The 224873-nt window shown below is 64.4% G+C and carries 212 protein-coding genes and 1 riboswitch (1 of these 213 running past the window's edge); of the genes, 120 read left to right on the forward strand and 92 right to left on the reverse strand.

The genetic code is table 11. From position 1 onward, the window contains the following. Window position 1: 1 nt before the first annotated feature. On the reverse strand, window positions 2-298 hold the full coding sequence (locus ABIB66_RS10720; RefSeq protein WP_354254815.1) for a hypothetical protein: 297 nt from the start codon (window positions 296-298) through the stop codon (window positions 2-4). A gap of 159 nt (window positions 299-457) precedes the next feature. Continuing rightward, window positions 458-991, reverse strand: a complete 534-nt coding sequence (locus ABIB66_RS10725; protein WP_354254816.1) for a periplasmic heavy metal sensor — start codon at window positions 989-991, stop codon at window positions 458-460. A 130-nt stretch (window positions 992-1121) separates the two neighbouring features. On the opposite strand from ABIB66_RS10725, the gene ABIB66_RS10730 reads away from it, so the two are divergent. After that, entirely contained in the window at window positions 1122-1580 is a 459-nt protein-coding gene (locus ABIB66_RS10730; protein WP_354254817.1) for a YybH family protein, read from the forward strand. A 77-nt stretch (window positions 1581-1657) separates the two neighbouring features. On the opposite strand, the gene ABIB66_RS10735 is transcribed toward ABIB66_RS10730, so the two are convergent. The 3 genes from ABIB66_RS10735 to galE form a co-directional block, all read right to left on the reverse strand. Further along, window positions 1658-2359, reverse strand: a complete 702-nt coding sequence (locus ABIB66_RS10735; RefSeq protein WP_354254818.1) for a fumarylacetoacetate hydrolase family protein — start codon at window positions 2357-2359, stop codon at window positions 1658-1660. Between the two features lie 35 nt (window positions 2360-2394). Further along, window positions 2395-4197 carry an ABC transporter ATP-binding protein gene (locus tag ABIB66_RS10740; protein ID WP_354254819.1) on the reverse strand — a complete coding sequence of 601 codons (1803 nt, stop codon included), beginning with the start codon at window positions 4195-4197 and terminating at the stop codon, window positions 2395-2397. A 118-nt stretch (window positions 4198-4315) separates the two neighbouring features. Further along, window positions 4316-5329, reverse strand: coding sequence for a UDP-glucose 4-epimerase GalE (galE, locus tag ABIB66_RS10745; protein WP_354254820.1), 1014 nt, complete (start codon window positions 5327-5329; stop codon window positions 4316-4318). Window positions 5330-5453: 124 nt separating this feature from the next. On the opposite strand from galE, the gene ABIB66_RS10750 reads away from it, so the two are divergent. Beyond that, window positions 5454-6491, forward strand: a complete 1038-nt coding sequence (locus tag ABIB66_RS10750; RefSeq protein ID WP_354254821.1) for a glycosyltransferase family 4 protein — start codon at window positions 5454-5456, stop codon at window positions 6489-6491. A gap of 179 nt (window positions 6492-6670) precedes the next feature. Here the strand turns inward: ABIB66_RS10750 and waaF are convergent, their stop codons facing one another. Further along, a complete protein-coding gene (gene waaF / locus ABIB66_RS10755) occupies window positions 6671-7741 on the reverse strand; it encodes a lipopolysaccharide heptosyltransferase II (RefSeq protein WP_354254822.1) in 1071 nt (356 codons plus the stop codon). Window positions 7742-7914: 173 nt separating this feature from the next. Here waaF and rfaD point away from each other — a divergent pair, with 173 nt between their 5' ends. From rfaD to ABIB66_RS10785, 6 genes are all read left to right on the forward strand, one after another. Continuing rightward, window positions 7915-8895 (forward strand): ADP-glyceromanno-heptose 6-epimerase, encoded by a 981-nt coding sequence (gene rfaD, locus ABIB66_RS10760; RefSeq protein WP_354254823.1) that lies wholly within the window; start codon window positions 7915-7917, stop codon window positions 8893-8895. Window positions 8896-8906: 11 nt separating this feature from the next. Beyond that, window positions 8907-10391, forward strand: coding sequence for a D-glycero-beta-D-manno-heptose-7-phosphate kinase (rfaE1, locus tag ABIB66_RS10765; RefSeq protein WP_354254824.1), 1485 nt, complete (start codon window positions 8907-8909; stop codon window positions 10389-10391). Next, complete coding sequence (locus tag ABIB66_RS10770; protein ID WP_354254825.1) at window positions 10388-11677, forward strand: O-antigen ligase family protein; 1290 nt, start codon at window positions 10388-10390, stop codon at window positions 11675-11677. The genes rfaE1 and ABIB66_RS10770 overlap by 4 nt, the downstream gene beginning before the upstream one ends. Window positions 11678-11800: 123 nt before the next feature. Beyond that, window positions 11801-13714: an SDR family NAD(P)-dependent oxidoreductase gene (locus tag ABIB66_RS10775; protein ID WP_354254826.1), complete on the forward strand. Its 1914-nt coding sequence runs from the start codon at window positions 11801-11803 to the stop codon at window positions 13712-13714. Between the two features lie 2 nt (window positions 13715-13716). Further along, entirely contained in the window at window positions 13717-14937 is a 1221-nt protein-coding gene (locus tag ABIB66_RS10780; RefSeq protein WP_354254827.1) for a glycosyltransferase family 4 protein, read from the forward strand. Then, a complete protein-coding gene (locus ABIB66_RS10785; RefSeq protein WP_354254828.1) occupies window positions 14934-15881 on the forward strand; it encodes an NAD-dependent epimerase/dehydratase family protein in 948 nt (315 codons plus the stop codon). The genes ABIB66_RS10780 and ABIB66_RS10785 overlap by 4 nt, the downstream gene beginning before the upstream one ends. On the opposite strand, the gene ABIB66_RS10790 is transcribed toward ABIB66_RS10785, so the two are convergent. Together ABIB66_RS10790 and ABIB66_RS10795 are read right to left on the reverse strand one after the other, a co-directional pair. Further along, window positions 15869-16888 carry an MraY family glycosyltransferase gene (locus ABIB66_RS10790; RefSeq protein ID WP_354254829.1) on the reverse strand — a complete coding sequence of 340 codons (1020 nt, stop codon included), beginning with the start codon at window positions 16886-16888 and terminating at the stop codon, window positions 15869-15871. The genes ABIB66_RS10785 and ABIB66_RS10790 overlap by 13 nt on opposite strands. Then, window positions 16885-17844 carry a lysylphosphatidylglycerol synthase transmembrane domain-containing protein gene (locus tag ABIB66_RS10795; protein ID WP_354254830.1) on the reverse strand — a complete coding sequence of 320 codons (960 nt, stop codon included), beginning with the start codon at window positions 17842-17844 and terminating at the stop codon, window positions 16885-16887. The genes ABIB66_RS10790 and ABIB66_RS10795 overlap by 4 nt, the downstream gene beginning before the upstream one ends. A gap of 215 nt (window positions 17845-18059) precedes the next feature. Between ABIB66_RS10795 and ABIB66_RS10800 the strand changes: the two genes are divergently transcribed. The 10 genes from ABIB66_RS10800 (at window position 18060) to ABIB66_RS10845 (ending at window position 29841) form a co-directional block, all read left to right on the forward strand. Then, complete coding sequence (locus ABIB66_RS10800; RefSeq protein WP_502918322.1) at window positions 18060-18290, forward strand: hypothetical protein; 231 nt, start codon at window positions 18060-18062, stop codon at window positions 18288-18290. A gap of 96 nt (window positions 18291-18386) precedes the next feature. Then, window positions 18387-19799, forward strand: a complete 1413-nt coding sequence (locus tag ABIB66_RS10805; RefSeq protein WP_354254831.1) for a mannose-1-phosphate guanylyltransferase/mannose-6-phosphate isomerase — start codon at window positions 18387-18389, stop codon at window positions 19797-19799. Between the two features lie 183 nt (window positions 19800-19982). Further along, window positions 19983-20987: a Gfo/Idh/MocA family protein gene (locus tag ABIB66_RS10810; RefSeq protein WP_275169940.1), complete on the forward strand. Its 1005-nt coding sequence runs from the start codon at window positions 19983-19985 to the stop codon at window positions 20985-20987. 9 nt (window positions 20988-20996) lie between these two features. Further along, on the forward strand, window positions 20997-22172 hold the full coding sequence (locus ABIB66_RS10815) for a DegT/DnrJ/EryC1/StrS family aminotransferase (protein WP_354254832.1): 1176 nt from the start codon (window positions 20997-20999) through the stop codon (window positions 22170-22172). A 227-nt stretch (window positions 22173-22399) separates the two neighbouring features. Next, a complete protein-coding gene (gene murJ, locus ABIB66_RS10820) occupies window positions 22400-23926 on the forward strand; it encodes a murein biosynthesis integral membrane protein MurJ (protein ID WP_354254833.1) in 1527 nt (508 codons plus the stop codon). 164 nt (window positions 23927-24090) lie between these two features. Next, window positions 24091-24507, forward strand: coding sequence for an SRPBCC family protein (locus ABIB66_RS10825; protein WP_354208378.1), 417 nt, complete (start codon window positions 24091-24093; stop codon window positions 24505-24507). Window positions 24508-24792: 285 nt separating this feature from the next. Continuing rightward, window positions 24793-25071, forward strand: coding sequence for a DUF1127 domain-containing protein (locus ABIB66_RS10830; RefSeq protein ID WP_354254834.1), 279 nt, complete (start codon window positions 24793-24795; stop codon window positions 25069-25071). 278 nt (window positions 25072-25349) lie between these two features. Continuing rightward, window positions 25350-27659 carry a xanthine dehydrogenase family protein molybdopterin-binding subunit gene (locus tag ABIB66_RS10835; RefSeq protein ID WP_354254835.1) on the forward strand — a complete coding sequence of 770 codons (2310 nt, stop codon included), beginning with the start codon at window positions 25350-25352 and terminating at the stop codon, window positions 27657-27659. A 104-nt stretch (window positions 27660-27763) separates the two neighbouring features. After that, a complete protein-coding gene (locus ABIB66_RS10840) occupies window positions 27764-28210 on the forward strand; it encodes a c-type cytochrome (RefSeq protein ID WP_275169945.1) in 447 nt (148 codons plus the stop codon). Window positions 28211-28545: 335 nt separating this feature from the next. Then, window positions 28546-29841 (forward strand): cystathionine gamma-synthase family protein, encoded by a 1296-nt coding sequence (locus ABIB66_RS10845; RefSeq protein WP_354254836.1) that lies wholly within the window; start codon window positions 28546-28548, stop codon window positions 29839-29841. Window positions 29842-29917: 76 nt separating this feature from the next. On the opposite strand, the gene ABIB66_RS10850 is transcribed toward ABIB66_RS10845, so the two are convergent. After that, window positions 29918-30334, reverse strand: coding sequence for a CHRD domain-containing protein (locus ABIB66_RS10850; protein WP_275169947.1), 417 nt, complete (start codon window positions 30332-30334; stop codon window positions 29918-29920). A gap of 155 nt (window positions 30335-30489) precedes the next feature. On the opposite strand from ABIB66_RS10850, the gene ABIB66_RS10855 reads away from it, so the two are divergent. After that, window positions 30490-31419, forward strand: a complete 930-nt coding sequence (locus ABIB66_RS10855; protein WP_354208382.1) for a c-type cytochrome — start codon at window positions 30490-30492, stop codon at window positions 31417-31419. Window positions 31420-31442: 23 nt separating this feature from the next. On the opposite strand, the gene ABIB66_RS10860 is transcribed toward ABIB66_RS10855, so the two are convergent. After that, a complete protein-coding gene (locus ABIB66_RS10860) occupies window positions 31443-31688 on the reverse strand; it encodes an Lrp/AsnC ligand binding domain-containing protein (RefSeq protein ID WP_007602021.1) in 246 nt (81 codons plus the stop codon). A gap of 129 nt (window positions 31689-31817) precedes the next feature. Between ABIB66_RS10860 and thiD the strand changes: the two genes are divergently transcribed. The 4 genes from thiD (at window position 31818) to ABIB66_RS10880 (ending at window position 35718) form a co-directional block, all read left to right on the forward strand. Next, window positions 31818-32618, forward strand: coding sequence for a bifunctional hydroxymethylpyrimidine kinase/phosphomethylpyrimidine kinase (thiD, locus tag ABIB66_RS10865; protein WP_354208383.1), 801 nt, complete (start codon window positions 31818-31820; stop codon window positions 32616-32618). A gap of 183 nt (window positions 32619-32801) precedes the next feature. Then, window positions 32802-33614: a UDP-2,3-diacylglucosamine diphosphatase gene (locus ABIB66_RS10870; protein ID WP_247287409.1), complete on the forward strand. Its 813-nt coding sequence runs from the start codon at window positions 32802-32804 to the stop codon at window positions 33612-33614. Between the two features lie 13 nt (window positions 33615-33627). Further along, window positions 33628-34671 carry a glycosyltransferase family 4 protein gene (locus ABIB66_RS10875; protein WP_354208384.1) on the forward strand — a complete coding sequence of 348 codons (1044 nt, stop codon included), beginning with the start codon at window positions 33628-33630 and terminating at the stop codon, window positions 34669-34671. A gap of 63 nt (window positions 34672-34734) precedes the next feature. Further along, window positions 34735-35718, forward strand: a complete 984-nt coding sequence (locus ABIB66_RS10880; RefSeq protein WP_035994560.1) for a threonine/serine dehydratase family protein — start codon at window positions 34735-34737, stop codon at window positions 35716-35718. Between the two features lie 73 nt (window positions 35719-35791). On the opposite strand, the gene ABIB66_RS10885 is transcribed toward ABIB66_RS10880, so the two are convergent. After that, window positions 35792-37609: a caspase family protein gene (locus ABIB66_RS10885; RefSeq protein ID WP_354254837.1), complete on the reverse strand. Its 1818-nt coding sequence runs from the start codon at window positions 37607-37609 to the stop codon at window positions 35792-35794. A gap of 164 nt (window positions 37610-37773) precedes the next feature. On the opposite strand from ABIB66_RS10885, the gene ABIB66_RS10890 reads away from it, so the two are divergent. Further along, entirely contained in the window at window positions 37774-38217 is a 444-nt protein-coding gene (locus ABIB66_RS10890) for an RbsD/FucU family protein (RefSeq protein WP_354208387.1), read from the forward strand. 30 nt (window positions 38218-38247) lie between these two features. Here ABIB66_RS10890 and ABIB66_RS10895 read toward each other — a convergent pair whose 3' ends face one another. After that, complete coding sequence (locus ABIB66_RS10895) at window positions 38248-38565, reverse strand: antibiotic biosynthesis monooxygenase family protein (protein ID WP_275169952.1); 318 nt, start codon at window positions 38563-38565, stop codon at window positions 38248-38250. 121 nt (window positions 38566-38686) lie between these two features. On the opposite strand from ABIB66_RS10895, the gene ABIB66_RS10900 reads away from it, so the two are divergent. Next, window positions 38687-39046: a hypothetical protein gene (locus ABIB66_RS10900; RefSeq protein WP_007612410.1), complete on the forward strand. Its 360-nt coding sequence runs from the start codon at window positions 38687-38689 to the stop codon at window positions 39044-39046. A 274-nt stretch (window positions 39047-39320) separates the two neighbouring features. Here ABIB66_RS10900 and ABIB66_RS10905 read toward each other — a convergent pair whose 3' ends face one another. Then, window positions 39321-40706, reverse strand: a complete 1386-nt coding sequence (locus ABIB66_RS10905; protein ID WP_275169953.1) for a hypothetical protein — start codon at window positions 40704-40706, stop codon at window positions 39321-39323. 75 nt (window positions 40707-40781) lie between these two features. Here ABIB66_RS10905 and ABIB66_RS10910 point away from each other — a divergent pair, with 75 nt between their 5' ends. Beyond that, the gene (locus tag ABIB66_RS10910; RefSeq protein ID WP_275169954.1) at window positions 40782-41978 is read left to right on the forward strand and encodes an MFS transporter; all 1197 of its coding nucleotides are present in this window, start codon (window positions 40782-40784) and stop codon (window positions 41976-41978) included. Here ABIB66_RS10910 and dgcA read toward each other — a convergent pair. Beyond that, window positions 41948-42943, reverse strand: coding sequence for an N-acetyl-D-Glu racemase DgcA (gene dgcA / locus ABIB66_RS10915; protein WP_354208388.1), 996 nt, complete (start codon window positions 42941-42943; stop codon window positions 41948-41950). The two genes, ABIB66_RS10910 and dgcA, sit on opposite strands and share 31 nt — an antisense overlap. 143 nt (window positions 42944-43086) lie before the next feature. Between dgcA and ABIB66_RS10920 the strand changes: the two genes are divergently transcribed. From ABIB66_RS10920 to ABIB66_RS10930, 3 genes are read left to right on the forward strand one after another with little or no spacing between them, the layout of a single operon-like run. After that, entirely contained in the window at window positions 43087-44220 is a 1134-nt protein-coding gene (locus ABIB66_RS10920; protein ID WP_275169956.1) for an MlaE family ABC transporter permease, read from the forward strand. A gap of 2 nt (window positions 44221-44222) precedes the next feature. Further along, entirely contained in the window at window positions 44223-44993 is a 771-nt protein-coding gene (locus ABIB66_RS10925) for an ABC transporter ATP-binding protein (RefSeq protein WP_007612400.1), read from the forward strand. 16 nt (window positions 44994-45009) lie between these two features. Further along, complete coding sequence (locus ABIB66_RS10930) at window positions 45010-45891, forward strand: MlaD family protein (RefSeq protein WP_275169957.1); 882 nt, start codon at window positions 45010-45012, stop codon at window positions 45889-45891. A 196-nt stretch (window positions 45892-46087) separates the two neighbouring features. Here ABIB66_RS10930 and ABIB66_RS10935 read toward each other — a convergent pair whose 3' ends face one another. After that, window positions 46088-51796: an apolipoprotein A-IV repeat region-like domain-containing protein gene (locus tag ABIB66_RS10935; RefSeq protein WP_354208389.1), complete on the reverse strand. Its 5709-nt coding sequence runs from the start codon at window positions 51794-51796 to the stop codon at window positions 46088-46090. A gap of 396 nt (window positions 51797-52192) precedes the next feature. Between ABIB66_RS10935 and ABIB66_RS10940 the strand changes: the two genes are divergently transcribed. Further along, window positions 52193-52567, forward strand: coding sequence for an Hpt domain-containing protein (locus ABIB66_RS10940; protein ID WP_354208390.1), 375 nt, complete (start codon window positions 52193-52195; stop codon window positions 52565-52567). Window positions 52568-52732: 165 nt separating this feature from the next. Continuing rightward, complete coding sequence (locus tag ABIB66_RS10945) at window positions 52733-53053, forward strand: 2Fe-2S iron-sulfur cluster-binding protein (RefSeq protein WP_007602043.1); 321 nt, start codon at window positions 52733-52735, stop codon at window positions 53051-53053. A gap of 12 nt (window positions 53054-53065) precedes the next feature. Here ABIB66_RS10945 and ABIB66_RS10950 read toward each other — a convergent pair whose 3' ends face one another. Further along, window positions 53066-53533 (reverse strand): acyl-CoA thioesterase, encoded by a 468-nt coding sequence (locus tag ABIB66_RS10950; protein ID WP_354208391.1) that lies wholly within the window; start codon window positions 53531-53533, stop codon window positions 53066-53068. 179 nt (window positions 53534-53712) lie between these two features. Between ABIB66_RS10950 and ABIB66_RS10955 the strand changes: the two genes are divergently transcribed. The 3 genes from ABIB66_RS10955 to ABIB66_RS10965 all read left to right on the forward strand — a co-directional run bounded on the left by ABIB66_RS10955 (window position 53713) and on the right by ABIB66_RS10965 (window position 56188). Further along, window positions 53713-54741 carry an NAD(P)/FAD-dependent oxidoreductase gene (locus ABIB66_RS10955; protein WP_354208392.1) on the forward strand — a complete coding sequence of 343 codons (1029 nt, stop codon included), beginning with the start codon at window positions 53713-53715 and terminating at the stop codon, window positions 54739-54741. Window positions 54742-54857: 116 nt separating this feature from the next. Then, window positions 54858-55454 carry a DUF2147 domain-containing protein gene (locus ABIB66_RS10960; protein ID WP_354058063.1) on the forward strand — a complete coding sequence of 199 codons (597 nt, stop codon included), beginning with the start codon at window positions 54858-54860 and terminating at the stop codon, window positions 55452-55454. A 377-nt stretch (window positions 55455-55831) separates the two neighbouring features. Then, window positions 55832-56188 (forward strand): hypothetical protein, encoded by a 357-nt coding sequence (locus tag ABIB66_RS10965; protein WP_275169963.1) that lies wholly within the window; start codon window positions 55832-55834, stop codon window positions 56186-56188. A gap of 89 nt (window positions 56189-56277) precedes the next feature. Here the strand turns inward: ABIB66_RS10965 and garD are convergent, their stop codons facing one another. From garD to ABIB66_RS11005, 8 genes are all read right to left on the reverse strand, one after another. Further along, window positions 56278-57819, reverse strand: a complete 1542-nt coding sequence (gene garD / locus ABIB66_RS10970; protein ID WP_354208393.1) for a galactarate dehydratase — start codon at window positions 57817-57819, stop codon at window positions 56278-56280. Window positions 57820-57937: 118 nt separating this feature from the next. Beyond that, window positions 57938-59386 (reverse strand): aldehyde dehydrogenase family protein, encoded by a 1449-nt coding sequence (locus ABIB66_RS10975; protein WP_275169965.1) that lies wholly within the window; start codon window positions 59384-59386, stop codon window positions 57938-57940. A gap of 17 nt (window positions 59387-59403) precedes the next feature. Next, window positions 59404-60747: a glucarate dehydratase gene (gene gudD, locus ABIB66_RS10980; protein ID WP_354208394.1), complete on the reverse strand. Its 1344-nt coding sequence runs from the start codon at window positions 60745-60747 to the stop codon at window positions 59404-59406. Window positions 60748-60772: 25 nt separating this feature from the next. Further along, a complete protein-coding gene (kdgD, locus tag ABIB66_RS10985; protein ID WP_354254838.1) occupies window positions 60773-61717 on the reverse strand; it encodes a 5-dehydro-4-deoxyglucarate dehydratase in 945 nt (314 codons plus the stop codon). 123 nt (window positions 61718-61840) lie between these two features. After that, window positions 61841-62746 (reverse strand): LysR family transcriptional regulator, encoded by a 906-nt coding sequence (locus ABIB66_RS10990; protein ID WP_018457543.1) that lies wholly within the window; start codon window positions 62744-62746, stop codon window positions 61841-61843. Between the two features lie 122 nt (window positions 62747-62868). Next, window positions 62869-64221, reverse strand: coding sequence for an MFS transporter (locus tag ABIB66_RS10995; RefSeq protein ID WP_354254839.1), 1353 nt, complete (start codon window positions 64219-64221; stop codon window positions 62869-62871). A gap of 297 nt (window positions 64222-64518) precedes the next feature. Further along, the gene (locus tag ABIB66_RS11000; protein WP_354208397.1) at window positions 64519-66471 is read right to left on the reverse strand and encodes an SGNH/GDSL hydrolase family protein; all 1953 of its coding nucleotides are present in this window, start codon (window positions 66469-66471) and stop codon (window positions 64519-64521) included. A gap of 154 nt (window positions 66472-66625) precedes the next feature. Then, window positions 66626-67708 carry a lysylphosphatidylglycerol synthase transmembrane domain-containing protein gene (locus ABIB66_RS11005; protein WP_275169972.1) on the reverse strand — a complete coding sequence of 361 codons (1083 nt, stop codon included), beginning with the start codon at window positions 67706-67708 and terminating at the stop codon, window positions 66626-66628. 425 nt (window positions 67709-68133) lie between these two features. Between ABIB66_RS11005 and ABIB66_RS11010 the strand changes: the two genes are divergently transcribed. The 3 genes from ABIB66_RS11010 to ABIB66_RS11020 all read left to right on the forward strand — a co-directional run bounded on the left by ABIB66_RS11010 (window position 68134) and on the right by ABIB66_RS11020 (window position 72704). Further along, the gene (locus ABIB66_RS11010) at window positions 68134-68640 is read left to right on the forward strand and encodes a YciE/YciF ferroxidase family protein (RefSeq protein ID WP_027566868.1); all 507 of its coding nucleotides are present in this window, start codon (window positions 68134-68136) and stop codon (window positions 68638-68640) included. Window positions 68641-68788: 148 nt separating this feature from the next. Next, complete coding sequence (locus ABIB66_RS11015) at window positions 68789-70192, forward strand: MFS transporter (protein WP_354208398.1); 1404 nt, start codon at window positions 68789-68791, stop codon at window positions 70190-70192. Window positions 70193-70304: 112 nt separating this feature from the next. Further along, window positions 70305-72704, forward strand: coding sequence for a bifunctional diguanylate cyclase/phosphodiesterase (locus ABIB66_RS11020; RefSeq protein WP_354254840.1), 2400 nt, complete (start codon window positions 70305-70307; stop codon window positions 72702-72704). Window positions 72705-72706: 2 nt separating this feature from the next. On the opposite strand, the gene ABIB66_RS11025 is transcribed toward ABIB66_RS11020, so the two are convergent. Continuing rightward, window positions 72707-73141: a hypothetical protein gene (locus ABIB66_RS11025; protein ID WP_354208400.1), complete on the reverse strand. Its 435-nt coding sequence runs from the start codon at window positions 73139-73141 to the stop codon at window positions 72707-72709. Window positions 73142-73220: 79 nt separating this feature from the next. Here ABIB66_RS11025 and ABIB66_RS11030 point away from each other — a divergent pair, with 79 nt between their 5' ends. Next, window positions 73221-73808, forward strand: coding sequence for a hypothetical protein (locus tag ABIB66_RS11030; RefSeq protein WP_354208665.1), 588 nt, complete (start codon window positions 73221-73223; stop codon window positions 73806-73808). A gap of 26 nt (window positions 73809-73834) precedes the next feature. Here ABIB66_RS11030 and ABIB66_RS11035 read toward each other — a convergent pair whose 3' ends face one another. Then, window positions 73835-75178 (reverse strand): aminotransferase-like domain-containing protein, encoded by a 1344-nt coding sequence (locus ABIB66_RS11035; protein ID WP_275169976.1) that lies wholly within the window; start codon window positions 75176-75178, stop codon window positions 73835-73837. A 184-nt stretch (window positions 75179-75362) separates the two neighbouring features. On the opposite strand from ABIB66_RS11035, the gene ABIB66_RS11040 reads away from it, so the two are divergent. Continuing rightward, the gene (locus tag ABIB66_RS11040) at window positions 75363-75599 is read left to right on the forward strand and encodes a DUF1127 domain-containing protein (protein ID WP_007612358.1); all 237 of its coding nucleotides are present in this window, start codon (window positions 75363-75365) and stop codon (window positions 75597-75599) included. 1088 nt (window positions 75600-76687) lie between these two features. Here the strand turns inward: ABIB66_RS11040 and ABIB66_RS11045 are convergent. The 3 genes from ABIB66_RS11045 to ABIB66_RS11055 all read right to left on the reverse strand — a co-directional run bounded on the left by ABIB66_RS11045 (window position 76688) and on the right by ABIB66_RS11055 (window position 79220). Further along, window positions 76688-77515, reverse strand: coding sequence for an outer membrane protein (locus ABIB66_RS11045; protein WP_354208402.1), 828 nt, complete (start codon window positions 77513-77515; stop codon window positions 76688-76690). A 675-nt stretch (window positions 77516-78190) separates the two neighbouring features. Further along, complete coding sequence (locus tag ABIB66_RS11050; RefSeq protein ID WP_007602088.1) at window positions 78191-78616, reverse strand: universal stress protein; 426 nt, start codon at window positions 78614-78616, stop codon at window positions 78191-78193. A 70-nt stretch (window positions 78617-78686) separates the two neighbouring features. Further along, entirely contained in the window at window positions 78687-79220 is a 534-nt protein-coding gene (locus ABIB66_RS11055) for a SixA phosphatase family protein (protein WP_354208403.1), read from the reverse strand. Between the two features lie 92 nt (window positions 79221-79312). Between ABIB66_RS11055 and ABIB66_RS11060 the strand changes: the two genes are divergently transcribed. The 9 genes from ABIB66_RS11060 (at window position 79313) to ABIB66_RS11100 (ending at window position 92983) form a co-directional block, all read left to right on the forward strand. Beyond that, window positions 79313-80797: an NAD(P)/FAD-dependent oxidoreductase gene (locus tag ABIB66_RS11060; RefSeq protein ID WP_354208404.1), complete on the forward strand. Its 1485-nt coding sequence runs from the start codon at window positions 79313-79315 to the stop codon at window positions 80795-80797. Window positions 80798-80853: 56 nt separating this feature from the next. Beyond that, window positions 80854-81366 (forward strand): peptide-methionine (R)-S-oxide reductase MsrB, encoded by a 513-nt coding sequence (gene msrB, locus ABIB66_RS11065; RefSeq protein ID WP_085357245.1) that lies wholly within the window; start codon window positions 80854-80856, stop codon window positions 81364-81366. A gap of 291 nt (window positions 81367-81657) precedes the next feature. After that, window positions 81658-83919 (forward strand): flagellar hook-basal body complex protein, encoded by a 2262-nt coding sequence (locus tag ABIB66_RS11070; protein WP_275169980.1) that lies wholly within the window; start codon window positions 81658-81660, stop codon window positions 83917-83919. A 34-nt stretch (window positions 83920-83953) separates the two neighbouring features. Next, a complete protein-coding gene (flgK, locus tag ABIB66_RS11075) occupies window positions 83954-85837 on the forward strand; it encodes a flagellar hook-associated protein FlgK (RefSeq protein WP_354208405.1) in 1884 nt (627 codons plus the stop codon). Window positions 85838-85858: 21 nt separating this feature from the next. Then, window positions 85859-87742 (forward strand): flagellar protein, encoded by a 1884-nt coding sequence (locus ABIB66_RS11080; protein WP_354208406.1) that lies wholly within the window; start codon window positions 85859-85861, stop codon window positions 87740-87742. Between the two features lie 71 nt (window positions 87743-87813). Beyond that, on the forward strand, window positions 87814-88596 hold the full coding sequence (locus ABIB66_RS11085) for a hypothetical protein (protein WP_354058096.1): 783 nt from the start codon (window positions 87814-87816) through the stop codon (window positions 88594-88596). After that, a complete protein-coding gene (locus tag ABIB66_RS11090) occupies window positions 88586-90235 on the forward strand; it encodes a hypothetical protein (RefSeq protein ID WP_354254841.1) in 1650 nt (549 codons plus the stop codon). The genes ABIB66_RS11085 and ABIB66_RS11090 overlap by 11 nt, the downstream gene beginning before the upstream one ends. Before the next feature lies 1 nt (window position 90236). After that, complete coding sequence (locus ABIB66_RS11095; protein WP_354208409.1) at window positions 90237-91490, forward strand: ATP-grasp domain-containing protein; 1254 nt, start codon at window positions 90237-90239, stop codon at window positions 91488-91490. Beyond that, window positions 91487-92983, forward strand: coding sequence for a pyridoxal phosphate-dependent decarboxylase family protein (locus ABIB66_RS11100; protein WP_354208410.1), 1497 nt, complete (start codon window positions 91487-91489; stop codon window positions 92981-92983). The genes ABIB66_RS11095 and ABIB66_RS11100 overlap by 4 nt, the downstream gene beginning before the upstream one ends. A 118-nt stretch (window positions 92984-93101) precedes the next feature. Here the strand turns inward: ABIB66_RS11100 and flbT are convergent, their stop codons facing one another. Further along, entirely contained in the window at window positions 93102-93542 is a 441-nt protein-coding gene (gene flbT, locus ABIB66_RS11105) for a flagellar biosynthesis repressor FlbT (RefSeq protein ID WP_354208411.1), read from the reverse strand. A 319-nt stretch (window positions 93543-93861) separates the two neighbouring features. On the opposite strand from flbT, the gene ABIB66_RS11110 reads away from it, so the two are divergent. The 6 genes from ABIB66_RS11110 (at window position 93862) to ABIB66_RS11135 (ending at window position 104686) form a co-directional block, all read left to right on the forward strand. Beyond that, window positions 93862-96141, forward strand: a complete 2280-nt coding sequence (locus ABIB66_RS11110; RefSeq protein WP_354058104.1) for a DUF1522 domain-containing protein — start codon at window positions 93862-93864, stop codon at window positions 96139-96141. 357 nt (window positions 96142-96498) lie between these two features. Then, window positions 96499-98775: a DUF1522 domain-containing protein gene (locus ABIB66_RS11115; protein WP_354208412.1), complete on the forward strand. Its 2277-nt coding sequence runs from the start codon at window positions 96499-96501 to the stop codon at window positions 98773-98775. A gap of 324 nt (window positions 98776-99099) precedes the next feature. Continuing rightward, window positions 99100-101379 carry a DUF1522 domain-containing protein gene (locus ABIB66_RS11120; RefSeq protein ID WP_354058108.1) on the forward strand — a complete coding sequence of 760 codons (2280 nt, stop codon included), beginning with the start codon at window positions 99100-99102 and terminating at the stop codon, window positions 101377-101379. A gap of 215 nt (window positions 101380-101594) precedes the next feature. Next, window positions 101595-103886 carry a DUF1522 domain-containing protein gene (locus tag ABIB66_RS11125; protein WP_354254842.1) on the forward strand — a complete coding sequence of 764 codons (2292 nt, stop codon included), beginning with the start codon at window positions 101595-101597 and terminating at the stop codon, window positions 103884-103886. A 291-nt stretch (window positions 103887-104177) separates the two neighbouring features. Beyond that, complete coding sequence (gene flaF / locus ABIB66_RS11130) at window positions 104178-104546, forward strand: flagellar biosynthesis regulator FlaF (RefSeq protein WP_007612319.1); 369 nt, start codon at window positions 104178-104180, stop codon at window positions 104544-104546. Next, entirely contained in the window at window positions 104543-104686 is a 144-nt protein-coding gene (locus ABIB66_RS11135; RefSeq protein ID WP_275169992.1) for a hypothetical protein, read from the forward strand. The genes flaF and ABIB66_RS11135 overlap by 4 nt, the downstream gene beginning before the upstream one ends. Window positions 104687-104689: 3 nt before the next feature. Here ABIB66_RS11135 and ABIB66_RS11140 read toward each other — a convergent pair whose 3' ends face one another. The 4 genes from ABIB66_RS11140 to ABIB66_RS11155 all read right to left on the reverse strand — a co-directional run bounded on the left by ABIB66_RS11140 (window position 104690) and on the right by ABIB66_RS11155 (window position 107207). Then, on the reverse strand, window positions 104690-105049 hold the full coding sequence (locus tag ABIB66_RS11140; RefSeq protein ID WP_354058113.1) for a hypothetical protein: 360 nt from the start codon (window positions 105047-105049) through the stop codon (window positions 104690-104692). Between the two features lie 159 nt (window positions 105050-105208). After that, the gene (locus tag ABIB66_RS11145; RefSeq protein WP_354208413.1) at window positions 105209-105706 is read right to left on the reverse strand and encodes a hypothetical protein; all 498 of its coding nucleotides are present in this window, start codon (window positions 105704-105706) and stop codon (window positions 105209-105211) included. A gap of 11 nt (window positions 105707-105717) precedes the next feature. Then, on the reverse strand, window positions 105718-106083 hold the full coding sequence (gene flgJ / locus ABIB66_RS11150; protein ID WP_354208414.1) for a flagellar assembly peptidoglycan hydrolase FlgJ: 366 nt from the start codon (window positions 106081-106083) through the stop codon (window positions 105718-105720). Beyond that, a complete protein-coding gene (locus ABIB66_RS11155) occupies window positions 106083-107207 on the reverse strand; it encodes a flagellar basal body P-ring protein FlgI (protein WP_354208415.1) in 1125 nt (374 codons plus the stop codon). Before ABIB66_RS11155 ends, flgJ begins: the two co-directional genes overlap by 1 nt. 270 nt (window positions 107208-107477) lie before the next feature. Between ABIB66_RS11155 and ABIB66_RS11160 the strand changes: the two genes are divergently transcribed. Further along, complete coding sequence (locus tag ABIB66_RS11160) at window positions 107478-107891, forward strand: flagellar assembly protein FliX (RefSeq protein ID WP_354208416.1); 414 nt, start codon at window positions 107478-107480, stop codon at window positions 107889-107891. 4 nt (window positions 107892-107895) lie between these two features. On the opposite strand, the gene ABIB66_RS11165 is transcribed toward ABIB66_RS11160, so the two are convergent. Continuing rightward, window positions 107896-108267, reverse strand: coding sequence for a winged helix-turn-helix transcriptional regulator (locus ABIB66_RS11165; protein WP_275169997.1), 372 nt, complete (start codon window positions 108265-108267; stop codon window positions 107896-107898). A gap of 148 nt (window positions 108268-108415) precedes the next feature. Between ABIB66_RS11165 and ABIB66_RS11170 the strand changes: the two genes are divergently transcribed. Together ABIB66_RS11170 and dksA are read left to right on the forward strand one after the other, a co-directional pair. Beyond that, window positions 108416-109027 carry an NAD(P)-dependent oxidoreductase gene (locus ABIB66_RS11170; protein ID WP_354208417.1) on the forward strand — a complete coding sequence of 204 codons (612 nt, stop codon included), beginning with the start codon at window positions 108416-108418 and terminating at the stop codon, window positions 109025-109027. 216 nt (window positions 109028-109243) lie between these two features. Continuing rightward, complete coding sequence (gene dksA / locus ABIB66_RS11175; RefSeq protein WP_008554760.1) at window positions 109244-109609, forward strand: RNA polymerase-binding protein DksA; 366 nt, start codon at window positions 109244-109246, stop codon at window positions 109607-109609. 325 nt (window positions 109610-109934) lie between these two features. Here dksA and ABIB66_RS11180 read toward each other — a convergent pair whose 3' ends face one another. The 3 genes from ABIB66_RS11180 to ABIB66_RS11190 are packed head-to-tail and all read right to left on the reverse strand — an operon-like array spanning window position 109935 to window position 111556. Then, complete coding sequence (locus ABIB66_RS11180; protein WP_354254843.1) at window positions 109935-110198, reverse strand: hypothetical protein; 264 nt, start codon at window positions 110196-110198, stop codon at window positions 109935-109937. Further along, complete coding sequence (locus tag ABIB66_RS11185) at window positions 110179-110895, reverse strand: hypothetical protein (RefSeq protein ID WP_354254844.1); 717 nt, start codon at window positions 110893-110895, stop codon at window positions 110179-110181. Before ABIB66_RS11185 ends, ABIB66_RS11180 begins: the two co-directional genes overlap by 20 nt. After that, a complete protein-coding gene (locus ABIB66_RS11190; protein WP_354208420.1) occupies window positions 110879-111556 on the reverse strand; it encodes a hypothetical protein in 678 nt (225 codons plus the stop codon). The genes ABIB66_RS11185 and ABIB66_RS11190 overlap by 17 nt, the downstream gene beginning before the upstream one ends. A gap of 36 nt (window positions 111557-111592) precedes the next feature. Here ABIB66_RS11190 and ABIB66_RS11195 point away from each other — a divergent pair, with 36 nt between their 5' ends. Further along, the gene (locus ABIB66_RS11195) at window positions 111593-112447 is read left to right on the forward strand and encodes a helix-turn-helix domain-containing protein (protein WP_354208421.1); all 855 of its coding nucleotides are present in this window, start codon (window positions 111593-111595) and stop codon (window positions 112445-112447) included. Window positions 112448-112527: 80 nt separating this feature from the next. On the opposite strand, the gene ABIB66_RS11200 is transcribed toward ABIB66_RS11195, so the two are convergent. The 4 genes from ABIB66_RS11200 to ABIB66_RS11215 are packed head-to-tail and all read right to left on the reverse strand — an operon-like array spanning window position 112528 to window position 114257. Continuing rightward, window positions 112528-113130 (reverse strand): PepSY domain-containing protein, encoded by a 603-nt coding sequence (locus ABIB66_RS11200; protein ID WP_354208422.1) that lies wholly within the window; start codon window positions 113128-113130, stop codon window positions 112528-112530. A gap of 18 nt (window positions 113131-113148) precedes the next feature. Further along, window positions 113149-113742: a hypothetical protein gene (locus ABIB66_RS11205; protein WP_354254845.1), complete on the reverse strand. Its 594-nt coding sequence runs from the start codon at window positions 113740-113742 to the stop codon at window positions 113149-113151. 40 nt (window positions 113743-113782) lie between these two features. Next, window positions 113783-114001 carry a hypothetical protein gene (locus ABIB66_RS11210; protein WP_183259300.1) on the reverse strand — a complete coding sequence of 73 codons (219 nt, stop codon included), beginning with the start codon at window positions 113999-114001 and terminating at the stop codon, window positions 113783-113785. A gap of 1 nt (window position 114002) precedes the next feature. Then, a complete protein-coding gene (locus tag ABIB66_RS11215; RefSeq protein ID WP_354065377.1) occupies window positions 114003-114257 on the reverse strand; it encodes a hypothetical protein in 255 nt (84 codons plus the stop codon). 461 nt (window positions 114258-114718) lie between these two features. On the opposite strand from ABIB66_RS11215, the gene ABIB66_RS11220 reads away from it, so the two are divergent. Beyond that, window positions 114719-115156, forward strand: coding sequence for a hypothetical protein (locus ABIB66_RS11220; RefSeq protein WP_354208424.1), 438 nt, complete (start codon window positions 114719-114721; stop codon window positions 115154-115156). Between the two features lie 8 nt (window positions 115157-115164). Continuing rightward, window positions 115165-115815, forward strand: coding sequence for a TetR/AcrR family transcriptional regulator (locus tag ABIB66_RS11225; RefSeq protein ID WP_354065379.1), 651 nt, complete (start codon window positions 115165-115167; stop codon window positions 115813-115815). 19 nt (window positions 115816-115834) lie between these two features. On the opposite strand, the gene ABIB66_RS11230 is transcribed toward ABIB66_RS11225, so the two are convergent. Beyond that, window positions 115835-116497, reverse strand: coding sequence for a TetR/AcrR family transcriptional regulator (locus ABIB66_RS11230; protein ID WP_162479041.1), 663 nt, complete (start codon window positions 116495-116497; stop codon window positions 115835-115837). Between the two features lie 343 nt (window positions 116498-116840). On the opposite strand from ABIB66_RS11230, the gene ABIB66_RS11235 reads away from it, so the two are divergent. The 11 genes from ABIB66_RS11235 (at window position 116841) to ABIB66_RS11285 (ending at window position 129402) form a co-directional block, all read left to right on the forward strand. Next, window positions 116841-117512, forward strand: coding sequence for a sensor histidine kinase family protein (locus ABIB66_RS11235; protein ID WP_354208666.1), 672 nt, complete (start codon window positions 116841-116843; stop codon window positions 117510-117512). A gap of 38 nt (window positions 117513-117550) precedes the next feature. Next, entirely contained in the window at window positions 117551-118627 is a 1077-nt protein-coding gene (locus tag ABIB66_RS11240; RefSeq protein ID WP_354208425.1) for an efflux RND transporter periplasmic adaptor subunit, read from the forward strand. Then, window positions 118624-119697 carry an efflux RND transporter periplasmic adaptor subunit gene (locus ABIB66_RS11245; protein WP_354208426.1) on the forward strand — a complete coding sequence of 358 codons (1074 nt, stop codon included), beginning with the start codon at window positions 118624-118626 and terminating at the stop codon, window positions 119695-119697. Before ABIB66_RS11240 ends, ABIB66_RS11245 begins: the two co-directional genes overlap by 4 nt. Beyond that, entirely contained in the window at window positions 119694-122858 is a 3165-nt protein-coding gene (locus ABIB66_RS11250) for an efflux RND transporter permease subunit (RefSeq protein WP_354254846.1), read from the forward strand. Before ABIB66_RS11245 ends, ABIB66_RS11250 begins: the two co-directional genes overlap by 4 nt. A 13-nt stretch (window positions 122859-122871) precedes the next feature. After that, complete coding sequence (locus tag ABIB66_RS11255; RefSeq protein ID WP_354208428.1) at window positions 122872-123372, forward strand: hypothetical protein; 501 nt, start codon at window positions 122872-122874, stop codon at window positions 123370-123372. A gap of 224 nt (window positions 123373-123596) precedes the next feature. Next, the gene (locus ABIB66_RS11260) at window positions 123597-124748 is read left to right on the forward strand and encodes a DUF3734 domain-containing protein (protein ID WP_354129325.1); all 1152 of its coding nucleotides are present in this window, start codon (window positions 123597-123599) and stop codon (window positions 124746-124748) included. Window positions 124749-124779: 31 nt separating this feature from the next. Continuing rightward, complete coding sequence (locus ABIB66_RS11265; RefSeq protein WP_354254847.1) at window positions 124780-125571, forward strand: acetoacetate decarboxylase; 792 nt, start codon at window positions 124780-124782, stop codon at window positions 125569-125571. A gap of 79 nt (window positions 125572-125650) precedes the next feature. After that, window positions 125651-126439: a 3-hydroxybutyrate dehydrogenase gene (locus ABIB66_RS11270; RefSeq protein WP_354208430.1), complete on the forward strand. Its 789-nt coding sequence runs from the start codon at window positions 125651-125653 to the stop codon at window positions 126437-126439. A gap of 134 nt (window positions 126440-126573) precedes the next feature. Continuing rightward, window positions 126574-126936: a hypothetical protein gene (locus ABIB66_RS11275; RefSeq protein ID WP_085401384.1), complete on the forward strand. Its 363-nt coding sequence runs from the start codon at window positions 126574-126576 to the stop codon at window positions 126934-126936. Between the two features lie 188 nt (window positions 126937-127124). Further along, entirely contained in the window at window positions 127125-127715 is a 591-nt protein-coding gene (locus ABIB66_RS11280; RefSeq protein WP_354208431.1) for a hypothetical protein, read from the forward strand. 907 nt (window positions 127716-128622) lie between these two features. Further along, entirely contained in the window at window positions 128623-129402 is a 780-nt protein-coding gene (locus ABIB66_RS11285; protein WP_354208432.1) for a 2-keto-4-pentenoate hydratase, read from the forward strand. A gap of 248 nt (window positions 129403-129650) precedes the next feature. On the opposite strand, the gene flgH is transcribed toward ABIB66_RS11285, so the two are convergent. The 4 genes from flgH to flgF are packed head-to-tail and all read right to left on the reverse strand — an operon-like array spanning window position 129651 to window position 133138. After that, on the reverse strand, window positions 129651-130418 hold the full coding sequence (gene flgH / locus ABIB66_RS11290; protein ID WP_018456424.1) for a flagellar basal body L-ring protein FlgH: 768 nt from the start codon (window positions 130416-130418) through the stop codon (window positions 129651-129653). A 3-nt stretch (window positions 130419-130421) separates the two neighbouring features. Next, window positions 130422-131561, reverse strand: a complete 1140-nt coding sequence (gene flgA, locus ABIB66_RS11295; protein WP_354208433.1) for a flagellar basal body P-ring formation chaperone FlgA — start codon at window positions 131559-131561, stop codon at window positions 130422-130424. A 10-nt stretch (window positions 131562-131571) separates the two neighbouring features. Continuing rightward, window positions 131572-132360: a flagellar basal-body rod protein FlgG gene (gene flgG, locus ABIB66_RS11300; protein WP_354208434.1), complete on the reverse strand. Its 789-nt coding sequence runs from the start codon at window positions 132358-132360 to the stop codon at window positions 131572-131574. A 16-nt stretch (window positions 132361-132376) separates the two neighbouring features. Next, on the reverse strand, window positions 132377-133138 hold the full coding sequence (gene flgF / locus ABIB66_RS11305; protein WP_247437369.1) for a flagellar basal-body rod protein FlgF: 762 nt from the start codon (window positions 133136-133138) through the stop codon (window positions 132377-132379). A 379-nt stretch (window positions 133139-133517) separates the two neighbouring features. Here flgF and fliL point away from each other — a divergent pair, with 379 nt between their 5' ends. The 4 genes from fliL to ABIB66_RS11325 are packed head-to-tail and all read left to right on the forward strand — an operon-like array spanning window position 133518 to window position 136442. Continuing rightward, the gene (gene fliL / locus ABIB66_RS11310; protein WP_354208435.1) at window positions 133518-134009 is read left to right on the forward strand and encodes a flagellar basal body-associated protein FliL; all 492 of its coding nucleotides are present in this window, start codon (window positions 133518-133520) and stop codon (window positions 134007-134009) included. 19 nt (window positions 134010-134028) lie between these two features. Next, window positions 134029-135231, forward strand: coding sequence for a flagellar motor switch protein FliM (gene fliM / locus ABIB66_RS11315; RefSeq protein WP_027567600.1), 1203 nt, complete (start codon window positions 134029-134031; stop codon window positions 135229-135231). Then, window positions 135228-135674, forward strand: coding sequence for a DUF6468 domain-containing protein (locus ABIB66_RS11320; RefSeq protein ID WP_106944397.1), 447 nt, complete (start codon window positions 135228-135230; stop codon window positions 135672-135674). The genes fliM and ABIB66_RS11320 overlap by 4 nt, the downstream gene beginning before the upstream one ends. Before the next feature lie 9 nt (window positions 135675-135683). Continuing rightward, the gene (locus tag ABIB66_RS11325; RefSeq protein WP_354208436.1) at window positions 135684-136442 is read left to right on the forward strand and encodes a MotE family protein; all 759 of its coding nucleotides are present in this window, start codon (window positions 135684-135686) and stop codon (window positions 136440-136442) included. A 4-nt stretch (window positions 136443-136446) separates the two neighbouring features. Here ABIB66_RS11325 and ABIB66_RS11330 read toward each other — a convergent pair whose 3' ends face one another. After that, window positions 136447-139302, reverse strand: a complete 2856-nt coding sequence (locus ABIB66_RS11330) for a VCBS domain-containing protein (protein WP_354254848.1) — start codon at window positions 139300-139302, stop codon at window positions 136447-136449. A 416-nt stretch (window positions 139303-139718) separates the two neighbouring features. On the opposite strand from ABIB66_RS11330, the gene ABIB66_RS11335 reads away from it, so the two are divergent. From ABIB66_RS11335 to ABIB66_RS11345, 3 genes are all read left to right on the forward strand, one after another. Further along, a complete protein-coding gene (locus ABIB66_RS11335) occupies window positions 139719-140345 on the forward strand; it encodes a FecR family protein (RefSeq protein ID WP_354254849.1) in 627 nt (208 codons plus the stop codon). Between the two features lie 102 nt (window positions 140346-140447). Beyond that, the gene (locus tag ABIB66_RS11340) at window positions 140448-141311 is read left to right on the forward strand and encodes a tetratricopeptide repeat protein (protein WP_354254870.1); all 864 of its coding nucleotides are present in this window, start codon (window positions 140448-140450) and stop codon (window positions 141309-141311) included. A gap of 216 nt (window positions 141312-141527) precedes the next feature. Then, window positions 141528-145274 carry a tetratricopeptide repeat protein gene (locus ABIB66_RS11345; RefSeq protein WP_354254850.1) on the forward strand — a complete coding sequence of 1249 codons (3747 nt, stop codon included), beginning with the start codon at window positions 141528-141530 and terminating at the stop codon, window positions 145272-145274. A gap of 286 nt (window positions 145275-145560) precedes the next feature. On the opposite strand, the gene ABIB66_RS11350 is transcribed toward ABIB66_RS11345, so the two are convergent. From ABIB66_RS11350 to ABIB66_RS11360, 3 genes are all read right to left on the reverse strand, one after another. Continuing rightward, entirely contained in the window at window positions 145561-146766 is a 1206-nt protein-coding gene (locus ABIB66_RS11350) for a multidrug effflux MFS transporter (RefSeq protein ID WP_354254851.1), read from the reverse strand. 197 nt (window positions 146767-146963) lie between these two features. Beyond that, window positions 146964-147725, reverse strand: a complete 762-nt coding sequence (gene fliP, locus ABIB66_RS11355) for a flagellar type III secretion system pore protein FliP (RefSeq protein WP_275170009.1) — start codon at window positions 147723-147725, stop codon at window positions 146964-146966. Further along, window positions 147722-148696, reverse strand: coding sequence for a flagellar biosynthetic protein FliO (locus ABIB66_RS11360; protein ID WP_354208442.1), 975 nt, complete (start codon window positions 148694-148696; stop codon window positions 147722-147724). The genes fliP and ABIB66_RS11360 overlap by 4 nt, the downstream gene beginning before the upstream one ends. A 349-nt stretch (window positions 148697-149045) precedes the next feature. Here ABIB66_RS11360 and flgB point away from each other — a divergent pair, with 349 nt between their 5' ends. From flgB to atzF, 9 genes are all read left to right on the forward strand, one after another. Continuing rightward, complete coding sequence (flgB, locus tag ABIB66_RS11365; protein WP_354058150.1) at window positions 149046-149450, forward strand: flagellar basal body rod protein FlgB; 405 nt, start codon at window positions 149046-149048, stop codon at window positions 149448-149450. Between the two features lie 18 nt (window positions 149451-149468). Continuing rightward, entirely contained in the window at window positions 149469-149894 is a 426-nt protein-coding gene (gene flgC / locus ABIB66_RS11370; protein ID WP_027567607.1) for a flagellar basal body rod protein FlgC, read from the forward strand. 16 nt (window positions 149895-149910) lie between these two features. Beyond that, a complete protein-coding gene (gene fliE, locus ABIB66_RS11375; protein ID WP_007612285.1) occupies window positions 149911-150219 on the forward strand; it encodes a flagellar hook-basal body complex protein FliE in 309 nt (102 codons plus the stop codon). Window positions 150220-150370: 151 nt separating this feature from the next. Then, window positions 150371-150634 (forward strand): flagellar biosynthesis protein FliQ, encoded by a 264-nt coding sequence (gene fliQ / locus ABIB66_RS11380; protein WP_007612284.1) that lies wholly within the window; start codon window positions 150371-150373, stop codon window positions 150632-150634. Between the two features lie 17 nt (window positions 150635-150651). Then, window positions 150652-151422, forward strand: a complete 771-nt coding sequence (gene fliR / locus ABIB66_RS11385) for a flagellar biosynthetic protein FliR (protein ID WP_275170013.1) — start codon at window positions 150652-150654, stop codon at window positions 151420-151422. A gap of 11 nt (window positions 151423-151433) precedes the next feature. Then, a complete protein-coding gene (flhB, locus tag ABIB66_RS11390; RefSeq protein ID WP_354058153.1) occupies window positions 151434-152513 on the forward strand; it encodes a flagellar biosynthesis protein FlhB in 1080 nt (359 codons plus the stop codon). A 154-nt stretch (window positions 152514-152667) separates the two neighbouring features. Then, window positions 152668-155250: a cell cycle histidine kinase CckA gene (gene cckA / locus ABIB66_RS11395; protein ID WP_354208443.1), complete on the forward strand. Its 2583-nt coding sequence runs from the start codon at window positions 152668-152670 to the stop codon at window positions 155248-155250. Between the two features lie 205 nt (window positions 155251-155455). Beyond that, window positions 155456-156460, forward strand: a complete 1005-nt coding sequence (locus ABIB66_RS11400; RefSeq protein ID WP_354208444.1) for a Tim44 domain-containing protein — start codon at window positions 155456-155458, stop codon at window positions 156458-156460. A 51-nt stretch (window positions 156461-156511) separates the two neighbouring features. Beyond that, the gene (gene atzF, locus ABIB66_RS11405; RefSeq protein WP_354208445.1) at window positions 156512-158014 is read left to right on the forward strand and encodes an allophanate hydrolase; all 1503 of its coding nucleotides are present in this window, start codon (window positions 156512-156514) and stop codon (window positions 158012-158014) included. Window positions 158015-158024: 10 nt separating this feature from the next. Here atzF and ABIB66_RS11410 read toward each other — a convergent pair whose 3' ends face one another. The 5 genes from ABIB66_RS11410 to ABIB66_RS11430 form a co-directional block, all read right to left on the reverse strand. After that, on the reverse strand, window positions 158025-158750 hold the full coding sequence (locus ABIB66_RS11410) for a Crp/Fnr family transcriptional regulator (RefSeq protein ID WP_354254852.1): 726 nt from the start codon (window positions 158748-158750) through the stop codon (window positions 158025-158027). A 90-nt stretch (window positions 158751-158840) separates the two neighbouring features. Continuing rightward, a complete protein-coding gene (locus tag ABIB66_RS11415) occupies window positions 158841-159680 on the reverse strand; it encodes an ABC transporter ATP-binding protein (protein ID WP_354059617.1) in 840 nt (279 codons plus the stop codon). Between the two features lie 20 nt (window positions 159681-159700). Further along, on the reverse strand, window positions 159701-160549 hold the full coding sequence (locus ABIB66_RS11420) for an ABC transporter permease (protein WP_275170019.1): 849 nt from the start codon (window positions 160547-160549) through the stop codon (window positions 159701-159703). Beyond that, window positions 160540-161553: an NrtA/SsuA/CpmA family ABC transporter substrate-binding protein gene (locus ABIB66_RS11425; RefSeq protein WP_354254853.1), complete on the reverse strand. Its 1014-nt coding sequence runs from the start codon at window positions 161551-161553 to the stop codon at window positions 160540-160542. The genes ABIB66_RS11420 and ABIB66_RS11425 overlap by 10 nt, the downstream gene beginning before the upstream one ends. A 158-nt stretch (window positions 161554-161711) precedes the next feature. Continuing rightward, on the reverse strand, window positions 161712-161927 hold the full coding sequence (locus ABIB66_RS11430; protein WP_354208448.1) for a hypothetical protein: 216 nt from the start codon (window positions 161925-161927) through the stop codon (window positions 161712-161714). Between ABIB66_RS11430 and ABIB66_RS11435 the strand changes: the two genes are divergently transcribed. Together ABIB66_RS11435 and ABIB66_RS11440 are read left to right on the forward strand one after the other, a co-directional pair. Beyond that, window positions 161917-162597 carry a lectin gene (locus ABIB66_RS11435; protein ID WP_354208449.1) on the forward strand — a complete coding sequence of 227 codons (681 nt, stop codon included), beginning with the start codon at window positions 161917-161919 and terminating at the stop codon, window positions 162595-162597. The two genes, ABIB66_RS11430 and ABIB66_RS11435, sit on opposite strands and share 11 nt — an antisense overlap. Before the next feature lie 78 nt (window positions 162598-162675). After that, a complete protein-coding gene (locus ABIB66_RS11440; protein WP_354208450.1) occupies window positions 162676-163383 on the forward strand; it encodes a glutathione S-transferase in 708 nt (235 codons plus the stop codon). Between the two features lie 40 nt (window positions 163384-163423). On the opposite strand, the gene ABIB66_RS11445 is transcribed toward ABIB66_RS11440, so the two are convergent. From ABIB66_RS11445 to ABIB66_RS11455, 3 genes are all read right to left on the reverse strand, one after another. Next, window positions 163424-164098 (reverse strand): methyltransferase family protein, encoded by a 675-nt coding sequence (locus tag ABIB66_RS11445; RefSeq protein ID WP_354208451.1) that lies wholly within the window; start codon window positions 164096-164098, stop codon window positions 163424-163426. Window positions 164099-164214: 116 nt separating this feature from the next. Then, window positions 164215-164388 carry a hypothetical protein gene (locus tag ABIB66_RS11450; RefSeq protein WP_007612258.1) on the reverse strand — a complete coding sequence of 58 codons (174 nt, stop codon included), beginning with the start codon at window positions 164386-164388 and terminating at the stop codon, window positions 164215-164217. Window positions 164389-164622: 234 nt separating this feature from the next. Next, window positions 164623-165096 carry a hypothetical protein gene (locus ABIB66_RS11455; protein WP_354208452.1) on the reverse strand — a complete coding sequence of 158 codons (474 nt, stop codon included), beginning with the start codon at window positions 165094-165096 and terminating at the stop codon, window positions 164623-164625. A 247-nt stretch (window positions 165097-165343) separates the two neighbouring features. Here ABIB66_RS11455 and ABIB66_RS11460 point away from each other — a divergent pair, with 247 nt between their 5' ends. Then, entirely contained in the window at window positions 165344-166999 is a 1656-nt protein-coding gene (locus ABIB66_RS11460; protein WP_354208453.1) for a fumarate hydratase, read from the forward strand. Between the two features lie 133 nt (window positions 167000-167132). Here the strand turns inward: ABIB66_RS11460 and ABIB66_RS11465 are convergent, their stop codons facing one another. From ABIB66_RS11465 to ABIB66_RS11490, 6 genes are all read right to left on the reverse strand, one after another. Further along, window positions 167133-168053, reverse strand: coding sequence for an SH3 domain-containing protein (locus ABIB66_RS11465; RefSeq protein ID WP_354208454.1), 921 nt, complete (start codon window positions 168051-168053; stop codon window positions 167133-167135). 15 nt (window positions 168054-168068) lie between these two features. Next, window positions 168069-168365: a hypothetical protein gene (locus ABIB66_RS11470; RefSeq protein WP_247497827.1), complete on the reverse strand. Its 297-nt coding sequence runs from the start codon at window positions 168363-168365 to the stop codon at window positions 168069-168071. Between the two features lie 103 nt (window positions 168366-168468). Continuing rightward, on the reverse strand, window positions 168469-169023 hold the full coding sequence (locus tag ABIB66_RS11475) for an inner membrane-spanning protein YciB (RefSeq protein WP_354208455.1): 555 nt from the start codon (window positions 169021-169023) through the stop codon (window positions 168469-168471). A gap of 12 nt (window positions 169024-169035) precedes the next feature. Then, a complete protein-coding gene (locus ABIB66_RS11480; RefSeq protein ID WP_354208456.1) occupies window positions 169036-169611 on the reverse strand; it encodes a hypothetical protein in 576 nt (191 codons plus the stop codon). 77 nt (window positions 169612-169688) lie between these two features. After that, window positions 169689-169952 carry a hypothetical protein gene (locus ABIB66_RS11485; protein ID WP_354254854.1) on the reverse strand — a complete coding sequence of 88 codons (264 nt, stop codon included), beginning with the start codon at window positions 169950-169952 and terminating at the stop codon, window positions 169689-169691. Window positions 169953-169991: 39 nt separating this feature from the next. Next, window positions 169992-171389, reverse strand: a complete 1398-nt coding sequence (locus ABIB66_RS11490) for a carotenoid oxygenase family protein (protein ID WP_354208458.1) — start codon at window positions 171387-171389, stop codon at window positions 169992-169994. 107 nt (window positions 171390-171496) lie between these two features. Here ABIB66_RS11490 and ABIB66_RS11495 point away from each other — a divergent pair, with 107 nt between their 5' ends. Next, window positions 171497-172222 carry a TetR/AcrR family transcriptional regulator gene (locus tag ABIB66_RS11495; RefSeq protein ID WP_354208459.1) on the forward strand — a complete coding sequence of 242 codons (726 nt, stop codon included), beginning with the start codon at window positions 171497-171499 and terminating at the stop codon, window positions 172220-172222. Between the two features lie 49 nt (window positions 172223-172271). Next, window positions 172272-172547, forward strand: coding sequence for a hypothetical protein (locus ABIB66_RS11500; protein ID WP_354208460.1), 276 nt, complete (start codon window positions 172272-172274; stop codon window positions 172545-172547). A gap of 20 nt (window positions 172548-172567) precedes the next feature. Here the strand turns inward: ABIB66_RS11500 and ABIB66_RS11505 are convergent, their stop codons facing one another. Beyond that, window positions 172568-173188 (reverse strand): hypothetical protein, encoded by a 621-nt coding sequence (locus ABIB66_RS11505; protein WP_354208667.1) that lies wholly within the window; start codon window positions 173186-173188, stop codon window positions 172568-172570. A gap of 164 nt (window positions 173189-173352) precedes the next feature. Between ABIB66_RS11505 and ABIB66_RS11510 the strand changes: the two genes are divergently transcribed. Beyond that, window positions 173353-173913 carry an SET domain-containing protein gene (locus ABIB66_RS11510; protein ID WP_354208668.1) on the forward strand — a complete coding sequence of 187 codons (561 nt, stop codon included), beginning with the start codon at window positions 173353-173355 and terminating at the stop codon, window positions 173911-173913. A 38-nt stretch (window positions 173914-173951) separates the two neighbouring features. On the opposite strand, the gene ABIB66_RS11515 is transcribed toward ABIB66_RS11510, so the two are convergent. Next, the gene (locus tag ABIB66_RS11515) at window positions 173952-174356 is read right to left on the reverse strand and encodes a hypothetical protein (protein WP_354208461.1); all 405 of its coding nucleotides are present in this window, start codon (window positions 174354-174356) and stop codon (window positions 173952-173954) included. A 37-nt stretch (window positions 174357-174393) separates the two neighbouring features. Next, on the reverse strand, window positions 174394-174624 hold the full coding sequence (locus ABIB66_RS11520; RefSeq protein WP_354208462.1) for a hypothetical protein: 231 nt from the start codon (window positions 174622-174624) through the stop codon (window positions 174394-174396). Between the two features lie 101 nt (window positions 174625-174725). Here ABIB66_RS11520 and ABIB66_RS11525 point away from each other — a divergent pair, with 101 nt between their 5' ends. Both ABIB66_RS11525 and ABIB66_RS11530 read left to right on the forward strand, forming a co-directional pair. Further along, window positions 174726-175547: a helix-turn-helix domain-containing protein gene (locus tag ABIB66_RS11525; RefSeq protein ID WP_275170034.1), complete on the forward strand. Its 822-nt coding sequence runs from the start codon at window positions 174726-174728 to the stop codon at window positions 175545-175547. Window positions 175548-175614: 67 nt separating this feature from the next. After that, window positions 175615-176280, forward strand: coding sequence for a DsbA family oxidoreductase (locus tag ABIB66_RS11530; RefSeq protein WP_275170035.1), 666 nt, complete (start codon window positions 175615-175617; stop codon window positions 176278-176280). 7 nt (window positions 176281-176287) lie between these two features. On the opposite strand, the gene ABIB66_RS11535 is transcribed toward ABIB66_RS11530, so the two are convergent. Continuing rightward, window positions 176288-177451: a GNAT family N-acetyltransferase gene (locus ABIB66_RS11535; protein WP_354254855.1), complete on the reverse strand. Its 1164-nt coding sequence runs from the start codon at window positions 177449-177451 to the stop codon at window positions 176288-176290. A gap of 167 nt (window positions 177452-177618) precedes the next feature. Between ABIB66_RS11535 and ABIB66_RS11540 the strand changes: the two genes are divergently transcribed. Both ABIB66_RS11540 and ABIB66_RS11545 read left to right on the forward strand, forming a co-directional pair. Continuing rightward, window positions 177619-178047, forward strand: coding sequence for a YeeE/YedE family protein (locus ABIB66_RS11540; protein WP_354208464.1), 429 nt, complete (start codon window positions 177619-177621; stop codon window positions 178045-178047). Window positions 178048-178052: 5 nt separating this feature from the next. Then, window positions 178053-178520: a DUF6691 family protein gene (locus ABIB66_RS11545; protein WP_354208465.1), complete on the forward strand. Its 468-nt coding sequence runs from the start codon at window positions 178053-178055 to the stop codon at window positions 178518-178520. A gap of 58 nt (window positions 178521-178578) precedes the next feature. On the opposite strand, the gene ABIB66_RS11550 is transcribed toward ABIB66_RS11545, so the two are convergent. Together ABIB66_RS11550 and ABIB66_RS11555 are read right to left on the reverse strand one after the other, a co-directional pair. After that, entirely contained in the window at window positions 178579-178908 is a 330-nt protein-coding gene (locus ABIB66_RS11550) for a hypothetical protein (protein ID WP_035961409.1), read from the reverse strand. A gap of 109 nt (window positions 178909-179017) precedes the next feature. Then, on the reverse strand, window positions 179018-179422 hold the full coding sequence (locus ABIB66_RS11555; RefSeq protein WP_354208466.1) for a hypothetical protein: 405 nt from the start codon (window positions 179420-179422) through the stop codon (window positions 179018-179020). A gap of 215 nt (window positions 179423-179637) precedes the next feature. Between ABIB66_RS11555 and ABIB66_RS11560 the strand changes: the two genes are divergently transcribed. Together ABIB66_RS11560 and ABIB66_RS11565 are read left to right on the forward strand one after the other, a co-directional pair. Beyond that, the gene (locus ABIB66_RS11560) at window positions 179638-179871 is read left to right on the forward strand and encodes a hypothetical protein (protein WP_007602200.1); all 234 of its coding nucleotides are present in this window, start codon (window positions 179638-179640) and stop codon (window positions 179869-179871) included. A gap of 33 nt (window positions 179872-179904) precedes the next feature. Continuing rightward, the gene (locus tag ABIB66_RS11565) at window positions 179905-181920 is read left to right on the forward strand and encodes a pyrroloquinoline quinone-dependent dehydrogenase (RefSeq protein WP_354237399.1); all 2016 of its coding nucleotides are present in this window, start codon (window positions 179905-179907) and stop codon (window positions 181918-181920) included. A 46-nt stretch (window positions 181921-181966) separates the two neighbouring features. On the opposite strand, the gene ABIB66_RS11570 is transcribed toward ABIB66_RS11565, so the two are convergent. After that, window positions 181967-182209: a PilZ domain-containing protein gene (locus ABIB66_RS11570; RefSeq protein ID WP_354058198.1), complete on the reverse strand. Its 243-nt coding sequence runs from the start codon at window positions 182207-182209 to the stop codon at window positions 181967-181969. 181 nt (window positions 182210-182390) lie between these two features. On the opposite strand from ABIB66_RS11570, the gene ABIB66_RS11575 reads away from it, so the two are divergent. Continuing rightward, window positions 182391-182684, forward strand: a complete 294-nt coding sequence (locus ABIB66_RS11575) for an HdeA/HdeB family chaperone (RefSeq protein ID WP_354058200.1) — start codon at window positions 182391-182393, stop codon at window positions 182682-182684. 112 nt (window positions 182685-182796) lie between these two features. Here ABIB66_RS11575 and ABIB66_RS11580 read toward each other — a convergent pair whose 3' ends face one another. Continuing rightward, window positions 182797-183261, reverse strand: coding sequence for a PaaI family thioesterase (locus ABIB66_RS11580; protein WP_354208468.1), 465 nt, complete (start codon window positions 183259-183261; stop codon window positions 182797-182799). A 361-nt stretch (window positions 183262-183622) separates the two neighbouring features. Between ABIB66_RS11580 and ABIB66_RS11585 the strand changes: the two genes are divergently transcribed. After that, on the forward strand, window positions 183623-183934 hold the full coding sequence (locus ABIB66_RS11585; RefSeq protein WP_275170043.1) for a hypothetical protein: 312 nt from the start codon (window positions 183623-183625) through the stop codon (window positions 183932-183934). 105 nt (window positions 183935-184039) lie between these two features. Further along, complete coding sequence (locus ABIB66_RS11590) at window positions 184040-184294, forward strand: hypothetical protein (protein ID WP_354208469.1); 255 nt, start codon at window positions 184040-184042, stop codon at window positions 184292-184294. Between the two features lie 9 nt (window positions 184295-184303). On the opposite strand, the gene ABIB66_RS11595 is transcribed toward ABIB66_RS11590, so the two are convergent. Then, entirely contained in the window at window positions 184304-184537 is a 234-nt protein-coding gene (locus ABIB66_RS11595; RefSeq protein WP_354208470.1) for a DUF6894 family protein, read from the reverse strand. Between the two features lie 373 nt (window positions 184538-184910). Here ABIB66_RS11595 and ABIB66_RS11600 point away from each other — a divergent pair, with 373 nt between their 5' ends. Next, window positions 184911-185168, forward strand: coding sequence for a DUF2798 domain-containing protein (locus ABIB66_RS11600; RefSeq protein ID WP_354058206.1), 258 nt, complete (start codon window positions 184911-184913; stop codon window positions 185166-185168). Window positions 185169-185868: 700 nt separating this feature from the next. Here the strand turns inward: ABIB66_RS11600 and ABIB66_RS11605 are convergent. Beyond that, on the reverse strand, window positions 185869-186036 hold the full coding sequence (locus tag ABIB66_RS11605; RefSeq protein WP_354254856.1) for a hypothetical protein: 168 nt from the start codon (window positions 186034-186036) through the stop codon (window positions 185869-185871). Between the two features lie 250 nt (window positions 186037-186286). Here ABIB66_RS11605 and recA point away from each other — a divergent pair, with 250 nt between their 5' ends. After that, complete coding sequence (gene recA, locus ABIB66_RS11610; RefSeq protein ID WP_007602214.1) at window positions 186287-187375, forward strand: recombinase RecA; 1089 nt, start codon at window positions 186287-186289, stop codon at window positions 187373-187375. Between the two features lie 191 nt (window positions 187376-187566). Here recA and gcvP read toward each other — a convergent pair whose 3' ends face one another. The 3 genes from gcvP to gcvT form a co-directional block, all read right to left on the reverse strand. After that, the gene (gcvP, locus tag ABIB66_RS11615) at window positions 187567-190431 is read right to left on the reverse strand and encodes an aminomethyl-transferring glycine dehydrogenase (RefSeq protein ID WP_354208669.1); all 2865 of its coding nucleotides are present in this window, start codon (window positions 190429-190431) and stop codon (window positions 187567-187569) included. 181 nt (window positions 190432-190612) lie between these two features. Then, window positions 190613-190981, reverse strand: a complete 369-nt coding sequence (gene gcvH, locus ABIB66_RS11620; RefSeq protein WP_354208472.1) for a glycine cleavage system protein GcvH — start codon at window positions 190979-190981, stop codon at window positions 190613-190615. Window positions 190982-190992: 11 nt separating this feature from the next. Beyond that, a complete protein-coding gene (gene gcvT / locus ABIB66_RS11625) occupies window positions 190993-192141 on the reverse strand; it encodes a glycine cleavage system aminomethyltransferase GcvT (RefSeq protein WP_354208473.1) in 1149 nt (382 codons plus the stop codon). A 160-nt stretch (window positions 192142-192301) separates the two neighbouring features. Further along, window positions 192302-192390, reverse strand: a riboswitch (glycine riboswitch). A gap of 222 nt (window positions 192391-192612) precedes the next feature. Between gcvT and alaS the strand changes: the two genes are divergently transcribed. Together alaS and ABIB66_RS11635 are read left to right on the forward strand one after the other, a co-directional pair. Beyond that, a complete protein-coding gene (gene alaS, locus ABIB66_RS11630; protein WP_354208474.1) occupies window positions 192613-195306 on the forward strand; it encodes an alanine--tRNA ligase in 2694 nt (897 codons plus the stop codon). A 4-nt stretch (window positions 195307-195310) separates the two neighbouring features. After that, the gene (locus ABIB66_RS11635) at window positions 195311-196534 is read left to right on the forward strand and encodes a cyclic nucleotide-gated ion channel (RefSeq protein WP_354208475.1); all 1224 of its coding nucleotides are present in this window, start codon (window positions 195311-195313) and stop codon (window positions 196532-196534) included. Between the two features lie 18 nt (window positions 196535-196552). On the opposite strand, the gene ABIB66_RS11640 is transcribed toward ABIB66_RS11635, so the two are convergent. The 3 genes from ABIB66_RS11640 to ABIB66_RS11650 form a co-directional block, all read right to left on the reverse strand. Beyond that, a complete protein-coding gene (locus tag ABIB66_RS11640) occupies window positions 196553-197494 on the reverse strand; it encodes a hypothetical protein (protein ID WP_354254857.1) in 942 nt (313 codons plus the stop codon). A gap of 215 nt (window positions 197495-197709) precedes the next feature. Further along, window positions 197710-198204 (reverse strand): DUF3455 domain-containing protein, encoded by a 495-nt coding sequence (locus ABIB66_RS11645; RefSeq protein WP_354208477.1) that lies wholly within the window; start codon window positions 198202-198204, stop codon window positions 197710-197712. A gap of 99 nt (window positions 198205-198303) precedes the next feature. Then, window positions 198304-199518 carry an NADP-dependent isocitrate dehydrogenase gene (locus ABIB66_RS11650; protein WP_275170054.1) on the reverse strand — a complete coding sequence of 405 codons (1215 nt, stop codon included), beginning with the start codon at window positions 199516-199518 and terminating at the stop codon, window positions 198304-198306. Between the two features lie 367 nt (window positions 199519-199885). On the opposite strand from ABIB66_RS11650, the gene ABIB66_RS11655 reads away from it, so the two are divergent. Continuing rightward, complete coding sequence (locus tag ABIB66_RS11655) at window positions 199886-201085, forward strand: TrmJ/YjtD family RNA methyltransferase (RefSeq protein ID WP_354208478.1); 1200 nt, start codon at window positions 199886-199888, stop codon at window positions 201083-201085. 60 nt (window positions 201086-201145) lie between these two features. Here ABIB66_RS11655 and ABIB66_RS11660 read toward each other — a convergent pair whose 3' ends face one another. From ABIB66_RS11660 to mddA, 5 genes are all read right to left on the reverse strand, one after another. Next, window positions 201146-202849 carry an amidohydrolase gene (locus ABIB66_RS11660; protein WP_354254871.1) on the reverse strand — a complete coding sequence of 568 codons (1704 nt, stop codon included), beginning with the start codon at window positions 202847-202849 and terminating at the stop codon, window positions 201146-201148. A gap of 156 nt (window positions 202850-203005) precedes the next feature. Continuing rightward, window positions 203006-203755 (reverse strand): hotdog fold domain-containing protein, encoded by a 750-nt coding sequence (locus ABIB66_RS11665; protein ID WP_354208479.1) that lies wholly within the window; start codon window positions 203753-203755, stop codon window positions 203006-203008. 28 nt (window positions 203756-203783) lie between these two features. Then, on the reverse strand, window positions 203784-204761 hold the full coding sequence (locus tag ABIB66_RS11670) for an NADPH:quinone oxidoreductase family protein (protein ID WP_354208480.1): 978 nt from the start codon (window positions 204759-204761) through the stop codon (window positions 203784-203786). Next, window positions 204758-205408 carry a helix-turn-helix transcriptional regulator gene (locus ABIB66_RS11675; protein ID WP_354208481.1) on the reverse strand — a complete coding sequence of 217 codons (651 nt, stop codon included), beginning with the start codon at window positions 205406-205408 and terminating at the stop codon, window positions 204758-204760. Before ABIB66_RS11675 ends, ABIB66_RS11670 begins: the two co-directional genes overlap by 4 nt. A gap of 47 nt (window positions 205409-205455) precedes the next feature. Continuing rightward, complete coding sequence (gene mddA, locus ABIB66_RS11680; protein ID WP_354208482.1) at window positions 205456-206247, reverse strand: methanethiol S-methyltransferase; 792 nt, start codon at window positions 206245-206247, stop codon at window positions 205456-205458. 148 nt (window positions 206248-206395) lie between these two features. Between mddA and ABIB66_RS11685 the strand changes: the two genes are divergently transcribed. Beyond that, entirely contained in the window at window positions 206396-207961 is a 1566-nt protein-coding gene (locus ABIB66_RS11685; protein WP_354208483.1) for a bifunctional AfsR/SARP family transcriptional regulator/alpha/beta hydrolase, read from the forward strand. 70 nt (window positions 207962-208031) lie between these two features. Here ABIB66_RS11685 and ABIB66_RS11690 read toward each other — a convergent pair whose 3' ends face one another. Next, window positions 208032-208709 carry a TetR/AcrR family transcriptional regulator gene (locus ABIB66_RS11690; RefSeq protein WP_354208484.1) on the reverse strand — a complete coding sequence of 226 codons (678 nt, stop codon included), beginning with the start codon at window positions 208707-208709 and terminating at the stop codon, window positions 208032-208034. A 246-nt stretch (window positions 208710-208955) separates the two neighbouring features. Here ABIB66_RS11690 and ABIB66_RS11695 point away from each other — a divergent pair, with 246 nt between their 5' ends. Genes ABIB66_RS11695 through ABIB66_RS11705 form a run of 3 tightly spaced genes read left to right on the forward strand, consistent with a single transcriptional unit; the run spans window position 208956 to window position 211570 of the window. After that, complete coding sequence (locus tag ABIB66_RS11695) at window positions 208956-209498, forward strand: OsmC family protein (protein ID WP_354058233.1); 543 nt, start codon at window positions 208956-208958, stop codon at window positions 209496-209498. 34 nt (window positions 209499-209532) lie between these two features. After that, entirely contained in the window at window positions 209533-210645 is a 1113-nt protein-coding gene (locus tag ABIB66_RS11700; RefSeq protein ID WP_354208485.1) for an acyl-CoA dehydrogenase family protein, read from the forward strand. A gap of 46 nt (window positions 210646-210691) precedes the next feature. Beyond that, a complete protein-coding gene (locus ABIB66_RS11705; protein ID WP_354208486.1) occupies window positions 210692-211570 on the forward strand; it encodes a sulfurtransferase in 879 nt (292 codons plus the stop codon). 6 nt (window positions 211571-211576) lie between these two features. On the opposite strand, the gene ABIB66_RS11710 is transcribed toward ABIB66_RS11705, so the two are convergent. Continuing rightward, window positions 211577-213505, reverse strand: coding sequence for a sigma 54-interacting transcriptional regulator (locus ABIB66_RS11710; RefSeq protein ID WP_354208487.1), 1929 nt, complete (start codon window positions 213503-213505; stop codon window positions 211577-211579). Between the two features lie 160 nt (window positions 213506-213665). On the opposite strand from ABIB66_RS11710, the gene ABIB66_RS11715 reads away from it, so the two are divergent. The 4 genes from ABIB66_RS11715 to cynS all read left to right on the forward strand — a co-directional run bounded on the left by ABIB66_RS11715 (window position 213666) and on the right by cynS (window position 217539). Continuing rightward, window positions 213666-215045, forward strand: a complete 1380-nt coding sequence (locus ABIB66_RS11715; protein WP_354208488.1) for a CmpA/NrtA family ABC transporter substrate-binding protein — start codon at window positions 213666-213668, stop codon at window positions 215043-215045. A 169-nt stretch (window positions 215046-215214) separates the two neighbouring features. Further along, window positions 215215-216054, forward strand: a complete 840-nt coding sequence (ntrB, locus tag ABIB66_RS11720; protein WP_354208489.1) for a nitrate ABC transporter permease — start codon at window positions 215215-215217, stop codon at window positions 216052-216054. Between the two features lie 4 nt (window positions 216055-216058). Next, the gene (locus ABIB66_RS11725) at window positions 216059-216991 is read left to right on the forward strand and encodes an ABC transporter ATP-binding protein (protein WP_354208490.1); all 933 of its coding nucleotides are present in this window, start codon (window positions 216059-216061) and stop codon (window positions 216989-216991) included. 65 nt (window positions 216992-217056) lie between these two features. Continuing rightward, a complete protein-coding gene (gene cynS, locus ABIB66_RS11730; protein WP_007612142.1) occupies window positions 217057-217539 on the forward strand; it encodes a cyanase in 483 nt (160 codons plus the stop codon). 114 nt (window positions 217540-217653) lie between these two features. Here cynS and ABIB66_RS11735 read toward each other — a convergent pair whose 3' ends face one another. Continuing rightward, entirely contained in the window at window positions 217654-217977 is a 324-nt protein-coding gene (locus ABIB66_RS11735; protein WP_007602260.1) for a DUF1476 domain-containing protein, read from the reverse strand. A 309-nt stretch (window positions 217978-218286) separates the two neighbouring features. Here ABIB66_RS11735 and purC point away from each other — a divergent pair, with 309 nt between their 5' ends. Beyond that, complete coding sequence (gene purC / locus ABIB66_RS11740) at window positions 218287-219054, forward strand: phosphoribosylaminoimidazolesuccinocarboxamide synthase (RefSeq protein WP_171944915.1); 768 nt, start codon at window positions 218287-218289, stop codon at window positions 219052-219054. 12 nt (window positions 219055-219066) lie between these two features. Beyond that, complete coding sequence (gene purS, locus ABIB66_RS11745; protein WP_007602264.1) at window positions 219067-219309, forward strand: phosphoribosylformylglycinamidine synthase subunit PurS; 243 nt, start codon at window positions 219067-219069, stop codon at window positions 219307-219309. A gap of 10 nt (window positions 219310-219319) precedes the next feature. On the opposite strand, the gene ABIB66_RS11750 is transcribed toward purS, so the two are convergent. Further along, window positions 219320-220336: a magnesium and cobalt transport protein CorA gene (locus ABIB66_RS11750; RefSeq protein WP_354208491.1), complete on the reverse strand. Its 1017-nt coding sequence runs from the start codon at window positions 220334-220336 to the stop codon at window positions 219320-219322. Window positions 220337-220501: 165 nt separating this feature from the next. Between ABIB66_RS11750 and purQ the strand changes: the two genes are divergently transcribed. Further along, window positions 220502-221203: a phosphoribosylformylglycinamidine synthase subunit PurQ gene (gene purQ / locus ABIB66_RS11755; RefSeq protein WP_354208492.1), complete on the forward strand. Its 702-nt coding sequence runs from the start codon at window positions 220502-220504 to the stop codon at window positions 221201-221203. Next, window positions 221200-222171: a tripartite tricarboxylate transporter substrate binding protein BugD gene (locus ABIB66_RS11760; protein ID WP_354208493.1), complete on the forward strand. Its 972-nt coding sequence runs from the start codon at window positions 221200-221202 to the stop codon at window positions 222169-222171. The genes purQ and ABIB66_RS11760 overlap by 4 nt, the downstream gene beginning before the upstream one ends. Window positions 222172-222174: 3 nt before the next feature. On the opposite strand, the gene ABIB66_RS11765 is transcribed toward ABIB66_RS11760, so the two are convergent. Together ABIB66_RS11765 and ABIB66_RS11770 are read right to left on the reverse strand one after the other, a co-directional pair. Next, the gene (locus tag ABIB66_RS11765; protein ID WP_354208494.1) at window positions 222175-223131 is read right to left on the reverse strand and encodes a DMT family transporter; all 957 of its coding nucleotides are present in this window, start codon (window positions 223129-223131) and stop codon (window positions 222175-222177) included. Window positions 223132-223206: 75 nt separating this feature from the next. Continuing rightward, complete coding sequence (locus ABIB66_RS11770; protein WP_275170072.1) at window positions 223207-223686, reverse strand: PaaI family thioesterase; 480 nt, start codon at window positions 223684-223686, stop codon at window positions 223207-223209. A gap of 183 nt (window positions 223687-223869) precedes the next feature. Here ABIB66_RS11770 and purL point away from each other — a divergent pair, with 183 nt between their 5' ends. After that, window positions 223870-224873, forward strand: the 5' end (the start) of a protein-coding gene (gene purL, locus ABIB66_RS11775) for a phosphoribosylformylglycinamidine synthase subunit PurL (RefSeq protein ID WP_354208495.1). 1207 nt of this gene lie beyond the right edge of the window; 1004 of the gene's 2211 nt are visible here — the first part of the coding sequence; it begins with the start codon at window positions 223870-223872; its stop codon lies beyond the right edge, outside the window.

Consider the following 224873-nt stretch of genomic DNA (forward strand, 5'->3'; position numbering starts at 1 on the left):
ATTACTGGTTAGTCGGATCGCTGATCCGGATTGACGTGACGCGGTCCGCCTGCACTTCGAATGAGAAGGGCCATGAGTGATAGGCCCAGAGCTGGGTCTTCTCCAGCCCGCTCGGCCCGACATGGAACGGGCCGCCGAACTGCGCCATCAGTTTCTCGGTGCTGTCGCCGAGATTGATGTAGTTGAAGCTGTAGCCGGGGGCCGGTGCCGGCCCGCTGACCTGAAGCGCGATCAGGCGGTTCGCTTTCACGGTTGCGGCGAGATAGGGAAACTGATCGGCCTTGCCGAGGAAGTACATATAATCCTGGCGTTGTTCGCCGGCGGCAGCTTGCGGTGCGGTTCGCCGAGCGCCACGCTCAGATTTTCGCTGACGGCGCTGATCCTCGGCCTCATCGTGCTGTCGGCGTTGCGGTGATCACGTTTGCATGGGGTGGCGAAGCAGACCGCCAGCATTCTTCTAATGACGGTGCTTGTGTCCTTCGGGCCGTTGGTAACCTCGCAGCTCCGCGTATCGCTGCATTTGCCTCTGATCGAGCAGGGCGGTTGTCGACAGATGATATTTGAGGTGGCTTTCGCGGAGCAGTGCCTGGTTTTCCGAAATGGCAAGGAGGGCCGCCTTGAGTGACTCCGATGTCACGACGCGGGTGAAGAAGAGCCGGTCCAGCTCCGTTTCCTGCTCGAGCAGCTTGTTACCCAGCGGGACCGCCTCCTGCTTCATGGCATCGAAGAGGCGCTGAACCTGGATGCGCTGGCCCGCGGTCAAATCAAGCCGATCACCTAGCTCAAGAACATGACTCGGACCGGGATATCCATTGAGCTCGGCAGCAAGCGCCAGGCCCATGCCACGTCCGGCTCGAAGATCGTCGATCTGCTGGTGCGACAGCGCCTTGATAGGGCGATGCTCAAGGCCAGCATAAGGCTGACTGGACTGCGCGCTGGCAACGTCGCACGAGACGATAAGCGTGGCTGCAAGCAGGAGAAGGCGTCTCATGAGTCTGGCTCCATGAAATCGGCCCGGTTCGTCGATCGATCTCCACCGGTGCTCTCCGCGTATCTTGCTGGACGGTTCGCCCCATGGCAACAAGATTGCCGCGATTGAATTTCCGAAGATGGAGCAGGCGATGGCCTCCTTGCCGACCGCGAATACCGAGATCACGCTATACTTTCGCCACTGGCTGGAAACCTTCGCGGGCTATGTCCGCGAGGTCGACTATGCTTCGGCGCGGCCGCTCTTCCATCCGGATGTGCTGGCCTTCGGCACCCACAACGACGTTATCCCCGGCCTCGACCAATGGGTCACCACGCAATGGGACAACGTCTGGCCGAAGACGGCCGACTTTCGTTTCGTCATCGACCAGGCCTCGATGCTGGCATCGTCCGATGGCACGATGGCGACCGTGATCGTGCCGTGGACGAGCACAGGCTATCATCCCGACGGCAGCGCGTTTCCGCGCCCGGGCCGGGCCACGATGGTGTTTTCAAGACATCGTGATGATTGGCTGTGCGTGCATTCCCACATGTCGCTCAATCGCGGTGTGCCGCAGGCAAGCCACGCCAATCGGCCGGTGAAGGCCCGGTAGATAGGCATCGTCCGCCATGGAAATGCAAAAGGCCCCGGATATGCCCGGGGCCTTCTTATTTGGAGCCGCCGTGAGCCTTACTCCGGCTGGCCGATCGAGACCTTCAGCGTACCGACGCCGTCGACGCCGCATTCGAGCTTGTCGCCGGGCTGGAGCTGCGACACGCCGGCCGGCGTGCCCGTCATGATGATGTCGCCGGCGGCGAGCTTCACCTGCTGCGAGAGCTGCCAGATGATCTCAGGCACGTTCCAGATCAACTCGGTGAGGTCGCCCTTCTGGGCTTCCTTGCCGTTGACCGTGAGCCAGATCTTGCCCTTGGCGGGGTGGCCGATCTTCGCTGCCGGCTGCACCGCGGAGCAAGGCGCCGAATAGTCGAACGACTTGCCGATCTCCCACGGACGCTCTTTTTTGCGCGAGGCGATCTGGAGGTCGCGGCGGGTGAGGTCGATGCCGACGGCATAGCCGTAGACATGGTCGAGCGCCTTGTCGGCGGGAATGTTGAGGCCGCCGCTCTTCATCGCGACGATCAGCTCGACCTCGTGGTGCAGATCCTTGGTCAGCGGCGGATAGGGAATGGTGGCGCCGTCGGGCACCAGCATGTCGGCATGCTTGGCGAAGAAGAACGGCGGGGCGCGCTCGTCATTGCCCATCTCGCGGATGTGTTCGAGATAGTTACGGCCGACGCACCAGATGCGGCGCACGGGATAACGGCCGCTTTCCCCAACGACGGGAAGCGAAGCCTGGGTCGGAAGCGGGATGACGTAGGAGGCGGCGTTCATGGTGCGATCTCGCTGCTCTTGAGGTGAAAGGAACTCTATGCGGTTGCGCTGATCGGCGCCAGAGCGCCGGCGTCGTGATGTTGCAGGCGGAAGAACGAGGCGTAGCGCCCGCCGCGGCGAAGCAACTCGTCATGCCGGCCCTGCTCGACGATCTCTCCGCCCTCGACCACCAGGATCGCATCGGCGTGCATGATGGTGTGCAGGCGGTGCGCGATCACGATGGTGGTGCGGTTCTGGCAGAGATGCTCGATCGCCTCCTGCACCTGCCGTTCGGATTCGGAATCGAGCGCGGCGGTGGCTTCGTCGAGCAGGATGATCGGCGCGTTCTTGATCAGCGCGCGCGCGACCGCGATGCGTTGGCGCTGGCCGCCGGACAGCTGCGTGCCGTGCTCGCCGACGGGCGTGTCGTAGCCGAGCGGGAAGCCCATGATGAAATCATGCGCGCAGGCTGCTCTCGCTGCATCGATGATCTGGTCTTCGGTTGCGCCCGGCTTGCCGAAGGCGATGTTGCTGCGGATGGTGTCGCGGAACAGATAGACGTCCTGGCCGACATAGGCGGTCTGGGCCCGCAGCGATTTTCGTGAGACCGCGCCGATCGACTGGCCGTCGATCACGATGTCGCCTTGCGTCACCTCGTAGAAGCGCAGCAGCAACCCCAGTACCGTCGATTTGCCGCCGCCGGAGGGGCCGACCAATGCTGTGACCTTGCCGGGCTCGGCAACAAAACTCATGCGGTTGAGGACGGTCTCACTGTTGCGATAGGAGAAGCTGACGTCACGCAGCTCGATGCGTGCAGTCGACAGTTTCAGCGCCGGCTTGTCGTCGTCGGAATGCTCGCTTGCGGGGCTGTCAACGACTTCGAGCAGCATGCGGGCGCCGACGAGCTGGCTGTTGAGGTCGATGTTGAGCCGCGCCAGCCGCTTGGCCGGCTCGGTCGCCATCAGGAAGGCGGTCATGAAGGAAAAGAACGCGCCGGGCGTGGCGTTGAGGGCGACCACGCTATAGCCGCCATAGAGCAGGCAGCCGGCGACCGCGAAGCCGCCGAGCATCTCCATCAGGGGATTGGATCGGTTGGCGACGCGGGCCATCTTGTTGGCGTTGCGCTCGACGATCGCGATGTTCTCGTCGATGCGGCTCTGCATGGTGTCTTCGAGCGTGAACGCCTTCACCGTGCGGATGCCCTGCAGCGATTCCTGCATCGTCTCGAGAATGTCGGCGGTGCCGGTGAACTGGTTGTAGGCGAGGCCCTTGATGCGCTTGACCAGCTTGCGCAGCACCAGCATCGCCGGCGGCACGGCGACGAGGCCGATGAACGACATCACCGGATCCTGCCACACCATCACGCCGATCATGGCGAGCAGCATCATGAGGTCGCGCCCGACCGCATTGACCAGCATGTTGAGGACATCGGTGATGGACTTTGCGCCGGCCGTCAGCCGCGCCAGAAATTCCGACGAATGCCGCTCGGAGAAGAAGCCGACGCTCTCGCGCATCAGCTTGGCGAACAGCTGGCGCTGGTTGGTGGCGAGGATGGCGTTGGAGATCTTGGTCAGGATCACCATGTGGCCGTAAGTCGCCACGCCCTTGATGAAGAGCAGGATCACCGTGATGCCCGAGAACATCGCGATACCCGGGATGTTCTTGTCGACATAGGCCTGGTTGATGACCTGGCCGAGCACGTAGGTCGCGCCCGCGGTCGATCCGGCGGCAAGCGCCATCAGCGCGAAGGCGACGAGATAGCGCCGCCAGTAGATGATCCCCTGTTCCGTGACCAGGCGGCGAATCAGCACCGCTGCCGCATAGGGATCGTCAGTGATTTTCTTTGGAAACTGAGCCATCCGCAGTCCATTGACGGCACAGGAATAAGCCTGCCCGCGCGTCAGGGATCGAACGGCCTCTGTGCCCGCTAAGCCAGCGCTTTTCAAGCCCAATTAAGGGCTTGCGCCCGGATGGAATCTAGGCCGAGGCGGCGTGGCGGAGCTCGCCGTGACGCTCGCGGAACAGCTTGTCCTCCCAGGCCAGCGCATGGGCTGCAATGATCTCGAGGTCGTCGTATTGCGGCTTCCAGTCGAGCAGGCCGCGGATGCGGCTGGTGTCGGCGACCATGGTCATGATGTCGCCCGGCCGGCGCGGGGCGTATTGCACGGCGAAGCTGCGGCCCGAGACGCGGCGTACGGCGTCGATGGTCTCCAGCACGGAGTAGCCGCGGCCATAGCCGCAATTGAGCGTCGTCGAGGCGCCGCCGTTGCGCAAATAGGCGAGCGCCGAGCGATGCGCCTGCGACAGGTCCGTGACATGGATGAAGTCGCGGATGCAGCTGCCGTCCGGGGTCGGATAGTCGGTGCCGAACACGTCGATCTTGGCACGCTGGCCGGTCGCGGCTTCCACCGCGATCTTGAGCAAATGCGTGGCGCCGGCGGTGGCAAGGCCGATGCGGGCCTGCGGATCGGCACCCGCAACGTTGAAATAGCGCAGGGTCACGTATTGCATGCCGTAGGCGGCAGCGACGTCGTGCAGCATGATCTCGGTCATCAGCTTCGACGAACCGTAGGGCGACAATGGCCGTGTCGGCGCATGCTCGGGCACCGGCACCTGGTCCGGATCGCCGTAGACCGCCGCGGTCGAGGAGAAGATGAAGCGGTCGATGCCGCGCTTGACTGCGACATTGAGCAGGTTGCGCGCGGTCGTGAAATTATTGCGGTAATAGCCGAGTGGATCGCGCATCGAATCCGGCACGACCACCGAGCCAGCGAAATGGATGATGCTCTCGATGTTGTGCTGGGCGATCACGCCTTCGAGCAGGTTCTCGTCGCCGGCATCGCCAATGAACAGCGGCACGCCTTCGGGCAGATAGGCCGAGAAGCCGGTGGAGAGATCGTCGATCACGACGACGTCCTCGCCAGCTTCCGCCAGCGCCAGAACCGTGTGGCTTCCGATATAGCCGGCACCGCCGGTGACAAGCACAGTCATGATCTCACCCGTCTTCGATCAACGCTCCAAGCTAACGTTTACGTGGTGAAGAGTGGGTATCGGCGCGGCTGAACTGGTCACTATGCTTAATGTTGCGTATAGGACTTTCGAAACGGAGCGTGGCGTGGCGAATTCCCCAAGCGATCTCGAAGTGATCGTGCCAAATCTGCACAGGCGCTATTCCGGGGTCACCGCGACCAACCGGATGGTGGCGCCGCGGCTGGCAAAGCTGTTTCGCGCCGCGTGGTTCGGCTCCGACGCGCCGGAGGGGATCGCGCGCCTGAACGGTGCCGATCTCTTGAGATTGTGGCGCCGCAAGGCGCCGGTGATCTGGCACGCGCGCCGCAACAACGAGATGATCGCGGGCGTGCTGTTGCGCGCGCTCGGCTGGCGGCTCAAGCTCGTCTTCACCTCGGCGGCACAGCGCCATCATAGCTGGATCACGCGCTGGCTGATCCGGCGCATGGACGCGATCATCGCGACATCAGATCTTTCGGCCTCGTTCCTGAAAGTGAAGGCGACGGTGATTCCGCACGGCGTCGACACCGCCGTCTATGCGCCGCCGGCAGATCGCACTGCCGCCTTTGCCGAAGCCGCGCTGCCGGGCCGCTACGCGATCGGCTGCTTCGGCCGGGTGCGCGCGCAGAAGGGCACCGATGTGTTCGTCGATGCGATGTGCCGCTTACTGCCGCGCTATCCGGATTTCACCGCAATCATCGTCGGTCAGGTCACGCCCGAGCAAACTGTTTTCGCAAACGAGCTGAAGAAGCGGATCGAGGCCGCCGGTCTGCAATCGCGCATCGTCATCACCGGCGAGCTGCCGATCGAACACGTGCAGCGCTGGTATCAGCGGCTGACGATCTACGCCTTCACCTCGCGCAACGAAGGCTTTGGCTTGACGTTGATCGAGGCGATGGCGGCCGGCAGCGCGCTGGTCGCCGCGCGCGCCGGTGCGGCCGAACTCGTGGTCGAGGATGGCGTGACCGGGGTGCTGATCCCGACCGGTGATGCGGATGCACTGGCTGCAGCGATCGAACCGCTGATGCGCGATGTGGCCACTGCGATCGCTATGGGCGAGCGCGGGCGGGCACGGGTGCTCGAACGATTCAGCCTCGATGCCGAGGCGGCGCGGATCGGCGAAGTGTATCGGCCGCTGCTTTGAGCCACTGCCGTCGCATTCCCAACACAAAACCGCGAAAACAACCCCATGCACAGTAGCCGGGACCAACGAAATCAATGGCTTGGCCGGCGGGTCATTGTTCTGCTGATTTTACGAAGTCGGTTTGACTCGTCGGGCAAAACACCGGTATGATGTCATTATCGGCGTAGCCTCGACGGCCTTCAGGTCATGGCTCGCAAGCCGGCCTCACCAAGCACCCGCTGCGCAATCTCGACCACCTCGCTCGCCGCGATATCTCGCATGCAGCGATGATCGTTCATCTTGCAGATCGTGCTCTGGCAGGGCTGGCAGGAGAGCACGCTCTTGTCCTGGACCACGGTCGCGGCGAGGCCGTTGAGGGGGGCCCAGAGGTAGGGGCTGGTCGGCCCGAAGATGCCCATGGTCGGCGTGGCCAGGGCGGCTGCGATGTGCATCAGGCCGGAATCGTTGGAGATCGCGACGCCGGCCGCAGCCATGGCCAGCACGCCGTTGCGCAGATCATTGCCGGTGAGGTCCCGGACCCCAGCGCCGCCGGCCGCGACGATCTCCTGGGCCAGGCCCTTTTCCCCGGGGCCGCCGACCACCCAGACCTCAAGGCCGCGCTCGGCGAGCAAGCGGGCGGCCTCGGGATAGTAGGTCCAGCGTTTTGACACCCCGACCGAGCCGGGGGCGAGCGCTACGGCAGCGCCCGCGCTCAGGCCGTTGGCCTGCCGCCAGCGGACGATGTCCTCGGCCGGGACCCGCAATTGCGGCACCGGCCATTCCGGTGGCAGCGGGGCGCCATCGGGCTGGGCGAGGGCGGCGTTCTTGTCGATGAAGCGGGGCAGCTTCTTTTCGCCCCAGCGCCAACGATTGAGCAGGCCGAACCGGAACTCGCCGACGAAGCCGACCCTTTCCGGAATCCCGGCCAAAGCGGGCGCAATGGCGGCCTTCCAGGTCCGGGGTAGCACCAGGGCGGTGCCGTAGTTCCGCTCACGCAGGAGCTTCGCCAGGCCGAGCTGGCGGCCCACGGCAAGCCGGCCGCGCGGCAGGTCCCAGACGATCGCATCGCGCACGCCGGGCATGTAATCGACCAGGGGCGCGCACAGGGACGTCGTGAGCAGATCGACCGGCCGGTTCGGCCAGCGCTCGTTCAGGACCCGCACGACGGTGTGATTCCGGACGAAATCGCCGATCCACATGTAAGGGACGATCAGGATCGGGCGCGTGTCGCCCCGATCTGCCTCGCCACTAAGTTGCGAATCTTGGTTCATTCGTTAATAAGGTCGAGGTGCGCTGATGTGACGGTTCGGTTAGCCGCTCCGGGCCGGTAGGTAAAGCCGGCTGAGCGGCAATCCCAAAACCGCTTACACTTTGGCGGATCATGCGCTAGGGCAGAACCGGGCCGCAAAACTTCGGGCAGGCGGAATCTGGCAGGGAAGTTGGAATGTTGCTGGTGACCGGCGGGGCCGGTTTTATCGGATCGAATGTCGTCGCCGCGCTGAACGAGGCCGGCCGCAGCGACATCGTCGTCTGCGATTTCCTTGGCAACGAGGGCAAATGGCGCAACCTCGCCAAGCGGCAGCTTGTGGATATCGTCCCACCAGCTGAGCTGTTGGACTGGCTGAAGGGCCGCAAGCTCGACTCCGTGATCCATCTCGGGGCGATTTCCGCGACCACCGCGACCGACGGCGACCTGGTGTTCGAGACCAACTTCCGCCTGTCGATGCGTCTCCTGGACTGGTGCACGGCAAATGCCGTGCCGCTGATCTACGCCTCCTCGGCGGCGACCTATGGCGACGGCGAGGCAGGATTTGACGACGACAGCTCAGTCCCTGCGCTGAAGAAACTGCGGCCGATGAATCTCTACGGCTGGAGTAAGCACCTGTTCGATCTCGCCGTCGCCGAGCGCGCAGCGAACGGCGAGAAGCTGCCGCCGCAATGGGCCGGGCTGAAATTCTTCAACGTGTTCGGCCCCAACGAATACCACAAGGGCTCGATGATGAGCGTGCTGGCGCGCCGTTTCGACGACGTCAAAGCGGGCCGTGTCGTGCAATTGTTCAAGTCGCATCGCGAGGGCATCGCCGACGGCGACCAGCGCCGCGATTTCATCTATGTCGACGACGTCGTGCGCGTGATCATGTGGCTGCTGGCGACGCGCTCGGTGTCCGGCATCTTCAATGTCGGCACCGGCAAGGCACGCAGCTTCAAGGATCTGATGCTGGCGGCTTATGCCGCGCTCGGCGCCAGCCCCAACATCGAATACATCGACATGCCCGAGCAGATCCGCGGCAGCTACCAGTACTTCACCCAGAGCGAGTTCGATCGCCTCCACCGCGCCGGGTATAATGGCGGTTTCACGACGCTCGAGGACGCGGTGAAGGCCTATGTCGGGGATTATCTCGACCGGCCCGACCGCTTCCGCTGAGGCCAATCACCATGCCAACGCCCATTCTCGATTTCGATGCCCTCGTGCAAGCCATCTCGGGCCGTACGGTACTGTGCATCGGCGACATCATGCTGGACGAGTTCGTCTATGGCGAGGTGTCGCGGATCTCGCCGGAAGCGCCGGCGCCTGTCATCGCGGCACAGCGCAGCGAGATCCACATCGGCGGTGCCGGCAATGTCGCGCGCAACGTCGCCGCGCTCGGCGCGCGCTGCATCTTCGTCGGCCTCGTCGGCGAAGACGATGCGGGCAGGCGGCTCGCCTCGACGCTTGCGGAGCAGGGCGCAATCGAAAGCGTGCTGGTGTGCGATCCCTCGCGTCCCACCACGCGAAAAGTCCGTTTCGTCTCCGAGCATTTTTCCACGCACATGCTGCGTGCGGATTGGGAGCAGGCCCAACCTGCTTCCGATACGATCGAGACCAAGCTGATCGAAGCGATCCTGCCGCAGATCGCGCGCGCCGACATCGTGCTGCTGTCCGACTACGCCAAGGGCGTGCTGACCGCCCGCGTCATCCGCCACACCATCGACGCCGCGCGAAAACTCGGCAAGCCCGTGATCGTCGATCCCAAGAGCCTGAACTGGGCGATCTATCGCGGCGCGACGCTGCTCACGCCCAATCGCAAGGAGTTTTCGGAAGCGACCCGAAGCCGCGCCGACACGCCGCAGAGCATCGCCGATGCCAGCGAGGACGTGATGCGGCTCGCCGATTGCGAGGCGATCCTGGTCACGCAAGGCGAGCACGGCATGACGCTGGTGCCGCGCGACGGCGAGGCCGTTCACGTTCCGGCGTTTCCGGTCAAGGTGCGCGACGTCTCCGGCGCCGGCGACACCGTCGCCGCGGCGCTCGCGGTGTCGCTTGCCACCGGCGCGGACTGGGACACGGCGCTGCGCATGGCCAGTGCCGCGGCCGCGGTCGCCGTCGGCAAGCAGGGCACCGCCAGCGTGAGTGTGGCCGAGTTGAAGCGAAAGATATTGCCGCATGCCTATCTCGCGGCCGAAGAGAAGATCGTGCTCGAGCCCGGTGCGCTCGACGCGCAGCTTGCTGAATGGAAGAAGCAAGGCCAGCGCGTCGGCTTCACCAATGGCTGCTTCGACATCCTGCATCCCGGCCACGTCAAGGTGCTGACAGCGGCGCGCTCCGCCTGCGACCGCCTGATTGTGGGCCTGAACAGCGACGCCTCGGTGCGGCGGCTGAAGGGCGCCGACCGCCCCGTTCAGGACGAGCGAGCGCGTGCGGAAGTGCTGGCGGCGCTCGAAGCCGTCGATCTCGTCGTTATTTTCGATGAGGATACGCCGATCGACCTTATCACCCGCATCAAGCCGAGCGCGCTGATCAAAGGGGGCGATTACACCCGCGAGCAGGTGGTCGGCCATGAGGTCGTCGAGGCCGCGGGCGGCACGGTCGTGCTGGTCGACATTCTCCAGGGCTTCAGCACGACGGCGCTGGTTCATCGCGCGCGGGGAGAGAGCAAATGACGACGCTCGCCGAGGAGACGACCGGCCAGGTGCTGTGGCGGCGTCTGCGCAGTCCGGCGGCCTGGTCCGAGACGGTCGATCTGTTTGCAATCCTGACCGCGGCCTCGCTGCCATGGTCGACGTCGCTTGCGGCGATCTTCAATGTCCTGATGCTGCTCTCCATGGTGCCGTTCCTCGACATCCGAGAGTTCCTGCAATCGCTCAAGCGTCCGATCTGTGCGGCGCCGATTGCGCTGGTCCTGCTCGCGCTGGTGGGGACGCTGTGGTCGGACGCGGCCTGGGGCGCGCGCTTCCATGCGGTCAATCCGACCGTCAAGCTGCTGGTGCTGCCGGTCCTGCTCTATCATTTTGCGCGCTCGCCGCGCGGACATTGGGTGTTCGTCGCCTTCCTGGTGTCCTGCGCGCTGTTGTCGGTGATGTCCTGGGTCGTCGCCTTCTACCCTGATCTTGCGCTCAAATCCGATCGCGTCGAGCGCGGCATCTTCGTCAAGAACTACATCGACCAGAGCCAGGAGTTCACGCTCTGCGCGGTCGCGCTCGCCTATCCGATCGTGCAGTTGCTGCGCCAGAAGCGCTACTGGATCGCCGGGCTGCTCACGGCGCTTGCGCTCGCCTTCTTCGCCAACATGGTGTTCGTGGTGGTATCGCGCACCGCGCTCCTCACGATTCCGATCCTGTTCGGTGTGTTTGCGTTGCTTCATCTGAGATGGCGCAACATCGCGATCATCTCCGCGGCCCTGCTCGTGGGCGCGGTTCTCGCCTGGCAGGCCTCGCCGCAATTGCGCAAGACCGCTGACAGCTTTGCCAGCGACTACACACGCTATGTGGAAAAAGGCGAGTCGACCTCGGCAGGCTTGCGGCTCGAATTCTGGCGGAAATCCCTCGGTTTCTTCGCGGAGGCGCCGATCAAAGGGCACGGTACGGGTTCGACGCGCGGGCTATTCGAGCGTGCCGCGACGCCGGGCAGTGGTCTGTACCAGGCGTCCGCCGAGGTGATCGGCAACCCGCATAACCAGACGCTGAACGTGGCCGTGCAATGGGGCGTCATCGGGGTCGCCGCTCTTTACGCCATCTGGATCCTGCATCTGCTTTTGTTTCGTGGCGACGGGCTCGCAAACTGGGTCGGCCTCCTGGTCGTGGTCCAGAACGTCTTCACCTCGCAGTTCAACTCCCATCTGTTCGACTTCCACGAGGGCTGGATGTACGTCATCGGTGTGGGCGTTGCCGGCGGCATGGTGATCCGGGCCCAGCAGGCCGAGGCGAAGGCGGCAGTAGCCGGTTCCTGAACGGCCGCCCGGATGGCAAACCTTGACGGGCAAATCTTGAGGGGCAAGCCTTGACTGGCATGTCCGGCCGAGATGGGATATCAGCGCGATCAGGTTGCATCTAACTGGATTTTCGGTCAGCGGATGACGCGTCTTTCGCATCTCACCTTGCGCAATGCCATGATCGCGCTCCACGACCTGCTGGCGACCACGGCGGCGCTGTTCGCCGCCTTCTATCTGCGCTTCGAGGGCGGCGACGGCTTCTTCGACCGCCTGCCGCTGCTGATCCAGATCCTGCCCTATTTTCTGGCCTTCAGCTTGGTCGTGTGCTTCGTCTTCAACCTGACCACGACGAAATGGCGCTTCATCTCGCTGCCCGACGCGCTGAACATCATCCGCGTCGCGACCGTGCTCACGGTTGCACTCCTGGTGCTCGACTACATCTTCGTCGCCCCCAACGTTCGCGGCGCCTTCTTCCTCGGCAAGGTGACCATCGTCCTCTACTGGTTCCTCGAGATCTCCTTCCTCAGCGCGTTGCGCATGACCTACCGCTATTTCCGCTACACGCGGGTGCGGCGTCACGCCCGCACCGGAGATGCGGCGCCGACGCTGCTGATCGGCCGCGCCGCGGATGCCGAGGTGCTGTTGCGGGGAATCGAGAGCGGGGCGATCAAGCACATCTGGCCGGTCGGCGTGCTCTCGCCATCGAGTTCCGATCGCGGCCAGTCCATCCGCAACGTCCCGGTTCTGGGCGGCGTCGACGACATCGAGGATGTCGTCGCCGACTTCACCAAGCGCGGCAAGGGGATCGCGCGCGTCGTGATGACGCCGACGGCATTCGAGCCGGAGGCCCATCCCGAATCGATCCTGATGCGGGCGCGCAAGCTCGGCGTGATCGTGAGCCGCATGCCCTCGCTCGAGAGCGGCGATACGCCACGGCTCACGGCCGTCGCCGTCGAGGACCTGCTGTTGCGGCCGAGCGAAAAGATCGACTATGCGCGGCTCGAGGCCCTGATCGAGGGCAAGGCGGTGATCGTCACCGGCGGGGGCGGCTCGATCGGTTCCGAGATCTGCGAGCGCGTCGTCGCGTTCGGCGCGGCGCGCCTTCTGATCGTGGAGAATTCCGAGCCGGCACTCTACGCGATCACGGAAACGCTTGCGGCGCTCGGCACCGCTGCTTCGATCGAAGGGCGGATCGCCGACATCCGCGACCGTGAGCGCATCATGCGCCTGATGGCCGAGTTCAAGCCGGACATCGTGTTCCATGCCGCCGCGCTCAAGCACGTGCCGATCCTCGAGCGCGACTGGAGCGAGGGCGTCAAGACCAACATCTTCGGCTCGATCAACGTTGCCGATGCCGCGCACAGCGCCGGCGCCGAAGCGATGGTGATGATCTCGACCGACAAGGCGATCGAGCCGGTGTCGATGCTCGGCCTGACCAAGCGCTTCGCCGAGATGTATTGCCAGGCGCTCGACCATGATCTTGCGGCGGGTCACGGCGGCGCCAGGCGGTCGATGCGGCTGATCTCGGTCAGGTTCGGCAACGTGCTGGCGTCGAACGGCTCGGTGGTGCCGAAGTTCAAGGCCCAGATCGATGCCGGCGGTCCCGTGACGGTCACGCATCCGGACATGGTCCGCTACTTCATGACCATCCGCGAAGCCTGCGATCTCGTCATCACGGCGGCAACGCATGCGCTGGGAACGCAGCGTTCGGACGTGTCGGTCTATGTGCTCAACATGGGCCAGCCGGTGAAGATCGTCGATCTCGCCGAGCGCATGATCCGCCTGTCGGGCTTGCAACCCGGCTACGACATCGAAATCGTGTTCACGGGCATGCGGCCCGGCGAACGCCTGCACGAAATACTGTTCGCCTCCGAGGAGCCGACCCGCGAGATCGGCGTCGCCGGCATCATGGCCGCACAGCCGAACGAGCCGCCGATGCAGACGCTGCGCAAATGGATTGCGGCGCTGGAGCAGGCGATCGCGCGCGACGATCGGGCCACCATCAGGACCATCCTGAAGGACGCGGTTCCGGAATTCGGGTCGACCGCGGCCTGATCATGCAGCCTCGAGGCAAGATCGTCGTGGCGAGCCAGCATTACCCGCCTGATCCGAGCACGACGGCGGCGATCATGGCCGAGATCGCCTGCCGCATCGCCGAGGATCACGAGGTCGTGGTGCTGTCGGGCTCATCAGGCGCGTTGCCGGCCTCGCAGACCGGCCCGGGCAAGCCGCGGGTCGTCGCCGTCAAGAACCGGATGGCGGGCAAGGCGGCGCTGGTGCGGCGCGGCGCCTCCGAGCTGCTGTTCGCGGCGCGCACGTTCCTGGCGCTGACACGGGAGCTGAGGCGAGGTGACGTCGTGCTCACCGTCACTGCACCGTTCATGCTGCCTTACGCGGTTGCGGCGGCGGCGAGGCTGAAGGGCGCGCGCTCGGCGCTGATCATGCACGACCTCTTCCCCGACGTGCTGGTGATGGCGGGCCTGCTGAAGCCCGGTTCGATCGTGACCATGACGATGCGCGCTGCCAACAGCCTGATGTTCCGCGCGCTCAATGCCGTCATCACCATCGGCCGCGATGCGGAACGGCCGCTGCTGAGCTATTCCGGCATGATGCGAAACAAGATCCGCTTCATCCCGAACTGGGCGACGCTCGTGGCCGCACCCCGGCCGGTGACGGCGGATAATCCGTTCCGCAAAGCGCTCTCGGCGGGTTTCGTTGTCGGCCTGTCGGGCAATCTCGGCTTCACCCATGATCCGGAGATCGTGTTCGAGGCGGCGCGTCTTTTGAGGGCCGAGCCTGACATCCACTTCCTGCTCTCCGGCTGGGGCATCGGCTTCGAGCGATTGAAGCAGTTGCAGGCCGATGCGAACTTGCCCAATGTCTCCTTCGTGGGGCGGGTCGAGGATGCCGAGCTCGAGGCATTCCTGGCGGCGGCCAATCTCTGGATCATTCCGTACCGGAAGGACGTTGCGGGGGTGTCGGTGCCGAGCCGGTTCTACAATCTGCTGGCGGTCGGCCGTCCCGTGGTGCTGGTCTCCGAACCGGAGGCCGAGGCCGCGTTGACGGTGGTGGAGAACGGGCTGGGCTGGGTGGTGACGCCGGGCCGTGCCGATCAACTGGCCGAGGTCATCCGCGCGGCGTCTCGCTCCGACGGTGTCGCCATTGCGGAGCGCGCGGTAAAGGCGGCAGCGAAATTCGATCGCGTCACCGCGATGAACGCCTATGCTGCCCTGGTCGACGAATTGTTGCGCAACCCCGAACTGGCGGAGCAACGATGAACGAGCGCAAGCCAGTCGTGCTGGTGACGGGTGCGAGCGGTTTCGTCGGCCGTCATGTCGTACCCGCGCTGGCGCGCGAGGGGTGGTCGGTCCGCCGCGCGGTGCGCAGACCGGAAGGCATGGACGACGAGGTCGTGATCGAAACGATCGGGTCCGACACCGACTGGCAGGCGGCACTTGAAGGCGTCGATGCCGTCGTTCATCTCGCCGCGCGGGTGCATCACAAGCACGAAGAGCATGCGGTCCAGCTCTATCGCAACGTCAACATTGCCGGCACGCTGCACCTGGCGCGCAGCGCGGCGACGGCCGGCGTGCGCCAGTTCATCTTCATCAGCACCGTTCTCGTGCACGGTCGCAGCAACGAGGGCCGCGCGCCGTTCAGCGAGGACGATATCCTGACGCCGCGCGGTCTCTACGGCATGTCCAAGGCCGCGGCCGAAGCGGGCTTGAAGACGCTGGCGCGCGACAGCGCCATGACGATCTCGGTGATCAGGCCGCCGCTGGTCTATGGTGCGGGCGCCAAGGGCAATTTCGCGCTGTTGACGCGTGCAGTGAACCTCGGTCTGCCGCTGCCCTTTGCCGCGATCCGCAATCACCGCGCCTTCCTTGCCGTGCAGAACCTGTCGTCGTTCATCCTGCGACGGCTCTCTCATCCAGATCCCGCGAGCAATTTCGAGATCTTCCTGGTGGCCGACAGGGAGCAGGTCTCGACGCCCGAGTTCATCGCGCGGCTGGCCAAGGCTGCCGGCAAGAACTCGCGGCTGTTCGGCATGCCGCAGGACCTGCTCAGCACGCTGCTGAGAGTGATGGGCCGGGAGGATACGCAGGACAGCCTGATCGGCTCGCTCGAGCTCAACCTCTCCAAGGTGACCGCAACCGGGTGGCAGCCGCAGGTGTCTCTGGACGAGGGGCTGCGGCTGGCGCTGGCGGCTCAGGACGCCTGAGGGCGGGAGAACCGCCGCAGCACGACGCCGATCGCGATTGCGCCCGCCAGCAGCGCGATCAGCGTGATCGTCACCGAGCTGGCGCGAGCGGTGACGATGGCAAGCCCCGCGAGCACGATATTGAGGGCGAACACCTCCCCGATCACGCGAGAGACCGTGAAGCCGTGGTCGGTGGCGCGCTGGTAGAAATGCGAGCGATGCGCCGACCAGAATTGCTCGCCCCTAGCGATGCGCCGAAACAGCGTGATGGTGGCATCCACGAGGTAATAGGCCGGCAGCAACAGCGCCGCGGCGGGCTGCCCACGCCAGGCGAGCTCGAGCAGGCACCAGCCGAGCAAAAGGCCGATCGGCAGGCTGCCGACATCGCCCAGGAAGACTTTGGCGACCGGCTTGTTGAACGGCGCAAAGCCGAGCATGGCGCCGCACAGCGTCGCGGCGATCAGCGCGGCCGGCCACGACAAGTCGCCGAGCAGTCCCAGAAGCAGCAGCGCCGAGGTGACGGGCACGACTTCCGCCACCGTCATCAGATCGAGCCCGTCCATGAAGTTGACGAGGTTCAAAAACCACACGCCCGCCAGCAGGATGAGTCCGCGCTCCAACGCGAGCGGCAGCGCCGGCACGATGCGCGCGGTCTCGGGCGTGGTGAACACGACGGCGCCAACCGCTGCGGCCTGCAGCACGAGACGCACGAGCACCGGCAGCGACTTGATGTCGTCGGCAAATCCGACCAGGGCGATCAAGACCGTCGCAGCGATCAGCGCCGGCGGAATCGCAACGTCCGCCCAGGCTGCCCAGGCTGATGCGACCAGCAGCGTCGCTGATATCACCGCGATGCCCGCACCCTGCGGAGTCGGGATACGATGAGAGGACCGCGCGTTGGGCCGCGCCAATGCGTAACGCTGGAGCAGGGGGCGGCTGGTCCAGGTGATGACGCCCGACACCAGCGCGGCCATCGCAACGGCAAGCAGCGATGGTATCGCGCCGAGCGCGTCGACGGCCGCGTTCACTCCGGCACCCCGAGCGGCGCCGATCCCTGCGCGGCTTTCTCCGCGCTGAGGATCCAGACCAGGCCGCCGATCGCGCCGACGATGAAGTACACGGCGCCGAACAGCAGCGAGACGTTGACGCCCTCGTTCGTGGCGAGGCCCGCGAAGCCGAAGGCGAGGCTCATGGTGGCTTCACGCACGCCCCAGCCGGCGATCGAGATCGGCATCATCGTGATCAGCATCACTGGCGGCACCAGCACAAAGACGTCGCTGAAGCCGACCGGCGCCGCGATCGACTGCACGACGCACCAGGCGACCACGACGGCCAGCACATGCACGGCGAGCGACAGGATCACGACGGCCGGTCCGCGCGAGCGGCTGAAGATCACGCGGTTGGCGATCACGGCACAGGCGTGAATGTGATGCGTGGCCCACCAGGTTTTCAGCCAGCGCCATTGCAGCGCGCCGAAGACCAGGAAGCCGAGACCACCCGCAAGCGCCGCGAAGTCGACGAGCAGCAGCGCGGAGCGCCCGTGCGGATCGGCGATGAGGGCGTAGCTCCAAGGCAGGCTTGCCACGATCATGATCGCGAGCGCGATCAAACCGATCGCACGGTCGACGAAGATCGAGTAGGTCGCCGCGCGCCAGCCGGCGCCGGCGCGCGCGACGAGCCACAGCCGGACCGCATCGCCGCCGATCGCCGAGGGCAGGGTCTGGTTGAAGAACGATCCGATCACGTTGTAGCGCATGGCCCGGCTGAGCTCGAGCGGGGCGCCGCATTCGGCGCTGATCTCGCGCCAGCGCAACACGCCGACAAAGATTTGCAGGAACGCGATCGCGATCGCCAAGCCGATCCAGAACAGGCTGGTCACGTTGAAACGCGAAAACAGTTCGGACAGATCGACCTTGCGCAGCGCCAGGTAGAGCAGCGCTCCGGAAATCAGGATCTTGGCCGTCGACAGCAGGATTCGGCGCATTTCGCCCGCATGAACAAGGGTTTTGAAGCGACCCGACGCAAGGCGCCGAATTCGGCCGCTTTGGTATGGTTTTGGCGCCGATCTTGCAATAGCGGTGATCGGGAGCCCGCATGCAGGGCGGCGGGCTATTGCGACCCCGTCGACGCCGAGGGTAAAGAGGCGCCGCGGGCGAAAGATCGAGCGACGGATCGGGCGAAGCAGTCCTTGGGAACAGGATGAGGGATCAGGCGATTTTGGTCACAGGTGCCGCCGATTTCATCGGCTTGGTGCCCGCGGATGACCCGGCTGCCGCAAATGCGCCGTCTAAGGTCTACAATGTCGACAACCACCACCCGGAAGAGCTGACGCACGTCGTCGTATTTCTGGAGCAGGAGCTGGGTCGGACGGCGATCAAAGAATTGCTGCCGAGAAACCTTTGGAAACGTTCGCGGATGTCGAGGATCTGATGCGCGACGCCGGCTTTGCACCGTCAAGGCCGATCGCGCACGGAGTTCGTAATTGTGTCACCTGGTATCGGGACGACTTCAAGGTTTGAGATGACGATGGACAAACGCATTATCCCCCTGATCATGTGCGGCGGTGCCGGAACGCGGCTGTGGCCGGCTTCGCGCGAGGTGCGCCCCAAGCAATTCCTGCCGCTGTTCGGCACGCGCTCGACCTTCCAGGACACGCTCTTACGCGTTTCGGAGGCCTCGCTGTTCGATCGTCCGATCGTCATCACCAATGCGTCCTACCGCTTCATGGTGCTGGAGCAGCTCGCTGAGATCGGCATCGAGGCGGACGTGATCCTCGAGCCGATGCGGCGGGATTCGGGCCCGGCGATCGCAGCCGGCGCTGTGTTCGCGCAGAACCGCTCGAGTGAGGCGATCGTGCTCGCGCTCGCCGCCGATCATGTGGTGCAGGACAATGCCGCGTTCGTCGCGGCGTGCCGCCAAGGCCTCACCGCCGCGAGTGCCGGGCGCATCGTCACGTTCGGCGTCAAACCGGAGCGGCCGGCGACCGAATACGGCTATATCAGCCCGGGCGAGGTCATCTCCGGCGAGGTGCACGCGGTCGCGCGCTTCGTCGAGAAGCCGGATGCGGTGAAGGCGGCCGACTACGTCAATTCCGGCTATCTCTGGAACAGCGGCAATTTCATGTTCCCGGCAAGTGTCCTGCTCGACGAATACCGCAGGGTCGATGCGGCGAGCGTGGAGGCGATTTCCACTGCTGTTAGTAACGCCGGACGCGATCTCGGCTTCGTGACGCTGGAGCCCGAGGCGTTCGGCGCGGCCAAGGCGATCTCGATCGACTATGCGGTGATGGAGAAGACCGCGCGCGCAGCGGTCGTGCCGGTGTCGTGCGGCTGGTCCGACGTCGGCTCCTGGCACGCGGTGTGGGAATTGTCGGACAAGGACGCGCAAGGCAATGCTTCGCACGGCGCCGCCGTGTTCGAGGATTCCCGCAACTGCAACGTCACCACCGATGCCGCGCTGGTCGCGCTCGAAGGCGTCGACGATCTTATCGTGGTGGCGACCGCGGATGCGGTTCTGGTCTCGCGCCAGAAGGATGCCAACGGGCTGAAGCGGCTGGTCACAAAACTCAAGGCGGTCGCGCCGAAAGTCACCGAGGAGCACCTCAAAGTGCATCGGCCCTGGGGCAGCTATCAGTCGGTCGACAATGGCGAGCGCCACCAGGTCAAGCGCATCGTGGTGAAGCCGGGCGGACGTCTGTCGCTGCAGAAGCACCATCATCGCGCCGAGCACTGGATCGTCGTCCGCGGCACGGCCCGCGTCACCGTCAACGAGACCGTCAAAAGCGTGCACGAGAACGAGTCGATCTACATCCCGATGGGCGCGGTGCACCGGATGGAGAACCCCGGTAAAATCATGCTGGAGCTGATCGAGGTCCAGACTGGAAGTTATCTCGGGGAAGACGACATCATCCGGATTGAAGACGACTATCAAAGGTCGTAACCAGCACACTCCGAATCACGCGACCCGGGCCAAAACAGTGGTCTCTTTCAGAGGCTTAAGCCCGGGGAGCGTGTAACTGTTTGAATCAAATCGTGTCCGGACCGCTAGCTCCGCATTCGCCACAAATGTGGCGTCCGTGCTAGAAGCGCCTCGGGGATTTGCGTTGAATCGGGGTTTGCTCAAATGAGTTCCACAGGATCTGCACCGGCAAAGGCCGGCTTGCGCGTCGGCGTCATTGGCGCCGGTGTGATGGGCAGCAACCACGCGCGCGTGCTTGCGGGTCTTCCCGGCGTCAGCCTCGTCGGCGTCGTCGATCCTTCGCCGGCACATCGCACCCGGGCGATGGAGCTTGCCAATTGCGCGAGCTTCGAGACGCTCGACCAGCTGCTGGCCGAAGGCGTCGATGCGGTCACCATCGCGGCGCCGACCCATCTGCATCACGAGGTCTCGCTCGCCTGCATCGCCAAGAACATCCACGTGCTGGTCGAGAAGCCGATTGCGTCCACGGTCGCGGAAGGCCGCGAGATCGTCACGGCTGCGCAAAAGGCCGGCGTGACGCTGATGGTCGGCCATGTCGAGCGCTTCAATCCGGCGGTCGCCGCCGTCAAGCAGGCGATCGCGGGCGAGGATATTCTGTCGATCGCGATCACGCGCGTCGGCCCGTTCCCGCCCCGCATGTCCAATGTCGGCGTCGTCATCGATCTTGCCGTGCACGACATCGACCTGATCCGCTGGTTCACCGAATCCGACATCGTCGAGGTGCAGCCGCAATTGTCGAGTGCGGTCGCCGAGCGCGAGGACATCGCGCTCTTGCAGTTCCGCACCGCCAACGGCGTGCTCGCGCACATCAACACCAACTGGCTGACGCCGTTCAAGGCACGCAGCGTCACGGTCGCGACCCGCGGCAAATACGTGATGGGCGATCTCTTGACGCGCCAGGTCACCGAATGTTTCGGCTTCAAGCCTGACGGCAGCTATTCGATGCGGCATCTGCCAGTCGGCCATGACGAGCCGCTCCGCGCCGAGCTGATCGCGTTCCTCAAGGCCGTGCGTCATGGCGAGACGCCGGCGGTCACCGGCGACGAAGGCGTCGCCAGCCTCGAGATCGCGACGCAGTGCCTGGAAACGCCGTCCCGCCCCGCAGCCTCGTCGTCTGCCCGCAAGGGTCCGCGCCGCGTTGCCGGCTGAACTCTTTCCATGTCGACCAGCCAAGAAGGCGCCATGAACCAGCATCTGCGTTCCGAACCCATTCCCTTTATCGACGTCGCCTCGCAGCGCCGCCGGCTCGGCGACTCGCTCGATGCCGCCGTGAAGCGGGTTCTCGATCATTGCCAGTTCGTCAACGGCCCTGAAGTCGCCGAGCTCGAGAAGCAGCTTGCGGCTTATTGCGGCGCCAAGCACGTCATCGGCTGCGCCAGCGGCACCGATGCGATCCTGATGGTGATGATGGCGAAGAATGTCGGGCCCGGCGACGCCGTGCTGTGTCCGTCCTTCACCTTCATCGCGACGGCTTCGCCGGTGGCGCGGACCGGCGCGACGCCGGTTTATGTCGACGTCGACGAAGCGACCTTCAACATGAGCCCGGAATCGCTCAAGCGCGGCATCGCGACGGCCCGCAAGGCCGGCCTCAAGCCCGTCGCGATCATTCCGGTCGATTTGTTCGGCCAGCCGGCCGATCACGACGCCATCGCCGAGATCGCCAAGGCCGAAGGCCTGTTCGTGCTCGACGACGCCGCGCAGGGTTTTGGCGCGAGCTACAAGGGCCGCAAGCTCGGCACCTTGGCACTCGCCACCGCGACCAGCTTCTTCCCCGCAAAGCCGCTCGGCTGCTTCGGTGACGGCGGCGCGATCTTCACCGACGACGATGAGCTCGCGGCGACGCTGCGCAGCATCCGCGTACACGGGCAGGGCGTCGATAAATACGACAACGTCCGCCTCGGCCTGACCGGCCGGCTCGACACCATGCAGGCCGCGATCCTGCTCGAGAAGCTGAAGATCTTCGACGACGAGATCGCTGCCCGCAACAAGGTCGCCGAGCGCTACGCGCGCGGTCTCAGCAATGTGGTCACCGTGCCGCGCGTTGCGCCTGGCAATAGTTCGGTCTGGGCGCAGTACACGATCCGCCTCCCTGAAGGCACCGACCGCGACGGCTTTGCCGCCGCATTGAAGGCCCAGGGCGTGCCGACGGCGATCTACTACGGCAAGTCGATGCATCAGCAGACGGCCTACAAGCAGTACCCGGTCGCCGAAGGCGGCCTGCCGGGCTGCGAGAGCCTGTCGCAGGACGTCATCAGCCTGCCGATGCACGCCTATCTGACCGAAGCCGATCAGGAGCGAATCATCGCGGCCGTACGCGGCGCGCTTTCAACCTGATTTCGCCGTTCTTGCCCTCTCCCCTTGTGGGGGAGGGTGGCTCGCCGCAAAGCGGCGAGACGGGTGAGGGGTCTCTCTCCGCCCGGAATGCGCGGGGAGAGACCCCTCACCCCAATGAGTTTGCGTCTACTTGCGGCGCTGCCCTCTCCCACAGGGGGAGAGGGCACAGCAATGCGCATTCGCAAGATGCAATCGACCTCTGTTCGATAAGCCTCTAAAACAGACGCATGCTCGGACGTATCTTCACGGTTGGTGGTTACACGCTGCTCTCGCGGCTGACGGGATTTGCCCGCGACATCATGCTCGCTGCAATTCTCGGCGCGGGCCCCGTGGCCGACGCCTTTTTCGTGGCGCTGCGGCTGCCCAACCATTTCCGTGCGATCTTTGCCGAGGGGGCGTTCAACGCCGCCTGGGTGCCGGCCTATGCGCATGTCCATGGCGAGCGCGGGGAGGGGGCGGCAAGATTGTTCGCCGACCGCATCTTCACGCTGCTGCTGGCCTCGCAGGTGGTGCTGCTGATCGTCGCCTGGCTGTTCATGCCGCAGGCCATGAGCATTTTGGCCCCCGGCTTTAGCGAGGACGCCGAGCAGCGCAAGCTCGCGATCGAGCTGACCCGGATTACTTTTCCCTATCTGCTGCTGATCACGCTGGTGACGCTCTATGGCGGCATGCTCAACGTGATGCAGCGCTTCGCCAGCGCCGCAGCCGCGTCGATCTTCCTCAACATCTCGATGATGATGACGCTGGCGCTCGCCGCCTGGTTTCCCAGCGCGGGCCACGCCGCCGCCTGGGGCGTCCTGATCTCGGGCTTCCTGCAATATGCCCTGCTCGCCGGCGATCTCGCCCGCCATGGCGGCCTGCCGCGCTTTGCGCCGCTCAAGCTCGACGAAGACGTCCGCGCATTCTTTAGGGCGCTCGGGCCGGCGACGCTGGGCTCGATGGGCACGCAGCTCGCGCTGTTTGCCGACACCATCATCGCGACCTTCCTGCCCGCGGGCGCGTTGTCGGCGCTGTATTATGCCGACCGTCTCAACCAGCTCCCGATCGGCGTGATCGGCATTGCCATCGGTACGGTGCTGCTGCCGGAGATGTCGCGGCGGATCACGGCCAACGACCATGACGGAGCGATGAAGGCGCAGCGCCGTGCGTTCGATTTCACGCTGCTGTTCTCGGTGCCGTTCGTCGCCGCCTTCCTCACCGTGCCTGACGCGATCATGCGCGCGTTGTTCGCCCGCGGGGCGTTCTCGAAAGCCGATGCCGCCGCCGCAGGCGCCACGCTCGCGGCCTATGCCATCGGTCTCATCCCCTTCGTGCTGATCCGCAGCGCGGTCGCGACCTTCTATGCGCGCAAGGATACAGCGACGCCGGTTCGCGCCTCCCTGACCGGCATCGCGGTCAACGTCGCCCTCAAGGTCGCCTTGATGGGATCGCTTGCCCAGATCGGGCTTGCGCTTGCCACTGCCGTCGGCGTCTGGACCAATCTGCTGCTGGTGCTGTTCTTCGCGGTGCGGCGAGGCTTTCTCGTGCTGGACCGCGCCTGGCTATTTTCGCTCGCCAAATTCCTGCTGACCGGGATCATCCTGGCGGCTGCCTTCTGGCTGATCGCGCGCTTCGGCGGTCCTTCGTTCGGCTGGATGCACTTCCGGGACGAATTGACGCTGCTTCTGCTGGCCGTCGGGGGCACGATCGTCTATGGGCTCGCCATCCTCGCGCTGTTCGGCCGCCGCTGGCTGGTCTCGCTGGTGCGGGGTTAACTTTTTCATATTTTCAACGCATTGACGGCTCGACCTTGTCGGCACGGGCCAGTCTCGATCGTCCTTGGATGGACATACCTCGGAAGTGCGGCGGATGGACCCCGCACACGTGACGTGATGCCGTCACCTCGAGCCGGCAAAAAGTCGAACCAGGAGCACTGTTTATGAGGATCACCGTCGAAACCAACGTAGCAGCCCCCATCGATCAGGTCTGGCGCGCATATACGACGCCGGCCGACATCATGAAGTGGAACGCCGCGTCCGACGATTGGCATACGACCAAGGCGACCGTCGACCTGCGAGAAGGCGGTGTCTTCTCATCGCGCATGGAGGCCAAGGACGGCAGCATGGGCTTTGACTTCGCCGGTACCTACACGAAAATCATCGAGCACAAGCGGATCGAATACGCGTTCGGCGAGCGAAAAGCTGAAGTCGAGTTTGTGCCCGGCCCGAAGGGCATTCTCGTCCGCGTGGTCTTCGATGGCGAATCGACGCATTCGGTCGAGCAGCAGCAAGGCGGTTGGCAGGCAATCCTCGACAACTTCGCACGATACGTGGAAGCGAAGCAGAAGAAGTCGTGAAGACCGTTTAAGGGGGAAGAAAGCGCCAGAGTAAGGTGCTCGCCCCCAGGATGTGACGGACGACCATACATCCCTTGATATCGCGCAGTGGCTGTGGTATTGGCGTCTCATGATCAAATCGTCGCGCAAACTCAACCGCAACCACATGACCCGCTTCGGCTGGGCCGTGGAAGGAGTCGCGCGCTAGAATTCGACGACGACATCTTTTCACCAGGCCCCGCCGGCATCGGACGGGGCCTTTTGTTTGGCCACGCTTCCCTGCCGGCACAACAGCAGGAGCGTCCGATGCCACCCCAACAGACGAACATCACATCCGAGGCCGAGGGGCTTCCCCTCGAGCTCGCATCAGCGTGGAGCGTCCTAGGTTTGCTCGCGCAATACTGGCGTGCGCTTCAGGAGTGGCGCTGGCGGCAGCGCCCACAAATCGCCTTGCAGGACCTGAGTGACAGGGAGCTGATGGACATCGGCTTGACCCGTGGCGAGGTCGACTACATCTCGCCTGAACGAACTATCGATAGGTTGAGGGATCACGCCACGCACCTATGGAGCCGCGCGGGAATGTAAATGTTCAGTCATCCAAAGCGGACATGCGCCTTGTGAGCAAGCAGTCGTCAGTACGCCTGCTTGTTCTCAGGCGTGCACCGCGGGGTGGGTTCGGCAACTATCATGCCATCAAGCGGACCGATCCTCACAGCGAAATGACCGAGTTGCGGCTCTTCCGTTCCATCCTGCTCTGACATGTGAGGGCGGTGGATGGTTTTCGCATTGCTAAACCCGTTTGCCTTGCCAGTTTTTCCGCGGCAATATGCCGGCAAAACAACCATGAGAAACGGGACGAGAAAATGGCGGCTCCCATCAAGTTCGGCGTTGGCCAAAGCGTGTTGCGCAAGGAGGATGACGCGCTCATCCGCGGCAAGGGCCGCTATACTGACGATTATGCGCCGCAGGCCGCGCTTCGCTGCCTGATGCTGCGCTCGCCGCATGCGCATGCCAAATACACCATCGACGCGAGCCGCGCCCGAACCCTTCCCGGCGTCGCGCTGATCCTGACCGCCGATGACGTTGGGGATCTCGGCAATCTGCCCTGCCTGTTCAATCTCGAGACAGATCCCTTCACCGGGCCGCCTTACCCGATCCTCGCCAAGGACGAGGTGCGCCATGTCGGTGATTCCATCGCCTTCGTCGTGGCTGAGACCATCGACCAGGCCCGCGACGCGATCGAGGCGATCGACGTCAAATGGAGCCCGCTGCCGGCCGTGACCGGCGTCGTCAACGCCGTGAAGAAGGGCGCAGCCTTGGTCTGGCCGGACAAGCCCGGCAACGTGCTGTTCGACGTCTCGATCGGCGACAAGAAAGCGACCGAAGCGGCGTTCGCCAAGGCGCATGCGGTGGCCGAGATCTCGATCGTCAATCCGCGCGTGGTCGCGAACTTCATGGAGACGCGCGCGGCGGTGTGCGAATACGACGCCAAGCGCGACCATCTGACGCTGACGGTCGGCAGCCAGGGCAGCCATCGCCTGCGCGATATTCTCTGCCAGAACGTGCTCAACATCCCGACCGACAAGATGCGGGTGATCTGCCCCGACGTCGGCGGCGGCTTCGGCACCAAGCTGTTTCCCTATCGGGAATATGCCCTCCTGGCGGTCGCCGCGCGAAAGCTGAAGAAGGCGGTGAAATGGGCGGCCGACCGCACCGAGCATTTCATGGGCGACGCGCAGGGCCGCGACAACGTCACCACCGCGAAGATGGCGCTGGCCGAGGACGGCAAGTTCCTCGCGATGGATTGCGATCTGATGGGCGACATGGGTGCGTATCTGTCGACCTTCGGGCCCTATATCCCGCATGGCGGCGCCGGCATGCTGCCGGGCCTCTACGACATCCAGGCGTTCCACTGCCGGGTGCGCACCATCTTCACCAACAGCGTGCCGGTCGATGCCTATCGCGGCGCCGGGCGGCCCGAGGCTGCTTACGTCATCGAACGTCTCGTGGACGCCTGCGCGCGAAAACTCGACATGACGCCGGATGCCATCCGCCGCAAGAATTTCATCCAGCCGAAGGCGCTGCCCTACAAGACGGCGACCGGCAAGGTCTACGATTCCGGCGACTTCGCCGCGCATCTGAAGCGCGCGATGGAGATCGCCGAGTGGAAGGAGTTTGGCAAGCGCGCCAAGGCGGCCAAGAAGAATGGTCTGATCCGCGGCATCGGACTTGCGAGCTATGTCGAGGTTTGCGGCACCATGGGCGAGGAGACCGCCAATGTGCGGATGGACCCCAATGGCGATATCACCGTCCTGATCGGCACCCAGTCGAGCGGACAGGGCCATCAGACCGCCTATGCGCAGATCGTTGCCGAGCAGTTCGGCGTTGCGCCCGAGCGCGTGCACGTCCACCAGGGCGACACCGACATGATCGCCACCGGACTCGGGACCGGCGGCTCGGCTTCGATCCCGTCAGGCGGTGTCAGCGTCGAGCGTGCGACCCGCGAACTTGGCGCGCGGCTCAAGGAGATCGCGGCGCAGGCGCTGGAAGCCAGCGCCGGCGACCTCGAGATTACCGATGGCCTGGTGCGCATCGCCGGCACCGACCGTTCGATCTCGTTCGCCGATCTGGCCAAGCGTCCCGGCGTCGATCCGTCGAAGCTCAATGCGAGCGCGACCTTCGCCAGCGCCGACGGCACTTATCCGAACGGCACACACGTCGCGGAGGTCGAGATCGATCCGGCCACCGGCATCATCAAAATCGTCAACTACGTGATCGTCGACGATTTCGGCATGACGCTCAATCCGCTGCTGCTGGCCGGCCAGGTCCATGGCGGCGCCATGCAGGGCATCGGGCAGGCGTTGATGGAGCAGGCGGTCTATGGCGCGGGCGACGGCCAACTCGTCACCGCGACCTTCATGGACTATGCGCTGCCGCGCGCGGCGGACGGGCCGGACTTCGTGTTCGAGACGGCCAACGTTCCCTGCAAGACCAATCCGCTGGGGGTGAAGGGCGCGGGCGAAGCCGGTGCGATCGGGTCCTGCCCGGCGGTCGTCAATGCCATCGTCGACGGGCTCTGGCGCGAATACAAGATCGACCACATCGACATGCCGGCGACCCCGGAGCGGGTGTGGATCGCCGTCAACGAGCACCATCGCCGTCACAGCCTGTGACAATTTTTCAGGGAATGAAATCTGCCAGGCGGTGTTGGCCCCATTGAGGGGTCAGCACGATCCTGCATCAAGGCGATCTTGCAGCAAGGAAAGGGATTTTGCGAATGAAGCGAGTGTTGGTTGTTGGGGGCGCGCTTTTGCTCGGTATGGGCGCGGTTTGGGCACAACAGGACTCCGTCAAGGAGGTCCAGATGCTGATGAAGGGCAACGGCAAGAACGCCGGCGCGGTGGCGGCGATCGTCAAGGGCGAGAAGCCCTACGATCAGGCCACGGTGGACAGCGCACTGGCGCAGTTCGAGGACACCGCCAAGAAGCTGCCGAACCTGTTTCCCGCGAGCGCCAAGGGCATGAAGCCCGAGGGCGACTACAGCGCCTCGCCGAAAGTGTGGGAGGACAAGGCCGGATTCGATGCCAAGGTCGCGAGCTTCGCCAAGGTCGTCGCCGAGGCCAAGGGCAAGATCAAGGATCTCGACTCGCTCAAGGCGAATTTTCCCGCGGTCGGCAAGGAATGCGGCGGCTGCCACGAAACGTTTCGCGTGAAGAACGGCTGAGGCAAAAATCGTAGCCCGGATGGAGCGCAGCGCAATCCGGGAAATCCAATCGAGCTGACAGACTGCCCCGGATTGCGCTGCGCTCCATCCGGGCTACTGGGAATCAAGAAGGGCGGCCTGCGAAAGCAGCCGCCCTTTTTATTGCGTCGCGTGTCACCGCTGGAAATTCTGTTCGCAAGGCCTGACGGATCGCTGCCGGAGCAGCTATCTTTGCTCCAGCCGCCGCGGCATTGGCGTGAGCTTTTGACGCTGACGCATCTCGCTTCTGACTACGTCACGACATCAGGAGTTCCAATCCGCGGCGAGCACCTCAATCAGCAACAGCGAGACAAGCCATGGTAAAACCGTTCCCGTCGAAGACGAACATCGGCAACCATATGCTGCATCCCGAAACGCTGATGCTGACATATGGCTATGATCCGCAATTGTCGGAAGGCGCGGTCAAGCCACCGGTGTTCCTGACCTCGACCTTCGTGTTCAAGACGGCCGAGGACGGGCAGGACTTCTTTGATTTCGTCTCTGGCCGGCGCGAGCCGCCGGAAGGGATGGGCGCCGGCCTGGTCTATTCGCGCTTCAATCACCCCAACAGCGAAATCGTCGAGGACAGGCTCGCGATCTACGAGCGCACCGAGAGCTGCGCGCTGTTCTCATCCGGCATGGCGGCCATCGCAACTACGATCCTGGCGTTCGTCCGCCCCGGCGATGTCATTTTGCACTCCCAGCCGCTCTATGGCGGCACGGAAACCCTGCTGACGAATACGCTTGCGCGTCTGTCGATCGGCGCCGTCGGCTTCGCCGATGGCGTCGACGAAGCCGTGGTCGGTCAGGCCGCGGAGGAGGCCATGCGCAAGGGAAGGGTTTCGATGATCCTGATCGAAACCCCGGCCAATCCCACCAACGGGCTGGTCGACATCGCGATGATGCGGCGTGTCGCCGACACCATCGGAAAGACCCAAGGACACGTTCCGATCATTGCCTGCGACAATACGCTGCTCGGACCGGTGTTTCAGCGACCGATCGAGCACGGGGCCGATATTTCGCTGTACTCGCTCACGAAATATGTCGGCGGTCATTCAGACCTGATCGCGGGCGCCGCGCTGGGGTCGAAGGCGGTCGTGAAAGGCATCAAGGCGCTCCGGGGCGCCATCGGCACCCAGCTCGATCCGCATTCCTGCTGGATGATCAACCGATCGCTCGAGACGCTGAGCCTGCGCATGGAAAAGGCGGATGCGAATGCGCGCCTGGTGGCGGACTATCTGCGCGATCATCCCAAAGTGGCCAAGGTGCACTATCTGGGTCATCACGAGGCGGCGTCACCGGACGGACGTGTGTTCGCGCGGCAATGCTCGGGGGCGGGATCCACGTTCTCGTTCGACATCGTCGGCGGCAAGGCCGCGGCCATGAAATTCCTCAACGCGCTGCAGATCCTCAAGCTGGCGGTGAGCCTCGGTGGAACGGAGTCGCTTGCGAGCCTGCCGGCCACCATGACCCACTCCGGCGTACCCGCCGACATCCGCCGGAAGATCGGCGTGCTCGATTCAACGATCCGGCTGTCAATCGGCATCGAACACCCGTCGGATTTGATCGCCGACCTCGCGCAGGCGCTGAACGCAGCCGAACCTGAGGTGTGACGCCCGCGCCAGCGCCACGGGGAATCGAAAAGGGCGGCTGTGTAACAGCCGCCCTTTTGTTGGACGGTGCAAAAGGTTACTTCATCACCTGACCGCGGATCTCGCCGCCCGGATTGGCCGCGGTGTGGATGTTGACGTAGAGCTTGCCGCCGAGCAGATCGGCCGCCTGCGCGTCGGTCAGTGTTGCCGAGCCCTCGGCCGGGCTGGTGGCAGCGCCGGGAATCGGGATCGCAACGCCGGCGTTCTTGCCGGGCTCGGCAGGTCCGTGGAAATGCGCGGCGGTGGCGGGGCCGGACAGGCCGGAATAGGTGACCTTCCAGGACAGCTTCTTGCTGGCGGCGTCGTAATCCAGATCAGCTGTTCCGGTGCCGCTGCTGGTCGTTGCGGGGACTTCGGACTTGGCGTCGAGCGTTGCTTTCAGCTTTTCCGCGCTGGCCGAACCGGCAAAAGCAACGGCGCCAAGCACTGACATGGCGATGACGATCTTGTTCATGATTTTTCTCCCTGCTGAACCCGTTTGGGCTGCCAAACTTCCAACAGCCGGCATTTCAGTTTATTCCCGTTTCAGACCGCCTTGGGCTAAATTCTTCGTGGCTGGAGCCGCGAGGACATCGATCATAAGCTTCGCCGCGACGACGAAAGGACCGCATGTTGCGACGAACAATCCCCGTGGCGCTGCTCGCCGCACTCGCCGCAGCCGGCGTCTATTGGTGGCTCAGCGCGCCGGTGGTGGCGGCCGCCGGCACCGCGCCTGCCCGCGTCCCTGACCTTGCCAAGGGCGAGGTGATGTTCAACGCCGGCGGCTGCGCCTCATGCCATGCCGTTCCCGACCAGCCCGATCGTCTCAGGCTCGGCGGCGGCGTTGCGATTAAATCGCCGTTCGGAACGTTCTACGCGCCGAACATCTCCTCCGATCCGACCGACGGCATCGGCAAATGGAGCGAGGCCGAATTCGTCAACGCGGTGATGCACGGGGTCTCGCCGGACGGACGACATTACTTTCCGGCCTTTCCCTACACGTCCTATCAGCACGCCAGGCGCGAGGACGTGCTCGATCTCTTTGCGTACCTGAAAACGCTGCCGGCCGTTGCAGGCAAGGTGCGCGACCACGACGTGCGCTTTCCGTTCAATATCCGGCGCAACGTCGGCATCTGGAAATTCTTATTTCTGGACGGCAAGCCATTCGTCGCCGACAGCGCGAAGTCGCCGCAGTGGAATCGCGGCGCCTATCTCGTCAACAGTTTTGGCCATTGCGCGGAATGCCACAGCCCGCGCAATGCGCTTGGCGGCATCATCGCCGGACAACGCTTCGCCGGTGGCCCCAATCCGGAAGGCGAGGGATGGGTCCCCAACATCACCCAGAAGGGCCTTGGCGAGTGGAGCGCGAAGGATATTGCCTATTTCCTGAAGACCGGCGAATTGCCCGACGGCGACAGCGTCGGCGGCGCGATGACGCGGGTGATCAAGAACACCTCGCAATTGCCGGACGACGATCTCACGGCGATGGCGGACTATCTCAAATCGCTGCCGCCGGTGGACGGTCCGCCGCGCCCCAAGCGCAAGGAGGGCGGCGCCTGATCAGGGCCGCCCTTTCCGGACGGTCAACTCGCGCCAAACGCCTTGAAGGTGATGATGGTGAGGGTGTCCTGGATGCCGGGCAGCACCTGCACCTTCTCGTTGACGAAATGGCCGATATCGGTGTCGTTGTCGACGTAGAACTTCACCAGCAGGTCGTATTGACCGGCCGTGGAATAGATCTCGGAGGCGATCTCGGCTTCGGCAAGCGCATTGGCAACCACATAGGATTGGCCGAGCTTGCATTTGATCTGGACGAAAAAGGGAACCATCGCGGTCACTCCGAAAGCATATCTGCTGGCTAATAGGCCAAACCCGACCGGATTTAGCAAGCGAACTTGCTGGGCTGGCGGAGGCGCGCTAGGACGGGCCATGGCTTCGAAAACGCGGAATATCGCCCCATGACGACGCCCGTCGCGCTGACCATTGCCGGCTCCGATTCGAGCGGCGGCGCCGGCATCCAGGCCGACCTGAAGACCTTCGCCGCGCTCGGCGTTTTTGGTGCTTCCGCCATCACGGCGCTGACGGCGCAGAACACGCGCGGCGTCACCGGCATTCACGCGGTGCCCGCCGAATTCGTCACCGCGCAGATCGACGCGGTGTTTTCCGATCTCGAGGTCGGCGCGGTCAAGATCGGGATGGTGGCGCAAGCCGCCAGCATCGATGCGATCGCGGCCGCGCTGTCGCGCTGGGCGCCCCGGCACATCGTGCTCGATCCCGTGATGGTGGCGACATCGGGCGATCGCCTGCTCGCGTCCGAAGCCGTCGACGCCCTGCGCATCAAACTGATGCCGCTGGCCTCGGTGATCACACCCAATCTGCCCGAGGCCGCGGCTCTGCTCGGCGAACCGGTCGCGGCCAGCGAGGCCGAGATCGAGAGCCAGGGACGTCGGCTGCTGGCGCTCGGCTGCCGGGCGGTCCTGATCAAGGGCGGGCACGGCGAGGGCGCCGAGAGCATCGACTATCTCGTCGATGCCAGCACCACGATCGCGCTCGCCGCGCCGCGCGTTGCCACAAGCAACACTCATGGCACCGGCTGCTCGCTGTCCTCGGCGGTCGCCGCGGGGCTCGCCAAAGGCGAGGATCTCGAGCGCGCCGTGCGCAACGCCAAGACCTGGATCAGCGCGGCGATCGCGGCCGCCGACCGCTTCAGCGTCGGCCACGGCCACGGCCCGGTCCATCATTTCCATAAATTCTACTGACGCCGCTCGCGAGCGCGCCGCGGTTCGGCTTCTTGCGGAGGCTGCCGCGACGGCATGTCGCCTGATTGTCGCATGCGACTGATATTCGCGGGGTGAGCGAGGCGAGCGCGATTCGTATCCGAAGGTGCCTCAGAGGTTCAATTGGTCATCCCCCTGTCACGGGACATTGTTACAGGCTGGCGCATGGGAAGTTACGATGTGAGTGACGAGAGCCCGGAGCGGCGCTTTCGCACGTTGTTCATCTCCGACGTTCATCTCGGAGCCCGCGGTTCTCAAGCCGACCTTCTGCTCGATTTTCTCCGTTTCCATGATGCGGACACGATCTATCTCGTCGGCGACATCGTCGACGGCTGGGCGCTGAAATCGAGCTGGCACTGGCCGCAATCACATAACGACCTCGTCCAGAAGCTTTTGCGCAAGGCGCGCAAGGGCGCCAAGGTCATCTACATCCCCGGCAATCACGACGAGTTCCTGCGCAACTATTACGGCACGCATTTCGGCGGCATCGACGTGGTCGAGAACACCGTTCACACCGGTGCGGACGGCAAGCGCTATCTCGTCATCCACGGCGACATCTTCGACCTCGTGGTGCAGAACGCGCGCTGGCTCGCCCATCTCGGCGACAAAGCCTACGACTTCGCGATCCAGCTCAATCGCTTCGTCAACTTCTTCCGGCGTATGTTCAAGGTGCCCTATTGGTCGCTGTCGCAATGGGCCAAGCAGAAGGTCAAGAACGCGGTCAACTATATCGGCGCGTTCGAGCAGGCGCTCGCCGCCGAAGCGCGGCGCCACGACGCCGACGGCGTGATCTGCGGCCACATCCATTACGCGGTGATCCGCGACGAGGGCGGCATCCGCTACATGAATTGCGGCGACTGGGTCGAGAGCTGCACGGCGCTGGTCGAGCACGATGACGGCCGTTTCGAGATCATCACCTGGGCGGACCAGGCCGAGAAGCCGGCACAGGTCCCGCAGGTTGCAGCCAGAGCTGCATGACAAAGGCCGCCTGATGCGCATCCTGGTCGCGACCGACGCCTGGCACCCGCAAGTCAACGGTGTGGTTCGGACGCTGACCAAGCTTGCCGACGCCGCCAAAAGCCTCGACGTCGAATTCGCGTTCCTGACGCCGCAATCGTTCCGCACCTTTGCGATGCCGAGCTATCGTGACGTGCGGCTGGCCATGCCGCGGCCGGGCAGAATCGCGAAGCTGATCGAAGAGGCGCGCCCGGACAGCATCCACATCGCGACGGAGGGTCCGATCGGCCTGATGGTTCGGCGTTACTGCCGCCAGCGCAAGCTGCCCTTCACGACCAGCTTCCACACCCGATTTCCCGAATATGTCCGCGCCCGCGTGCCGGTGCCGGGCTCGCTGATCTGGCGGGCGCTGCGCCGATTCCACAGCCCCAGCCGCGCCGTGATGGCGGCAACCCCTGCGCTCGCCAGCGAGCTGACCGAGCGCGGCTTCGACAATGTCGTGCTGTGGCCGCGCGGCGTCGACACCCATTTGTTCCATCCCCGCGCGATCGATCTCTGCCTGCCCGCGCCGGTGTTCCTCTCAGTCGGTCGGGTCGCGGTGGAGAAGAATCTCGAGGCGTTTCTCGACCTCGACCTGCCCGGCACCAAGGTGATCGTCGGCGACGGTCCGGAACGTGTCGCGCTGGAGGAGGCCTATCCGGACGCGATCTTCCTTGGCGAAAAGCACGGCGAGGAACTGGCGGACATTTACGCGGCCGCCGACGTCTTCGTGTTTCCGAGCAAGACCGATACGTTCGGCCTGGTTCTGCTCGAAGCGCTGGCGAGCGGCCTGCCGGTCGCGGCGTTTCCAGTGAAGGGCCCCCGCGACGTGATCGGCGATGCGCCGGTCGGCGCACTCGATCACGATCTGCGCAGCGCCTGCTTCGCCGCGCTGGACGTCCCCCGGCAGGACTGTGTCGAATTCGCCGCCAACTACACCTGGGAGGCCTCGGCCCGGGCTTTTGTCGACAGCATTTTGGCGGTCGGTGCGGTGCTGCCGGGCCGGAACGGGGCGGAGCCGGCGCGATTCGTCGCCTGAGAGCCCAAAATCCTCGCGCGGAGATGTCTTGCTCGCGCCTCATCCGCCGCGATAACATCGGGCATGACAGAACAGCTCCTCCCGATCGGCCCTGCCGATATCGATGCCGCAGCGCGCGTGATCGCGCCGTTCGCCGTCCGCACCCCGCTGTTGTCCTTTCCGGTGCTCAACGAGCGTGTCGGCGCAAAGGTCTATCTCAAGCCGGAGATGCTCCAGCGCACCGGTTCGTTCAAGTTCCGCGGTGCTTTCAACAAGGTCGCCTCGATCCCGCAGGACAAGCGCGCCGGCGGCGTGGTCGCGTTCTCCTCCGGCAACCATGCCCAGGGCGTGGCTGCGGCGGCAAAGATCCTGGACATGCAGGCGACTATCGTGATGCCGGCGGATGCGCCGTTGTCGAAGCGCGAGCGTACCAAATCCTACGGTGCCGAGGTCGTGCTGTACGACCGCGACCGCGATGACCGAGAGGCGATCTCGCGCGGCATCGCCGAGAAGCGTGGCGCGACGCTGGTCAGGCCCTATGACGATCCCTTCGTGATCGCCGGCCAAGGCACCGCCGGCCGCGAGATCGCCGAGGATATGGCGGCGCTCGGTCTCGCCCCCGACATCGTGGTGGCCCCGGCCTCCGGCGGCGGCCTGATCGCAGGCGTCGCGACGGCCGTGAAAGCACGCTACCCGCTGGCCCAAATCGTCGTCGCCGAACCGGAGGCGTTCGACGATCACGGCCTGTCGCTGACCGCAGGTCATCGCGAACCGCACGGGCCGGCAGGCCGCACCATCTGCGATGCGCTGATGGCTCTGATCCCCGGCGAGATGACGTTCGCGATCAACAGCAAGCTGCTCGCGCGCGGCGTGACCGCCTCAGACAAGGAAGTCGGCGCGGCCGTCGCGTTTGCCTATCGCGAGCTGAAGCTCGTGGTGGAGCCGGGCGGCGCGGTGGGCTTGGCCGCGCTGCTTGCGGGACGACTTGATGTTGCCGGCAAGAACGTCGTCATCGTGCTGTCCGGCGGCAATGTCGATGCCGATCTGTTTGCGGAGCTGGTGGCCTGATATTCTAATCATCTGACGTGAAGAAGGGCAGAGCGTCACCGCTCTGCCCTTTGTTGTGTACGGCCGACCGCAATCAGTGCATGAAGCCGCGGTGGTTGTTGCCGCCGTTACCACCCTGGCTCTGGTTCATCGACTGACGGAAGTTGTTGCTGCCGTTGTTGACGATGCGGTTGGTCGTGTTGAACTGCGGGCGGTTGTTGTTCTGCACCTGCACCTTGTTCACCGGGTTGTTGTTGATCTTCGCGCCGTTGTTGATGCGGATCGGGTTGTTCTGCGTCTGAACGTTGACGGGCTTTGCATCGATGGTCGTGCCGCCCTTGCCGACATTCACCGGCATGCTCACGATCTTGCCAGGATTGCCATTGGTTGTGCCATTGGCAGTGCCGCCATTGTTGCCGCCGTTCTGCGTCTTATTGGTCGCAGGCAGCGTCACGATCTTGCCGATGCCGCCCTTGGTGGTCGTGGTGTTGGTCGGCGCGGGCAGGGTCACGATCTTGCCCGGGGTCTGCGACGGCGTGCCGTTCTGCTGGTTGGGCTGGTTGTTGCCCGCCGGCAGGTTGATGATCTGGCCGCCATTGCCGAGCTTGCCGATGCCGTTGTTGTCGCCCGACTTCTGCACGATCGGCAAATTGCCGTTCACTTGCGCGCCGCCATTACCCTGCTGCAGCGGCATGTATTTGGGCTGGCCGAGATTGCCGATCTTGAAGGTCGGGGCGATATTCTGCGGCGCCAGGAACTTGGTCGCCTGCATCAGGGGGATCTGCTTCGGCTGCATCTGGAGCTTGAGCGCGACCTGCGCATAGGGCGTGTTGCCGTAGCTGTCGTAGAAGTTCTTGTAGGCGACCGGCGAGTTCGCGAGCACCGTCTTGTGCCAGGCCTGCGTGAGCAGCAGGTTGTTGAGCAGCCAGCGGACGTGATCGCACAGCGGGTCGTGCGGATACATCGTGATGAACTCCTGATAGTACTCCGGCCGTGCTTCGGACACCACGTAGTCATAGGCCTGGCGGGTCGAGCGGCTCGGCAGGTTGGAGGCCATCTGCACGATGGGCGCATTCACCGGCGCGCGGTTGGCGGCAACAGCGGTGTCGCCGAAGAAAGTGAAGTCGGACGTCAGCGACGAGCTCTCCCACGGGATCTGCGCGCCGCTGGTGGTCTGGTTCACTTCGAGGCGCACGCGCTTGAACAGCTGCTCGATCGGCACGTTGGGCTCGCGCGCGACGTTCAGGAAGGCTTGCGTGTAGGGGCTGTGGCCGCCGGTGCCGTCCTGTGCTTCCGCGCCCGGTGCGGTCGAGTAACCGACGATCGAACCGTTCGGCGCATCGACGATGGCCAAGCCCCGGCCGGCGTCGTTGACGTTCGGGAACGGGTTGTTGCGGCAGGCGTCGAGGATGACGATGCGCATGCGGCTCGGGATCGTCTCCAGCGTCGACATCACGTCGACCAGGCGGACGGAGTTGTTGACGAGCTCGGTCTGGCTCGAGACCTTGGCGTCGACGGGAACGAGGTAGTTCTCGCCGGCGAGCTGCACGCCGTGACCGGCGTAGTAGACCATCGCCACCGTATTCGGACCGCGCGCCGACACTTTGGCGGAGAAGTCCTGCACCACCTTGAGCATGTCGTTCTGGGTCAGGTCGGTCGCGGCGACCACTTCGAACCCGGCCGAATTCAGGAACTTCGCCATCGACTCCGCGTCATTGTCGGGATTGGCGAGCTGCGGCGCGTTCTGATAGTTCGAATTGCCGATCACCAGCGCCACCCGCTGTTCCGGACCTTGCAGCACGGTGGGGGCCGGCTCGACCGGGGCGACTTGCGCGGAAACAGGGCCGCAGGCAAAGCCGAACAGGCTTCCCAGCAGGCTGGCCGTCATCAGGAAAGGTTTTAGGCGGAACATGGCGTGCTCCTTTGGCACTGATCTCGATACGAGATTGGTTGCCGGGGAGCTTGGCCGCGTTCGAGTTTGAGGTCCGTGATCCCTATCACCATGGTAGGCTGCGTGATCTGAATCACGCTTGGAACCTGCCAAGGTGGGTGCACGATGGGAGGACAGTCCGTCACATGCTGAAATCGATCGATCCGATCCTCACGCCCGACCTGCTCTGGCTGCTGGCTTCCATGGGGCATGGCGACGACCTCGTTTTCGTCGATGCCAATCACCCCGCGGCACGTATCGCGCAGAGCACGAATTCGCGGCGCCTGATCCAGTTGCCGGGCATGAGCATGGAGACTGCGATCCGCGCTATCATGTCGGTCTATCCGCTCGACGATTTCGATCCCGATCCGGTGCGCGTGATGATGCCCGTCGACGATCCCGACCGCGTCCCCGACGTGCAGCGCGCGGTGCTCGCCGAGATCGAACGCGCCGCCGGCCGGCCTGTCACGCCCGGAAAACTCTCCCGGCCTGATTTTTATCGCGCGGCGGCGGCGAGCTTTGGCGTCGTGCAGGTCGGCGACAGCAGCAGTTACGGATGCTTCCTGATCAGGAAGGGCGTGATCGGCTAGCAGCGCACGATCGAACGATGCGGGGCCGCGTCACACGTGCTCGAATGGTCCGACCTCACGGATCACCTTGCAGATCTGCAGGAAGCCACTGGCGTAGAACTCGGCATGTCCTCGCTTCATCGTCTCGACATGTTCGGGGTGGGTCCGCCAGGCTTCGAGCGCTTCCTCCGAGGCAAAACGGAACACGGTGAGCTCCTCGCCGTCGTCGGCCTTGAACGACTTGATCGACACAAAGCCGGGAAGACGGCTGACGATGTCGTACATGCGCGCGCCGAGTCGGTCGTGTTCGTCGACAGAGGCGCCGTCACGCAATTGCAGATCGCCAATGACAATCACTTCGCCAATCATGTTTCCTTGCCCCTCGGTGATGGATTTCCGTTCCCGATATCTTCGGTTTCGCGATGGCTTTGTTACATCGCCCACCCGAATTTGAATGGCCTGCCGGCATCCGACTGTTTATGGTCGGACCATGTCGCGCCTTATGTGTCTATCTGTCGCTATCGTCCTATCGCTGCTGCCGGCTGTCGCGCCGGCTGCTTCAATCCAAAAGCGTCCCAAGCAAGCCTGGCATGGCTACGGCTTTCTGCCGGGCTATCGCCAGCCGCTGAGCAACAGCATTCCGCTCTACAAGCAGAAGGAAGCGATGCGGCGGATGTCGCCTAGCGACCGCCGCCATTGGTACATCGATCCAGTCCCGCAATATTACGGCTGGGACGGTGAGTGGCGCTATTTCGGCCGGCCCGGCTTCGGCGGCGGCCGCTACAATGGCGGCAGTTTTGGGCCGTGCTGGACGCGGACGCCGATCGGCGCGGTTTGGAATTGCGGTTGATGGGCTGAGCGCGCGGCGGCCTATCCGTCATTGCGAGCGCAGCGAAGCAATCCAGACTGCCGCTGCGGAAAGACTCTGGATTGCTTCGCTACGCTCGCAATGACGTTGAGGAGAGGGTGCTTTCCCACGCCGCTCTCGTGGCCCGGACGCAGCGCAGCGTCTCTTCGACGGTGCGCTGCAGAGCCGGGGCCCATGTTGGGGCGGACGCTGTGGCTCCTGGGTCCCGGATCTGCGCTTCGCCTGTCCGGGACACGAGGCCGAGTAGGCGCTCCCCTTACGAGAAGAACGCGATCTTCTCGGCCTGGGTCATGCGGCGGATTGGTGCCATGGGATCGTTGGCGGCGGCGCGGGGCTTTTGCAGGATGCCGCTGGCGAGGATGGTGGCGCCGAGTGAGGCTTCCGGGACCGGCGAGGGCATCGGCAGCGTCGTGGCCTGCGCCGCGCCGAATGTCGCCGTGGCGGCCATGACAGGCGACGGCTGCTCCATCACTTCGGCGGCGGCTTCCGCAATGGCGTTGGTGAGGCGCGCAAGCGATTCCATCGCGATCGGCGCTTCCTCTACGGGCTCCTCCACGACCGCTGCGGCGGCGACTGGCTCTGGTGCGAGCGGCTCTGGTGCGATCGGCTCCGCTATCTCGGCTGCGATGGGCGCTGCGGCCTCCGCAACCACCGGCTCGGGAACCGATGCTTCCATCTCGACCGGCTCGATGATCTCGTCGAATTCCGGGTCGGGCGCGGCCATCTCCAGCGCGATCGCGTCGAGGATGGCTTCGTCCTCGGCTTCGGCAGCGGCATCGAGCGAAAATTCGTCCGTCACCTCGGCGAAGGCGGCGGGCTCTTCAAGAGCGGCGTCTTCGGGCGCGATCCGGCTCTCGGCGACGGTCTCCGGCTCCAGCGTGGCGTCCATCGCCTGTTCCGCAACGGAGAAGACTTCAGCGACGCCGGCCGTCTCCACGGCGGCTTCGGGATCGATCGCCTCTGCGATGTCCTGCGGCTCCGTAAAAGCCACGGCGGCTTCGCCGGCCATTGCCGCAGGTGCGGCCTCCGCAAGCGGAGCTTCCGCAACGGGCGACGGTGCGTCCTGCACCGGAGCCGGCGAGGGGCGCGCGGCCCGCGGCGTTGCGTCAGCGTCGGTCTGGTCGATCCGGTCCTTGAGCAGATCGAACGCGGCCTTGAGGTCTGCGCGGGGGTCGATGGTCGAAACCTGCGCGCAGGCTGCCTCGATGGAGGCGAGCTGCGAATCAATCAGATCGCAGATTCGCCCGTCGGCGCCGATCTCGCGCCAGCGCCAGGAGATCTCCTTGATGATGCGCAGGCCGCGCGGGATCGGCGCGAGGCTCGCCTCGATCGCCCCGGGATCGAACGCCGCGATCGCGATCGTCTCGGCCTCGCGGATCGCGTGCCGGATCGCGACCAGCGCCTCGGGCAGGCGGTCCTCGACCACGGGTTGGCGCTGTGCCGCAAGGGTTTCTTCGATTTTCGCGACCGCGTCGAGCACCATGCGGGTGTCGGCATTGCGGTTGCGCTTGGCGTATTCGCCGAGGAACCAGCGGCCGCGCGCGGTCTCCATGAAGGCTTCGCGGATCGCGTCGTAATCCTGCTCGTTCGGCTCGGCCGCGCGGGCAGACATAGGCGAGAGGGCGAATGCTTCGTTGGCCATGTCAATCTCGTCGCGCAAATCACCGCGCGTTACAGTAACGATCACCACGATATCGACCGAATCGCAATTGGTTTGATGGCACCCGAATCACAAATCCCCATCGCAGCATCTCAGAAGCGGCGATTCGCCGTCAGCCTCGCGCTGTTCTACTCGGCCGTGTTCGCGGTATCGGGAACGCATCTGCCGTTCTTTCCGGTCTGGCTGAAGGCGATCGGCATCGACGCTGCCTGGATCGGCCTCATCAACGCGCTGCCCGCGATCACGCGCTTCACCACGCTGCCGCAGATCACCGCCTTTGCCGAAAAGCGACATGCCATTCGCGCCGGCATGATGGTGTCCGTGCTGGCGACGGCGATCGGGTTCACGGCGGTCGGCTTGCAGCAGCAGCCGCTGGCGCTGTTCCTGATCTATGCGCTGACCTGCATGATGTGGACGCCGACCATGCCGCTGACCGACGCCTATGCGCTGCGTGGCGTCGCCCGCTACGGGCTCGACTACGGGCCGGTGCGGCTGTGGGGCTCGGCAGCCTTCGCGGCCGGCTCGCTCGCCTGCGGCTATCTCGTAGACCACATCGCGCCGCGCGATCTGATCTGGGTCATCGTCGCCTGGGCCGTGATTGCGGTCGCCGCCGGCATGCTGCTGCAGCCGCTCGACGATGTCAGGCGAAGGACGACGGCGGTGCACGACAGCAAGGCGCTGCTGCGCGATGCCGGCTTCTGGGCCATCATCGTCTCTGCCGCGCTGATCCAGGGCAGTCACGTCGCGTATTATACGTTCTCGGCCATCAACTGGCAGGCCCACGGCCTCGGCGGGCTGACGATCGCGGGCCTCTGGACATTAGGGGTGATCGCCGAGATCGCCGTCTTCGCGCTGTCGCCGCGCTTCTCGCTGCATCCGTCCTCGCTGATGGCGATCGGGGGCGCGAGCGCGGTCGTGCGCTGGGTCGTCACCGCATACGATCCGCCACTCGCGCTGCTCGCGGTCGTGCAGCTTGGCCACGGCCTGACCTTCGGAATGACCATTCTCGGCACCATGAGTCTTCTGGTGCAGCGGGTGCCGTCGCATCAGATCGCGCGGGGGCAGGGCTACTACGCCGCGTGCAACGGGCTGTTGGGTGCGACCACCTCGATCGCGTCAGGCGCGATCTACGCCCGCATCGGCGATGGCCTGTATTACGTCATGGCAGCGATGGCCGCTGCCGGCGCACTTCTGATCTGGTCGGCGCGGCACCAGCTGAAAGCTCATCCCCACAGCGACGAGTCCGGCGGATAGATCAGGCTGTCGTCGTAACGAAGGCCATGATCGCGGTCGCGCGCCAGCAGCAGCGGGCCGTCGAGATCGACGAAGCGCGCCTGCGGCGTCACCAGCATCGCCGGCGCCATCGACAGCGAGGTTGCGACCATGCAGCCGATCATGATCTCGAAGCCGAGCGCCTGAGCGGCATCGGCCATTGCCAGCGCCTCGGTGAGGCCGCCGGTCTTGTCGAGCTTGATGTTCACGGCGTCGTAGCGCTCGCGCAGGGGTGCGAGCGAGTGGCGGTCGTGCACGCTCTCGTCGGCGCAGACCACGAGCGGCCGCTTGATCCGCGCCAGTGCGTCGTCTTTGCCCGCGGGCAGCGGTTGCTCGACCAGGGTGACGCCGACGCCCTCGCAGGCCGCAAGATTGTGCTCCAGATTGGCCTCGGTCCAGGCCTCGTTGGCATCCACGATCAGTTCGGATTCAGGAGCGGCCTCGCGCACCGCGGCGATCCGCTCCCCGTCGCCGTCGCCGCCCAGCTTGATCTTGAGCAGCGGCCGGTGCGCCGCTTTGGCGGTCGCCGCCGCCATGGCCTCGGGCGTGCCCAGCGAGATCGTGTAGGCCGTGGTGCGCTCGCCCGGCGCGGGGCGGTCGAGCAGGCTCCAGGCCCGCAGGCCGACGGCCCTGGCTTCCAGATCGATCAGGGCGCAATCCAGCGCGTTGCGGGCCGCTCCGGGTGGCATGGCGGCTTGCAGGGCCTGGCGGGTGAGGCCGCCGGCCACGGCCTCCTGCATGGCCTGGATGGCGGCAAGGGTCGCCTCGGGCGTCTCGCCATAGCGGGGATAGGGCACGCATTCGCCGCGGCCGGTCAGGCCGTCCCGGCTGACCTCGGCCAGGACGGTCACAGCCTCGGTCTTGGCGCCCCGGCTGATTGTGAAACTGCCCGCGATGGGAAAGCGCTCGATTCGCGCAGAGAGAACAGGAACTTTGCTGGAAGTCATTTTGAACTCTGGCGAAATCTGAACCTGCTGGTTACCTCTAGCAACTAAGGTTAACCAGTTGGGGATACCTTCTCTGGGTAAGGGCGCGTGCGCAACCATCTGATTTCATCCGTTTCTCGCGCCGCGGCACGGGAGCGGACATCTTGAACGGCGATCCGAAGCTGGAACGGATTGCGAAGGGCAATGCGCTGGCACTCTGCGCCACCGGAACCTGGACCGCGAGCTTCGCGCCGGTCCTGGAGCGGATGGTGGCTGACGCCGAGAAGCTCGCCGGCGGCTCGCAAAGCATCTTCATCGACGTTTCCGAGGTCTCCAAGCTCGACACTTTCGGCGCCTGGCTGATCGAGCGGCTACGCCGCAGTCTGACGCAGGGCGCCGTCGAGGCGCAGATCGCCGGCCTCTCCGCCAATTATTCGAGCCTCGTGGACGAGGTGCGGCGGGTCAGGGCAACGCCCGTCATCGACAGCAGCACGATCACCATCACCGGCATGCTCGAGCAGATCGGCCGGGCCGTGGCCGGCGTTGCCGGCACCGTGGCAGGCCTGATCGACATGCTCGGCGCGGTGCTCGCGGCGGTCGCGCGCACCCTGATTCATCCGCGCTCGTTCCGCCTGACCTCGACCGTGCATCATCTCGAGCAGGTCTGCTGGCGCGCGGTGCCGATCGTGGTGCTGATCACCTTCCTGATCGGCTGCATCATCGCCCAGCAGGGTATCTTCCACTTCCGCAGGTTCGGCGCCGACCTGTTCGTCGTTGATATGCTCGGCGTGCTGGTGCTGCGCGAGATCGGCGTGCTGCTGGTCGCGATCATGGTCGCGGGCCGCTCGGGCAGCGCCTACACCGCCGAACTCGGCTCGATGAAGATGCGCGAGGAGATCGACGCGCTGCGCACCATGGGTTTCGACCCGATCGAGGTCCTGGTGCTGCCGCGCATGCTCGCGCTCGTTCTCGCGCTGCCGATCCTGGCCTTCCTCGGCGCGATGGCCGCGCTCTATGGCGGCGGCCTCGTCGCCTGGCTCTATGGGGGCGTGCAGCCGGAGGCTTTCCTGCTGCGGCTGCGCGATGCCATCTCGATCGACCATTTCATCGTCGGCATCGTCAAGGCACCTGTCATGGCCGCGGTGATCGGCATCGTCGCCTGCGTCGAGGGGCTCGCGGTGCAAGGCAGCGCCGAATCGCTCGGGCAGCACACGACGTCGTCTGTCGTGAAAGGCATTTTTTTCGTCATCGTCATGGACGGCGTGTTCGCCATCTTCTTCGCCGCGATCGGGATGTGACGATGGCAGGCGAGATCCAGAACCCCATCATTCGCGTCCGCGACATCACCGTGCAGTTCGGCGCGACGCGCGTGCTCGACGGGCTCGACCTCGACGTCAAGCGCGGCGAGATTCTTGGCTTCGTTGGTCCTTCCGGCGCGGGCAAGTCCGTGCTGACACGCACCATCATCGGCCTCGTGCCGAAGGTCGCAGGCAGCATCGAGGTGTTCGGCGTCGATCTGGATGCCTCCAATACGTCGCAGCGTCGCAACGTGGAGCGGCGCTGGGGCGTGCTGTTTCAGCAGGGCGCGCTGTTCTCCTCGCTCACGGTGCGGCAGAACATCCAGTTTCCGATGCGCGAATATCTGCGGGTGTCGCAGCGGCTGATGGACGAGATCACCATCGCCAAGCTCACTATGGTGGGTCTCAAGCCGGAAGTCGCCGATCGCTTTCCGTCGGAACTGTCGGGTGGCATGATCAAGCGCGTGGCGCTGGCGCGCGCGCTGTCGCTCGACCCGGATCTCGTGTTCCTGGACGAGCCGACCTCGGGCCTCGACCCCATCGGCGCCGGCGACTTCGACGAGTTGGTCAGGACGTTGCAGCGTACTTTGGGGCTGACCGTTTTCATGGTAACCCACGATCTCGATAGCCTTTACACAGCATGTGACCGCATCGCCGTTTTAGGCAACGGTAAGATCATTGCGGCAGGGTCGATCGCCGACATGCAGGCCTCGCAGCATCCCTGGCTGAGGCAATATTTCCATGGCAAGCGCGCTCGCGCGGTGATGGGCTGAGGTGCCGGAGTAGCTGATGGAAACGCGCGCAAATTACGTGCTGATCGGATCGTTCACGCTGGCGGTGATCGCCGCCGCGATCGGCTTCGTGCTGTGGTTTCAGTCGTTGCACACCACCAAGCAGCGCAGCCCGCTGCGCGTCGTGTTCGAGGGCCCGGCCGCGGGCCTGCGCAACGGCGGCAGCGTCAATTTCAACGGTATCCGGGTGGGCGAGGTGGTCTCGGTGAAGCTCGACAACCCGCGGCGGGTTGTCGCACTCGCCATGGTCGAGAACAACGCCCCGATCCGCAAGGACACCCTGGTCGGCCTCGAATTTCAGGGCCTGACCGGCGTTGCCGCGATCTCGCTCAAGGGCGGCGAGGAGGCCGCGCCGTCGCCGCCGCTCGACGAGGACGGCATCCCCACGCTGACGGCTGATCCCAACAAGCTCCAGGACGTCACCGAGGCGATCCGCGGCACGCTCCAGAACATCAACAAGATCGTCGCCGACAATCAGGAGTCGGTGAAGAACTCGCTGAAGAATCTCGAGACCTTCACCAACTCGCTCGCCCGCAACTCCGAGAAGATCGACGGCGTGATGGCCAAGGTCGACGGCGTGATGCTCAAGGCCGATAGCCTCATGCTCGGCCTCAACACGCTCGCCGGCGGCAAGGATGGCGGCGAGCTGTTCCAGGCGGTGAAGTCGATCCGGGAACTGGCCGACGATTTCGACAAGCGCTCCGGCGCATTGATGACCGACGGCCGCCGCACGCTCGGCGACATCAGTCGCGCCGTCAACAATTTCGACCGTAACCCGACCCGCGTCCTGTTCGGCGCCAGCAACAGCGCACCGCCGGCCGCTCCGCCTCCGCCGCCAGAGCCGCCGAAGCCGGCCGCGCCGGAGCGCCGGCGGCAGTAGCCGCGTTGCACTCGTCTCTCACCTCGTCATTGCGAGCGAAGCGAAGCAATCCAGACTGCCTCCGCAGAAGCAGTCTGGATTGCTTCGTCGCAAGAGCTCCTCGCAATGACGAGTTTGTGGAGGCGCAGCGATGTGCCCCAAAACAAAACGGAGCCCGCGAGGGCTCCGTTTTTCATTCGCTATCGCCGCGAACCGCTCACCCCAGCCGGCCCGCTGCGTGCGCGAGCAGTGTGTACACTAGGCCCGTTTCCGAGGTCAGGTGGTTGCGCAGCTCCTGCGGGCCGCGGCCGTCGCGGGCGACTTCGTCGAGCAGACGTTCGAACTCGGCGACATAGCGGTCGACCGTGCCCTTGAAGTTGCGGTCGGAGCGATACTTGCGGGCGACCTCGTCAAAGGCCTTCTGGCCGGCGGGCGTGTAGAGGCGCTTGGTGAAGGCCTTGTTCTCGCCGCGCTGGTAGCGGTCCCACATCTCGGACGCGAGGTTGCGGTCCATCAGCCGGCCGATGTCGAGCGACAACGATTCCAGCGGATTGCCGCCACCTTGCGGAGCCTGCGGCTGCGGAGCCGGTGCAGCCTGGCGGGCGCGCGGGGCCTCACGTCCGGTGGGTGCACCCTGGTTGGCGTCCGTGCGGCTCAGCAGGTCGGACAGCCAGCCGTCGCGGCCCTGGTCGTTTCCGGCCGGTGCGACCGGCGGCGCTTCGGTGCGGCGCGAGGAGGCCGGCATGCCGAGGTCCGGCGGCGGCAGCGTCGAGGCGCTGGCGCTCTCGCGCATGCGCGTCTCGGTGCTGCGCGCGCCGACCGCCGCCAGCATCGGCTCTTCCTGACGCTGCACGCTGGCGCGGCCCGTCGTGGAGACGTCGAGGCCACGGCCGTGCTGGGCCACGATGCGGTTGAGCTCGGCGAGCGCCTCGATCTGGTCGACGATCACCTTGCGCATCTGCGCAGTGCTCTCGGCGGCCTCCTGGGGCATCTCGAGCACGCCGCGGCGCAGCTCGTTGCGGGTGGCTTCGAGCTCGTTGTGCATCTCGAACGCCATCTGCTTCATGCTGGAGACGAGGTTGGTGAACTTCTCGGTCGACTGCTTGAACATCGCATCCGCCTCGTCGGTGGTCTGGCGGTAGATGTCGTGCATGGCCTCGACGGTCTGCCGGTGCTCCTCTTCGGAGGCCGACCGCACCGCCTCGAACTGGCGGGTGATCGCGGCGGAACCGGCGCCGGCGGTCTCCGCCACGACGCGGGCGATGTCGCGGGCACGCTCTTCGGCGGCTGCCAGCGATTCATCGAGCAGGCCGGTGAAGCGCGACAGGCGCTGGTCGAGATCGGCCGTGCGCAGGTCGATCGTAGTGACGAGCGATTCCAGCGCCTGCTTGCGTTCGGCGAGCGAAGCGGTGGTGTTCTTGTTGCTCTGCTCCACGACCTGCGCGGCCTCGACCAGTGCCTTGCCGTGCGCGTCGAACTGGGTCGACAGCTCGCCGAGATCCTGGAGCGCCCGCGTGGTCTTGCTGTTGAAGACGTTGAGCTGGTCTTCCAGGTTCTGCGTCGCAGCGCCGTTGCGCGAAGTGACGTCGTTCATCGCCGAGACGAAGTCGGCGACGCGCGTCACCAGTGCCCGCTCGAGCGAGTTGAGATTGTCGTGCGCCCCGGTCAGCACCTCCTGGAGCAGGATGTTGCCTTCGCGCAGGCGCTCGAACAGGGCGACCGTGTCGGTGCGCAGGATCTTGCTGGTCTCCTGCATCTCGGTGACGGCCGCGATAGAGACCTGGCGCGACTGGTCGATCGCCGCGCGGGAGGCCTGCTCGAGGTCCTTGAGCGACTTGTTGACGGCACCCGTCGCCATCTCGCTCGCCGAGTTGATGGTTCGCGCCACCTCGGAGCCGTTGCCCATCATGGTCTGCGAGAACGCGTGGCCGCGGGTCTCGATCGACTTCAGCGCGTCGGACGTGACGCGGTCGATGTCGAGCGTGAGCTGGCTGGTCTTGGAACCGATCGCGTCCACGAGCGAGCCGCGCTTGGCGTCGATCATGTTGGCGAGACGGTCCGACTGCTGCTGCACGTAGGTGACAATCTCGTCGGTCTTGCCGGTCATGGCCTGGCCGAAGCTGCTGCTGGCGGCGAGCACCGAACGCTCGACGTCCGCCGAGCTCGACTTGACCCGCGAGCTTGCCTCGTTGGAGGCGTTGATCAGCGCGTTCTGGGCGTTGAGCGCGCTGGTCTGGATGTCGTTGGTCGCGTTCGCGGTGGCCGTGCTCAGCGTACGCTCGATCTCGCTCGAGATCGTGCGGATCTGGCTTGCGGCATCCGCCGAAGTCGAGGTCAGCGAGGTCTGCGCCTCACGCGCGCTGTTGAGGATGGTCGAGGCGGTGTCGGCGCCGACCGAGGTCAGCGTGCGCTCGATGTCCGTGGTCAGCGACTTGATCTGGCTCGCAGCGTCCGTCGAAGCGGAGATCAGCGTGCCCTGGGCTTCGCGTACGCCGCTGGTGAGCGCCTCGATGGTGGCGCCGCCGGCGGTCGCCAGCGCGCGCTGCATCTCGGCCGCCAGCGAACGAACCTGGCCGGTCTGTTCGGCGGAAACCGCCAGCAGCGTGCTCTGGGCATCGCGGGCGCTGGTCGTGATCGTCTCGGCGGTCGACTGGCCGACCTGCGAGAGCGACCGATGCACTTCGGCGGCGAGAGACTTGACCTGGCTCGCCGCATCCGAGGACGCGTTGACGAGCGTGCTCTGGGCTTCGCGCGCGCCGGTCATGATGGTCTCTGCCGTCGCGGTGCCGGCCATCGAGAGCGAGCGCTGCACGTCCGAGGACAGCGCCTTGATCTGGTTGGCGGTCTCGCTCGAAGCCGCGACCAGCGCGCTCTGCGCGTCGCGGGCGCCGGCGGTGATCGATTCCGCCGTGGCGGAGCCGGCCATCGACAGCGAGCGCTGCACGTCGGCGGTGAGGGTCTTGACGTGGTTGGCCGCGTCTGAGGACGCCGTGACGAGCGTGGTCTGCACCTCGCGGGCACCGGCCAGGATCGAGGCGGCGGTCGCCGAGCCTGCCGACGACAGCGTGCGTTCGACGTCGGCCGTGAGCCCCTTGATCTGGTTGGAGGCATCGCCGGATGCTGCGACCAGCGTCGACTGCGCTTCGCGAGCGCTGGTCAGGATCGAGTTCGCGGCACCGGTGCCGACCGCCGTCAGCGCGCGCTCGACCTCGGCGGAGGTCATCTTGAGCTGGGCGTTGACGTCGGAGGAAACCGTCATCAGCGACTGCTGTGCGGTGCGCGCACCGGTCTGGATGGTCTCGCTGGTGTTGACCACGAGGTTGGTGAGCGAGCGCTCGGCGTCCTCGACATGCGAGCGGATCGCGGTCGAGATCATCTCGGCGCGGGACATCATGTCCTCGCTGGCCTGGCGTCCGCTGCTCTCGATGCGGCCGGCGACGGCCTCGACACGCGAGCCGAGCAGGTCCTCGAACTGCGCCACGCGCACGTCTATGTCGCTGGCGACCGAGCCGACCTTGGTCTCGATGGCCTGCTGGATGTCCTGGAACCGCGCCGTGACCGTGTCGGTCAGGTGCATGCTGCGGCCGTCGATGATCTCGGTGACGCCGGTGATGCGGCGGTCGACCGCCTCGATCGCCTGCGCGGTGCCGTCCGTGAGCGTCGAGGTCAGGAGGGTGAGGCGGGTGTCGATCGACTGCACCGCCTGCGAGGCGCCGTTCGTCACCGCGGTGGTCAGATAGGTGAGGCGCGTGTCGATGGATTCGAGCGCCTGCGACGCGCCGCCGGTGAGCGTGGTCGTCAGATGCGTGAGGCGCGTGTCGATCGTCTGGATGGTCTGCGATGCGCCATCCGTCAGCGAGGTCGTGAGGTGGTTGAGGCGGTTGTCGATCGTCTCGATCGCCTGCGATGCGCCATCGGTTAGCGACGTCGTGAGATGGGTGAGGCGGTTGTCGATCGACTGGATCGCCTGCGCGGCACCGTCGGTCAGCGACGAGGCGAGCGTGTTGAGCCGTCCGTCGATGGTCTCGGTGACCGACTTCGCACGGGTATCGAACGACTGTTCGAGCGCGGCGACGCGGCCGACGAGCTGCTCGTCGAAGGTCTTGATGTGACCATCGATCGTCGAGTCGAGGCTGGAGATTTTGCCGTTCAGCGAGGTGTCGAGGTTGCTGACGCGCTCGCCGACCGTGGTCTCGAACTGCACCAGGCGCTGGTCGAGCACAGCCGTGATCGCGCCGCCGTTGGAGGTGAAGCGGGTGTCGAAATTGTCGACATAGGTCTTCAGCGACTCATGGATGTCCTGCGTACGCTGGCCCATCCGATCGACGATCTCGCCGCCGAAGGTCTTCACGGTGCGGTCGAACTCGGAGATGTGGCGGGTGATCAGCGCGCCCAGTGTGCCGGAGTCGCGGGCGAATTTCTCGACCAGCTCGGTGCCCTGGTTCTTCACCAGCTCGTCGAAGGCGCTCATCTGCAGCGACAGCGAGTCGTGCGCGGTCTCGGTCTGGCTGACGACCTTGGCGACCAGCGTGTTGACGGTGGCGTCGAGCGCTTCGCTCGCCTTGTCGCCGGAGGTCATGATGTGGCCGGCGAGGCGGTTGCCGGCGTCGTCGATCTTGGCGGAGAGGTCGTTGGAGCGCAGCTCGAGTTCGAGCAGCAGCGAGTCCGACGAATTCTTCAGGCTGTCGTGCACCTGCTCGGTGCGCTCGGAGATGCCGTCGACGATCGCGGCGGAGCGCTGCTCAAACTCGCCGGTGATGCGGTCGATGCGCTCGTTCAGCATTTCGTGGACGCGGTCGGCGAGGTCGACGAACTCGTCGTGAACGTGGCCGGTCTTGAAATTGAGGCTGGTGGTCAGCCGCTCGCTGGCGTCGAGCACCGCGCGCGTGGTCTCGTTGCTGGCCTCCTCGAGGCGGTCGAGCAGGTCGCCGCCGCGCTCGCCGAGCGCGAGGATCATGTTGTCGCCGGCGTTGCTGAGCGCACCGGTAATGTGGGCGCCGCGCTCTTCGAGCGCCCCGGTGATGGACTTGGCGACCTCGTCGACGCGCGAGGCGATCGCGTCCGAGATCAGCGCGATGTCGTGGCGCAAATCGATCTGCACACCGGAGATGGCGCTGCGGACCTGCTCGGCCTGGCCGACCAGATTGTCGCGCTGATGCGCGATGTCCTGGAGCAGGGCGCGGATGCGCACTTCGTTGTCCGAATACGCGCGTTCGAGCGCCGCGACCTCGTTGGCGACCAGCGTCTCGAGTTCGCCGGCGCGCGCGATGGCGCGCTCGATGCCGTCGCCCATCGCCGCAACCTCGCGGCGGATGGCCTGGCCCACGGTCACCATGGAATCCGAAGCCGAGCCTTCCGGCTCGGAGAAGCGGATCGCAACCTGGGCCATCGCCTGCGCGACCGAGCTCATTTGCTGGCCGCGCCAGACGAGGCTGGCCAGGAAGAAGAACAGCATGATCGGCGCGAAGAACATCGTGACGAGGCCGGCAATGGCCAACACGCCGCCGCTCTGGCCCATCGCCGCCTGGATCGAAGGCAGGAAGCCGACCGTCAGCGCGGCGCAGGCCGCCAGCCAGATGACGGTGAAGATTGTCGCGCCGGTATAGATGTTGCGGGTCGGGCGTCCCGTTTGCAGCGTCTGCAAGAGCTGGCCGATGGTCGCACGGTCGTCATTGGCGGCGCGGCGCGAGGAGCGCGGCTCCTCGACCTGGTCGAACATCGCGCGTTCGTTCGCGGCAGGACGCGGGTCGAAGCTCGGTTCGTCGAAGATCGGGGGAGCCGGTGGCGCGACCGGGGGCGGCGTCTCGCTGCGCATCGAGGCATTGCGGCTGGTGTCCGCAGCCGTGTCGCTGATGTTCAGGGCTTCCTGGATTGCAGAAAGCGCATCTTCTGTGGGGTCTTTGACCTTTTTCGGAGTGTTTGCCATGTTCAGTCCGAGCCCTCGTTACTTGTACGCGTCCCCCCGCGAGCTCTGCGCGCTACGCAAGCCCACAGTCCGGATCATGCCGCTTGCGCGGATCTCCGAGCCATCTCCACCCGGACGGCTTGTCCGCCAATTTCTCCAACATCCTATTGGCAGAGCGTCGCGAATGAAATGCCCGCGATTAAGACATTCTTAATCATCGTTAACAGGATCGTGCCGTAAGGCCTTAGCAATAAATGGAATTCTCCACGGAACTCGCCGGATTGCGGCAACTTTTCGTCAATAAGCAGGCAGATTTGCGTAAAACGGCCGGAACATTTCGTTAACCATTTCCGTGCTTGGGTGGAGGGAACTTGACCGCCGGACCGGCGGACAGCGCGCGATGCCGGGGCCTGCGCCATGACGCCTGAACTGCAACGGATGGACTGGATGCCTTCGCCCCCGCTTGCACCCATCGACAGCCCGCTCGACCTCGATCATCTCTCCCGCATGACGCTCGGCGATTCCGAGCTGGAACAGGAAGTGCTGGCGATGTTTGCCCAGCAGGCGGTGCGCCTGATCGCGGCAATGGCAGCGCTGCCGGCCGAGGCCGGTGTACTCGCCCACAAGCTCAAGGGGTCGGCGCGCGGGATCGGCGCCTTTGCGGTGGCAGATGCCGCAGCCAGCCTGGAGACCGCAATCCAGACCGGCCAGGGTCGGCCTCACGCCTTCGCCGCGCTGAAAGAGGCGGTGACCGAAGCGCGCGCCGCCATCGAGGCGATCCTGAACCCTTAGGCCGACAGGGCCAGAGCCGTGCTCTAGTGTTTTGTTTTGACGGGTTTTCTTCCCGCCAAGCGGTATTCACGACTTATCAAAACGCTATGGCGCCGGGCTGACCGACCCGTTATAGGACAGCCCGGACCCTCCTTCATTCCCTAGATCGCGGCAGTACGAGCACACATGGCCAAAATTCACTTTGTCGATCACAAGGGCGAAACCCGTACGGTGGACGTCGAGAACGGCGCGACTGTGATGGAAGCCGCCATCCGCAACAGCATTCCCGGCATCGAGGCCGAATGCGGCGGCGCGTGCGCCTGCGCCACCTGCCATGTCTATGTCGACGAAGCGTGGCGCGAGAAGGTCGGCAGCCCGACGCCGATGGAAGAGGACATGCTCGACTTCGGCTTCGACGTACGCCCGAACTCGCGCCTGTCCTGCCAGATCAAGGTCTCCGACGATCTCGACGGCCTCGTCGTGGCGACGCCGGAGCGGCAGGCCTAACTCTCTTAGCTATCATGTGCTCGGCGGCGCGACCTCGATGCCGCGCTTGTGCCAGGGGCTGAGCTTCTCGAGCACTTCCGCGGTGAGTGGCGTTGGCCGGCGCGACGCTTCGTCGATCATCACGGCGACCGACGTCGCCGATGCAATGCACTTCCCTTCCGAAAATACCACCTGCTCGAACGTCACCGACGTTCGCCCCAGCTTCGCGACGCCGAGGCCGAGTTCGATCGTGTTCGGCCAGTGCAGCTCCGCACGAAAATGGATGTCGAGCCGCACCATGATCCAGGCAAGTCCCGGCGGCGTCAGTGCGTATTCCGGGAGCTTCATCAGCGTGACACGGCCGGTCTCGAAATAGGTGGCGTAGACCGCGTTGTTGACGTGCTGGTTGGGGTCGAGATCGCCGAAGCGGACATTGTCGCTGAGGCGAAAAGGATAGTCCTCCAGGCGCGGCGTCGTATCGAGGCGGCTTGGTGCGTTCACCGATTGATCTCCGTCATAGAGTTCCTGGTTACAGCCCAGTTATCCTGACCCGGCAAGTGGGTGCGGCTGCGGGGCGCTCCCGCTTTTATGCCTTCCCTGATCCATCCCCGTTGGCTAGACAGGCAGGGTCACCTCGGCCCAAAGGGCGCCGTCCCACCGAACGACGATAAAGAGACGACATGAGCGACGCGATCAAAACGGATGTGCTGATTATTGGCGCCGGCCCCTGCGGTCTGTTTGCCGCTTTCGAGCTGGGCCTTCTCGATATGAAGACGCATTTCGTCGACATCCTCGACAAGGTCGGCGGCCAGTGCGCAGAGCTCTATCCGGAAAAGCCGATCTACGACATTCCCGGCATTCCGCAGGTTTCGGGGCAGGGCCTCACCGACGCCCTGATGGAGCAGATCAAGCCGTTCCATCCGACCTTCCATCTCGGCGAGATGATCGAGACGGTGGAGAAGATCGGCGATTCCCTGTTCCGCTGCACCACGGATGCCGGCAAGGTGTTCGAATGCAAGGTGCTGGTGATCGCTGCCGGCGGCGGCTCGTTTCAGCCCAAGCGTCCACCGGTGCCGGGGATCGAAGCCTATGAAGGAAGCTCGGTGCACTACGCCGTGCGCAAGATGGAAACGTTCCGCGACAAGAACGTGCTGATCGTGGGCGGCGGCGATTCCGCGCTCGACTGGACGCTCAATCTGCATCCGATCGCCAAGCGCATCACGCTCTTGCACCGTCGCGACGATTTTCGCGCCGCCCCCCACAGCGTCGAGCAGATGCGCGCGCTGGTCTCTGCCGGCAAGATGGATCTGCGGCTCGGCCAGGTCACCGGGCTGTCAGGCAACGAGGGCAAGCTGAGCGGCGCCACGGTCAAGGGCAACGACAACAGCGTGAGCGAAATTACCTGCGACACCATGCTGCCGTTCTTCGGGCTGACCATGAAGCTCGGTCCGGTCGCGAACTGGGGCATCGCGCTGGAGAACAATCTGGTGCCGGTCGAGACATCCGCGTTCGAGACCAACGTCCCGGGCATCTTCGCGATCGGCGACATCAACACCTATCCCGGCAAGATCAAGCTGATCCTGTGCGGCTTCCACGAGGGCGCGCTGATGTCGCAAAAAGCCCATCGCTACGTGTATCCGGAGAAGCGGCTCGTGTTCCAGTACACGACATCGTCCTCCAGCCTGCAAAAGAAGCTCGGCGTCAACTGACGGCGGCCGGCGATGCCCCATGTTTCTGGTGCTGGAACAGTTCGCGAAATCGCCGTAGTCTGCGGCCATTGCAGTAGGCGGCTTAGCAAGGCGATTGGCTCAGCAAGGTGATGATAATGCGGACTCTCTTTTCCGGCTTTCGGTTGTTCTCGCTCCTCGCGCTCGCGATGTCGCTCGGCGCGGTGAGCCCGGTTGCGGCGCAAGTGCAGCAGCCGACCGCCGCGGGCCTCTGGCAGAAGGTCGAAGACGGCAAGACGGTGGGATGGTTCCTCTTCGTCGACCACAACGGCATCTTCGAAGGCGTCATCGCAAAAACCTTTCCGCGGCCCGGCGACGATCCGAACGAGATCTGCGCGAAATGCACGGACGATCGCAAGAACGCGCCGGTGCTCGGCCTCTCCTTCATCCGCGACATGAAGCGCGATGGCTTGAAGTATGACGGCGGCAACGTGGTCAACCCGCGCGACGGCAACATCTGGAAGGCCAAGATGACGGTCAGTCCGGATGGGCAGACCCTGACGATGCGCGGCTTCCTCGGCATTTCCCTGTTCGGCAAGGATGAGACCTGGACGCGTCTTCCCGACGCCAACATCGCGCAGGTCGATCCCGCCATCGTCGCGAAATATCTCCCGGCGCAAGCAACCGCTGCGACCAAGCCCGTGCCCGCGGCGAAGAAGGGCGGCGCGATGATGGCGCCGGCGCCGAAGCAGTAGGGTCTAGGTCGCGCGCTGTGGCGCCCGAACTTCCGTAGCTCCACACAGGCCGTCATTGCCCGCCAAGCGGGGACTCCAGTACGCCGCAGCCTCTCCGCGTTCTTGCGCGGTGTCCGTGGCCCCGTGCGCAATCGCGCATGCGGCCGGCTGCGACAGCGGAGAACTTGGCGCGCGAGCAGCAGTCATACCCGTCGAAAGACCAATGCGTGCCGGACGCGCGCCAGTAGTTCCCCGGAATGCGCGGTGGCGCCGGATTTGCATAGCTATCCGCAAAGCTGTTGGGGGAATGAGTCGCCGTCCTTGACGCCTTCGCCGAGTCGCGGAAGGCGGACGGCAACTATCGCCCCGCGGCGATGACCTCGATCCGCGGAGACGACATGAGACGTGCAATAACGTGTGCCGCCATGCTGCTGGTCCTGACGGTGCTGCTGACGGCCCCGATGATGGCGCGCGACGACGGGCGCTACGCCAACTCGCCATTAAAGCCCTGGTTCGAGAGCCTGCACAGCGAATACGGCCAATGCTGCTCGGATGCCGATGGCTATGTGGTCGCCGATGTCGACTGGGAGTCCGACAAGGGCCGTTATCGCGTACATCTCGACGGCGAATGGGTGGTCGTGCCCGACGGCGCCGTCATCACCGAGCCGAACAAGATCGGCCGCACCATGGTGTGGAAGCACTATATCGACGGCCATCCGCGCGTGCGCTGCTTCATGCCGGGCAGCATGACGTAGACTGAAGCGTCATCCCGGGCGAAACGTAGCGTCGAAACCGGACTCGCACCAATGCATCCACGCGGCGAGACAGCGCCCGCGCGCGGCGCTCAGGTCACCGGCGCCGGATTGAACAGCGTCAAATCGTTGTGGATGCCCCAGCGATCCGACCATGGTTGCGTGCGGCCGCTGGCGACGTCGAGGATCAGGCGGAACAGGTCCCAGCCGGTCTCCTCGATGGTCTTCTCGCCGGTCGCGATGCCGCCGGCATCGAAATCGATCAGGTCCTTCCAGCGTCGCGCGAGCTCGCTGCGGGTCGCGACCTTGATCACGGGCGCAGCCGCAAGGCCGTAAGGCGTGCCGCGGCCCGTGGTGAACACCTGCAGCGTCATGCCGGAGGCGAGTTGGAGCGTGCCGCAGATGAAGTCGGACGCCGGCGTTGCCGCAAACAGCATGCCTTTCTGCGTCGCCTTCTCGCCGGGCGAGAGCACGCCGGTGATGGCGCTTGATCCGGACTTGACGATCGAGCCGAGCGACTTCTCGACGATGTTGGCAAGCCCGCCCTTCTTGTTGCCCGGCGTGGTGTTGGCGCTGCGGTCAGCGCCGCCGCGGGCCAGATAGGAATCGTACCAGGCCATCTCGCGGACCAGTGCGCGGCCGACGTCCTCGTTGATGGCGCGGCGGGTGAGGAGCTGGATCGCGTCGCGCACTTCGGTGACTTCCGAGAACATCACGGTGGCGCCGGCGCGCACCAGCAGGTCGGCCGCGAAGCCGACCGCGGGATTCGCGGTGACGCCGGAGAAGGCGTCGCTGCCACCGCATTGCAGGCCGATGACGAGATCGGCGGCCGGGCAGGTCTCGCGGGTGCGCTTGTTGAGGATCTTCAGACGGGCTTCGGCCTGGGTCATGATCGCCTCGACGATGGCGCCAAAGCCGTCGAAGGCTTCGTCCTGCATGCGCACGATGGCATTGCTGACGCCTTCCGGCACCAGCCGCTCGGGCGCGAGCTTTTCGCATCCCAAGCTGATGACCAGGATCTCGCCGCCGAAATTCGGGTTCTGCGCGATGTTTTGCAGCGTGCGGATCGGAATCACGGCGTCTGGCGCGTTGATGGCGACGCCACAGCCATAGGCATGCGTCAGCGGCACGACGTCATCGACATTCGGATATTTCGGCAGCAGCTCGGCGCGGATGCGCTTCACCGCGTATTCCATCGTGCCCTTGACGCATTGCACGGAGGAGGAGATGCCGAGGATGTTCTTGGTGCCGACAGAGCCGTCGGAGTTGCGAAAGCCTTCGAATGTGAAACCTTCGAGCGGCGGCAGCGGCGCGGGAACGGCGGTCGAGATTTCCAGCTTGTCGAGGGCAGGGGCCTCCGGCATGCGGATGCGCGCTTCGTCCACCCATTCGCCGGCCAGGATCGGCGCGAGCGCATGACCGATCACCTCGCCGTAGCGGATGATCGGGGCGTCCTGGGGGATGTCGACCAGCGCCGTCTTGTGGCCTTGCGGCACGAAGGCGCGCAGCGTCAGCCCGCTGGCAAAGCGCGAGCCGGCGGGAAGCCCGAAATCATTGACCACGATCGCGACGTTGTCGCGATCGTTGAGCTTGATGTAGCGCGGCTGCTCTTTCGCTGCGACCGACTGGTCCATGGAAGGACTCCGAAGTGTAGGGTGGGTTAGCGCAGCGTAACCCACCACCGTCTGCATCCGTCGAACCACAAGAGGTGGGTTACGCTGCGCTAACCCACCCTACGACACCTACGATCCATCAACCGGGATAGGTATAGGCGGTCTTCACCGTCGTGTAGAACTCGCGGGCGTAGGAGCCCTGCTCGCGGGCACCGTAGCTCGAACCCTTCCGGCCGCCGAACGGCACGTGATAGTCGACGCCGGCGGTCGGCAGATTGACCATCACCATGCCGGACTCGCTGTTGCGCTTGTAGTGCGAGGCGTATTTCAGGCTGCTGGTGCAGATGCCGGAGGCAAGGCCGAACTCAGTGTCGTTGGAGATCGCGAGCGCCTCTTCGTAGTTCTTGGCGCGAATGACGGCGGCAACCGGGCCGAAGACCTCCTCGCGCGAAATGCGCATGTTGTTGTTGGCCTCGGTGAACAGCGCCGGCTGGAGGTAGTGGCCGGGCGTTTCGCGCTTGAGCAACTCGCCGCCCCAGGCGAGCTTGGCACCCTCGTCCTGGCCGATCTTGATGTAGCGCAGGTCCTGGTCGAGCTGGCTCTGGTCGACCACCGGGCCGATATGCACGCCGGCCTTGAGCGCGTCGTCCACCGTCAGGCCTTTCAGGCGCTCGGTCACCGCCGCAACGAAACGGTCGTGAATACCTTCGGTGACGATCAGGCGGGACGAGGCGGTGCAGCGCTGGCCGGTGGAGAAATAGGCGCCGTTGACGGCGACTTCGACGGCGGTCTTGAGATCGGCGTCGTCGAGCACGACCAGCGGGTTCTTGCCGCCCATCTCGAGCTGGAATTTCTTCATGTTGCTCGAGGTCACGCAGGCCTGCGCGATCTTGCGGCCGGTCTGCACCGAGCCGGTGAAGGTGATCGCGGCGACGTCGGGATGCTCGATCAGGGTCTGGCCGACCACGGAGCCCGAGCCGACAACGAGGTTGAACACGCCGGCCGGGATGCCGGAACGGGTGATGATCTCGGACAGCGCATGCGCCGAGCCCGGCACCAGCTCGGCAGGCTTGAACACCACGGTGTTGCCGTAGCAGAGCGCCGGGGCGATCTTCCAGGCGGGGATCGCGATCGGGAAATTCCAGGGCGTGATCATGCCGACGACGCCCATCGGCTCACGGGTGAGCTCGACGTCGATGCCGGGACGCACCGAGGCCCCCTTTTCGCCGATCATGCGCAGCGCCTCGCCGGCGAAGAACGCAAAAATCTGGCCGGCGCGGGCGACCTCGCCGATGCCTTCGGGGAGGGTCTTGCCTTCCTCGCGGGCGAGCAGGCGGCCGAGCTCTTCCTTGCGGGCGATGATCTCGAGCGAAATCTTGTTCAGCGCGTCGTAGCGCGCCTGCGGCGTCGACTGCGCCCAGGCGGGGAAGGCGGCCTTGGCGGCTGCGATCGCCTTCTCGGTCTGCGCCTTGTCGGCCTTGGCGTATTCGCCGACTAGGTCGTTGGTGTTGGAGGGGTTGATGTTCTTGGTGACGCCGGAGCCGTCGACCCATTCGCCGCCGATGAAGTTCTTCAGGATCGCAGTCATAGCTTCCTCCAGAGTTTTTAACGAACCAGGCAGGGACGCTTGTCGTCGAAGGTCCAGCCGGGGATCAGGTCCTGCATGGCAATAGCGTCATCGCGGGCGCCGAGTCCATGCTGCTTGTAGAGGTCATGCGCGGCGTCGATGGCGGCCCTGTCGATTTCGATACCCAGGCCCGGCCTATCAGGCACAGCGATCTTGCCGCCCTTGATCTGGAGCGGCTCCTTCGTCAGCGCCTGGCCGTCCTGCCAGATCCAGTGCGTGTCGATCGCGGTGACCTTGCCGGGGGCGGCGGCGCCGACATGGGTGAACATGGCGAGCGAGATGTCGAAATGGTTGTTGGAGTGCGAACCCCAGGTCAGGCCGTTGTCGCGGCAGGTCTGAGCCACGCGCACCGAACCTTGCATGGTCCAGAAATGGGGATCGGCCAGCGGAATGTCCACCGCGCCGAGGCGCAGCGCATGGGACAATTGCCGCCAGTCGGTCGCGATCATGTTGGTTGCGGTCGGCAGGCCCGTGGCACGGCGGAACTCGGCCATGATCTCGCGGCCGGAGAAGCCGCCTTCGGCGCCGCAGGGGTCCTCGGCATAGGCGAGGATGCCGTGCATGTCCTTGCAGAGGCTGACAGCCTCGTCGAGCGACCAGGCGCCGTTCGGGTCCAGCGTCACGCGGGCATTGGGGAAGCGTTTTGCGATTGCTGTGACGGCCTCGATCTCCTGCTCGCCGCGCAGCACGCCGCCCTTGAGCTTGAAATCAGCGAAGCCGTAATGGTCGTGGGTGGCTTCCGCGAGCCGCACCACGGTTTCCGGCGTCATCGCCTGCTGATGGCGGAGGTTGAACCATTCGGGCTTGCCGGTCTCGCCGCCGATATAGTCGAGCTTGGATTTGCGCCGGTCGCCGACGAAGAAGAGATAGCCGAGGGTCTCGACGCTGTTGCGCTGCTGCCCCTCGCCGAGCAGGGCTGCGACGGGCAGGTTGAGATGCTGGCCGAGCAGATCGAGCAGGGCCGACTCCACGGCCGTGACGGCATGGATCATGACGCGGAGATCGAACGTCTGCTTGCCGCGGCCGCCGGCGTCGCGATCGGCGAAGGCGGTCCTGATATCGGCGAGGATGTTGTTCATCGCGCCGACGGTCTTGCCGATCACGAGATCACGGGCGTCCTGCAGCGTCTGCCAGATCTTCTGCCCGCCCGGCACCTCGCCGACACCGGTGTGACCGGCATTGTCGGTGAGAATGACGATGTTGCGGGTGAAGAACGGCGCATGCGCGCCGCTCAGATTGAGGAGCATGCTGTCACGACCTGCGACTGGGATCACCTGCATCGCGGTGACGACCGGTGCGCCAGTGATCTCGGTCTTGGCCATCGCAGGCTCCTCCCTGTGTCGTTTGTTATTCTGCAGCCTGTTGTGACGATCGGATGGCGGGCAGATTTTTCACCAGCGCCGTGACCTCCACGATCTCCTGCTCGGTGAGGTCGGTCAGCGGCGGGCGGACCGGGCCGGAATCGCGGCCGATCACCTTCATGCCGGCCTTGATGATCGAGACCGCATAGCCCTTCTTGCGGTTGCGGATCGCGATCAGCGGCAGGATGAAGTCCTTCAGCCCGGCGTGGATCGTCGCGTGGTCGCGCTTGCGCACGGCGGCGTAGAAGTTGGTGGCGAATTCCGGAACGAAGTTGAACACCGCCGAGGAGTAGGTGGTCACGCCCATGTCGAGGTAGGGCAGCGCGAAGGTCTCTGCGGTCGGCAAGCCGCCGATATAGGTCAGGCGGTCGCCGAGCTTGGTGTAGACGCGGGTCATCAGCTCGATGTCGCCGATGCCGTCCTTGTAGCCGACGAGGTTCGGGCAGCGTTCGGCGAGGCGGGCGAGCGTATCGGGCTGGAGGATGGCGTTGTCGCGGTTGTAAACGATGACGCCGATCTTCACGGAGGCGCAGATCGCTTCAACGTGGGCAGCGAGGCCGTCCTGCTCGGCATGGGTGAGATAGGGCGGCAGCAGCAACAAGCCGTCGGCGCCGGCCTTCTCAGCGCCGATCGCGATCTCGCGCGCGGTGGCGGTGCCGTAGCCGGTGCCGGCGAGCACGGGCACGCGGCCCTTGGTCTCCTCCACGGCGATCTTGACGACCTGCGGAACTTCGGCGGCCGTCAGCGAGAAGAACTCGCCGGTGCCGCCGGCGGCGAACAGGCCGGCGACGTCATAGCCGCACAGCCAGTCCATGTTGGCCCGGTAGGTCGTCTCGTCGAAGGAGTAATCCGCCTTGAACGGCGTGACGGGGAAGGACAGGAGGCCGGATCCGATCTTCTGGGCCATTTCCTGCGGGGTCATCTTGCTCATGGGCGCTGCTCCCTGGTCTCGCGTTGTGGAGGACGCAAGCCTACGCGTCCATGCGCCGTGGTTTAGGAGACCGTTCGATGCGGGTCCAAGCCAAAGCCTATATCGACCGATGCGAATTCAGCATCAATCTTCCATCGCCTCCGCCGAGGACAATTCGCTCGCGATTTTGACGAGCGCCGACAGCAGCGGATTCTCGTCGTCGCGGCGCCAGACCATGAACAACTCGACCGGGACGCGGGTGCGCAGCTTCAGCGGCCGCAGGCGGACGTCCGCGATCTTCAGGCTCGCCGCCGCCGCCGGCACGATGGCAAGGCCAAGGCCGGCGCGCACCATGGCGAGGATCGAGTGGATCTGGCTCAGGTGCTGGACATAGCGCGGCAGGATGTCGGCGCGGGTGAACAGCGCCACCAGCACGTCGTGAAAGTAGCGGCTCTCATAGGGCGAATACATCACGAAGGGCTGGTTGTCGAAATCCTTGATCGTGACGCTCTCGGCATTGGCCAGCGGATGCTTTTTCGGGATCGCGGCGAGCAGGGGCTCGGCGACCACGCGGCGGCTGGCGATTTCGGGGCGCGCGATCGGGGGCCTGAGCAGGCCGGCATCGATCTGGCCCGAGGTCAGCGCCTCGAACTGGTCGCCCGACACCATCTCCTTCAGCGAGAAGTCCACCTCGGGCAGCTTGGCGCGGCATGCGGCGACGAGCTCGGGGAGGAAGCCGTAGGCGGCGGCCGCGGTGAAGCCGATCTTCAGCGAGCCGGACTTGCCGAGCGCGATACGGCGGGCAACCTGCGAGGCGCTTTCCGCAAGCTTCAGGATGCGCCGCGCTTCCGGCAGGAAGCTGCGCCCGGCCGGCGTCAGGCGCACCGAGCGGCTGGTACGCTCCAGCAGCGGCGCATCGATGATGTGCTCGAGCACCTGGATCTGCCGGGACAGCGGCGGCTGGGTCATGTTCAGCCGCGCGGCGGCGCGGCCGAAATGCAATTCCTCCGCCACCGTGACGAAACAGCGGAGCTGATTGAGGTCGAACATCGATACATGCCTTAGATGGATAAGGCGTTTCCCCGGCGCTTCTAGCATCGATTACTCCCAAAACAAAGACGGCGGCCGTGAAGCCGCCGTTAAGTTGCCTGGTCAAGCTCCCATGGGAGCCCTCAGGAGGAACGTTTGAGCACCACGCGCTCGATCTTGCCGACGACCACGAGATAGGCGAATGCGGCCACCAGCGCATTGGCGCCGACGAATATCAGCGCGCCGTTGAACGAGCCGGTCGCGGCCAGGATGTAGCCGATCACGATCGGGGTGCTGATCGAGGAGAGGTTGCCGAAGGTGTTGAACAGGCCGCCCGAGACGCCGCCGGCTTCCTTCGGCGAGGTGTCGGAGACGACAGCCCAGCCGAGCGCGCCGATGCCCTTGCCGAAGAAGGCGAGCGCCATTAAGCCGACCACTAGCGCCTGACCGTCGACGTAGTTGCAGGCGATGATCGACATCGACAGCAGCATGCCGCCGACAATCGGGATCTTGCGCGCCATGGTCAGCGAGCCGGTCTTGCGCAGGATCGCGTCGGAGATGACGCCGCCGAGCACGCCGCCGATGAAGCCGCACAGCGCCGGCAGTGTCGCGACGAAGCCGGCTTGCAGGATCGACAGCCCGCGCTCCTTGACGAGGTAGACCGGGAACCAGGTCAGGAAGAAATAGGTCAGCGTGTTGATGCAGTACTGGCCGAGATAGACGCCGAGCATCATGCGGTTGGAAAGCAGCTGGCGGATATGGTCCCACCCGGAGCCGGCCTCGGGCGCGCGCTCTTGCTTCAGATCGTCTTTGGGCGCGTCGAGATCGACCAGCGCGCCGCCGTCCTTGATGTAGTCGAATTCGGCCTCGTTGATGCCGGGGTGCTCTTTCGGCCCGTAGACGGTCTTGATCCAGACCAGGCCCATGATGATGCCGAGTGCGCCCATCACGAAGAACACGTAGCGCCAGCCGTAATCATGCGCGATCCAGCCCATCAGCGGCGCGAAGATCACGGTGGCGAAATACTGCCCGGAATTGAAGAACGCGGACGCGGTGCCGCGCTCGTTGCTCGGAAACCAGGCCGCGACGATGCGTGCGTTGGCGGGGAAAGACGGCGCTTCGGCGATACCGACCAGGAAGCGCAGGCCGAACAGCACGATGATCGCGGTGCCGGCGCTGAAGAATCCGACCCAGCCCTGCATCGTCGTGAACAGCGACCATACGATGATGCTGAAGGCATAGACGAGGCGGGAGCCGTAGCGGTCGAGCAGCCAGCCGCCCGGCACCTGCGCGATCACATAGGACCATCCGAACGCCGAGAAGATGTAGCCCATCGCGACGGGATCGAGATGCAGCTCCTTGGAGAGCGCGGGGCCCGCGATCGACAGCGTGGCGCGGTCAGCATAATTGACGGTCGTGACCAGGAACAACATGGTCACGATGAACAGCCTGACGCGAGACCTCTTCACGTCCGCTGCGGACATCACTGCGCTCATTCCGCGCCTCCTTAGAACTCGAACGTTTCCCCACAGCGACTCCTAGAGGTGCGCGCGGCAAAGTGTCCAAGTTCAAGGAAGTATCGATCGATGCTGCTTTTGGATGGATGGAACGGCAGGTGGGGGAACGATTGAGGTGATGGCGAACCCGATTGCACCACGCACCCCGTTGTCATTCCCCGCGAAGGCGGGGAATCCAGTACGCCGCGAAGTCTCGATTCAATCACGTCTGTCACGGAGTACTGGATCGCCCGCCTGCGCGGGCGATGACAGTGTGCGGGTAGAAGCTGCGCGCGTCTACTGCTGCGCGCCCGGCAGCAGTGGCGCGAGCAACCCGCGTGTCACGCCCGGGGGCGCCGCATCGAGCCCCAGCACGGCGCTTGCGGCCGGCAGTGCCGCGTCCGCCATCGCGGCGTGGCCTTCGGCGCTCGGATGCACCGCGCCGCCATAGACGGCGGAGAGCACGCCCCAGGTCGCGTCGTGAATGTCGGTCGGCTGGCTCGCCGCCGGCAGGCCTTGCGGATAGGTCATCGCGGCGAAATAGCTGTCATTGGCGTCGCGGATCCAGCGCGCGCGCGGCAAATAGGCGCGGAATTCGGAGGCGCCGCGGCCGCACAGCATCGGCTGGCTCGCCGCGCTCACGATGTCAGGATTGAAGCTCTGGCCGTTCTCGGCAAAGCAGGTGCGGTCGAATTCGGGATCGTTGCCCGAATGCGCGCAGAAGCCGTGATCGGCGAACGCCGCCTGATGTGAATCCACGAAGGTCATGCGGTCGGCCTCGGGATCGCGGCACAGGGCGCCGCGGGTGCAGGTGGCGAGCCCCTTCAGTTGCGGCAGGAATTCGGTGTCGACGAAGCTCGAGACGCGGGCGAGGCGCTGCGGATCGGCGTTAAAGGACGGATGAATGTCGAAGCCGGCGCGGCCGCCGCGGCAGGGCACGCCGCCGTCGGCGAGCGCCGGGTTGGCGTAGGAGACGTAGACCACATGCGAGAGGTCGCCGCCGACCAGCGGCTTCAGCGCCTCGCGCAGCTTGACGAAATTCTGCGGCAGCTCGCGCGCCAGCGCATCGCGGGAATCATCGACGCTCGCCATCACGCCGGAGCGCCGGAATATCGCGCGCTCGGTTGCGGTCTCGACGATCACGTCGGCGACGAGGCCGGAGAAATAGACGTCGTTGGCGCCGACCGAGAGCAGCACGAGGTCGAGCGTGCGCTCCGGCTGGCGTTTCCTGGCGGCGGTCAGCGCCTCGCGCAGCTCGGCGACCTGCGCGTTCACGCTGATGTTGCAGACGCCGGTCTTGCCGGGCGGGCATTCGCGGGCGCGCTGCGAGCCGAGCAGCCCGTCGCTGATGCTGGCGCCGGTGCAGGCGAGCGGCAGAAAGGTCACCGCGACGTGGGTGTAGCGTACCGCGAGCGCCAGCGCGGTGCGGGCCTGATAGCTGTAGAGCGATCGGTGGCAGGGCGAATTGAACCAGAGCGCGCTGTAGCGCTGCCAGTTGGCAAGCGTATCCGGCGCTTCGCAGGCGCGGCCGCCTTTGAAGCCGGCGCGGCTCGGCCGATAATACTGCGCGCCGGCGGTGCCGAGATAGGAACGGAAGCAAAAACCTTCGTCGGACAGTGCCAGCGGCCGGTCCGGATTGCCTTCGCCCGAGGCGATGCTGTCTCCGAGGCCAGCGACGAAGATGTCGCGGACCTGGATCTCGGTCTGGACCCGCTGGGTCGGATCGGAGCCGGAGGAGACGTCGACGCTCGCGACCGTCTGCTTGCCGTAGCGGACCCGCAGATTGATTGGCTCGGCGCAGTCGAAGGTGGATTGTTGCGGCCCGTCGCCGTCGTCGAACGACCAGGCGCAGGTGGCGCCGACCGGCACCGCGCCGGCGAGGCGCACGGTAACGGGATGGTCGAGGGGGGTGAGGTAGTTTTCCTTCGTGTTGTCGCGGGTGCAGGGCTGGTTGACCCGGCCCTGGAGGTCGATGCAGAGCCGGTTGACCATGTTGCGGGCCCAGCCGCGGCCCTCGCTCTGGAGCTCCAGCGATTGCTCGGCGGCGAGGATGCTGCGGTTACGCGCGTTCTCGACATGGAGCAGGAAGTCGCGCTCCTCGCGGAACAGCCGGAAGCGGTTGCGCACCTCCCAGCTGATCTGCATGGCGCCCGCGTCCTGCGCGGCCGCCTGTTTCAGCGGCAGGGCGGTGAGGAGCCCGGCGAGCAGCAGGGCACCGGCGAGGAAACGGCATAGGAATACAGGGATCATGGCCTGCGTTTTCAACGGCAAAGTTGAGGCGGAAATAAGAGAGCTGCCCTCCGCCTGCAACATTGGCCTGACGGTTTTGCCGGCCGTCGTCTAGCGGACTATCGTTGGAGCATGATCTTCCCGGAAAACCGCTTCGCGCTTTTCCGGAGCACGCTCAGCGTTTGCTGGCCTGCCGCAGCGACCGCTCGCGCTCCATCGCGGCCACCTGCTTGGGCAGGTTGGCCTGCGCGCAGGCCTCCGCCAGCCTTCGGCGCTCCTGCCAGGGCTCCACCACATTCATCCAGAGCTCGCGTGCGCCCATGATGGAGATGGCAAGACCGAACGGGATCACGAAATAGAGGATGCGGAAGACGAGGAGCGTGGCCAGAAGCTGCTCGCGGCCGAATTCGGGCAGCGCCACCAGCATGGCGGCGTCGAACACGCCGAGCGAGCCCGGGGCGTGGCTGGCGAAGCCGAGCAATGTCGCCAAAATGAACACCACGGAGAGCGACAGGAAATCGATCTGCGGAGTGGCCGGCACCAGAAGGTACATCGCCAGCGCGCAGAATCCGAGATCGACGACGCCGATCAGGATCTGCACCAGCGTCAGAGGCGCTGACGGCAGCACCACTTTCCAGCCCTTCTGGCCTAGTTCGCGGCGCTTCTCGCCCATGCACAGCCAGACCAGATAGGCGCCGATCGAGGCGAGGCCGCCGAGCGCAATCAGCCGGTTGATCGACGACGGCAGCTGATCCATGTAGGAGGCGGCATCCGGATGGATGGCCATGCCGATCGAGAGCACGAAGATGTTACCGAGCCAGAAGGTCAGGCCCGACAGGAAGCAGATTTTTGCGACGTCGATGGCATTCAGCCCGTAATCCGAATAGATCCGGAAGCGGATCGCGCCGCCGGTGAAGACGGTGGCGCCGATATTGTGGCCGATCGAATAGGACGTGAAGCTGGAGAGCGCTGCGATGCGATAGGGCACGTGCTTCTTGCCGATCGTTCGCAGTGCAAAAAAGTCGTAGAAGGTCAGCGTACAGAACGCGAAGCATACGCAGATCGCCGCCAGCCCGATATTGGCGCGGGGGATCTCGGTCAACGCCGTCAGGATGACCCCGGTGTCGATGCCCTTGAGCGTCCGTACCAGCGTGGTGATCGCGAACGCGATAATGAAGACGCTCGCCGCAACGCCGAGTCGCCGCCAGCCGATCCATCTCTTGAAGCCGCGCTTCAGCGCGGTCAGCAGTCCGTGCATTCATCCTCCCGGCGGGGGGCAAGACCGACCAGGCCAGACATTGGCCGGTCGGATGCGATCAGTGCCCGATGTGGGCTTTGATCGCTAGGCATGATGTAGCTCATTTAAGGCAAAAACACTGACTTGTGCAGCCCTTGACAAGGATAGGTTCTGCTTTGGACCAGCTTGGACCAGCCACTTTGTCATACGCGGTTCACATCGGACGCGCGTTAAGCATATGAGTCGTGGGACCGGTCGCGTCCGTCCGTGACATGATTTCAGATCCTGCACGGCCGGCATTGTTCCAGCGCAAGGGATGCGGGCTTTTTTGGAACGACGATGCCGTGCGCTGGTTAGTCCCCCATCAGCAATCGAACATGGCGGAATAACCGGCTTCTCCAGCAAGCCGGTGCCTCCGTGTTCCCACAACCGAGAGGATCGGACCGATGGGATTGTTCACAAAAGACATCAAAACCATGAACGACCTGTTCGTGCATCAGCTCCAGGACATCTATTACGCCGAGCAGCAGCTCACCAAGGCTCTGCCGAAAATGGCGGATAAGGCGACCGATCCGCAGCTGAAGCAGGGCTTTTTGACGCACCTCGAAGAAACCAGAGAGCACGTCAAGCGCCTCGAGGAAGTGTTCAAGATGCACGGTGCGCAGGTGAAGGCGGTCGATTGCCCCGCCATCGACGGCATCATCGAGGAAGCCGACGAGACCGCGGGCGAAGTCGCCGACAAGGCGGTGCTCGACGCCGCGCTGATCAACGCGGCACAGGCGGCGGAGCACTACGAGATCGTCCGCTACGGCAGCCTGATCGCCTGGGCCAAGCAGCTCGGCCGCAACGACTGCGCCAGCGTGCTCGCCAAGACGTTGGAAGAAGAGAAGGCGACCGACAAGAAACTGACCACGCTCGCCGAGAGCAAGGTGAACCTGCGCGCGGCCAGCTAAGGCCGGGCGTCGCCAGGATCGGGATAGAGCGTCGCGCGGTTATCCGCGCGACGCTTGCGCATTACGCATCCATCATTCGGTCGTTATCGTAACATGATGGCGCCCGGGAAGCTTATCGTTCGCATGGGGCTGCAATCGAGATGGCAGCATGCGAGTAAGCACCGTCAAATACGAAGCCTTCGGAGCCGGCGCGCCGCGTGCCGGCTCCCGTCTTGCGACATCCCTCACCCTTGCCGCTATGAGCCTTGGTTATGGCGTGGTGCAGCTTGACGTCACCATCGTCAACACCGCGCTCGATGCGATGGGCAGGACGCTCGGAGGCGGCGTTGCCGAGCTGCAATGGGTGGTCAGCGCCTACACCATCGCGTTTGCCGCGTTCATCCTGACGGCCGGCGCGCTCGGCGACCGGATCGGCGCCAAGCGCGTCTTCATGGCGGGATTCGCCATCTTCACCGCGGCCTCGCTCGCCTGCGCATTGTCGCCCAATGCGACCGTCCTGATCGCAGCGCGGCTGGTCCAGGGGCTAGCGGCGGCGATCCTGGTGCCGAATTCTCTTGCGCTGCTCAATCATGCCTATCCGGACGACCGCGAGCGCGGCCGCGCCGTTGCGATCTGGGCCGCCGGTGCGAGCCTCGCGCTCACTGCCGGCCCGTTCGTCGGCGGCGCGCTGATCACGCTGGTCGGCTGGCGCGCGATCTTCCTGGTCAATCTGCCGGTCGGGCTCGTTGGCCTCTGGCTGAGCTGGCGTTACGCCAGCGAAACCACGCGGGCGCGTTCGCGCGAGATCGATCTGCCCGGCCAGCTTGCCGCGATCGGCGCGCTGGGAGCGCTCGCCGGAGCGATCATCGAAGGCGGCGCGCTTGGCTGGGAACATCCAGCCGTGATCGCGGCCTTCGTCGCAGCCGCAATTCTCGCCGTGCTCTTCGTCTGGCGCGAGAGCCGCACGGCGCAGCCGATGTTGCCGCTGTCGCTGTTCGGCCAGCGGCTGTTCGCGCTGACCTCGCTCGTCGGCCTGCTCGTCAACATCGCGATCTACGGCCTGATCTTCGTGCTCAGCCTGTATTTCCAGAGGATCAACGGGCTTTCGGCGTGGTGGACCGGTCTCGCCTTCGTGCCGATGATGGGAGTGGTGCTGCCGGTCAATCTGCTGGCGCCGCGCCTCGCCGAGCGTATCGGGGCGTGCCCGACCATCGTCGTCGGCGCCTGCGTCTCGGCGCTCGGTTGCGTCGGCCTGCTCTGGATCGAAGCCGGCACGAGCTATTGGGCGATCTTTGCTCAGATGATCGCGATCAGCGGCGGACTTGGGCTGCTGGTGCCACCGCTGACCTCGACCTTGCTGGGCAGCGTCGAGAAGGCGCGCTCCGGCATCGCGGCCGGCGTCCTGAACGCGACGCGGCAAACCGGGAGCGTCCTCGGCGTCGCGCTGTTCGGGTCGCTGGTGGCCTCGGAGGGGGCGTTCATGACGGGCCTGCACCTGTCGCTGGTCGTGTCCGCGGCCGTGCTGATGCTCGCCGCCGCTGTGATCGGCCTCGGCGCGCCGGCGCGCGGATGAACAATCCGAGCGAATGAACACAGCTTCCGTTCACCATCCCCGAAACAGTCGCGTAGCCGGTTACCGACTGTCCATTTCTGTCGGTTGAAGTGCGGGTCGATAGGGGCCCGCAATGTATCAAGTTCTCTACTGTCTCGCCGAAGAACACGACTGGCGGCTCGTCGCGTTTGGCGGCGCGGTGTGCCTGCTCGCAAGCGCGGCGGCGATCAGCCTGTTTCACCGGGCGCGCGCGACGCACGGCCCCGGGCGCCTGGTCTGGATCGCCCTGGATGCCGCCGTCAGCGGATGCGGCATCTGGGCGACGCATTTCATCGCGATGCTCGCCTACGGGCCGGGCGGCGCCGGCGCCTACAACATCCCGGTGACGATCCTTTCGCTGATCTTCGCGATCTCCTTAACCTTCGTGGGGCTGAGTCTCGCGGCATCCTCCGTGCGCGCGCCGTGGGTCGTGCTCGGCGGCGCCATCGTTGGCACCGCGGTCGCGACGATGCATTATACCGGCATGGCGGCGCTGGAAATGCCGGCACGCGTCAATTGGATCGGGAGCACGGTTGCCGCCTCGGTGCTGTTCGGAATTGTCTTTGCAGCGCTCGCCCTGTTCGTCGCTGCGCGGCGCGACGACCTCTTCCATGCGCTGACCGCGAGCACCCTGCTGACGGTCGCCATCGTCGTACATCATTTCACAGCGATGGGCGCGGTCGTGCTGACGCCGGATCCGACACTCGCGATCAGCGGGTTATCGATCCCGGCGGACTCGTTGTCCTTCTTCACCGCAAGCGCCGCGGTCGCGATCATCGCGATTGCGCTGGTGGCCGCGCTGCTCGACCGCCGCGCCAAGGGCGAACTGGGCCGCCAGCAGATCGTGCTGGACACGGCGCTCGAGAACATGTCGCAGGGACTGTGCATGTTCGACGCGGACGGCAAGATCATCCTGTTCAACGAGCGGTATGCCGCGATGCTCGGCCGCACCGACACCCTGCTCACCGGCCGGCTGCTGGTCGACGTGCTGCGGGAGGAGCAGGCAAAGGGTCAGTGGCAGGGCGATGCCGGCGAATTCTTCGCCCGCCTCGTCGCCGACGCGCGCGAAAGCCGGACCACGACCGACGTCGTGACCAGGTTCGGCCGCTCCATCCGGGTCGTCAACCAGCCGATGCAGGGCGGCGGCTGGGTCGCGACCTTCGAGGACATCACCGAATGGCTGGAGGCCCAGGCCAAGATCTCGCACATGGCCCGCCATGACGCGCTGACAAGCCTGCCGAACCGCGTGCTGTTCCACGAGCAGCTCGTGCAGGGACTGCGCCGGACCAGATCGGACGACCAGCTCGCGGTGCTTTGTCTCGATCTCGACCACTTCAAGGACATCAACGACTCGCTCGGCCATCCCATCGGCGATGCGCTGCTCAAGGAGGTCGGGCGCAGGCTGAAGGCCACCGTCGGCGAGAGCGACACCGTGGCGCGGCTCGGTGGCGACGAGTTCGCCGTGGTCCAGATCGGACGTTCCGAGGAAACGGCGGCACGATCCCTTGCCGGCCGCCTTGTCGAGGTGATCTCGGCGCCTTACGAGATCGACGACCATCAGATCATCATCGGCGTCTCGATCGGCATCTCGCTGTCGCCGCAGGACGGCAGCAATCCGGACGAGCTGTTGAAGAATGCCGACCTCGCACTGTATCGCGCCAAGGCGGACGGCCGCGGCACCTATCGGTTCTTCGAGACCGGCATGGATGCGCGCGCGCAGGCGCGGCGCCTGCTGGAGATGGACCTGCGCGCCGCCCTGCAGCGCGACGAGTTCGAGGCGTACTATCAGCCGATCCGCGACGTCGTCAGCGGTCGTGTCGTCGCGTTCGAGGCGCTGCTGCGCTGGAACCATCCGCAGCGCGGCCTGATCGCGCCGATGAACTTCATTCCGCTCGCCGAGGAGACCGGACTGATCATCCAGCTCGGCGAGTTCGTGCTGCGCTCCGCCTGCACCGACGCGGCCACCTGGCCCGACGATGTCGACGTTGCGGTCAACCTGTCGCCGGTGCAGTTCAAGAATCCGAACCTGATCGCATCCGTGACCGAGGCGCTGGTCGCTTCCGGACTCGACGCTCGCCGCCTCGAGCTCGAGATCACCGAATCCGTGCTGCTCCAGAACAGCGAGGCGACGCTGGCCACGCTGCACGACCTCCGCGCCATGGGCGTACGCATCTCGCTCGACGATTTCGGCACCGGCTATTCATCGCTGAGTTATCTGCGCAGCTTCCCCTTCGACAAGATCAAGATCGACCGCTCGTTCGTGTCGGAACTCGCGACGCGCGAGGATTCCATGGCGATCATCCGCGCCGTGACCGGGCTGGGCCGGAGCCTCGGCATCGTCACCACGGCAGAGGGGGTCGAGAACGATGCGCAGCTCGAGCTGCTCCGGCGCGAAGGCTGCACCCAGGCGCAGGGCTATCTGTTCAGCAAGCCGCGGCCCGCTGCCGATGTCGCGATCATGCTGGACCGACCGCCGTTGCGCGCGACCGCCTGAGGTTAGCCGCGGCGCAGTGCGAAATGCGCGCCGCAGAACGCCATCACGGCACCGAGGCCCAGCGCGGCAATTCCGGCCAGCACGCCCGAGACCGTCGGCACCGGGCTCGGCGCCGAGGCCACCTGGCCCGCGCCCGCAAGCAGCAGCACGCCGACCGCGATCAGGAACTGCCGCATCCGTCGCGGAATCTGGCCCGAGACGGCGCTCTGCATCAGGGTCGCCGTGAAATAGCCGCCGGAGAAGCCGACGGAGGCGATCAACCACCAGGCGATCGCCGCGCCCGCTGGTATGAACTCGTGGGTGTCCGAATGCCAGAGGCCGCCGAGGTCGAGCCCGTAGCGCGCGCCCAGCATGTGCACGGCGAGCGCGAGCAGCACGCCGGAGATCACGGCCGCGCCGAGAATCAGGCGGCGCGGAAAAAAAATCGTCTCAGCCATGTCTCGCTTGTAGGATGGGGCAGGGCGCTCGCGCAAGCGGATCGCAGACTGGATCGCCCGGATTGGATTGTTTGTGAAGATGCAGGATTCGGGAGCTGAGGCGGCTGCGGGTGCGAGCTATGCCTATAAGGCTTCGTTGATCGGCTCGGCGCATCGCTTCGAGCTGACGGAGGAGGGGCTGTCCTGGCACGTCGGCGGCCGCAGCTCGCTGTGGCGTTATGACGAGATCAGTGCAATCCGGCTGTCGTTCCGCCCGGTGTCGATGCAGCAGCACCGCTTTCGCGCCGATGTCAGCCACTCCAATGGCGGCCGCATCAGGATTCTGTCGACGAGCTGGCAGACGGCGGCGCTGATGGCACCGCAGGACAATGGTTTTCGCGATTTCATCGTCGCGCTGCACGCGCGCATGGCGCAGGCCGGCAGCCGCGCCGAATTGACCGCGGGCCTTGGCCGCAGGACCTATTTGGCGATGCTGGCTTTTCTTGCGGTGCTTGCAGTGGCGATGACTGGGCTCCTGATCCGCGCGCTCGCGATCGGCGAATTTGCCGGCGCGCTGTTCATCATCGGCTTTGCCGCGCTGTTCGCCTGGCAGGTCGGCGGCTTCGTCCGGCGCAACCAGCCGCGGAGCTACAGTTTCGATCGCGTGCCGAGGGCCTTGCTGCCTTAAATGGCCGTGTTGCCCTGGACGGCGCGTTACTCCGTCGAGTCGAAATCCTCTTCCTTGGTGCCGAGCAGCGACGCGATCGTGCGCAGGCCGGAATCGAGTTGCTCGAACGTGGGCGGGGCGAGCGCGAGCCGCACTGCGTTCGGTGCGTGGCCATGGGCGATCGCGAAGGTCGAGGACGGTGTCAGCGCGATGCCACGCCGGGCTGCCGCGGCGACGAATGTCTGCGAGCGCCAGTGTGCCGGCAGCGTGAGCCAGAGGTGATAGGAGCGTGGATCGGCGGAGAGCTGGTAGCCGGCGAGCAGCCTTGCCGCGGTCTGCTGGCGGCGCGCGGCGTCGATGCGTTTCAGCCGCGTCAGCTCGGCGACGGTGCCGTCTGCCATCAGCCGCTGTCCGGATGCCAGCGCATGGCCTGACGCGATCCAGCCGCCGGTGCGGACCGCGCTCATCACGCTCTCACGCAATCGCGGCGGCGCGACGAGGATGCCGAGCGCGAGGCCCGGCGCGACCTTCTTGGACAGGCTGTCGATCACGATGCAGCGGTCGGGGCCGAGCGCGGCCAGCGGCGTGTCGTCGGCCAGGAAGCCGTAGACGGCATCCTCGATGATGGTGAGATCGAGCTTCTCGGCAACGCGCATGATGTCGGCGCGCCGCGTCGCGTTCATGGTGACGCCGAGCGGGTTCTGGATGATGGGCTGGAGATACAGCGCCGACAGGTGTGCCTCGCGATGCGCCTTCTGGATGGCGTCGGGGCGCGCGCCGAATTCGTCCATCGGAATCGGGACCAGCGTCACGCCGAGCCGCGCGGCGATGCTCTTGACGTACGGATAGGTCAGCGCCTCGACGCCGCAGCGGCCGCCGGTGGGAACGAGGGCTGCGAGGGCGGCCGCGAGCGACTGCTTGCCGTTGGCGGTGAAGACGATCTGCTCGGCCTGCGGCGCGAAATCCTTGCGCGCGAGATAGGCGGCGGCGGCATTGCGCGCGCTCTTGGTGCCGGTGCTGGTGGAGACGCGCAGCGCGGATTCGAGCGCGTCGACGCGTTCGAGGCCGGCAAGGCTCTTGGCGATCATCGCCCATTGCTGCGGCAGCAGCGGGTAATTGACCTCGAAATCGATCCGCGCGTCGCGCGGCTCGCTCAGCGCCTCGACCTCCCGCCTGATGGCGCCGGAGATGAAGGTGCCGCGGCCGACCTCGCCGACGACGAGGCCGCGGCGGAGCAACTCCGTATAAACCCGGCTCGCGGTCGAGACCGCGATGCCGCGGTCATAGGCAAAATTGCGCTGCGGCGGCAGCCGGTCGCCCGGCCTTAACGTGCCGTTAGAGATATCGAGAGCAATGGCATCGGCAAGCTTCACGTATTCGAACTTGGACATTATTGCACCGAGAGCAATGTTTCACTTGCTCCGAGTAGTGTACTGGAGCATTTAAGTTCCATCAAGCTTCACGATTGAGCCGAGGAGAGCGAGAGCAATCCGATGGCAAATGAGGTGCATGCGCTCGGGCGCTTGCGCCAACGGCATCCGCTTCGCCGCGTGGACAACAGGCCGGAGAAGGACAATGACCACGATCTCGCAGACCGCCGGGCGGAGTTTACGCTCATCCTCGTCAGACGGATTTTTCCGCAAGCTGGCCAACGGCGCCTATGCGCTGTTCGACAGCCTGGAGCGCCGCTCCGCCGTCAAGACGCTGAACGACCTCGATGACCGCGCCTTGCGCGACATCGGGATCACGCGCAGCCAGATCGAGGATGCGGTCTACGGTCAGGCCAAAGCAGAACTGACGCGCTATCTGTAAGCGCTTCGCTCTTGTCCCGGACGCGCTGCGTCCGGGGCATGAGACTGAGTTTTCAGGCACACCTGCTTCAACATCGTCATTGCGAGCGCAGCGAAGCCAATCCAGAATCACACCGCGGAAAGACTCTGGATTGCTTCGCTGCGCTCGCAATGACGGCACTTGTGGGTAGCACTGTCGCTCCTTAGCTCGTGCTTTCATCGTAGACACACCTTCGCCCTCTCGCGGCTTGGTTCGCCCGAGCTTTGCTTCATCGCCTTGTCCCCTTGAGAAAGAGGGCGCAGGGAAGACCGGGCGCCGGCTGGCACCCGCGGTCCACTGTGCGAAAGTTGCAGTAAGAAAATCTGCACAGCGGCATACAGGTGAAGCCAAAACGTCCGGCCTTCCCTGCGCAGCGGTTTTACGGCTTATGCCGTGCTCTCCCCGGGGAGCGATGCACTATTGCCCCCGTCGCCTCATGGATCGCTGATGCTGCGTGCCCGGTCGGGCCGCCACATCACCACAAGACTTGACGCACAGACCCCGGGCGTCAGGACGACACGGTTTTGCCGTACGCGAACCGCACCGGTCGTGTGCGCGACGCCTACGCTCACGGTTGCCCGCCCTGCGAAGCCATTCGCGCCGGTGTGGCCCAGCGTCCGCCGCCGTCCGGCCCGCGTTCGTGACGATCGCGATACGCCCCTCTTCCTTGGGCCGGGTTGCGGCGACACATACGCCGTTTCTGAATTTCGGTAAAGCGGAATATTTTGGCGATCGGGAGTTGACCCATCGCTCGCGTATTTTGCCCGTCAGGCAACGCAAGATTTCGTAGCCCGGATGGAGCGAAGCGCAATCCGGGATTCCCTCCCTAGAGGCACTGGCCCCCGGATTACGCTTCGCTCCGAGCTACCGCTCTGAAGTCGTTTTCATTATTTCGACTTATATCGATCCTTACGCCGATCTATCCCCCATCGATAGGGACCATGGCCATGGAGGGTCGCAGCCGCCAGCGCGGGCGCCTCAAGCCGCGCCCTGGGGCCCTTCCCCATCAGACGACTGCGCGCAAAAGGGGAGACCTGAGGCCTCCCCAACTCACTTTTAAGACCTGCCGATCAGAAACGATAGTTTACGCCGACACGGGCTATGTCGAAGCTCGACTTGACATCGGCACGAGTCGTGATGACGCCAATTAACCCGGCCGGTGATTGAAGCGAGCCAGTTAAGTTGTAGCCGTTCGTGCCGAAGCCCATGTGCAGATACTCGCCCTTGACGGACCAACCTGCCCCAAGGGCATATTCGAGGCCGCCGCCAACCACGTAGCCGACCAAGACGGCACGGTCAGAAGCGTTCATGGAGCCTAACGGTCCATAGGTAAGCGGGAAAAGGCTGGTGGGGATACTGCCCGTAGCAGCCGCGCTCAGCTTGGTTTCAGCCAACGCTATACCGCCAGTCGCGTAGAGCAAAGCCGGCCCAAACGCATAACCCACTCGGCCGCGGAAGGTCGCGTACCAATCGGTGCTGACGGAAGCGCTGCCGTTGAAATTGCTGCCGATGGCGGGCGGGATGGCAATAGCCGAATTGCCGATGCTCGCCTTTGAATTGAGATACTGCCAATCAGCCTCGATGCCGAGCACCGTCTGCTCGATTTGCCAGTTGTAGCCGGCCTGGATACCGGCGGTGATGCCATTACCGTTGTCAGATACGGCGTTGAAGCCATATGGGGCCGAACCGCCGTTCGAGTTCACGATCGTCCCGATGACGTTTGAAGCGCCGTAGTTGCCCCAACCATAACCAACGTTGCCGCCGATATAGAATCCAGTCCATTTGCTTACCAAAGCGGGAGCCTTCAGCGGCATACGGTCGGGCGCGATATCCGCCGCCCGGACTGTGATCGGGCCGAGAGCGACCATTGACAGCAATGCGAGTGCAAACCTTCTCATTCAAAAACTCCCCTATTGGGCCGCCCCGGCGGCCTGCCCATCATGAGGCAAAACCGAGATTGCATCAAAGCGCGATCGAATGCGTAACTTGAGTTATCTTTGCCCGGTTGCCTCGCGCTGCGGCGATCGGCTTAGCGCGTCGGCAGCGGTCGCGGTTTGCGAAAGCCGCGCACCTCGGCAAAACCGAGTGCCTCGCCGATTCTCCGGCGAACCCGATTCCGCGCGTCTTCCGCTTCGCCTTGCTCAATTGACGACCACCGCGGTGATCGCCGACCGCCACGTTGAACGGCGACTTCGCGTAGGTGGTCATGCTGCTGTATTGCGTCGCGTGCTCGTGCCGCCATTTGTCCCCGTGGCTTTCAAGCAGCTGGTCGAGCACCCTGTTTGAAGGTCGCGGTGTGCAGTTCCGCGGTCCGGCCGCCATCCGCTCGGCATTGCGGTGCGCCAGCGGGGGGCGACCCCAGGCGCCACCAGCTTGCCCGCCTCATTGGTCCTGGCGCGGGCCTCGGCCAGCCGCCACCGTCCAAGTATTTCCCGGCTTTTTTAGGCTGCGCACGAATGTCGCTGGCAGCCGATCCAAGGCCCTCAGGATCGGTCGAAGCAACCGAAAATAGGGTAGCTCGGACGCTCCATCTTAGCCCCGAGTTGCGCCCAATGACGAAGTCGGTGCGGTGCCTAGTGCCTGACCACCAGCACCGAGCATTTTGCGTAGCGCACGACATGCCCGGCATTTGAGCCGAGGAAATAGGTGCGCATCGCCGGCCGGTGCGAGGTCATCACGATCAGCTCGGCCTTCATGTGCACGGCTTCCTCCAGGATCTCGTGGTAGATGCCGCCCTGGCGCACCACGCTGGAGATGCGGGAAGGCTCGATGCCGGACTCGCGTGCGACGATGGCGAGCGCTTCTTCCGAGGTCTGGCGCTGCTGCTCGTCGAAATCGGCCGGCACGTATTCGGCCAGCATCACCGGCGTCATCGGCAGCACGTTGAGCAGGCGCACTACGCCGCTCCAGGTCTGCGACAGCGTTGCGGCGGTCGCGATCGCCGGCTTGGCCAGGTCGGTGTCGGCGAGGTCGATGGGCACGAGGATGGACTTGAACATCTGCGCCTCCAAATCTTCCAGTCAGGACGTCTTGCCGGCACGTCGCGCGATCAACCCGATCGAAGCAGCCTTAATTTCGAAGTAGCTTTGGACTGACGAACAGCACCAGCTTGCCACGGCGGTAAGCCACGTCACCCCAATCCTTGACGTCAAAATCGAAGATCGCAAGCCCCGACGTGGGCAGGTTGTCGGCGAGCGCCTTGGCGGCGGTCGGATCGCCGCCGCCTGTCAGCATCAGGGCGATCTCGTGCATGCCCGGATTGTGGCCGACCAGCAGCAATCGTCTCGGATCAGCCGGAATGGTTGCAGTGCGAATGGATTCCAGGATCTGGGCGGGATCGGCGGCGTAGAGTTCCGGCAGGACCTCCACCTGCGGCGCGGCGACGCGGTCCTTCATGGTCTCCCAGGCAATGTCCCAGGTCTGCCGGGCCCGCACGGCATGCGATACCAGTACGGCCTCGGGAAAGGGGGGATGGGAGGCCATCCAGTCGCCGATCTCGGCGGCATCCTTGTGGCCGCGGTCATCGAGCCGGCGGTCTTGGTCACGGCCGCTCGGCGCGTCGGTCTCGGTCTTGGCGTGACGCAGCAGGAGCAAACGGCGCATGGCATTCTCGAATCGTTACACGACCAGGATAATCTACAGGCGCTGGTCGGGGACAAGGTGACAAGCGGCCGCTCAGTCCTTTAAGAAACGACATGAGCGAGACTTTCACAAGCGTGTCCCAGGAAGAAGCCGGCTTTCGCGACCGGGCGCGGCTGTCGTTCGACCTCGATGCGGACATTTGCGTCATCGGGGCCGGGCTTGCCGGACTGTCCATCGCGCTCGAGGCGGCCCGGCTGGGGGCCAGCGTCGCGGTGCTCGAGGGCCGCCACATCGGCTGGAACGCTTCCGGCAACCAGCTCGGCACCGTGATGCCGGGCTTCGCGCTGCCGCTCGCCGAGCTGATCGAGCGCATCGGCTTCGAGGACGCGCGGGAATTGTGGACGCTGTCGAAAGAGGGCGCCGAGTTCGTCCGGGCCAACGCCACCGAAGAGAACATGCCGGGGATCGGCCAGAGCGACGGCGTGCTGGAGGTTTCCAACGTCGATGTCGGCGACCGGCTGATCAGCCGGTTGCAGATGCTCACCGAGGATTTCGACACCGAGGTCGAGGGCTGGCAGGCCGATCGCGTCCGCGAGGTGCTCAAGACCGATCACTACTTCCACGGCGTGTATTATCCGAGGGCGTTCCAGGTCGACGGCCGCAAATATGTGCACGGCCTCGCGGCGCTCGCGCGGCGGGCGGGGGCGCGTATCTTCGAGGATACGCCGGTCGTCAGCATCGATCATTCCGGCATCCGCAAGCGCATCGTCACGCCCTCGGCGCGGCTGCGCGCCACCCACATCGTGCTCGCCGGCAACATCCATCTCGGGGCGCCGCTGCGACGCCTGTCGGAAACGCTGCTGCCGGTCTGGCGCTATGCCGGCATCACCGCGCCGCTCGGCGAGCGCCTGCACGAGATCATCGCCTTCAACGGATCGGTGATGGATTCCGACGGCGTCGATCATTTCCGGATCGTCGATGGCGACCGCCTGATGTGGGAGAGCCCGGAGACCACCTGGGCGGCGCGCCCGCAACGCTTTGCAGGCGCCGTCAGGCGGCGGATCCGATCCATCTTTCCCCAACTCGGCAATGTCGAAATCACCGAAACCTTCGGCGGCGCCACCGGCCAGACCGTGCATGGCATGCCGCAGATCGGCCAGTTGCGCAAAGGCCTGTGGGTGGCCAGCGGGTTCGGCCGCCAGGGCATGAACACCTCGGCCATGGCCGGGCAGATGATCGCGCGCAGCATCCTGTGGGGCGACGAGCGCTGGAAGCTGTTCTCACCGTTCGAGCTGGTCTGGGCGGGGGGAACGACGGGGCGGGTTGCCGGCCAACTGGTCGGAATCTGGGGCAGGGCGAGTTCCGCCGCGGCAGGCTCGCTTGCGCGCTATCGTGAACGTGCCAGGATCAAGGACCGGCAACGCGAGACGCGCCTCGCCGAAGCCAACCGGGCTGCCGGCACCGGGCCGCGCCGGCCGCCGTCAGGTGTCAGGCCGCGGCTTGTCCAGCCGAAAACTGCGTCCGAAACCATGGAACGAGCCTCGCGCGACGACAGCGTCTCGCACGAGACCCGAGAAAAATCCCGCCCGGAAGTGTAACGTACGCGGTTAAAGCCCGTATCTCAGGGCATGGACGCTCCCTCATGGAGAATGAGATGTTTGACCGCCGCATCCTGTTGACGACTGTCGCCGGCCTGTTTGGCCTTGCGGCCTTCCGCTGGCTCAGAGCATCGCCCGCGGAGGCTGGAGAGAAAGCCGCACAGAAATTCGAGATCGAGAAGACGGACGCCGAATGGCGTGCCCAGCTCACGCCGCAGCAATATGAGATCCTGCGCAAGGAAGGCACCGAGCGGCCGGGCTCCAGCCCGCTGCTCAAGGAGCACCGCAAGGGCGTCTTCGCCTGCGCCGGCTGCGACCTGCCGCTGTTCGCCTCCGACACCAAATTCGAGAGCGGCACGGGCTGGCCCAGCTTCTACCAGCCGATCGAGGGCAACGTCGGCAAGACCGAGGATCGCACCTTTGGCATGCTCCGCACCGAGGTGCATTGCCGGCGCTGCGGCGGCCATCTCGGGCACGTGTTCGACGACGGTCCGAAGCCGACCGGATTGCGCTACTGCATCGACGGTTTCGGGCTGGTCTTCCACCCCGCGGCTGCATCCGCAACGTAGGCCTTTCTCCTCGTCATTCCGGGGCGGTCCGCAGGACCGAACTATGGTGCGCAATTGCGCACCTGAGAATCTCGAGGTTCCGGATTCGATGCTGACGCATCGCTCCGGAACGACAATCGTCCCGGCAATTGTTGCCGGTCCCGGCAATTGTGCCCCGGTCATCAGACCGGGGCTTTTTCGTCAAGTCATTGATTTCCTGAGAAAACCCGCATTGGCATAGCCCTTGCGACAGTCTCCTCCGACTGCGGCCATGGTCGACCGGCCGCCGAGATCGGATCTGGAGACAAAGTTATGGGTATCTTCGATGCAATGAACACCTCGGTGGGTGGCCTGCAGGCGCAGTCCTACGCGCTGCAGAACATTTCCGGCAACATCGCGAACTCATCCACCACCGGTTACAAGGGCATCGGGACCAGCTTCGTCGATCTCATTCCGGACGCCTCGGTGCCGAGCAAGCAGGTCGCCGGCGGCGTGACCGCCAATGCCAAGGCCACCATCACCACGCAAGGCACGATCTCGGGCTCCACCGTCGCCACCAACATGGCGATCACCGGCGACGGCTTCTTCTCGATCCAGAAGGCAACCGGCATCGTCGACAACTCGCCGGTGTTCAGCGGCGTCACCTATTACACGCGGCGCGGCGACTTCCAGCTCAATGCCAACGGCAATCTGGTCAACGGCGCCGGCTATTACCTGATGGGCGTCACGGTCGACCCGAAGACCGGCAACCCGCAAGGCAACGTTGCGACGGTCCTGAAATTCCAGAACAACTTCATCCCGGCACAGGCGACGACCTCGATCCAGTACGCGGCGAACCTGCCGACCCAGCCGAACACCGTCGCGAGCACGACTGCGGCGACCAAGACGCTGCTCGCGGCTGGCGGAATCAATCCTTCGGACTTCCAGGCCAACCCCTTGCCGGTGGGCACACCGCCCGCGCCCTATACCAGCGCGACGGTGTCCGGCGCAGCCGCCACGGGCAACATCCGCTCGGCCTATTCGTCGACGACGGGGACGGGCACGGTCCCGCTCCAGAACAACTCGTCCGCGGTGGCATCGGGCACCACTTCGCTCGACAACGCCGTGGGCACGCATCTCGCCTCCAGCATCCTCACAGCGCTGAGCGGCCAGACGCTGACCATCAACGGCAACACAATTACCTTCGACGGCAGCACCACCGTCGCGACGGTTGGCAGCAACACCACGATTGGTCTCGGCGCGGGCACGACGGCGACCGTGGCCAGCATCTTGAACGCGATCCAGACGGCCGGCGGTGCCGGTGTCACGGCCTCGCTCTCCGCCAGCGGCAATATCCAGATCTCGACGGGTACCGGCACCGACGTGGCGGTCAACAGCGGCACCGCAGCCACGGCACTCGGCATCAGCAGCGTGGCGCGCGGCGGCAACGTGCTGTCCTCGCCCTCGATCACAGGCGCCACGGTGCTGAGCGGCGCGGCCACGGCCGGTGGCGCCGAGGTGCTCTCGTCCGGCTTTTCGGCAGGCCCGCCCGCCGACACCATCACCGTCAACGGTCAGACGCTGACCTTTGTGGCCTCGGGCGCCACCGGTCCGAACCAGATCAACATCACCGACAACATCACGACCCTGCTCGGCAAGATCGACGCTCTCTCCGGCGCGTCGGGGTCGTCGATCAGCAGCGGCGGCGTCATCACGCTGAACACCGGCACGGTCTCCAATCTGTCGGTAGCCAGCTCCAACAGTGCGGCCTTCGCCGCGCTCGGCTTCACCTCGACCATCAGCAAGAATCGTGACGGCGGCGGCACCGCCGGCACCGGTGGCGTCATCGGCAACGACATCGCGACCTTCACCAAGGAATCGATCAGCGGTGGCGCGGTGACCGCCTACAACGCCGCCGGCACGCCGGTGAACCTGCAATTGCGCTGGGCCAAGACCGACAGCGCCTCGCTCGGCGCCGGCCATGCCGATACCTGGAACATGTTCTACCAGACCGACCCGAATGCGACCGGTTCGACGGTCGGCTGGGTCAACACCGGCCAGGCCTTCACCTTTGCCTCCGACGGCTCCCTCACCTCGCCCAGCGGTTCGGGCATCACCATCAACAACGTCAGCGTCAGCGGGCAGTCGCTCGGCTCGGTGTCCTTCAACATCTCCTCGGGCGGGCTGACGCAATATGCCAGCACCAGCGGCGCGGTGACCATCAACACCATCACCCAGAACGGCTACGCCGCGGGTCAGCTCCGCTCGGTCGCCGTCAACAACAACGGTCTCGTGGTCGGCACCTTCTCCAACGGCCAGAACCTCGACCTCGCACAGGTCTCGTTGTCGCACTTCAACGGCACCAATTATCTCAAGGCGATCGACGGCGGCGCTTACGCTTCAACCGAGCAGTCGGGGCCCGCGATCGACGGCGCGTCGGGCACCATCAGCGGCTCGTCGCTGGAAGGCTCGAACACCGACATCGCCGACGAATTCACCAAGCTGATCGTGACCCAGCAGGCCTATTCGGCCAACACCAAGGTGATCACGACCGCGAATTCGATGGTGCAGGACCTCTTGAACGTGTTGCGCTGATCGCGCGTGACGTAACCAAAGGCGGCAAGTCAACATGGGTTTGAGTTCAGCCCTCGCCAGTGCGATGAGCGGTCTGCGTGCCAATCAGGCTGCGCTCTCGATCGTTTCCTCGAACGTCGCCAACTCGCAGACGCCGGGTTACGTCGTCCAGACGCCGAACCAGATCGAGGTCACCACCGGCGACTTCGGCTCGACGGTGATGACGACCGGCGTCAGCCGCGAGCTCGACACCTATGTGCAGAACCAGCTGCGCACCGAGACCGGCGGCAGCGGCTACGCCGACCAGATGGCCAACATCCTGAAGCAGCTTCAGAATGTCTATGGCACGCCCGGCAACAGCGGTACGCTCGAAAACGCGCTGAATAGTTTCACCACGGCGCTGCAGGCGCTGTCGACCAACGCGGGCTCGTCGTCGGCGCAGACGGTTGCGCTCGGCGCGGCGCAGACGCTGGCGCAGCAGCTCAACCTCGCCACCAAGGGAATCCAGTCGCTGCGCTCCAACGTTGAGCAGGATCTCGGCAATTCGGCGCTAGCCGCCAACGCGGCGATGCAGCAGGTCGCCGACATCAACGGCAGGCTCCAGGGCCTTTCGGCAAACGACCCCTCGGCCGCGACGCTGATGGACCAGCGCGACCAGGCCATCAACACGCTGTCGAAATATGTCGACGTCCACGTCACCACCGACGGGTCCAATCAGGCCAACATCTACACCACCACCGGCATCCAGCTGGTCGGCGCCGGCCTGGCCTCGCAATTCACCTTTGCGTCCGCCGGCGCGTTGTCGGCGACCTCGCTCTACAACATCGATCCGGCCAAATCCGGCGTCGGCGCGTTCAACATCAGGCTCCCGAACGGATCCTCGGTCGATGTCATCGCCAACAGCGTGGTGTCTTCGGGCCAGATCGCGGCCGATCTGAAGCTGCGCGATCAGACGCTGGTGCAGGCGCAGAACCAGATTGACCAGTTCGCCGCGACGATGTCGAGCGCGTTGTCGGACAAGACCACGGCCGGCAGCACGGTCACCGGCCCGCCGGCCGGCTTCGATCTCGATCTTGCCGGGGCGGCGCCGGGCAACAGCGTCAACTTCACCTACACCGATACGACCACCAACACGAAGCGACAGGTCACGCTGGTCAACGCGACCGATCCGGCGGCGCTGCCGCTCCAGAACGCCACCAACGCCAATCCGATGCAGATCGGGGTGAACTTCTCCGGCGGCATGAGCGCGATCGCCTCGGCGCTCAACACCGCGCTTAACGGCTCGCATCTGTCGTTCGCCGCCGCCCCGTCGCCGGCGACGGCCACCACATTGCGGGTGACCGACGACAACAGCGGCCTCACCAAGGTCAATTCGGCCTCGATCACCAAGACGATCTCGTCGCTGACCTCGGGTAATCCGCAACTGCCGCTGTTCACCGATGGCGGGCAGGCGCTCTACACCGGCGCGATCACGGCATCGGGTTCGCAGATGACCGGCCTTGCCGGGCGCATCGCCGTGAACACTCAGCTCGCCACCGACCCGACCAGGCTGTCGGTCTACAACACCTCGCCGGTGACGCCCACCGGCGACACCACGCGCTCGGACTATCTTTATTCGCAGCTCACCTCGGCGGTGTTCTCCTATTCGCCGCAATCCGGTCTGGGCTCGGCGAGCCAGCCCTTCACCGGCAGCGTCTCGAACTACCTCCAGCAGTTCCTGAGCATCCAGGGCAATGCCGCGACCCAGGCGACCCAGCTCCAGCAGGGCCAGAGCGTCGTGGTCTCGACGCTACAGGCCAAGTTCAACTCGACCTCCAGCGTCAACCTGGACTCGGAGATGTCGAACCTGATCCAGCTCCAGAATGCCTATGCCGCTAACGCTCATGTCATGTCGGTGGTGCAGAGCATGATGAATACGTTGCTCCAGGCTCAGGTGTAACAAGTAACAGGGCTCTGAAACATGTCGATCAGCAGCATCAACTATTCCTCGTCGGTTCTCGGTTCGCAGATCCGCAACATCAATCAGCAGCTCACCGACCTGTCGACGCAGCTCTCGACCGGCAAGCTGTCGCAGAACTATTCCGGGATGGGCACCAACGAGGGCTTTGCGATCGCCGGGCGCGCGCAGCTCTCCAACATCGCCGCCTATACCGACACGATGACCAACGTCAACGTCAGCATCAACCTCGCCAATACCGCGTTGCAGTCGCTGACCACGATCCGCAACACGGTGCAGACGGGCTCGGCCAACACCGCGCAGGATCTCAACGTCAACGGCCAGACGGTTGCGCAGAACACCGCAGCCGCGCAATTCGGGTCGATGGTCGGCGTTCTCAACACGCAATCTGGCAACCGATATCTGTTCTCCGGAACCGCCTTCAACACGCCGTCCGTCGCGAATGCCGGCGACATCATCAACGGCACCACGACGCAGGCGGGCTTCAAGACCGTGATGGCGGAGCGCCAGGCCGCCGACCTCGGCGCCAACGGCATGGGCCGGTTGGTGCTGGCGACGCCACAGCCGACGCCGAGCTCGGTAATGGTCTCCGAGGACGCCGCGGCATCGCCCTTCGGCCTGAAGATCGCCGCGGTCTCCTCGACGTTGACCGGTGCGACGGTCACCGGCCCGAGCGGCTCGCCGGTGTCGTTCTCGGTCGACCTCAACGGCGTCAATCCGAACAATGGCGACAAGCTCAGCGTGCAGTTCACGCTGCCCGATGGCTCGACCGAGCAGATCGACCTGACGGCATCGACGGCGACGCCGACGCCGCTCGGCAGCTTTGCCATCGATGCAAGCGTCCCGGTCAACCCGAACAACACGGCGACGAACCTCAACAGCGCGCTGAACACCGCGATCAAGAAGCTTGCCGGCACCTCGCTGGTGGCGGCCTCCGCCATCACCGCCGGCGACAATTTCTTCAACACCGACAGCTCGGCGATCGGGGTTGCCAAGACCAGCCAGGCGTCCGTGCCGATCAGTGGCACCACCGCGCTATCCGGCACCTCGCCCTCGGACTCGATTGCGCCGGGCTTCTCCGCCGGCGACACCCTGACCGTCAACGGCACCACGATCAGCTTCGTCACTTCGGGGGCGACTGGCAACCAGCTGAATATCGGCGACAGCATCCAGGCCCTGATGAGCAAGATCGACGCCATCACGGGCACCTCGCGGCCGTCTACCATCCACGGCGGCTCGATCACGATCAACACCGACGATGCGGCGAGCCTGAACATCACGAGCTCGAATACGGGTGCTCTCGCCTCGCTCGGTTTCAGCTCGACGCCGATCACCGCCACGCAACCGCCGCTGCGCGTCGGCTCGTCGCCCGCGAGTTCGGCGACCACGCTGGTCAACGGCTCGGCCACCACCGTGAAATGGTACCTGGGCAATGACGGCCCCGGCTCGCCGCGCTCCACCGCGATGGCCCGGGTCGACGATTCCGTCACGGTGCAGTATGGCGCGCAGGCGAACGAGGACGCGATCCGCAAGGAGCTGCAGGCTGTCGCCGTGTTCGGGACGTTCTCGACCTCGCCGACCGGGCAGTATTCGGGCGGGCAGGTCGCCGCACTGAGCCTGCGGGTGACGCAGGCCCTGACGAAGCAGCCCGGACAGCAGCGCATCGAGGACATCCAGACCGACATTGCGATGGCCCAGAACACCATGAAGGGCGCAAGCTCGCGCCAGACCCAGGCCAAAGCGCAGCTCCAGACCATCATCGACCAGGCGGAATCGGCCCCACCGGACCAGGTTGCGAGCGAGATCCTGTCGCTCCAGAACGCCCTCCAGGCGTCCTACCAGGTGACATCGAACCTCTCGCAGCTCTCGCTCGTCAAGTTCCTGTAAGCCGGCGTTAAGGCGCCGTTAACCATGCCTCTTTACCTCTTGGTGAGGATTGCAGCGGGGCGGAGCTGACGATGTCGGAGAAGATGAAACTGGTGGTGGCCACGCCATGTTTCGGCGGGCAGGTGACGAGCATCTATGCGAGCTCGATCTTCGCGCTCCAGCGCGCCGTGCACGGCATGGCCAATCTCGAGCTCAAGGTGCAGCTGCGCGACGGCGATGCGCTAATCACGCGCGCACGGGCCAATCTGGCGGCGATGTTCCTGGACGATCCAGAGGCGACGCATTTCCTGTTCATCGACGCCGACATCGGCTTCAAGCCGGAGCAGGTGTTCCGGCTGATCGAGTGCGGCGCGGACGTCGTCGCCGGCTGCTATCCGATCAAGCGGATCAACTGGGACAAGGCCGCGCGCGCGATCCAGTCCGGCCGCGCCGACGTGCCGGCCGCATCGCTCGACTACGTGCTCGAGATCGAGGACCCCGACCGCATCGTGGTGGTGAACGGCTTCACCCGCGTGCGTTACGCCGGCACCGGCTTCCTGATGATCCGGCGCTCCGTGCTGGAGACGATGTGCCGTCATCCGGATTACGCGGCCTTGCAATTCTTCCGCGAACATTCGCACGATACGCTGGCGGCGAGCCTGAACCGGTTTGCCTTGTTCGAATGCATGATCGATGCGGCGACCGGCACCTATCTGTCCGAGGACTTCGCCTTCTGCAAGCGCTGGACCGACATCGGCGGCGAGATCTGGGCCGACATCGAGAGCTCGCTCGATCACGTCGGGCCGTCGGTGTTCCACGGCGACATCACCTCGCAATTCGCACCGGCGCCCGCGGCGGCGGCCGATGCGGCGTGAGCCTTTCGGGATGAGCGCCGGCGCATCCCGTCTGTCAGCCAGCGAGCGCGCGTCTGACGGCGGCTCGCGCTATCGCCTGCGCGATCTCTTCACACCGCTGGATACGCTGCTCGCCTCCGGCGGAGATCCGCGGCTGGCGCTGGATGCGAACGACCGTGTCAACGCCTATGGTTGCGCGGCTTCGCCGGAGCCGGAGCTCTGGAATTTCGCCTCCGCGACCGCGTCGACGATCTCGCAGATGGCCTACGACCGCGCCGCGCTGGCGCGCGAAGAGCTGATGCACAAATGCCTGTTCGACGAGGTCGAGATCGCCTTCGATGCCCGCTGCGAGGACATGCGCGAGGAGCTGCGCGGCCACCTTGCGCTCTCGTCGCGCATCGACGTCGTGTTCTCGCCGTCCGGCACGGACTACCAGCTTCACGCGCTGTTCGTGGCGCGCGCGGTGCTCGGTGCGTCGCCGGTGACGATCGTGGTCGGCGCCGACCAGACCGGAAGCGGGACGCCGCATACCGCACGCGGCCACCATTTCAGCACGATGACGCCAGGCGGCGTGGCCGTGCGCAAGGACGGCGCGGTGACGGGGCTCGCCGGCGACAGCATTGCGGTGCCGCTGATCGACATGGCGGCCGGCATTGCGATGCGCACCGATGCCGATGCCGCGGTGCTGCGCGCGGTCGAGACCAGCCTCACGCAAGGCCGCCGCGTTTTGTTGCAGATCATGGATTCGTCAAAACTCGGTTGGCGTGCCCCAAGCGAGGCCTGTCTCGACGAGATCGCGCGGCGCTGGCCGCGCAAGGTTCAAATCGTCGTCGATGCCTGTCAGGCGCGGCTCGGCCGCCGGCGGCTGCGCGCCTATCTCGACCGTGGTTACATGGTGCTGATGACCGGCTCGAAGTTTTTCGGCGGCCCCGCCTTCAGCGGTGCGCTGCTGCTGCCGAAAGGCCTGTCGCGCTCGATCGACCGGATTGGCGGGATCGCGCCCGGCATCTTCGACTATGCCGGCCGCTGCGACTGGCCGGTAGCGTGGACGACGCTACGCTCGCGCTTCGAGCGGCGGCCGAATTTCGGTCAATGGCTGCGCTGGGAGGCCGCGCTGGCCGAGATCGGCAGCTACTACGCCGTGCCCGGGGCTTTCCGCGCCAGGATGCTGGCCGAGCTTGCAGCCGGCATCGACAGCATGATCGCGTTGTCGCCGTCACTTCGTGCCGTTCCAGCCGCGATCGAGAAGTCAGGCGCGGACGACGAGGAATTCGCGCAAGCCACGATCTTTCCGTTCACGCTGCTGCGCGGCGGCAAGCCGGTCTCGATCGCCGAGACCAGCGCCGTGCATCGGGCGCTGGCGCGCGACATGGCCGAGGAGATCAGCGACAGCGCGGCGGATCGGCAAGTGGCCGCCCAGCGCTGTCTCGTCGGCCAGCCGGTCCGACTGGAGAGGCAGGACGGTGCGCCGCAGGTCGTGTTGCGCCTCTGCGTCGGCGCACGATTGGTGACCGAAGCCTGGTCGCCGGATCCAATGCAGGCGAAACGCAATGTGCAACACGTTCTCGATCGCATCGCCCATGTGCTGGTGAAGATCGAGCTGTTGCTTGACCGTGGCGCGGTCACGGCCGCGCCGGCAAAGTCCGCGTTCGAGGTGTGAGATGCAACATCCAGTTTCCGCGCAGAGCGGCGTGACCGCGCCGAACCATGCCGACCGCATCGGCTTTGCGCAGTTGACGCGTCGCGCCTTCGAGGGCGGCGACCTGCATCCATTGCGCGAGCGGCTGCTGGCGCGGATCGAGGAAGGGACGGCGGAGGCTGGCGAAGGCCTCGATCTCTCGCTGATTGCCCAGCTTCTCGGCGAGAAGGAGGCCGGTTTGGTGATCCAGACCGAAGTGCTCTCCTTCCACCAATTGTTTCGTACGCCTTGCGCTGCTGCAAAACCCCGGCTGCGCGTGCTCGCGCTCGCTGCCGATATCGACATGGGCGGCAACACGCCGATCGACTTCTTGCTTGAAGACTCCGACATCGAGCTGTTGACGCTCTACGTGGTCAAGGGCATCGGCCTGCCGGAGACTCTGCCCGAGCACGATGTCGCCATCGTGATTGCATCCGATTCCGAGGAGTGCCGGGACGCGCTCGCGCTGATCGAGAAGGCTGCGCCACACTGGCCGAGGCCGCTGCTCAATCGTCCCGATCTCATCGGCAATCTCGATCGCGACAAGCTGTATCGTCTGCTGGCGGGCGTACCCGGTCTCGACATTCCAGTGACCGCCCCCACGACGCGCACGCAATTGTCGGAGCTTTCGCAAGGCAAGATCGTTTGCGAGGAGATCACGGGCGAACTGCGCTTTCCGATGATCGTGAGGCCGCGCGGCACGCATGCCGGCGTCGGGCTTGCCAAGCTCGACGACGCGGCGGCGCTCCCGGCCTATCTTGCCGAGCGGCAAGAGCAGGACTTCTTCGTCGCGCGCTTCGTCGACTATGCGAGTCCCGACGGGCTCTACCGCAAATATCGTCTCGCCATGGTCGACGGCAAACCCTACGCCTGCCACATGGCGATCGCCGATCGCTGGGACATCTGGTATCTCAACGCCTTCATGGCGTTCAGCGAGGAGAAGCGGGCCGAGGAAGCCGTCTTCATGCTCGACTTCGACCAAGCGTTCGCGGCGCGCCACAAAATCGCGCTGGACGAAATGAGCAGGCGCGTCGGCCTCGATTACTTCATCGTCGATTGCGCCGAGAACCAGAACCGCGAGCTCCTGGTCTTCGAAGCCGACAACACCGCCGTCGTGCACAACATGGATCCGCCGGCCGTGTTTCCGTACAAGCCGCCGCAGATGCGCAAGATCTTTGCGGCATTCACGGCGATGCTGTCGCGGCACGCAAGAGCGGGCGAGGAGAGTGCGGCATGAACGAAATCATCCGCAACACGCAAAGCTCCATCACGCACACTTCGCTCGATCCGCAGGACTGGAGCGAGTTTCGCGCGCTCGCCCATCGCATGCTTGACGAGACGATCGACGGCATCGCCAACGTCCGTGCGCGCCCGGTGTGGCAGCCGATCCCCGACGACGTCCGCGCGGCATTCAAGGCCGACGTGCCGCGCGAGGCGAGCGATCTCGCCGACGTCTATCGCGACTTCTCCGAACATGTCGCGCCCTATGCGACCGGGAACGTCCATCCCGGTTTCATGGGCTGGGTGCATGGCGGCGGCACCGCGGTCGGCATGGTCGCGGAAATGCTCGCGGCAGGCCTCAACGCCAATCTCGGCGGCCGCGACCACATGCCGATCGAGGTCGAGCGCCAGGTCGTGGACTGGATGCGCCGCCTGTTCGCCTTCCCGGAAAGCGCGAGCGGCATCTTCGTCACTGGCACGTCGATGGCGAATCTGATGGCGGTGCTGGTGGCACGTACGAGCGCGCTCGGCACGCTGGCGCGGCAGTACGGCATCGGCAATGACGGTGCGCTTCTCACCGCCTATACATCGCAGGCCGCGCATGGCTGCGTCTCGAGGGCGATGGACATCGCCGGGCTCGGTACCGATGCGTTGCGCAAGATCGGGGTCGATGCCGATCATCGCATGGATGTTGCCGCGCTGCGTGCGCAGATCGCGATCGATCGCGAGGTCGGCGTCAAGCCGTTCCTGGTCGTCGCATCCGCTGGTACGGTCGATATCGGCGCGATCGACGATCTCAAGGCGATCGCGCAGCTGTGCCGCGAGGAAGGAATCTGGTTTCACGTCGACGGCGCCTTCGGTGCGCTCGCGATCCTGTCGCCCGAGCTTGCGCCGCTGCTCGGTGGCATCGAGCTTGCGGATTCCATTGCGCTCGATTTCCACAAATGGGGACAGGTGCCTTACGACGCCGGCTTTCTGCTGGTACGCGACGGCGAGCAGCATCGGCAAGCCTTTGCGCAGCCCGCGGCCTATCTGCGTCGCGAGGCGAGGGGGCTTGCGGCCGGCGCGATCTGGCCGTGTGATCTCGGCCCCGATCTGTCGCGCGGCTTCCGTGCGCTGAAGACGTGGTTCACGCTGAAGACGTTCGGCACCGATCGGCTTGGTGCGGTGATCGCGCGAAGCTGTGCGCTGGCGAAATATCTGGAGACGCGCGTCCTCGCCGAGCCGCGGCTGGAATTGCTGGCACCTGTCAATCTCAACATCGTCTGCTTCCGTTACCGCGCTGCCGGAGAGGTCAATCGCGAGATCGTCGTCGACATCCAGGAGTCCGGTATTGCGGCGCCATCGAGTACGACGCTGGACGGCAGGTTTGCGATCCGCGCCGCGATCGTCAATCACCGTACCAACGAGTCCGACATCGACGCGCTGGTCGCGGCCGTGCTGGAGTTCGGCGGACGACGGAGCGGGGGAGTGATCGAGGTCGAGGCGCCGCCGCTCGCGGCACAATAGCTCGATGCATGTCTGAAACGACAACGGCCCCGGACGATCCGGGGCCGTTTTCATTCGTATGGCTGGTCGTTCGTCCGGCCCGGTCGTTCGCCCGGCGTGGGCCCGCGAACGCGTGGGATCAGGCGGCGGTGCTGACGTCGTTCTGGCCCGCTTCCGTCTTGGGATGCGTGGCCTCGAACTGGCTCCGTAACTTCTCTTCATAGGCGATCAGCTTGCGGGCATCCTTCAGCGCGCGATAGAGGTCGCCGTTGAGGATGTTGTTGTTGATGCCTTCGATGATCGGCCAGGAGCTCGGCACCGCGGTGACGATGTCGCGCACCAGGTTGAAATAGGTGCCGTGCTGGGTCTGCGGATCCGGCGAGATGTACATGAGCTGGACCGCCAGATAGACGAGCTTGGCGGGCGAGTCGGCGGTCTCCGGCGTGAGGATGTCGCGCTCGCGCAGGATCGGCACGTTGTCGCCGTCGATCAGAAGGCGGGCGCGCTGGTCGGTGTTGGTTATCACGCAGTTGCCGACGATGATGCGTTCGTGCGGTCTGAGCTCGACCTTGAGGGCCATGCCTGTTCTCCATCAACGCTTTCGTAACCGAGCGTGTGTTGCGGCGGATCAGGGCGCAATACTCCATCAAGACTAGTTAACGAGTTGTAAATCCCGGTCATTGCCGCGAAAAAACTCAATTATATCAACGTCGAAATCACCCGGCGGAGCGGCGTCACGGGCCTGCATATCGGCCGAATCGCACGGCGGCTCAGCAAAAGTGCCCATTTCATTTCATGTTTCGTTAGAGGACTCCGCCCCACGGTCCGCCGGTCGCTGGGTCACTCGATCCATGCAGACGCGTAACAGTAAGCGTTGTTTACCAGAAAGGTAACACCCAATGTCCGGTATCGTTCTCTCCTCCTCGGTTCGTCAGAACCTCCTCTCCCTCCAGTCCACCGCTGATCTTCTCGCCACCACGCAGAACCGTCTGTCGACCGGCAAGAGCGTCAATTCGGCCCTGGACAATCCCACCAACTTCTTCACGGCACAGTCGCTCGACAACCGCGCCAGCGACATCAACAATCTGCTCGACGGCATCGCCAACGGCGTGCAGGTGCTGCAGGCCGCCAACACCGGCATCACCTCGCTGCAGAAGCTGATCGACTCTGCGAAGTCGATCGCCAACCAGGCGCTGCAGACCACCGTCGGCTACTCGACCAAGTCCAACGTCTCCGCCACCATCGCGGGTGCGACCGCGGCTGACCTGCGCGGCACGACGAGCTTCGCCAGCGCGACCGCAAGCAGCAACGTCGTGTTTAGCGGCGCGGCGGGCGGCACCACGGCGGCGACCGGCACCACGACCCTCGGCGCCACCATCGGCTCTTTCGCCAGCACCGGCGCGACGGCCGGCGACGGCACCACGGCCCTGACCGGCACCATCACCCTGATCGCGACCAACGGCACCACGGCAACCGGCCTGTCGGCCAACGCCCAGCCCGCCGACGGCGACACGCTGACCGTGAACGGCAAGACCATCACCTTCCGCAGCGGCTCCGCTCCGGCTTCGACCGCGGTTGCGTCCGGTTCGGGCGTCAGCGGCAATCTCGTCACCGACGGCAGCGGCAACACCACCGTCTATCTCGGCACCGCGGGCACCCCGGCTGCGAACGTCAACGATCTGTTGACCGCAATCGATCTCGCCAGCGGCGTGAAGACGGTGTCCATCACCGCGGGTGCAGCGACGTTCGCCACCAGCGCCGGCCAGACCGCCTCAACCGCTGCCGGCGGCGCCGTCACGCTGAAGAGCTCGACGGGTGCGGATCTGAGCGTCACCGGCAAGGCCGACCTGCTCAAGGCTCTCGCCCTGACGACGGCCGTGGGCGGCGGCAACGCCACCGTGAGCGTCAACCGGACCACCAGCGCCGGCTCGCTGGGTGCGACCATCGCCGACGGTTCGACGCTGAACGTCGACGGTCACGTCATCACCTTCAAGAACGCGCCGATCCCGGGCTCGACCGGTGCTCCGAGCGTTCCGAGCGGGTATGGTGCGAGCGGTAACGTCCTCACCGACGGCAATGGTAACTCGACGGTCTATCTGCAGGCCGGCACGGTCAACGACGTGCTGAAGGCGATCGACCTTGCCACCGGCGTGCAGACCGCGACGGTCAATGCCAACGGCACCGCGACGCTTGCGACTGCGACCGGCCAGACCAACTCGTCGATCAACGCCTCGGGTCAGCTCAAGCTCTCGACCGGCGTCAATGCCGACCTGTCGATCACCGGCACCGGCAATGCGCTGAATGCGCTTGGCTTCGCCGGCAATACCGGGACCTCGACCGCCTTTACCGCGGCACGTACCTCGGGCGTCGGCGGCCTCAGCGGCAAGACCTTGACCTTCTCCTCCTTCAACGGCGGCACGGCGGTCAATGTCACCTTCGGCGACGGCACCAGCGGCACGGTCAAGACGCTCGATCAGCTGAACACGAAGCTTCAGGCCAACAACCTGACGGCGACGATCGATGCCAACGGCCTGCTGACGGTTTCGACCACCAACGACTACGCGTCCTCGACCATCGGTTCGAGCGCCGCGGGTGGTGCGATCGGCGGCACGCTGACTTCGGCGCTGACGTTCTCGACGGCTTCCAGCCCCGTCCAGGACACGGTTGCCCAGACCTCGCGTTCGAACCTGGTGTCTCAGTACAACAACATCCTGAACCAGATCGACACGACCTCGCAGGACTCCTCGTTCAACGGCGTCAACCTGCTGAACGGCGACCAGCTCAAGCTGGTGTTCGACGAGACCGGCAAGTCGAACCTGAGCATCACGGGCGTGACCTACAACTCCAAGGGTCTCGGCCTTGCTGCGCTGACCAGCGGTGTCGACTTCATTGACAACTCCGCGACCAACAAGGTGCTGTCGAACCTGAACGCCGCGTCGAGCACGCTGCGCTCGGAAGCTTCGAGCCTCGGCTCGAACCTCTCGGTGGTGCAGGTGCGTCAGGACTTCAACAAGAGCCTGATCAACGTGCTGCAGACCGGTTCTTCGAACCTGACGCTGGCCGACACCAACACCGAAGCGGCCAACAGCCAGGCGCTGTCGACCCGCCAGTCCATCGCGGTCTCCGCGCTGTCGCTGGCCAACCAGTCGCAGCAGAGCGTGCTGCAGCTGCTCCGCTAACAAGCGGACGACATCGCAAGCAAGATCCGGCGGCGGGGCTCAGGCCCCGCCGCTTTCTTTTTGCGCCGGCACCAGAGTGCCGCGGCAAAGCGCAGACGATGCATCCGGATGCAGCCGATTGCTCACTCTCAGTTATGGTTGACAAGTCGCAAACGTCGCGTCGCTGCACGGAAAAGCGTCATCCAATCATGACGATATGAGCGAGCCAGATCCGGCTTCGATCGCGCACATGGTGAATCCGCGCAAGGACTGGCGCGACACGCTTCATGCTTTGTTAGCCGTCTACGTTCACCGTTCCGGACATCGATTAATCCTAATCGAAGTTTGTTGCGTTGCGTACCAGAAGGGTAACACTCAATGTCCGGTATCGTTCTCTCCTCGTCCGTTCGACAGAACCTGCTCTCTCTCCAGTCCACCGCTGATCTTCTCGCGACCACACAGAGCCGTCTGTCGACCGGCAAGAGCGTGAACTCGGCCCTGGACAATCCCACCAACTTCTTCACCGCACAGTCGCTCGACAACCGCGCCAGCGACATCAACAATCTGCTCGACGGCATCGCCAACGGCGTGCAGGTGCTGCAGGCCGCCAACACCGGTATCACCTCGCTGCAGAAGCTGATCGACTCTGCGAAGTCGATCGCCAACCAGGCGCTGCAGACCACCGTCGGCTACTCGACCAAATCCAATGTCTCCACCACGATTTCGGGTGCGACGGCGGCCGATTTGCGCGGCACGACGAGCTTCGCCAGCGCCACCGCGAGCAGCAACGTGCTGTATAACGGCACGGCCGGCGGCACCACGGCGGCGAGCGGCACCACGACCCTTGGCGCCACCATCGGCAGCTTTGCAAGCACTGGCGCAACGGCCGGCAACGGCACCACGGCGCTGTCCGGCACCATCACCCTGATCGCCACCAACGGCACGACCGCAACGGGTCTTGCCGGCAACGCCCAGCCCGCCGACGGCGACACGCTGACCGTGAACGGTAAGACCATCACTTTCCGCTCGGGTTCTGCTCCGGCTTCGACTGCGGTTCCCTCGGGTTCGGGCGTCAGCGGCAATCTCGTCACCGACGGCAGCGGCAACACCACCGTCTATCTCGGCACCGCGGGCACCCCGGCTGCGACCGTCGCCGATCTCTTGACCGCCGTCGATCTCGCCAGCGGCGTGAAGACGGTAGCCATCACTGCGGGTGCCGCAACGATCGCCACCAGCGTCGGCCAGACCGCTTCGAGCGCTACCGGCGGCGCCGTCACGCTGAAGAGCTCGACGGGTGCGGATCTGAGCGTCACCGGCAAGGCCGACCTGCTCAAGGCTCTCGCCCTGACGACGTCTGTGGGCGGCGGCAACGCCACCGTGTCCGTTGCACGGACCACGAGCGCGGGCTCGCTGGGTGCGACCATTGCGGACGGCTCGACGCTGAACGTCGACGGCCACGTCATTACCTTCAAGAACGCGCCGATCCCGGGCTCGACCGGTGCTCCGAGCGTCCCGAGCGGCTATGGCGCCTCCGGCAACGTTCTCACCGACGGCAGCGGCAACTCGACGGTCTATCTGCAGGGCGGTACGATCAACGACGTGCTGAAGGCGATCGACCTTGCCACCGGTGTTCAGACCGCGGCGATCTCCAGCGGCGCCGCGACGCTGACGACCGCGACCGGCCAGACCAACTCGTCGATCAACGCCTCGGGCCAGCTCAAGCTCTCGACCGGCGTCAACGCCGATCTGTCGGTCACCGGCACCGGCAATTCGCTGAACGTGCTCGGCCTCGCCGGCAACACCGGAACTGCGACCGCCTTTACCGCGGCACGTACCTCGGGCGTCGGCGGCCTCAGCGGCAAGACCTTGACCTTCTCCGCCTTCAGCGGCGGCACGGCGGTCAACGTCACCTTCGGCGACGGCACCAACGGCACGGTCAAGACGCTCGATCAGCTCAATAGCTCGCTTCAGGCCAACAACCTGACTGCGACGATCGACGCCAACGGCCTGCTGACGGTTTCGACCACCAACGACTACGCGTCTTCGACGATCGGGTCGAGCGCCGCGGGTGGTGCGATCGGCGGCACGCTGACCACGGCGCTGACGTTCTCGACGGCTTCCAGCCCCGTCCAGGATACGGTTGCGCAGACCTCGCGTGCCAACCTGGTCGGCCAGTACAACAACATCCTTGCGCAGATCGACTCGACCTCGCAGGACTCCTCGTTCAACGGCGTCAACCTGTTGAACGGCGACCAGCTCAAGCTGGTGTTCGACGAGACCGGCAAGTCGAACCTCAGCATCACCGGCGTGACCTACAACTCCAAGGGTCTCGGCCTCGCTGCGTTGACCGGTGGCGTCGACTTCATCGACAACTCCGCTACCAACAAGGTGCTGACCAACCTGAACTCGGCCTCGAGCACGCTGCGCTCGGAAGCCTCGAGCCTCGGCTCGAACCTGACGATCGTGCAGGTTCGTCAGGACTTCAACAAGAACCTGATCAACGTGCTGCAGACCGGTTCGTCCAACCTGACTCTGGCCGACACCAACGTCGAAGCCGCGAACAGCCAGGCGCTGTCGACCCGCCAGTCGATCGCGGTCTCCGCGCTGTCGCTGGCCAACCAGTCGCAGCAGAGCGTGCTGCAGCTGCTCCGCTAACAAGCGGAAGACATCGCAAGACGACTACGGCGGCGGGGCTTCGGCTCCGCCGCTTTTTTTCGTGCGTCAGCCGACATTCGCCGCCACGCATCGTTCTGAAAAAGTAACCAGCGGTTATGGTTAATGGAGAGTAAGCGCGGATAAATGCCAATGATTTCAGCCTGATTGCCGGCCGCGACCGCGCCTTCCGCGCGCTTATGGTGAACCCGCGCTTAATGCGGGCGCGTGTTGTTTCACCCTTTGTTAGCCATGTCGCGGCACGCTGGCCCGTCACTCGATCCGAAGCGATCGAACGAAGACGCGTAAACCAGAAGGGTAAGAGTCATGTCCGGTATTGTTCTCTCTGCGTCGGTTCGCCAGAACCTGCTGTCTCTCCAGTCCACCGCTGATCTTCTCGCCACCACACAGAACCGTCTGTCGACCGGCAAGAGCGTCAACTCGGCCCTGGACAATCCCACCAACTTCTTCACCGCACAGTCGCTCGACAACCGCGCCAGCGACATCAACAATTTGCTCGACGGCATCGCCAACGGCGTGCAGGTGCTGCAGGCCGCCAACACCGGCCTGACCTCGCTGCAGAAGCTGATCGACAGCGCCAAGTCGATCGCCAACCAGGCGCTGCAGACCACCGTCGGCTACTCGACCAAGTCCAACGTCTCGACCACGATCGCCGGTGCGACGGCGGCCGATTTGCGCGGCACGACGAGCTTCGCCAGTGCGACCGCGAGCAGCAACGTGCTGTATAACGGCACGGCCGGCGGCACCACGGCGGCGAGCGGCACCACGACCCTTGGCGCCACCATCGGCAGCTTTGCAAGCACTGGCGCAACGGCCGGCAACGGCACCACGGCGCTGGGCGGCACCATCACCCTGATCGCCACCAACGGCACGACCGCAACGGGTCTTGCCGGCAACGCCCAGCCCGCCGACGGCGACACGCTGACCGTGAACGGCAAGACCATCACGTTCCGCTCGGGCTCCGCTCCGGCCTCTACTGCGGTTGCGTCCGGCTCGGGCGTCAGCGGCAATCTCGTCACCGACGGCAGCGGCAACACCATCGTCTATCTCGGCACCGCGGGCACCCCGGCTGCGACCGTCGCCGACCTCTTGTCCGCGATCGATCTCGCCAGCGGCGTGAAGACGGTAGCCATCACTGCGGGTGCCGCAACGATCGCCACCAGCGTCGGCCAGACCGCCTCGAGCGCCGCTGCCGGCGCGGTCACGCTGAAGAGCTCGACGGGTGCGGATCTGAGCGTCACCGGCAAGGCCGACCTGCTCAAGGCTCTCGCCCTGACGACGTCTGTGGGCGGCGGCAACGCCACTGTGTCCGTTGCACGGACTACGAGCGCGGGCTCGCTGGGTGCGACGATCGCGGACGGCTCGACGCTGAACGTCGACGGCCACGTCATTACCTTCAAGAACGCGCCGATCCCGGGCTCGACCGGTGCTCCGAGCGTTCCGAGCGGCTTCGGTGCGAGCGGCAACGTCCTCACCGACGGCAACGGCAACTCGACCGTCTATCTGCAGGCAGGCACCGTCAACGACGTGCTGAAGGCGATCGACCTTGCCACCGGCGTGCAGACTGCCGCGATTGCTGCCAACGGCACGGCGACACTGAGCACCGCAACCGGCCAATCGAACTCGACGATCAATACGTCCGGCCAGCTCAAGCTCTCGACCGGGATCAATGCCGACCTCTCGATCACCGGCTCCGGCAATGCGCTGAACGTGCTCGGCCTCGCCGGCAACACCGGCAGCGCCACCGCCTTTACCGCGGCACGTACCTCGGGCGTCGGCGGCCTCAGCGGCAAGACCTTGACCTTCTCCGCCTTCAACGGCGGTACGGCGGTCAACGTCACCTTCGGCGACGGCACCAACGGAACGGTCAAGACGCTCGACCAGCTCAACACGCAGCTTCTGGCCAACAACCTGGCTGCGACGATCGACGCCAACGGCCTGCTGACCATCACGGCGTCCAACGACTACGCGTCGTCGACGCTCGGCTCGACGACCGCCGGCGGTGGCATCGGCGGCACGCTCACGTCGGCGCTGACGTTCTCGACGGCTTCCAACCCCATCCAGGATGCGGTTGCACAGACGGCCCGTGCGAACCTGGTGTCTCAGTACAACAACATCCTGAACCAGATCGACACGACCTCGCAGGACTCCTCGTTCAACGGCGTCAACCTGCTGAACGGCGATCAGCTCAAGCTGGTGTTCGACGAGACAGGCAAGTCGAGCCTCAACATCACCGGCGTGACCTACAACTCCAAGGGTCTCGGCCTCGCTGCCTTGACCGTTGGTGTCGACTTCATCGACAACGCCGCGTCCAACCGCGTGCTGACCAATCTGAACGCCGCGTCGAGCACGCTGCGCTCGGAAGCCTCAGCGCTCGGTTCGAACCTCTCGGTGGTGCAGGTGCGTCAGGACTTCAACAAGAACCTGATCAACGTGCTGCAGACCGGTTCTTCGAACCTCACGTTGTCCGATACCAACGTCGAGGCGGCCAACAGCCAGGCGCTGTCGACCCGCCAGTCCATCGCGGTTTCCGCGCTGTCGCTGGCCAACACCTCGCAGCAGAGCGTGCTCCAACTGCTCCGCTAAGTAGCTGGCATCACTGAATAAAACCAGAGCGGCGGGGTCGTTTGCCCCGCCGCTTTTTTGCGTCTGGAGGCGGGCAGGGGCGTTCACCGGCCATTAACCCTATCCCTTAAACCGGCGTTAACCATACTTTAAAGGACAGCCTCTAAGACTGGACAAAAGCCCGCTTTCAAGACCGCGCGGCCGATTCGTACCTGGTTCAAGAGGAAGACTCGCCAATGTCCAACATCGTTCTCTCGGCGTCCGTTCGCCAGAACCTGTTGTCGCTGCAGTCGACGGCCGACTTGCTGGCCACGACGCAGGAGCGGCTGTCGACCGGTAAGAAGGTCAACACGGCGCTCGACAATCCCACCAACTTCTTCACGGCCCAGGGGTTGGACAACCGGGCGAGCGACATCAGCAACCTGCTGGATGGCATCAACAACGGTGTGCAGGTGCTCCAGGCGGCCAACACCGGCGTCACCTCGCTGCAGAAGCTGATCGACAGCGCCAAGTCGATCGCCAACCAGGCGCTCCAGACCACGGTCGGCTATTCCACCAAATCGAACGTCTCCACCACGATTCCCGGTGCGACGCCCGCCGACCTCCGCGGCACGACCTCATATGCGAGCGCGACCGCCAAGAGCAACGTGCTCTATACCGGCGCAGCCGGTGGCGTCACCCCGGTCACGGGAACCGCCGCGCTCGGCGCCTCGCTCGGCTCAACCGCCGGCGCCTTTACCGGCACAGCGGCGCTCGCCGCCGACGGCACCACCGCACTGTCCGGTACCGCCACGCTGCTCGGCACGACCGCATCTACCACCTTCAGCACGGCGCCCGCGGACGGCGACACCCTCACGGTCAACGGCAAGACCATCACCTTCCGCACCGGTATCGCTCCGAGCACGCAGCCGACCGGCTGGGGCCTCGACGCTAGCGGACACATCGCCACGGACGGTAACGGCAATTCGATCGTCTATGAGGGAACGGCGGCTGCGCCCGGCGCGACCGTCAACGACGTTCTCAGCGCGATCGACCTCGCCAGCGGCGTCAAGACCGCGGCCATCAGCGCAGGCGCCGCAACCATCGCTGTCAGCGGCTCGGCCGGTCCTGTCGGAACGCTCCAGGTGGCATCGTCCATCTCGGGAGGCGGCGCGGTTACGCTGAAGAGCTCGACCGGTGCCGATTTGAGTGTGACGGGCAAGGCCGATTTCCTCAACAAGCTCGGTCTGACCCCGGCGACCGGTGCAGGCAATGCCAGCGTCACTGCGGCCCGATCGACCACCGCGGGCTCGCTCGGCTCTCTCGTTCAAGACGGCTCGACGCTGAACATCGACGGCCACACCATCACCTTCAAGAACGCCCAGACGCCCCAGTCGGCGATCAGCGTGACCTCCGGTGGCGTCAACGGCAACATCGTCACCGACGGCAACGGCAATTCGACCGTCTACATCCAGAGCGCGACGCTTACCGACCTGCTCAACTCGATCGACCTCGCCACCGGGGTCAAGACCGCCAGCATCTTCAACGGCGCGGCGACGCTGTCGACCACCGCGGGCCAGATCCCCTCGTCGGTCAACAGCAGCGGTCAGCTTGCGCTCTCCACCGGCATCAACGCCGACCTGTCGATCACCGGCACCGGGAATGCGCTCAACGCGTTCGGTCTCAGCGGCAATACGGGAACGGCGACCGCTTTCGCCGCGGCGCGCAACTCCGGTGTCGGCGGCGTCAGCGGCAAGACGCTGACTTTCACGTCCTTCAACGGCGGCACGCCGGTGAACGTCACCTTCGGCGACGGCACCAACGGCACCGTCAAGACGCTCGACCAGCTCAATGTGCAGCTTCAGGCCAACCACCTGACGGCGACGATCGATGCCAACGGCGTGCTGACGGTCACCACCGTCAATGAGTACGCATCTTCGACCCTCGGCTCGACTGCCGCCGGCGGAACGGTCGGCGGTACGATCACCGGCGTGCTGGCCTTTACCACCGCGCAGCCCCCGATTCAGGATCCTGTCGCGCAGACCGCGCGCTCCGGCCTGGTCAGCCAGTTCAACAACATCCTGGCGCAGATCGACACGACCTCGCAGGACTCGTCCTTCAACGGCGTCAACCTGCTCAACGGCGACACGCTGAAGCTGGTCTTCAACGAGAACGGCAGCTCGACGCTCGGTATCAACGGCGTGGTGTTCAACGCGGCCGGCCTCGGTCTCAGCAATCTCGTTCCGGGCACGGACTTCATCGACAACGGTGCCACCAACAAGGTGCTGGCCAGCCTGAATGCCGCCTCGAGCACGCTGCGCTCCGAGGGTTCTTCGCTCGGTTCGAATCTGTCGATCGTGCAGGTGCGTCAGGACTTCTCCAAGAACCTGATCAACGTTCTGCAGACCGGCTCGTCCAACCTGACGCTCGCCGACACCAACGAGGAAGCGGCGAACAGCCAGGCGCTCTCGACCCGCCAGTCGATCGCGGTGTCCGCGCTGTCGCTGGCCAACCAGTCGCAACAGAGCGTGCTGCAGCTGCTCCGCTAATTTCGCGGCGCAAGATCACTCATCGATTTCGCGGCGGGGCTAACGCTCCGCCGTTCATTTTAGGGAGATCGCTAAGGCAGGATTAGCTGAGATCGACGCGCACAACGCGTGACGTGTTTACAGCGTGCACATGCGCGTCTAGCTTCACGATGACGAAGAACTCCGAGACCCGTAATAATCCGGAGTGCTTCCAAGCACACATGTAAGCAAATCTTAAGCGGTGCTGCCTAGGGTCGGGAAAGAAATCCTTAAGCGCGTTCAACGGGCTAGGTAACCTCCAGGGTGTGATTGATGTCGAATTCCGCTGCCTCGGCCTACGCACGTGTTGCAACGACCACCGCATCTCCTCGCGACATCGAAGCGCAGACCCTGCTCAAGGCAGCGAACAAGCTTCAGGATGCGATCAACAGCGCCGAGCCGTTCAGTGAGCAGACCACGCAGGCCCTGATGTTCAATCGCAAGCTCTGGACGATTTTCCTGAGCGAGGCCATGCGCGAGAACAATCCGCAGCCGATCGACGTCCGGCAGAAGATCGCCAACATCAGCGTGTTCGTGCTGAGTCAGACCGCCGCGCTGCAGATGAGCCCGCAGTTCGATCACTTCCGTCCGCTGATCGAGATCAACCGCAATATCGCCGCTGGTCTGTCCGGCCGTCCATGATCGAGCACGGCTCGTTCCGCTTCGGCAACACCAAGTTCATGCTGACGGATAGCGGCAAGGCGCAGATCAAGAACGTCGTCACCGATCCCGCGACCGGTTCGAGCGATCTCGATGTTGCCGTTGCGACGCTCGACGCCTGATCGTCAGGCGCTGCGGTCGGTACTTGCCGGACGCGAGGGCTCGGATTTCAAATCTTGCGCATGGAAATAGGCCCGCCGGCGTAGCATTGCTTCGTCGGGGAACTGGTTGACCACCGCGTCGGTCCTGTCGTTGACGACCTGGAAGACGAACGACGCCGCCGCCTGGTCGAACACGACTTGGCGTGAGACGTTCTCGTTGCTTCGCAAATCGTTACGTGCAGGCGCGCTCGCATCGCCGGCGGCCACTGTCTGGCTGACGGGCAGATCGGTTTGCACGGCCTCGTTCGCCGCCGCATTCGACGTCGTTACGATCTGCACGGCGGCCGGTATCCCCACCGGCCTGATGCTGAAATCTGTACTCATGGCAGCCTCCTGGTTGCCTCACGTGAGTCAAATCCCAACCCCTCTCAATACGCAACCATGGAACACCGGGATTGAACATCCGGTAAGGAAACGTGCCTAACCGCGCGACGATGTTGCCGCGCGGCTTTTCGTAAAATTGTCGCTTGTTGTTGCGCGCGCTCAGAGCGAGCGGCTGACCGCGAGCGGCGTGATGTGGCGCGGGCCCGGCGCGGCGCGTCGTCCCGCGGCCGTATAGGTATTCGGCACGTTGCGCTTCTGGATCTCGGCGTTGACGCCGCGCACGACGCTCTCCGAGACCGCGTGAGCGGTTGCGAGCACGGTGAGATTGACCTGGAGCATCGCGCGGAATGCATCGTGGTGCCGATGCAGCGTCGAGAGCAGCTCGGGCGCGGATTTGGCGAGCTGGGCCTGGTTCGCCTTCAACTGGGTGACGGCGCCGACATAGTTTCGCGACAGCTCCTGCTTCTTGCTCTCGAGCGTCATTGCCTCGCGGGCCTGGCCGGCGCGCACGAGCTCGGTCTCGCGCTCGATCAGGCCGAGCAGGGCACTCATCGCATCCATCAACTGCTCGGCGATCTTGCGTGCCTCGGCGCTGCCGGGTGCGGTGTTCGGGCGCTGCGCTTGCACCGGCTGACGCGAGGCGTTGAAGTGGTTCATCTCGTTTGACCTTATGCCGTGCGGATCGTTTTTGCCTGCTGCATGATCAGGGTGCGATAGACGTCGGTGGCGATGCCGACGCCGCCGGAGTTGGCGAAGTTCTTGGAATATTGCTCGGTCAGCATCGAGCGCCACACGCCGGTGCCCGGTGTGTCGCCGAACGGGCCTTCGCCCTTCAGGCCCGAGGTCATCTGCGAGAACATGCTGTTGAGGAACATCGCCTCGAAGTCGGTGGCGATCTTCTGCGCCTTGGCCTGCTGCTTCGGCGAGACCTTCTGCAGTGCCGCCGCGAGATCGAAGTCCGGCCGCCCGTTGCGGCTCTCCACCGAGAAGGCGGAGCTGGCGACCCGTGCGGTGTTGACCATGCCGGTCTGCATCACATCACCTCGATGTCGGCTTCGATCGCGCCGGCGGCCTTGATCGCCTGGAGGATGCTGATCATGTCGCGCGGGCCGATGCCGAGGCCGTTGAGACCGTCCACGAGCTGCTGCAGCGAGATGCCGTCCTTGACGACGGCCAGCTTCTTGCCGTCCTCGGTGACGGTGACGCTGCTGCGCGGCGCGACCACGGTGCGCCCCCGCGACAGCGGGTTGGGCTGGCTCACCTGCGGGCTCTCGGAGATCGTGACGGTGAGGTTGCCCTGTGCGACCGCAACGGTGGCGACGCGGACGTCGCGGCCCATCACGATGATGCCACTGCGTTCGTCGATGATGATCTTGGCGGCGAGATCCGGGTCGACCTGGAGCTGCTCGATTTCGGTGAGAAAGGCGACGACGTTACCCTTGAACTCCGGCGGGATCGCAAGCTGCACGGTCGATGGGTCGATCGGCTCGGCGGTCTTGACGCCGAGATAGTCGTTGATCGCGGCGGCGATCCGCTTGGCCGTGGTGAAGTCGGCATTGCGCAGCGCAAGGCGGACGTTCGGCAGGCGATTGAGCGCGAACTCGATCTCGCGCTCGATGATGGCACCGTTGACGATGCGCCCGACGGTCGGAACGCCACGCACGATTTTCGCCGCCTCGCCCTCGGCCTGGAAGCCGGAGATCGCGAGCGAGCCCTGTGCGACCGAGTAGACGTTGCCGTCGGCGCCGAGGAGGGGGGTGACGAGCAGGGTGCCGCCCTGGAGATTCTTGGCGTCGCCGAGCGCGGAGACGGTGACGTCCATGCGCGTGCCCTGGGTGGCGAAGGCCGGCAGATTGCCTGTCACCATCACCGCGGCGACGTTGCCGGTGCGGATGGTGGCGCCGCGGATGTTGACGCCCATGCGCTCGAGCATCGCTTGCAGCGACTGCTTGGTGAAGGGGATGTTGTTGAGGGTGTCGCCGGTGCCGTTGAGGCCGACGACGAGGCCGTAGCCGATGAGCTGGTTCTGCCGCACGCCTTCGATGTTGGCGAGATCCTTGATGCGCGATGTCGCGCTTGCAGAATTGACCGGGAGCACCAGCGCTGACAGCGCGGCGCAGGCCACTCCCACAAGTCTCACCCAACGAACGCTTGGCATCCTCTGCTCCCCGAGGCTCCTCAAATCGAAGGACCATCACGACACTCCCATGACGAGCTGGTCCGACGCTGTCCTTGCGAGCGCTGTGCCAAGTCGGGGCAGCGGGGGTAGGTAGCTGAATAGGTTGAATAAATCTGTTTCGAGCGATCTCAGCCTGTGTTGTCCCTGAGGAGCGAAACTGCCGCCTGTCGGCAGATTTTGCCGGGCTGTTTACGGGGCGTTAACCATAAAACGGCGAATGTGGCGCATCGATCACCCGGATTGCTTCCGATGCGCATCTACGGACCGAACGGCACCACGCTTGGAACGCCGGCCAGCCAGGCCAGGCGGACGAGCTCCGGCACCTTCGTGCTGCCCGACACTTCGTCGGCGCCGGAGACGCGGGGCGCCGCCGCACCGAAGGCCACCGCCAACATCGACGGGCTGCTCGCGCTGCAAGGCATCGAGGAGGATCCCGTCGAGCGTCGCAAGCGCTCGGTCGTGCGCGGAAAGACCGCGCTTGACGTGCTCGACGATCTCAAGATGGGACTTCTCTCCGGCAAGCTCGACGCCTCGACCGTGATGCGGCTGCGTGACGCTGCGGCGAACCTGAAATCGTCCTCCGGCGATTCCGGCCTGGATTCGGTGCTGTCCGAGATCGAGCTGCGCGTCGAGGTCGAGCTCGCCAAGGCCGGGCAGGCGTAGCGTCTTAAGCCGCTTCATCCTTCAACTGCGCGTCGTAGCGGCGCTGGGCGGCGAGCACGTCCTTCAGATTCTGCTCGGCCCAATCGCGCAGGGGATCGACGGCGGCGGCGAGCGTCACGCCGAGCTGCGTGATCGAGTATTCCACGGTCACCGGCACGGTTGCGATGGCGTGACGCTTGAGCAATCCATCGCGCTCGAGCGACTTGAGAACCTGGCTCAGCATCTTCTGCGAAATGCCTTCGATCGTCCGGCGCAACTGATTGAAGCGCATCGGCTCCTCGCGCAGCAGCAGCAGAATCAGCACCGCCCATTTGTCGCCGACGCGGTCGAGGATCTGTCGCGTGGGGCAGTTCGCTGCATAGACGTCTGGCTTCATCGTCGGGTCCTCACGATCCATTCCGCCCATTTGCCGGCGCCGCCGGTTACTCCTGTGTAATCAGGTAAGCACAAAGTGCTCTCTTAACACCAGCGCTCTTTGCGATATCTAGTTACCGATAGTTACCAACAAAGCAAAGGAGCCTTCCATGAAAATCACAGTTGCCGGCGCCTCGGGCCGGGCCGGGTCGGAGATCACCAAGGAACTGTCCCGCCGCGGCCACACGGTTACTGCCATCGCCCGCAACCCCGAGAAGATCGCGGCCCTGCCGAACGTCATCCCCACCAAGGGGGACGTGCTCGACCAGTCAGGCCTTACCAAGCTGTGGGCCGGGCACGACGTCGCCGTGAGTTCCGTGCACTTCCTGGCCAGCGACGCGCTCAAGCTGATCGGCGCGGCCAAGGACTCGAAGGTCGGTCGTTACCTCGTCGTCGGCGGCGCCGGCAGCCTGGAGGTCGCTCCGGGCGTCAAACTGGTGACAACTCCCGGCTTTCCGGCTCAGTACAAGGCTGAGGCGGAGGCAGGTTCGGCCTTTCTCGACCTGCTGCGGCAGGAAAAGGAGCTGAATTGGACCTTCATCTCGCCGTCCGCCCTCTTTATCGAGGGGGAGCGCGCTGGCAAGTTCCGGCTTGGGACGGATCAGCTTCTCGCAGATGCGAACGGCAAAAGCTGGATCACCTTCGCGGATTACGCCATCGCGCTCGCCGACGAGATCGAGCGGCCCGCCCATGAGAGGCAACGTTTCACGGTCGGCTACTAGGCCTACGGCCGCTCCCGGGCCCTTCAGGATAAACCTTTCCTGTGCAAGGGCTTGGGGGCGCCGGTCGGACGATCAGGGAAACATTGTCTGTCACAGGAGGCCGCTATATAACGCCCCGCTCAGCGGACCCCGTTCCGCGTACGAGTCGTTGCTTAGACAGATAGGCCGCCCTTGGAAAAGTTGAAAAACTACCGACCGACCGAAAAAGAGCCTTTCATGAACGACAGGCAGAAGGAGTACTTCCGCTTGAAGCTCCTCGCCTGGAAGGATGAGATCCTCAAAGAGTCCAAGCTCACCCTGCAAGCCCTGCAGGAGGAGAACGTGAACCACCCCGATCTCGCCGATCGGGCATCGTCCGAAACCGACCGCGCCATCGAACTCCGTGCCCGCGACCGCCAGCGCAAGTTGATCGCCAAGATCGACGCCGCGCTCCAGCGTATCGAGGACAACACCTACGGCTATTGCGAGGACACCGGCGAGCCGATCTCGTTGAAGCGGCTCGAGGCTCGTCCCATCGCGACGCTCTCGGTGGAGGCGCAGGAGCGCCACGAGAAACGCGAGAAGGTCTATCGCGACGAATAGAGTCCGAGCCGCAGCGATGCGGCTCTTCGTTTTTTGATATGCCGCCACCGAAAGAACGAGTCGGTAGCGCAATAAGAACGAGTCGGTTGGTGCCAAGGCACGCTCACAACCGACAGTCGGCGCACGACTGGAAAACGTTCTCGATCGCGCTCGATTCGGCGCAAGCGGAAAAACGTTTTGCTAAGAATGAATTAGGCGGCGAGTGCAAGCGTTCGTCGCTTCTGCCTGAGGTCGATGACGGCGCGGGCCGGATTTTTTTTCTGCTGGCGGGAGATCGAGCGGACGGGCGCCGGCGTCCGTTTGCGAGCGCTAGGTTTCTCGGCGCCTAGTGCCAGGTTCCCGTCAACTCCACTTTACGCAAGTCCTTGATCAATGGCACCAGACGCTTGGTCGGTACCCGCCCCTCGGTCAGGTGGTCGAGCAACTCCTGAACTTGGAGCACGCGCGGCACGCCATCGTCGTCATACAGAGGTTCGTTGATCTTCCACGCGAACTCGACGAAGGGCGAAACGACTCGCCATTCTATCGATTTGGCCCAATTCACGTCGAAGTTGGTCCCTTTGGGCTCCTTAGCTACCCGCTCTGCCAACGTCTGCGCCTGTTCGACTTTTGCGGTGATGAATCCTTTTCTCTTCTCGAACACGCTCGGCTTGCCGACCTCGGACGTCGAGCGGCAACTCGTAGGACCAACATTCGATCAGGACGGGGCGATCGCCTAGGCGCACTGCGGCGTCGACTTCGCGCGGGTTGCCTTCCTTCCATTTGATCTCTCCTTCGAGGCACAGATCGAGACCGCGAGCCCGGATCGCGCTGCGGACCGAGTTTTCGAAGCTTTCGCCACCGCCGGGTGCCTTCCGCAGACCGAAGAAGATCGTCTGCAGAAGCGGAATGATCGCGGCGAGATCGATCATGAGTTTGCCCATGGAGGGGAGGAGAATCGGACGCTTGCCTCCGCTCCAGAGTCCGATGTTCTTCTGGGCCGCCTCGCTCAAGGATATGAATTCGAGGGCGCTCCGCACGACGTCGACCGGAAATATCCTTTCGTGCTGCAACGCCTTCGCGTACCAGACCGCTTCGCTCGCGAATTCGTCCAAGGTGAAGTTGACCATGGTGTAGCCGCGAAACAGCAGGTTCGTGAAGTTGCTCATCGTCTTGTCTTGGCGTTCCGCCATCGAGAGGCGTTGCATCGTTACCCCGACATAGGTGCCGAAGAATGCAGCTGCCCAGACGACGAAGAGCACCGCGTCGAGTTCGATGCCGTACTTGAGCTTAAATGGTTCGGTCATGAACGCGTTCTCCGCGCGGAATTGATTCAATGAAAACGAGCCGATGTCGAAGTTGGTAGCGCCATGCCCACGTCCGAAAGGTGCGGTCAGCGTGGTTCCATACGGAATACTCCCTGGCCTGCGGGTTCGGTCGAAGCTGCGCGAAGTTGATCTTGTCGCCGCGTTCAGCATCGCTCTCGCCTGCGTTCGCTTCGTCGATCCAGGTACCGAGTCGCGTCCGAAATCCGAAGCTCTCGCTGTTCCTCTCGCCATAGAGTTCGAACGATAGCGGATGGGCGGCCACGTCCTTGTATCGGTGCGAACCGAGCTCGGCGTCCCACTTGACCATCGAACCCTTCCAGATGGACCTCATCGCTGCCGAGGCCCACCAGTATTCGTAGCAGAAGCCTTCAACGGCGAAGACGTCGCTCAGATCCGATCGACGAAAGTCCGTCATGACGATATCGCCACGGCTGCGCAACGCCTGGTACGCCTTCTGAGCTTTCAACTTTCCTCCGAGCGCCTCGGTCATCGCTTCGTACCAAGCGCCATCGAGAAAAGTTTGCAGTCTCGTTCGCATGACAGGTCCGAGATCGTCGGCCCTGTTGACCGCCCCATGTTTCGCGTAGGCGAGTTCGGCGATCCGGCGCACCAGCGCGACAGTCGCATCGTCGTTCTTCATGTTGTGCGCGTCGGCAAGCATCGGTCGAAGACGCCGATGAAGATGAATCCAGAATCCGGGCGAGTGATTGCGCGCCAGTATCGCGATCTCCGCTTCGGCGTCGACGAAGCCGAGTTCGTCCAATTTCTCGAGAAGGCGGGAGGCGCGATTCAGGCCGGTCGCGCGGAGCGGTGGCTGACCCGCGACCAGGCCGCTCAGTTGCTCGGGATCGACGAGACCACCGTCTGGGGGCTGGGCAAGAACGGATTTCTGCCGAAGAGGGAAGGGCAAGTGGCGATGTTTTCGCGTGCGGACGTGGAGCGCGTCGCGCAGCGATGCGTATTCGGTCCCGAGATGATCCGCCGCAGCGTCTTCAACCAGAAGGCCCAGCTAAATCGCTGGCTGAAATCGGTAGGCGTGCTGCCTGTGACATCGTTGAGGGACGGGAAGGGCAAGGTGTACGACCGCGCCGAGTTTGAGGGCGCGTTGCACCTGCAGCCCGAGCCGCTCGAGGAGGTCGCTCCGGAAAAGCGGCAGAACCACCGCCTATCGCAGAAGGACAAGGAGGAGGCCGTGGCCGCCGTCAGAAGCGGCCTGACGCCCGACCACGTCGCCAAGCGCATGGGCGTGTACCACAGTACGGTCGCCAAGTGGGTCAAGGAATTGGAAGCCACCGGCCGAATACGCCCGGGCGGCAAGCTCGAGCCGTACGCGAACCGCATCGCCGAGATGATCAAGGCGGGCCCCTTGCGAAGCACCTACGCGTTGCACGCCGAATTTATGAAACGCGAGCAGATGAAGGTTGCATACACTCGCTTCTCGAGGTTCATCGTCGATCTGGGGTTCGTCCGCGATCCGCAGACCAGGTGCCTGCAACGAGAGGACCCTTACCGGACTGTCGATCAGACGTGATCCCAGAACTCGGGCCGACGTTCTGTCTCCGGCGGCGCAGGCGCGCCGTCGACGATCGCATGCCACCCCGGTGCAGCGGCCTAGCGGTGCGTTGACTCTCGACGCCCGATCTTGGGCGGCTCGAGCAGCACTTCCTTCAAGCGATCCCCGGTGGCGACGACGACAACGAAATTGAGTTTGCCGTCCTGCTTCATCAGTCCGCCAGCGAGCGCTTTTCCCTCCGCCGCTTTCTCCGCGACCCGCACCGCATCCGACAGGTCCTGCTTGATCCACTTCAGGGCGACGACCTTGGCGAGATCTTCTCGATCGAGTTCCTTCAATGACGATGCAATCTCGCGCTGCGACACGCTCCCGGTGCTCGCATCAATCACGTTCTCGTAGATATGCTCGTTCTTGACCGTGCGTACGCGGTAAACGGGCGGACCGGATATCTCGAAGTTGACGTCAGCGGTCCTTGAGCCGTCGTGCAAGCGCTCGGCGATCGTCATCGCCTGATCCAGCGGCACGCGGGTGGTATGGAACTGCTCGATCACTCGGCGGATGGCAGCTTCGTCGACATCGTCCTGCGCGGCAGCGCTTTGCTGTGCAGCGTCGGAAGGAGCTTGGGTGATGTCGGCCATCGCTCCCGTCCCGGTCAGGGCGGCGGAGCAAACCATGAGCGCAAGCAACTGCATTTTTGGCATCGGATAGTCCTTTGGTGTTCATTCAAAGATGGCTGGGCGATTAGTTCGGCGACCATGCGGTTCGGCAATGGCGGCGCTCGCGGATCGATGAACCGCAGGCAGCAAGCCCGTTGCGAAAGCGGGATGCAGATCGTGCCGCCGCTTTACGGGATGCGCTTGAGCGAGTTTACGCTCTCGCGCCCCGATCTCCTCTCGACCGGCGGTTTGGCGTGCGTGGTCGTGAACGTCGGGCTGCGACTGCGCTAGGCTTTGCCGAAGGCGCAGATCAGTCGGCTGTGTCGGACTGCCGTCACTACTTTCGAGGTGAGTTTCGGGCAGCCGGGATCGAGCTTCGGCAGCGATGTCATGCTCGGCAGCCCTCGCGCGCAGTCCGAACCCGCTGGTATCGATGACGACCGCCTCCGGTGCCTTGGTGTCGGAGCGGATCCGGATCGGCGGCAGCGCAGAACGCGAGTCCGTGAGTGGGCTCGGCGCAGGAGCAGGCAGCGTCCAACCGGCTGCCAGAAGCAGCAAGAGCAGCGCGCCTCCGACCCAGAGAAAATAGCCCCGCAGGGGTAGCTCCGGTTCGACGAGGCCGCTCGCACTTCGTGACAGCATGGATTGCCTGCTCATGGCAGCTCGATCCTGGACATGGCACGAGACCTTCTCATTGTCAGATGCCCCAGGGTCGCGGATGCCGGCGCGCGAGCTGGGCATCGAGATACCCGCGCTCGTCGATCCATTCGACCGGGCAATAGGCCATGGCTTTTGGATCGATCTCGTGCCCGTCCCGCTTGAGGGCTGTGCGCGTGCCCGTGAGGCCGGTCCACACTGGATGGCCGGTGGCCGGATCCGGGTGCATGACGTCGAAAACTTCGATCACGCCGAGCATGTCAGAATTTCCGCCAGGATTGTCGTGGGGTGCAACCGAGCGTCGTCGAAGGCATCCGGAGCCCGGTCGGCTCGCCACATCGCAGGGGCGCGGGCTCCCGGTCGGCAAGCTCGTGAAGCCAGGCGAGTGCCCCGATGGTCACCGTCAGCAGCAGGCTCATGCCCACGAGCGACAAGGCGACGATGAAATTGAGAGATGCGAGTGCGATTCCGGGCCAGGGATTTTCCCTTGCGAGCGTCAACAGCAGGCTTGACATCGTTCCACCATTAAATAAACTATACCGTATATTTCGCATACCGCATGGGTCGCGAAAGTGTCAAGTGCAGAGACTCACAAGCGCGTGTTCGCGCTGCTCGGCCGCGGGGCTTCGGGCCGAGCGACGCTGCGCCGTCGAATGAATCAATCGGTGAAAGGGATCGGATATGTTTAGGAAGCGAGCAGCGCTCGTCGGTGTGACGTTAGTTTCAGTGGCCAGTGCGGCGTTCGCGCAGGAGGACCGCGGCACGGCCGCGCAAAGGGCCGCCTGCGCGCCTGACGCGTTTCGCCTATGCATCGGCTACATTCCCGACCCCACCGGTGTGGAAGCCTGTCTCCGGCAAAGAAGGTCGGACCTGAGCGAAGCTTGCGGGGCCGTCTTCGACCAGGCAGCCGCCGCAGCCTCGATCAGAACGATGGAAGCGCGTCGGCATCGCGGCGCAAAAGATGAGGAGTGATCGCATGAACACGATCTATTTCCCCGCTTTCGCCGCGTTCGGAGGCTCGGCCTTCGGAGCGATTTCCACCATCGTCACGGGGTGGGCGACCCGTCGTCGGAGGGTCCGCGAACGCCATCATGCTCACGCGTTCATCAAACGTGAAAAGCTGTATCGATGCTTCATCGAGGAGGCGTCCCGGCTGTATGCGGACGCGCTGACCAGCGACAAATCCGAGATTCCGGCACTGGTGAATCTCTATGCGCTGATCGGGCGAATGCGGATACTGTCCGACGACGAGGTGGTCCATGCCGCAGAGCGGGCGGGACGGCTGATCATCGAGACTTACCTGGCACCGAACACCTCGTTCGTCGACCTGCCGGGCTTCCTCGAGGAGATGGATCCGCTGCGTGAATTCGGCGAGGCTTGCCGGCGCGAGGTGCAGGCAATTCCGCCGCATTGAGCCCGAAGATGAACAACACCCAGGGATCACCGGGCGGATCGCCGTGCCCTCGCGAAAGAATCGTGCAGGCCGCCATTCGACTGTACCGGGCCGTCGGCTATCGGAAGACGACCGTTGCGGACATTGCCCGCAGCGCCTCGATGTCCCCGGCGAATATCTACCGGTTCTTTCCTTCCCGCCAAGCGGTCGAGGAGGCCGTGGTGGCAGGACTCCTCGGCGAGGTGTGCGCCGATGCGGGAATCGAGGCCCGCAGTGGTGTCTCCGGTGAAAAGCGTCTGGAAGCCGCTCTTTGGACGATCTCCCAGCGTCATGAACATAGGCTGGCGCAGGATGCGAGGCTGCACGAACTGGTGGTTGCCGCAGGACAAGCGAATTGGCCGGTCGTCTTGTCTCACGCCGACAGGGTTCGCGGCCTGGTCCGGTCGATCATTGCGGCCGGGCAGGCGAGTGGCGAATTCCGGGCAGGAAGCCCGACGGCGCTGGCCCGCTGCACGTGCGAGGCGATGGGTGCATACCTCGATCCGTCGCGCATGAGAACGATGGCTGGTAGGGCGGCCTTCGACGAGATGATGAGCTTCTGCTCGGGCGCGCTCCGCAGCGCCGCGCCGGCGCAGGTCGCCGGCCAGCCGCTGCACTACCGCGCGACGTGCCGGGCCTAGCGTCCGGCGGAGGCCCGCTTCAAGGCGTCCAATCCGCCTCGCACGCCGACAGGAAAAACCGGACGCGTTCCCGCACGAAAGACGGCAACTCCCGTCGCAGGTCTTTCGGCGTTTCCCCCACCAGCGAACGGAAGAGCATCGGGAGCAGGATCAGATCCAGGAAGATCTGAGCGGTGGCGATGCTGCGCTTTCCGGTGAAGGGACCTTTCGGTGCGCGCGCGACCTTCTGGGTCGTCTCGTTCAGCAGCTGAGAAATGGCGCCGACGGAACGATCCCGCGCGGCGTCGTGGACGTTGCGGCTCAACTCCGGGAAACGCTGCGCTTCCGCGATGGTGGCGCGAACCATCCCTAGAGATTCTTCGATTACCTTCTCCACGATCGCGGTGCCCAGGCTCATGAGCTTGTCCTGCAGGGTGCGGCCCTCCGGCTCGAAGCCTTCGAAATCCGACAGGCCGCTGATGGTCCGGGCCACCACCGCCGCGAACAGGGCCTCCTTGCCCTGGAAATGCGCATAGATCGTCGGCTTGCTCGCAGGGGCCAGCTCGGAGATGTCGTCGATGCTCGCGCTGCGATAGCCCTTGTCGAGAAAAAGCTGCTGGGCCGCATCGAGGATCCGAGCCTGGACGTCGCCGGCGAATTCCTTCGCCGGTCGGCCCCGTTTCGGGGTGGTCTTCTTCGTCATCGACGGTCTCCCAATCACGAGTCTGTGCGTACGCAGAAGCCACTTGACATAGGCGGCACGGAAAGGCAAGAAAAAGAAAATATACGGTATAGTTTGATTAACGCTTTGCAGCGCCTTCGGGTGATCGGGGCCGCAAAAGCCTGCGCGCCGCGGCCGATCATCCGATCCACTTCAGGAGAACGCAGTGCCGGTTTTGAGCCAAGATTCGCATCGTCTGCCGGAAGGCGTCTTGTTGCGGGAATCGCACCACAGGGTCGCGGACGGCGTCGCCTCGGCGCTCGATCTGGTCTCGGCTGCGATCGTCCGGGCCGAAGGGGCCGAAGCGAAGGCCGCCTTGAGCGATGTGGCCTCCCTGCTGCACGGACATGCCGAAGTGCATCTGATGCTCGCACGGCCTGAAGGCGAAGCCCTCGTCGATGCCGCAGCGCACGTCCGCAAGTTGGGCTGCGCGATGCGCCGGTCCCGACTGGACGGCATGAAGATCCAGCTGATCTTCGACACCGAGTGCGTTCCCCTTCAGTCGGAGCGGTGCTGGCGGCTTGGTCTGATCGTCCATGACCTGATCGCGAGCGCGGCCAAACACGCCTGTTTCGATGCGCGTGCCGGTGAGATCAAGGTCAAGCTGGCCCGCCGCGGCGCACTGGTGAACTGCATCGTTCTGGACAACGGCTCGCGTTCGGTGCGGTCGGATTCCGGACGGCGGGTTCGGACCGACAACGACCTGGCCAGGAGCCTGGGCGGTCGGATCGAGCAGGGTTTCGGCAGCGAGTTCACGTCGATCGTTCTCTCGTTTCCGCTGACCGAACGCGAGCGGCAGACGAATTGGGGGATGGCGACGCGGCGCATGAGATTGACTCGGCCCGTCAAGGCCAAGGCGGCCGACCCCGCGCCTGTTCCTTCGCCTGCCCCCGTCTCGCACCAAGCCAATCAACCCGTCGCAGCCAAGCCGGATCCGAAACCGTCCGATGCCTTGGGTCAGCTGTTCGCATCCTCCAACCGCATGGTCGCGCTATGAAACCTCCCTGTCCCAAATTCGTCCGTGACAAGAGCTTGATGAGGCCCGTCGGCGGACTGACGCTCGCGCTCGTCGCCGCCGCGCTCGCAGGCTGCGACGATCACGCGGCCGCTCCCGCTGCCCGCGCCGCCTTCGTGCGCACGGAAATCGTGCAGCCGAAGGATCGGCAAGCCTCCATCACCTTGACCGGTGAGGTCCAGCCTCGCTTCCGCGCCGATCTGTCGTTCCGTGTCAGCGGACGTGTGATCGCGCGCTTCGTCGAAGTCGGGACCCACGTCGAGGCGGGCGAAGTGTTGGCACTGCTCGACCCGGCCGAACAGGAGGCCGATGTCGATGCCGCGACGGCCGCAGTGCTGGCGGCTGAAGCCCAGCTTCGTGTGGCGAAGACGACTTTCGAGCGCCAGAAGTCGCTGATCGCAAGCGGCTTCACCACGCGCACGGCCTACGACCAGGCGCAGGAAGGATTGCGAACCGCTGAAGGTGCGCTTGAATCGGCGCGAGCGTTGCTGGGGACGTCGAAAGACGCCCTCGGCTACACCGCGCTGCGGGCCGAGGCAGACGGCGTCGTCACCGCCCGCAACCTCGAAACCGGTCAAGTCGTACAGGCGGCGCAGCCGGTCTTTTCGCTGGCGCAAGACGGCGAACGGGACGCGGTCTTCGATGTGTACGAGTCGCTGTTTCTTGGAAATGGCGACGGCGGCGACGTTTCGTTGAGGCTGGTGGCCGACTCGGGCGTGACCGCGAACGGCGAGGTTCGAGAGATCTCTCCGGCCGTCGATCCGAGGAGTTCGACCATTCGGGTGAAGGTGGCGATCAAGGCTCCGCCCCCCACGATGACGCTTGGAAGCGCCGTCGCGGGAACGGTGAAAGTGAAGGCCGAGCGGCAGGTCGCCCTGCCATGGAGCGCCTTGATGGCGGCGGGCAACAGACCCGCGGTCTGGACCGTCGATCCGGCGACGCGGATCGCCTCCCTGAAGCCGGTGATCGTCGGTGGGTACGAGGCCGGCGAAGTGTTGATCAAGGCCGGTCTCGAGCCGGGCGAGCGAGTGGTGGTGGACGGTGGCAAGCTCCTGAGCGTGGGCCAGCCCGTGACTTACGAAGGAGATCACTCATGACGAGCCCCGTGACTATGGCGGGCGCGCTGGCATGTGCGCTTGCGCTTGCCGGATGTCAGCAGGAAGCGAAGGCGCCTGAGCCCACGCGTCCCGTCCAATCGATGCTTCTCGAAGCCGATCATTCCGCCGATACCGTCGCAGTAGGCGTCATCGAGCCGCGCTACAAGACCAATCTCGGGTTCCGCGTGCTGGGACGCCTGACGAGCCGTCCCGTCTACGTCGGTGATCTCGTCAATGAGGGACAGACGATCGGCACCATCGACGCGACGGCCCTCGAACTCGCCGTTCGCGCCGCCAAAGGACAGCTTGCCAAGGCCGAGGCGCAGTTCGCGACGGTTCGAGCGACGGAGGAACGGCAGCGGACGCTCATCACCACCGACGCCACCACGAAGCAGACTCTGGACAATGCCGAGCAGGCGCGCGCCGGCGGCGAAGCAACGGTAGCGCGCGAACAGGCAAATCTGACGAAGGCGATGGAGCAGCTCGGCTATTCGCAGATCAAGGCCGACTTCGCCGGCGTGGTCACAGCGATCGGCGCAGAAGTCGGCCAGGTGGTGTCCCCTGGTCAAACCGTGGTGACGATCGCGAGGCCGGACGTTCGCGAAGCCGTCGTCGATATCGGCGAGGACTTTCCGCTGCCGCTGGAGATCGGGCTGCCGTTCACGGTCTCCCTACAGCTTCTTCCGGCTGTTCAGGTGCAGGGGACCGTCCGGGAGATTGCGCCCCAAGCCGATGCGGTCACCCGATTGCGGCGCGTCCGGATTGCCCTCGACAGTCCCCCCGACAGCTTTCGGCTTGGCGCGACCGTGACCGCCAGACTCGACAGGGCTCAACCCCGGGCCCTGCACGTTCCTGCCTCGGCGCTGCTCGCCAAGGAGGGCGCAAATTTCGTCTGGTTGGTCGATCAGACCGCCAACACGGCCTCGCTGCAAAAGGTCGATGTCGTTGCCGATCCAACCGGTCTCCGCGTCGTCGGCGGTCTTGCCCCCGGCGCCCGCGTCGTTACCGCCGGAATCCACAGCCTCAAGCAAGGACAGCAAGTCCGCATCGAACGGGATCAGAAGCCATGAAGTCGTTCAACCTCTCCGACTGGGCGCTCGGTCATCGTTCGCTCGTCTGGTATTTCATGATCGCCTTCATGGCGGCGGGCCTGTTTGCCTACCTTCAGCTGGGCCGGCAGGAGGACCCAGACTTCACCATCAAGACCATGGTGATCCAGGCGCAGTGGCCGGGTGCCTCGCCCGCGAAGATGACCCGGCAGGTCACCGACAGGATCGAGAAGAAGCTCGAGGAGCTGGAATCGCTCGACTACACCAAGAGCGTCACCGTCGCCGGCCAGACCACCGTCTTCGTCTATCTGCGTGACACCACCAAGGCCGCCGACGTGAAGCCGACCTGGATCCGGGTCCGCAACATGATCGCAGACATCAAGGGCGAGTTTCCGCAAGGGGTGATCGGGCCGGGCTTCAACGACCGCTTCGGCGACGTGTTCGGCAACATCTATGCGTTCACCAGCGACGGCTTGAGCCAGCGTCAGCTGCGCGATCACGTCGAAGACATCCGCGCCAAGGTGCTGACCGTGCCGGACGTCGGCGAGGTCGACATTCTCGGTGCGCAGGACGAGGTGATCCATCTCGAATTCTCGACCCGGAAGATCGCGGCCCTTGGCCTCGACGTCCACGCCATCATGGCCTCGCTGCAGGGGCAGAACGCGGTCGCGCCCTCCGGTGTGTTCCAGGAAGGGCCGGAGCGGATCAGCGTGCGGGTGAACGGCCAGTTCACCTCGGAGGCAAGCCTGAAGGCGGTCAACCTCCGCATCAACGACCGCTTCTTTCCCCTGACCGACGTCGCAACCATCACGCGGGGCTACGCCGATCCGCCCAGCACCCTGTTCAGGTACAGCGGCGAGCCCGCGATCGCGCTGGCCATCGGCATGAAGTCCGGCGCCAACCTGCTTCACTTCGGCGAGGGGCTGAAGGAGGAAATGAGCAAGATCATCGCCGACCTGCCGATCGGCGTCGGCGTTCACCAGGTCGCCGATCAGCCCGTCATCGTCGAGCATGCCGTCTCCGGCTTCACGGAAGCGCTGTTCGAGGCCGTGATCATCGTGCTCGGCATCAGCTTTCTCAGCCTGGGCTTGCGCGCAGGCCTGGTGGTCGCCGTCGCGATCCCGCTGGTGCTCGCCATCACCTTCGTCGTGATGGCCTATGCCGGGATCTCGCTTCAGCGAATTTCGCTTGGCGCGCTGATCATCGCTCTGGGCCTGCTGGTCGACGACGCCATGATCGCGGTCGAAATGATGGTGGCGCGGCTAGAGATCGGCGAGCCCCTGGAGAAGGCCGCGACCCACGTCTATACGTCGACCGCGTTTCCGATGCTGACGGGCACCCTGGTCACGGTGGCCGGGTTCATTCCGATCGGGCTCAACAGCAGCAATGCCGGCGAGTTCACCTTCACGCTGTTCGTGGTGATCGCCGTCTCCCTGATCGTGTCCTGGATCGTCGCGGTGCTGTTCACGCCGCTGCTCGGCGTCACGATCCTGCCCGCCAAAATGAAGGGCCATCATGGAGAGAAGGGCCGCGTGGCGCAGATGTTTGCGCGTCTGCTTCTGTTCTGCATGCATCATCGCTGGACGACCATCTCGGTGACTGCCGCAGCCTTCCTGGTCGCCTTGTTCGGTCTTCAATTCGTGCAGCAACAGTTCTTCCCGTCCTCGGACCGCGCCGAACTCGTGATCGACTGGAACTTGCCGCAGAACGCCTCCATCGCCGACACCAACGTGCAGATGGCGCGGTTCGAGCGCGAACAGCTTCAGGACAACCATTCGGTCGATCACTGGTCGACCTATGTCGGGACCGGCTCGCCGCGTTTCGTCCTGTCTTTCGACGTGCAGACGGCCAACACCTGGTTCGGCCAGATGGTGGTCGTGACCAAGGGCGGCATCAAGGCGCGTGACCAGGCCAAGGCGCAGTTCGAGGCCTTCCTGAAGAAGGCGTTCCCCGGCACCGACACCTACGTCAAGCTGCTCGAGGTCGGTCCTCCGGTGGGGCGTCCTGTGCAGTACCGCTTGAGCGGGCCTGACATCGCCAAGCTGCGGGATCTTTCGCAGAAGCTTGCGGGGATCGTCCGGAGCAGCCCCGATCTGGGCAACGTCGTGTTCGACTGGATGGAGCCTGCGCGGGTCGTCAAGGTGGACGTTCTCCAGGACAAGGCGCGCCAACTCGGCGTGACCTCGGAGGACATCGCAACCACCCTGAATTCGGTGCTCGAGGGCACGCCGATCACCCAGGTGCGCGACAGCATCTACCTGGTCAATGTCACGGGACGGGCGACCGCGGCGGAACGAGCGTCCATCGATACTCTGCGCGATCTACAGTTGACGGGCGTCGGCGGTCAGTCTGTGCCCCTCGGGGCCGTGGCTAACCTGCGTTACGAGCTCGAGCAACCGACGATCTGGCGGCGCGCGCGGATCCCGACCATCACGTTGAAGGCGGGCGTCGTCGGCAGCGCGCAGCCCAAGACGGTGGTCGATCAGCTCGCGCCGAAGGTGGCGGAGTTCACCAAGGAGCTGCCGGCGGGCTATTCGGTGAATCTCGGCGGCTCGGTGGAGGAGAGCGCCAAGAGTCAGGCGCCGATCGTGGCTATCGTTCCGCTCATGCTATTCGTCATGGCGACGGTGCTGATGCTCCAGCTGCAGAGTTTCCATCGTCTGTTCCTGGTGTTTGCGGTCGCCCCGCTCGCCGTGATCGGCGTCGTCATGGCTCTGTTGCCGAGCGGAGCACCCCTCGGCTTCGTTGCCATCCTCGGCGTTCTCGCCCTGATCGGCATCCTGGTCCGAAACTCGGTGATCCTGATCGTGCAGATCGAGGACCTCAGGGAAGAGGGGCGCCCGGCATGGAACGCCGTGGTGGAGGCGACCGAGCATCGCATGCGGCCGATTCTGCTGACCGCCGCCGCCGCAAGTCTCGCACTGATCCCGATCGCGCGCGAGATCTTCTGGGGCCCGATGGCCTACGCGATGATGGGCGGCATCATCGTCGGCACGCTGCTGACGCTGTTGTTCCTGCCGGCACTGTATGTGGCCTGGTTCCGCATTCAGCCCGATCTCGACCACGAAACTTCGGCTGAGGAGCCTGCCGTGCCTGCGCACGACGCCCCCCGTCCGGAGGCGCCGACGCCGGCACCCGTTCCCGCGTCCAAGCCGACGCCGGTCCTCGAAACACAGTCCTGAGAGAGAGAACGCCATGAAACGAATGACACTGATGCTGTCGCTCACCGCGACGCTCGCAACATTGACGCTGTCGACGCACGCCGCGTTCGCGCAGTTTCCGCCGCCGCCCCCGATGGCGGGACCTCCGCCGATTGCAGCCGGTGGTCCGCCGCCGCTGGCAGCCGGGGGCCCTCCGGCCTTTGCGGCTCGTCCTCCGATGGGACCCGGCGTTGCGCCGCGTGCCGGCCTCGCCGGCGGGGCGCCTCGTCTCGGTGCCGGACCTGCGCCGCGCGGCGATCTCGCCGGCGTCGGAAGGGGCGGACCGGCGAACGCCACCCGTGCCGCATCGGCCGGCTACGGCCGCTTCGGCGGCTATGGCCGTTACGATGGATCGCGGTACGGCTATCGCGGTGCGTATGCGGCGAGCGCCTACGCGGGGGCCGCGGCGGGCTATGCGTATGGACGCGGCTACTCGTCCGAGGGCGACTGCTACTACACCTACACGCGCCACCGCCGCGTTCTGGTCTGCGACTGACAATCACGAAAGTCCGTCCTTTGGGGTTGCGTCGGCCTGCCGAGCGGAGCGGCGGCTGACGACTCCGCACCCGGGACGCATCAGCTGCAGCACGCGCATGTGAACGCGAGTGTCTTGACCATTTAATAAACTATACCGTATAGTTCATTAAATGATTGGCTATACGGGCCCGGTAGGCCGAACGAGCCGCTGGCTTGAACAACCGCAAATCAAGGGCAAGAACCATGAACTTTCAGCCTCGACAAAACCTCGCGACCGCCGACCGGCGTCTGCCGTTCGATTGCATCGCCCTGCTGCTGCAGGGCGGCGGCGCGTTGGGGGCCTACCAGGGAGGCGTCTACGAGGCGTTGGCCGAAGCCGACATCCATCCCGACTGGATCGCGGGCATTTCGATCGGGGCGATCAATGCCGCGATCATCGCCGGCAATCCGCCGAACGTCCGGGTCGATCGGCTCCGCGAGTTTTGGACGCAGGTGACGCTCGACGCGCCGTTCACCGATCTGATGAACGGCGATCACACTCGCAATTTTCTCAATCAGGTGAATGCGGGCTTTGCTGCGGTGTTCGGGGCGAACGGATTCTTTTCCGCGCGGCCGTTCGCGCCGTGGCTTCAAGCGGGTGGAACGCTTGCCGCCACCAGCATCTACGACACCAGCGCGCTGAAGACGACGCTGGAGCGTCTCGTGGATTTCGACCGCATCAACGCCGGTGTGACGCGGTTCAGCGCAGGGGCCGTGAACGTGAGGACCGGCAATATGGTTTATTTCGACACTGCAACCCATACCATCCGGCCGGAGCACATCCTGGCGAGCGGTGCGCTGCCGCCGGGCTTTCCGGCCGTCGAAATCGACGGCGAACAGTATTGGGATGGCGGGCTCGTATCCAACACTCCGTTGCAGTGGGTGATCGAGTGCGGCGCCCGACAGGACACGCTTGTGTTTCAGGTCGATCTCTGGAGCGCGCGCGGCCAGATTCCGGGCAACATGGCGGAAGTGATCACTCGCCAGAAGGAGATCCAATACTCCAGTCGCACGCGGGCGAGCACGGACCAGTTCAAGAGCCTGCACCGGTTGCAGCGAGACCTGGCGGCTCTCTTGAGCAGGTTGCCTGAAGATCTGCGCGATCAGGAGGACGTCAAGCTGCTCAGGACCGCTGCCTCCAACAACGTGCATAGCCTGGTCCACCTGATCTATCGCGCGCGGGACTACGAAGGCCACTCCAAGGACTACGAGTTTTCCCGTCTGTCGATGCAGGATCATTGGCGCGCCGGCTATCACGACGCCTTGCGCACCCTTCGGCATCCCGAGGTGCTGGCCCGCCCGACGAGTGCGGACGGCGTCTCCACGTTCGATCTTGAGCACGACGGTCGCGAATAGGCCGGCTCTTCCCAATCACAGGACAATTCAAATGCACGAGAGTGAAGTCGTGAGGCGTGCGTTCGCCATGCCGCTGACGAATCCGGCATATCCGCCGGGACCGTATCGTTTCGTCGACCGCGAATACCTGATCATCACCTATCGCACCGATCCGGCGAAGCTGCGATCGGTCGTCCCGGCTCCGCTCGAGCTCGACGAACGCGAAGCGCTGGTCAAGTACGAGTTCATCCGCATGCCGGATTCCAACGGTTTCGGCGACTATGCCGAGAGCGGCCAGGTCATCCCCGTGTCGTTCCGCGGTCGCAAGGGCGCCTACACCCACTGCATGTTCCTGAACGATGAGGGACCGATCGCGGGCGGCCGGGAGCTCTGGGGCTTTCCGAAAAAGCTTGGCCAGCCAACGTTGCGGACCGAGCTCGATACGCTGATCGGTACGCTGGATTACGGTCCGCTGCGGGTAGCGACCGGCACGATGGGATACAAGCACCGCGAAGCCGACGTGGCGCAGGTGAAGGCCGCGCTGCAGGAGCCGAACTTCCTGCTCAAGATCATTCCGCACGTCGACGGCAGCCCGCGGATCTGCGAGCTCGTCGAATATCACCTCGAGCAGCTTGTCTTGAAAGGCGCTTGGACCGGACCCGCCGCTCTCTCCTTGACGCCCCATGCCCTCGCTCCGGTGTCCGATTTGCCGGTGCTCGAGATCGTGTCCGCGGTTCACATCCGCGCAGACCTTACGCTGGGATTGGGCAAGGTCGTTCACGATTATCTGCAGCAGCCGGTCCGACGTCCGGTCGGGAGCTACGAGCGAGCCCTTGTCACCTGAGTGACGGTCTCGACGGGCTGCGTAGGTCCGGCAACACCGCGGCGAGGAGCCGCAGCACCTCACAAGAAGGAAAGACCAAATGAGTATACTGAAAGGTAAAGTCGCAGTCGTGACCGGCTCAACCAGCGGCATCGGTCTAGGCTATGCTCGTGCTTTCGCTGGCGCCGGGGCCAACGTCGTGCTCAATGGAATGGGGGCGCGGGCCGATGTCGAGAACGAGCGCTCGGCGATCGAGAGGGAATTTGGCGTCAAGGCGGTCTATTCGGCTGCGGACATGGACAGCCCGGACCAGATCGCCGAGCTCATCGCGCTGGCGGAAAGCACCTTCGGCAGCGTCGATGTCCTCGTGAACAATGCCGGCGTCCAGCACGTCGCCCCTGTCGAGGAGTTTCCGGTCGACAAGTGGAATGCGATCATCGGGATCAACCTGTCGTCCGCCTTCCACGCCATCCGTGCAGTCGTGCCCGGCATGAAGAAGCGCGGCTGGGGTCGGATCATCACCACGGCCTCGGCGCATTCGATCGTCGCTTCGCCCTTCAAGTCGGCCTACGTCGCCGCCAAGCACGGCATCGTCGGACTCACCAAGACGGTGGCGCTGGAGCTCGCCCGGTCCAAGATCACCTGCAACTGCATCAGCCCCGGATATGTCTGGACACCGCTCGTGGAGAAGCAGATCCCGAACACGATGGTGGCGCGCAACATGATGAGGGATGAGGTGATCAGCGAGGTTCTGCTCGCGGCCCAGCCGACGAAGGAATTCGTCACGGTGGAACAGGTAGCTTCGCTGGCGCTGTTCCTGTGCAGCCAGGACGCCGCCCAGATCACCGGCGCCAACCTTTCCGTCGACGGCGGCTGGACGGCCGCATAGCCCCAGAAAAACGTCAGAGACCGAGAGGGGGTTCGCGAAGAATTGCTCGCGAACACCTGCGTTTGATCAAGCGCCGGTGCTCCGACCTATGACCCCTTAGTACCAACATCAAAAAATCATGTGGAGAGAAGATCATGAACAAGCGACTAATCGCGAGTGTCGTCGGCTTTGCGTGCCTTACCATGGCGACGGCCGCCGAGGCCCGAACCTCTTACGATGGATCCTGGAATCTACTTTTCGTCACGCAGCGCGGCAGCTGTGATCCGACCTACAGCTTTACGGTGAACATAAACGACGGCTTCGTCACGCATCCCAATCTGGTGAAGTTTGCCGGCCACGTCGGACGTTCGGGCGCGGTTCACGCCTCGGTTACGGTCCACGACAAATATGCGGCAGGCTCCGGGAGGCTGACGCGAGACGCCGGCCGCGGGAGCTGGAGTGGCCACGCAGCAGGCGCGCGCTGCTCGGGATATTGGACCGCTCAACGAAACGGGTAGGAAGCAAGGTACGGCATTTGGCTCCGAAACCGCTCAGACCCTGCATCGGCGCTGCGTTTGCGAACCGGCGCCTCGCGCCGGTGCGGGGCAATGGACGCGGAGCGGCGAGGCTAGTTGATCCTGGTCAAGGTGGAGCAGGCGCAGGGTGCGTACGCTGATCGCATCGATGAAACCGATGGATACGAGCGATGAGCACGCAAGCGAACTTTCAGTCCTGGGCTAAGGAGCGGCTCGACGAAATGGAAGCTACGCTCACCTTTCTCGATGGCAAAGCGGGGGAGGTGCAGGCGGAGCTTCGAGCCAAGGCCGACGAACTTCGCACCGACCTTCGCGCCACGCAAAGTGAATTCCGAAATACGGTCAAGAAGCACGCCGAGGCGAACGAAGCGGCCTTCGTTGCCGCCAAGGCAAAACTGGAAGTGGATTGGAAGGCTTTCGAGGCCGATGTGGCGAAATACGTCGATGGCTTCAGCAAGCGGGTCGAACAGCAGAGGGCCGCATTCGAGGTTCAGGCCGCAGCCCAGCTGAACGCCTGGCGCGAAGCGGCCGACAAGATCGCCAGCGATGGCAGGCAGTTTGCCGCAGAGCGTCGGGCCAAAATAGACGAGGCGGTGAAGCGCATGAAGGCCGACGCGGCCGAGGCGGAGGGAAAGCTCCAAAAGCTAAGCCAGGCCGGAGCGCAGTCATGGTCCGCCCTGATGGTGGCTCTGGCCGAAACGCGGACCAACTTCGATCGCGCCAACCAGGCCGCCCAGGAAGCGTTCAAACGAGCAGCCTGAGACTGGTACCCTTCGGGGGAGACTGCCGCGAGGCGGTCTCCCCCGGCTCACTCTTTCGCAGGCCGGCTCAGACGGTCGGCGCTCTCCGCAGCGCATCGAGAGCGGCAGCTCGGCGAGGCCGACTTGACGCTGGCCCGCTGCAGCGTCTGGATGTCGCGCTCTCGGGCTCGAATCCGCCCGTGCAAGCGGGCGGATGTCGTTCCGGATCCAGTGCAGCTTTCATAGCGCGCTGAGGTCGTCCGGGACTTCGCCGAAGTGGCAGAGGACTCAAGGAAATCAATGCCTTATGAGCTGCGACTCGCATCTAAACTCAGACATTCCCAATCGACTCGTTCTTAAGGTCAGTTCCGCCTCGCTCTGTCTGCGTCGGGTCTTGATCTTTCAGAGGGTTAGGCGCCCCGTTCTCAATGTGGCGGCATATTTGAACGCAAGGCGCGCCTTTTCGCGCCGTGATCAGCATTTGCCTGTCGCTTGCAACCGCGCGCTTCGGCGTGCGAGCGCAATCGCGAAAAGTGAATCGCGATCAATGGGCTAGACTCAACTCCTCCGAGCTCACGTGAGTTCGGATGAGAAACAGCCTTCACTTCAGGTGCGGGAGGTTTTGCGAGTCGCATCAAGGACATCGACTTGAATGCTGAGGCACTGATCCAGCAGCTTCACGCCTTGCTGCATCAGGCCTGTTGCGACGCTCCAAGGCGCGCATCCCCATAAAGCCCGGACCAGCTCAATATTTCCTTAAACGCCGGCGCAGCCCATGCGGCTTGCCATGATGTGGCCGCTCAGCGTCAGCAGCTCATCCAGCTTGGGCTGGCAATGACGTGCAGCCGCGCGGCCTCCTGCGCTTGTCACGCCCCGGCGGGGATGCTGAAGTGCCGTCCTCGATTGTGGTGTGTAGGAGCCGGCGCCGATGGACAGAATTCTCGCAGCCGCAAAGGCGATCGCGCTGGCGCGCCGCAACCATGCGCCGCTCGCGCCGCTCGAAGTTCCTCCGGCCGATGAAGCCGAGGGCTATCAGGTCCAGCGCGCGCTGCACGATCTGCTGCTGCCGCATGCCGGCCCGCTGGTCGGCTACAAGATCGGCTGCACCAGCCAGGTGATGCAGGATTACATCGGCATTCCACACCCATGCGGCGGCGGCGTGTTCCAGAAGGGCGTGCACGACAGCGGTGTACGGCTCGCGGCTGCCGACTATGTCCGGGTCGGCGTCGAATGCGAGATCGCGGTGCGGCTGAAGCGCAATCTCGCCGCCGGCGAGGCGCCGTTCACGGCCGAATGGGTCGGCGAAGCCGTCGAGGCCTATCATCCCGCGATCGAGATCGTCGACGACCGTTATGTGAAGTGGGAAACCATGGGCGCGCCGACGCTGATCGCCGACGATTTCTTCGCCGCTGGCTGCGTGCTGGGCGAGGTCGTGCCGCGCTCGTCGGTGCCTGACCTGAATGCGATCAAAGGCCGCGCCATCGTCAACGGCGAAGAGGTCAGCCATGGCACCGGCGCCGACGTGCTCGGCCATCCCCACAACGCACTCGCCTGGCTCGCCAACCATCTCGCCGCCGAGGGCAAGGGTCTGCACGCGGGACAGCTCGTTCTCACCGGGAGCCTGGTGAAGACGCTGTGGCTGAAAGCCGGCGACAAGGTGCGGATGGAGCTGGACGGGCTGGGCACGGTGGAGGCGGAGTTTACGTGATCTCTCCGCGTCATTGCGAGCAAAGCGAAGCAATCCAGAGTCCCTCCGCGGTGGCAGTCTGGATTGCTTCGCTTCGCTCGCAATGACGGAGGCTAGGGCAGCGGTGTCGCTACGATCGCGCATTGGCCAGCTGTATGCAACCGTCGCCAAAATACATGCGGCCCTCGCCAGGGGAGCTAGCGAGGGCCGCGTCGTACATCGTCGTCCGCGCCTAGGTTCGCGAACACGATGTGGGAGCTCGGGAGAAGTTAGAAGGGCAGCAGCACGTCCATGACTTGCTGGCCGTAGCGCGGTTGCTGCACGTCCATGATCTGGCCGCGGCCGCCGTAGGCGATGCGGGCCTGCGCGATCTTGGTGGAATCGATGGTGTTGTCGCTCTGGATGTCTTCGGGGCGGACGATGCCGGCAACGATGAGCTCGCGAATTTCGTAGTTGACGCGGATTTCCTGCTTGCCTTCGACCACGAGGTTGCCATTGGGCAGGACCTGGGTGACGACCGCCGCGACGTTGGTCTGCAACGCTTCCTTGCGGTCCACGCTTCCTTTGCCCTCGCTGGACGCGGTCGAGTCGGCGGTGAGGATGCGTCCGGGCAACACCTTCTGCGCTTGGGCGCCCAAGGTCTTGGCGCCGATGAAGTCGGTGATTCCGGAATCTTCCTTGTTGGTGCGGCTGCGCTGGGTGTCGTTTTCGATATTGGCCTTGTCGGTGATGTTCACGGCCACCGTCAGGATATCGCCGACCTGATGGGCGCGCTGGTCCTTGAAGAAGGCGCGGCTGCCGCTGCGCCACAGCGAGTTCGGATTGTAGGAGGCGACCTCGGGCTTCGGCATCGGCATCTGCACCGGCTTGTAGCCGGGCTGCGTCGTCGGATTATCGATCGCCGACAATTTCGGCTGCTCGCCGATCTGCGACAGGCGGTCGATCGAAGAGCAGCCGCTCGCCAGCGCGCAAGTCGCCAGCAGCAGGGCAGAGATCGCGATGCGACGGGGACGAAAAGCCGAACTGAACGTGGACATGACTTACTCTGACTTGGCTGGAGCTTGCGAGACGCGGACTTGCGGGATCTGGGCTTGCGCGATCTGGGCCGGGGATGCCGGGGTCTGGACCAGGTTCCGGACGAGGGCTGCGGTATCGACGGGGGCGGGCGCCTCGTCGCGCTTGAGCGAGGAGGTCTGCTCGACCGCAGCCGGCATCGGCGCGGCCTGGCTGGCGCCCTGGACCGTCACCTGCCCGCGGCCTGTGACGACGCCGCTCAGCGTGCGCTTGGTCTGCAGGTTGAGCACGCTGATGGTGTCGCCCTCGGCGCCGCTCTCGATCGCCTTGCCGCGCGTGGTGAGATAGATTCCGGGAACCTGGTAAATGACGGTGACGTTCTGGTCGCGTTGCACGAAATCGGGCTTGACGATGTCGGCGACGCGGATCGGCGTTCCCGCCCGCATCGGCCGGCGAAGCTGCATGCCGAGCGTGCGATCGCGCGAGGCGGCCTCACCGGTGACCTCGGCCTTCGGCCGGCGTTCCATGGCGACGTCGGAGGACTTCAGGAGATCGACGCGATCGATGTCGCGCGTCAGCACGGCCACTTCCACCGTCTCGATCGCGGTGCCGGTGAAACGCAGCTTGGTCGGCGCCGGATTGTTGTCGTTGTTGATCTCGAAGGCGATGTCGAAACGGCCGCTGCGGGGGTCGTAGCGGGTTGCGACCGGCTGCAGCGCGCCGGTGTTGGAGGCATCCAACCGCATGTCGGCGATGCCGCGGTCGAACGTGACGGTGATGTTGGCGGCATCGCCAAGCCCGAAGCGGCGCTCGAGCGCCGTGGCGACCGCGGTTTCGAGGTCCTTGTTCGCCAGCGTGCGGGCGAGACGGGTGACCTGGACCTCCTTGATGTCGCCGGTCATCACGCCGATCACCTGCTTTGCGCGCAACACCGCCAGCACTTGCGCGACCGGCAGCGCACCGGTGGTGCCGAGATCGGGTGAGCGGTAGAGCGGGATCAGCGCGGCCGAGCCGGCATTGTCGATGAGATCGCCGACCCGCACCACGTCCGAGGTCACGGTGATGCTCGCGCGCAACGTCGGCGTCGCGATGAAATCGTCGGCGGCCCGTGCGGGCAGCGCCAGCACGAGGAGAGCGGAGATCGTGGCGAGGGTGGTGCGGATCATTGTCATCACCTCAGCGGAACAGCGCCGTGGTCGACTGCATCATCTGGTCGGCGGCGCTGATCACCTTGGCGTTCATCTCGTAGGCACGCTGGGCGGCGATCAGGTCGCTCATTTCCGAGACGACGTCGACATTGGCCTGCTCGAGGCTGCTCTGGGTGATGTTGCCGAAACCCTCGGAACTCGCGGTACCGTCCTGCGGCGGGCCGGAGGAGGGCGTCTCCGTGAACTGATTGCTGCCGACGGGCTGGAGGCCCGCTTTGTTAATGAATCGGGTCAGGCCGATCTGGCCCTGGACGGCCGAGGTCGACGAACCCGGCAGCGTCACCGAGACCTGGCCCTGCACGTTGATGGTGAGGCCCGAGGCGTTGTTCGGGATCGTGATCGTCGGTTGCACCGGGTTGCCCTGCGCGGTGACGATGCGCCCCTGATTGTCCATCTGGAAGGTGCCGTCGCGGGTGTACTGGTAGCTGCCGTCGGGCATCAGGATCTTGAAGAACCCTTCGCCCGTGATGGCCATGTCGAGGTCGTTGCCGGTCTGCGACAGCGTGCCCTGGGTCATGCTGCGCGGCGTGCCGACGGTCTTGACGCCGCCGCCGATGTCAACGCCGACCGGCAGGATGGTGCCCTGGTCGGATGACTGGGCGCCGACGCGGCGGACGTGTTCGTAGATCAGGTCCTGGAACGCCGCGGTCTGCTTCTTGAAGCCGGTGGTGCGCAGGTTCGCGATGTTGTTGGAGATCACCTGAACGTTGAGTTCCTGTGCCGCCATTCCGGTTGCTGCGGTGTGAAGCGCCTGCATGTCAGTTCTCCCTCAATCAGGCCGGAACGTCGGCGAGCTTCTCGATCGCCGATTTGTGCATGTCACTCTGCTGCTGGAGCAGGTTGGCGATGGCGGTGTAGCTGCGCATGACTTCGACCATGCGGCTCATCTCACCGACCGAGTTCACGTTCGACTTCTCGACATATCCCTGCTGCACGGTCGACTTGGTGTCGGCCTGCGGGACCGCGGAGCCGATGTTGTAAAGGTTGGCGCCGAGCTTGGTCAGCTTGGCCGGATCGTCGAACGAGGCCATCCGGATCTTGCCGCGGATCGAATCGTTCTTGGCCGTGCCCTCGAGCACCGTGACGGTGCCGTCGGGCGCGACGTTGATGTCGTGGTCGGTCGGCTGGAAGGTGATCGGGCCGCCGGTGCCCAGCACGAGGTTGCCGTCGGAGGTGACGAGCTGGCCGGTGCTGTTGAGCGAGAACTTGCCGTCGCGGGTGTAGCGCTCGGCGCCATTGGCCTGAACCGCGAAATAGGCGTTGCCGCTGATCGCCATGTCGAGCGGATTCTTGGTCGGCTCCATCGGCCCCTGGCCGACGTCGCGGAAGGTGCCGCGGTCCTGCACATAGGAGACCCGGCGGTCGGAGCCGACGAAATTGTCCTCACGCGCGTTCGAGTTGAGGTACTCCTCGAACAGCGAATGATCGGCCTTGAAGCCGTTGGTGTTGGCGTTGGCGACGTTGTTGGCGATGACATCCATCTGCCGTTCCAACGTCATCTGTCGTGACAAGCCGATCAGAAGCGCGTTCTGCATCGGAAATCTCCCCTGAGTGAGATCTGCCAGCTCGCTCTCCCAAGCGCATTGGCCAATCCCGTGAACGAGACCGCGGGTTCTCCCAAACCTTGGGTCTCGGTCCTTTCTCAGCGAAAGTCGTGCCAAGCTGGAAATCTTTGCAAACTCAACGGTTTGTCTATTTTTCGAGGGTGCGGGGAGGCGGCAGAAAGGGTCTGTTAGCCATGTTTGCCCGGCAGATTTTTCCTAGCGAAGGCCCAATCGAAAGGTTCCGTTAACCATTATTACCGTAGCGTTTGCGGGTAAGAGGAGCACTGCGCTGGGGCATTTGTATCGCGTCACTGTCTGCCAGGAGCTTCGCTCTTTCGACCCCTTTGAGAGATGAGCGAGCGCGGCGATCATGGCAGAGAATGAAGCGGAAGGCGGCGCAGGCGCGGAAGCCGCTCCGCCCAAGAACAAGTTCAAGCTGATGATCATGGCGGTAGGCCTGCTCGCCGTTCTCGGCGGCGGCGCCGCGACCTGGTTCTTCTTTTTCCGTCACGGCGACGACGAGCATCACGCCGAGGCGGCGCCCCCGCCGAAGCCGCCGTCTTTCGTCGAGGTTCCCGACATCATGGTCAACCTCGCCGGCGCGCCGGGCGAGCGCGTCCAATATCTGAAGCTCAAGATCGTGCTGGAGCTGAAGGAAGAGAAGCAGGTCGAGGCGATCAAGCCGACGATGCCGCGCATCACCGACATCTTCCAGACCTATGCGCGCGAACTCCGCTCCTCCGATCTCAACGGTTCCGCCGGCATCTTCCGGCTCAAGGAAGAGCTGACCAAGCGGGTCAACGCGGCGGTCGCTCCGGTCCAGGTCAGCGCGGTGCTGTTCAAGGAAGTCGTGATCCAGTGAGCATGACGGGCTAGGGATCATGGCAGGCACCGACCAACCAGACCAGGATGCAATTGCCGCCCAATGGGAGGCCTCGCTCGATTCCGAGGATCCCGCCGAGGCCGCGAAGGCTGCTGCCGAAAACGAACTATCCGAGACCATGGCCCTGCAATGGGCGGCCATGGTCGAGGATGGCAGCCGCGATCTCGGCGCCGGCAAGAATTCCGGCGAACGGGTGCTGTCGCAGGAGGAGATCGACAACCTCCTCGGGTTCGCCGTCGGCGACGTCACGCTCGACGATCACTCCGGCATTCGCGCCATCATCGATTCGGCGATGGTCTCCTACGAGCGTCTGCCGATGCTCGAAATCGTCTTCGACCGCCTGGTGCGGTTGCTGACGACCTCCTTGCGCAATTTCACCTCCGACAATGTCGAAGTCTCGCTCGACCGCATCACCTCGGTGCGCTTCGGCGACTACATGAACTCGATCCCGCTGCCCGCCGTCCTCACCGTCTTCAAGGCCGAAGAGTGGGACAATTTCGGCATGGCCGTGGTCGATTCCAGCCTGATCTACTCGATGATCGATGTGCTGCTCGGCGGCCGCCGCGGCTCGAGCCAGCTCCGCATCGAGGGCCGGCCCTACACCACGATCGAGACGGAATTGGTCAAGCGGCTGGTCGAAGTCGTCATGGCCGATGCCGAACAGGCGTTCCGGCCGCTGTCGCCGGTGACCTTCACCATCGACCGGCTCGAGACCAACCCGCGTTTCGCCGCGATCAGCCGTCCTGCCAACGCCGCGATCCTGGTGCGCCTGCGCATCGACATGGAAGATCGCGGCGGCAACATCGAGCTGTTGCTGCCTTACGCGACCATCGAGCCGATCCGGGGCGTCCTGCTCCAGATGTTCATGGGCGAAAAGTTCGGCCGCGACCAGATCTGGGAAGGCCATTTCGCCACCGAGATCGTGCAGGCCGAAATCTCCGTCGACGCCGTGCTCTACGAAGCCGACATTCCGCTTAAGCAGCTGATGCGGCTGAAGGTTGGCGACACGCTGCCGCTGGACATGCGTGCGGATGCCAACGTCACCGTTCGCTGCGGCGACGTCACGATCACCGAAGGACGCATGGGCCGGGTCGGCGACCGCGTCGCGATACGGGTGACGAAACCCTTGCGCAAGCCAAGTACGACACTTGCGATGTTCGAAAAGGTCGACGAGCAGAACAAGATGATGGAGGCCCCATGAACCACTCCCTAGGAATGGCGATCGAGACGCTGGTGGCTATCCTGCTGATGCTGACCATCGTCTACTGCGTCACGCTCAACAAGCGACTGACGCGGCTGAAGGCGGACGAGCATTCGCTGAAGGCGGTCATCGGCGAGCTGATCACCGCAACCGAGATCGCCGAGCGCGCGATCGGCGGGCTGAAGCTCGCCGTGCGCGACGTCAACGAGAACCTCGGCAGCCAGCTCGCGTCGGCGACCCAGATGTCCGAGCAGCTCTACAAGCAGCTCGGCGAAGCCGACAACGTGGTGCGGCGCCTGTCCAAGATCGCAATCGCCGCGCGCCCCGTGACGAACCCGGAAATGGTCGCAGCGCCCGCAGCCAAGCCCTCGTCGGCGAAGGCGGTGGCGGCTGCGGCCGAAGCCTTCTCCGAGCGCCGACGCTCCAACGGTCTTGCCGCATAAAGTCAGGGTATGAAGTCTTTTCGCAACATCCGCGTCATTCCGATCGTGCTGGTTGCCGTCGCTGGCCTCGCCACGCTGAAGGTCACGGGTCTTGTGATCAATGGCGGCTATGTCTTCGACTACAAGTCGGGCCCGACCAAGAAATCCTGGGCGCAGGAGAATCTGAACTTCCCGGCCAGCCGCGAGGATCCCGATATCACCGGCTCGACCCATGGCGCGCCGAAGGAGGCGCCGAAGCCGGCCGCACCCGACACCAAGTCCGAAGGCGCCACGGTCAAGGAGGAAGCCCAGCCGCAGATCTCCGCCTCGGAGCGCGCGATCCTGGAACGCTTGCAGTCGCGCCGCCAGGAGATCGAGGCCCGGCAGCGTGAGATCGACATCCGCGAGAGCCTGTTGAAATCCGCCGAGAAGCGCATCGAAAACAAGGTCGAGGAGATGAAGGCGGTGGAAACCCGTATCTCCGCGACGCAGGCCGAGCAGAAGGCCGCCGAAGCCCAGCGCATGAAGGGCCTCCTGACCATGTATGAGGGCATGAAGCCCAAGGACGCCGCGCGGGTCTTTGACCGGCTCGAGATGGGCGTGCTGATCGAGATCGCCTCGCAGATCGCGCCGCGAAAAATGTCGGACATCATGGGACTGATGTCCCCGGAGGCCGCCGAGCGGCTGACGGTCGAGATGGCCCGTCGGGCCAATGGCGGCGGCGATCAGTCCGCCTCGGCCGGCGAGCTGCCCAAGATCGACGGCAAGCCGACGCAAAAGCCGAATTGAGGGCTCAAGTCGAAGCGTGCTTCGGCAACCCGCGCGCTATTCCGCGGTGCTTCAGCGAGGCCGAGCGAGAGGCTCGCGTGTCTAGTTCACGAGCGCCGGTTGCACCCTGCGGCCAGCGAGGCGCAACTGCTTCTCCCCACGAGGAAGAATCCGAGACTGCTGCTTGGTCAGCGCGGCCTTCGTGATACGAGTCACGACCTGTGTCGCCGCCGCCCGCGATGGTTTCGCCCCCCGGCGTTCCATACACGTTGGGGGGATCCGAGATCACGACAGATCCGGTGGCCAAGTAATCAAAATCGTTGGGGTCTGCGTCACTGGCGCCATGGATGGCGATGGTCACCACCTGCGTCGTACCATCGATGGCAGTGACCGCGAAGGTGTCGGTCAACGTGTCGCCGACCTCAAGCGACTGAACCACACTATTGTTGTTGTCGAGGGTGTAAGTCCATACGCCGGCTGCCGTCATGGCGAAGGTGCCGTAGCCGTCGTCGCTCGCGGTAGCCGAAGAGACCGCGGTAAAGGTGTTCGGCGGGTTGTCGACGTCTGTATCGGTGAGCGTGCCGGTCGCGAGGGGAAGCCCGGGCGAGAAAGTGCCTGCCTCGGTCACTGAGCCGGTCGTAGTGCCGGAAATGACGGCCGCGTCGTTGGTGCCTTGGATGGTGATCGTCACCACCTGCGGCGTTCCATCGAGGGTTGTTACAGTGAAACTGTCGATGAGTGTGCCGCCGACATTGAGCGCCTGTACCGCGCCGTTGGCGTTGTCGAGCGTGTAGGTCCACACGCCGGCGGCGCTTATCGCAAAAGTGCCATAACCGCTCGTGCTTGCCTTGGGCGAACTTACGGGTGTGAAAGTATTGGACGTATTGTCAACGTCGGCGGCAACGAGCGTGCCCGTTGCGCTCGGCGTGCCTGGTGTCGCGTTGGCAACGCCTCCGGCCTCGGTCAGCGAGCCGGCCGTGGCGCCGGAAATGATGGCGGCATCGTTGCTGCCGTCAGTTCCGTCCAGAGTGGTCACTGTGAACGTATCGATCAGTGTCTCGCCGGCATTGAGCGCCTGCACTGCAGGGTTGGCGTTGTCGAGGGTATAGGTCCACACGCCCGCCGCCGTCATGGTGAAGGCGCCGTAGCCGGCCGCGCTCGCCGTTGCCGTGCCGACTGCCGTGAAAACATTTGCGGTCGTGTCGACATCAGTGTCGGTGAGCGTGCCGGTCGCGGTGGAGGTGCCGGGGTTTGCATTGGCGATGCCGCCAGCCTCGATCACAGCACCGGTTGCCGCGCCGGAGATGATCGCCGCGTCACTGGCGCCGTGGATCGTGATCGTCACCACTTGGGCCGTGCCTCCGATCGTGGTCACCGTAAAGCTGTCGGTCAGCGTCTCGCCGGAATCGAGCGCTTGCACTGTGCTATTGGTGTTGTCGAGCGTGTAGGTCCACACGCCGGCTGCGGTCATCGTGAAGGTGCCATAGCCACTGGCGCTCGTTGCTGGCGAACTCACTGCCTTAAAGGTATTGGGCGGATCGTCGACGTCAGTGTCGGTGAGGGTGCCGCTCGCAATCGGCGTGCCGGCTGTTCCGTTGGTGATGCCGCCAGCCTCGACAACTGAGCCGGTCGTGGTTCCGGAGATGAATGCGGTGTCGTTGACGCCGTTAATGGCGATCGTGAAGGTCTGGCTGACAGAGGCGGATCCGTCGGAAACAGTCACCACGAAGCTCTCGGTCGTGGGCGCCGTCAGCGCGTTGATCGCGGCGCTGTTGGGCACGAACGTATAGGCGCCGCTCGCGCTGTTGACGTAGAGCGTCCCGTAGGGATCTGTCTTCGACAGATCGTATGTCACTCCGCCGATGACCGTGTTGCCGGCGCTCGCCCCGATGACGCCGAAGGTCAGCTTGGCATCACTATTGTTGCTGCTCGCGGTGAACGTCCCGCTCGTCGCCGTGAATGTGTCAAACACCACGGTATCGAGTTCGGCCGGGCCGGCTCCGATGCTCAGCGTCGGCGGTGCATGTATGATCAGGGGCACAGGGATGATGAACGGCGGGGCATGCGCAAGCGGATCTTGCAGTGCGGGAGCCTCGGGCGGAATGAAATTGATCGGCTGTAGCGGCTGGGATTTGACGAAGGGGGGTGTGCCCGACCCGTGGGGTCCTTGCCCTTGAAGATTGGCGAGCGCGTCCTGTTGCGCGGCCCTCAACTCCTCCATGTGAGCAGCAGTGTTCGTGACCTGGTTTACGCTGACCGAGGACCCCACCTTTTTGAGCACGATCGTCTCGCCGGGATCCTCGACGATGATGTGCCGTGGGATCGGCTCCTTCGTCACGAGCTCGAATGCGCCGTGGGCAAGGTCCTTGTAAGTGATGGAATCGTCATCCAGAATTGTCACATCCGGGTCCGCGGCCTCGCCATTTTTAGCGGCGGAGAAAGTCAAGGCTGCAAGCGTCAGGATCCCGAAACCGCCCGCGTGGCCCCGGGCGCGAATGCCTGCAACTGGCGTATTCAGCCGGAGCGACCCGGCTTCTGCCAGCCGGCCTGGCACGAAACCGAAGCTCCCTCGGCTCACGTCGAGCAAGGCCGAATGTGATATGCCTTCGGCTTCAAAGACAAATTCGCTCAGAGCGACGTGAGTGCCGCAGGCCAGGTTGAAAAGAGTACCGTCGATGAAGCGAATTGTAATCTGTCCGTCGGCACCGGTTTCTATCACGTCAGCCCGGTCGACCGGCGCACCAGCTACGGCTTGTGTGGCGACGCCGCTGGCTCGCCTGAGCGTACCGCAACCGATCACTGTATGAATGTGGCCGATGATTGGGACGGACAGGGCTATGGCGGCCTCGTTCCCAACCTGGATGCCGGACGCAACTGACATGGCTCGACCTCGCTTGGGTGATCGATTCAGGCTCGGCGCGCTGCCATGGTCTTGCTCGGCTCCGTCCTCGCCTAGGGACAACAAATATCCTGGGCGCCAGCAGCCGAAGGCTTGCCCGCCGAACTAATCAAGTCTGCTCTAGAGAGAGGCGCATTGCGCAGCGAACAGCGACGCGTGCTTCCGATCCCCGCCGTGCCTGCCCTCCCGTCAAAAGTGATTAAATTTTCAAACGCGGAGCATTTAATTTGTGGCGTTTCCGTAACCCTGGAGATAAATTAAAACGATAAAACAAGTTAAACAAGAATTATATATTATATTTTGTGGCAGCTAGGCTTCGCGGTTCAAAAAATGGGCCGACGACAGCGACAAGATCTTCTCAGAAAGGGTGGATCATGCGCAGATCTATGATAGCCGCATTGGCGACCAGCTTTGTTTTGGCGCTTGTCAGTTTCCTGCCGAGTGCGGCTCGAGCGCAAATCGATTCCGCCAAGCCCGCCGTCGTTAGCTCGTCATCGAAACCCATTGGTAAGGTAGTGGCGGCCACAGGCTCGGTCTCGATCGAGCATGCGGGCGCAGTGATCGTTCAGGCGAATGTCTCGGGTGAGCCCGGCCAGGCCAACACGGGTGATCCCGTATATCTCGGTGACGTGGTGCGGACCGGAGCCGACGGCCGAATCGGCATCAACTTTACGGACGGCACCTCGTTCAATCTGTCGAGCAATGCCCGTATGGTGTTGGATCATTATGTGTACGAGCCGGACGGCAAGTCTAATGCGACGCTGTTCAATCTCACTAGGGGAACGTTCACGTTTGTCGCTGGCAGTGTCGCAAAGACCGGCGACATGAAGGTCGATACTCCCGTCGCCACGCTAGGAATCCGAGGCACGACGCCGCATATCGAGATTTCGGATGACGGGTCAGTCAAATTCTCGACCCTGATCGAAGAGGGCAAAAGCAAGCTCCTGAAGAAGCCGCCGGCATCCGCAGCAGCGGAGCCCGATCGAAGCAGCAACCGCAGACTCAACATCTGTCGGGGATGTTGAGAACTTTGCTCGTTCCGAAGCGCCGTGATACCCGCAATGCCGGTCGGGCAGAGAGCCCCAGGGTTAGCCCTTCGTTCAAGCAGTCAGACGCTTGGTTTGAAAATGATCGCAAGAGCCAGTGTCATCAAGACAGTGATGCTCATTTTCGTCATTGAGCTGTCCGGTCCGTCGGCTTTAGCGCAGAAGCCGAAGAAGGTCAGTTCCCTCAAGAATGTTGAACTGTGTAACGGCTCAGATCGCGTATTGCCCGAAGCTCGGATCGATGGCTGCACGGCGTTCATCGATGCGGGCGAGGGGACGGCGAACGGCTTCGCTGTCGCTCACAACAACAGGGGCAATGCCTACAGCGCCAAAACCGACTATGAACGCGCGATCAGTGATTTGGTTGAAGCGACCAGGCTCAATCCAGATTATGCGAAAGCTTTCAACAACCTCGGCGTGGCTTATCTGAGGAAAGGCGCGCACGACCTGGCCCTTGTCGCTTTTGGGGAGGCGCTCAAGCTCAACCCAAACTATGGCGCTGCTTTTGCCAACCGTGCGGCAGCCTACCTGAAGAGGAATGCGTACGACCGTGCAACGCAGGACTATGATGAAGCAATTCGCCTGGATCCGAATCTGGAGGCGGTGTGGAGCGGACGCTGTTGGGCCCGAGCCGTCCTCGGCGCCTTGCGGGCCGCGCTGGAAGACTGCGATAGGGCGCTTGAATCGGGATCAAACAACGCCGCAACATACGATTCGCGAGCTCTGATAAACCTGAAAATGGGGCAATTCTCCGCGGCTATCGACGACTACAATTTTGCGCTGCGGTTCGCGCCCAAGCTGGCACATGCGCTCTATGGCCGCGGAGTTGCCAGACTTAAGCTCGGCGACAGAGCTGGCGGCGATAGCGATATTAGCGCGGCAAGAAGAATCGACGCTGGAATTGGCGAGGACTTTGCCCGCTATGGAGTGCCCTCTAACGATTGACAAATCGCGGCGGCGCTGTTGCGTGGGTGTTAACAACTCCTTAACCGCCTGCGTCTCAACTCCAAAGCTGGGGGCCGACCACGCTCGATCCGGCAGGGCGTGCGGCCCCAATCAAAATATAGCATTAACAAGTCCTTAATTGGCGAGACCTACAGTCAATGGCACCGGCCGGCGCGATGGCCGGCTTGGATTGTCAGACCGGAAGAAATGCTGCCAATGGCGCAGAAGGCTGCCGATGGATTGTGGTCGCGAGCCCGCGCTTTGGCGCAGGGCCTGTCGCGTCATGTCTGCGCGGCGCCGCTGCTGGCAGCCGGCCTGCTGATCGGCTTCACGGCGCCTGTCCCGGCGGCCGATGCTATCCGGGGCGAGGCGACTTTCTCGGCCGGCGGCGGCTTTGCCCGTCTCGTGATCAAGCTCGGAGAGGACGTCCCCTCCGAGGTGACGACGGCCGGCTCCATTCTCGTCATCCGTTTCGACCGGCCGGTCGACGTTCCCGTCGACCGCGTCCCGGAAGGCGCGCCCGACTACGTCAACTCCGCCCGCCGCGATCCCGATGGCGGCGCCATCCGCCTGTCGCTGGCGCGGCGCGTCACCGTCAACACCATGAATGCTGGCGAACGCACCTTTATCGACCTCCTGCCGGAGGGATGGAAGGGGCCGCCGCCGAGCCTGCCGATGGACGTGGTCAAGGAACTCGCCGAGCGCGCGCGCGTCGCCGAACGCGCACTGCGCGCCCAGCGCGCCGCGGCGGAGAGCAAGAAGCGTCCGCAGATCCGCGTGCGCGCCTCGGTGCAGCCGACCTTCGTCCGCTTCGTGTTCGAGATGCCGGACGGCGTCGGTGTGTCCTCCGTGCTCAACGAGCAGAAGCTCACGCTCGCCTTCAACGCCAACCTGAATTTCGATCTGGCGGACGCGGTCGTCGCAGCGCCGCCGAACGTCGCCTCGATCAAGCAGAAAGCCGACATCGACCAGACCAGTGTCGAGATCGCGCTGATCGGCGATTCCGACGTGCATTCGTTCCGCGACGAGAAGAACTACGTCGTCGACATCTCCTTCCAGCCGGACAAGGGCAAGATGGCCAATTCGGCCGAGGCTGCGATCGCGCAGGCCAAGCCCGCCGCTCATGGCCCGGCGCCTGCGCCCGAGAAGCCGGCGGTCGAGAAGCCGAAGGAGGCGCAGCGCGAGATCGCGCCACCGACGTCCGAGACGATCGCGCGCGAAGCCAGGATCGACGTCAAGCCCGAGGTGAAGGCGGAAGCACCCGCCGCCATGCAGCCTGCTGAAGCGCCGAAGCCGATGCCGGCTCCTGCGTCCGAAGCCGCGCACGCTGCGCAAGCGCTCAAGGAAGCGCCCAAGGAAGTTTCAAAGACTGTCGCGCCAGTTGCAGAAACTGCGGTCGCGCCTGCAAAGCCGGTTATGGCCGAAGCGCCTCAAGAGGCCGTGAAGGAAGCTGCCAAGGAGCCCGTCAAGGAGCCGGTCAAGGCCGCGCCAGCAGAGGCGCCCGCCGCGCCGCAGCCGATTGGTGCCAGCGTCGATGTCCGTCGCGACAGCGACGGCCTGCGCGTGAGCTTCCCGCTTCAGGTCGCAACGCCTGCGGCGGCGTTCCGCCGTGGCGACACCGTCTGGCTGGTGTTCGATACGGCGAAGCCGATCGACGTCGAGGCAATCCGCACCAGGGGCGGTGCGATGATCGGCGAGGTCGGCCGCGTCCCGCTCGAGAAGGGACAGGCGGTGCGCATCCGTCTCACCCGGCCGCTGGTCTATTCGCTGACGAGCGAGGAGGTCGGCAAGCAAACCAACTGGCTCTTGACCCTCGCCGACAAAATCCAGGCGACGCCGCTGCCGCTGATGATCTCGCGCAACATCACCGACCCAGCGCTCGCCAACATCGCGATCCCCTTCGCCAATCCGGGGCTCCTGCACAAGCTCACCGATCCCGATGCAGGCGACACGCTTTATGTCGTCACCGCGCAACGGCCGGTGCGCGGCTTCATCAAGCGGCAGGACCTCGTCGATCTCGCGCTGCTGGAATCCGCGCATGGCATCGCGATCCGACCGAATTCCGATGAGGTCGGCGTCGAGGTCGGGGCCGACAAGGTCATCCTCGGCAAGAAGGGCGGGCTGACGCTGTCGCCGGTCGACATCTCGGCCGAGCGCGCGCCGACCGCAGTGCGGCCGGTCTTCAGCCCCGAAGGCTGGCGCAAGGGCCAGTCGGAAAATTTCATCGCGCGCCAGAGCGAGCTGATCACCGCGATCTCCAACGTCGAACCGGCGATGCGTTCGCTGCCGCGGCTCGACCTCGCGCAATTCTACATGTCGCGCGCGATGTATCACGAGGCCAAGGCCGTCACCGAATTGATGCTGGCCGATCCCCTCAACAAGGAGGAGAGCGGTGCGCTGATCATGCATGCGATCGCGAGCATCCTGATCGGCCGGCCGGCACAGGGCCTGAAGGACCTCGCCAATCCCGTGATCGGCAACAGCCACGATTCCCAGCTCTGGAAGGCGCTCGCCTATGCGCGCCAAGGCAAATGGGCGGACGCGCGCGAGAAGTTCAAGAACGTCGAATTCGCCATCGCCTCGCTGCCGCTCGACATCCAGCGCATCGTGACGATGGAGGCGATGCGCGCTTCGCTCGAGGTGAAGGACTATGCCGGCGCCTCCAAGCGCCGCAGCGAGCTCGAGGTGGTCGGCGTCTCGCCCGAGGCCGCGCCCGGCTTCGCCGTGCTGCGCGGCCGGCTCGCCGAGGCGCTCGGCCACGACAAGGACGCGCTCGACGACTACAAGTTCGCGGTCGGCTCGTCGGACCGGCCGGCTGCGGCCGAGGCCAAGCAGCTCGAGGTCGCGCTGCGGCAGAAGCGCGACGAGATCGGCAAGGAAGACGCGCTGCGCGAGCTCGAAACGCTCTCGATGACCTGGCGCGGCGATTCGATCGAGGTCAAGACGCTCCAGATGCTGTCGCAGATGTTTGCCGAGAACGGGCGCTACCGGGACGCGCTCACCGCGGCGCGTACCGCGACAAAGCTGCAGCCGAACGCGGAAGCCTCGCGCCAGGCGCAGGACCTTGCCTCCGACCTGTTCACGCAGATCTTCCTGGGGCCCAAGGGCGACGAGCTGCCGCCGATCGAAGCGCTGGGGATGTTCTACGAGTTCCGCGAGCTGACGCCGATCGGCCGCCGCGGCGACGAACTGATCCGGCGCCTCTCCGACCGTCTCGCCTCGATCGATCTGCTCGACCAGGCCGCCGAGCTCCTGCAGTACCAGGTCGACCACCGCCTCGAAGGCGCGGCGCGTGCGCAAGTCGCCGCGCGCCTCTCCATGATCTATCTCGCCAACCGCAGACCCGACATGGCGATCACGGCGTTGCGCGCGAGCCGCATCAGCGACCTCTCAGGCGAGCTCAGGCAGCAACGCCTGCTGCTGGAGGCGCGTGCCCAGAGCGACGTCGGCCGTCACGATCTTGCGCTCGACATCGTCTCCAACGTTACAGGGCGCGAGGTGCTGCGCTTGCGCTCGGACATCTTCTGGGCGGCGCGGCGCTGGCGCGAGTCCGCCGAGCAGATCGAGCTTTATTACGGCGAGCGCTTCCGCGACTTCAAGCCGCTCAATGCGGTGGAGAAAAGCGATATCATCCGCGCCGCCGTCGGTTATGCGCTCGCCGACGACTCGATCGGCATGTCGCGCTTCCGCGAGAAATATGCGCCGCTGATGAGCGAGAGCGCCGATCGGCTCGCCTTCGACATCGCGAGCAAACCGACCGGCGCCTCCAGCGCTGAATTCGCCGATATCGCCAAGCTGGCTGCCAGCGTCGACACGCTCGACGGCTTCCTGCGCGAGATGAAGCAGCGCTTCCCCGACGCCACCGCGCGGGCGCCGGCCTCGCCGCAAGCCAAGGACCAGTCCGACCACACCGGCTCGCTGCCCACGATCCCGGTGGTGCGGCAGATCAAGATGGCGCGGTAAGATCGCTGCTCCTTCTGGGCCTCGCGACTGGCGCCCGTGAGCAAGCTCCTCGAAGTGACGGGCAGGGGCCGAAGCCTATCGCCCAGGGGCGCGTACTCATCAACCCGATCAGCCCCGCGGACCTAGGCCGCGTCCATTCAGTCCTTGAGACCGGACATGGCCCGTTTGCCTTTGTTAGTCGGCTGAGGGCTTCAGGTCCATTGTGAGAAACATATGCTCCGCAAACCGACCTTAGGGCGTAGAAACAGGAAGCAGCTAAGGGCCAGCAAGCGATCTCTTAACGGTCTTAGTTGAGCTTTACCCGCACCTGATAGATTGCCGAGGCCAAGGTCGAGGCAAGCACTAGCACGAGACCAAGCCCGATCATGGGGTTCCTTGCGATCACCGCCGCAAGCGATACCCCCAGCGCCGCGGCCAACATCTGCCAGAAACCCAACAGGGCCGAGGCAGCACCGGCGCGATCGCCGAATGGCGAAAGAGCTTGCGCACTGCAGAGCGGATTGACCATGCCCATGCCTAGCAAGAATACGCATGCGCCGACAAGAAATGGCAAAAAGCGCCCATCGAAAAGCGCGAAAAGCAACACCATGCCGCCGCCGACACAGGCCCGCGCGAGGCCGATGCAAATCGATCGATCAAGGCCAAGGTGCGGAACGATTTTTGTAGCGATAATGCCAGCGCTAAAGACGATCATGACAGTGCCTGCGAAGAACAGGCCGAGTTGCATGGGCGTGAAGTCGAGGCCTTCTATCAAGACACGCGGCAACGCCGAAAACATTGCAAACAGCGCACCTAAGATGAGGCTAACAGTTGCGGCAGGAACCAAGAAACGGCGGTCAGTCGATAGCGACCAGTAATTCTTGGCGATCGTCGAGGAATTGAACTCGGCGCGTGGCGCGTGGTGCGTTTCTCCGAAAGCCGCAAGAAATGCTGAAGCGGCGACGACGGCGAAGATTCCGACGAACACAAATGCTGAACGCCAGCCAAAAAAATGATCCAGCGCGCCACCGACCAGGGGCGAGAATCCGGGCGCCGCTGCCATCGCAACCATAACAAAGGTGAGCACGCGCGCGAGCTTTTCGCCCTGAAAGAGATCTCTTGCGATAGCTCGCGAAAGGACAGACGTGGCACATGCGCCACCGGCCTGCACAACGCGACCCATCAATAGTGCCGCCAAATCATTGGCTAACGCGCACCATATGCTACCTGCGAAAAATACAGCAAACCCGATCATCACGGGTACGCGCCGGCCGAAACGATCCGACAACGGACCGACAACAAGTTGTCCGACCGCGAACATGGCGAGGAATATGGTGATAGCTGACGTTACCTGAGCGCTGGAGACGCCTACCGCGACGGCGATACTCGGTAGCGAAGGCAACAGAATATTGGTGGCCAACGTGCCACTCGCAGACAACGCAGCAAGAACGGCGACCTGAAGACCAAGCGGCACGACTCGAGCGAGCGGACGGTTTTCGACGTTGCTGGTCATAAGCCGCTTCGGATCAATGAATGATAACCATCATATCAAAGGTCCGCTGAATGCGCAATCTGAGCATATTCCGGTATGTCACAAGCCGCCGAACGCGCTCACGGTGGCAGGCTTCCCCCTTGCGCTGGTAAGCTCAAGTACACGCCTACAAGCCTTGGGTCAGAGAGGATGGGGGCGGTGACCGCTCCCCGGGCCCGCTACCCCCCGTAACTCTGCACCAGGCTCCCCGCCACCAACGACCAGCCGTCGACCAGCACGAAGAAGATCAGCTTGAACGGCAGCGAGATGGTCGCGGGCGGCAGCATCATCATGCCCATCGACATCAGCACGGACGCGACGACGAGGTCGATGATCAGGAAGGGAAGGAACAGCAGAAAACCGATCTCGAAAGCACGCTTCAGCTCCGAGATCATGAAAGCGGGGACGAGGATGCGTAAGCCGAGCTCGTCGGGGGTCGCGGGCGGCGGCTCGCCGGAGAGATCCAGGAACAGCTTGAGGTCCTTCTCGCGCACGTTCTTTTGCATGAAGCCGCGCAAGGGGACGGAGGCGCGCTGAAGCGCGTCCTCGACGCCGAGCTGATTGGCGACCAGCGGACGGATGCCTTCGTCGTAGGATTTTTGCAGGACCGGTCCCATCACGAAGAAGGTGAGGAACATCGCCAGCGCGATGATCACCGAGTTCGGCGGGGCGGTCGCTGTGCCCATCGCGGTGCGCAGCAGCGACAGCACGACCACGATGCGCGTGAACGACGTCATCATGATCAGGATCGACGGTGCGATCGACAGCACCGTCAGCAGCGCGATCAGCTGGATCGCGCGCTCGGTGACGCCGCCACCGCCAGCGCCTCCGCCGCCGAGATTGATGCTGATGTCCTGCGCATGCGCCGGCATCGCGAGCGAAGCCGCGCCGATCAGGACAGAAAGAAGAAAAACTCTACGCGGGAGGGCCGGCAGACTCACGAAGACGGCTTCGGACGGCCGAGCAACGAGGCCATCTCGTCTTCGAGATTTTCAAAGCTGGTCTTTTCCGGAGCCGGCTTTGCGGGAGGGGCCGCTGGTGCCGGCGGCTCGCTACGGGCCACACGCGGAGGAGCGGCCGGGGGCTCCGGGGCGACCGGAGGGGCAAGCGTCTCGCCGGCGGGGCGGCGCAGCGCAGCTTCGAGCCGCTGCGCCATCTCGGCGAGATTCTGCTCGGCGCTCGATGGCGCCGCAGGAGCGGGTGCCGGCGGCGGAACGGGCGGAGCCTGCGGCACAGGCGGAGGAGGAGGCGCGGCTACGCGCTCGGCGCGCACTGGAGGCGCTTTCACCGGCTCGCTCTGGCGCGGCGGACGCGGCATCAGCGGGGGTTCGTTGCGCGCAACGCGCGGCGGAATAGGTTCGGGACGCAGCTCGCGCTCGGGGCGCGGCGCGATCGGCTCGGAGCCGAAGCCGGCCAGTGGCGGCTCGTTGCGGCGTTCGGCCAGCCCGGGAGCGGGCCGGCGCACCTCGTCGGCAAAGGAGGGGCGCGCGGGCCGCGGTGGCGGCTCGGGCATTTGCTGCTCGGGATGATCGAGCAGTTCGGGCCGCGGTGCTTCGTCGGCCCAGCTGCTGGAATCATGCATCGGTGCAAGACGCGGCGGCTCGGCGGCATTGGGACGCTGCGGGAGCTGGTCGCGGCCGGGCGCTGCACGCACGATGTTGGGTTCGACGACGATGTCGGTGGGGCCGCCGATCATCAGAAGATGCTCGACATTGTCACGCCGGACCAGCACCAGACGGCGGCGGCCGTCGACCGCGGCGGCATCGATCACGGCGAGCCGGGGCATCCGGCCGCGCTGGGTGTTGGCGCCGAGCCGGCTGGTGGCGAATCGGCGAACCAGCCATGCAGCGACGCCGATCAACGCCAGAACGACGATGAACGCGACGATGAAGGTGATAGGGCTGCCTTGCATACTTGTCCCCGACAAATGGCGCTTTTCTCGGGCCCGTGGTCAGATGCGCCAACCACCGGCTTACGTTGCCCAAACTGCGATTTCTTAACGTCCCACGGCAAGTTTTGCCGTCCCCAACTCTTAATAACCCATGAATCGCTCGATCCAAAACGACTTCTTGGCCTGTGTACGCACCGCCAAGCGGTTGGGTTAATGCCGCTTTTGGAGGCGTAGAATCACGGGGTGGGCGCATTCGTGTCCCGGCGGGGGACAACTGCCTACGACTCCTTAACCAGCTGTTAACGATACAGGCGGCAAATTCTGCCTAGCTTCGGACCATGGGTCCTGCGAGGCGGAAGGAGCCGCAACGATGTCCATCAACGATCTTCCGGTGCTATCGGCGCTTCGCACCAAGATGCAATGGCACCAGGAGCGCCAGCGCGTCCTGTCCGAGAACGTCTCCAATTCCGACACGCCCAAATTCCGGCCGCGCGACCTGGTCGAGCCGAAGCTGGACAAGAGCGGGGCCGTCACGGGTTCGATGGGCCCCCTGACGCTCACCCGCACCAGCGGTTCCCACATGGCGCCGTCAGGCGCGGCTTCCGGATTCGACCAGAACAAGAATGCGGGTTTTGAGACCCGCCCCGCGGGCAACGCCGTCAATCTCGAAGAGGAGATGATGAAGGCCGCCAGCAACCAGATGGATTATGCGGCGGCGACCTCGCTCTATTCGAAGAGCCTGCACCTGCTCAAGACCGCGATCGGCAAAGGCTAGAGCTAGAGGAAGCGCATCATGGCGAATGACAGCAGCGACTTTGCCCGTTCGATGGCGATCGCGACCTCCGGTCTGCGGGCGCAGGCCGGGCGCATGCGGGTGATCTCGGAGAACATCGCAAACGCGGATTCGACCTCACAAAGCGCTGGCGGCGATCCTTACCGGCGCAAGGTGCCGACCTTCTCCTCCGCGCTCGACCGCACACTCGACGCGCAGGTCGTCACCCTCGGCAGGATCAAACCCGACCAGTCCAATTTCCGCACCAAATACGAGCCGAACAATCCGGCGGCGGATGCGACCGGCAACGTCAAATATCCCAACGTGAACTCGGTGGTCGAGATGACCGACATGCGCGACGCGCAGCGGTCCTACGAGGCCAATCTCAACATCATCAGCGCGACGCGCCGGATGATCCAGCGCACCCTCGACATCCTCAAGAGCTGAACAGGACATTTGAACCATGGCAACACCGACAATTGCCGCCAACGCCTATGCAAACCTCGCCCGCGTGCTGGAGAACAGCGGTGCCGGCAAGGGCAGCGAACCGAGCGGGCAGTCCTTCGCCTCTCTTCTGAAAGACACTGTCGGCAGCGTCCTGGAGTCCGGCCGCAAATCCGATGCGCAGACGGTGGCGATGGCCGCCGGCAAGGCCAACGTGATGGACGTGGTGACGGCGGTCGCAGACACCGACGTCGCCGTGTCCACGCTGGTCTCGGTCCGCGACCGCGTGATCGCGGCCTATGAAGACATCATGAAGATGCCGATCTGATTTTCTCGGTCGTCCTTGCGAGCGTAGCGAAGCAATCCAAAATCTTCCGCGGTGGCAGTCTGGATTGCTTCGCTTCGCTCGCAATGACGAGGAGAGCTTCGTGTCGTCCTCACCGAGCGGTGCGGATGAGACTTGAATAAAGGAACTGCGAATGACCGGACCGGAAACCCTCGACGTCGCGCGCGATGCGATCTGGACCATCGTGATCGTGTCGTCGCCACTGATGGTGGTTGGCCTCGTGGTCGGCGTCGTCGTGTCGCTGTTCCAGGCGCTGACGCAGATCCAGGAGCAGACGCTGATCTACGTGCCGAAGATCCTGGCCATCTTTGCCACCATGCTGTTGGCCCTGCCGTTCATGGCCGACGCGCTGCATTCCCACATGCTGCGGATATCGTCGCGAATCATCGGCGGCTGAGGCACAATGCGCCCGTCATGCGCATCGACGTCTCGCTGCTGCCGGCGCTTGCCGCCTCCTTCATGCTCGCCTTTGCCCGGGTCGGCGCGATGGTGATGCTGTTGCCGGGGCTGGGCGAAACCAATATCCCGACACGGATCAAACTGTCGATCGCGCTGCTGCTCACGCTGATCATCCTGCCGCTGCATCGCAACGCCTATCAGGTCGACATGGGCTCCATCGCGCCGCTGCTGGTCCTGATGCTGCATGAGATCGTGATCGGCATCGTGCTAGGGGCGACCGCGCGGGTGACGTTGTCGGCGCTGCAGGTTGCCGGTTCCGTGATTGCACAGCAGATGGGGCTGGGTTTCGTCACCTCGGTCGATCCGACGCAAGGGCAGCAGGGCGTGCTGGTCGGTAACTTCCTGACGATACTGGGGGTCACGCTGCTGTTCGCCACCGACAGCCATCATCTGGTGATCGCGGCACTGAATGACAGCTACACGATCTTCGCGCCGGGCGAGACGGTGTCGAGCGGCGATATCGCCGCGCTGGCGACGCGCGCCTTTGCCGCCGCGTTCCGCCTCGGCTTGCAACTTTCCGGACCCTTCCTGGTGTTCGGCCTCGTCTTCAACATCGGGCTCGGCGTGCTGGCGCGGCTGATGCCGCAGATGCAGGTCTATTTCGTCGGCGTGCCGCTCTCGATCTTCGCCGGCTTCCTGGTGCTCGCCGTCGTGCTCACGGCGATGATGGGCACCTATCTCGACTATTTCATCGGTGTCATGCACCAGATGATGCCACTCAAGTGACCAGGTGATCGATGGCGGAAGACAACGATCCAGAGAGTCAAACAGAAGACCCAACGCAAAAACGTCTCGAAGAGGCGCTCGAACGCGGTGACGTCGCCAAGAGCCAGGAGATCAACACCTGGTTCATGATCGCGGGCGCCACGCTCGTGGTCTCGAGCTTCTCGGCATCGGTCGGCAGCGGGCTGTTGGCGCCGATGCGCAACCTGATCGCCAATTCCTGGATGATCAAGACCGACGGCAGGGCTCTGCTCGCCCTGATGCAGCAGATCGAAGTCGCGGTGCTGGCGGCGATGGGCGTGCCGCTGCTGATGCTGGTGCTGGCGGCAATTGCCGGCAACATGCTGCAGCACCGCCTGGTCTGGTCGGCCGAGTCCCTCAAGCCCAAGTTCAGCAAGCTGTCGCCTGCCGAAGGCCTCAAGCGCATCTTCGGCAAGCAAGCGGCGGCAAACTTCCTCAAGGGTCTCGGCAAGCTGATCGTGCTCGGCGCGGTCATGACCACGATCCTGTGGCCGGAACGGCATCGCATGGAGGCGATGGTCCGGCTCGATCCGGCCGCCATGCTCGGCGCCACCACCAGCCTGACCATTCACCTGCTCGGCGCGGTGGTTGCGGCGCTCGCGATCATCGCCATCGGCGACTACTTCTTCCAGTATCGCAGCTGGTTCCAGCGGCAGAAGATGTCGCTCCAGGAGATCAAGGAAGAGTACAAGCAATCCGAAGGCGATCCGCACATCAAGGGCAAGCTCAGGCAACTGCGCCAGCAGCGCTCCAAGAAGCGCATGATGGCGGCGGTTCCCAAGGCCTCCGTGATCATCACCAACCCGACCCACTATTCGATCGCGCTGTCCTACGAGCGCGGCATGTCTGCGCCGATCTGCGTCGCCAAGGGCGTCGACAACCTCGCTTTCAAGATCCGGGAGATCGCGCGCGAGCACGACATTCCGATCGTCGAGAACGTGCCGCTCGCCCGCGCGCTCTACGCCACCGTGGAGATCGACGAGGAAATCCCGACCGAGCACTACCATGCGGTCGCCGAAGTCATCGGCTACGTCATGCGTCTGAAGAGCGGATTTGGCGCCAGCCGGCAATAAAACCCCTGAAAAGTACTGGAAATGGCCGTAATCTGGGAATCAGCGTACCTTTCGCCCCTGCTGCCCTTGCGCCTGCGGGTCCGATTCAGGCAGGGAGGACCCTGCGCGCCCTGTAGCGCGTTGATTCTCTGCCGACAGGCTGTGCCAGCTTGAGATGACTGCCGAGACCGACCACGACCTCACACGCGAGCCCGTTGCGGCGCACGAGCCGTCGCCGCGCTCGGGCAGCATTGCGCTGGTGCTGCTGGTGGCTGCCGGCCTCGTCGCCGTCGCGGTCGGGCTGATGACGCTCGGGCGCGCGCAGGCCCAGCCCTATATTCTCGGCATCCTCGCCGTGCTGGCGATGGTCGGCCTGTTCAACCTGTTCGCCTTCGCCGCCGGCATCATCCGCTTCGTCGATCGCAATCTCGACGATCCCGTGATGGGGCGCATCGCCGACCACGCCTTCGACGGCCTCGCCGTGACCGACCCGCGCGGCCATGTGGTCTATTCCAATGCGGCCTATCTGACGCTGACCGGCGCCGCCGGCCCGCAGGACGTGCGCCCCGTGGAGCGCGTCTTCATCGGCAACCCCGACGTCTCCGAGGCGGTGTTCCGCCTGTTGAAAGCCGCGCGCGAAGGCAAGCGGCAGCAGGAAGAGGTGCGCATCTCCGGCAATGACGGCAGCCAGGGCCGCTGGCTGCGCATGCGGGTGCGGCCCCTCGGCACCGGCAAGCGCGAGACAAGATACGCAGTGTGGTCGATCGCCGACATCACCCGCGACCGCGAGCGTCAGGAGGACGTGTTCCAGGAACTCCAGCACGCGATCGAATATCTCGATCACGCGCCCTGCGGTTTCTTCTCGGTCAATCCGGCCGGCGAACTCGCTTACGTCAACGCGACGCTGGCGAACTGGCTCGACTACGACCTCGCCGAGATCGGCTCGGGCGGGCTGAAGCTCACCGACATCGTCTCCGGCGATGGCGCTTCGCTGCTCACGGCGATCGTGGCGGTGCCGGGCGAGGTCAAGACGGAAGTCTTCGACATCGACCTGCGCATGCGCACCGGCAAGACCATGCCGGTGCGGCTCTATCACAAGCTCGCCTTCGGCGCCGACGGTGCGCCGGGCCCGTCGCGCACGCTGGTGATCAGCCGCGCCCGCGACGAGCGCAGCGATCCGGACCGCGCCGCTGAAGTGCGCTTCATGCGCTTTTTCGACCATACCCCGATGGCGATCGCCACCGTCGACCGCGGCGGCAACGTCGTGCGCGCCAATGCGCGCTACGCCAAGCTCGGGCAGGCGCTAGGGCTCGATAGCGCCAGCAAGTCGATCTTCCGCGCGGTCAATTCGCGCGACCGGCACCTTTTGATCGCGGCCATCAACCAGGCCGCGGAGGGCCAAGCCGACGTCGCGCCGGTCGAAGTGGCGCTCGAAGGAACCAAAGAGCGCTGGGGCCAGTTCTTCGTCACGCCGGTGGACGCGGCCGAGAACGACGCGGAAGTCGCCATCGTGCACATGCTCGAGACCACCGAGCGGCGCGCGCTGGAGAACCAGATCAACCAGTCGCAGAAGATGGAGACGGTCGGCCAGCTCGCCGGCGGCATCGCCCACGACTTCAACAACGTGCTCTCCGCCATCATGATGGCCAACGACTTCCTGCTGAACGCGCACAAGCCGACCGACCCGTCGTTCCAGGACATCATGCAGATCAAGCAGAACGCAACGCGGGCCGCCACGTTGGTGCGGCAGTTGCTGGCGTTCTCGCGGCGGCAGACGCTGCGGCCGCAGGTGCTCGACCTCGGCGATGCGCTCTCCGATCTCGCCATGCTGCTGCGCCGCCTGATCGGCGAGAAGGTCAAGCACGAGACCATCCACGGCCGCGATCTCTGGCCGGTCAAGGTCGACGTCTCCCAGTTCGAGCAGGTCATCGTCAACCTCGCGGTCAACGCGCGCGACGCCATGCCCGACGGCGGCAAGCTGATCATCCGCACCGCAAACGTCACCACCGAGGAAGCGGCCAGGCTGGCCTACAAGGGCATGCCGGCAGCGGACTACGTGCGGATCGAGGTCGCCGACACCGGTACCGGCATCCCCGCCGATATCCGCGACAAGATCTTCGAGCCGTTCTTCTCGACCAAGGAAGTCGGCAAGGGCACCGGCCTCGGGCTCTCCACTGTCTACGGCATAGTCAAGCAGACCGGCGGATTCATCTACGTGGACTCGGAGCCGGGGCAGGGCACCTCGTTCCACATCTTCCTGCCGCGCCATCATGCCGAGCCGGAGGTGCAGGTCGAGCAGCCGGCGCCGGTCGTTGGCGCCAGCAATGGTGCCGCGAAGGACGCCGGGCTCGCGGCGGACGCCAAGCCCCGCACCGATCTCACCGGACAGGGCACCATCCTCCTGGTCGAGGACGAAGAGGGCCTGCGCGCGCTCAACGCACGCGGTCTGCGCTCTCGCGGCTACACCGTGGTCGAAGCCGAGAACGGCGTCGAGGCGCTGGAGGTGCTGGAAGAACAGAGCGGCGGAATCGATCTCGTCGTGTCCGACGTCGTGATGCCGGAGATGGACGGCCCGACACTGCTCAAGGCGATGCGCGAGAAGAACCCCGACATCAAGTTCATCTTCGTCTCCGGCTACGCCGAAGACGCGTTCGAGAAGAGCCTGCCCGAAGGCCAGCAGTTCGACTTCCTGCCCAAGCCGTTCACGCTCAGCCAGCTTGTTGCGGCCGTGAAGGAGACGATGGCGAAGGCTGGGTGAGGGCCTCAACGGAATGATGACGGCAAAGCGGAATTCCTGTCGCCAAACCGACCGGTAACCCGCGACCGCGGCTCCTTTGCACACCCGGCCAAGCCGCCGCCAAATATGGGCTTTTGCCACATCCCCGCGACTGAGGGCCGCAGCCATAAGTTCCGATAGTGGCTTCCTTTTTACGGAAGGCTGCCCATCTTAGGGACACGTCCCCATGCCGGGGATCTGGGAAACGAACATGAATTTCTCGCAACGCTCCCGCAGTCTCTTCAAGACGATTGCCGTCGTGCTGGCGCTTGCGCTGCCGACTGCGCTGGCGATCTCGTCCGCCGACGCGCGCGTCGGTGGCGGCATGTCGTCGGGTTCGCGCGGTTCGCGCACCTATTCGGCCCCGCCATCGACCACGACCGCGCCGGGCTCGACCTCGCAGTTCAATCGGACCTACACCCAGCCGGGCGCAGGCATGAATTCGGCTGCCGCCGCTCCCGCGCGCGGCGGTCTGTTCGGCCGGGCCGGCGGCTTCATGGGCGGCCTTGCGGCCGGCTTCCTCGGCGCCGGCCTGCTCGGCATGCTGTTTGGCGGTGGCCTGTTCGGCGGCCTCGGCGGCATGTCGTCGATCATCGGCCTGATCATCCAGATCGTGCTCGTGGTGCTCGTGGTTCGGCTGGCGATGTCCTGGTGGCAGCGCCGCCACACCCCGCAGGCGGCCTATGCCAACGCTGAAGCCGGTGCCGGTCCGGGACCGCAGGCGAACAACCGTAGTGGCCTTGGTGGCGGTCTTGGCGGCGGCTTCGGCTTCGGCGCCAACAACGCACCGCTCGAGATCAAGCCGGGCGACTATGAGGCGTTCGAGCGCCTGCTCGGCGACGTCCAGTCCGCCTGGTCCAACGAGGACGTGGCCAAGCTGCACACGCTAGCGACGCCGGAAATGGTCTCCTATTTCGAGCAGGACCTCGGCCAGAACCGCGCGCGGAACGTCGTCAACAAGGTCAGCGATGTGAAGCTGTTGCAGGGCGACCTCGCGGAATCCTGGCGCGAAGGCGAGACCGATTACGCGACCGTGGCGCTGCGCTTCGCGCTCACCGACAAGACGCTCGACCGCAATACCGGCGCAATTGTCGCCGGCAGCGAGCAGCCGGGCGAGGCCACCGAAGTCTGGACCTTTGCCCGACGTCCGGGCGGCGCCTGGGAACTGTCGGCGATCCAGCAGACCAACTGATCGCGCGTATAGCGACAAACGAGGGCGTCGTGCTTCGGCACGGCGCCCTTTTTGTTTGAGCGGCGCGTTTCCGGTCAGGCGGCCATTTGGGCGAAGCACTTAATTGCTTGTTGGCCGCGCAGAGCTGCCGCAATTTCGCGCCTGCCGGGTCGGATGAGGAGATATTCCGTGAGCCAGTGTGTCGCGCGCCTCAGGACAAACTACGAAGGCATTGCCAGGAGTTCGTCCCTGCTGCTGGAGGCGATCGGAACGGCGTATGACCGGATCGAGGCGGAGTGCGACCGCAATTGCTGGATCTATCTTCGCCCGCGGCAGGAGGCACTCGAAGAATGTCATAAGCTGGTGGCGCGCGCGCGGACGGGCGAAAATCTTCCGCTGCTCGGCATTCCATTTGGTGTGAAGGACAATATCGACGTCGCGGGAATGCCGACCACTGCCGCATGTCCGGCGTTCAGCTATACGCCCTGGCATTCCGCGCATAGCGTCGAACGCCTCATCGCGGCCGGCGCAATTTGCCTCGGAAAGACCAATCTCGATCAGTTCGCCACAGGCCTATCCGGCGTGCGGTCGCCCCATGGCCCCTGCGCGTCGGTTGCCGATGCGCGCTATGTTGCGGGCGGCTCCAGTTCCGGGTCCGCCGTCGCCGTGGCGGCCGGGCACGTCGCCTTTGCGCTCGGCACCGATACCGGCGGCTCGGGGCGCATACCTGCCGGGTTCAACAACATCGTCGGAATCAAGCCGACCGTTGGGCTGGTGTCATCACGTGGCCTGGTGCCGAACTGTCCGACGATCGATTGCGTTTCGGTATTCTGCAATACCGTCAGCGACGGCGAGGCAATCCTCGACATCATCGAAGGGTTTGATTTCGAAGATCCCTACAGTCGCCTGCCCAGAACCTTTTTCCCCGCCAACGGGGCGGCGGCATCATTCCGGTTCGGCCGCGTTGCGCCAGCGGATCTCGAATGCTTCGGCATGTCGGAATGCGGCGAACTTTACGAGAGCGCCTGCGAGCGTTTTTCTCATATCGGAGGAACGGCGATCGAGGTGGACTTCGCCCCATTCCGCCAGGCCGGGGAGTTGATGTTCAGCGGTCCCTGGGTCGCGGAGAGGCACTCTGCCATCGCTTCGCTCATCGACGTCGAATCCGGCTCCTTGCTTGATGTCACGAGGACCGTGCTGGACTCAGCCGCCGGCTATTCGGCGATCGACACGTTTGGTGCCATTCATCGGCTGCACCGGCTTCGCCGCGACGCCGAAGAAATCTTTGCCGGCATCGATGCCCTGGTGGTTCCGACTGCACCGCGGCCGTTCACACTGCAGGAGATGCATCGTGATCCGATCACCCTCAACAATCGTCTGGGCTACTACTCGTACTTTGCCAATCTACTCGATCTCTGCGGCGTCGCCGTTCCGAATGCGAAATTGTCAAACGGCATGCCCATGGGCGTGACCCTGCTGGCGCCGGCCTGGCACGATCGCGCGCTGATCGGACTGGCGCGGCGGTTCGAGGCCGGCGCAGACGGATCGGCGTTCGAATTGAAGTCTGGCGGCTAAAGGGCGGACATTATCCCATCGCCTGCCCGAGCGTAGAAACATCCAGGATCGAAATCACGGATCTTTCGTATCTGATCACGCCTTCGTCCTGGAGCCGCGCGAGTTGCACGGTCACCCACTGGCGGGTGGATCCGATGAGGTTGGCGAGATCCCCGTGGGTGAAGGGCATGCCGACGACGACCTCGTTGTCGCGCTTCACGCCGTAGACGTGCGACAGGAAGATCAGCAGGCTGTGCAGCCGCTCGGTCACCGAGCGCGTCCCCAGCATCTGGGCCATCGCCGAATAGCATCGCGCCTTGAATGCCAGGGCATCCAGCAAGGCGACGGCAATCGTCGGCGATTCCAGCGCAAGCCGCCGCAGCGCCGGTCCGGGCATGAAGGTCAACCGGCTGCGCTCGGCCGCAACCGATGTCCACATGTGCGGGCCCGTCCCGAATATGTCGGGCCCTCCGACGAAGTTGCCGGGAAACCAATAGGCGAGCGTGACTTCGCGCCCCGACGGTGCCGCATAGTAGCTGCGTATGCGGCCCTCGCTGATCAGGTAAATTCCGGCCTGCGCGTCGCCCTGAGACCAAACCAGTTGGCCGGCTTCCAGGATCTTTTCGCGTCCGATCGCACGCAACCGGTTGCAATCAGCCCGGTTGAGACCATCCAGCAAGCCGGGCAGCGGTCTGACGAGATCGTCCGACTCCGCGAGCATCACACCTGCCGCAATCGCGCTGTTCGCCCTGTGCATGGCCGGCTCCGCATGTGAGACCCGGCATCGACTATTCAAGAACCATGCCAGCCCGCTGCGGTCCGCCTCAGACCCGAGGGCTCCGGGTCATCAGTCGGCGTCCGACTGATTGAACGCCCGCAACCCTTCTGCGCGGATGACGTCGAGACAATCCTTCTTGAGCGAAAGATAAGCTGGCTCGACCATGACAGAACTCGACCGTGGGCGCGGCAGCTTGACCGCGACTTCGCGCAGGATGCGGCCGGGTCCCGCGCTCATGATGAGAACGCGGTCGGCCAGCACGATGGCTTCATCGATGTCATGCGTCACGAATACGATTGTCGCCTTGATCCGGTCGCGCAACGCCAGCAGATTGTCCTGCATCACCGCACGGGTCTGTGCGTCGAGCGCCCCGAAGGGCTCGTCCATCAGCAGCACACGGGGCTGATTGGCCAACGCTCGCGCGATCGCCACGCGCTGTTGCATGCCGCCGGACAGCGTGTTCGGATAAGCGTCGGCGAAACGCTTGAGGCCGACCATCGCGATCAAATCGTCGGCGATGGCATACGCTTCCGTCGTGGACTTCCCGAGCATCCTGGGACCGTGGGCGATGTTGCTGCGGACGGACTTCCAGGGGAAGAGATGCGGCTGCTGGAACACCATGCCGACATCGGGACGCGGACTGTAGACGGGCGCGCCCTCGACCAGGATCTCGCCTTCGAACGGCACTTCCAGCCCGGCGATCGTATTGAGCACCGTCGACTTGCCGCAGCCGGAGGGACCGGCGATGCAAACGAACTCGCCAGGTGCCACGTCAAACGAAACGCGATCGACCGCGATGATCTGCCCGCGCTTGGTGTCGAAAACGATGCTCAGGTTCGAGACTTGAATGGCCGGTTGTTTCCGCGCCGATTCGACGGAGGCAGGCGAACTTGCCAGCGCCAGGTTCATGCCCGATCGAGATCCCGACATCAGCGCCACCAGACGATACGTTCGGCAAGAGCCGCAAACAGCCGGTCGGCGATGAACGAAATCAACCCGAGCGCTGCGAGTCCGCCCATGACCTGGCCCGTTTGCAAATTCTGCTGCGCAATCTCGATCCTGTAGACAATGCCGGCGAAAGCGCCGGCCAGTTCAGCCGCGACAAGCGTGTAGAAGGAGATGCTGACGGCGGTGCGCAACCCGACCACAATGTAGGGAAGCGCGCCCAGCAGGACGATCTCCTGCAGCATCTGCCGTCGGGGCGTGCCGAGCATCAACGCCGCCCGAATCAGGCCACGGTCGACCTTCTGCACGCCGATGTGAGTCGAAAGCCATACCGTGAAGAATACGCCCCATACGACGAGGAACAATTTTCCCGCCTCCGACAGGCCGAACCAGAGAATGACGATCGGCACGAACGCAATCGGCGGAATAGGTCGCAAGATATGGAATAGCGGGGACAGCAAGCTCGAGATAAGGGGGAATTGACCGGTGAGGACACCGAGGAGGATGCCGAGCGCGCCACCTATGATGAATCCCGTGGTGACGCGAAAGAGGCTGGCCAACAGATCGCTAAAGAACTGTCCGCTTCGTATCCATTCAAGCACCGCCGCAGCAACCACCGTCGGCGGCGGAAACAGCACCATGTTGACGGTCCCGGAACGGGAGACCAGTTCCCAGAGCCCAATGAACAAGGGAAGCGAAAGCGCCCCGACCAGAATATTGAGACGGCGAAGCCGAACCGAATTCGGCCGCCGAGCGCGACCGCCAGTGCGGATGGCAATATCGCGTCCCGCTGAAGTGGCTTCCTGCATGGCCGCGCGGGTGGCTATTTCCATGACAGGGTGACGCGTGCGGGATCGACCTTTTTCAGTGGCTCGGTGACGACGACCTTGCTGAAGTCGGGCATCGCCGCTCCCGGAGGATGGTTGCCGCTCTCAAGGCGCCATGCGGAATGGGTCTTCAGAATCTCGATCAACCGGTCGTCGAGACGCACCCGGTAAACATAGTCGGCCCAGATGGGGGCGAGTTCGTCCCGCTTCATTCCAACCGCGTCCGCCACTGTCGTGATTGCTTCATCCGGCTGTGCCTTCATCCAGATCTCGGCATCGATCAGTGCGGCGATGAATTTCTCGACCAGCACTGGGTTGGCGTCCAGATAGGATTTCATGACGACGATATTGAACGTCTCGGAGTAGGTGCCCTTTGTATCTACCTCAGCGACGGCTTCGCCCAGGGCCTTCTTCGCGTTGGCCACGTGGGGCTCCCAGGTGTCGATCGCGTCGATGCTTCCGGCTGCAAGTGCCGGCAGCATCTCCTGCGGCCGCAGATTGACGAGGGTGACATCCTTGGGCGTCAATCCCGCCGACTTCAGCAAGGTCGCCGTGTAAACCTCGCTACCGGTGCCGGCAGTGAAGGCGATTCGCTTGCCGCGAAGATCTGCCCTGGTCTTGACGCCGGCCTTGGCCGCGACGAGCGTCTTGAGATCGGAATATTCCATCCCGGCGACGAAGGCGATGGGCTGGTTTGCCATCGTCGAAGCGGTGACCGGCGCCTCCGCCGTGGTCGCGATGTCAGCACCGCCCCCGATCACGGTGTCCAGGCACTGCTTGCCGGACGTGAAGTTCGAAACCGTGATGTCCAGTCCGTGCTTTTCGAAGATTCCCTTCGACTTGGCGACGATCGCAAGGCCGGAGATCGGTGCGAGATTTTGTGCCAGCCGGGCTTTGAGCAGTTCCGCGGCCAAGGCGCAGTTCGGACCGATGGCAAGACCGACGGCAAGGCAGCAAAGGGTGGCGTGGCCGGAAATTGTCGTGATTGGGCGGATTGTGGTCCGGTGCATGACGATCTCCCCTTGCGCCGCGCCCTGCGCAGCCCCGATGTGATCGCGGATACCGCCCTGAACGGTCCCGCCACAGTCCCCGCGTCCTCCCCTGGACCATCACTTGAGGATCGGCCCATTTTGGTATGCTCGCCCGGCACCATTGTCCCGGGAAGCAATTAATCGACATGGCAGTCGGGAAGCGGCCGGGAATCGTCGGCGATCCTGCTGACCAACTGATCGCAGACGGCATGAAAAACCAGGGCATCGTGCTTCTTGCATCGCGCCTTTTTCTTTTGGGCGTCTCGCATTGCGGCATCGGAATAAGCGGGCCTGCGTCGGGTTGAAATCTGGCGGCCAACGACAACACAAATGGAGGACAGGATGATCCGCATTGAGAGATCCGTGACGATTTCAGGCCTCGCGCTCGCTGCGGCCTTGCTTGCGGCGCCATCGGCGCAGGCGCAGTCGGGCGACATGACGTTCTTCGTGACTTCCAACGGCCCTGGCAAAGGCGCCGATCTCGGCGGCCTGGAGGGGGCCGATGCGCAGTGCCAGAAGCTGGCCCAGGCCGGCGGCGCCGACAGCAAGACCTGGCGCGCTTATCTTTCGACCCAGGCAACCGACGGCAAGCCGGCCGTCAACGCGCGCGACCGCATCGGCAAGGGACCGTGGCAGAACGCCAAGGGCGCTGTGATCGCCAAGGACGTTGCCGACCTGCACGGCGCGGCCAACAACCTCACCAAGCAGACCGCGCTCAGCGAGAAAGGCGAGGTCATCAACGGCCGCGGTGACACGCCGAACCGGCACGACATCCTCACGGGTTCGCAAGCCGACGGCAGCGCATTTCCCGCGGGTGATGACAAGACCTGCAAGAACTGGACGTCGAGCACGCAAGGCGCGGCGGTCGTCGGCCACGCCGACCGTCAAGGCCTGCGCGATGACGAGCCGTCGAAATCGTGGAACAGCTCGCATCCCTCGCGCGGTCCCGATGGCGGCTGCTCGCAGGCCGATCTGAAGAGCACCGGCGGCGACGGCCTGCTGTATTGCTTCGCGTCGAATTGAGACGCGGAACTCGCTCTGCCGCCATGGCGTTCGTGGTTGCGTGCTACACTCGCTGCAACGCAATCACGGACAGTTTCCATGAAATACGAGCTCTATTATTGGCCCGAGATCCAGGGCCGCGGTGAATATGTGCGGCTGGCGCTGGAGGAGGCGGGCGCGGCTTACGTCGACGTGGCGCGTGGCCCACGCGGCACAGCTGCGATGATGAAGATGATGGATGCGCACAAGGGCACGCCGCCCTTTGCGCCGCCGTTCCTCAAAGCCGGCAAGCTCGTCGTCGGCCAGACCGCGAACATCTTGCTCTATCTCGGCGGCCGCCACGCCCTCGCCCCGAAGTCGGAGGCCGGTCAACTCTGGGTACATCAGCTCCAGCTGACGATCACCGATTTCGTGGTCGAGATTCACGACACCCATCATCCGCTCGGACCCTCGCTCTACTATGAAGATCAGAAGCCGCCGGCGAAGAAGCGCACGGCCGACTTCTGGAGCGAGCGCGTGCCGAAATATCTCGGCTATTTCGAGCAGCTCCTTCAGGACAATGGCGGCCCCTATGTCACGGGCCGCAGGCTGACCTATGTCGATCTCTCGCTGTTCCAGATCGTCGCGGGGCTGCGCTATGCGTTTCCGAAGCGGATGAAGGCGTTCGAGACCGATATCCCGGGCCTCGTCGGCCTGCACGACCGCGTTGCCGCGCGGCCGAACATCAAGACTTATCTTGAAAGCGAGCGCCGCATTCCGTTCAACGAGCAGGGCATCTTCCGCCGCTACCGCGAGTTGGATGGCTAGCCGGTCCGAAGGGAAGTGCACAGCAGAGTGATGCGCGCGCTCACCAGACGCCAGGCAGCAGGCGATAGCGCACGCGCGTCACATAGTCGGCATAGCCCGGCAGGCCCTCGCGCAGCGTGCGCTCCTCGATGTGAATGCGGATCGCAAACAAGAGGAGGAACAGCGGCACCATTATAAGTCCCGACCATGAGCCCAGAAGCAGCGGCACGCCGGCGAAGAACAGGATCATTCCGCTGTACATGGGATGGCGCACATGGGCATAGGGCCCCGTCGAGATCACGCGCTGCGCGCGCTCGGCTTGCAGCTTCACCACGGGCGCCGCGAACGAGTTCTCGCGGAAGACCCAGAGGATGAACAGCGTCGAGAGCAGGAACAGGAAGAGGCCGAGCATCTGCAGCGCCATCGGCATATCGGAGGACAGCGTACGCCGGTCGAGCCCCATCGCCGCCAGCCAGACCAGCATCGCGACGACGAAGACGGTCATGAACATCTTGTCGGCGGCGGGCTGATCCTTTTGCAGGATCGGCCGCAGACGTTCGGCGAGCAGTGCGGGGTCGACCCGGTAAAGCCACCAGCCGCAGAGCGGGCCGAGTACGGCGGAGGTCGCGAGGAACACCCAGGCCGACGGCCAATGCAGGGTGCCGGCGGACGCGAACAGCAGCGCGCCCATGGCGGCGGTGGTGATCGTGCTCTGCAACAGCAGTCTTGCGATCATGCGCAGATCTCAGAGTAGCCGCGCACGATATTGGTCCCGCTATTCGGCAAAGATGCGGCCGGACACGCGAAAAGCCCGATCGACCGGATCGGGCATTTCATCTTCGACGCGGCGGATCAGGCGAGCTGATCGATCCGCGTACCCTGACCCGGCGGCAGCGGCGCAGGCGGCGGCGGCTTATAGGTCGGATCGTTGTCCTTGGTCTTGATCTGATCGTCCTGCTGCTTGGTCGTGTCGTAGCTCGGCACCACGATCGCGATCGGCGGCGGCGAAACGGTAGAAACGCTCATCCACAAATCCTCACATATGGAAACAATTGACCCTGCGCCGCGAGACGCGAAATTTCCTTCAAGCCAATCGTTAAAATGCGAGGGATCCGGTGCGGTGGAATGTGCTCTCGGACCTCTCCTCGTCATTGCGAGGAGCCCTTGCGACGAAGCAATCCAGTCTGTCACCGCAGAGACAGTCTGGATTGCTTCGCTACGCTCGCAATGACGGAATGTGTGGAAAGAGGGGCGCCCCGCCTATTCGTCCTTGCCGCGCGTGATCGCGATGGACGCATCCGTCTTGGTGCGGGTGCATTCCATGTTCAGACGCCGGTAACGCATGCTGATCTTGTCGCCGCGCAAGAGCCCCATCCGCTTCAGGCAGCGTGTCGCGCCCGTCGTTGTATCGTCCTTGGTCACGGTGAAGACGATCGCTGCCGTCGACCCCACCAGCGCCAGGAACTCCGGCTTGGGCTTGCGATCGCCCTTGGCATAGAGCTCGATCGAATATTTGTCGCCACGGCAAGCCACGGACAATTCCTTGGCCGCGGGGTGGGTGAGGTAGACGACATTCGCGGCGCGGAAATTCACCTTGAGGCGATCGACCTGGTTCGCCAGCTCCTTGGCGCTGTCGTCGCAGCGGTCCGCGCGGGCGGGCGAGGCGATGGTCACAAGGCCGGTGATGGCGGCGGCGACCAGGATCGCGCCGCGGACGTGCAAGTTCAATGTCATGATGAAGAGCCCCTTAGCGGGTGCATTCAACCGTCGTCCCGCGCGTAGCGCAAGGGGTGCACCCAGGGTCTTCACTGGCATCATGAGGGCCTCGTGTCCGCCGACAACCGCCGAAGATAGCTCGCCGTGTCGCCGAATCGGGATGCCCCGACCGCACCAGAGCGCCTTCCCTTTGCGGCAAAAAAGCTTAGAACGCTTCTATGAAAGGGGCCCATGCGAGGGCTCCAAAACCCCGAGATTCCAGCCCATGAACGCTCCCACCGCCTTCCCCGACCCCGCAAAGCCCGTTCCGCCCTACAAGCACACCCCGCTGTTTCCGCTGGGCAAGGACGAAACACCTTACAAAAAGATCACGGCCGAGGGCGTGCGGGTCGAGAAGGTCCTGGGGAAAGACATGTTGGTTGTGTCGCGGGAGGCGCTGCGGGCCCTGTCGGAAACGGCCTTTGGCGACATCAACCACTATTTGCGGCCGGGTCATCTGAAGCAGCTCCGCGCGATCCTGGAGGACGGCGAGGCCAGCCCGAACGACAAGTTCGTCGCGCTGGACTTCCTCAAGAACGCCAACATCGCCGCCGGGGGCGTGCTGCCGATGTGCCAGGACACCGGCACCGCCATCATCATGGGCAAGAAAGGCTGCAACGTCATCACCGACGGTGACGACGAGGCGGCGCTGTCGGAAGGCGCTCGCGATGCTTACCTGCGCCGCAATCTGCGCTACTCGCAGGTCGCGCCGCTGTCGATGTACGAGGAGAAGAACACCGCCAACAACATGCCGGCGCAGTGCGAGATCTATGCCGAAGGTGATGACGCCTACAAGTTCATGTTCATGGCCAAGGGCGGCGGCAGTGCCAACAAGAGTTTTCTGTTCCAGGCGACGCCTTCGGTGCTGACGAAGGACCGGCTGCTCGCCTTCCTCAAGGAGAAAGTGTTGACGCTGGGCACTGCAGCGTGCCCGCCTTATCACCTCGCGATCGTGATCGGTGGCACCTCGGCCGAGCTCTGCATGAAGACGGTGAAGCTCGCTTCGGCCCGCTATCTCGACGCGCTGCCGACCCACGGCTCGCCCGACGGCAACGCGTTCCGCGATCTCGAGATGGAGCAGGAAATCCTGAAGATGACGCAGTCGCTCGGTGTCGGCGCGCAGTTCGGCGGAAAATACTTCTGCCACGACGTCCGCGTGATCCGCATGCCGCGTCATGGCGCCTCGCTCCCGATCGGGCTTGGCGTGTCGTGCTCGGCCGATCGCCAAGTGCTCGGCAAGATCACCAAGGACGGCGTCTACCTGGAAGAGCTCGAGCACAACCCGGCGCAATATCTGCCTGAGGTCGAGCAGTCGCTGGGCGGCGAGGTCGTCAAGATCGACCTCAACCAGCCGATGAAGGATATCCTGGCGACGTTCTCGAAGTATCCGACCAAGACGCGGGTCTCGATGACCGGCACCATGATCGTCGCGCGTGATTCCGCGCATGCCAAGCTGCGCGAGCGGCTCGACAAGGGCGAGCCGCTGCCGGACTATTTCAAGAACCATCCCGTCTATTACGCGGGCCCCGCCAAGACGCCCGAGGGCTACGCCTCCGGTGCGTTCGGCCCCACCACCGCGGGCCGCATGGATTCCTTTGTCGATCAGTTCCAGGCCGCCGGCGGCTCGATGGTGATGGTCGCCAAGGGCAACCGCGCGCCGGCCGTGCGCGAGGCCTGCAAGAAATATGGCGGCTTCTATCTCGGCTCGATCGGCGGTGCCGCGGCGAATCTTGCCGAGCACTGCATCAAGAAGGTCGAGGTGCTCGAATATCCCGAGCTCGGCATGGAAGCGATCTGGCGCATCGAGGTCGTCGACTTCCCGGCGTTCATCATCATCGACGACAAGGGCAACGACTTCTTCAAGGAGTTGAATCTGGGCTGAGGCCGCGTTCCCCGGACGCTGCGCAGCATGAAATGGTGCGCTGCTGATCCGGGGTCCACGTGGCGGCATAGGTCCCGGCTCTGCGACGCACCGCTTCGCGCTGCATCGCGTCCGGGACACGAGACTTACTCGCTCAACTGCAATTCGTGACCTGGTTGGAGCACAGGCCGCGCCACCAGCCGCGGATGCCGTCCTCGCTCTCGACCAGGCCCCAGAGGCCGCTGCAAGCAAAGATGTGCTTCGGGCCGCCATCGGTGTCGATGGGGCCGCCGAGCTCGCGCTGGGCCGGCATCCATTTCGCATCGACGAAAGGCGCCTGGAATAGGCCGCCCATGCGTGTCGCGCCATTGGCGTAGGACGCGCCGACCTTGTTGGAGGCGACCCAGCCGCGTCCGGCATAGGGCTTTGGCGCGCTACGCGGATATTTCTTGTCGTCCTCGTAGTCCTTGCCCGGCGGCTTGGCGCCTTCGATCAGAAACCAGCCGTTCTTGAAGCCGATGATGCGGAATTCGGTGAGCCAGCCGCCATCGGGCGTGTTCTCGCTGCCGCCGAGCTTGAGCCGGTAGGGTGGTGGAAGCGTGCCGAGCACACGCGCCTTGACCGATGGTTCGGCACGCACGTTGAGGCCATTGGGATCCTTGTCCACGGACCAGGCGCCGAGATCGCAGGGCTCGGTGCCGTCGGGGAGCGTTGACCGCTTGGCGACGAGTTCGGCGCGCAGCTTTGCGAACTCAGTGTCGTCGTTGTCAGGATCCGGCCCATTACGCGGCTTCAATTCGACCGAAACTGCGCGTGTCGCATCCGGCGTCAGCGCGACCACGAGAGCCTGGCGCGCAGCGAACACGCTTGCAGGTGACTTGGGATCGTTCGACGAGGTCGGATAAACGGCGAGGTAGCCCGTCGACCCTTCGGTTCGATAGGCCGTGCCGGCGACATAGCCTGCCGGTATCATGGCGAGCGCGCTCGCCCGCCACGGCGGTTCGGCATCGTCCGCGCGCGCCGCTTGTGTCGCGACACACAGGATCGTCGCCGCGATGAGACGGAGCGCTCGCATCGGTGCGGCGCGGGCTTACGCGCGCGTGCCGGTGAACGGGAAGCTGCCCATCGGGCCGATGCCCATCTCCCCGCTCATGCTGTCGCCGGAAACGGTTCCGATGAACTCGAGCGTCAACGGCATCGGATTGGTGATCGAGACCTTCCAGTTGACGGCATCGCCGCTGACGGTGCCGTCGAAAATCTCCGCGGTATTGCCTTCCGCACCCTGCGTACCCGTAAGCGTGCCGCCCGCGGCAGTCAGGCTCAGCGTCGCCTTGCGCTCGCCCATGGGCGTCGTCATGGTCAGAGTCCAGTTGCCGTCCACGGCCATTCGCGTCTCCCATATCCCGGCGGACCGCGACGATCCGCGGACCAGTCCCGGCCGAGCGTATAGCGCAACTCGCAGCAGCTGCCTAACGCTCCGTTGGAGGCATTTAGGCGCGGGCGGCGGCGCGCCGTCGGCTGGTGACGATGAGGCGGAGCACGACATATTGCACGGCGAAGGCGAGGATCTTGCCGCCGCCCGCGACCACCGTGAGATAGAACGCCCACAGCTTCAGATCGCCTGTGGAGGCGACGGCGATCATGCCGGCGCCGATCACGAACATCAGTGCCGCCCAGGCATAGCCCGCTGCCGTCACGTATTCCGGAACGGTCTCGACGACGATCGGCGGCATGTAGCGCAGCATCCAGCCGCGCTTGAGCATGATGGCGCCGATCGCGAAATGCGCGATCGAGGGCTTTGCGAGCATGAAGCGGGCATCGTTGGTGAGCAGCGTGACCGTGCCGAGCACGACGACGAGTGCGACGCTCGCATAGGTCATGTAATTCAGCTGCTGCCCCTTGACGCGCGCGTAGATCACCTGCGCGATCGCTCCGGCAATCGCCACCGACGTTGCCAGGACGACGTTGTCGGTAACGAGGTAGATGACCAGGAAGACGATGGCGGAGAAGAGGTCGGAGGCGAGGCGGGCGAATACGTCCTTCATCGTCGATCCTGTTCAGCGGGAGTTGGGCATTGCGCTGGCCGGCGCACCGTACTTGATCTGCCGATATTCGGGATACCATTTTGTGAAGTAGATCGCGCTGTTGCGGGCGGCGAAGGCGACCGCAAGGCTCGACCAGAGCGGCAGGCCGGGGACGTAGAGCAGCACGAGATTGGCGGCCGCCATCAGCAGCGCAGCCACAGTCCATGCGCCGGTGATGACGTAATTGGCATAGAGAAAGCCGGGCATTGCCGCGGTCTCGGCCGGCACGGATTCGAGTGCGTATTGCAGCGTGAAAGGGCGGCGGACCAGCATCGAGCCGAGCGAGATGACGAAGATGCCGATGTCGATCGACAGCTTGACACCGAGCGTCCCGAGCGCGGGGTTGAACAGCGCGAGGTGGAGGCCGATTGCGGCGAATAGCAGCGCCGAGCCCACGGCCAGGATCTTCACCGAGCGGCCGCGCACGACATCGATCGCGACGGTCGCGAGACAGATCGCCGACGCCGCGAACACGCTGATCGTGGCCGATGTCATCAGCATCAGGAAGGTGAAGGCGCCGTAGGGCGCGAGGATCAGGAAAATCGCCATGGTCCGCCTCGGTCAGGCCTTATCTTTACGATGTAAAGATCAATAAGTCAGGAGCAAGGCGGGGTCAAGCAAAATCTTTACAGTGTCAAAATGACGTAGGCGACTTCCAAAAATTCAGTGACTGCAACGGCTTGGGCGGCCATCTCGTCGATGAATCCGGCCCAGGGCAGGTGCGAGAGGGCAGGTAACGCGTAGGCGGCCGAGAGGACGAAGGCGAGCAGGATGCCGCCGTTGAAGATGGTTTGGCCGCTCCGCCGCGGCCGGATCATCTGAAGTGTGAGCGCGGCGCAGATCAGGACGAGGACGACGAGATAGTCCGCGATGAGCGAAGACATATGCATGAGAGACCTTTTGATGACATCCTCGATGACGAGGAACAGCTACTGCGCGTCGACCCAATTGCCGTGAAAGCCGTCGGGCACCCGATGGCCGAGCTGCACCAGCGCGACGGGGCCGGCCTCGACATCTCCAGCGTTGAACACGGCGAGGTCGCTGCGGTTCTCCCGCGCGCGCCAGACCACCGCCAGCAGCCAGCCATCGCCTTCCGCCGCATCCTTCGACCGCTTGACGAACACGGGCTCGGAGATGGTGTCGCCGGCCGGCAGCAGATAATGGCCGAGGCGCTTGCCATTGCCGTCGACATGGACGACGCCGGATAGCGCACCGAACATCGGCAGCTTCGGATTGGCGCAGGCGTACCAGCCGTGACGGTTCATCAAGCCGGCGCGGCGGTCGTCGATGCGCGGGAATTCGCCGGTGAGATCGTCGAGATAGGTCTGTTGGAAGCGGTCGGTGTCGCCTGAGAGATCAAACGTCCAGCGGCAATGGCGGGCGCGCGACTTCTCCGGATCGGTCGGCCGGCCGTCGGGATGCGTAAATAATGGTGCTTCCTCGAACTGCATGACGTCGGCGATGATGCGGTTGCCGTCCTCCCACGCATTCATGACGTGGAAGACGTAACAGGCTTCAGCGCGAAACCAGACGATGTCCTTCGCCGTGCCGTTGCGTTTCATCACGCCGACATAGGCGCCCTTGTCCGGCTCCCAGGCATAGGGCGGCCGCCCGCTCATCGCGCGCTCCATGCTGCCGGTGATGGGCAGGATCGGAAACAGCACATGGTTCTCGGTGACGATGAAGTCGTGCACCATGCTGGCATAGGGCGCCTCGAAACGTTCGAAGCGTGTCGCCTTGCCGGACGCGTCGATCGAGCCGTAGGAGAGGGCGGGCGTTAGCGGTCCCGCGGCATTGTAGCCGAAGAACACCAGCTCGCCCGTCACGGGATCGATCTTGGGATGCGCGGTAAAACTGCCGGCGACGCGGCTCTGATAATTGTGATAGCCGCGCGTTGCGAGCGTGCCCGGCTCGATCTCGGTCGGCAGATGGGCTTCTTCCAGCGCCAGCAGCTTGCCGGCATGGAAGATGATGTTGGTATTCGCGACGCCGCTGTCGGTGAGGTCTTGCGGCGCATCCGGCAGCTTGCGGCCAAAGCCGCCGAACAGCGCGCGGCCGGCATCGTGCTCGGCCAGCCATTTCGGCGTGCGGATCCAGCGGTTGCGATAGCTGGCCCGGCCGTTCTCGAGCTGAAAGGCGTGCAGCATGCCGTCGCCGACGAACCAGTGCGCGCCAGGCGAGTCGAACTGCGGGTTGGGACCATTGCGATACAGCGTGCCGTTCAGCTCGCGTGGCAATTCACCGATGATTTTCAGGAAGGGCGCGTCGGCCTCGAATGGAATCGGACCGAGGTTATGGCGGCGTTCGGCAACGGCGTCCTGCTGCACAGCGTATCCCTCTTTATCTTTACATCGTAAAGATCCAATTAGCCGTACGAGGGGCGCTGGTCAAGTGAAATCTTTACACTGTCAATATTGCGTCCTATAGCTGCCCCATGGGCAAAAGCGAAATCAGGACAGCAACCGCGCGCGGTGCGCGCACCCCAAAGAAGGCGAGCGCGCCGGCGCGTCCCGTGCCACGGCCGGCGCGCGTCAAGGCCGAGGCGCCCTATCATCACGGCGCGCTGCGCGAGGCGCTGCTTCAGGCCGCCGAACGGGTGCTGGAGCGTGACGGGCTCGCCGGCCTGACATTGCGCGCGGTGGCGCGCGAGGCAGGCGTCTCACATGCCGCGCCCACCCATCATTTCGGCGACCTCACCGGGCTTCTCAGTGAGCTCGCGGCGGTCGGCTTCCGCCAGTTCAATGCGGCGATGGCGTCGTCCTCCAACGCCGCCACCACCCCGCTCGAGCACGCGCTGGCGCGGCCGAAAGCCTATGTTGCCTATGCCCAGGCTCATCCCGGCATGTACGGCATCATGTTCCGCACCGAGCGGCTCGACTATTCCAGACCGTCGCTGCACGAGGCCGCCGAGGCGTCCTTTGCCGGGCTCGCCAATGCCGTCGGCATGATGCGGCAGGAGCAGATCAGCGGGGACGCGCTGACGCTCAGTCAGGGCGCTGCGATCGCGCGCGCCTGGTCGATGGTGCACGGTTTTACCATGCTGCTGCTTGATGGGCGGCTGGAGGATATTCTGGGGCGCCTGCCCGAGGGCACGACGCCCGAACGCCTGCTCGAGGCGATGCTGATGTCGCCGGTGACCGGGAAGCCGCCGGGTCCTTGATTCAGTCGGGCTCAACGCAACCCCAGCCATGATGCGGCGTTGACGCCGCATGGCAAGAGCACCCCGCGCCCCCTGGAAACGTCAAAATCCGCGCAAGCGCGCCGGCAGGGCGTCCAAGCATCTCACGCCCGCGCAGAAATCGGCGGCCAAGGCGCGTGCCCGCCGCGCCGGGCGCCGCTATCCCAACCTCGTGGACAACATGCGCATGGCAGCGAAGAAAACGTCCAAGGCCAAAGCTTCAAAGAAAGAATCCGCGAAGAAGTCGCCCAAGCGCAAGGTTACAAAGAAGGTCGCAACGAAGAAGGCTGCAAAGACGTCGCGCTAACACCGCACCAAGACGGAAGCCTAGCGCATCGTCGCCAGCTCGACCGCGCGGCCCCGTGTGCCGATGATCTTCACCTCATCCTTGCCGCAGGTAAAGCTGCGGGCGAACTCGTCCGCGGCGTTGCGCGCCAGCTCATTGGCGTTCGGGTTGGCGATCGCGTCGACATAGGCGACGTGGCAGACGGGGCCAGGTGGCAGCCGGGTCACGATGAGCATGGCCTTGGTATTCGGCCGCCCCTGCTTGTCGGGATCGGTGCCGTCGGCGATGTGCCAGCGCTGGATGATCGCAAACGGTCTGGCGGCCGCGGTGCGCCATTCGACGGTGGTCTCGGACGAGTTGAACGGAGCGAACCAGACTTTTGCCGCCGGTTCCTCGGCCGCGGCCTTGCGATTGCGGCCGACGGAGACGACCTCACGAAGATCGTCCTCGGTGATCAGGACCACGAGGCCATCCTTGCCCTTGCATACCCGCGCGGTGCTGCCGTCGAGCTCGCTGGGCTTGCCGATCTGGCGACAATCCTTCGGCGCCGTCGAGGTATATTGGCTGCCCACGGATTGGGCGTCGGCGCGGTCAAGACCGCTGCACATCAGCAACATGGCCAACAGCAATATGGCCAAGCCTGCGGTGGTGATGCGGAACATGACGACGCCTTTGATCGAACGGGAACTCCGTACCATCAGACGTCTTGATTGTGGGCAAGGTTCAAACAGGGTCGACAGACACCTGACAGCGGCGCGGAATCGTTCTAGAAGAGCGGCTTCGCTTGGCTCTTTCAGCCTCGTTCGCGTCCTCGTTTTTCGTGATCATGCCAGCCACCTCTTCGAACAAACCTTATCGCGTCGGCCGCTCGAAAACCGGGCTCGGCCTCTTCGCAACCAAGCCGATCAAGAAGGGCACCCGGATCATCCGTTATTACGGACCGATCCTGGACTCCCGGATTCCCGAGCACGACGACATCGAGAACAAATACCTGTTCGAGCTCAACGGCCGCTGGACCATCGACGGCTCGGTGCGCAAGAACCTCGCGCGCTACATCAACCATTCGTGTCGGCCCAACGCCGAATCCGACGTCCGGCCGCGCGAGCGGAAGGTCTTCATCCGTGCCATCAAGAACATCGAGCCGGGCGACGAGATCAATTACGACTACGGCACCGATTATTTCAAAGCCTACCTGAAGCCGATCGGCTGCAAGTGCGAATCTTGCGAGAAGAAGCGCAAGAAGCTGCGCGTCGAGGCGCGGACCGAACGCGCCAAGGTGAAGGTGCGCATGGAGCGCAAGGCCGAGAAGGCTGGCGCCAAAGGCGCCAAAAAGAAGAAGCTCAATGGCCATGCCGTTGGCAAGGCGAAAGGCCGCGCGCGGGCCTAGCTAGCACTTGCGCGGCCGGCTCCGTTGTCGTGCTCTGGTCAGCCTCCGACAGCCAGCACACTCCCGCTCCTGCGCAATCCCACATATTGCAGTTCGGCAAACACGCCGGTCGCGATCGCCTGTGCCACGACCATGAGCTCGCCGGCAAGGTTCGGCGACACCGCGCCCGAGAGCAGCAGCGCGATGCTGCCGACCGTCCAGGCCGCGTTGCCGACCACGACCAGCAGCACGAGCGGCTTTGCCACGGAGGCGCGTGAAGCGAGCCAGCCGACGAGTGCGGTGTAGGCGATCAGGAACAGGCCGGTCTCGCGCAGCAGCGCCTCGGGCAGGTTGAACAGCAACGCGAATGCGCTGGCGCCGAAAGTGAAACCGAGAGCGGCGATACCGCTGAAGATCGCGTCGGTAAGAAGCGCGCGGCGAAGGAAGGTGGATGCGTCGATCATCGTGGTCTCCATGGTTGGGGTGGGCTCGGGAATAAACTCAGTGCCATCCGCGCCACCAGACGCGGAGCAGGGGGGCGATGCGGAACGGGCAGAGGCTCCTGCCGACGCTGTGCTCGAAGGCCGTGACCTGCGCGACGACATAGTCGCCGGTCGAATGCACCAGCGGCTCCGGCATGTTGAGGCTGCGCGCCAGCATCCGGGTTGCGAGCGCCATGGCCCAGGGGACAAGGTGGTCTGTGACGGTCCGGTAGAGCAGCAGTGCGATCATGGTCGTCTCCTGTTACGACCGAAGATGCGCCGGCCCGAGGCCCAATTCGATTACCTCTGACGTAATGGAAGCGCCGAAATCTGCGTGCTAGGTTTTCGACCATGAACGCACATGCATCTACGGCACAGGCCGAACGCAGCCAACCGGTCCATATCGGCGACCATTTGCGCGAATGGCGGCAGCGCCGCCGCATGAGCCAGCTCGATCTCGCCGGCGAGGCCGAAATCTCGGCGCGACATTTGAGCTTCGTCGAGACTGGCCGCGCCGCACCCTCGCGCGACATGGTGCTCAGACTCGCCGAGCGCCTCGACGTGCCGTTGCGCGAACGCAACGTGCTGCTGGTCGCCGCCGGCTATGCCCCGGCCTTTCCGCAGCGCCCGCTGGAGGATCCCGCCTTGAAATCAGCTCGCCAGGCGATCGACCTCGTCCTCAGGGCGCACGAGCCCAATCCGGCGCTGGCCTATGACCGGCACTGGAATCTGGTCTCGGCCAATCGCATGCTGGCGCCGCTGCTTGCCGGCATTCCACAGCGGCTGCTCGGCCAGCCCCTCAACGTGCTGCGGCTCGCCTTCCATCCCGAGGCGCTGGCGCCGCGAACGGTCAATCTCGCGGAATGGTGCGGACATCTCCTGGAGCGGCTGCACCGGCAATGCGAGGCGACCGCCGATCCCGAGCTGATCAAGCTGTACAACGACCTGAAGAGCTATCCGATCCCGGCGCGCGCGGCGCCGCTGTCGAGCGACAATGTCGCGATCCCCTTCAAGCTGCGACACGACGGGGAGATCCTCAGTTTCTTCTCCACCACCATGGTGTTCGGCACGCCCGTCGACATCACGCTGTCGGAGCTGGCTCTGGAAACCTTCTTCCCGGCCGACGACCGCACTGCCGAGCGGCTCCGACAAATGGCAGCAGCCATGAGCTAGCGGCCTTGCCTCGGCATGGGTTCGGCTTATCTTTGGGCACAACCCGCAACGCCCGAAGGAGGCGCTCATGAGCACCCTAAAGCCGCTCCAGATCGACGTCGTTTCCGACGTGGTATGCCCCTGGTGCTATATCGGCAAGCACCGGATCGAGAGCGCGCTGGCGCTGGTGCCGGACGTTCCGGTCAAGCTCAATTTCCGTCCCTTCTTCCTCAATCCCTGGGTGCCGTCCGAGGGCATCAGCCGGGAAGAGTATCTCACCAAGAAGTTCGGCTCGGTCGAGGCCTACAAGGGTATTGCGGGGCGCGTCGTTGCGGCCGCGGGCGAGGAGGGGCTCGTCTACCGGCCCGAGCTTGTCGCGCGTCAGCCCAACACCACCGACTGCCACCGCCTGATCCTCTGGGCCGAGGCGATCGGCAAGGCGCCCGAGATGAAGCAGCGCCTGATGGAGCTCTACTTCCGCGACGGCGGCGACCTCACTGATGTGAACGTGCTGGTGCAGGCGGCTGCCGATGTCGGCCTCGATGCCGACGACGTGCGCAGGCGCCTCGCCACCGACGAGGACGTCGCGCGGGTATCGGCGGACGCGCAGGAAGCCGCCGAGAAGGGCATCTCCGGCGTGCCGACCTACGTGTTCGCGCAAAAATACGCCGTCTCAGGCGCGCAGGATCCCAACATGCTCGCGCGCGCCATCCGCGAGGTCTCAGCGGAGATCAACGCCCAGGCGGCGGAGTAGGAGCTATCTATTTACGAAGCAGGCGAACTGCGCGGCGCGCCGCCGCGTAGGCGATGCCGTGCGCCGCGAGCGCTCCGTGCACGAGCGCCACGATGGGGTCGTTCCGCCGCAGCGGTATCAGCACGTCGCCGACGGCGAAGCGCCCGCGCCAGATCGGGTTGATCATGGGGTGATCGGCGCTCGCGGTGGAATCCGCGCTGGCGATGGCGGGATCGGCGCAGAGGCGGCGGGTGAGCTCGAGCGTGAGCTGCACGCCCGGCGAATATCTTGCAAAGCGCTCGTCGATGCCGAGCTTGAAGAAGAAGGCGCGGTCCTGGTGCCGCAGCACGATGCCGGCGGCCACCGGCGTCGCGCCGGCGCGAAGGGTGACGATCTCGCATTGCGCGGTTTCTGCCAGCGCGGGAACGGCGCGGCGGATGAAGGTTGCATCGCCGGCATGCTGGACCAGCGCGGTGCCGCGCTTGCCTTTCCAGCCACTGGCTTCGAGCCGCAAGAATGTTTCGAGCGCCGGCCCGATCTCGTCGGGGCTGTGCGCGACATCGAACACGACGGCGCCGTGTTCCTCGAGGCGATGGCGCTGGCGGCGCAGCTCCTTCACCTTTTTGGTACCGAGCGCGTCGCGAAGCAGCGCCTCGCCGTCCTGCGTCGCGTCGAGGCTGGCGCGGCTGTAGGAGCTCAGGAGGCGCGGCTTCAAGCCGTCGCGATTCAGAACCTGGTTGACGGCGGTCATTGCCGCCCCCTCGAGCGCGACGTCCTTCAGCACGAGCGCATGCGCTCCGGCCGCGCGGGCCTGATGCAACAGGCGCGCCGCTGCCTCGATCGGGGCATCGCGGTCGATCAGGGGGCTGCACAGCGTGCCGTAGGGATGCGCGCTCACCAGCGCGGGCAGGGGAATCTTCCATGCCCGCCAGAGCGAGATCACCGGCATCAGCCCGATCAGCCGCGATCCATCGTATGCGGGAAGCGCCGAGGCATCCGTGCGGCCGCGCGCGGTTGCACTGACGGCGAGCTCCCAGCCAGGCAAGTAATATCCGTTCGACTCGATGGCGCGCTGCGCGAGTGCGCGCCACTGGCCGGGTTCGATCGCCGTAAGCGGAACACGCGCGCGCGAGGCCGCGGCATGCTCTGCCGATGCCGGGTTGATCGCAGCCTGGTGCGCGATATCGACCACGTCCCGTCGTCCCCGTTCAGGAGGCCATGCTTAGCGCAAAGATTGGAAAATACCGTTGGGACACCGCTTCAATTCGAGTGGTAATATTAACGTCTTGAGCATCCGGCCGCGAGCCGGCCGGATGTCTCGATGGATAAGCCAGAATGCTCTCGACCCGGAGGATCATCATGGTCGCCACACCTTTTACGCCGATTGCGTCGCTCCTTGGCGGCGCGATGATTGGCCTGTCCGCCGTCCTGCTGATGTGGACGACGGGACGGATCGCCGGGGTCAGCGGTATCGCGGCGCGGCTGTTTCCACCTTACGAGGATCGGCAATTCGCCGGCCGGCTCGCCTTCGTCGCGGGCCTTATCGTCGCGCCCGTCCTGGTGCGCCTTGTCACCGGAAGCCTGCCGGCGCAAACGATCGCCGCCGGAACGCCGCTTCTGATCGTCGCGGGATTGCTCACCGGCTTCGGCGCGGTGTGGGGCAGCGGCTGCACCTCGGGCCACGGCGTCTGTGGCTTGTCGCGGTTGTCGGTGCGATCGCTGATCGCGACGATCACCTTCATGGCGGCAGGCATGGCGACCGTCTTCGTGATGCGGCACTGGAGCTGACCGCGATGACAATCCTCATTCAATTCGGGATCGGTCTGGTCTTTGGCCTCGGCCTCATCGTCTCAGGTATGTCGAACCCGGCAAAGGTCCTGAATTTCCTGGACGTTGGCGGCATCCCGGCAGGAACGTGGGACGCAAGCCTGGCCTTGGTGATGGCCGGCGCGGTCGCGGTGACCTTCATCGGCTTCAGCCGCGTCTTGAAATTGGCGCGGCCTGTCTTCGCCGATCGCTTCTATGTCCCAAAGCGAAAAAATATCGATCCGAGAATTATCGCCGGTCCCGCCATCTTCGGTATCGGCTGGGGCCTTGTAGGCTTTTGTCCAGGCCCGGCGTTGACCGCGCTCGGATTTGGCTCGGCCTCCGCCTTCATCTTCGTTGCCGCGATGTGTGCCGGCATGGTGGTCGCCCGCTTCATCGCGCAACTCCCGTCGGCAACGCGTAGCGTCACGCCGGGAGAGCCGCTCGAGATCTGACATGGAACAGGACCGGGCGAGTTGTCTCGTCCGGTCCCGCCTGTCATGGCTTCATCGATTACCAGCGATCGCCGACACCGACGCCAACACTAACGCCGGGCGCGCGAATGCCGACGCCGCCGCGCGGACCGTCATCCCAGTCGCGATAGGTGCGGCGCTCATAGTAGCGATCACGCGGCATGGTCGCGTAGGAGTCGCGCACGATCACGCGCGAGCCGCCGCGGGTGCGATAGCAATTGCCGGAATCGTCGCAGACCAACCGCACTTCCTGGACGAGATCGGGGCTGGTGTATTCGCTGGTCGTATAGACGTCGGCGGCCTTGGCGCCGCTCACCGCTGCCAAGGCTCCGACGCCAGCCAGCAATGCAATCGTGAATGTCCTCATCATGTCCTCCTCGAAACTGCCCTCGGCGGTAACAAGAAGGGGAGGCCATGATCGTTCCGGCAAAATTACACGTTTTTCCCGGAACCGGATCGATGTCGGCTTGATCCGTTCCCTAGATCGGCTCGTAGCTTTCCGACCCGCAGATGTCGTCCGCTTCGGCACGGCGGCGATCGACCACCTTTCCGCTTGATATGGTCACGATGTAGGTCTGTGGCCCGAGCGGCGATCCGGTCGCCGAGGTGAGCTGGGCGCGGACGCAAGCTGTCCAGCCCGGTCCCCGCACCTCGCGATGGGGTGGGGCGACATGCACCTCACGCGGATAGGAGGTGCTGAGGAAGACGAATTCGATCTGCTCGCGCACGACGCGTTTGACGTCGGGGGGCGATTCGGGCGGCGGCTGCTCGGCCTCCTTCATGCGCATGAACTCGGGCACCGGTGCGCGGCTGTCGGCAAAACCGCAGGCCCCGAGCGCGAGCGCGCTGGCCAGCAGCGCAGCATGAGCAATAATCCGTAACATCCGTGAAGGTCCCCTGCGGGCCAAAACATAGGCACGAATGCGATCCGACGAAGACCTGGCCGATCAAGATTTGCTGAAGCCAGAATTTCTTGGAGCCAGAATTTCTTGGAGCCAGGATTTCCTGAAGTCAGGATTCCTGAAGTCTTGGAGCCCGCGGCATTGGCTATTCCACCATTGCCGGTTAGTTTGTACCCCAGACGAGGGGGATTGCGCGCATGAGGATTTTGGTCATAGCGGCCGCCGTGCTGGCGCTGGCGGTTGCCTCCGCGCAGGCGCAGATGGGCGGCGGCAGGCGTCAGCCTAACGAGGGCGGCCAGAAGGCGGACAACAAGCCCAAGGTCGACGAGAAGGCCTACAAGGCCGCCCTCGAGCGCATTCCCGAGTCCAAGGAGAAGTACGATCCGTGGAGCGGAGCGCGTCCGCCTGAACCTGCCAAGAAGCCGAAATAGGTGAGGCGGGCGTTGGCGACCCGCTCCTGCTATTTGGCCGCTCTCGTCACGCTCCTGTTGTTTTCGTCGCGGCCGGGCCTCGCCTGGGAGAGCTGGGGTGGCGATCCCGGAGGCTCGCGGTTCTCGCCATTGCGGGAGATCACGCCCGACAATGTCGGCAACCTGGTTCGGGCCTTCGAATTCCACACAGGCGATCTTGCGGCGCGGCCGCCCGGGGTGATGCGGCGAACCAAATTCCAGGCGACGCCGTTGTTCGTCGAGGACAGCCTGGTCTTCTGCTCTCCTTTCAACGAGGTGATCGCGCTCGATCCCGCCACGGGCGCGCAGAAATGGCGCTACGATCCCAAGATCGCGATCAACCAGCGTCCCGCCAACCGCTACGTCTGCCGCGGTGTCACCTACTGGATCGACGACGAGGCGCCTGCGGATGCCGCATGTCGATCGCGCATCTTCATGGGCACCAACGATGTTCGCCTGATCGCGCTCGATGCGAAGACGGGAATCCCCTGTGCCGGTTTTGGCAGGGATGGCGAGGTCAGGCCCGATATCGGCATGAAGCTGGAATGGCCCGGCGAATTCCAGATCACCTCGCCGCCGGCGGTCGGCCGCGGGGTCGTCGTGGTCGGCTCCGCGATCGGCGACAACCGCCGCGTCGACGCGCCGAGCGGTGTGGTGCGCGCGTTCGATGCGCGCAGCGGTCAGCCGCGCTGGACCTTCGAGCCGCTCAAGCGCGACGGCATCGAAGCTGGTCACGCCAATGTCTGGGCGCCGATGTCGGTCGACGCCGCGCGCGGACTGGTATTCCTGCCGACGTCCTCGCCGTCGCCGGATTTCTGGGGCGGCAAGCGGCCGGGCAACAACGAGCATGCCAATTCGGTGGTCGCGCTGCGCATCGAGACCGGAGAACTCGTATGGGCATTCCAGACCGTGCACCACGACGTCTGGGATTACGATCTGCCGGCGCAACCGACGCTCACGCGCATCGACACCGGCGAAGGTCAGCGCGATGTCGTGATCCAGCCGACCAAGCAGGGCTTTGTCTTCGTGCTCGATCGCGATACCGGCAAGCCGGTGTGGCCGGTCGAGGAGCGCAGCGTTCCGCAGGCGGCAGCGGAAGGTGAACGGCTGTCGCCCACGCAGCCATTCCCGACGCATGTGCCGCCGCTGGTTTCCCAAAAAATCTCGACTGAGGATGCGCTCTCGCTTGTTCCTGGCCTGCGCCGCTCAGCTTGCGAGACGCAGTTCGCGGAGGCACGTAACGAGGGCCTGTACACGCCACCCTCAACGCAAGGCACGCTGGAGTTTCCCTTCACCGGCGGCGGCGTCAACTGGGGCAGCGCAGCCTTCGATCCCGTCAACCAGGTCCTCTATGCCAATACCAGCCGGGCCGTTCATCTCATCAAGCTGATTCCGCGGGCGGAGGCGGCCGGATTCGATCCTCCGCCCGGTCATGATTTCGGCCAGCAGACGGGTGCGCCGTTTGCGATGTCGCGTGCGGTGGCAACATCGCCGCTTGGTTTTCTTTGCAACAAACCGCCCTGGGGCGAGATGGTCGCGGTCGATCTGAAGGCCGGCAAGATCCTCTGGCGTTCGACGGTGGGCACCACCGAGGATCTCGCCCCGCTCGGCGTGCCGCTGCCGTGGGGTGCGCCGCTCGTCAACGGGCTCGCGGTCACGGCAGGCGGGCTCGTTTTCACCGGAGCGATGGACGCCTATCTGCGCGCCTTCGATGCACGAAGCGGAAGGGAGCTGTGGCAAGGCCGGCTGCCGGTGCCCGGAGTCGCCAATCCCATGACCTATTTCTGGAAGGGCGAGCAGTATGTCGCCATCGGCGCCGGCGGCCACTCCGAGGCAGGCACCTCGATTGGCGACAGTGTCGTTGCGTTTCGCCTGGCACGGCCGGGCGAAGCGCCGTCGCTGTGGTCGCGTACCATCGATCGCCCCGGTGGACGATTTTTTGCAGCATCTTCAATGATCGCGCTCGCGATCGTCTCGCTTGTGATCGCAAGCCTGCGCTGGCGTCGCCAGCGTCGTATCGCGCGAAGATAACACGGCATCGCGCGCGCGATGCGAACGATCGTTCACATCATATGCACTACTGTACGAAAGCGAGGCCGATGCGCCTCTCGGTGCGCCAGACGGTGCGGCATTTCCGCACGAAATTGTCGCGCGCGATCGCGAGCGTGAACGATTGCGGTAATGTGACGAGGGCATCGAGGTCGATTGCGGCACCGTTCGCCGACATGTTTCGCACCGTGCATGTGATGCCGCAATTTTCAAAGGTGATCTTTCCACCCTTGAAAACACGGTAACGCTGCGCCGCACGCTTCTCGATCATCCGCGTTAATCCATAATGATGCCTGTGAAGTAGTGCATAGAAATTACGTTGAACTAAACTCAATACTGGCGCTACTTGCATAGCGCTTCAGACTTCGTTTACCACGTCGAAGCGGAGGTCACTCCGCCGACTTTCTCCCGAGCCCTTCCTTTTGTGGCGCTACGCGCCGATGGAGATATTGATGAAGACCACGTTTTCGCTTCTGTTCGCCGCGGCGCTCTCGCTGTCGTCGATGCCCGCCCACGCCACCAAGCTCGATCTCGCGACCATGAGCTGCAAGCAGTTCCTCGATAGTGGCGACGACACCATCAAGATGGTGCTGACCTGGATGGACGGCTGGTACAAGGGCGACGAGGACAACGCGATCTTCGACACCGACGTGTTCGTCGAGAACGCCAAGAAGTTCGGCAGCTATTGCGGAAAAAATCCGAACGTCAGCATCGTCACCGCGGCCGACGAAGTGCTCGGCAAGTAATTTCCCGCGTGGCCATGCGAAGCGCGATCGCCATCGCGTTTCCTCGACATGACGCCATTGAGAGCCGCGGTGCGCTTTGCGCTCCCGCGGCTTTTTTGTTTTCGGATGATGCTCACCCCGGCAGCATCGCGAACGCGCTCGACACCATCGCCACCGGCTTGTTGTCGGTGGCCGAGAGCAGCGTGACGCGGCCAAAGCTCATGGTGCGTCCTAATCGCACCACGCGGGCGTCGGCCAGCACGTCCGACGAGGAGACGGTGCGCATGAAATGCGTGGTCTGGTCGACCGTCGTCATCGGACGATAGCCGCGGTTGGCGGCGAGGTTCGCGATCACCATCGCGGTGTCGGCGAGCGCCATCAGCGCCTGGCCGCAGACCACGCCGCCGTTGCGGCACAGCCGTTCCGAGAACGGCATGCGCAGGAGCGCTGCGGGCTGCCAGTCCGGCACGTCGGCCAGCGGCAGGTGCTCGATGCGCTCGACCGAGAGGTTGAGATCCTGGACCCAGGGCGCAAAGACCTCGCCGAGGATGCGTCGGGCTTCCGTGATGCCGAACTCGGCTTCTGGCTGCGATGGCATTGCTGTCGTTCCCTCCGTATTGCCGGATGTTCGGCATTCCGAGCCGACCGGCGCGGCAAAGTCACCCGGTCTGCCGCGGGTCCCGTCGGCTTGAAAATGCCTGACTTCGCCCGGTATGATGCCACGGAGTGGGTATGGGTGGGTGATGTCGCGTCGGTATGTCCTCGTGTTTTGTCTGGCCGGGCTCGGCCTGTTGCTGAACGGGTGCACCAGGTGCGGCCCGATCTGGGACGACTGGCTCCACGCGCCGAAATCGTGCAGATCGGACCGGCTCTAGCGGGTCGAGCGGCCCCTGCGGTAATGACAGGGGTGACACGGCGCGGACGACCCGCGCCGCCATGGATAATCCAAGGAGTCAATGATGAAGCTTTTCCGTATGGCCGCGGTGCTGGCTGTCCTGGCCGGACCGACCGTGCTGGCGGGACCGGCCTATGCGCAAATGCCCAATATCAACTTGCTGCAGGACGGTCCGAGCAAGACTCCAGAGGAGAAGGCCGCGGAAGCGGAGCGTGAGAAGGCCTACAAGGAAACGCTGAAGAAGATTCCGGACTCCAAGGCCTCCAACGATCCCTGGGGCGGCATGCGCTCCGACCCGCCGAAACAGCCGGCGGCGCCAAAGGCGTCGGCCGCAACCGGTGCGCCGAAGAAGAAATCCGGCACGGCTGCCAATTGACCTTCTCCTCGATCGGAGGCCGCTGAGGTCTCCGGCCGGGACTCCTCTTTGATCGGCCTGCTTCCTACATTGCGCGGGAGCGTATTGCGTCGAGGAGGGCGGAACATGGCCGATCGTCCGCGGGATCTCGCCGAGCGGATGGCGCGCCGGCGCAAGATGGGCGGCAAGCCCGGCGCGACGGCCGGCGACGGCTATCTGCGCGAGACCTTCACGCTGCCGCGCGCGGCGGCGCGGGAGAGAGCGCAGGCTTTCTTCGCCCGCTACCCCAAGGCCGGCTATATGAGCGCGGTCGAGACTTGGCGCGAGCTGCCCGGCGGCGACATCGAATTCACGATGCGGCGGCTGCCCAGCGCGGATTAGGGACGGCCCCTATTCGAAGGTTTCGGATGTGATGCGGATCCGGAACACAGGCTCCTTGGCCTCGTCCAGCAGCTCCATGTGCCATTCGGAATTTTCCTGGAGCTTGCGGGCGATGCCGGCGGCCATGTCGGCGCAGACGCTGGTCATCTCCTTCCAGGCCAAATCGCGATTTGCAAATTCCGACGCCTGGTCGGCACAGCCGGAATAGCTGCCGTTCCGGATTCGAAAAAAGTAGAGCGGCATGGTTCGCACCGATCGCGCCTGATGGCTCAGTCCCCACGGCCATAATCGCGGCAGTCCAATCCCAAACCATCGGCAGATCAATTCCGGGCGGCTACGGAATAGCCCCCATGGACGCCGCGCGCCCTGCTGTCATGGCGGCAGCAGCGCGCAGGGGCGCCATCCCGCCGACGATCTCGGTCCGGCCGTTCAGGCGGTTTCGCGCCCGATCGCCTTCAGCTCCCGATCGATGCGCCGGCCGCCCGGCGGCGGCGCGAGGCCTCTCCCGTGGTTCTCCGGCCATGAACAGAGTTCCTGGATCGGGCAGCGGCGTCGTCCGGCGCGCGGCGGCATGTGCCTTGCTTGGCCCGATGAGGCTAAGGAACATGGGCGCATCATGCTGGGCATTCCCCGCCGCTATTCTCATTTCGTGTTCGGAATCATCCAGTCCGGACTGACCTCGCTGGTCGCCGCGGGCATCGCCAGCCTTCCCGCAGGGAACGCGCTGGAGTTCCTCGCGCACTGGCTGGTGTCGTGGCTGATCGCATGGGCGGCGATGCTGCCGATCGTGCTGCTCGCAGCGCCGGCGATCCGCGCCTTCTCGCTGCGGCTGACGCAGGAGGAGGGCGGTTCGCAAACCGGCCGGCCGGCATGAAAAAACCCCGCTTGGAGAGCCAAGCGGGGAAAAGGTTATTGGAGGCTGAGGTGCTGGGCTGCAACACCATAGCCGGACGACCCTAGCCGGCTCAGCTTACGACAGCCTGACAAGGCCTGACGGTGGGCAGGGAAAACCAGAGCTCGGGGCCGCACACTGGCCCTGCACCGGTCCCAATTTCGACATCCGTTCGCACAACTCAGGACACAACCGCAGGCGAGATTCCGCAGCGACGGTGCTGCCATGGGGGAAACGTGGCGCGCCGGCAACGGGGTGGCATCATGGACAACGTAGAGCGGTCATTCGCCGCCGCGACGGCGGCTGGCTTCGTAGTGCTGGTGATCGGCATCGGGTTGCTGGTTTTGCTGTAGGTGGTGTGGGGTGCCGGGACACGGCGCGGGGGTCAAAAGGCCCATGCGCGCCTTTCAAAAACGCGAAAACAACCCCATGCACAGTAGCCCGCCTACAAATTCCATCGTCCAATCAATGGTTTACTGGTAGTATTGAGATACCATACCAGCTCGGACCCGCCTCCACAGGCCATGCGAATCCCGATTCCCGTACCGATTCCTTGAGATCAGCGGGCGGCCGCTCCGGCATCGTCGCCGGCGCGTTGCCGCTGGCGAACCCGCCACCACGCCACCACCTGCCCGAACCGGCAGGCGGCCTCGGTCAGCCCCTAAAGCCTCGTCGTGGTTGCCTAATGAACCTTGATCGCGTCCAGCGGCAAATGGAGCTCGGCGTCACGCTCTTGGCGATCTTTCTTGCGGAACTCGTTTTCCTTGCGCTCGAACTTGATCATCTCTTCCCGCGCCGCCTCCAGCAGCGGATTGCGCCGGTTCGTATCGTGATGCGTGTTGTTCGTCATGACTGAGGTCCCCAGAGTTGCGGTCCCATCCAAGAAAAGACCGCAGGCCGCGAAAGGTTCGGTGCCGCAGGATTACGGAATTCTGACGGCGCGCGGATCATCCGTCTTTGATGCGCGTCAGACAGCACCAAAATCCGCAAAAGAACATATTGCGAACATAGAACAAATAGGGTACATTGATTTTATCGCCGCGCCGCCTCGCCAGCCGTTTGTCCCTCTAGCGAATCCTCGCCATAAGGAGCACGACCCAATGTCCACCACTGCCCTGCGTATCGTCGAAGGATCTTCCATGGACAAGAGTAAAGCTCTGGCCGCCGCGCTCTCCCAGATCGAGCGGCAGTTCGGCAAGGGCTCGGTGATGAAGCTCGGCAAGAACGACCGCTCGATGGATGTCGAGGCGGTGTCCTCGGGGTCGCTCGGGCTCGATATCGCGCTCGGGATCGGCGGCCTGCCGAAGGGGCGCGTCGTGGAGATCTACGGGCCGGAATCCTCGGGCAAGACCACGCTGGCGCTGCACACGGTGGCGGAAGGGCAGAAGAAGGGCGGCATCTGCGCCTTCATCGACGCCGAGCACGCGCTCGACCCGGTCTATGCGCGCAAGCTGGGCGTCAACATCGACGAGCTCCTGATCTCGCAGCCGGACACCGGCGAGCAGGCTCTGGAAATCTGCGACACGCTGGTGCGCTCCGGCGCGGTCGACGTGCTGGTGATCGATTCGGTTGCGGCGCTGGTGCCGAAGGCCGAGCTCGAGGGCGAGATGGGCGATGCGCTGCCGGGTCTGCAGGCTCGGCTGATGAGCCAGGCGCTGCGCAAGCTGACGGCCTCCATCAACAAGTCCAATACCATGGTGATCTTCATCAACCAGATCCGCATGAAGATCGGTGTGATGTACGGCTCGCCGGAAACCACCACCGGCGGCAACGCGCTGAAATTCTATGCCTCGGTCCGCCTCGACATCCGCCGCATCGGCGCGATCAAGGAGCGCGACGAAGTGGTCGGCAACACCACGCGCGTCAAGGTCGTCAAGAACAAGCTGGCACCGCCCTTCAAGCAGGTCGAGTTCGACATCATGTACGGCGAGGGCGTCTCCAAGATGGGCGAGATTCTCGATCTCGGCGTCAAGGCCGGCATCGTCGAGAAATCCGGCGCATGGTTCTCCTATGACAGCCAGCGCCTCGGTCAGGGCCGCGAGAATTCGAAGGCGTTCCTGAAGGCCAACCCCGACATCACCGCCAAGATCGAGACCTCGATCCGCCAGAACTCCGGCCTGATCGCCGAGCAGATTCTCGCCGGCAGCCCTGAGCGTGACGCCGACGGCGAGGAGCCGGGAGACGAGTAAGCTTCAACGGTAAAGTTTTTCGCGAGGAGCGGGCGCTGAGGACGTTGAGTTGCCGACGTCTTCGGCGCCTGTTTCGTTTTGCGTGGGGTGATGGGTTTCACTTCGCTTTACCCATCCTAAGAAGCTGAACTGACAAACGAGCGGCTGTGGCGATGGGATCGCGAGAGCCGCTCATTGGTCGCGCCCTATTCCTACTCCGCCGCTTCCGCGTAATCGCTCACCGGCGGACACGAGCACACCAGATTGCGGTCACCATACACGTTGTCGACACGCCCGACCGGGCTCCAGTATTTGTCGGTGCGCGAGGTGCCCGCGGGGAAGCAACCCTCGGCGCGGGTGTAGGCACGCTTCCAATCGTCATCCGCGATGTCGTGCACGGTGTGCGGGGCGTGGCGCAAGGGCGACGCCTCGATCTTGAAGCGGCCGGCTTCGACCTCGGCGATTTCCCTCCTGATCGCAATCATGGCATCGCAGAAGCGATCGAGCTCCGCCTTGGATTCCGATTCGGTCGGCTCGATCATCAGCGTGCCCGGCACCGGGAAGCTCATGGTCGGCGCGTGGAAGCCGTAGTCGATCAGGCGCTTGGCGATGTCGTCGACGGTGACGCCTGAGGTCGTCTTCAGCGCGCGGGGATCGACGATGCACTCATGCGCGACGCGGCCTTTCTCGTTCTTGTAGAGAACCGGGAAGTGCGCATCGAGCCGTGCCGCGACGTAGTTGGCGTTGAGGATCGCGATCTCGGTGGCGCGCTTGAGGCCTTCGCCGCCCATCATCAGGATGTAGATGTAGGAGATGGTCAGGATCGAGGCTGAGCCGAACGGCGCTGCCGAGACTGCGCCGACCGGCGCATCCCCGTTCGCCGCTGGATGCCCCGGCAGGAACGCGGCGAGGTGCGCCTTGACGCCGATCGGTCCCATGCCCGGGCCGCCGCCGCCATGCGGGATGCAGAAGGTCTTGTGCAGGTTGAGATGGCTGACGTCGGCGCCGTAATCGCCGGGCCTGCTAAGGCCGACCTGCGCGTTGAGGTTGGCGCCGTCGAGATAGACCTGGCCGCCATGGCCATGCACGATGTCGCAGATCTCGCGGATATGCTCCTCGAACACGCCATGGGTCGAGGGATAGGTGATCATGACAGCGGCGAGGTCGTTCGAATGCTTCTCGGCCTTGGCGCGGAGATCGTTGACGTCGACGTCGCCGTTCTTCTCGCAGGCGACCACCACCACGTCCATGCCGACCATCGCGGCCGAGGCCGGATTGGTGCCGTGGGCGGAGGAGGGGATCAGGCAGATCTTGCGATGCGTCTCGCCACGCGCCGCGTGATAGCCGCGGATCGCGAGCAGCCCGGCATATTCGCCTTGCGCGCCCGAATTCGGCTGCAGCGAGATCGCGTCATAGCCGGTGATGTCGCACAGCCATTTTTCCAGCCGCGCGAACAGCGCGTGATAGCCGCGGGCCTGCTCGCGCGGGGCGAACGGATGCAACGAGCCGAACTCGGGCCAGGTCAGCGGCATCATCTCGGTGGTCGCGTTCAGCTTCATGGTGCACGAGCCGAGCGGGATCATCGCGCGGTCGAGCGCGAGGTCGCGATCGCTGAGCTTGCGCATGTAGCGCAGCATCTCGGTTTCCGAGCGATGCGCATGGAAGACGGGATGGGTGAGGAAGGAGGTCGCGCGCTTGAGCGCGTCCGGCAGCGCCTCGCGTGTGGTGGCGTCGATCTCGGCATAGGCGAGCTCGCCGCCGAAGGCGCGCCAAACCGCTTCCACCGTCGCGGGCGTCGTGGTCTCGTCGAGCGCGATGCGCAGAGCGCTCTCACCAATACCGAGATTGATCTTCTCGGCGGCGGCGCGCGCGACGATCTCGGCACGCTTCGCGCCGGCGTCCACGCTCAGTGTGTCGAAGAAGCTGTCGGACTGCAGCGCAAAGCCGAGCTTGCGCAGGCCGGCAGCCAGCACGGCCGTGCGGCGATGCACATTGCGTGCGATCTGCGAAAGGCCTTCGGGGCCGTGATAGACCGCATACATCGAGGCGATCACCGCGAGCAGCACCTGCGCGGTGCAGATGTTGGAGGTCGCCTTCTCGCGACGGATGTGCTGCTCGCGGGTCTGCAGCGCGAGGCGATAGGCAGGCATCCCGCGCGAATCCACGGAGAGGCCGACGATGCGGCCGGGCAGCGAACGCTTCAGCGCATCGCGCACCGCCATGTAGGCCGCGTGCGGCCCGCCATAGCCCATCGGCACGCCGAAGCGCTGGGCAGAGCCGATCGCGATGTCGGCGCCGAGCTCGCCGGGCGAGGCGAGCAGTGTCAGGGCGAGGAGATCGGCAGCGATGATCGCGAGCGCGCCCTTGGCCTTCAGGCTGGCGATCGTAGGCCTGAGGTCGCGCACAGCGCCTGAACTGCCCGGATATTGCAGCAGCGCGCCAAGCACGTCCGTCTTGTCGAGATCGGTGAGGGGATCGCCGACGACCAGGGTCCAGCCCAGGGGCTCCGCGCGGGTGCGCATCACGGCGAGCGTCTGCGGATGCACGTCCTTGTCGACGAAGAAGGCTTTTGCTTCAACTTTCGAGTGCCGCTCCGCGAGCGCCATCGCTTCCGCCGCCGCGGTGGCCTCGTCGAGCAGCGAGGCGTTGGCGACGTCGAGCCCGGTGAGATTGCAGATCATGGTCTGGAAGTTGAGCAGCGCCTCGAGCCGGCCCTGGCTGATCTCGGGCTGGTAGGGCGTGTACGCCGTGTACCAGGCCGGGTTCTCCAAAATGTTGCGCTGGATCACCGCAGGCAAGATCGTGCCGGAATAGCCCTGGCCGATCAGCGAGGTGAAGACCTGGTTCTGGGCGGCGAGCTCGGCCATATGCGCGATCGCCTCGGTTTCGCTGAGCGGCTTGCCGAGATCGAGCGGGGCGGCCTGCCGGATCGAGGCCGGCAGCGTCTGCGCCATCAGCGCGTCGACGCTGTTCGCGCCGACGGCCTCAAGCATCGCGGTGACGTCGCGCGCCGAGGGGCCGATGTGGCGGCGAACGAAGCTGGTGGTGTCGCCGTTGGATTTGCGGTGCGCGGTCATCATGGGTCCTCGCTTCAGAGTTCGCTGTCGCCGTCATGCCCCGCCTAGTGCGCACTTGCGCACGGGGGCGGGGCATCCAGTAAACGCAGCCGCTTCGGCAAGGGCCGATGGGCCGCGGCGTACTGGATCGTCCGCCTTCGCGGACGATGACACCGAGAGTGTGGTTCGAGTTGTTCTCATCTCACGCCGTGTGGGCCTTGTACGCCGCCTCATCCATGAGGCCGCCGAGCTCGCTCTTGTCGGCCATCTTGATCTTGAAGAACCAGGCCGCGCCTTGCGCATCCGAGTTCACCAGCGCCGGCTCGGCGGCGAGCGCAGCGTTGGTCTCGAGCACTTCGCCCGTCACGGGCGCGTAGACGTCCGATGCGGCCTTCACCGATTCCACGACGGCGGCGGCTTCGGTCTTCTTCAGCGTGCGGCCGAGCTTGGGCAATTCGACGAATACGACATCGCCGAGCTGCGATTGCGCGTAGTCGGTGATCCCGACGGTGGCGACGTCGCCGTCGATCGCGAGCCATTCGTGGTCGGAGGTGTAGAGCGTCGTGGTCATTTTCTCAGTCCTCAGCGTTTGTAGGTGTTTTTCACGAAGGGCATGGCGGCGATTTGCACGGCCAGGCGTTGGCCGCGCACTTCGGCGAAGAGTTTTGTGTCGAGCGCGCTCGATGCGGTGGGCACATAGCCCATCGCGACCGGCGCATTCAGGCTCGGGCCGAAACCGCCCGAGGTGACCTTTCCGATCGGCTCGGCGGAGGTCGCATCCGCAAACAGCAGCGCGCCTTCGCGCACCGGCGCGCGGCCCTCGGTGCGCAGGCCGACGCGGCGGCGGGATGCGCCGTGGTCGAAATGGGCGAGAATCTTTGCCGCGCCGGGGAAGCCCCCGGCACGCGCGCCGCCGGTGCGGCGGCTCTTCTGCACTGACCATTCCAGTGCGGCCTCGACCGGCGTGATCGCGGTATCGATGTCGTGGCCGTAAAGACAAAGCCCGGCTTCGAGCCGCAGGCTGTCGCGGGCGCCGAGCCCGATCGGCATGACGTCCGGATTGTCCAGCAGCGCCTTGGCGAGCCGTTCGGCATCGCCGGCAGGAGCCGAAATCTCGAAGCCGTCCTCGCCGGTATAGCCTGAGCGCGAGACGAAGCAGTCGAGGCCGGCGACCTTGTGCGGGCCGGAATCCATGAACTTCATGGCGGGCGCCTCTGCACATAATTTCGCCAGCGCCGATTCCGCCTTCGGGCCCTGCAGCGCGATCAGCGCGCGGTCGGCCAGCGTATCGATCATGCAGTCGTCCGAGAGATTCGCGCGCAGATGCGCCTCGTCCTCGGCCTTGCAGGCGGCATTGACGACCAGGAAGAGGTGATCGCCGAAATTGGCGACCATCAGATCGTCCAGAATCCCGCCCTCGGCATTGGTGAACTGGGCGTAGCGCTGCCGGCCCGGCGCAATCGCCAAGATATCCTGCGGCACCAGCCGTTCCAGCGCGCGGGCGGCGTCCTCGACCTTGCCGGATTTCGGCCGGAGCGCGATCTGGCCCATGTGGGAGACGTCGAACAGGCCGGCTGCGTTGCGGGTATGAAGGTGCTCCTTCAGGACTCCGGCCGGATATTGCACCGGCATGTCATAGCCGGCGAACGGCACCATCTTGCCGCCGAGCGAGACATGCAGGTCGTAAAGGGGGGTGCGTTTCAGGGAGTCTTTGTCGTCACGCGCAAGCATCGGGGGGCCCTCGGCGGTTCCCCGGGAACGATTTCCCGTGGACACCAGTCGAAGCCCCATCTGTCGCTGTGCCTGAGAGTATTATCCCGTCGGCGGACGCTGTCCGGACCAACCCTTCTAAAAGGTCTAAGCCCGTCGGCGCCTCTTTCCAGATGCTGTCAAAGCCACGCGGTCCTTTTGCCTGAGAGTTTCCGGGGCGGTTGCTCCTTCGGCGCCGGCACCAGTGCCGGTCTCTCCCGACGTGGCCGTACGATACAGATGGGTAAAGACCACAGGCCGGCCAAGCCTGTCAACGCGGCATAGGCGGCTTTCCAACGGATTACGCGACTGCGGCAACGCCTTGATCTGTCTGCACAGTTTCTGGACAGCGAAGCGGGCCTTGTCTAAAAGCGCTTTGACCCGCAGATATCAGCCCAAACTTGCGGTTTGGATGGCTGGAAGGCGGGTGCAAGCACACCCGATTGGATGAACATGAGCGGCGTCAACGAGATCAGGTCGACCTTTCTGAACTTCTTTGCCGAGAACGGCCACGAGATCGTGTCGTCCTCGCCATTGGTGCCGCGCAACGATCCGACGTTGATGTTCACCAATGCCGGCATGGTGCAGTTCAAGAACGTCTTCACCGGCGTCGAGAAGCGGCCCTATCAGCGCGCCACCACCTCGCAGAAATGCGTGCGCGCCGGCGGCAAGCACAACGACCTCGACAATGTCGGCTACACCGCGCGCCATCTCACTTTCTTCGAGATGCTCGGCAACTTCTCCTTCGGCGACTATTTCAAGGAGCGCGCGATCGAGCTGGCCTGGACGCTCATCACGAAGGAGTTCGGGCTCAAGAAAGACAAGCTGCTCGTCACGGTCTACCACACCGACGACGAGGCGGCCGCGCTGTGGAAGAAGATCGCGGGATTCTCGGATGATCGCATCATCCGCATCCCGACCTCGGACAATTTCTGGGCGATGGGCGACACCGGCCCGTGCGGCCCGTGCTCGGAGATCTTCATCGATCGCGGCGAGCACATCTGGGGCGGGCCTCCGGGCTCCCCGGAGGAGGACGGCGATCGCTTCCTCGAATTCTGGAACCTGGTGTTCATGCAGTACGAGCAGGTGACGAAGGAGGAGCGCGTGGCGCTGCCGCGTCCCTCGATCGACACCGGCATGGGGCTGGAGCGCATGGCCTGCATCATGCAGGGCGTCGACAGCGTGTTCGAGACCGATCTGTTTCGTCATTTGATCGACGCGACCGCGTCGGCCCTCGGAAGCGGACCGGACGAGAAGACCGTGGCCTCGTTCCGCGTCATCGCCGACCATCTGCGTTCGTCGGCCTTCCTGGTCGCCGACGGCGTGCTGCCCTCGAATGAGGGCCGCGGCTATGTGCTGCGCCGGATCATGCGCCGCGCGATGCGCCATGCGCAGCTGCTCGGTGCGCAAGAGCCGCTGATGCATCGGCTGGTCTGGGCGCTGGTGCGCGAGATGGGCCAAGCCTATCCCGATTTGATGCGCGCGGAAAATCTGATCGAGGAAACGCTGCGGCTGGAAGAGACCCGCTTCCGCAAGACGCTGACGCGCGGCCTCGCCATTCTCGACGAGAAGAGCGCGTCCTTAAAGAAGGGCGACATGTTCGACGGCGACGTCGCCTTTACGCTGTACGACACCTATGGCTTCCCGCTCGACCTGACGCAGGACGCGCTGAAGTCGCGCGGCATCAGCGTCGATCAGGCCTCGTTCACCGACGCGATGGAGCGTCAGAAGGCCAAGGCACGCGAGTCCTGGAAGGGGTCTGGCGAAGCTGCTTCCGAGGCGATCTGGTTCCCGCTGCGTGAGAAGCTGGGCGCAACCGAATTCCTGGGTTACGAGACCGAGAGCGCCGAAGGCGTGGTGACCGCGCTGGTCAAGGACGGCAAGGAAGCCACCAGCCTCAAGGCCGGCGAGCTAGGGGCGATCGTGCTGAACCAGACGCCGTTCTACGCGGAGTCCGGCGGCCAGGTCGGCGACACCGGCGTATTGACCGGCGAGGGCGGCATCAAGTTCCGCGTCACCGACACGCAGAAAAAGCTCGGCGATTTCTTCGTTCACATCGGCACGGTCGAGAGCGGCGAGCTGAAGCTCGGCACCGCGCTGCAGCTCGAAGTGGATCACGGCAGGCGCTTTTCGATCCGCGCGCATCACTCGGCCACGCATCTCATCCACGAGGCGCTGCGCCAGGTGCTCGGCGACCACATCGCCCAGCGCGGCTCGATGGTCGCGCCGGATCGTTTACGTTTCGACTTCGTGCATCCGAAGCCGATCACGGCGGAAGAGCTCGCGCGCGTCGAGGACATCGCCAACAACGTGGTGCTGGAGAATGACGAAGTCTCGACCCGCGTCATGGGCGTGGACGAGGCCCGTGAGGCCGGCGCACGCGCGCTGTTCGGCGAGAAATATGGCGATGAGGTTCGCGTCGTCTCGATGGGCCGCACCGCGCGCGAGCGCGGCGCCAACGCACTCGGCTGGTCGGTCGAACTGTGCGGAGGCACCCATGTCAGGCGCACCGGCGACATCGGGCTGATCACGCTGACGGGCGAGAGCGCGGTCGCCTCCGGCGTGCGCCGCATCGAAGCGCTGACCGGCAACTACGCGCGAAAACACGCCAACGACACCATGGCGCTGGCGAAGACCGCCGCGCACGAGCTGCGCACGTCGATCGACGACGTTCCGGCGCGCATTGCCGCGCTGATGGAAGAGCGCAAGAAGCTCGAGCGCGAACTCTCCGACGCCCGCAAGAAGCTGGCGATGGGCGGCGGTGCAGCTTCGAGCAACGGCGCGGCCTCCGGCGTGCGCGAGGTCGGCGACGTCAAGCTGATGGCGCGCGCGGTCGAGGGCATCGAGATGAAGGATCTCAAGAGCCTTGCCGACGACGGCAAGAAGCAGATCGGCTCCGGCGTCGTCGCCATCGTCGGCGTCACCGAGGACGGCAAGGCTGGCGTGGTGGTCGGCGTCACCGCTGACCTCACCTCGCGCTTCAATGCGGTCAATCTGGTGAAGATCGCCTCCGAAGCGCTCGGCGGCAAGGGTGGCGGCGGGCGGCCCGACATGGCCCAGGCCGGCGGCCCCGATGGAGCGAATGCGGCCGCAGCACTCACGGCGATCGAAAAAGCCATGACTGAACAAAAATCGACCGGCGCGTAAGCAGGTGCGCCCCGTTCCGCGAGGGCGTGGCTCAACCGATCCCAATCTGAGGGATCGCCTCTACGAATTGCTGGAGCACGATCCGCTGGCCTACTCGGTCGGGTCGCGCTTCATCCAGCTGATCATTGCCGTCATCGTGCTCGACGTCGCCGCGATGATCCTTGCCTCGGTGCCGGAGCTGGACGCGCAATTCGGTGCGCTGTTCGCAGGCATCTCCATCCTCGCCGTGATCGTGTTCGCGCTGGAATATGCCGCGCGCCTGTGGACGGTGGCGGGTCACACCCAGCGTACGGCGTCTGCGCTGTCGGACCGGCTCAGCTACGTCTTCTCCGCACTCGGCATCGTCGATCTCCTCGCGTTCCTGCCGGCTGCGATTGTGCTCGCCACGGGCCGGCATGCAACGCTGGCAGCGCTGGGCGTGCTGCCGTTCTTCAAGCTGGTGCGCTATTCGCCGGCGATGCGTTCGCTGCTCGCGGCCGTGCATGCCGAGCGGCGGGCGCTGATCGGCTGCATCGTCATCCTGATCGGCGCGGTGCTGACGTTTGCCTCGCTGCTCTACGCCATCGAGCGCGACGTGCAGCCGGACAAGCTCGGCACCATTCCGCAAGCGATGTGGTGGGCGATCGTGACGCTCGGCACCGTCGGCTACGGCGACGTCGTGCCGGTGACGGCGCTCGGCAAGTTCATCTCCGTTTTCACCATCATCAGCGGCTTTGCCATGATCGCGCTGCCGGTCGCGATCATCTCGACGGCCTTTGCGGAAGAGGTGAAGCGGCGGGACTTCGTGGTCACCTGGGGCATGCTGGCGCGGGTGCCGCTGTTCTCACACCTCAGTGCATCCGAGATCGCCGACATCATGCGGCTGCTTCGGGCGCGCACGATCGAGCAGAGCGAGATCCTGGTGCGGCGGGGCGATGCGGCTTCGTCGATGTATTTCATCACCGCCGGCGAGGTCGAGATCACGCTGCCGAACCAGCAGGTGCGGCTCGCGGATGGCACCTTCTTCGGCGAGATCGCGCTGCTGCACAAGACCAAACGCAGCGGCACGGTGACGGCGACACGCAAGACCCGGCTGCTGGTGCTCGACGCCCAGGATTTTCACGCCCTGATCGAACGCATGCCGACGCTCGCCGCGCATGTTCACAAGACGGCGAAGGCGAGGCTGGAGGGCAGCGGCGATCTCGCCGCGGCAGAGCTGGCGCAAGGCGAGAAAGATGGGGCGCCCTGAGCACTCCGTCACATCAAATCAATGCGCTTCCAAGCCCACAAGGAATTTGCGTGTCTCGGTGTCAATCCGGCTGCCGCGGGAGGCAATCTCCTCGCGGGCCGACTGGAATGTGTAGCCGAGATGGGCGCCGTCGTGCCACGGATAGAAGGTGCTGCACCAATAGCCCGTAGTGATTGAGCGGCATCGAAACGTAAGAGGCTCCGTTCGGGAGACCGCGTCCGACGTGATGTAGACGTCGCCTGACTGCGGCGTAGCCTTGAGGGAGTCCTGGTAGGTCGAGCGTGTCCCTCCGAATTCACCCAAGATCACTTCGTCCGGCGCAAATAGGTAGATATCAAGAGGGAAATCGAGCTTGTCGTCTCCGCCGTGCTTGGCCGCGGCGTGAGCGGCGCAATAGCTCTCGGCCCAGTCCGGGACCGGGCCGGTGCAAAGCGGAGGGGGCACCAGGCCAAAGTTGCGCAACTGGAGCCATATCCGTTTGGCTTTGACCGGGCGTGCGCCATCATCATTCAGAGCGCAAAACTCCCGTAGGCTGGCGCTGTGCTCGAGATAGTAGGCGCGCGCGCTCGAACTCCTGTCGAGATAGATGTTCAGGAAAGTTTTGGCTGGAAAGGAGAAGGCGGCATCGGCGATCGTCACGCGAAACGTCGTGTTCCGGCAAGCCTCCGGGGCGGGGCGCATTTTCCAGTCGTGCCACCAGCTCGGGATGAACAGGATGGCGGGCACCATCGCAAATCCGGCGAGGCCGATCGCAAGTACGTAGCGCAGCCGGAGTCCGTAAGCTGCGAAGAGCAGGGTGAAGCCACGAACGAGGACGCCGGTTGCGAATCCGGTGGTCACGACGGCCCAGAATGCCACTCCGATTCCACCGCCCGGGCCCTCATTGTAGCCGAGGCGGGACGACACGATCCAATGCTGCATCCAAAGCGCCGCCAACAGCCCGCCGAAGATGCATGTCACGCCCGCCACCAGCGCCACGTCGGCATCAACGCAGGGATCGCGTAGGGAATCAGAACAAGCGCGATCAGGAAGAGGATGAGGTTGGTCGTCACAGTTGTTCCTTGAGCTTCGGAACAACTCTTAGATGTGGTTCGTGAGAGCGCGGTAAAGAGGCCGGCGCGATTGCATCGGTCTGCCGACAGGATGCGTTTACCAATCGGCCGAACGGGACGGTCTCAGCCCTTCTTCAGGAAAACATAATCGGCCGAATAGGGCGCGCTCCTGAACTCGCCGGGCTTGTCGCATGCGCCGTCGAGCTTGCCGCCATGGGTGTTGATGCGCTGAACCGTGGTCACGGGCGTGAGGACACCGCTGCCGCGGTGGGTGGTCACTTCCAGTTTCAGCCAGGGAATGTCGGCCGCGGTGGTACCCGGGGCATTGCCGGCGGCCTTGGCGGCCACGGCGCTGCCGTCGGCATGCTCCCAGTTCGGCCCGGCATAGTGCCGGCCGATCGTCTTGCCCTCGGAGAGAAGCGTCGCGATCGGTTCGCGGAAGGCCCAGGCGAGCTTGCCGTCGGTGCCAGCCTTGCATTCATAGACCTGCGCGCCCTCGGCGTGGACGCTGAGCACGATGTTCTCGCCCGGCGCGCTGATGGCGTCGGGGAGTGGGTCGGCGGCCACAGCCGGTCCAGCGAGCAGCAACAGGCAGGGGACGGCAAGCTTGATCGACATGGTCGCATCTCCGCGCAAAGGTCCAAAAAAGCGAACGGGCCGCGCTTGCGACGCGGCCCGTGATGATGTCCGACCCAGTCGGGCGAAATTGCGGACGGCTTACGCCGCCAGCGCCTTGCCGAGGTTCTCGGCGACCTTGTCGAGGAAGCCGGTGGTCGAGAGCCAGCGCTGGTCGGCGCCGACCAGGAGCGCGAGGTCCTTGGTCATGTAGCCTTCCTCGACGGTATCGACGCAGACCTTCTCAAGGGTGTTCGCGAACTTGGCGAGCTCCGCATTGTTGTCGAGCTTGGCGCGGTGCGACAGGCCGCGGGTCCAGGCGAAGATCGACGCGATCGAGTTGGTCGAGGTCTCCTTGCCCTTCTGGTGCTCGCGGTAATGGCGGGTCACCGTGCCATGGGCGGCTTCGGCTTCCACCGTCTTGCCGTCGGGGGTGAGGAGGACCGAGGTCATCAGGCCGAGCGAGCCGTAGCCCTGCGCCACCGTGTCGGACTGCACGTCGCCATCGTAGTTCTTGCAGGCCCAGACATAGCCGCCGGACCATTTCAGCGCCGAGGCGACCATGTCGTCGATCAGGCGGTGCTCGTAGGTCAGGCCCTTGGCGTCGAATTCCTTCTTGAACTCGCGCTCGTAGATGTCCTGGAAGATGTCTTTGAAGCGGCCGTCATAGACCTTCATGATCGTGTTCTTGGTCGAGAGATAGACCGGGTAGTTGCGCAGCAGGCCGTAGTTCAACGAAGCGCGGGCGAAGTCGATGATGGAATCGTCGAGATTGTACATCTGCATCGCGACGCCGGCGCCCGGGGTCTTGAACACTTCCTTCTCGATGACGGTGCCATCCTCGCCGACGAACTTCATCGTCAGCGTACCCTTGCCCGGGAACTTGATGTCGGTGGCGCGATACTGGTCGCCATAGGCGTGGCGGCCGATGATGATCGGCTTGGTCCAGCCGGGAACCAGGCGCGGCACGTTCTTGCAGATGATCGGTTCGCGGAAGATCACGCCGCCGAGGATGTTGCGGATGGTGCCGTTCGGCGACTTCCACATCTGCTTGAGATTGAATTCCTTCACCCGGGCCTCGTCCGGAGTGATGGTGGCGCACTTGACGCCGACGCCAACCTTCTTGATGGCCTCGGCGGCGTCGATGGTGACCTGATCGTTGGTCTCGTCACGGTATTCCATGCCCAGGTCGAAATAGAGCAGCTCGACATCCAGGAACGGGTTGATCAGCTTGTCCTTGATGTACTGCCAGATGATCCGGGTCATCTCGTCGCCATCGAGTTCGACGACGGGGTTGGACACCTTGATTTTTGCCATGATCGGGGAAGCCTCTTGGGAACGGCGCTTTGGCGCGCCACGGGAATATCCGCCGCCTCTTAGCACCGGGACGCGGCCGGCGAAAGCCAAGGGATTATGCACTTTTAGCTCATCCAGCCTCCGCAGATGGGGGGCGGGAGCAGCCCCGCCGCGGGGGCCGGGGTGAAGTTTCAGACGAGATTCAAAAGTCGAATCCAACCCGTTATTTCCCTTGAGAATTTCCTCAGGACAGGCAAACGACAGGCGCTCGGGCAGCCGGCCCGAGAGCAGGTCAAGACGGGTCGATACCGGGTCAGGACCGGCCTTGAATCAATTCATCAAGAGCGCCTGTCCAAGGCCTTGAGAACCAGTGTGAAAGCGAAGCGAGATGTCGGGGACTGACAAGAGCAAAGCGGGCCTTTCCCTCGACGGTCCCATCGTCATCCTGGTCGAGCCGCAGCTTGGCGAAAACATCGGCATGGCCGCGCGCGCCATGGGCAACTTCGCGCTGAGCCGATTGCGCATCGTCAACCCGCGCGACGGCTGGCCGAATATCGCAGCCCAGCGCGCCGCGGCCGGGGCCGACTATATTCTGGATAAGGTCGAATTGTTCGACACGGTCGGTGAGGCCGTCGCAGACCTCGACCTGCTGTTCGCCACCACCGCGCGTCCCCACGACCAGGCCAAGCCGGTGGTGGGGCCGGAAGCCGCAGCCAGCGAGATTTCAGGGCACGTTGCGGCGGGCGGCAAGGCCGGTATCCTGTTCGGCCGGGAGCGCTGGGGCCTCACCAACGAGGAGGTCGGGCTCGCCAACCGCATCATTACCTTCCCGGTCAATCCGGGCTTCGCCTCGCTCAACCTCGCCCAGGCCGTGCTCCTGGTCGGCTACGAATGGTTCAAGCGCGCGACCTCCGGCGAGCTGCCGCACAGCATGCCGGAGCGCTCCGAGCGCGCCTCGCAGCACCAGATGCAGGCCTTCTTCGACAATCTCATCCGCGAACTCGACCGGGTCGAATTTCTGCGCCCAGCCGAGAAGCGCGACACCATGCTGGTGAACCTGCGCAACATCTTCACCCGCATGGAGCCGACCAAGCAGGATATGCACACCCTGCATGGGGTGGTGATGGCGATCGCGGAAGGGCGCAAGGGCCCGGCCAAAGGCGGCGTGCTCGACGGCGAGCAGGCCACGCGTCTGCGCGCGCTGCTGGCCGAGCACGGGCAGGGCGGCGGGGTGCCCGACAGCGGCTCCACCGTGCGCGGCCTTGCGCGTCTGCTCCGCCGCAACCCGACCGATGCCGAGCGCCTGCTGTGGCAGGCGCTCACACGTGATCGCCGCTTCGCAGGAGGGTTCAAGCGCCAGACCCCGGTCGGCCGACACATCCCGGACTTCGTCTCGTTCCCGCACCGGATCGCGATCGAACTGGTCAACCCGGGCGAGGGCGAGACCATCGCTGCCGACCGCGCGGGCCGGCGGGCGTGGCTTGAGGCGCGGGATTATCGGGTAATCGAGATGCGGGCGGCGGATGTGGAGCGGGATCTGGAGGCGGAGCTGGCGCGGCTGCAGGGGATGATCGCGCAGGGCGCGTAGATTTCGTCGGGAAGCGGAGCGAATTGTCGCTCTCGCTCACCTTGGCCGATCAGCGCAGGTTCAGCGCTGAAAGACAACCTTGCAGCCGACCAGGGTCAGGTCCACCTTGATGTCCTTGATCTGCTCCTCCGGCACGGCCGCGTAGTCAGCGGAGAGCACGACGATGTCCGCCAGCTTTCCGGGTTCGATGGTCCCTTTGCGCGTTTCATCGAACGTGTAGCGCGAAGCCGCGCTGCTGTAGAGCCGTAGGGCCTGCTCGCGCGTAATGGCTTCTGCCGAGCCGTAGACGTTTCCGTTGGGGTCCTTCCTGGTCACCATGATGTACATGTTGAGGAAGGGGTTGATCGGGTTGACCGGAAAATCCGTCCCGGCGCCGAGGCTGTTGAGCCCCATTTTTTCGATCAACGTCCTGGTCGGCACGGCGCGGTCGGCGGTCGCTTTCCCGAGAAATCGTTCGACGGTCGCTCCCTTGTCCCACATGAAAACGTTCTGGAAATCGACGCGGACTCCCAGTCTTTGCGCACGCTCCATCTGTTCTGGCCGGATCAGGCTGGCGTGGATGAGGACGAAGCGACGGTCGCGGATCGATTTTTCTTTATCCGCGGCCTCGAAGGCATCGAGCACATGGTCAATACCCAGATCGCCCACCACGTGGACACCGACACGCCAGTCATAACGGTTGCAGACGGAGATGAGTTGCTTCAGCCGCTCGGGAGTCTGCTGCGTGATGCCGTGATAGTTGTCGTGCGAATCGGGATACACGTCACGCATGAGCGCTGTCTTAAGCGTCATGCCGCCGTCGTAAAAGATCTTGATGCCCGCGAACTTGAGCCAATCGTCACCGAAGCCTGATGAGGCCCCATTGCCTGACATGATCGCTTCCCATGCCGTCAGATCGGCTGGGGGCTCCGGTCGAAACATCACGCCGGTGCGCAAAGTGGCTTTCCCGGCTGCGACAAGCTTCTGCAGCGTGCGGACATCGCGTGGCTCTGTTGCGCCTTCGATCACACTGGTGATGCCGAAGCTGTTCAGCACACCTTCGGCAATGGTGAATTGCCGCATCTCGTCGTCTTCTGTCCAGGGTGGTACGGCCTTCTCGACCCGATCGATCGCCGTCTCCACGAGCACGCCGGTCAATTCACCGGCTGCGTCGCGTTCAAAGTTTCCACCACTCGGATCCGCGGTGGTCTTGTCGACACCGACCACTTGTAGAGCCATGGTGTTCGCCATCGAGAAATGCCCGACGGTGCGAAGATAGACCGGGTTGTTCGGAGCAACGCTATCGATCTCCTGCCTCGTCAGATAGCGCTTCTCGGCCAATTGTGAGGGCGGATGCCACGCGCCACCTACAATCCACTCACCCGGCTTTTTCTTCGTGGCGAATGATTTGATGGCTTCGAGCGCGTCCGCAACGGTCTTGGCGCGGCCCAGGATTACGACATAGTCGCCCAGACCAGCGGCCTTGAAGTGAGCGTGTGTATCGATCAATCCGGGGATGACGGTCTTGCCAGACACGTCGAGCACGCGGGTCCGGGCGCCTGCAAGCGCCTTGATCGAAGCACTGGTTCCGGTCGCGATGATCGTTCCATCTGCGACGGCGACTGCCTCCGTGACGGTCGATCGGTCGTCCAACGTCAGAACCTTGCCGTTAACGAGGACCAGGTCAGGCGCATTAAGCTCCGGCTGCTGCGCCTCGGCATTTGCGACGCCAGCGATGAACATGCCCGTAGCAAGGATTGCAAATGCCTTTAACTTGCGGACCATCGCGTACCCCTTTGGATCTTTTTGCTTGGCGACAGCTGCAAGGGTATCTTTGATCAAATAGGGGTTCAATGCTTCTCGACGCTTGGCAGCGTCGCACGGTGGGCAGGTGGAGTGCTTCCTTGTTAGGCGGAAAGCTGGCCGGCCGCCCACGTCCGTCTACGAAGGACGCCCGAGCTGCACCTCGCGCTCCACCGCAATCCATGTCGTGCGCGCCACCGCCAGCAACTTCCCGGCTTCGTCATGCGCTGCAGCTTCGGCCATGCGCTTGCGGCCGTCGCGGCCCGTTGGCCAGGCCGTGATGATGCAGCGGTCTCCCGGGCGCGGGCGATCTTCGATCCGCGCCGACATCCGTCCCAGCAGCAGCGGCGCCTTGTCGAAGCTGCCGCTCTGCGGATCGCAATTGCAGGCAAAACCGGTGGGGCAGTCGAGCGCCGACCAGAGGAATTCGGTGGCGACCAAGCCGTCCTCGGCGGCGAGATTCTTGTCCGGCGTCCAGCTCGCCGCGAGAACGGCGCTGTGACCACGGAGCGAGCCGGCAAAGATGCGCAGGCCGTCGCCTTTCGTCCTTGCAGGACCGCAGACGAAACATGTCGGCAGGGGATGCTCGTGCGGCTTCACCGGCGTCAATAGCTCGGCGGCGCAGGCGTCCTCGAAGCTGGCTGTTTCCATGCGCGCAAGCTCGACGCTTGCCGCTCGCCCGGTCGCGACGATCTTGTTGCCGTCGCGAAGCTCCCATGTGCCGTCGTTCGTCGCGACCGCATCGAGCATCGTGTCCAGCGGCGGCGGTGCGCGCAGCGTCACCTCCGCGGCCCCGGGAATGTGGCGGGCGAGCCGGCCGCAGACATAGCCGCCGTTCCCGGAGTTGGGAGGACCGCAAAAGCGTTTGTCGATCATAATCTGTGTCATCGGTTTTGTTCTCTCTTCCCGGTGTACTTTACCTGACCTTGAGAACAATTCGGCCCCGAACCGTTCGGTTGGCCACGGCACGCATGGCTTCGCCGGCCTCCTCCAAAGGGAGGACGCGATCGATGTGCGGGCGTATTTGTCCGTCGGCCAGCAATTGCATCAGCGCGGCGTTCATACGGGCGGCTTCGAGCGAGAATTTCTCCGCCCAGGCGCCGACGAAGACCCCGAGGATGGAATAGTTTTTCAGCAGCGGCAGGTTCATCGGGAGCTGGGGAATCTCGCCGCTAGTGAAGCCGATCGGCATCAGCCGTCCGCCCCATTTCATCAGCCGCGCCATCTGCTCGAAAATCGCGCCACCGATAGTGTCGAAGCCGATGTCGATGCCTTCTCCTGCCGTGACCGACTTGATGCGGTCGCGCAGATCCTCGCTGCGATAGTTGACGATTTCGCTAGCCCCATAGTTGCGAACCAGAGCAGCCTTGTCATCGGAGCCGATACCGGCGACGACGCGCAGGCCCAGATGGCGGCCGAGATCGACCACGGCAAGGCCAACTCCGCCAGCAGCACCGGTGACGAACAGCGTTTCGCCGCGCTGCGCCCGGGCCCGTTCGACCAGCGCGTAATAGGCCGTGCCGTAATTGTGCAGGACCGTCGCCGCGGCTTCGAATGCGACGCCTTCAGGCAGAAGAACGCACTTTGAGTCCTTCGCTATCATCCGTTCGGCGTAGCCGCCGGTCCATGCGCTGCACGCCACACGGTCGCCGGGCGCAAATGCCGTGACCTCGTCGCCGACCGCGACGACGATGCCGGATGCTTCCGTGCCGGGCACGAAGGGCGTCGGCGGCCGCATCTGGTAGAGGCCCGAGACCACCAACTGGTCCATGAAACTGACCGAGGCGGCGTGGACGTCGATCAGAATCTCGTCGCGCGCCGGCTTCGGCTCGTCGATTTCACTGAGGCGCAAATCGCCAGGTCCGGTGAATGAACTGCATAGAACTGCTCTCATCGTATCGCTCCAGCGGATTGTCCATGTTCGGCAGGTTCTCTCAACGGCGTCGCATATCCTGCGACGAGCTTGACGAAATCGGCCTGTCGCGCTGCACCAGTCTTCTCAAACAGGCGACGGACATGCGTCTTGATCGTCGTAACTGCGACGCCGAGCGCCGCCGCCACTTCGGGAACGCCGCCGAGTTCGACAATCGCGAGCAACACACGCAACTCCGTCGGCGTCAGTTTGAATGCGTTACGGAGAGCTTCGGAACGAGGCGATAGTGTCAGCGCCGCCTTGCGGACGAACAACGCGGCAACCGCGCTGTAGGCGACACCCGCATTTCGGCGCACGCCCGATGTTAGCGACAGGACATGGGCGACGTGGCGTTCTCCGTCCAATCCGATCATCGAGATCGCGAGTCCGTTGATGCCATGGGCCTCGTCGCCGCGTCCCGCTGCCGCGAAGACTTGCCGCAACGTCTGGCTGACCATGGTATCGCAGGCCATTAGCTGCCCACGGAGCTCAAGCAGGACGTTGCAGGCATCGAGCATGGTCTGCCCGGCGGTATTGGCATGAATGAGACGTCCGTCCGTGTCGACGAGAAAGAGGCTGGCGTCGAGCCCATCGAGGATATCGGCGAACACGGCGGGGTTTGCGGCCACGGGAACGGGCCCCCGCCCGATTGCAAATGCGCGGCTTGGCACTGCGCTCATCGGGGTGCACCAGCGGGGCGAGGGGGCTGCCGCTCGTCCGCCGGGCGGCGCGTGAAAAGCCGCGGCAGCAGCATCGGAACGCGGCGGCGATATTGCCGATAGGTCATGCCGAACTCGGCGATCAGATCCCGCTCCTCGAACTGCAGGGCGACCAGGATGTAGGCCGTGTTCGCAATCGCGAACAGCAGATGGCCAACGGTCATCTCGGGCGTGGCCCAGAACGCGAGCAGAAAGCCCAGCATGAGCGGATGTCGCACGATCTTGTAGAGCAGCGGCGTTCTGAACGACTGACCTGGTATCTCGGACCCGCGGAACGCGACGAAAGCCTGGCGGAGGCCGAACAGATCGAAATGATCAATCATGTGGGTCGAGGCGAACGCGATCAGCCAGCCGAGCCAATGCACGCCGATCAGCAACCAGGCCGCTATTCCGCTCGCTTGCCAGACCGGCGTCGGGATCGGACGCCACTGCCAGAACAGCAAAAGGAGGATCAGGCTGGAGAGCAGCACATAGGTGCTGCGCTGGCAGGCGAGGGGGAGGAATTTGGCCCACCATCGCTTGAAGGCCGGGCGCGCCATGACGCTGTGCTGGATTGCAAACAGGCTCATCAGCAGCAGGTTGACGACGATGGCCTCGCCCCAATTCGCGGAGCTGCCGACGCCGATCGACATATCGATCGATTTGGGCACGACATAATTGCCGACGAAACCGAGCGCATAGAGAAATGAGATCGTGAAGATGACGTAGCTCACGATGGCATAGAGCAGGATCAGGAGGCGCGAGATCATGTTTTTTCCTATTGTGCCTGATGCAGCCGTGCCGCATGCAGGAGCCTGAGTTGCTCGCCGGCGAGCAGGCTCGATCTGCCCCGATTGCTATTGCTGGACCGTCCCCTGTGCGTCCCCCGGGGGCGCCGCGAGGGAAGGGAGGACTTTCATGACGGCTTTCTCGCTGGGGACGTTCGGGTTCCCGGAGGTCCACGCCGACGGCCGCCCGATCAAGTTGGCCTTACGCAAGGGCCTCGCGCTGCTGGTCTATCTCGCGGAGGCCAAGGGCGCTGCCCGCGAAATCGTGGCCACGCTGCTGTGGCCCGAGGCCGACCGCGACACCGGGCTTGCGCGATTGCGGCGCCTGCTTCACCGCATCGAGCTGACACTCGGTCAGAAGGTATTCGAGACCGACCGGACCAGCGTGCGATGGTCTCCGGCAGTCGCGCTGAAGGTCGATGCACATCTGTTCGAGAGCGCCTGCGATCGCGGCGATTTTGATGAGGCGTGCCAGGTCTACGGGGGAGATTTCCTCGCAGGCTTCTCGCCGGAGGATTGTCCGGAATTCGACGACTGGGCGTTCTTCCGCCGCGAGGCGCTGCGGGGACGGCTGATGCATGCGCTGGAGCGTCTGGTGCAGGACAAGACTGCCGGCGGCGACTACTTTGCCGCGGCCGCGCATGCGACCCGTCTGGTCGAGCTCGATCCTTTGAGCGAGGTCTACGGGCGGCATCTGATCCGCAGCCTGCTGCTGGCGGGCGACCGTAGCGCGGCAGAGCGGCACCACGCGGCACTGACGCAGCGGCTGCGCGACGAGCTTGGTGTTACGCCCGAAGCCGAGACCGAGGCGCTGATGAGTCCTGCGGCGGCACACGCCGTTCCAGCGACGCGCTACGTCAAGGGCGCCGGCGTGCATCTGGCGTATCAGACCTATGGCAGCGGTCCGCTCGATATCCTGGTCATGCCCGGCTTCGTGTCGCATGTGGAACGCGCCTGGGAGCATCCCGCGAGCCGGACGTTTCTGGCCTCATTGATGAAGCTTGGGCGCCTGATCGTGTTCGATCGTCGCGGCATCGGGTTGTCCGACCGGGTTGGATCGGCGCCTGATATCGACGTCACCGCGGAGGATATCGGCACCGTGCTCCGGGCCGTGGATGCGCGCCGCGTCGTGCTGTTCGGCGCATCCGAGTGCGGACCGGCCTGCATCAAATTTGCGGTCGACGAGCCGCGTCTCGTGGCCGGACTCATCCTGTTCGGTGCATTGGCCAAGGGTTGCTGGTCGCAGGACTATCCGCACGCGTTGCGCGCCAGCCAGTACGACGCCTGGAGCAAGCACCTCATCGCGCAATGGGGAGGTCCGGTGGAGATTGAAACCTTCGCGCCCAGCCTTGCCGGCGATCCCCAGGCCCGCGCCTGGTGGGCGGGGCTATTGCGCGCGGCCTCCAGTCCCGGCGGCATCTCGGCCGTGCTCGAGGCGTTTCGGGACGCCGACGTGCGGCACCTTTTGCCGCAAATTGCCATGCCGACATTGGTGCTGCATCGTCGAGACGACAAGGCGGTACGGATCGCGGCCGGCCGCGATGTGGCGAGCCGGATCAAAGGCGCGCAATTCGTCGAGCTCGAGGGCCATGATCATTGGTTCTTTGCAGGTGATCAGGGACCGGTGCTGGCGGCGATCAAAAGATTCATAGATCTGTTGCCGGGCGAGGTGAGAGCGGGCCGTAAGGTGCTGTAGCCCGGATGGAGCGGAGCGCAATCCGGGACAGTGTCCCCGCATTCCGCTGCGCTCCATGCGGGCTACGAGGTCACACCGCCTCTAATTGATCCGCCGCGCGCTTCTTCTTTGCCTTCGACTGGCTGAGCAGGGGGCCCGCGGTCAGCGCCGCCGTATCCGCCACGCCCGGATCACGCGACACCATCGCCGCGACGATCGCGCCGTCTATCAACAGGCCGAGCTGATGTGCCAGCACGAGGGGCTCGTTCGATCCGAGCTCGCCGGCGAGCTTCTCGATGTGGCCGAGCACGATCTTCTTGTGCTTCATCGCGACGTTGCGGAACTGCTTGGCGTCCTTGTCGTGCTCGCCGACCGCATTGATGAAGGGGCAGCCGTAGAAGCGCTCTTCCGCGAACCAGCTTTTCAGCGCCGGGAAGATCCGCGTGAGCTTGGCTTGGGCGTCGCCGCCGCCTTCTTCCATGGCGCCGATGAACCATTCGCGCCACTGCTTGCCTTCGCTCTCCAGCACTGCGTTGACGAGATTGGTCTTGGAGCCGAACAATTTATAGAGCGTGGTCTTCGCGGTGCCGGCTTCCGCGATGATCGCGTCGATGCCGGTGGCGTTGATGCCGTTCTTGCAGAACAGATGCGTAGCGGCGTTGAGCAGGCGCCCGCGCGCTGACTCGTCGTCGCTGGTGCTGTGCGGCGACTGAGACTTCTGCTTAGACGTCTTGTTCAGTGAGGGCTTGTTCAGTGACAGCTTGGCCATGGGCTGCAACTTAATCGCAGCCGCGCCGCATCAGCAAGCCGCATCTGTTCTGCGCTGAAAAGATTCGCAGGGGAAAGCCCGTCTGCATCGCCTTTGAGCAAACGATCCCTGATTAATCCGCAGGCAGCTCCCGCTAAGCGGCTCCAATGCTTCGCCTTTTGATTTTGGCCGGCTCTGGCACGCTCCATGCAAGGAAACAGACCGTTCGGTATCCTACCGATTTCCACTTCTGCCAGGGAGAAGATGATGACTGCCGTCGTTCAAAAGACAGTGCTGACGGGTTGCCTCGCGCCCATCGATAAGAATGGCCTCGAGCAACTGATCGCCAACGGCAAGGCCAATCCGAAGGTCATCAAGACCTTGAAGTGCAAGACGGTCGCGGAAGGAAAATTCCGCCACGCCAACTACATCCGCAGTCTGCCGCCCTACATCGTCGACGAGCCGCCGGGCCTTTTGGGCGACGACACTGCGCCGAATCCGTCCGAAGCCTCGCTCGCCGCGCTGGGCTCCTGCCTCGCCGTCGGCCTGCACGCCAACGCCGTGCATCGCGGCTGGATCGTCAACAAGCTCGAGCTCGAGCTCGAGGGCGATCTCAACATCACTGCGGTGTGGGGCACCGGCGACATCTCGGACAAGCCGGTCGGCTTCACCGACGTGCGCGTCAAGGTCGACATGGAATGTGAGGGGATCTCGCCGGATGAGATCAATGCGCTGGTCGCCCATGTGAAGCAATGGTCGCCGGTCGCCAACACCTTCACCCGCCCGGTCAATCTCGAGGTTGGCATCTAGTAGACGGCAACAGGACAAGGTGCGGGAGACGATCATGGGTTCACTGGCTTTATCACGGGCCGAAGTTTTGGATCAGCCCGCACCGTCCATTGCAGGAGAGGTGGCGCGGATTGCGCGGGAGCAGCTCGCGCCGCTCGCCGCCGGCATCGATGCCGGCACCGTCTATCCCGCCGAGGTGCTGCGCCAATTCGGCGAGGTCGGCGCCTGGGGCAGTCACGTGCCGCACGAGGGGCCCGCGGACTTGCGCTGTGCGATCCAGGCCATGTCGGCGATCGGCGAGGTCTGCGGCAGCACCGCCTTCATGGCGTGGTGCCAGAACACGCTGGTCTGGTACGCCGCCAACTCCACCAACATGAAGCTGGCAAAGCGCTTCGGCGATGCGTTCTCGACCGGCCGCGTGCTCGGCGGCACCGGGCTTTCCAATCCGATGAAGAGCTTTTTCGGCATCGAAAAGCTCAAGCTGAAGGGGCGCAAGGTCGACGGCGGCTACATCGTGCGCGGCGCGCTGCCCTGGGTCTCCAATCTCGGCCCGGGCCATTATTTCGGCACCATCTTCGAGCGCGAGGACGAGCCGGGCCAGGTGATGTTTTTGGCGGACTGCTCCGATCCCGCGATCACGCTGACGCCGTGCAAGCCGTTTCTCGCGATGGACGGCACCGGTACCTACGGCGTGCAGTTCCGCGATGTCTTCGTGCCGGACGAGCTGATTCTCGCCGATCCCGCCGGCCCCTTCGTGAAGAAGATCCGCGCCGGCTTCATCCTGCTGCAGGCCGGCATGGCGCTCGGCCTAATCAAGGACTGCATCAACATCATGGATGAGGTCGACAACCCGCTCGGCCACATCAACCGCTATTTGCCGCAACAGCCGGTGCACTTCCGCGATCTCGCCGCCGAACTCGAGGCCGAGACCATGGCGCTGGCGCGCGATCCCTACAACGAGGAGGAGACCTACTGGCGCAAGGTGATCGCGCTCAGGCTTCGCGCCGGCGAGGCCAGCGTCGCGGCGGCGCATGCGGCGATGCTGCATTGTGGTGCGCGCGGCTACCTCAAGTCCCACCGCGCGCAGCGCCGCCTGCGCGAGGCCTATTTCGTCGCGATCGTCACCCCTGCCACCAAGCAGCTGCGCAAGATGCTCGCCGATTCCTGAGTTTTACGAGCCCACCCACCATCTAACCTCAACGGAGAGGCTGCCAATGACGGACGTCCTGATCTCTGCCAGCGAACTTGCCGATCTCTTGAAGACCGAGCCCTGTGTCGTGATCGACACCCGCAACCCCGACGCCTATGGCGCCGGGCACCTGCCCAACGCCGTGAACGTGCATGAGATCTTCACGTTTCTTGCGACCTCGACGCCGGAGGGCATGGCCGAGCTGAAGACGAAGTTCGCAGACGCGTTCGGCGCTGCCGGTCTCTCCGGCAAAGAGACGGCCGTGATCTACGAGCAGTCGATGAACTCGGGCTTCGGCCAGTCCTGCCGCGGCTACTACCTGCTCACCATGCTCGGCTATCCCAAGATCAAGGTGCTGCATGGCGGCTTCGATGCCTGGGCGGCCGCAGGTCTTCCGGTGACGAAGGATGTGCCGGCGCCGGCGAAGGCGTCGTTCTCGATCGTGCCTGAAGCGGGCGATATCCTGATCGACGCCAAGACCATGCTGGGCGCCGTCGGCAAGCCGGGCGTCGCCATTCTCGACGTGCGCGACGTCGACGAGTGGATCGGCGACAGCTCTTCTCCGTATGGGAAGGATTTCTGCCCGCGCAAAGGCCGCATCCCCGGCGCGGTGTGGCTGGAATGGTATCGCATGATGAAGCCGACCGCCGAGGGCCCGCGCTTCAAGTCCAAGGACGAGATCCTGGCGGAATGCGCCACTGTCGGCATCTCGCCGTCCACGCCGGTCTATCTCTACTGCTTCAAGGGGGCGCGCGCCTCGAACACGTTCCTGGCGCTCAAGAACGCCGGCGTGAAGGACGTGCGGATGTATTTCGGCTCCTGGAACGAATGGTCGCGCGATCCGTCGCTGCCGATCGAGCAGGGATTGCCGATCGCATCGGAGGTGACGACCAAGGCGGCGTGATCGCCGCTAACCGCCGGCCCGCGGACGGGGCGCGATTCCCAGCGCCTTGATCCGCGAGGCCAGCGTGGTCGGCTTGATATCCAGCATCTCGGCCGCGCCACCGGGGCCGAACACTTTTCCGGCGCAGCCTTCGAGCGCGGCCAGGATGTTGGCGCGCTCGTGGTCGCGCATTTCGGACGACGTCATCACAGCGGGCCGTGCGTCAGCCTTCTGCCGCGCGGCGCCGGCTGGGGCCTGCGTGCCGGAGGAGTCGGGCAGATCGATCCGCAAACGGCCGTTCTGCGACAGGATCGCGGCGCGCTCGATCACGTTCTGTAGTTCGCGGACATTGCCCGGCCAGTCATAGCGCGTCAGCCGCCGCGCATCGCCTTCCGACAGGCGCAGATTGGATTTCAGCGCCTTGCTCTCGCGGGTCAGAAAATGCTGGGCGAGCAGCGGAATGTCCTCGCGCCGTTCGCGCAGGGGTACCGTCTCGATCGGAAACACGTTGAGACGGAAATAGAGGTCCTCGCGAAAACGGCCGCGCTGCACCTCCTGCTTGAGGTCGCGGTTGGTCGCGGCAATGACGCGGACGTCGACCGCGCGGGTGCGCTCCTGGCCGACGCGCTCGAAATTGCCCTCCTGTAACACGCGCAGCAGCTTGCCTTGCAATTCGAGCGGGATCTCGCCGACTTCGTCGAGAAACAACGTGCCGCCATCGGCAAGCTCGAACCGGCCGATGCGGTCACGCGTCGCGCCGGTGAAGGCGCCGCGGACATGGCCGAAGAATTCGCTCTCGAACAATTCGCGCGGGATCGCGGCGCAATTGACGCGGATCAGCGGCCGGTCGCTGCGGGTAGAATCCTCGTGAATGGCGCGCGCGATCAGTTCCTTGCCGGTGCCGGATTCCCCGGTGATCATCACAGCCGCGCTGGTCGGCGCCACCAGCTTGACCTGGCGCAGCGTGGTCTGGATCGCCTCGCTGCCGCCGATGATGCCGCGCGGATTGGTCTCGATGCGGATTTCTTCCTGGAGATAGGCGTTTTCGAGCTCGAGACGTTCGCGCAGGCGATCGACCTCGGCGAGCGCGGCGTGCAGCTTCTCATCGGCCTCGCGGCGCTGGCTGACGTCGCGAAACACCACGACGGCGCCGACCACCACGCCGCGGTCGCGGATCGGCGTGGACGTGTATTCGACCCAGGCCGGCGAGCCGTCCTTGCGCCAGAACACCTCACCGTCGACCTGGTGCACGGCGCCGTCGCGGAACGCCGCGTAGATCGGGCAGTCATGGTTGTGATAGTGCCGCCCGTCATGGTGGGTGTGGTGCATGATGGGATGGATTTCCTTGCCGACCAGCTCCTCGGCAGTCCAGCCCAGCATCCGCTCGGCGGCGGGGTTCACGAAGGTGGTCTTTCCTTCCGCGTTGACGCCGTAAATGCCTTCGCCGGCGGCGCGCAGGATCAATTGGTTCTCGCGCTCGATGTCCTGGAACACGCGCTCGACCCGCTGCCATGTTGAGATGCCGCTGCGCATGTGGTCTTCAGCGGCGGCATCGACATTGCGGCGGCGGCGCGCGTCGAGATCGGTCAGGGTGAGCTGGACCAGCGTACGCCCGTCATGGGGCAGGACGCAGCCGGCATATTCGAGCCGGAGATTTTGCCCGGTGGCATGGCGCGGGTTGAGCGCTGTGGTCCAGTAGGCGCCCTTGTGCAGCACGGCCTGGGTGAACACGGTCAGCGCCGGAAGCTCGCCGTCATGCAGCGTGCTCGCGCTGGTCTGGCGCAGCAGCGCGCGGTCGTAGCCGAGCAGGGCGCAGGCGGCGGGATTGGCATCCACGATCTGGTCGCCGAAGGGGTCGACCAGCAGCGTTGCCTCGACTGAGGATTCGAAGGCCGCGACGCGCGGATCGATGGTCGGAGCCACATCGTCGTGGGCGAGTATTGGCGTCTTTGCCATTACGAAATCTCATTATTCAACTACGAAATGTCGTTTATCACGAATTTTCGTAACGACCAAGTGCGAGCGAAAGTGCTGCGTCATCAAGGCACTGGCCGGCCAGAGGGCGGTGGCATGCTCCTTGCGTAATTCTCCTCGCAAATGACGCGCAGGAGGTCCGATGTCCACTTTCGACAATCCGTTTGATCCCGATCGCAACCTGCGAGCCGGCTGTGCCTGTGGTCAGCATCAATCCGCAGCAGAGCATGAGCAAGCAACCGCATTGCGCTGCGCTCCCGTCGAGAGCGAACAGAAGCGCTACGAGGGCGTCGTCGCCTCTGCCGTGATGCGCGCGATGTTTCCTCAGGACGCGGCGCGGCGCGCATTCCTGAAGTCGGTCGGGGCCTCCACCGCGCTGGCGGCGCTGTCGCAGTTTTTCCCGCTTCAGACCGCCACCGAAGTCTTTGCGCAAGCCGGCGCGCCGGAAAAGAAGGACCTCAAGGTTGGCTTCATCCCGATCACCTGCGCGACGCCGATCATCATGGCGGCGCCGCTGGGCTTCTATGCCAAGCACGGCCTCAACGTCGACGTGGTCAAGACCGCCGGCTGGGCCGTGATCCGCGACAAGACCATCAACAAGGAATACGACGCCGCGCACATGCTGGCGCCGATGCCGCTCGCGATCTCGCTGGGCTTAGGTGCCAACGCCATTCCGTTTGCTGTACCTGCGATCGAGAACATCAACGGGCAGGGCATCGTGCTGGCGAGCAAGCACAAGGACAAGCGCGACCCGAAGGACTGGAAGGGCATGAAGTTCGCCATCCCCTTCGACTATTCCATGCACAATTATCTGCTGCGCTACTATCTCGCCGAACACGGCATCGACCCCGACACCGACGTGCAGCTGCGTTCGGTACCGCCGCCGGAAATGGTGGCAAACCTGCGCGCCGACAACATCGACGGCTTTCTCGCGCCCGACAACATCTGCCAGCGCGCGATCTATGACGGCGTCGGCTTCATGCATCTTTTGTCCAAGGAAATCTGGGACGGGCATCCCTGCTGCAGCTTCGCCGCCAGCCGCGAGTTCATCACGACGGCACCGAACAGCTTTGCGGCGCTGACGCGTGCGATCGTCGATGCCACCGCCTATGCGTCGAAGGCGGAGAATCGCAAGCAGATCGCCGAGGCAATCGCGCCGGCGAACTACATCAACGCGCCGGTGACGGTGCTGGAACAGGTCCTGACCGGCACCTATGCCGACGGCCTCGGCGGCGTGAAGACGGATGAAAAGCGCGTCGATTTCGACCCGTTCCCCTGGCAGTCCTTTGCGGTGTGGATGCTGACGCAGATGAAGCGCTGGGGCCAGATCAAGGGCGACGTCGACTACAAGGCGGTCGCCGAGCAGGTCTATCTCGCCACCGACACAAGAAAGCTCATGACAGAGATGGGCCTGGCGCCGCCAGCCGGCAGCTACAAATCATTTGCGGTGATGGGCAAGACTTTCGATCCGGCCAAGCCGGAGGATTATCTGGCGGGCTTCAAGATCAGGAAGGCGTCGTGAGGGGCCGCGATGTGCCTCCGCTGTCGTCCCGGCGAAGGCCGGAACCCATAACCCCCGGGCGGAGTTTGGCGAATATACGTTGTTCGGTACTACGACCTTTCGACTCCGCTAGATTCCGCGGTATGAGTCCCGGCCTTCGCCGGGACGACTCGTGGAGAGGTCTTGCTGCATGACCGCCTCCCTTCGTCTCCGCGCCGGCCTGGTCTCAATCGTGCTGCTCGTCGCGTTCCTCGGGGTCTGGCATCTCGCCGTGCGCTCGACGGCACCGGTGGCCACGATGAGCCCGGAATACGCCAAGCTGATGGGCCTGACTGCGACGCAGGGCAAATCCGCCATGCCCGGGCCGTTCGATGTCGGCGCAAAACTCTGGGAGCATTTGAAGAGGCCGTTCTACGACAACGGGCCGAACGACAAGGGGCTCGGCATCCAGCTCGGTTATTCCATTGCGCGCGTCGGCACCGGCTATCTGCTGGCGGTGCTGGTCGCGATTCCGCTCGGCTTTCTCATCGGCATGTCGCCGCTGCTCAGCAAAGCGCTCGATCCGTTCATCCAGGTGCTGAAGCCGATCTCGCCGCTGGCGTGGATGCCGCTCGCGCTCTACACCATCAAGGATTCCTCGATCTCCGCGATCTTCGTCATCTTCATCTGCTCGATCTGGCCGATGCTGCTCAACACCGTGTTCGGGGTCGCGAGCGTACGCAAGGAATGGATCAACGTCGCGCGAACGCTCGAGGTCGGCACGATCAGGCGCGCCTTCACCGTGATCCTGCCGGCAGCGGCGCCGACGATTTTGACCGGCATGCGCATTTCGATCGGCATCGCCTGGCTCGTGATCGTCGCGGCCGAAATGCTCGTCGGCGGCACCGGCATCGGCTATTTCGTCTGGAACGAGTGGAATAATCTCTCGATCACCAACGTCATCATCGCGATCCTGCTGATCGGGGTCGTCGGCATGCTGCTCGACCAGATTCTCGCGCGTTTCACGCGCATGGTCACGTTTCCGGAGTAGGGCTGTGACCGATAAATTCGTCTCCATCGAAGCCATCGCCAAGCGCTATCCGGGCGCGGGCGGCGTGACGACGACGATCTTCGAGAATCTGTGGCTGTCGATGGCGCGCGGCGAGTTCGCTTGCGTGATCGGCCATTCCGGCTGCGGCAAGACCACGGTGCTCAACATCCTCGCCGGCCTCGATGCGCCGAGCGAGGGCGCGGTGATCGTCGACGGGCAGGCCATTTCAGGGACGAGCCTCGACCGCGCCGTGATCTTCCAGAGCCATGCGTTGCTGCCCTGGCGCACCGTGCTCGGCAACGTTGCCTACGCCGTGAGCTCGAAATGGCGGAGCTGGAATCGCGCCAAGGTGAAGGCGCATGCGCAAACGTTTATCGATCTCGTCGGTCTGACGGGGTCGGAACACAAGCGACCTTCCGAGCTTTCCGGCGGCATGAAGCAGCGCGTCGGCATCGCGCGTGCGCTCTCCATCACGCCAAAGATGATGCTGATGGACGAGCCGTTCTCGGCACTCGACGCGCTGACGCGGGGCACTCTGCAGGACGAGGTGCGGCGCATCTGTCTTGAGACCGGGCAGACCGCGTTCATGATCACCCATGACGTCGACGAGGCGATCTATCTCGCCGACAAGATCTTCCTGATGACCAACGGCCCCGGCGCGGTGCTCGCGGAAGTGGTCGAGAACCCGCTGCCGCGGGACCGAGGCCGCATCGATTTGCACCGCCATCCGCTGTATTACGCGCTGCGCAACCACATCGTTGATTTCCTGGTGATGCGCAGCAAGACTTTCGCCGCCGAGACGCCTGGTCACGATCCGCGCAATGTGCCGGTGGTGCGTATCGGCAAGCCCGGACTGACGATCGCGGCTGACGCCAAGTCGGAGCCGCTCAATGAGACGTCGTGGCCGGGCTTGGCCCGGCCATCCACGTCTTCCTAGTACAGCCAAGAACGTGGATGCCCGGGACAAGGCCCGGGCATGACGACAGCCAAGGAGACCCTGACATGAAACGCGAAGACCTCACCGAGAAGCTGCTCGACATCAAGCGCGAGAAGGGCTGGACCTGGAAATACATCTGCGAGCAGATCGGCGGCTATTCCGAGGTGCTGATAACAGGTGCGATCCTCGGCCAAATGAAATTGACCAAGCCGCAGGCCGCCAACGCCGCTGAACTATTCGGCCTGACGAAGGCCGAAACCACGATGCTGAACGAGACGCCGATGCGCGGCATGCCGATGCCGCCGACCGATCCCTTGATCTATCGCTTCTACGAGCTGGTCATGGTCAACGGTCCGGCCTGGAAGGCGCTGATCGAGGAGGAGTACGGCGACGGCATCATGTCGGCGATCGATTTCGACATGGTGATGGAGCGCCTGCCCAATCCGAAGGGCGACCGCGTCAAGATCACCATGAGCGGCAAATTCCTGCCGTACAAATATTACGGCGCCAGCGGCAATGTGCCGGAATATGGCTTCAAGGAGGGATAGCGATCCCTCCGTCATTCCGGACGCCGCGATAGCGGCGATCCGGAATCTCGAGATTCCGGGTTCGGTCCTGTGGACCGCCCCGGAATGACAGTGTGTGCGGATGCCTCTTTCGCCTTATTTCCCGGCCTTCACCTCGGCCGCCGCCACCGCGATCAGCTCGTTCATCTTGGCGCGAATCGCCTGTTCGGTGATGGCCACGTTCTTGGCGGCGAAATCGGCCATGACCTTGCGCAGGACGTCGGCGTCACCGGCCTCCTCGAAATCGGCCGCGACCACCTCCTTGGCATAGGCCGTGGCGGCATCGCCGGTGATGCCGAGCTTTTCGGCCGCCCACAGACCGAGCAGCCGGTTGCGGCGGGCTTCCGCCTTGAATTTCTGCTCCTCGTCGAGGGCGAACTTCTTCTCGAAGCCTTCCTCGCGCTTGTCCAACGTGCTCATGCCTTTTCCAATTCCCTGCTGACCGGACCCGGCTGGCCCTCGTTGCGAGAGCCCCGGTGCATGCCTAGATAGGGGGCACGAATCGGCAAAACAACGAGCCGTTAAGCCGCAGGCAAGGCGGTATAAGTTTGATGCCGGACGGCTGGATCGATTGTGCTGGGGGAGCCAATCGGATAGGTTGCCTCAGGCTGGGTTCCCGTTCTGTTTTCTCGGGTTCCAGGCTGTTCACGGCAGCTCCGCTGTGGGTCGTAGTCTCGTCAACCGGAGCACACCAAATACATGGATTTCAACAAAACACGGTACATCCCCATGAGCCGTCGGCGTCGCATTTATGAAGGCAAGGCAAAGGTTCTTTACGAAGGCCCGGAGCCCGGTACCCTGATCCAGCACTTCAAGGATGACGCCACCGCGTTCAATGCGAAAAAGCATCAGGTGATCGAGGGCAAGGGTGTCCTCAACAACCGGATCTCGGAGTACCTGTTTCAGCACCTCAACGACATCGGGGTGCCGACCCATTTCATCCGCCGCCTCAACATGCGCGAGCAGTTGATTCGCGAAGTCGAGATCGTGCCGCTGGAAGTGGTGGTGCGGAACGTTGCCGCCGGCTCGCTGTCGCAGCGCCTCGGCATCGAGGAGGGCACGCAGCTGCCCCGCTCGATCATCGAGTTCTACTACAAGAACGACCAGCTCAACGACCCCATGGTGTCGGAAGAGCACATCACTGCTTTCGGCTGGGCGACGCCGCAGGAGATCGACGACATCATGGCGCTTGCCATCCGTGTCAACGACTTCCTCACCGGTCTCTTCCTCGGCATCGGCATCCGCCTCGTCGACTTCAAGATGGAGTGCGGCCGGCTGTTCGAGAACGATATGATGCGGATCATCGTCGCCGACGAGATTTCCCCGGATAGCTGCCGTCTGTGGGACATCAAGTCGAACGAGAAGCTCGACAAGGACCGTTTCCGTAGGGATCTCGGTGGGCTGCTCGAGGCCTATACCGAAGTCGCCAAGCGTCTCGGCATTCTCATGGAGAACGAGCGTCCGGCGGGCTCCGGCCCGGTGCTGGTGAAGAGCTAAGAGGGATCTGACGTGAAGGCACGTGTTACCGTTACGTTGAAAACGGGCATCCTCGATCCGCAGGGCAAGGCGATCGAGGGTGCGTTGAAGTCGCTCGGCGTCGACGGCGTCGCCAGCGTTCGCCAGGGCAAGGTGTTCGACATCGAGCTCGCGGGCGCAGACAAGGCGAAGGCGGAGGCGGCGTTGAAGGACGCCGCCGACAAGCTCCTGGCGAACACCGTGATCGAGAATTATCGGGTCGAGCTGATCGGGTGACCGGGATGGCTCACAGCCATCCGACCCGACGAAAGCGCCAGTAGAGCGCGCCGCACGCCGTCAGCATCACGCCGAGCAGCGTGTAATAGCCGTATTCCCAGTCCAGCTCCGGCATGTGCTTGAAGTTCATGCCGTAGATGCCGGCAAGCGCGGTCGGGATGGCGATGATCGCGAGCCATGAGGCAAGCTTCTTGGAGACCGCCGTCTCCTGGGCCTGGCCGACCAGCAGGCTCGCTTCAAAGGCGAAGGCCAGCACCTCGCGCATCGAATCGATCCGTTCCTGGATATTCCTGACGTGGTCGGTGACGTCGCGGAACAGCGGCTGCATCGTCGCGCGCACCATCGCCAGCTCGTCATGCTCGAGCCGGCGGCAGACCTCGACCAGAGGGCCGATCGCGGTCCGGAGCCGCAAGAGGTCGCGGCGCAGCATATAGAGCCGTTCGATCTGCGCCTTGCTGATCGCCTTGGAGAGCACGTCATCCTCAATGCTCTCGACTTCTTCGTGAATGCTCTCGAGCACGGGCGAGTAGTTGTCGACGATGAAATCGAGAATGGCGTAGAGGATGTAGTCCTCGCCGCGCGCGAGCGCTCGCGGGCAGCTTTCGCAGCGTTCGCGCACCGGGGTGTAGGACGTCGACGCGCCGTGGCGCACCGAGACCAGATAGCCTTCGCCAACGAAGATGTGCGTCTCGCCGAAGGCGATCCGGCCCTCGATCAGTTGCGCAGTCCGCGCCACGATGAACAGGGCCTCGCCATATTGCTCGATCTTCGGTCGCTGATGGGCGTGGTTGGCGTCCTCGATGGCGAGCTCGTGCAGGTCGAACTGCTTCTGCACCGCGCTGAGCAGCGCCATGTCGGGTTCGTGCAGCCCGATCCAGACCACGTGGCCGGGCTTCGCCCGCCAGCTCGAGGCTTCGCTGATGGCGATATTGGCGACGCGCCGGCCGTCGACATAGGCACCGGCGGCGATGACGCCCTCGGTGGACACCGGCTCGGAGGGGAATGTGGGCAGCGACGGGACATTCATGGCTTTAATCCCGGGCGAATCGATCGGCCGAATGGCGGGCTATGGCCTGTGCACAACGCTCGCTGCCGAGGCTAGCACTGGTAAAATCCCCGTCAAATGGATATGTCTGCTGGCGATTTGGCAGCCGTGCCAGCCCCATTCCAATCCTCGTTCGGAACCTCTGCCATGAAAGCCGCCATCCTCGTCTTTCCCGGAATCAACCGTGAGCGCGACATGGCGCGCGCCTTGAGGCTGATCTCGGGCAGCGAGCCCGCGATGGTCTGGCACGCCGAGACGTCGCTGCCTGATGGCACCGACCTCGTGGTGGTGCCCGGTGGGTTCTCCTATGGCGATTATCTGCGCTGCGGCGCGATTGCGGCGCGGGCGCCGGTGATGGACGCGGTGCGCGACTATGCGGCCAAGGGCGGCCTCGTGCTCGGCGTCTGCAACGGCTTTCAGATCCTCTGCGAGTCCGGCCTCTTGCCCGGCGTCCTGATGCGCAATGCGCGGCTGAAATTCATCTGCCACGACGTGCATCTCCGCGTCGAGCGCTCCGACACGCCGTTCACGCGCGGCTACAATGCAGGGCAGGTGATCCGCGTGCCCATCGCGCATGGCGAGGGCAATTATGCGGCGGACGCGGAGACCATCAAGCGGCTCGAAGGTGACGGTCGCGTGCTTTACCGCTATTGCTCGGCCGACGGTGCGATCGACGATGTCAGCAACATCAATGGCGCCGCGCAATCCATCGCCGGCATCGTCAACGACAAGGGCAACGTGCTCGGCATGATGCCGCATCCGGAAAACCACGTCGAAGACATTATGGGCTGCACCGACGGCCGCGGCCTGTTCGCCGGCCTCACCGCGCATCTGGAAAAGGCCGCGTGATTAGGTCCGTGCTGAAGCGGCTGTCGGCCGCTGTCGCCGTCGTTACGCTCTCGACGGCCGCGTTCGCGCAGGACTTCCCCAAGCGTCCGGTCACCATGATCGTGCCGTTCGCGGCCGGCGGCACGTCCGACGTGATCGCGCGCACGGTTGCCGAGCAGATGGGCATCGCGCTCGGCCAGACCATCGTGATCGAGAACGTCGCCGGCGCCGGCGGCTCGACCGCACTGGCGCGCGCCTCCCGTGCCGAGCCTGACGGCTACACCATTGCAATCGGCAATGCCGGCACCAACGCCGCGACCTATACCATCTATCCCAAACTGCCGTTCACGCCGGACTCCTTCGTGCCGATCGCCATGGTGGCGAAGACGTTCGGCATCATCGCCGTGCGCAAGGATTTTCCGGCAAAGGACCTGAAGGAGTTCATCGCCTACGCCAAGGTCAACCCGGGCAAGATCAATCTCGGCCATGCCGGCGTCGGCTCTTCGAATTACCTTATCTGCAAGAGCTTCATCACGGCCGCCGGGATCGACGCGACGCTGGTCGGCTATCGCGGCGCCGCGCCCGCGCTCACCGATGCGATCGGCGGCCAGATCGACGGCGTCTGCGATGCGGCAGCCTCCGTCTCGCAGTCGATCAACGAGAAGCTGGCGCGCGGGCTCGTGGTCGGCTCGACCGTCCGGCTCGCCACAGTGCCTGACCTGCCGACATCAGCCGAAGCCGGCCTGCCCGAATTCGAAGCGCAGGGCTGGAACGGCCTGTTCGCGCCCAAGGGCACGCCTGCGGCAATCATCGCCAAGCTGAATGCAGCGGCACGCACGGCGGTCGAAACCGACGCGGTGAAGAAGCGCTTTGCCGACCTCTCGACCGTAGCCCCCGATGCCGACGAGCACACGCCCGAGGTGCTACAAAAGCTCGTGACGCGCGACGTCGAGAAGTATCGCAAGATGCTGGCGGACGACGCCAAGTAATAGCTAGCGTCGTTTCAAACGTTCCGTCGGAACTGTCATGGCCGCGACGCCCGCCATGACCAGCACCAGTCCCAGCGCCAGGTTCGAGGGTACGCTCTCGCCGAGCAGCAGCACGGAGAGGCCGACGCCGATCGGAATGCGCAGATAGCCCTGCGCATTCGTCGTCAGCGTGCCGAGCCGTCCCAGGCACATGTAGAACAGCATGAGCCCCAGGGCGCTGGAGACGATGCCCATGACGATGGTGGCTGTGATCGCGGTCGGCGTCGGGTGCAGCGTCCAGGGCTGGTCGATGATCAGCGAGGGCGGCAGCAGCACGAGGCCGCCGAACAGCAGTGAGCCGGCCGCCACCACCATCGGGTCGTATTCGGACAGCCGCAGGCCGAAGATCGTGGCGCAGGCGAACGAGATGGTGGCGAGCAGGATGGCGATCTCGGCCACGATTTCGCTGCCGAAGCCGCGCAGCGCATCCAGGCCCACGATGACGATGGTGCCGGCAAGGCCGAGGAGCGCGCCTGCGAGCTTCAGCAGCGTTGCCGGCTCGTGACGCGTGATCAGCGAGGTGATCAGAAAGGCGAAGATCGGCGTGGTCGAAGCCAACACCACCGTGTTCGACGCCGGCACATATTGCTGCGACCAGGTGATGATCAGGAACGGAAAGGTCGAGTTGATCAATTGCTGGGTTGCGAACAACTTCCAGGCCTTCCCGTCGGTCGGGATCCTGACGCCGCGCATCCACAGGATCGCGAACAGGAACGCGGCCGCGATCAGCGACCGCGCTGAGATGAAGGTGATGGGCGGGATCGTGTCCAGCGCGAGCTTGGCCAGCGGATAGGTTGAGCTCCAGCAGCAGGCGAGCGCGACGAGCAGCGCATAATCGCGCCAGTTGCGCGCGCCGGCGGCGGGCATGGATGGCAATGGCGAGGCCGTGGCGCGAGCCGTCGGCGGTGTGCTCTGCGGCACCTTGATGTTGCTCCCCGGCGCGACAGCGCTGGACACAAGTCTGGGCGAGGGGGCGCCAAAAGGGAAGGCGGCGAGCTATGCGTTTGGCTGCAGTGCCGGCTTCCGCTTCACCCGCTTGATCGTGCCGGAGAATGTGAACAGGGGCCGCCCGCCTGACGTCAGCTTGCCGCGCAGGAAGATCAGCGAGCCCCCGGCGCGGGAGACTTCGCCGACGCATTCGATCAGCTCGCCTTCGCGCGCCGCATCGAGGAAGTCGCAGGCGAAATTGGTGGTCACGGCCGGCCCATCCAGTTCGTGGGTGGCGATCGCGAACAGGCAATAGTCGGAAAATGCCATGAAGCAGCCGCCATGGACGTTTCCGGAGCCGTTGAGGTGCTTCTTCTCGACCCGGAACGCCGAGCGGACGCTGCCGTCGTCCTCGATCTTGTGCCAGAACGGGCCGATATGGCTCTCAAAACTGTCGCGAATCCAGGTCCGCCAGCCCTGGAATTCCCCGTCGGTGGCGACGTGGAGGTCGGGGCGGCGAGGCGGGGGCGCTTTGGTCAATTCATGCAAGGAAATGGGCCTTCAATTGCGGGTCTTTTGCCCTTAAATCCGATCTGCCCGTGCTGTGCAATTCCTGTTCCCGCAGCCCCCGGCCGCAAAACGTGGGACAGCGGGAAAATGCGCCATAAAGGGCTTTTCCAAGCCGTCCGATGTTCCTAAGAACGGCCTACCGCCGTCGAAAGCCTCGAATCCATGAAGAACGAACCAAAGATCACCCCCGAGCTGATTGCCGCCCACGGGCTCAAGCCCGATGAATATGAGCGCATCCTGAAGCTGATCGGGCGGGAGCCGACCTTCACCGAGCTCGGCATCTTCTCGGCGATGTGGAACGAGCACTGCTCGTACAAATCCTCGCGCCTCCATCTGAAGGGCCTCCCGACCAAGGCGCCTTGGGTGATCCAGGGCCCGGGCGAGAATGCCGGCGTGATCGACATCGGCGACGGCCAGGCCGTGGTCTTCAAGATGGAGAGCCACAACCACCCAAGCTATATCGAGCCGTACCAGGGTGCGACCACCGGCGTCGGCGGCATCTTGCGCGACGTCTTCACGATGGGCGCGCGGCCGATCGCCTGCCTCAACGCGCTGAGCTTCGGCGCACCGGAGCATGCCAGGACGCGGCACCTCGTCTCGGGTGTCGTCGCCGGCGTCGGCGGCTATGGCAACTCTTTCGGCGTGCCGACGGTCGGCGGCCAGGTCCGCTTCCACACCCGCTATGACGGCAACATCCTCGTCAACGCAATGGCGGTCGGCCTCGCCGATACCGACAAGATCTTCTATGCGGCCGCCTCCGGCGTGAACATGCCGATCGTCTATCTCGGCTCCAAGACCGGCCGCGACGGTATCCACGGCGCTTCGATGGCCTCGGCCGAGTTCGACGACAAATCCGAGGAGAAGCGTCCGACCGTGCAGGTCGGCGATCCCTTCGCCGAGAAGCTGCTGTTGGAGGCTTGTCTCGAGATCATGGAAAGGGGCTGCGTCATCGCGATCCAGGACATGGGCGCGGCGGGGCTGACGTGTTCGGCGGTCGAGATGGGCGCCAAAGGCGACCTCGGCGTCGACCTCGATCTCGATGCGGTGCCGACCCGCGAGATCGGGATGAGCGCCTACGAGATGATGCTCTCGGAGAGCCAGGAGCGCATGCTCATGGTGCTCAAGCCCGAGAAGGAGAAAGAGGCCGAGGCGATCTTCAAGAAGTG

It is taken from the genome of Bradyrhizobium sp. F1.13.3, from assembly GCF_040548265.1.
GTDB lineage: Bacteria > Pseudomonadota > Alphaproteobacteria > Rhizobiales > Xanthobacteraceae > Bradyrhizobium.

Coding starts and splice junctions, on each gene's coding strand:
- ABIB66_RS11750 (WP_354208491.1), bottom strand. CDS start 220,336: ATGAATGTCCCGTCGCTGCCCACATTCCCCTCCGAGCCGGTGTCCACC.
- ABIB66_RS11050 (WP_007602088.1), bottom strand. CDS start 78,616: ATGTTCAAGTCCATCCTCGTGCCCATCGACCTCGCCGACACCGACCTG.
- ABIB66_RS11095 (WP_354208409.1), top strand. CDS start 90,237: ATGCAACATCCAGTTTCCGCGCAGAGCGGCGTGACCGCGCCGAACCAT.
- murJ (WP_354254833.1), top strand. CDS start 22,400: ATGCTCGGACGTATCTTCACGGTTGGTGGTTACACGCTGCTCTCGCGG.
- ABIB66_RS10785 (WP_354254828.1), top strand. CDS start 14,934: ATGAACGAGCGCAAGCCAGTCGTGCTGGTGACGGGTGCGAGCGGTTTC.
- ABIB66_RS11475 (WP_354208455.1), bottom strand. CDS start 169,023: ATGAAGGACGTATTCGCCCGCCTCGCCTCCGACCTCTTCTCCGCCATC.
- ABIB66_RS11255 (WP_354208428.1), top strand. CDS start 122,872: ATGAAACGAATGACACTGATGCTGTCGCTCACCGCGACGCTCGCAACA.
- ABIB66_RS11185 (WP_354254844.1), bottom strand. CDS start 110,895: ATGACCGAACCATTTAAGCTCAAGTACGGCATCGAACTCGACGCGGTG.
- fliQ (WP_007612284.1), top strand. CDS start 150,371: ATGACCGGACCGGAAACCCTCGACGTCGCGCGCGATGCGATCTGGACC.
- ABIB66_RS10995 (WP_354254839.1), bottom strand. CDS start 64,221: ATGAGCGCAGTGATGTCCGCAGCGGACGTGAAGAGGTCTCGCGTCAGG.
- fliR (WP_275170013.1), top strand. CDS start 150,652: ATGCGCATCGACGTCTCGCTGCTGCCGGCGCTTGCCGCCTCCTTCATG.
- ABIB66_RS11215 (WP_354065377.1), bottom strand. CDS start 114,257: ATGTCAAGCCTGCTGTTGACGCTCGCAAGGGAAAATCCCTGGCCCGGA.
- ABIB66_RS11425 (WP_354254853.1), bottom strand. CDS start 161,553: ATGCACCGGACCACAATCCGCCCAATCACGACAATTTCCGGCCACGCC.
- ABIB66_RS11240 (WP_354208425.1), top strand. CDS start 117,551: ATGAGGCCCGTCGGCGGACTGACGCTCGCGCTCGTCGCCGCCGCGCTC.
- ABIB66_RS11340 (WP_354254870.1), top strand. CDS start 140,448: ATGATCGCAAGAGCCAGTGTCATCAAGACAGTGATGCTCATTTTCGTC.
- ABIB66_RS11400 (WP_354208444.1), top strand. CDS start 155,456: ATGCCGGGGATCTGGGAAACGAACATGAATTTCTCGCAACGCTCCCGC.
- ABIB66_RS11470 (WP_247497827.1), bottom strand. CDS start 168,365: ATGGCCGTGGACGGCAACTGGACTCTGACCATGACGACGCCCATGGGC.
- ABIB66_RS10840 (WP_275169945.1), top strand. CDS start 27,764: ATGAAGCGAGTGTTGGTTGTTGGGGGCGCGCTTTTGCTCGGTATGGGC.
- ABIB66_RS10905 (WP_275169953.1), bottom strand. CDS start 40,706: ATGGCCAACGAAGCATTCGCCCTCTCGCCTATGTCTGCCCGCGCGGCC.
- ABIB66_RS11030 (WP_354208665.1), top strand. CDS start 73,221: ATGCAGGATTCGGGAGCTGAGGCGGCTGCGGGTGCGAGCTATGCCTAT.
- ABIB66_RS11410 (WP_354254852.1), bottom strand. CDS start 158,750: ATGCACAGGGCGAACAGCGCGATTGCGGCAGGTGTGATGCTCGCGGAG.
- ABIB66_RS11325 (WP_354208436.1), top strand. CDS start 135,684: ATGAAGTCTTTTCGCAACATCCGCGTCATTCCGATCGTGCTGGTTGCC.
- ABIB66_RS11350 (WP_354254851.1), bottom strand. CDS start 146,766: ATGACCAGCAACGTCGAAAACCGTCCGCTCGCTCGAGTCGTGCCGCTT.
- ABIB66_RS11590 (WP_354208469.1), top strand. CDS start 184,040: ATGGCCGATCGTCCGCGGGATCTCGCCGAGCGGATGGCGCGCCGGCGC.
- cckA (WP_354208443.1), top strand. CDS start 152,668: ATGACTGCCGAGACCGACCACGACCTCACACGCGAGCCCGTTGCGGCG.
- ABIB66_RS11070 (WP_275169980.1), top strand. CDS start 81,658: ATGGGTATCTTCGATGCAATGAACACCTCGGTGGGTGGCCTGCAGGCG.
- ABIB66_RS11195 (WP_354208421.1), top strand. CDS start 111,593: ATGAAGATGAATCCAGAATCCGGGCGAGTGATTGCGCGCCAGTATCGC.
- ABIB66_RS11685 (WP_354208483.1), top strand. CDS start 206,396: ATGACGGCTTTCTCGCTGGGGACGTTCGGGTTCCCGGAGGTCCACGCC.
- ABIB66_RS10800 (WP_502918322.1), top strand. CDS start 18,060: ATGAGGGATCAGGCGATTTTGGTCACAGGTGCCGCCGATTTCATCGGC.
- ABIB66_RS11570 (WP_354058198.1), bottom strand. CDS start 182,209: ATGATCGAGAAGCGTGCGGCGCAGCGTTACCGTGTTTTCAAGGGTGGA.
- ABIB66_RS11360 (WP_354208442.1), bottom strand. CDS start 148,696: ATGCAAGGCAGCCCTATCACCTTCATCGTCGCGTTCATCGTCGTTCTG.
- ABIB66_RS11525 (WP_275170034.1), top strand. CDS start 174,726: ATGAACGCACATGCATCTACGGCACAGGCCGAACGCAGCCAACCGGTC.
- ABIB66_RS11245 (WP_354208426.1), top strand. CDS start 118,624: ATGACGAGCCCCGTGACTATGGCGGGCGCGCTGGCATGTGCGCTTGCG.
- ABIB66_RS11430 (WP_354208448.1), bottom strand. CDS start 161,927: ATGCGGATCATCCTGTCCTCCATTTGTGTTGTCGTTGGCCGCCAGATT.
- ABIB66_RS10960 (WP_354058063.1), top strand. CDS start 54,858: ATGCGGACTCTCTTTTCCGGCTTTCGGTTGTTCTCGCTCCTCGCGCTC.
- ABIB66_RS10830 (WP_354254834.1), top strand. CDS start 24,793: ATGCCACCCCAACAGACGAACATCACATCCGAGGCCGAGGGGCTTCCC.
- ABIB66_RS11540 (WP_354208464.1), top strand. CDS start 177,619: ATGGTCGCCACACCTTTTACGCCGATTGCGTCGCTCCTTGGCGGCGCG.
- ABIB66_RS10945 (WP_007602043.1), top strand. CDS start 52,733: ATGGCCAAAATTCACTTTGTCGATCACAAGGGCGAAACCCGTACGGTG.
- ABIB66_RS11520 (WP_354208462.1), bottom strand. CDS start 174,624: ATGATCGCACTGCTGCTCTACCGGACCGTCACAGACCACCTTGTCCCC.
- purQ (WP_354208492.1), top strand. CDS start 220,502: ATGAAAGCCGCCATCCTCGTCTTTCCCGGAATCAACCGTGAGCGCGAC.
- ABIB66_RS11010 (WP_027566868.1), top strand. CDS start 68,134: ATGGGATTGTTCACAAAAGACATCAAAACCATGAACGACCTGTTCGTG.
- ntrB (WP_354208489.1), top strand. CDS start 215,215: ATGACCGCCTCCCTTCGTCTCCGCGCCGGCCTGGTCTCAATCGTGCTG.
- ABIB66_RS10770 (WP_354254825.1), top strand. CDS start 10,388: ATGACGACGCTCGCCGAGGAGACGACCGGCCAGGTGCTGTGGCGGCGT.
- ABIB66_RS11505 (WP_354208667.1), bottom strand. CDS start 173,188: ATGTTCCGCATCACCACCGCAGGCTTGGCCATATTGCTGTTGGCCATG.
- ABIB66_RS10870 (WP_247287409.1), top strand. CDS start 32,802: ATGGGAAGTTACGATGTGAGTGACGAGAGCCCGGAGCGGCGCTTTCGC.
- ABIB66_RS11670 (WP_354208480.1), bottom strand. CDS start 204,761: ATGAGAGCAGTTCTATGCAGTTCATTCACCGGACCTGGCGATTTGCGC.
- ABIB66_RS10850 (WP_275169947.1), bottom strand. CDS start 30,334: ATGAACAAGATCGTCATCGCCATGTCAGTGCTTGGCGCCGTTGCTTTT.
- ABIB66_RS11650 (WP_275170054.1), bottom strand. CDS start 199,518: ATGGCAAAAATCAAGGTGTCCAACCCCGTCGTCGAACTCGATGGCGAC.
- ABIB66_RS11715 (WP_354208488.1), top strand. CDS start 213,666: ATGTCCACTTTCGACAATCCGTTTGATCCCGATCGCAACCTGCGAGCC.
- ABIB66_RS11690 (WP_354208484.1), bottom strand. CDS start 208,709: ATGGCCAAGCTGTCACTGAACAAGCCCTCACTGAACAAGACGTCTAAG.
- ABIB66_RS11085 (WP_354058096.1), top strand. CDS start 87,814: ATGTCGGAGAAGATGAAACTGGTGGTGGCCACGCCATGTTTCGGCGGG.
- ABIB66_RS10725 (WP_354254816.1), bottom strand. CDS start 991: ATGAGACGCCTTCTCCTGCTTGCAGCCACGCTTATCGTCTCGTGCGAC.
- ABIB66_RS11495 (WP_354208459.1), top strand. CDS start 171,497: ATGGGCAAAAGCGAAATCAGGACAGCAACCGCGCGCGGTGCGCGCACC.
- ABIB66_RS10900 (WP_007612410.1), top strand. CDS start 38,687: ATGTCGCGCCTTATGTGTCTATCTGTCGCTATCGTCCTATCGCTGCTG.
- ABIB66_RS11230 (WP_162479041.1), bottom strand. CDS start 116,497: ATGACGAAGAAGACCACCCCGAAACGGGGCCGACCGGCGAAGGAATTC.
- ABIB66_RS11270 (WP_354208430.1), top strand. CDS start 125,651: ATGAGTATACTGAAAGGTAAAGTCGCAGTCGTGACCGGCTCAACCAGC.
- ABIB66_RS10835 (WP_354254835.1), top strand. CDS start 25,350: ATGGCGGCTCCCATCAAGTTCGGCGTTGGCCAAAGCGTGTTGCGCAAG.
- ABIB66_RS11415 (WP_354059617.1), bottom strand. CDS start 159,680: ATGAACCTGGCGCTGGCAAGTTCGCCTGCCTCCGTCGAATCGGCGCGG.
- flbT (WP_354208411.1), bottom strand. CDS start 93,542: ATGGCCCTCAAGGTCGAGCTCAGACCGCACGAACGCATCATCGTCGGC.
- ABIB66_RS10740 (WP_354254819.1), bottom strand. CDS start 4,197: ATGGCTCAGTTTCCAAAGAAAATCACTGACGATCCCTATGCGGCAGCG.
- cynS (WP_007612142.1), top strand. CDS start 217,057: ATGAAACGCGAAGACCTCACCGAGAAGCTGCTCGACATCAAGCGCGAG.
- ABIB66_RS11190 (WP_354208420.1), bottom strand. CDS start 111,556: ATGAAGAACGACGATGCGACTGTCGCGCTGGTGCGCCGGATCGCCGAA.
- ABIB66_RS11115 (WP_354208412.1), top strand. CDS start 96,499: ATGTCCGGTATCGTTCTCTCCTCGTCCGTTCGACAGAACCTGCTCTCT.
- ABIB66_RS11135 (WP_275169992.1), top strand. CDS start 104,543: ATGATCGAGCACGGCTCGTTCCGCTTCGGCAACACCAAGTTCATGCTG.
- ABIB66_RS11265 (WP_354254847.1), top strand. CDS start 124,780: ATGCACGAGAGTGAAGTCGTGAGGCGTGCGTTCGCCATGCCGCTGACG.
- ABIB66_RS10930 (WP_275169957.1), top strand. CDS start 45,010: ATGGAAACGCGCGCAAATTACGTGCTGATCGGATCGTTCACGCTGGCG.
- ABIB66_RS10965 (WP_275169963.1), top strand. CDS start 55,832: ATGAGACGTGCAATAACGTGTGCCGCCATGCTGCTGGTCCTGACGGTG.
- gudD (WP_354208394.1), bottom strand. CDS start 60,747: ATGGCCAAGACCGAGATCACTGGCGCACCGGTCGTCACCGCGATGCAG.
- ABIB66_RS11585 (WP_275170043.1), top strand. CDS start 183,623: ATGAAGCTTTTCCGTATGGCCGCGGTGCTGGCTGTCCTGGCCGGACCG.
- ABIB66_RS10845 (WP_354254836.1), top strand. CDS start 28,546: ATGGTAAAACCGTTCCCGTCGAAGACGAACATCGGCAACCATATGCTG.
- ABIB66_RS11440 (WP_354208450.1), top strand. CDS start 162,676: ATGAAATACGAGCTCTATTATTGGCCCGAGATCCAGGGCCGCGGTGAA.
- ABIB66_RS10775 (WP_354254826.1), top strand. CDS start 11,801: ATGACGCGTCTTTCGCATCTCACCTTGCGCAATGCCATGATCGCGCTC.
- ABIB66_RS11205 (WP_354254845.1), bottom strand. CDS start 113,742: ATGAGCAGGCAATCCATGCTGTCACGAAGTGCGAGCGGCCTCGTCGAA.
- ABIB66_RS11660 (WP_354254871.1), bottom strand. CDS start 202,849: ATGGTCCGCAAGTTAAAGGCATTTGCAATCCTTGCTACGGGCATGTTC.
- ABIB66_RS11435 (WP_354208449.1), top strand. CDS start 161,917: ATGATCCGCATTGAGAGATCCGTGACGATTTCAGGCCTCGCGCTCGCT.
- ABIB66_RS10730 (WP_354254817.1), top strand. CDS start 1,122: ATGGCCTCCTTGCCGACCGCGAATACCGAGATCACGCTATACTTTCGC.
- ABIB66_RS10735 (WP_354254818.1), bottom strand. CDS start 2,359: ATGAACGCCGCCTCCTACGTCATCCCGCTTCCGACCCAGGCTTCGCTT.
- ABIB66_RS10795 (WP_354254830.1), bottom strand. CDS start 17,844: ATGCGCCGAATCCTGCTGTCGACGGCCAAGATCCTGATTTCCGGAGCG.
- gcvT (WP_354208473.1), bottom strand. CDS start 192,141: ATGCTTGCGCGTGACGACAAAGACTCCCTGAAACGCACCCCCCTTTAC.
- ABIB66_RS10875 (WP_354208384.1), top strand. CDS start 33,628: ATGCGCATCCTGGTCGCGACCGACGCCTGGCACCCGCAAGTCAACGGT.
- flgB (WP_354058150.1), top strand. CDS start 149,046: ATGTCCATCAACGATCTTCCGGTGCTATCGGCGCTTCGCACCAAGATG.
- ABIB66_RS11020 (WP_354254840.1), top strand. CDS start 70,305: ATGTATCAAGTTCTCTACTGTCTCGCCGAAGAACACGACTGGCGGCTC.
- ABIB66_RS11665 (WP_354208479.1), bottom strand. CDS start 203,755: ATGACACAGATTATGATCGACAAACGCTTTTGCGGTCCTCCCAACTCC.
- ABIB66_RS11250 (WP_354254846.1), top strand. CDS start 119,694: ATGAAGTCGTTCAACCTCTCCGACTGGGCGCTCGGTCATCGTTCGCTC.
- ABIB66_RS10780 (WP_354254827.1), top strand. CDS start 13,717: ATGCAGCCTCGAGGCAAGATCGTCGTGGCGAGCCAGCATTACCCGCCT.
- ABIB66_RS11605 (WP_354254856.1), bottom strand. CDS start 186,036: ATGACGAACAACACGCATCACGATACGAACCGGCGCAATCCGCTGCTG.
- gcvH (WP_354208472.1), bottom strand. CDS start 190,981: ATGACCACGACGCTCTACACCTCCGACCACGAATGGCTCGCGATCGAC.
- ABIB66_RS11100 (WP_354208410.1), top strand. CDS start 91,487: ATGAACGAAATCATCCGCAACACGCAAAGCTCCATCACGCACACTTCG.
- kdgD (WP_354254838.1), bottom strand. CDS start 61,717: ATGAGCAAGATGACCCCGCAGGAAATGGCCCAGAAGATCGGATCCGGC.
- ABIB66_RS11025 (WP_354208400.1), bottom strand. CDS start 73,141: ATGGCTGAGACGATTTTTTTTCCGCGCCGCCTGATTCTCGGCGCGGCC.
- ABIB66_RS11705 (WP_354208486.1), top strand. CDS start 210,692: ATGACGGACGTCCTGATCTCTGCCAGCGAACTTGCCGATCTCTTGAAG.
- ABIB66_RS11500 (WP_354208460.1), top strand. CDS start 172,272: ATGGCAAGAGCACCCCGCGCCCCCTGGAAACGTCAAAATCCGCGCAAG.
- ABIB66_RS11710 (WP_354208487.1), bottom strand. CDS start 213,505: ATGGCAAAGACGCCAATACTCGCCCACGACGATGTGGCTCCGACCATC.
- ABIB66_RS11035 (WP_275169976.1), bottom strand. CDS start 75,178: ATGTCCAAGTTCGAATACGTGAAGCTTGCCGATGCCATTGCTCTCGAT.
- ABIB66_RS11285 (WP_354208432.1), top strand. CDS start 128,623: ATGGACAGAATTCTCGCAGCCGCAAAGGCGATCGCGCTGGCGCGCCGC.
- ABIB66_RS11510 (WP_354208668.1), top strand. CDS start 173,353: ATGCCAGCCACCTCTTCGAACAAACCTTATCGCGTCGGCCGCTCGAAA.
- ABIB66_RS11600 (WP_354058206.1), top strand. CDS start 184,911: ATGCTGGGCATTCCCCGCCGCTATTCTCATTTCGTGTTCGGAATCATC.
- ABIB66_RS11320 (WP_106944397.1), top strand. CDS start 135,228: ATGAACCACTCCCTAGGAATGGCGATCGAGACGCTGGTGGCTATCCTG.
- rfaE1 (WP_354254824.1), top strand. CDS start 8,907: ATGCCAACGCCCATTCTCGATTTCGATGCCCTCGTGCAAGCCATCTCG.
- flgG (WP_354208434.1), bottom strand. CDS start 132,360: ATGCAGGCGCTTCACACCGCAGCAACCGGAATGGCGGCACAGGAACTC.
- flgK (WP_354208405.1), top strand. CDS start 83,954: ATGGGTTTGAGTTCAGCCCTCGCCAGTGCGATGAGCGGTCTGCGTGCC.
- ABIB66_RS11060 (WP_354208404.1), top strand. CDS start 79,313: ATGAGCGAGACTTTCACAAGCGTGTCCCAGGAAGAAGCCGGCTTTCGC.
- ABIB66_RS11695 (WP_354058233.1), top strand. CDS start 208,956: ATGACTGCCGTCGTTCAAAAGACAGTGCTGACGGGTTGCCTCGCGCCC.
- ABIB66_RS11165 (WP_275169997.1), bottom strand. CDS start 108,267: ATGAAGCCAGACGTCTATGCAGCGAACTGCCCCACGCGACAGATCCTC.
- ABIB66_RS10940 (WP_354208390.1), top strand. CDS start 52,193: ATGACGCCTGAACTGCAACGGATGGACTGGATGCCTTCGCCCCCGCTT.
- ABIB66_RS11040 (WP_007612358.1), top strand. CDS start 75,363: ATGACCACGATCTCGCAGACCGCCGGGCGGAGTTTACGCTCATCCTCG.
- flgH (WP_018456424.1), bottom strand. CDS start 130,418: ATGTCCACGTTCAGTTCGGCTTTTCGTCCCCGTCGCATCGCGATCTCT.
- ABIB66_RS11645 (WP_354208477.1), bottom strand. CDS start 198,204: ATGTCGATCAAGCTTGCCGTCCCCTGCCTGTTGCTGCTCGCTGGACCG.
- ABIB66_RS10935 (WP_354208389.1), bottom strand. CDS start 51,796: ATGGCAAACACTCCGAAAAAGGTCAAAGACCCCACAGAAGATGCGCTT.
- recA (WP_007602214.1), top strand. CDS start 186,287: ATGTCCACCACTGCCCTGCGTATCGTCGAAGGATCTTCCATGGACAAG.
- ABIB66_RS10810 (WP_275169940.1), top strand. CDS start 19,983: ATGAGTTCCACAGGATCTGCACCGGCAAAGGCCGGCTTGCGCGTCGGC.
- ABIB66_RS11110 (WP_354058104.1), top strand. CDS start 93,862: ATGTCCGGTATCGTTCTCTCCTCCTCGGTTCGTCAGAACCTCCTCTCC.
- alaS (WP_354208474.1), top strand. CDS start 192,613: ATGAGCGGCGTCAACGAGATCAGGTCGACCTTTCTGAACTTCTTTGCC.
- flgJ (WP_354208414.1), bottom strand. CDS start 106,083: ATGCAGACCGGCATGGTCAACACCGCACGGGTCGCCAGCTCCGCCTTC.
- ABIB66_RS11145 (WP_354208413.1), bottom strand. CDS start 105,706: ATGAACCACTTCAACGCCTCGCGTCAGCCGGTGCAAGCGCAGCGCCCG.
- ABIB66_RS10955 (WP_354208392.1), top strand. CDS start 53,713: ATGAGCGACGCGATCAAAACGGATGTGCTGATTATTGGCGCCGGCCCC.
- ABIB66_RS11420 (WP_275170019.1), bottom strand. CDS start 160,549: ATGGAAATAGCCACCCGCGCGGCCATGCAGGAAGCCACTTCAGCGGGA.
- ABIB66_RS11560 (WP_007602200.1), top strand. CDS start 179,638: ATGAGGATTTTGGTCATAGCGGCCGCCGTGCTGGCGCTGGCGGTTGCC.
- ABIB66_RS10885 (WP_354254837.1), bottom strand. CDS start 37,609: ATGTTCCGCCTAAAACCTTTCCTGATGACGGCCAGCCTGCTGGGAAGC.
- flgF (WP_247437369.1), bottom strand. CDS start 133,138: ATGCAGAACGCGCTTCTGATCGGCTTGTCACGACAGATGACGTTGGAA.
- ABIB66_RS10925 (WP_007612400.1), top strand. CDS start 44,223: ATGGCAGGCGAGATCCAGAACCCCATCATTCGCGTCCGCGACATCACC.
- dksA (WP_008554760.1), top strand. CDS start 109,244: ATGAACGACAGGCAGAAGGAGTACTTCCGCTTGAAGCTCCTCGCCTGG.
- waaF (WP_354254822.1), bottom strand. CDS start 7,741: ATGAACCAAGATTCGCAACTTAGTGGCGAGGCAGATCGGGGCGACACG.
- ABIB66_RS11160 (WP_354208416.1), top strand. CDS start 107,478: ATGCGCATCTACGGACCGAACGGCACCACGCTTGGAACGCCGGCCAGC.
- ABIB66_RS11055 (WP_354208403.1), bottom strand. CDS start 79,220: ATGCGCCGTTTGCTCCTGCTGCGTCACGCCAAGACCGAGACCGACGCG.
- gcvP (WP_354208669.1), bottom strand. CDS start 190,431: ATGACCGCGCACCGCAAATCCAACGGCGACACCACCAGCTTCGTTCGC.
- flgA (WP_354208433.1), bottom strand. CDS start 131,561: ATGATCCGCACCACCCTCGCCACGATCTCCGCTCTCCTCGTGCTGGCG.
- ABIB66_RS11550 (WP_035961409.1), bottom strand. CDS start 178,908: ATGATGAGGACATTCACGATTGCATTGCTGGCTGGCGTCGGAGCCTTG.
- ABIB66_RS11015 (WP_354208398.1), top strand. CDS start 68,789: ATGCGAGTAAGCACCGTCAAATACGAAGCCTTCGGAGCCGGCGCGCCG.
- ABIB66_RS11515 (WP_354208461.1), bottom strand. CDS start 174,356: ATGATCGACGCATCCACCTTCCTTCGCCGCGCGCTTCTTACCGACGCG.
- ABIB66_RS11460 (WP_354208453.1), top strand. CDS start 165,344: ATGAACGCTCCCACCGCCTTCCCCGACCCCGCAAAGCCCGTTCCGCCC.
- ABIB66_RS10855 (WP_354208382.1), top strand. CDS start 30,490: ATGTTGCGACGAACAATCCCCGTGGCGCTGCTCGCCGCACTCGCCGCA.
- ABIB66_RS11655 (WP_354208478.1), top strand. CDS start 199,886: ATGTCGGGGACTGACAAGAGCAAAGCGGGCCTTTCCCTCGACGGTCCC.
- rfaD (WP_354254823.1), top strand. CDS start 7,915: ATGTTGCTGGTGACCGGCGGGGCCGGTTTTATCGGATCGAATGTCGTC.
- ABIB66_RS11530 (WP_275170035.1), top strand. CDS start 175,615: ATGAGCACCCTAAAGCCGCTCCAGATCGACGTCGTTTCCGACGTGGTA.
- ABIB66_RS11045 (WP_354208402.1), bottom strand. CDS start 77,515: ATGAGAAGGTTTGCACTCGCATTGCTGTCAATGGTCGCTCTCGGCCCG.
- ABIB66_RS10990 (WP_018457543.1), bottom strand. CDS start 62,746: ATGTTCGACCTCAATCAGCTCCGCTGTTTCGTCACGGTGGCGGAGGAA.
- ABIB66_RS11480 (WP_354208456.1), bottom strand. CDS start 169,611: ATGGCGATTTTCCTGATCCTCGCGCCCTACGGCGCCTTCACCTTCCTG.
- ABIB66_RS11220 (WP_354208424.1), top strand. CDS start 114,719: ATGAACACGATCTATTTCCCCGCTTTCGCCGCGTTCGGAGGCTCGGCC.
- ABIB66_RS11700 (WP_354208485.1), top strand. CDS start 209,533: ATGGGTTCACTGGCTTTATCACGGGCCGAAGTTTTGGATCAGCCCGCA.
- mddA (WP_354208482.1), bottom strand. CDS start 206,247: ATGATCTCGCGCCTCCTGATCCTGCTCTATGCCATCGTGAGCTACGTC.
- ABIB66_RS10805 (WP_354254831.1), top strand. CDS start 18,387: ATGGACAAACGCATTATCCCCCTGATCATGTGCGGCGGTGCCGGAACG.
- flhB (WP_354058153.1), top strand. CDS start 151,434: ATGGCGGAAGACAACGATCCAGAGAGTCAAACAGAAGACCCAACGCAA.
- ABIB66_RS11005 (WP_275169972.1), bottom strand. CDS start 67,708: ATGCACGGACTGCTGACCGCGCTGAAGCGCGGCTTCAAGAGATGGATC.
- ABIB66_RS11580 (WP_354208468.1), bottom strand. CDS start 183,261: ATGCCATCGCAGCCAGAAGCCGAGTTCGGCATCACGGAAGCCCGACGC.
- fliE (WP_007612285.1), top strand. CDS start 149,911: ATGGCAACACCGACAATTGCCGCCAACGCCTATGCAAACCTCGCCCGC.
- ABIB66_RS11555 (WP_354208466.1), bottom strand. CDS start 179,422: ATGTTACGGATTATTGCTCATGCTGCGCTGCTGGCCAGCGCGCTCGCG.
- ABIB66_RS11125 (WP_354254842.1), top strand. CDS start 101,595: ATGTCCAACATCGTTCTCTCGGCGTCCGTTCGCCAGAACCTGTTGTCG.
- fliL (WP_354208435.1), top strand. CDS start 133,518: ATGGCAGAGAATGAAGCGGAAGGCGGCGCAGGCGCGGAAGCCGCTCCG.
- ABIB66_RS11200 (WP_354208422.1), bottom strand. CDS start 113,130: ATGCCAAAAATGCAGTTGCTTGCGCTCATGGTTTGCTCCGCCGCCCTG.
- msrB (WP_085357245.1), top strand. CDS start 80,854: ATGTTTGACCGCCGCATCCTGTTGACGACTGTCGCCGGCCTGTTTGGC.
- ABIB66_RS10720 (WP_354254815.1), bottom strand. CDS start 298: ATGTACTTCCTCGGCAAGGCCGATCAGTTTCCCTATCTCGCCGCAACC.
- ABIB66_RS11090 (WP_354254841.1), top strand. CDS start 88,586: ATGCGGCGTGAGCCTTTCGGGATGAGCGCCGGCGCATCCCGTCTGTCA.
- flgC (WP_027567607.1), top strand. CDS start 149,469: ATGGCGAATGACAGCAGCGACTTTGCCCGTTCGATGGCGATCGCGACC.
- ABIB66_RS11120 (WP_354058108.1), top strand. CDS start 99,100: ATGTCCGGTATTGTTCTCTCTGCGTCGGTTCGCCAGAACCTGCTGTCT.
- ABIB66_RS11155 (WP_354208415.1), bottom strand. CDS start 107,207: ATGCCAAGCGTTCGTTGGGTGAGACTTGTGGGAGTGGCCTGCGCCGCG.
- ABIB66_RS10880 (WP_035994560.1), top strand. CDS start 34,735: ATGACAGAACAGCTCCTCCCGATCGGCCCTGCCGATATCGATGCCGCA.
- ABIB66_RS11225 (WP_354065379.1), top strand. CDS start 115,165: ATGAACAACACCCAGGGATCACCGGGCGGATCGCCGTGCCCTCGCGAA.
- ABIB66_RS11275 (WP_085401384.1), top strand. CDS start 126,574: ATGAACAAGCGACTAATCGCGAGTGTCGTCGGCTTTGCGTGCCTTACC.
- fliM (WP_027567600.1), top strand. CDS start 134,029: ATGGCAGGCACCGACCAACCAGACCAGGATGCAATTGCCGCCCAATGG.
- ABIB66_RS11170 (WP_354208417.1), top strand. CDS start 108,416: ATGAAAATCACAGTTGCCGGCGCCTCGGGCCGGGCCGGGTCGGAGATC.
- ABIB66_RS11545 (WP_354208465.1), top strand. CDS start 178,053: ATGACAATCCTCATTCAATTCGGGATCGGTCTGGTCTTTGGCCTCGGC.
- ABIB66_RS11735 (WP_007602260.1), bottom strand. CDS start 217,977: ATGAGCACGTTGGACAAGCGCGAGGAAGGCTTCGAGAAGAAGTTCGCC.
- ABIB66_RS10975 (WP_275169965.1), bottom strand. CDS start 59,386: ATGACTGCGATCCTGAAGAACTTCATCGGCGGCGAATGGGTCGACGGC.
- thiD (WP_354208383.1), top strand. CDS start 31,818: ATGACGACGCCCGTCGCGCTGACCATTGCCGGCTCCGATTCGAGCGGC.
- ABIB66_RS10890 (WP_354208387.1), top strand. CDS start 37,774: ATGCTGAAATCGATCGATCCGATCCTCACGCCCGACCTGCTCTGGCTG.
- galE (WP_354254820.1), bottom strand. CDS start 5,329: ATGACTGTGCTTGTCACCGGCGGTGCCGGCTATATCGGAAGCCACACG.
- ABIB66_RS11345 (WP_354254850.1), top strand. CDS start 141,528: ATGGCGCAGAAGGCTGCCGATGGATTGTGGTCGCGAGCCCGCGCTTTG.
- ABIB66_RS11445 (WP_354208451.1), bottom strand. CDS start 164,098: ATGATCGCAAGACTGCTGTTGCAGAGCACGATCACCACCGCCGCCATG.
- ABIB66_RS11260 (WP_354129325.1), top strand. CDS start 123,597: ATGAACTTTCAGCCTCGACAAAACCTCGCGACCGCCGACCGGCGTCTG.
- ABIB66_RS11575 (WP_354058200.1), top strand. CDS start 182,391: ATGAAGACCACGTTTTCGCTTCTGTTCGCCGCGGCGCTCTCGCTGTCG.
- ABIB66_RS10815 (WP_354254832.1), top strand. CDS start 20,997: ATGTCGACCAGCCAAGAAGGCGCCATGAACCAGCATCTGCGTTCCGAA.
- ABIB66_RS10860 (WP_007602021.1), bottom strand. CDS start 31,688: ATGGTTCCCTTTTTCGTCCAGATCAAATGCAAGCTCGGCCAATCCTAT.
- ABIB66_RS11465 (WP_354208454.1), bottom strand. CDS start 168,053: ATGCGAGCGCTCCGTCTCATCGCGGCGACGATCCTGTGTGTCGCGACA.
- ABIB66_RS11595 (WP_354208470.1), bottom strand. CDS start 184,537: ATGCCGCTCTACTTTTTTCGAATCCGGAACGGCAGCTATTCCGGCTGT.
- ABIB66_RS11485 (WP_354254854.1), bottom strand. CDS start 169,952: ATGCATATGTCTTCGCTCATCGCGGACTATCTCGTCGTCCTCGTCCTG.
- dgcA (WP_354208388.1), bottom strand. CDS start 42,943: ATGACTTCCAGCAAAGTTCCTGTTCTCTCTGCGCGAATCGAGCGCTTT.
- garD (WP_354208393.1), bottom strand. CDS start 57,819: ATGGACCAGTCGGTCGCAGCGAAAGAGCAGCCGCGCTACATCAAGCTC.
- purC (WP_171944915.1), top strand. CDS start 218,287: ATGAGCCGTCGGCGTCGCATTTATGAAGGCAAGGCAAAGGTTCTTTAC.
- ABIB66_RS10910 (WP_275169954.1), top strand. CDS start 40,782: ATGGCACCCGAATCACAAATCCCCATCGCAGCATCTCAGAAGCGGCGA.
- ABIB66_RS11330 (WP_354254848.1), bottom strand. CDS start 139,302: ATGTCAGTTGCGTCCGGCATCCAGGTTGGGAACGAGGCCGCCATAGCC.
- ABIB66_RS11210 (WP_183259300.1), bottom strand. CDS start 114,001: ATGCTCGGCGTGATCGAAGTTTTCGACGTCATGCACCCGGATCCGGCC.
- flaF (WP_007612319.1), top strand. CDS start 104,178: ATGTCGAATTCCGCTGCCTCGGCCTACGCACGTGTTGCAACGACCACC.
- ABIB66_RS11000 (WP_354208397.1), bottom strand. CDS start 66,471: ATGATCCCTGTATTCCTATGCCGTTTCCTCGCCGGTGCCCTGCTGCTC.
- ABIB66_RS10825 (WP_354208378.1), top strand. CDS start 24,091: ATGAGGATCACCGTCGAAACCAACGTAGCAGCCCCCATCGATCAGGTC.
- ABIB66_RS10895 (WP_275169952.1), bottom strand. CDS start 38,565: ATGATTGGCGAAGTGATTGTCATTGGCGATCTGCAATTGCGTGACGGC.
- ABIB66_RS11280 (WP_354208431.1), top strand. CDS start 127,125: ATGAGCACGCAAGCGAACTTTCAGTCCTGGGCTAAGGAGCGGCTCGAC.
- ABIB66_RS11455 (WP_354208452.1), bottom strand. CDS start 165,096: ATGACATTGAACTTGCACGTCCGCGGCGCGATCCTGGTCGCCGCCGCC.
- ABIB66_RS11080 (WP_354208406.1), top strand. CDS start 85,859: ATGTCGATCAGCAGCATCAACTATTCCTCGTCGGTTCTCGGTTCGCAG.
- ABIB66_RS11450 (WP_007612258.1), bottom strand. CDS start 164,388: ATGAGCGTTTCTACCGTTTCGCCGCCGCCGATCGCGATCGTGGTGCCG.
- ABIB66_RS11140 (WP_354058113.1), bottom strand. CDS start 105,049: ATGAGTACAGATTTCAGCATCAGGCCGGTGGGGATACCGGCCGCCGTG.